We start from the raw sequence: 179,707 nt of genomic DNA, 5'->3' as shown, positions 1-179,707 counted from the left end.
CGCCGCAGCGCTGGACGCGGTCGGGGTCCTCGACGAAATCGCCTTCGGCAAGGGCTACGGCGAGGAGAACGACTGGTGCATGCGCGCCCGCAAGGCCGGGTTCTCCAACCTGCTGGCCGAGGACGTGTACGTCTACCATGCTGGGCAGATCTCGTTCGGGCTCGACCCGGGGGGCGAGTACGACCAGGGCCAGGCCGCGCTCCTGGCCAAGCACCCGGACTACCCGGCTGTGGTCGGCCAGTTCGTCCAGGCCGATCCGGGCCGGCGCGGCCGGGCGCGGCTCGACCTGTACCGGCTCGCTCGGCACTTCTGCGGCCGGGCCGTGCTGTTCGTGACCCATAGCTGGGGCGGGGGCATCCAGCGGCACATCGACGACATGATCGCCCGGCTGAAGGCCGAGGGCACCGCCGTGGTGCTTCTCTCGATCGACCGGGCCCGGAACATCCAGGTCAACGTCTCGTACCGCAGCCGCGAGTTCGTGTACCTGCCGAGCCTCGACAGCCTGTACCTGCCCCGCGATGCCGAGGCGGTGGCGTCCTTCGTGGAACAGCTGGCGCCGCTCCTGATCCACGTGCACTCGCTGGCGGGCCTGCGCTGGAATGCGGCCCGCGCCTTGATGGACCTCGTGTCCGGCTCGGGGCGGCCCTATGCCTGGACGCTGCACGACTTCTCGCCGGTCTGCCACCGCAACCACCTGGTGATGCCGGACGGCCGCTATTGCGGCCTGGCGCTGGTGCGGGTGTGCCGGGACTGCCTGGCCTCTGACGCGGACGGCTACGAGGAGCCGGATCCGGAAGAGCGGCGGGCCGTGTTCGGGCGGTTCCTGGCCGGGGCGGCGCGGGTGTTCGCGCCATCGGCCGACACGGCGGGGCGGATCGGGGCGGTGTATCCGGATCTGGCGATCACGGTGCGGCCGCATGTCGAGCACGACCGGAGCGTGCGCTCGACGGCCCTGCGGCGCCCGGGCCGGGTGCGCCGGGTCGCGGTGCTGGGCGCGATCAGCATGCCCGAAGGCGGGCTACTGCTTCAGGCCTTGGCTGCCGACGCCCGGAAACGCGATCTACCGCTGCGGTTTGCGATCGTGGGCTTCTCCGATCCGGCGCTCGCCGGCGGCCTGGAGCGGGCCGGCGTTACCGAGACGGGATCTTACTCCTCCGACGACCCGACGCTTGATCGAGTCGCTCGGGCGGCCCTGCATATCACCGAGACCGGCCAAAACTGGGAGGACGAAGAAATCCTCGACCTCTTGCCGAAAGTGTCCGCCGACTTGATCCTGCTGCCGGCAATCTGGCCCGAGACCTACTCCTACGCCCTGACCTTGGGACTGCGGACCGGCCTACCGGTGGTCGCCTTCGATCTCGGCGCCCAAGGCGATCGGCTGCGCGCCTATCCGAACGGCCACGTCCTGTCCTACGCTCTCGTGGCCGACCCAGCGACACTGAACGACCAACTGATGGCGATCGACATCTCGGTTAGCGGGCCGCTCTCCGTTCCGACTCAGGCGGCCGAATACGAAGACCTGATACGCGACTACTACGTCTTCGACATCTCAAGGCCGCCCCCCCCGGCACATCCAGTCAACGCACTTTAGCCCAGTTTCTCGTCGAAGCAGGCGGAGAAACGCAGAGGCCAACCCGATGTCCGCCCTCCCCACGGCTCAGACGCAGAAGAGTCCGGTCGAATCGTACCTGCACGTCCTACACGCCTTGATTCTGCGCGATATGCGCACGCGCTTCGGAGCGTCGATATGGGGCTACGGCGTGGTGGTCCTGTGGCCCTGCGTCCACGTTTTCGTTTTGATCGCGATCTATACGTTCCAAAAACTGGCTGCGCCACTTGGTGATAGCAGGCCGCTATTCTTCGCCACGGGCGCTGTCCCAGTACTTGTATTTCAATATATATCACGTGAAGTTATGAAATCTGTCATCATGAATAGGCCATTAACATATTATCCTCAAGTTAAATTGTTCGACTTAGTTTTTTCCCGTATACTTGTCGAAATTGTTACTGGATTTCTTGCTTTGCTTGTCGTCACTTCAGTTTTAGTTGCGTTGGGTACCAACCCTATCCCTGCAAACCCGATCGCTGCTGTTTCCGGCTACGTTGCTGCGATTATCTTAGGTATTGGAGTTGGGACAATTAATGTCGCGATCATAGGATTTTTCCCCGGATGGATGATTGGCTATGCGCTTTTTAGTATCATTATGTATATATCAAGTGGCGTGATGTTTCTGCCAAGCTTCATGCCCGATAAGATATATTATTGGATGAAGTTTAATCCGGCCCTGCAATGCGCGGAATGGGTACGCTCAGCCTACTATCCATACGCCGGCATTCAGGTGGATTATTTATACGTGATTATGTTTGGCCTAACTGCCGCTAGCATCGGCCTTCTGCTCGTCAAGCAGGTGGTAAGCAAGCTCAATGCCTGAGTAGCATCGGAATGGAGCGGCTCGGAGCGCAAATTGCCTCAAATCGAGAGTCCGACCGCGCGTTCGGAGCCGATCCATGCAGCTCCCTCCGAAACGCCTCGAGCCTCCATCGAGTCACGCAGAGCGTCAACCATGTCAGAGCACTACGCTGTAGTTATCACGAGCATCAATCCTCCGACGCGAGCGGTCACGGAAATTGCCCGCGACGCCGGACGACTCAACGCTCAATTTATTATCGTTGGTGACCACAAAAGCCCGCCCCATTTCTCTCAAACCGGCGCGACCTACCTCGACCTTGAGGCGCAAGTCCGGACGGGCTTTCGATACGCCTCTGACGCACCGACCCAGCATTATGCTCGCAAGAACATCGGCTATCTCTATGCTATAGCGGCGGGCGCTACAGTGTTAGTTGAGACCGATGACGACAATATTCCACGACCGGATTTTTGGCTACCGAGAACCGCTACTGTATCTGCCCGTGTCGTTGAGGCACCGACCTGGGTAAACGTTTATCGTTATTTTCACGCCGGTCTCATCTGGCCGCGGGGTCTCCCACTTGACCAAGTCAACGCGCCCCTGCCCGACGCCAGCATCGCGAATGCCATCTATTGTCCGATCCAACAGGGATTGGCCGACGAGAACCCCGACGTGGATGCGATCTACCGATTGCTCCTGCCCATCCCTTTCAGCTTCGAACAAGCCGAGCCGGTTGCTCTACGGAGCGCATGGTGCCCGTTCAACAGTCAAAACACCACGTGGTGGCCGGAGGCGTTTCCCCTTCTCTATCTGCCCTATCATTGCTCGTTTCGAATGACCGACATCTGGCGCAGCTTCGTCGCGCAGCGCATCGCCTATGCCAATGGTTGGGGCGTGCTTTTCCACGCGGCGAGCGTGTTCCAGGAACGCAACGCCCACGACCTAATGCGCGATTTCGCCGAGGAGGTGCCGGGCTATCTCCACAACACAGCGATCCGCGAGGCTCTCGAAGGGATCAGCCTCAGGCCGGGCACTGCTCATATCGCCGACGGGATGCGCTCTTGCTACGAGCGCTTGGTCGCCCTCGATTTCGTGGGACGGGCGGAGCTGCCTCTGCTCGAAGCTTGGCTCGAGGATCTCCGCTCCTGTTCCGCTAGGTCGCCTGTCGACAAACCGGTCGGCAGAGACTGAGACCTACCACGGACGGGATTAGGAGGAGGACGCCTTGGACGCGGGAGTGGAGGCTTTATCGCAGCCGGGCGACTTTTTCTGGCACGTTCCCCTGGAACGCATGTCATGCGCCCTAGGCACCGCCCATGCACCCGCCTCTGATACACTCAATTTCCCGGGCGGTGGGACGGGCTTCGCGCTGTACGGCCCTTACCTGCCGGTCCAGCCCGGCCTCTACGAGGTCGAGGTCGACATTGCGCTGACCGGTCAGAAGAACCCCAAACTCTACCTTGACCTCTGGATCGAGGGGCACGTCCTAGCCAAGCACGCCGTATTGCTCGATCGCGCCCGGATCGTCCTGCGGGGCTGGGTGCACACCGAGAGCCGCCTCGAAGTCCGCGCGCATACCGCGAACACAGCCTTCGTCGTTAACCGGATCACGGTGACGCGCCTCGATCCGGGTACCGTCATCCCACGGGCGCCCTCTGAGGCGGGGCGAGGCCTGCGTCGGCGGCAGTTGCGCACCGCGATGGGTGTCGACAACGCGCAGTCGCTGGAACAAGCGCCACCAGTCGCGGACCTCCTCGACGCGACCTTCTCCGATCCCGGCTTCCTGCTCCTCGACGACAGCGAAATACCCGCGCACGAGACCGTTTTAGCGCGCTGTGGCATCCAACCCCTAGCGGTTCAGCTCCTGTTCGCCCGCAACAACACTCGCCTCCTGCAGGAGCCCAAAGACGCGCAGGCACTGATGAACGGCTATCCCGACGTTGCCAACGCGTTTCAACTCGACAGCCTGAGCGACGGCGCGCTTTCGATTCCCTCCCTGTTCGGGCCAGGCACGATGGTGAGCCGTACGAGCTTCCCCGTCCTGTCGCCGATCCAAAGTATCGTGAACCTGTTCTACGAATTCACCGAACCGCACCACGTGATCGTGGGGGTGAGCACGTCGTGGATCGGCGCCCTCTCGTTCGTCTGGTTCGTCGACCAAGATGTGCTGGTCTACGACGCCCGCCTGCACTGGCTAGCCGATTACGAGGCGACCTTGCCGGTGCTTCGCGCCTTCGTAGAGGTGTGCGCGCGCCATCGAATCGCGGCACAGGCCTATCGGAAAACGGCGAAGACGCCCGCCTGCATCGCCGGCTTCATCTCGAACATGGGGCATTATTTCTGGAACGAGGTCTCCGGGATCGAGCGCATGCTGCGGGCGGGTCATCGGCCTGCCATCCTGCTCGCCGCCCCGCGCTGGTTGCCCATGCGCGATATCTTCGCCGGGGACGACCTTGCGGTGGTGGCCGAGGTTGAGTTGGACCGGGACGGACTGTTTCTGACCGCCCTCTCGCGGAACCTGTTCCTCGTCCGGCCGACCGGCAACGCGATCGACGGCGCGCTGGCCAGGAAAATCGAGGGCGCCGCGAGGCGCATGCTCGATCGCGAGCATCTGGGGCGAATCGCGCAGATCGAGGCCGCAGCTCACGGCGCCTTCGTGCTGTTCTTCAATTTGCGGGCCCACAACAAGTCGTGGATTGAGCAGGTCGACGGGGCGGCAGAAATCGTCGCGCGGCTGCAGCCGCTCACCGGGTCACGAAGGATCGTGCTCGTGCTCGACGGCTACACGGATTGCGCGGAAATCGCGGCGACGATCCGCGAGCGCCTTGCATCAACGTGTGAGGTGATCGACGGCACGCGTGCGCCTTTCGCCGAGACGCTGGTCTGGGCGTATCGTTGCGATCTGTTCGTCGCAGTAATCGGAAGTGGACTCGTTCCGCTCACCTGGTTGGCCGCGAAGCCGGGCGTCTGCCACGGAGATCACCGTCACCTCGACCAGATGTCATTCTGGCCGCTAATCCGGCTCGGTTACGATCGGCTCTCCTGGCCTCGCCACGAGGATGTTTCGATGGTCGAGGACGCTTGGTATGCGAACTACAGTATGTCGCCATCCCTTATTGCCGACCTAGCGGTTGCTCAGCTTCACGCAAGCGAGGACAACACCGCCGGGTCGGGAACGCACTTGATCCGGGTGTGAAGCTCTTGACCCGTTCGCGTCGCGACTGAAGCCTTGCCATTGACGCGTATTTTTTTAGTTCTGTGAGCCGCGCGGCGTGAAAGCCCATACGAAGCCCGGTTGAATGACCGTGACCGTGCTGAGCGGCGGCCCTCATACTTGTTTGGGCTTGTCCCGACGGACCGGCCGCCTCGACACCAGCAAGCCCGCTATCGGTAAGCTGAAAGCCAAAACGTGATTGTGGCCACCAGAAGCCCGGCATCGCTCGGTCAAACTGCTGGGTAATAGCTCATCATCGGCGAAGTGCATCACCGCGACTTCCGCTCCCGAAACCGGATCCCGGCTCCGCCGCCATTCTCAGGGATGAACTCCAGGCCGGCGGCCTCGAGGGCGGTTCGAATTTTCTCCACGCTGCTAAGTCGAGCGTCTTGGCCAGCCTCAAACCGATTGATTGTGTTGGCGCCCACGCTGGCTTCACGTGCAAGATCCTGTGTGGTCCATCCGAGCGCGGCCCGGGCCATTCGGCATTGAAACGGCTTCATATGGTGATTTTATTACCGAATGTGGTTGACTCCAAACCGGTGATGCCGCTACCGCAAGTGGTGTTATTTACACCACAAGGCTCATCCTATGCCCCTCCAGCGCCGCCTCTCCTGGAACGCTGCACTCCGCGACGTTCGTGATGACCGCACCAAAATCCCGGCCGGCCTTCTCGCCGCTAAAGCCTCCATCCACCTGACCGTCCGCTACGACCGGCGCCCACTGTTCGTCGCCGGTAAGTTCGATCGGTCCGCGATCATGCGAGCCGCCGCCAAGGCTGCGCACCTCCACCAGGCACGGTTCGGCTGCTCCTGGGCCGACGCCATGTCGGTGGCGCTGAAGGCCGCCTGGGGCGCCGCTAAGCTCGCTCGCCACATGGCCGCACACTGAGGGGAGGGGCCCATGAACCACGCACTCCCCCTCGTCTTACGCTCGCCAACCCAGCGTCTCGCCCACGCTCGGCAGGATCACGCGACCTGCCTCGTCCTGGCTGCCTCGTACCGCGTCCGTCTCATCCGCGCCGACGGCGATCCCACTGACCTACGCCAGCGCCACACTTGGGCCATCGACCACGCACGGACGCTCCCGTACCCGCTTCCCCGGCGTCCTAAGCGCCCCGCGGGCCTGACCGGCCTCCACAAGCGCTCCCTTTCGACCTTCGACCTACTGCCACGGGCCCCATCAGGAGCGCGAACGATGATCTATGCCCGCATCCCGGATTTCAGCCAGCCCGTAGAGGTCTGGGGGACATGGCTGCCGGCTCGATCCGCGGGAAACGCTGACTCAACGCCTTAATCTGGCAAAGACATACAGCCCTCACCGAGCCTCTCGTCACAGCATTTAACGAGGAAACAAGCCATGGCTCCGAAGAGACCGCGCAGTCGCGCGGATGATCCCGCACGCCCGACGGTGGCGTCATTAGCCCTCCAAGTGAAGCTCATCGCCCGAGAAGAAGACGCGGAGCTCAGGGTCCTGATCGAGCGCTATGAGCAACTCCTGTGTGATTGGGAAGGGCTAACCCACCGAGCACTCAAAGCGCTTGCCGTCCGACCGAACCCTCGAGATGAGCGTCGCGATGCCCTATGTCGCACTTGAAGACGTAGGCACGACGCGCCGCCGGTCGCTTTCGGGACGCAGCAGGCTTCAGACTTGGGAGAGGACCGGGGGCATCTGTGTCCTCTGTGATCGGCGGATCGACGGCGTACGCGAGCGCTGGATCGTCGAACATATCCGAGCCCTCGAGCTCGGCGGCGCGGATGACATCAACAATATGGGACCGGCGCATGAGGCTTGCGGTAGAGAGGACGCGCGACGATCACGCCCGCGCCGCTGAAGCGAAGAGGCAAAAGATCCGCCATCTGGGTGCCATCGTCGTCGCCAGGCCGCTCCCAGGCTCGCGAGCGTGCGCCCTCAAGCGAAAGATCAACGGGACCGTGGTCCTGCGCGAAGCTCCTGGTCGTACTCCTGCCGATACCAACTTAAGATCGGAGCAAGCGAGGGGCATGAGGAGGAACCCTACGCCATTCCCGCTGGATGCGGCAATGGAACCGAAGGATCAGCTTTGTCACCACCCCACACCTTCCACTAAGGAGAACGAAGCAGGAACAGTGAATCAGATGGCGAATCGACCGAGGCCGGCCAGATTAGGAACGACCGCTGAGGCCCGCGCGGGGGCTGCCGCATCGGAAGAGCTGATGCCGGCAATCCTACCTCATCTCGACTTCCTGTTTGCCGAGCATCCACTCCTGCCGGACGAGGACCCAGTGCAGTATGACGCACTCCTGCGCAGCATCGTCCAACAGGTTAAACCTATCGATGTGATCGAGGCGATCTGGGTCAAGGATATCGTCGACCTCATCTGGGAAGCCAAACGGATTCGCCGCTGGCGCAGTCAAATTTTTGTTCAGGCCCAACTGAAAGCTGTTGAGGACTTGATCCTACCGTCTCTCAAAAACGAAGACCCAATGGGGATGAATAGATTTGGAGGTCCCGCGCCCGATGCACTGGCAGCAGGTTGGGTGATTGCTAGCGAGATCGAGAAGGAACGTGTCGACACCATGCTTGAAAGTCGCGGCCTCAAAGCGTCAGATGTAACCGCACATGCCTTCCTGATGAGTCTAACCGAAATCGAGAGCATCGATCGTCTAGTGTCGATGGCCGACCAGCGTCGGGACACGCTCTTGCGCGAGATCGAACGCAAGCGAGCGAGCTTCGACCAACGGGCCCGTGCCGCCGCCACAGACATTATCGATGCTGACGACGCGAATATTCCATGACGTGCCGGTCCGAGGATTAACCTAGCGATGACCTCTGAGCCCGCCATCCGTGCCAATCGCCGCAACGCTCAAGCTAGCACGGGCCCCCGCACACGGGCGGGTAAGGCCCGCGCCGGGCAAAATGCCCGTAAGCACGGCCTCTCGGCAACCGACCCCAATCCTGCGGCATCGGCGGACATCGAGCGCCTGGCTAGGCTCATCGCGGATGAGCATCACGCAGGTGCAGCCGCTTTAGGAATTGCTCGAGATGTTGCCGAAGCGCAGTTTCAGCTCCAACAGGTTCGCGCATTCAAGACCGCGCTGCTACGCAACACCCCGCTAGCTCCAGACGACAGAACGAAAAACGAGGACCGTCTAGCTGCCGAGCTCCTTCTCGAACTCTTCCGACAGCTTGAAAGTCTGGATTGATACGAACGCCGGGCCTTGTCGCGACGAAAATTTACAGTTCGTCGGCTCAATGATTTTTTAGTCATGCTCTCGTAACGATAATTAAACCTAGCAACGATTTCAGCTGTGCCAAATTATTATCTAAATAATACGCTGTATATATGTATTATAAAACTAATATACATAATAATAAATAATTTTTTACGGGATGCCATGTCACGAAAATTGACAAAGCTCCTTATATTCGTAAATAAAGTCAATATGAAGCCTCGAGGCTGTATCAATCTAATATAGTTTTTGTCATCTACTTGAGCAGTAAAACTGGTTCCTAGCATTCGAACCCTAGCTCTCCACCAAACGGGGCTAATCGACCAGCTGCCTCGGCATTTGGTATCGCCAACGTAGACTAACACGAATCAGGGTCGCTGACGTCTGTTACGACTGGAACGCGCGCCGTATCCCACGGCAAACCCTAACGAAGCCTATAAGCGACTTCACGCAACCTAGAGACAATATTCCAAGCTCCAGCCACCTTCCTGCCCGTTTTTGGCAAAACGAACCCAATTACGGTCTCGTGATTGAGGCCGCCTGGGGTGAAGCGGAGCTCAGCAAACTGCCCTGACTATCTTATCGCTCAGTGCCGATGTTGTAGCGTCCGACATTGAGCTCGTAGTCGTAAACCGTCAGGCTCGAGGCAGTCGCGAGATATTCGCCCCGTTCTTTATAGGATGAACTGAATTCATCAAGCCTTAACCCCTTTGTCGGAAATCTGCAGGTCAAGGGAGGGCTCGAGAATGCTCGATCATCACGGCGGACGAGCGGGCCGCTCTGCACAAGGTGGCACGGCCCAGCGCTTTCTCGCGAAGGCACGCGACCACCGCACCGCTGGCCGTCATGATCGGGCGCGCGACAACCTTAGCCGTGTGCTCGGTGCCGAACCGAACCACCCTGAGGCGCATTACGAGCTCGGTCAGCTCCTGGCCGCTAGCGCGCCTGAGAAAGCTGTCGCGCATTTTATTACCGCACTGAGAGGCGCCCCCGAGAAGCCGGCTTATTGGCTGGCTTTGGCCTCGGCGCTGCTCGCTGGCGAGCGGTTGCCCGATGCGCGTGCGATCCTGGAAAAGTATAAATTTCAAAGCTTCGGCACCGAGTCGCTAGCGCTCACAAAAGCGTTCGTCGCGCGCACCGTCACTGCCGCCCAATCCCGCTACGATCTTGGCAAATTCCAGGAGGCGGATGAGCTGATTAACCTCGTTATCCTTCTCGATGAGCATCACGCTTACGCGACTTACCTTGCTGGGGCAGTCGCCGCCCGGACGAACCGATCCGAATTGGCCTTCGACTTGATCAGCATCGCGATCTACCGCGAACCGACGAACGCTTTATTTTTTAGTGGACTGAGTTCCGTTCTCACCAACCGTGGCGATCATGACGGCGCCATCTCAGCGCTGGAGAAAGCACTCGATCTCGATCCGGACCTGGCGATGGCACACGCCAACATCGCGGGCGTATACCAACGTCGATTCCGATATGGCGAGGCCCTGCGGCACGCTGAGCGGGCGATCATCCTGGAGCCCGGAAATGCCGGCGCGCACAGCAACCGCGGCAGCGCTCTGCTGGCGCTCGGGCGCCTCGGCGAGGCGGTCGAAGCCTTCGACCGGGCGCTCGCGCTCGATCCCTCCAAGTTGTTCGTCGCCTCCAACCGCCTTTTCGCCAAGCTGTATTCCGCCGATGTGCCGGCCGAGGAATACGCCGCGGACGCGCGGGCATTCGGCCAGCGCTTTGCAGATCCGCTCTTGCGAAACCGGCCGTTCGCCAATGATCGCGACCCAGAGCGTCCCCTACGCGTTGGCTTCGTCTCGGGTGACTTCTGCAACCATGCCGTGGTCCGCTTTTTTGAGCCGTACCTGCGTGCAGTCGACCGCGGGAGCTTCACGGCTTTCGCGTACATGACGCACGCGAGCGAGGACGCCGTTTCTGAACGACTGCGCCCGCTGTTTGATCGTTGGCATAACATCGCGGGGCTCGACGACGACGAGGCCGCCGACCAGATCGAACGCGACGCGGTCGACATCCTCATCGACCTGTCCGGACACAGCGCCGGCAACCGCTTGCTGGTGTTCGCGCGCAAGCCCGCGCCCGTTCAGGTCAGCTGGATCGGGCATCCCGCGACCACTGGGCTGACGGCGATCGATTATCGGTTGTCTGACTCACTCATCGATCCGATCGGGTCAGCCGAGGCCCTGCACACGGAGAAACTTTGGCGGTTGCCGAAGGTTTGGGTGACCTACGGGAGTCCCGATAATCTGCCGCCGGTGCGGGAGCGGGCGCCCTGTGAGGATACTGGCTACGTCACGTTTGGGTGCTTCAACCGCCTGACCAAGATTAGCGATGAGGCGTTGCAAACTTGGGCACGGATCATGGCGGCGGTGCCAGATGCTCGCCTGTTCATGGTGGTGGGAGACATCGCAGATCCAGACGTCCGCAGAGCTGTCGAGGAACGCCTTGACGCAGTCGGGATGCCGCTCGATCGAATAATTTTTCAGCCGCGCGTCAATAGTGACTATTATGAACTTTACCATCGAGTTGACATCGCCCTGGACCCATATCCCTACAACGGCGGCACGACCAGCTACGACACGCTGTCCATGGGCGTGCCGTTTGTGACGTTGCGCGGCGGCCATGCTGTGGCACGCCACGGCGTCTTAGTGCTCACGTCGGTCGGACTTCCGGAGTTAATCGCTGACAGCCCGGACGCTTATGTGGCGATCGCTCGAGATCTCGCCTGCGACCGCGTACGCCTCCGCGCGACCCGGAATTGTCTACGCGAGCGTATGCAAGCCAGTCCACTAATGGATCACCGCGGCTTCACCGATGATGTCGGCGCAGCTTTCAGGGGCATGTGGCAGCGTTGGCTTACGTCCAGTGCACCTCAGCTGTGATATTTGCTATTCGTAGGCGTAAAAACTCTTCCGCGATATCTCCTTGAACACAGCGATATAGACGCGTAGCCAGTACGACTGTTTCTTACTGATCTGTAAGCACCACAGCGCTGCTATAGTTTTGCGCTGACGTTGCTGGCATCTCGGGTCGCAGCTTGCGTCGAGCCTCCACAGGCCGACGGTGTCACTCGAGTTCCCGCTCGATGCAGCATGTTCCCGCATGTTGCGTGAGATTTCGGATTTCTGCTTCAGGCGTTGTGATGAATCACGATACACGGCATTAACCGTCGGGGCGCGCCCGTGCGCCAGGCCGATGGAAATTCCGTGAGCAGTCTGAAATTCGGAACCAGTGGCCTGCGGGGTCTCGTGACCGATCTCGTCGGTTGGCCGAGCTACGCGTACGCAAGCGCGTTCTTCCGATCTGTCTCGTCAAACGGGGACCGCCGCCAGGTCGTGATCGGGCGCGACCTGCGCGACAGCAGCCCGGGCATCGCCGAAACGGTGGCGAGCGCTGCGGCCGCGGCCGGGTTCGAGGCGATCGATTGCGGTGCCCTCCCGACTCCGGCCCTCGCCCTCGAGGCGATGCGGCGGGGGGCCTATGCCGTCATGGTCACGGGGAGCCACATCCCCGAGGACCGCAACGGTCTGAAATTTTATCGGCCCGACGGCGAAATCACCAAAGAAGATGAGGTCGCCATCCTGGCCGCCCTGGGGGACGTCACGGCGGCGGGCCAAAGGCCGACTTCCGTCCCCGCCACCCCGGAACCTGACGCGGTCGAGCGCTACCGCCGGCGCTACAGTGACGCCTTCGCGCCCGATATCCTGAATGGCGTACGCGTGGCGGTCTATCAGCAGAGCTCGGTCGCGCGCGACCTGCTGACCGAGTTGCTCACGAGCTTCGGGGCGAACGTTACGCCGATCGGTCGATCGGACACCTTCGTGCCGATCGACACCGAGGCACATCGGCCCGAGGATATCGCCTTCATCCGCGAGGTCATGGCGTCCGGTGTCTTCGACGCGCTCGTGACGACGGATGGTGACGCCGACCGGCCCCTGGTGGCCGATGGCGCCGGGCGGATCGTGCGCGGGGACGTACTCGGGCTGATCACCGCCCGCTACCTCGGCGCTGATACGGTCGTGGTGCCGGTGACCGCCGGTTCGGCGCTGGAGCAGTCCGGTGGCTTCGGCCGGGTCGTGCGCACCAAGGTCGGCTCGCCCTTCGTCATCGCCGGGATGGAGCAGGCGAAGGGCGCCGGGGCGCAGGCCGTCATGGGTTTCGAGGCGAATGGCGGCTTTCTGCTTGGATCGGATGTCACCCTTGGGGGTAAGGTTCTGCCCGCTCTACCGACGCGGGACGCGATGCTGCCGATCCTGGCCGCACTCGCGGCAGCGCGCGCGGCCGGTATGTCGCTGGCCGATCTCGTTACCTCGCTCGATGCGGGGGAGATGGCGAGCGACCGGCTTCCCAACACGCCCTCGGAGCGAAGCGGCCCCTTTCTCGGACGGCTCCGCGAGGCGGCTTTCCGCGGTGAATTCCTCCGGCCGATCGGTTCGCCGCACGCGGTCGATGAGCAGGACGGGATCCGGATCGGCCTGGACGGCGGCCGGTCGATTCATTTCCGGGCCTCGGGCAACGCTCCGGAACTGCGATGCTATGCGGAGGCCAAGACGGCGCGGGACGCTCAAGACCTCGTCCGTTGGGGGCTGACGGCAGCGGAGGCCGCCATGACGAATCAGGCCGGACGATCATGACGGTCGAGACAATCTGATTCCGCTCCGGGCTCCAAAGGCTGCCGTATGACGAAGACCCCCGTCCACGACATCGAGACCCACTACATTCGCCGGATCCAGCAGCAGCAGATCGAGCTGGCGCTCATCAAGGTCGAGCGCGACACGGCGGTGCGGGACCGCGATCTGGCGCGGGCGCATTCCGAGGCCATGGCCAAACTGATCGATGCCGTTCTGGCGAGCCTCCGGCCCTACGGGTTCAGCCGCAAGCGATTCGTGTTCGCCATTCGCAAGGCGGCGCGCGCCATCCCGGACCGCGAGCCCGATTCACTCCAGCACGCCGTCCTGTTCGACGGCTCGAACCGGATCCTGGGAGGCCGGGCTTCCGGCAGCCTCCGCCCCTGAGCGCGCACCATCCGCGCGCATCCCCGTATCGATCGATCGCAGTCAGAAGGTGGAACACTGAGCCATGGATGTCGAGCTCCTGACGGTGTTCAACGCCTTGATCAATCTGAGGAATAACCTGGAAGAGGAGCCCCATCTCCTCAGCTCCGAGATCGCGTTCCTGGCCTTCGCCACGAAGATGGCCCCGTACTCCAATGCCCAGCTGCTGCAGGACCTGTGGGTCCTGTACGAGCTGAAGGAGAAGCGAAACGGCTATTTCGTCGAGTTCGGCGCCTGCGACGGCATCAGCCTCAGCAACACGCTCCTGCTCGAGAAGACCTTCAGCTGGCAGGGCGCCCTGGCGGAGCCGGCCCGGGCCTGGCACGCGGCGCTCTACAACAACCGGAACTGCTACATCACCGACAAATGCGTCTACAAGACCGACGGGGTTGAGGTCCTGTTCAACGAGGTCGATATTGGCGAGCTGTCGGGCATGAACGACTTGGTGGAAGGCGATTTCCACGCCCGGTTCCGCCAGGAGGGCCTGCAATACCCGGTGCAGACGATCTCGCTGGAGCGCTTCCTCGCGGAGGCCCACGCCCCCAAGCGGATCGACTATATGAGCATCGACGTGGAAGGCGGCGAGTTCGACGTGCTGCAAAGCTTTGATTTCACGCGCCACGACATCGCCCTGATCAGCGTCGAGCACAACTTTTCGGACAGCCGCGAGAAGATCCACACGCTGCTGACCGGCCTCGGCTACCGCCGCCGGTTCCGACAACTGTCTCTGTTCGACGATTGGTACGTGCGTCCCGATCTCGTCGCCGCGCACGCCTGACGGAGCCCCTGTCGTGTCCGCGCAGACTGCGATCGAAATCCTCGATTCGATGTTCGACCTGTTCAAGCAGATGGGCAGCGGCATATCGCTCGACCTGCAATGGCTCGAGATCTCGCGGCGCCTCCAGCAGGTCCGTACGGAAGCCGTTTGGTCGGCAGACCTCGATTTCGTCGCCGTGCAGCTGAAGGCGCACGCCGCCCATTATGCGGCGACCTATCAGCCCCATCTGGGCTCGGAATGGATCAGAGTAGCGAACGCCGAGAAACTTGATCGCGTCGTTGAGCAATACTCAATCCTGCGCGCGCACTTAGAACAACAACGCGGCGGGATGTAATCGCAACTACGGATTTATGGTTGGCAATGTGAGAATAACGAGTTTTTTGGTAAGCGAGGCCATATTGCTTCGCGTGCCCTATTGCCCGCGCTCAACTCGCTGTTCACCTATGGAGCGGTAGCTGGGCCCAACGTCGAATGGCCGGTTGCATAGGTAGCCGCACCAGTCGATGGCTGTGCACGGAATTGAGACGCTCAGGTGTGGTTTCAGGGTGATCACAACGGGGGGACCGCTATCGCGATGCCACGGCTGCGAGATCGGCGTCCGGCAGGAGGGCGATGGAATGCACTAACCTGGCTCCCCTTATGTGCTTGTGCCGACAATCCCAGCATTCCGCGAGCAGTAGCACTTCGTTCCAATTGCGAAGCTCATTGAGACCGCATCATCCCGATGGTCACGCGGCGATCGCGGGCGCGAAGTTGGTAGGTGCACTATCGATCTTGCTTATCCAACCGCTCGCCTGTGTCCCTGCGAACGACCCCACCACCGATCAGCCGCTTGAACGGGCTGGCCTTGCCGCCCGGAAGTGAGCGGCGATGCGCATCCGTGATACCTGCGTGCCGGTCGCGCACTCGGCGTACCCTAGCGATCACTCCGACGTCGACCACCGTCTTGGCCGCATGACAGGGCCTGCATAGCACCTGACAATTTTCGAGCGACGCATCCTCCGTCAATGCTGCTGGCACGATGTGGTCGTAGTGGAACCGCCCGACTTGCAGAGTGCACGGGCAGTGGCTGCCGTCGGTCAGCACACCCTCGCACCGCCCCTCCGCTCTGGCGAGGGCCGCGCGCAGCACCGCTTTGCTGAATTCCCGGCGGGGCATCACACCCCTCCCGCGCCGGCGGTCGCGATTGGTCCACCCAGGTCTGCCGCGATCGCCGCGCGTTCAGGTCCGGTCTCGGCCAGCCGGTAGGCGTGCAGCTCACACGCCCCGCGTGTCGCGCAGGCGGCGAGCCACCCGAGAAAGCCCGGGTCGCCGCCTTGGCAGACGCGGACAGCGGCAATCGAGGCCTGTCCCTGCTCGCTGCGGCGCACTGCCAAGACGACCGCAGGATCTTCAGCGACGAGATCAACGGTGTCGAGCGGCTGGATCACGACAACGTAGCGTCGGCCCGACAGCCCCCGCCAAGCGCTCATGGCGAGGACGGGCGCCCGACGGAGACCGGCGCTCGTGCGTAAGCGCTCCTCGCGAATTGCCGAGCGTGCAGCTCGGTCGGACTTTAGCTCGCGCAGTGCGGCTGCCCAGGAAATGCTGCGGTTCGACATCGCCGCCCTCACGCCGAGACGGGGGAGGGCGGTGCCAAGCGGCTGTCAGTGACCCGGCAGCCCCGCAATCTTCGCGCTGGGCGACCGAGCGGTGATGCGAGTAGGGGACAGGGAATATTGGGTATCTGCATGGCACGCATCGAGCTCGCGACGGGATCGGCCCCGCCACTGCCCCGACCCCGCACGCGGCCGAATAGGCCTGCAGGGTAATGCCATCCTTTGAATGTCTCGGTCCGCTCGTGAGCCGCGTACCTCAGTTGGCCGGAATGATGGCGCTTATAGTCGGTCGCCATTGTGCCGTTGAGCTACAGGGTGCCATACCGGTCGTCAGTCTCCTGGCATGGAGCAGCGATGAACGGCGGGCCCAGTCTCAGCCTCAGATCTGATTATGGCGAAGGTTTCAGCGATGTCCGATAGCGCTGCAGCATTGGTTATCCGCACCCTTAGCAAGCAGACGGAAATGCATGCAAAGCTAAGCTTGTTCATGACTTTCCTCATTCAGCGCCGTAGAGGCGGCTGCTTCGTGGCACGATGAGTAACGCTCCAATCGGTCGCGCAGTCCAGTCGAATATGGCCACCGCCATAAGGAATATTCCGGCGGCAATCTGATCGAACTTATCGGACCAAAAATACTCCGCACTCAGATCACACATCCTCACACCGACACCGCTTGCCCAGTCCAAACGACCACCGGCAACCGATCAAGCCCGATCCGCTTCAATCGAGCCAGGGCGGGGCGCGAGGGCTACAAGCCACGGAAGGGGCACAACCATCCTTTCTCTGTCAGCCGCCTGCACTCTTGAACGCCAGGCACAGAAGTCGCCGGCTGACTCTCCGACCGTCGCCCATCTGAGTGGCCCGAAGTATAGCAGGGTAAGACGTGCGGGGAGAAAGTGTTCAAGATAGTCACGCTATGTGACGACGGCATGCGGAAAGCCCGGCAAACCGTACGCGGTGCGTGCAAATGATTACTAGAACGAAAGAGCCGTCTCAGCGTGCGAGGGGTGGGCCATTGAGTTCATGATCTAAAGGATGGATCGGCTCGGGACTCAGCGTCGGACCTACAAGGTCTGCGTTCCCCGTAAGACGGCGCCCCCATTCGGCGAGACCATCTACACGACTGGCCTTTAGCCATGGTTGCTGCGGCTTACCCTGCGAACAACCATCGTCGGAGGGCACATGCCGAAGCACATCACCGTCGCGATCCCTCACGATTTCGGCGCCGCGGACGTAATCCGTCGGCTGGACCAACAAATTGAATGGGCGCTGCAGTGGTTAGAGAGGGAGAACATCTCCGTCACGATGACAGCGTGAGCGGAGGGCCAGCGGGCATTCTCGGCACGTGCTCTTGGACAGGCCGTCAATGGTAATATCGTCGTGGCGGACGACAGATTATGGCTCAAAGCGACGAAGCCCTGGACCATCGGCGTGTTTACACCAGCGATTGCGGCAGCGGCCAAGCATTATGCGGCAAGGCCGCTCGCTCCGATCGATGGTGATTAAAATTGAACCGCCTCGATTTTGTCAGCTCATCATTGCCCGACGAAGGAACATCGCGGCAGCAAACAGGACTGCAGATCCTGCGGCGACCAAGCTGATCATCAGAGCACGCCGGGGCTCCGTGGCAGAATCTGCCTTTATCGGTGCTGTGATCATATTAAAAAACTGAGGCTGCCGAGCGACCAGGATGCGTGCCCGGTCATTCGCCTTCCGAACTTCTTCAGCGTACTTGATCGCCCCCTTCCGTTCGTGTTCGAGAGCCTCGAACCGCGTCAGCGCGCTGGCGAGCTGACGTTTCTGGTTTGGATCCTGACCCGTGGCTTGCCGTTGGATCCGAGCGATGTTGTCGTCGAGATCCCTGATCTGCTGCTTGATATCGATGATCCGGCGGGATTCGGGGCCGAGATCCCGCTGGCCGATCGAGAGCTGAACGGCTAAGTTGATGCGGGCGCCCCGCAGCTCTGAGACGAGCTTCAGGTTGGCCTCGTTCGATTTTTCAGCGTCGAGCAGGCCCTCGCGATTACGCAGATCCGTCTGGGCGACTTCAAGCTTGGCGACGCGATCCTGAGCGATCTTCAGCTCGCGCGTGCTCTCGACCAAGGCATCCTCACGCGCCGGCATGCTGAGGTTGCCCAGCATCTGCTCGGCGTCGTTCAGGATCGCTTGCGTGATCGCCAGCGACTCGTCCGGATCGAAGGCCTCCACCGTCAGCCCCATGATGCCCGAGGCCGACTCGACATCGATGGACACCCGCCGCTTCCAGTAGCGAAGGGCTTTCTCGATCGGCTTCTCGGGATCGAGGCGGGACGCGAAATCGACGCTGTCGCGACCGAACCACTCGCGGATCGGCAGTTGCGCCTCGATCGCCTCCAGCATCGGCCGACTCAGAACGTATTCCTGGGTGATCAGCGTATCTTGCGCGATCGTCGAACTTACGACACCCGCGCTGGTGCCCACCGCATCGGGGGCCGCCTTATCGGCCGTGCCGAGCGAGGGGCGGATGGCGAACTTTACCTCGGTCACGTACCGATCCGAGGCGATGAGCCCATAGTACAGAGCGCCCGCCAGCGTCGGCACCACGAAGCAGAGAGCGAACAGGATCAGGATCCAGGGATCGCTTTTGACGTGGCTCTGGTAGGACGTGACACCCTTCTTGCGGTCCCGAAAGCTGGGAACGTTTGGCAACTGACGCAGGACCTTGGCGATCGCCTTCTGATTCTGGGAGGAGACGGGCTGTCCGCCGACCTTCCGAGCTTCCATATTCATGGACCAGTCCTTGGCGCTGACGGACCGCAAGGTTTCGAGACTGAGCCGGATCCCGGCGGCCTCTGTGCGGCTGCGTGCGCGTGCACTCACATCAGCTCGCGGCGAAAGCATGTCGGGTCAGGCTGCAGGTATGCCGCTCCAACCGCGAGCGAAAAGACGACGCCGCTTTGGAGTTGCCCCTGTTTGTGGTCCACTTCGACAGCCGAGCCGTTGCGGCCCCGTTGACTGGATCCGGCCAGCGGCTATCGAAGCCTCAAGACACAGAGAGTCCGCACTCGAACGTGGACCCTGAGGAAACGCCGGGCCCGCGTGCCCACACCAGGAGGGCCGCCCATGTCGTCGCCATTCCACCTGTCCCGTCGCCGGTTCCTGTCCGCGGGCTCGACGGCGCTCCTCGCCGGGCCGGTGGCCATGCCGCACGTGGCCCGGGCGCAGCGGGCCGACTTCACCTACAAATACGCCAACAACCTGCCCGACACGCACCCGATGAACATCCGCGCCCGCGAGATGGCGGAGGCTTTGCGCGTCGAGAGCGGGGGCCGGTTCGACCTGAAGATCTTCCCCACGAGCCAGCTCGGCTCGGACACCGACACGCTGAGCCAGTTGCGCTCGGGCAGTGTCGAGTTCTTCACGATGTCGCCGCTGATCCTCTCGACGCTGGTGCCCAACGCCTCGATCAACGGCATCGGCTACGCCTTCCCGGATTACGACGCGGTCTGGCCGGCCATGGACGGGGAGTTGGGGGCCTGGGTCCGCCAGCAGATCGCCAAGGCCAATCTCGTCGCCATGGAAAAGATTTGGGACAACGGCTACCGCCAGACCACCTCCTCGACGCGGCCGATCGCCAACCCGGACGACTTCAAGGGCTTCCGGATCCGCGTGCCGGTCTCGCCGCTCTGGACCTCGATGTTCCGGGCGTTCGACGCGTCGCCCGCCTCGATCAACCTGAACGAGACCTACTCCGCGCTCCAGACCAAGATCGTCGAGGGCCAGGAGAACCCGCTGGCGGTGATCGCGACGACGAAGTTCTACGAGGTGCAGAAATACTGCTCGCTCACCAACCACATGTGGGACGGCTACTGGTTCCTGGCGAACCGCCGCGCCTGGGAGCGCATCCCCGAGGACCTGCGCACGATGGTCGCCCGCCACATCAACGAGGCCGGGATGAAGGAGCGGGCCGACGTCGCCAAGCTCAATGCCAGCCTCCGGGACGACCTGACCAAGAACGGCCTCGTGTTCAACAAGCCCGATCCGGAGCCGTTTCGCGAGAAGCTGCGCAAGGCCGGCTTCTACGCCGAATGGAAGGGCCGCTACGGCGAGGAGGGCTGGTCCCTCCTGGAGAAGGCCTGCGGGAAGCTCGCATGAGCGGCCCGACGGGGCCGGCGCCGCGCGGCGGCGTCGCGCCCTGTTCGCGGCGGGTGATGAACCTCGCCCATTTCCTGCGCCGGAACGACCGCCGCTGGCCGGACGCGATCGGCCTCGCCTGGGGTGATCGGAGCTGGAGCTGGGGCGCCCTCAATGCCCGGGTCGACGCCATGGCGGCGGCGCTGGCGGCCCGGGGCGTCGCCAAGGGCGACCGCGTGCTGGTCCAGGCCCGCAACGGCAACCCGCTGTTCGAATCGATGTTCGTCTGCTTCCGGCTCGGCGCCGTCTGGGTGCCGACGAACTTTCGGCAGACGCCCGCGGAGGTCGCCTATCTCGCCAGCGCCAGCGGCGCCTCGGCGCTGATCTGCGGCACGGAGTTCCCCGACCACGCCGCCGCGATCCGCGCGGCCGCGCCCGACCTGAGCCTCGTGGTCGAGATCGGCGGCTCCGCCTTCGGGCTGGATTACGACGCTTTGGTCGCCGCGCACGCGGGGGCGGCGGCCCCGACCGCCGATGTCGAGCACGACGACCCGTGCTGGTTCTTCTTCACCTCGGGCACCACCGGACGGCCGAAGGCGGCGGTGCTCACCCACGGCCAGATGGCCTTCGTGATCACCAACCACCTCTGCGACCTGATGCCGGGCACCAATGAGGCCGACGCCTCCCTGGTCGTCGCGCCGCTCTCGCACGGGGCCGGCATCCATCAGCTCGCGCAGGTCGCGGCCGGCGCCAAGACGGTGCTCACCGGCGGCGCGCGCCTGGACCCTGAGGAGGTCTGGTCCCTGGTCGAGCGCTGGCGCATCACCAACCTGTTCACGGTGCCGACCATCGTGAAGCTCCTCACCGAGCACCCGGCGGTCGCGGCGCACGATCACACCAGCCTGCGCCACGTGATCTATGCCGGCGCGCCGATGTACCGGGAGGACCAGAAGCGGGCGCTGCAAGCGCTCGGGCCGGTGCTGGTCCAGTATTTCGGGCTCGGCGAGGTGACCGGCAACATCACCGTGCTGCCGCCCCGCCTGCATGCCGCCGAGGACGGGCCGGGGGTGAAGGTCGGCACCTGCGGCTTCGAGCGCACCGGCATGCAGGTGCAGATCCAGGACGGGGCAGGGCGGGACTTGCCGGCGGGCGAGACCGGCGAGATCTGCGTCTGCGGCCCGGCGGTGTTCGCGGGCTACTACGACAACCCGGAGGCGAATGCGGCGGCCTTTCGCGACGGGTGGTTCCGCACCGGCGATCTCGGCCATCTCGATCCGGAAGGGTTCTTGTTCATCACCGGCCGCGCCTCCGACATGTACATCTCGGGCGGGTCGAACGTGTATCCGCGCGAGACCGAGGAGAAGCTCCTGAAGCATCCGGCCATCGCCGAGGCGGCGATCCTGGGGGTGCCCGACCCCGCCTGGGGCGAGGTCGGCGTGGCGGTCTGCGTCGCCCGTCCCGGCGCCGAGATCGGCGAGGCCGCGCTGATCGCGTGGCTCTCCGGCGAGGTCGCCCGCTACAAGCTGCCGAAGCGGGTGTTTTTCTGGGACGCCTTGCCGAAATCCGGCTACGGCAAGATCACCAAGCGGGCGATCCGCGAGGAACTCGAGGATCGCGGCTGCCTGCCCCTCGACGCAGGCCCTTCCGCCAAGCGGTGACAGTCCGGATGGCAGCATTCGCTGCACTGCACCGGCCGGATACAGCTCCCCGATCAATCCGGTGAAGATTCCGTGTCCGCTGCATGCTTTCCCTGCATGGCAGTCCGCTTGAGAACCCCCTGACGCGCAATCCCGGGCGGGCGCATATTGCACCGCAGCAACCGGGCGCATGGGCCCGGTCCTCGTTCGGGATCAGGCACGATGGCGACCCTCGCGTATCTCGTTGGCTTTCGCGCTGAGCGTTCGCTCCTCGGTCAGGTCGCGGACCGCCTCGAAAGCGCGCTGAAGCGCGTCGCCAACGGTCGCTATGCCGAGCAGCGCGCGCGCATCGCGCGCACCGGCAGCGCCGGAATGATCTGACGGGCCGTCAGCCTCAACCCAAGCGCGCCCGCGCGGCCTCCACCGCCGCTTCGGCGGTGATGCCGAAGTGGCGGAACAGGGCTTCGGGGGCGCCGGAAGAGCCGAAGCCGGTCATGCCGACAAAACCGCCCTCATCGCCGATCCAGCGATCCCAGCCGAAGCGCAGGGCGGCCTCCACGGCGACCCGGACCGTGTCCCGCGGGATGACCTGCCGGCGATAGGCCTCGTCCTGCGCCGCGAACGCCTCCCAGGACGGCATCGAGACAACCGCGGTCGGCACGCCCTCCGCCTGGAGCATGTCGCGGGCGGCGAGCGCCAGGGCCACCTCCGAGCCGGTGCCGATCAGCGTGACCCGCCGCGTCCCCTCGGCTTCCGCCAGCACATAGGCGCCCCGGGCGCTGCGATTCTCGGGGCCGCCCGACTGGCGCAGGGCCGGGAGCGGTTGTCGGGAGCAGATCAGCGAGGTCGGCCCGTGCCGGTTGGCCAGAGCCATCTCCCAGCATTCCGCCGTCTCGACCGCGTCCGCGGGGCGCAACACCAGCATGTTCGGGATCGCCCGGAGCGAGGCGAGGTACTCCACCGGCTGGTGGGTCGGGCCGTTGCGGCCGATGGCGATCGAATCGTGGCTGTAGACCGTGATGACCGGCAGGTTCATCAGCGCCGCCATCCGCAGCGACGGGCGCATGTAATCCGAGAAGACCAGGTAGGTGGCGCCCACCGGCACTAATCCGCGATGGGCCGCGATGCCGTTCATCATCGAGCCCATCGCGTGCTCGCGGATGCCGTAATGCAGGTAGCGGCCGGAGCGGTCCTGCGCCGTGAAGGCGTGAAGTTCGCCCTTGTGGCGGGTCGGCCCTTCGAGGTCCGGGGCGCCCGAGAACAGCTCGGGGATCGCCTCCGACAGGGCGCCGACGATCTCGGCGGAGACCTCGATGCTCGGGCGCGCCGCACCGGCGGCGGCGAAGCGGTCGCGCTGGGTGCGGAGCGTGTCGCGCCAGGTCTCCGGCAGGCGGCCGGCGCTGACCCGGTCGAATTCCGCCCGGACCGGGGCGGGCAGGGCCTCGCGCCGGGCCTGCCAGGCCGCGTAGGCCGCACGGTTGCGCTCGGCCACGCCCGTGCGCCACGCCGCAGCGACGTCGTCCGGCACCGTGAAGGCCGGATGGTCCCAGCCCTTCGCGGCCCGGGCCTCGGCGACGTCGGTCGCGAACACCCGCCCGCCATGGGCGCCGCGCTGGCCCTCCAGCCGCGGCAGGCCGCGGCCGATCACCGTCCGGCAGGCGATCAGGGTCGGGCGCGGATCGGCCTGGGCCAGAAGGATTGCCGCGGAGACGGAGTCGACGTCGTGGCCGTCCGCGTCGATAACCTGCCAGTCGGCGGCGCGGAAGCGGGCGCGCACATCCTCCGAGATCGAGAGATCCGTGGCGCCGTCGTCGGTGATCCGGTTGTCGTCCCACAGGAAGGTCAGCTTCGACAGGCGCAGATGGCCGGCGAGCGAGATTACCTCGTGGGCGAGGCCCTCCTGCAGGCAGCCGTCGCCGACCAAAGCGTAGGTGCGGTGATCGACGAGCCCGGGACCGAACGTGGCGGCGAGCTTGGCCTCGGCCACGGCCATGCCGACGGCGTTGGCGATGCCTTGCCCGAGGGGTCCGGTGGTCGCCTCGATGCCGAGCTCGGGGGCGATCTCCGGATGGCCGTGGGTGTGGGAGCCGAGTTCGCGGAAGCGCCGGATCTGCTCCATCGGCAAGCCGGCATAGCCCGCGAGGTGGAGCGCCGAATAAAGCAGCATCGAGCCGTGCCCGTTCGAGAGCACGAAGCGGTCGCGGTCCGGCCATTCCGGATCGGCCGGATTGCACGTCAGATGGCGGGTGAACAGGGCCACCGCGATCTCGGCGCAGCCGAGCGGCGCGCCGGGATGTCCGTCGCCCGCCCGCTCGATCGCGTCGAGGGAGAGGAAGCGGATCGCGTCGGCCATCCGGGCGGTGAGCGTCGACGAGTCGGTCTCTGGCATGGCGGGGGCTCGAAGTTCAGGCATGCGTCAGGGTTTCCAAAGGGCTCAGCCCTTTGGCGGGGTATCGGGGCGGAGCCCCGATGAACCAGGGCTTCGCCCTGGACCCACGAAAGGTCTCGGACCTTTCGAATCCGGGATTTTCAGAGGAACCCGATCGAGAACCAGGGGACCAGGATGATGACGACGAGGCCGACGAGCAGGGCCAGGATGTAGCCGACGATCGGGCGCATGCCCGCGTCCGGGTGGATCCGGCTGATCGCGCAGGCGGCGTAGTAGCCGACCCCGAAGGGCGGGGCGAACAACCCGATGCCCATCGCGAGGATCACCACCATCGCGTAGTGGACCTCGTGGACGCCGACCTGCCGGGCGATCGGGAACAGCAGCGGGCCGAACAGCACGATCGCCGGGATGCCCTCCAGCACCGAGCCGAGGATGATGAAGGCGCCGGCCGACACGAACAGGAAGCCGACAGGACCGCCGGGCAGACTCTTCATCGCCACCGCGAGCGTCTGCGAGAAGCCCGACTGGGTCAGCGCCCAGGCCATGCCGGTGGCCGCGCCGATGATCAGCAGGATCGCCCCCGACAGGGTCGCGGTCATCACCAGCATCGGGTAGAGCCGCCGCCAGTCGAACTGGCGGTAGATCAGGAGCCCCGCCAGCACCGCGTAGACGATGCCGATGGTCGAGACCTCGGTGGCGGTGGCGATGCCCTCGACCACCGCGAAGCGGATCACGAAGGGCAGCGCCAGGGCCGGCACCGCCACAACGAGAGCGCGGCCGATCACGCTCCGCGACGGCCGGGCGACGTGGCTCAGATCCTCCCGGCGGTAGCGCCACCAGACCAGGGCGCAGAGCGTCACGGCCAGGACGAGGCCCGGCAGCAGGCCGCCGGTGAACAGGGCCGTGATCGACACGCCCGTGACCGAGCCGATGGTGATCAGCACGATCGAGGGCGGGATCGTCTCGGTCTGGGCGCCGGTGGTAGCCAAAAGCGCCACGAGGTCGCCCTCCTTGGCGCCCCGGGCCTTCATCTCGGGAAACAGTACGGGGGCGACCGCGGCCATGTCGGCGGCCTTCGAGCCGGAGATGCCCGAGACGAGGTACATCGCGCCGACCAGCACGTAGTGCAGGCCGCCGCGGACATGGCCCAAGAGCGAGGCCAGGAACCCGACCATGGCCCGGGCCATGCCGGTCATCTCGATCAGCAGGCCGAGGAACACGAACAGCGGCACCGCGAGCAGGATCAGGTGGCTCATGCCCTCGTCCATGCGCCCGACCACCACCATCGACGGCGCGCCGGTGGTGAGGGTGATGTAGGCGTAGGTGGACAGTCCGAACGCGAAGGCGATCGGCACGCCGGAGAAGACCAGGGCGCCGACGCCGAGGACGAAGAACAGCAACAGGTTGAGGTTGCCGAGCCCCGCGAGCCAGGGCTGAAGGGCGATGAGCCCGGCGGCGATGCCGCCGCCCAGGGCCAGCGCCCCGACGGTGAGGCGCCAGTCGGCGGTCTCCAAGAGGCGGATCACCGCGACCAGCAGCATGAGGCCGAAGCCGATCGGCAGGGCGGCCGCCCGCCAGGCGTTGTTGAGTTCCAGCGCGGGGGTCTGGACGAAGGTCTCCTCGCTGGCGAATTCGAAGGCCGGCTCCAGGACCAGCGCCACGAAGATCAGGCCGGCCACCAGGGCGACCGTTTCCAGGAAGGCGCGCATGCGCGGGCCGCACATCGCCACGATGGCGGTCATGCGCATGTGCTCGGCGCGGCGGAAGGCGACCACGGCGCCCAGCATGGCGAGCCACAGGAACAGGATCGCGGCCAGCTCGTCCGACCAGACCAGCGGCTCGCGAAAGACGTAGCGGCTGACCACGCCGCCGAACAGCACGGCGATCTCGGCCAGCACCAGCAGGGCCGCCGGGATTTCCACGAGGTAGCCCAGGGCCACGTCCAGCTTGCGCAGCCAGGTTCGGGCGCGGAGCGGCGGCCCCGCCAGCTCAAGCCCGGCCGCGCTCTCGACGGCCGCGATATCGATCTGCATGCCAGTCGTCCTTCAGGTGAGCTTGCCGGAGACGTCTTCGAGATGCGCCCAGGCCGCATCGCCGTACTTGGCCTTCCAGTCCCGGTAGAAGCTGGTCCGGCCGAGCGCCTCGCGGAAGCGCGCGCGGTCGACATCGACGAAGGTGATGCCCTTGGCGGCGAGGCTCTCGCGCAGGGACAGGCTGAGCTTGGCGACATCGGCGCGCTGGTCGGTGCCGGACCGGTCGAGCTCGCGCGAGACCGTCTGGCGCAGGTCCTCCGGCAGGCGCTGCCAGGCTTTCTTGTTGCCGAGGATCCAGTAGCCGTCCCAGACATGCCCGGTCAGGCTGCAGGATTTCTGCACCTCGTAGAGCCGGGCCGTGGCGGTGATGGCGAGCGGGTTCTCCTGGCCCTCGACCACCTTGGTCTGGAGCGAGGAATACAGCTCGTTGAAATTGATCGGCGCCGCCCCGGCATCGAGCGCCTTGAACAGCGAGGTCAGCATCGGCGCCGGCGGCACGCGGATCTTGAAGCCCTTCAGGTCCTCGGGCGTCCGGATCTCGCGGGTCGAGGAGGTGATCTGCCGGAAGCCGTTGTCCCAGACCTTCGAGACGGTGAGGATCGGCGTCTTGGCGATCTCGGCCCGGACGTAGGTGCCGAGCCCCCCATCCATCGCCGACCAGACCGCGTCGTAATCCTTGAACGCGAAGCCGGTGTTCGGCAGGCTCGCGGCCGGCACGAAGGTGGCGAGGATCGAGGTGGCGAGGTTGAAGAACTCGACGCTGCCGTTGCGCACCTGCGCCAGCAGGTCGGTGTCGGAGCCGAGCTGGTTGGCCGGGAACAGCTTGATCTCCAGGCGGCCGCCGGTCGCCTCGCGGATCCGGTCGAGGGCCTCCTGCGCCCGGACGTTGACCGGGTGGGTCGGGTCCTGGCCGGTGGCGAGCTTGTAGGAGAACTCGGCGGCCTGCCCGCGTCGGGTGAGGATGCCGAAGACCGGCACGGCGGTCGCGCCCACGAGCAGGCTGCGGCGGCTGAAACGCGTGTCGCGCATGATTTCACTCCCTGGGTCGTTCCGAGCCGCCCGATCCCCGCCGTTATCCGGTCATGTGGATCGTGCGTCTTTTGATCTTCGGCCCCGGATACGGGTCCCGGTACCGTTCTTCGTGCGTCTCACGCGCCGCTTCTTCTCCGGCGCGGATCATCCGGGCTCCGGGGCGCGCGGACAAGCCGCGCCGGCCCGCAAGCCCCTACATTTACGTGCCGTTGAGCGCGCGATAGGCGCGCACAACCTGGCTGTCGTCGGCGCCGCCGTCGCCCCGGCCCGAGGTCGAGACGAACAGCTGATGGGCCAGCGCCGCGAGCGGCAGGGCCGCGCCGGCGCTGCGGCCGGCCTCCAGCACGATGCCGAGATCCTTGACGAAGATGTCGACCGCGCTGGTCACCTCCGGCTCCGGCTCCAGCATGCGGGGCCCGCGGTCGCGCAGCATCCAGCTCGAGGCCGAGGAGCCCGAGAGGATCTCCAGCACCACCGCGAGATCGACCCCGACCCGGCCGGCCAGCGCCATCGCCTCGGCAGCAGCCGCGATATGGACGCCGCACAGGAGCTGGTTCACCGCCTTGACGGTGGCGCCCTGGCCCGGCCGCTCGCCGACCGGGAAGATCCGGTCGCCCAGCGCGTCGAGGATCGGGCGGATCGCCGCCAGCGTCTCGGCCGGGGCCGCGGCCATGATCGTGAGCTTGGCGGCCTTCGCCCCGACGACACCCCCCGAGACCGGGGCATCCACGAACCGGCGGCCGGTGGCCGAGACGCGTGCCGCGATGGCCTCCACCGCCCCCGGCGGACAGGTCGCCATCAGCACCACGATCCCGTCCGGGGCGAGGGCGTCGAGGGCGCCGTGCGCGAACAGCACCTCCTCGGCCTGGGCGGCGTTGACCACCATCAGCAGGAGCGCGTCGGCGCCGTCTGCTGCCTGCGCCAGGGTCTCGGCCGGCGCTCCGCCTGCGGCCACCAGGGCCGCGCGGCTCTCCGCCCGGATGTCGTAGCCGCGCACCGAAAATCCCGCGGCGACGAGGTGGCCCGCCATCGGCAGGCCCATGGCGCCGAGGCCGACGAAGGCGAGGCGGCTCACAGCCATCCGCGGATGCTCCGCGCCATGGCGGCGGTCGAGATCCCGTAGCGATCGTGGAGGGTCGGCAGGGCGCCGGCGTCGAGGAACTGATCCGGCAGGCCGATCTGGCGGAAGCCGCGCTCCGGCATCGTGCCGTTGCGCATCAGCACGCCCGCCACCGCCTCGCCGAGGCCGCCGATCACCGTGTGGTTCTCGGCCACCACCACGAGCCGGCCGCCGCGCCCGGCTTCGTGCAGGATCGTCGCCTCGTCCAGCGGCTTGATCGTCGGCACGTGCAGGACCGCCACGTCGATCCGGTCATCGCGCAGGGCGTCGGCCACCTCCAGCGCCCGCATGGTCATCAGCCCGGAGGAGATCACGAGCACGTCGCGTCCGTCGCGGATCGTCTTGGCCTTGCCGAGCTCGAACGTGTAGCCGTACTCGTCGAGCACCAGAGGAACGTTGCCGCGCAGGAGCCGCAGGTAGACCGGCCCCTTATGGGCGGCCATCGCCGGCACGACCTGCTCGATCTCGTGGGCATCGCACGGGTCGATGATCGTGAGGTTGGGCATGCCGCGGAAGATCGCGAGGTCTTCCGTCGCCTGGTGGCTCGGGCCGTAGCCGGTGGTCAGGCCGGGCAGGGCGCAGGCGATCTTGACGTCGAGATTCTCCTCCGCGATCGCCAGGCAGATGAAGTCGTAGGCCCGGCGCGCCGCGAACACCGCGTAGGTGGTGGCGAACGGCGTGAAGCCTTCGCGGGCGAGGCCCGCCGCCGCGCTCATCAAGAGCTGTTCGGCCATCCCCATCTGGTAGAAGCGCTCGGGATGGGCCTGCGCGAAGATGTGCAGGTCGGTGTATTTCGACAGGTCCGCCGACAGGCCGACGATGTCGGGCCGCGTCTTGGCGAGTTCGACCAGGGCATGGCCGAAGGGCGCGGCCTTGGTGCGCTGCCCGGGGGCGGCGAGCGAGGCGATCATCGCCGAGGTCTTGAGGCTGCCGCCTTCCCGCGGAGCAGGCTTCTCGTATTTCGAGCGTCTCACCGCACCCTCCCTTCGTCCAGGATCGCCAGCGCCCGCTGCCATTCGTCCGGCTCGACGCGCAGGAAGTGGTTGCGCTCGCGCGCCTCCAGGAACGGCACGCCCTTGGCCATGCGCGTGTCGCAGATGATGATCCGGGGCTGCGGCCCCGGATGGTTCCGGGCGGCGTCGAAGGCCGCCACCAGCGCGTCGATGTCGTTGCCGTCGACCCGCTGCACGAACCAGTTGAACGCCTCGAATTTCGGGGCGAGCGGCTCGAAGTTGAGCACCCCCGTGGAGGCGCCGTCGGCCTGCATGCCGTTCACGTCGACGAGGCCGATCAGGTTGTCGAGCTTGAACGAGCCCGCCGACATGGCGGCTTCCCAGGTCGAGCCCTCGTCGAGCTCGCCGTCGGAGAACAGGTTGTAGACGAAGTTTTTCGAACCCTTCCGCTTGAGGCCCAGCGCCATGCCGACCGCGATCCCGAGCCCGTGGCCGAGCGAGCCGCCGGTGATCTCCATGCCGGGCGTGTAGGCAGCCATGCCGGACATCGGCAGGCGGCTGTCGTCGCCGCCATAGCTGGTCAGCTCGTCCTCCGGGATGATCTCCGCCTCGATCAGCGCGGCGTAGAGGGCGATGGCGTAGTGGCCGATCGACAGCAGGAACCGGTCGCGGCCCTCCCATTCGGGATCCTCGGGCCGGTAGGTCATGGCGTGGAAGTAGCTCACCGCCAGCACGTCGCTGATGCCCAGCGCCTGGGCGATGTAGCCCTGGCCCTGGACCTCGCCCATGCGCAGGGCATGGCGGCGGATGTGGTAGGCGCGCTCGCTGAGCGGGACGTTGGACCCCGCGCGGGGCCGTTCGGTCGGCAGCCTCTCGGTCGACATGGGCTTTCCCCCTCAGTGGATCAGCATGCCGCCGTTCACGTCGATCACCGCACCGGTGATGTACGCGGACAGGTCGGAGGCCAGGAACAGGCAGGCATTGGCGACGTCGTCGGCGACCCCGAGGCGCCCCAGCGGGATGCCCTTGGCGATCTCGACCTTGAGCTCGGGGGTGAGCTTGCCGCCGGTGATGTCGGTCTGGATCAGGCCGGGCGTCACGGAATTCACCCGGATCCCGTCGGGGCCGAGTTCCCGGGCCATGGCCTTGGCGAGGCCGAGCACGCCGCCCTTGGCGGCGCTGTAATGCGGGCCGCCAAAGATGCCGCCGCCGCGCTGGGCGGAGACCGAGGACATGCACACGATCGCCCCCGAGTTCTGGCCGCGCATGCCCGGGATCACGGCCTGGCTCATGTAGAGGGTGCCGCGCAGGTTCACGTCGGTGACGGCGTCGTAATTCTCCGGCGCGATGTCCATGATCTTGAGCGGCTGGGTGATGCCGGCATTGTTGACCAGCACGTCGATGCGCCCGAGCCGGGCCACGACCTCCTCGGCGGCCCGGGAGCAGGCGGCCCGGTCGGTCACGTTGCAGGGAAGGCCGATATGGCCGGCGCCGATGTCGCGGGCGGCTGCCTCGGCCTGGCCGGCATCGAGGTCGAGTACGGCGATACGGGCGCCGTACTGGGCGAATAGGCGCGCCGTGGCCTTTCCGATGCCGCGGGCGGAGGCCGCCCCGGTGATCACGCAGACCCGATCGTTCAGAAGCATGGAAAAACCCTCCCGGCGTTCCGCGCTTGGGCGGACTCGAAGCCTGTCGTCGCGACGGAGGCTGAAGCCGGCCGGCGACCGCGATCCGGGGATCGGCGGCCTCACGGTGACGTTTCCTCGCGTCTTGTTCGTTGCGGCGACATTGACCCGGGGCGGCCCTCGCGACAAACGCGAATCCTGCACCCGCAGGTGAATGAGATTCACCTGCCCTCGCGTTTTAGGCGAGCTCGGCGTCCAGCTCGATCGCGAGTTCCCCGGCGAGCCAGCGGGCGAAGACCCGCAGCGGCGCCCGGCGGCGGGCATCGGCCGGGCAGACGAAATGGTGGCCGGTGTAGCGGATATCCTCCGCCCGCCCGGCGAGGGGCGCGACCAGGCGGCCGGCGGCGATCTCCCGCTCGGCGAGCCGGGTCGATTCGAGCGCCACGCCGAGCCCGTCCGCCGCCGCCGCCAGGGCCAAAAAGCTCCGGTCGAAGCGGATGGCGGCGGTGGGCGGCGGGGCGAGGCGGTTGCGCTCGAACCAATGGGTCCAGCGCACCTGCTTGTTGTCGCTCTGGATCAGGGTCTGCCCGAACAGGTCGGCGGGACCGGCGATCCGGGCGGCGCGTTCGGGATCGCAGAGCGGCGTCACCGTCTCGAGCCCGAGCGGCATGCGGACCAGCCCCTCGCCCCGGGGCGGGCCGTAGACGATGTCGGCGTCGAACTCGTCGGTGATGAAGCGGGCGTAATCCATGCCGGCAGCCAGCCGAACCTCGAAGCCTGGATGCTCGCGGAGAAAGCGCGCCAGCCGCGGCGCGAGCCACTGGGCAGCGAAGCTCGGCGCGCAGTGCAGCCGCAGCAATTGCGGGCCGCGATTGGCCACGAGGTCGAGGCCGCGGTTCAATTCGGCGAAGGCGCGGCCGACATGGTCGCACAACGCCTCGCCGGCCGGAGTCGGGGTGATGCCCTGCCCGCTCCGCTCGAACAGCGCGACGCCGAGGGCCTCCTCCATTTTGCGCACGGCGTGGCTGACCGCGCTCGGCGACAGGTTCAATTCGCCGGCCGCCGCCTTGAACGAGCGTCGCCGCGCGGCGGCTTCGAAGATCCGGACGGCGGACAGGGGAACGGGCGGACGCATTCGCGGCAGGATGGGCCCGCGCTAACCGTGCTGGCAATGGCCGCGCGGCAAATCCCGCAGACCGGCTTGCCTCAAGCCGCCAGGGCCGTGCTGCCGTCCCGGCCGTGGGCCTGATCCATGATCTCGCCGATCCGCTCGCCGACGGCGATGGCGATCTCCGCCGAGGCCGCGCCTTCCGAGCCCTGCCGGCAGATCCGGGTGAGGACGTCGGTCACGCGCTGTTCCATGACGGTGAGGATGGCCGCGGCGGCCGCGGGCTGCGCACCCCGGAGCACGGCCGCGAGGTCGCAATAGGCGTCCTGGAGGAGCCGCAGCGTCAGGCGCTCGACCGCCTGCTCGTCTTCCGCCTTCAAGGCACCCATGCCACGCCTCCCTCGGGTCGCTCGATACAAGGTGGAGAGGACACGTTAACGCCGCGTAAACCGAGCGCGCGCCGGGACGTCATCGGCTAACCATGCCGCATCCCGGCAACGCAAGATCAGCACCCGGAGCAGATGCCGCTCGCGGCGTTCCGGCCGCCCTTCAGCAGGCGGTCCATCGCCGCCTCGCGGTCGTAGGTCTGAGGCGCGGTATTGGCCGATACCGGACGGCCCGCCGCGGCGAGAACCGGCGGCTTCAGGAGCTCGCCGGGGCGCAGCGTCTCCCAGCTCATGCGGCTGCGCCGGGAGGTGTCCAGGGCCGCGTTCGGGTTCAGGCCGTGCGGCTCCACCGCCACCGGGACCGTCAGGGTCCCGGGAATGACGATGCGCGGCAGGGCGGCGACCGTCTCGGCGGGAGACTCCGGAACCGCCGAAACGGCAGCGCCGGATGCCGGCGTGCGCGGCAATGCGCTGTAGGCCGTCGGAACGTTCGGCAGACGCGAGCACGCCCCCGCCAGGAGCACCAAGCCTAGAGCCGCAATCCGCTTCACAGAGATCATGATCGCCCTGAAGAGACTCGGCCTTGCCGCAGGCCGCGAGCCCCGCTGCATTAACAACAAATTAGGGATTTGTCCAATCAACAGCCGCGAGAATGGCCGATAGACAAGACTTAGACACAAATTGATGACCGAAAATTCCCGATAATCTTGCGCTAATCAAATCCAGGTGCGCGAAGCATCGCCGGCGCGGCCCGTCCGAAACCGCGCCCGCGGCATACGTATTGAGTACCGAAGACCCAAGAAAACGGTTTGCGCGACCGCGCCCACCGGGCAACAGGAAGCTTGGCGGCTTCGGATGACCGCCGAGATGGGTCATGAAGCGCGTTCTACACTCCTTGGCGGCCACGCTTGCTGCATTCGCCATTGCTTTGCCGTCCATCAGCGCGGCCATTCCGGCGAGCCGGGCCACGGAACAGCCCAATCCGGGTCCCGACCGGAGCGCGCTCATTGCCGAGCGACAGCAGCGGACCTGGCAGCAGCTTTCCGGGTCGATCTGCACCGGCTGCATCACCGCGGCCAACCGCGTCGCGCCGGTCAACTACGACAAGCCGAGCCTGATCGCGCTGGCGCAACCGGCCCCGCGCGTGAAGATCGCCACGCCCCGCCCCCGGGCCAAGGTGCGGCTCGCCCAGCTGCGCAAGCGCTATGCCCGGCTCCAGCGGCGCGACCGCCGCAGGCTCGCCTTGCAGGCGCATCCCATCCGGCTGGCGAAGCGCCTGCCCCCGCGGAAGCTCGCGCAGCTCCACAGGGCGCCGGTCGCATGGCCGATCGGGTCGAGCCGCGTCGCGTACCGGCTGCCCGAACCGCCCGTCGAGCGCCCATGGGTACCGCAGGACGACGACCGTTGGCACGCGACGATCCTGCCGGCATCGTCGCTGCGCCCGCGGCGCTCCTGACACGCCGCAGGGCTGCGCCCCATCGGGCATCGGGGCCGACGCCCTAAAACGCCGCACGGCAGACGGGGAGGGGGATTGAACCCTGCCATCCGCATCACGTTGTGCCGGCGGAGCCCCCATGATCGTCATCCGCCCTCTCGCCGCCGGTTTTTTCGCCGTTGCGCTCAGCCTCGGCGCCGCGCACGCGCTCGAGCCCGATCCGACCGGCAGCATCGACCGGCCGGCCGCGGCCGAGCCGGTCCAGGGTGAAGCCGCCGGCGTCGATGGCAAGACAATCGCCGCGGTCACGCTTCCCGAGCAGAGTGTGACCACCACTGACCCGGCGCCAAGATCGTTGCCGCCGCTGAAGCCCCTGCCGAAATGGGATCCGCGCGTCTGCACCGGCTGTTAGGCCGCGCTCCGACGACGTGGACACCGGTTCGCCGCAAGCGAGCGCGGTCAGGCCAAGACCGCGATGCGCCGCCCTGATGCATCAAGTCGCTGCCCCTGGGCGGAACTGGTCGGGCGCCGAACGCTTCGACTCTATAACCCCATTGACTCTTTCAGAGCCTGACCATGCGCCCCCTTCTCCTTGCCGCCCTCTGCCTCTCGCCGATCGTCGCCACCCCCGTCCTGGCGCAAGTGCGGCAGAACAATCCCAACGCCGCGAACCAATCCATGGAATACAACAGCGAGATGCGTTCCCTGCGTCAGGAGCAGACGACGCAGGGCAACACGCTCCAGATGAACATCGAGCGGAACCAGGCCGCGACGCCCGCCCCGAATACCGGCCCGAATGCCATCGGCCCGATCGGCGGCGGCACTGGAGTCGGCGTCGGCCGCTGAGCGAGCGGTAGAGGCTCACCGCCCGGGTTGAGCCGGGGCCGTGAGCCTGGCAGGACCATCGCGTTTGCGACGTCCCTTCCGTCGATCGCTTTCACGCCGCCGCGGGCAGGGCAGGGCGGCTCTCGATCGCCTGGCGCACGATCGCCTCGACCTCGGCGCGCCGGGCGCCGGACAGGGGCTTGCGCGGGCCGCGCACGTGCTCGGTCGAGTTGATCGCCAGGGCTTCCGCGAGCTTGATGTTCTGGACCAGGTAAGTCGAGACATCGAGGTCGAGGAGCGGCCTGAACCAGCGGTAGATCGCCAGCGCCTCCTTGAGGCGGCCCGCCTGCATCAGCCGGTAGATCGCGACCGTCTCGGCCGGGAAGGCACAGACGAGGCCGGCGACCCAGCCGCAGGCGCCGACCGCGAGGGCCTCCAGGGCGAGGTTGTCGACGCCGGTGAGCACAGCATAGCGGTCGCCCAGCCGGTTGATGATCTCGGTGGTGCGGCGGATGTCGTCCGAGGATTCCTTGATCGCCACGAAGCGCGGATCCGCGGCCAGCTCCTCCATGATTTCGGGGGTCACGTCGACCCGGTAGGCGACGCGGTTGGAGTAGATCATCACCGGCAGGTCGCCCGCGGCCGCGACGGCCCGCAGGGTCTCGACCGTCTCGGCCGGGTCGGTGTGGTAGATCGGGCTCGGCACCACCATGAGGCCGCTGGCCCCGGCCTTGGCCGCCTTGGCGGCGAGATCACAGGCCTCGCGCGTGCCCGCCTCGGCCACGGTCAGCAGGGTCGGCTTGCCCTTGGTGACCGACTGGGCCCGCTTGAGCACGTCGATGCGCTCGTCGTGGGACAGCATCGGCCCCTCGCCGAGGGATCCGCAGACGATGATGCCGTCGCAGCCCGCCTCCATCTGGAAGCTGAAGCAGCGCTCCATCTCGGCATGGTCGAGGCTGCCGTCGGGCTTGAACTTGGTCGTGACGGCGGGGATGACACCTGTCCACATGGTCGATTTTCCTTCTGCGTCAACGGGTTGAACAGCACCGCGCGCGGGTCGCGCGGCCATGGCTTCGCCCACGCCTTACGCGGCGCGGCGGCGAACTCTGTCGGCCCATCCGGGCGGGTCTTCGCGGCTCAGGCCGCCTCGGCGGCCGGCGCGGGATCGCGGGTGGCGTTCAGGACCGGGCGCCTCTTGGCCCGCTCGGCCCGGCGCCGACGCAGGTGCAAGAACTCGCCGACGACGCCGCGCCGGAAGAACGAGACGCAGACGATGAAGATCAGGCCGATCACCACGGTCACGAGGTCGCCGATGGTCGCGAGGTAGTTCTGCAGCCCGACCACCAGCCCGGCCCCGAGCAGCGGCCCGAAGATCGTGCCGACGCCGCCGAGCAGGGTCATCAGCACCACCTCGGTTGAGGTGTGCAGCGAGACGTCGTTGAGGGAGACGAGCTGGAACACCAGGGCCTTCATCGCCCCGGCATAGCCGGCCACCGCCGCCGAGATCACGAAGGCCAGGAGCTTGAACCGGTCGGTGTCGTAGCCGAGCGAGGTCGCCCGGGCCTCGTTGTCCCGCACCGCCTGCAGGATCTGGCCGAAGGGCGAGTGGACCACGCGGTCGACGAACAGGAAGCCGGCGGCGAACAGCGCCAGCGTCACGTAGTACATCACCGTGTCGGAGGTGAGGTCGAGGCCGAACAGGCTGCCGCGCGGGATGCCCTGGAGGCCGTCCTCGCCGCCGGTCCAGCGGAACTGCACCGCCAGGAAGTAGACGATCTGCGACAGCGCCAGGGTGATCATCGCGAAGTAGATGCCCCGCCGCCGGATCGCGAGGCCGCCGATGGCGAAGCCGACGAATGCCGCCGCGGCGACGCCCGCCACGAACGCCGCCGGCATCCCGAGGGGGTGGTTGCCGAAGCGGATCATCAGGGCGCCGGTGACGTAGCCGGCGCTGCCCAGAAAGGCAGCGTGCGCGAAGGAGACGAGCCCGGTGAAGCCCAGGAGCAGGTTGAAGGCGCAGGCGAACAGCCCGTAGCACATCACCTTCATCACGAAGACCGGGTAGATCAGCCCGGGCACGAACGGCACGACCAGGGCGAGCCCGACCAGGACGAGAAAGATCTTGAAGGTGTTCGACATCGGCTCCCCTCAGGCTTCGCGGCCGAACAGGCCGGCCGGGCGCACCAGCAGGGCCAGCGCCATGATGACGAACACCACCACGGTGGAGGCCTCGGGGTAGACCACCTTGGTCAGCCCCTCGATCAGCCCGAGGGCGAGGCCGGTCATCATCGCGCCGAGGATCGAGCCGAGGCCGCCGATCACCACCACGGCGAAGACGATGTTGAGCAGGTTGCCGCCCATCAGCGGCGTCACCTGCATGATCGGCGCGGCCAGCACCCCGGCGATGCCGGCGAGCGCCACGCCGAACCCGTAGGTGAGGGTGATCATCACCGGCACGTTGATGCCGAAGGCCTGGAGCAGGCGCGGGTTCTCGGTGCCGGCGCGCAGGTAGGCGCCGAGCTTGGTCCGCTCGAACAGGTACCACGTGCCGAAGCAGATCAGCAGCGAGGCCACGACCACGAAGATGCGGTACTTCGGCAGCAGCATGAAGCCGACATCGACCGGCCCCTGCAGGATCTCCGGCGGCTCGTAGCCCTGGCCGGAGACGCCGAACGCGTAGCGGAACGCCCCCTCCATCACCAGAGCCACCCCGAAGGTCAGGAGCAGGCCGTAGAGGTGGTCGAGATGGTAGAGCCGGCGCAGCAGCGTGCGCTCGATGACCATGCCGAACAGGGCGACGCAGAGCGGCGCCAGCACCAGCGCGACCCAGAAGCTGATCTGGACGTCCGGATAGCCGAGCCACGGCCCGATCTGGGTGAGCCCGATCCAGGCCAGGAACGCCGCCATCATGAACTGCGCCCCGTGGGTGAAGTTGATGATGTTGAGCAGCCCGAAGATGATCGCGAGCCCCATGCTCAGCAGGGCGTAGAAGCAGCCGCCGATCAGGCCGATGGTGAGCTGGGCCATGAAGGCCTGGAAGGTGATGTCCATCGTGGGGTCACCGGCGGGTTGGAGGGGTCGAGCTGTCTTTTCGGGGATGCGCCACAAGGGCTACGGCTACGCAGGGTCGAGACACGGTCGCTCTTGCAGGGCTCGACGTGCCCCCTCTCCCGAGCGGGAGAGGGTTGGGGTGAGGGGCCAGGTCTTTCCGGAGATGTCGCATCCCTCACCCTGTCCCTCTCCCGCTCGGGAGAGGGGACCTTCGCTTTCTGCGAGCGACGATGTGACCGCGCCCGCCATGCAACCCTCTGTAGTCCGCTGCCACACCGGGGAGGGGACGCGCGCCATCCCGGAGGCCGGTGCGCGCCCTTGCGCGACAGCGTTTCAGCCCTTGGCGTTGAGCGGGCAGGAATCCGAGGGCTTCGGGAACACCTCGTCGCCCTTCAGGACCGCCCGGACGTTGTAGAAGTCCCAGTCGCGCTTCGATTCCGCCGGCTTCTTCACCTGCAGGAGCAGCATGTCGTGGACGAGGGCGCCGTCGGCGCGCAGCTTGCCGTTGCGGATCACCGCGTCGTCGATCGTCATGGTGCGCAGCTTGCCCATCACCGCGCCGGCCTCGTCGGTGCCGGCCGCCTCGATCGCCTTGAGATAGCTGAGCGCGGCCGAGTAGACCGCCGCCTGCGAGGCGCTCGGCATGCGCTTCATCTTGGCGAAGTACTTTTCCGCGAAGGCGCGCGAGCGGTCGTCGTAATCCCAGTAGAACGCTTCCGTGAGGTACATGTCCTGGGCCTTGGCCAGCCCGAGGCTCTTCACGTCGGTGATGTAGGTCAGCAGCGGGGCGATCACCTGCTTGTCGCTGCGCCCGATACCGTACTCGGCGGCCTGCTTGACGGCGTTGATCGTGTCGCTGCCGGCATTGGCGAGCGCGATCACCTGCGCGCCGCTCCCCTGCGCCTTCAGCATGAAGGAGGAGAAGTCGCCGCCCGGGAACGGGTGGCGCGAGACGCCGAGCACCTTGCCGCCCTCGGCCTCCACCATGGCGGAGGCGTCCTTCTCGAGGGAGTGGCCGAAGGTATAATCGGCGGTGACGAAGTACCAGGTCTTGCGGCCGGTCTTCAGCAGCGCCTTGGCGGTGCCGGCCGCGAGCGCGTAGGTGTTCACCATCCACTGCGCGTTGAGCGGCGAGCACTTCTCGTTGATCGCCGCCATGGCGACCCCGGCCGAGAGCATCGTCACCCGGTTCTTCTGCTTGGCGATCTCCATCACGGCGAGCGCCGTCGAGGAAGTCGGGAAGTCGGCGATCATGTCGACCTTGCCCTGGTCGAACCATTCCCGGGCGAGGTTGGCGGCGATGTCGGGCTTGTTCTGATGGTCGGCGGCGATGAGCTCGACCGGGGCACCCAGCACCTTGCCGCCGATCTCGTCGATGGCGATCTGCGCCGCCACCGCCGAGCCGCGCCCGGTGAAGTCGGAATAGATCCCCGACAGGTCGTTGAGGATGCCGATCTTGACGACACCGTCGCTGACCGGCTCGGCGGCGAGCGCTGGCAGGGGGGCCGACGCGAGCGACGCGCCGAGCACGTAACCGATGAACCGTGACCGCATGTTCCTGGCCTCCTGTTCGTCCCGACTGTTCAATCTTGCAGGCCTCACACGCCGAGCAGGCGCCCGACCTCGGCCTCCCGTGCCGCCACCTCGTCCGCCGGGATCTCGGCCGCGACGCGGCCATTCTCGATCACGTAATGGCGGTCGGCGAGGTGGCGGGCGAAGTGAAAGTTCTGCTCGACCAGCACGATGGTGAAGCCCCGGCTCTTGAGCAGGGCGACCGCCCGGCCGAGGGCCTCGACGATGACCGGGGCCAAGCCCTCGGTGATCTCGTCGAGCAGCAGGATGCGGGCGCCCGTGGTCAGGATGCGGCCGAGCGCCAGCATCTGCTGCTCGCCGCCCGAGAGGCGGCCGCCGCCGCTATCGGCCCGCTCGGCGAGGTTCGGGAACAGCGCCAGCACTTCGGCCACCGACATCCCGTCGGGCCCGAGGCGGGGCAGGAGGGTGAGGTTCTCCTGCGTGGTCAGCGAGTGGTAGATGCCGCGCTCCTCCGGGCAGTAGCCGAGGCCGAGCCGGGCGATCCTGTGCGTGCTGAGCCGGATCGTCTCCTGCCCGCGCACCCGCACCGAGCCGGCGCGGCGGTCGGTCAGGCCGAGGATCGCCTTGAGGGTGGTGCTGCGCCCGGCGCCGTTGCGGCCGAGCAGGGTCACGCATTCGCCCTCGCGCACCGTGACGTCGATGCCGTGCAGGACGTGGCTCTCGCCGTACCAGGCTTCGAGCCCGCGGATCTCCAGGGCGGTGGCGGCCTCGGGCAATTCCACCTCGGGCGATTCCACCTCAGGCATTCCCGCCTCCGAGATAGGCCGCCTTCACCCCGGGATCGGCGGAGACCGCGTCGTAGCTGCCCTCAGCCAGGATCTCGCCGCGCTGGAGCACGGTGATGGTATCGCAGAGATCGGCCACCACCGACATGTTGTGCTCGACCATCAGGATGGTGCGGCCGACGGCGATCCGCCGGATCAGGCGCTTGATCCGGTCGACATCGTCGATGGCCATGCCCTGGGTCGGCTCGTCGAGCAGGAGCAGGGGCGGATCCAGCGCCAGCGTCGTGGCGATCTCCAGGGTCCGCTTGCGCCCGTAGGACAGGTCGGCGGCGTTCGCCTCGGCGTAATCCGCCAGGCCGACATCGGACAGGAGCGCCATGGCCTCGTCGTCCAGCACCGACAGCGACCGGATCGAGCGCCAGAACGCGTACTGGGTTCCGAGCCGCCGCTGCAGCGCGACGCGGACATTGTCGCGCACGCTCATGTGCGGGAAGGTCGCCGAGATCTGGAACGAGCGCACGATCCCCCGTCGGGCGATCGCCGCCGAACTCTCGTGGGTGATGTCGGTCCCCTCATAGAGGATGCGCCCGCCGGTCGGCGTGTGGACCTTCGTCAGCAGGTTGAAGAACGTGGTCTTGCCGGCGCCGTTCGGGCCGATGAGCGCGTGAATTGCATGGCGGCGGACCGCGAAGTCGACCCCGCGCACGGCCGTGAAGCCTCCGAACGCCTTGGTCAGCCCCTCCGTCACCAATGCGTGCTCAGCCACGACGCCCTCGCCGATTCGGTTTTTGTAGATTGTATAAAATCTGCGAACACGTCAAGGCGCCTGTTCCGCGGCGTCTGCGGGGAGCTCCTCACTCGGCATGGGCCTGCCGATAGATCGCCACGAGCGAGACAGCGGCATGCGCGATATGAGCCTGCAGGAGGTCGGCCGCCTGGGAGATCCGGCCGGCCTCGCACAAAGCCACGATCTGCGTGTGCTCGTGGTCGGCGCGGGCGGTGTCCCCGGAGGCGGACAGCTGAAGCCGTGTCGGGCGATCGCAATCCTGGAGCAGCCCGGAGACGATGCTGAGGGAGCGGGGGCGATCGGCGTAGCGCAGCAGATCGAGGTGGAAGCTCCGGTTCAGCTCGCCCCATCGGTCGACCTGACCGGCCGCGAGCGCCGCGCCGTACCCGTCGGTCAGGCCGCGCAGCCTCCGGTAATCCGCCTCGGAGAAGCGGCGCGCCGAGAGCGCCAGAAGCGGCGGTTCGAGCTGCTCGCGCAGGCGAAAGATGTCCTCGACCTCCTCGACGGACAGGCCGGTGACCACGGCCCCGCGATGCGGCACGATCCTGACCAGCCCCTGGGCCTCCAGCTGCAGCAGCGCCTCCCGGACCGGGATGCGGCTGATGCCGAATTCCTCCGCCAGCGCGTCCTGGCGCAACTGGATGCCGGGCGCGAACTCGCCGTTCAGGATGCGCTGCCGGAGCGATTCAGTGACGGCCGCGGAGACCGTCTTGTGGCGCAGGCGATCGGCGGCGGGCGGCGGGGAGGCCGGAGCGGACATGGACACCTCGAAACGAGGGTAGATTGTATCCAGAAATGACGCGCCGCGACAAACGGGGGGCTCGGGGCGGCCACGGAGGCGTCCCGACGAGAGAAGCGATTGCGCGAAGGCGGCGCGACACCGGCCAGGGTCGGCACCCTCGGATCGCCTCGCCCGCGCAGGCGGGACGGCTGCGAGGCGATCGTCCGGAAACCGTCTGATCCGGCCGGTGCGGCGCTCAGTCCCGCCGCTCCCCGCGCAGGGTCTTCAGGCCGATCCCCGTCGCCTCGAAGCCGCCGTCCACGGCCAGCTGCTGGCCGGTGACGAAGGAGGCCCGCTCGGAGCAGAGGAACACGATCGCCTCCGCGAGCTCCGTCTCCAGGCCGTAGCGCCCGAGGGGGACGGCGTCGTGGTAATCCGCGCGGATCTCGGGGCTATGGACCGCCTTGGCCATCGCGGTGTCCACCGGGCCGGGGGCGACCGCGTTCACCCGGATCCCGAATTGCGCCAGCTCGACCGCCTGCTGCTTGGTGAGCTGCGCCAAAGCCGCCTTGCTGGTGCCGTAGGCGGTCCGCAGCGTCGAGGCGCGCAGGCCCGAGATCGAGGTGATGTTCACGATCGCACCGCCGCGCGCGGCGAGCAGCGGCACGGCTGCCTGCGTGCACAGGAACGGCCCGGACAGGTTCACCGCCAGCACCCGCGACCAATCCGCGAAGGTGGTCTCCATCAGCGGCTTGAAGATCGCGATGCCGGCGTTGTTGACCAGCGCGTCGAGGCGCCCGAACCGGTCGGCGACCCGCCGCATCGCTTCCTCGACCGCTGCCGGATCGGAGACGTCCGCGGTCACGGCCAGCACCGCCTCCGGCCGGTCGAGGCGGGCGGCCGCCGCCTCCACGCCCGGACCGTCGATGTCGAGGAGTGCGACGCGCCACCCGTCCGCGAGGAACCGGGCTGCGGCGGCAAGCCCGATGCCGCGGGCCGCCCCCGTCACCAGCGCGGTCCGGTCCTGGGTGTCGCTCATGGGCGCGTCTCCGTCGGCGATGGCCGCACATGGGCGGCGAGGGATCGTTCCGGCGGGCGGCGTCGCCGCGAGCCCGGATATACGCATGCCAGGGCTGACCGCTGCCACCGTGCTACCCGGAGCCGTCTGCAACCGAAAGGCTTTTTGCTGACGTCCGGAGACGATGGCACGGGTCTCAGACCCAACCGCGAACGCCATCTTCGCGATCCTCTTCAAAGCCTTACGCTGAGACCGCCGCCCGGCGGGCACCCACGCGTTGCCTTCGCCGACCCGGCAGCTAGGTAACGCCGCGCCGGGTGACCGCGTGAGCGCGAGGCGATCACGGTCGCAATGCACCGGCCAAGAAGCAGGACCATGGATCAGGACGACGCCCGCCCGGCCCAGCGGTCCCAACGGACGGGTTTTAGACCGGCCGCGCTCGACGCGCTGAACCTCGCGCTCGTCGACGTGAACGGCGCGATCAAGCCGTATCTCAACGTTTATCTCTACGTGAAGCGCGACTGGAGCGACGGCGCGGTCGGGCTGGTCGGGACCGTGGCGGGCCTCGTCGGCATCCTGTTCCAGGCGCCGCTCGGGGCCGCGATCGACGCGGTGCGCGACAAGCGCCTTGTGCTGCTCGCCGCGCTCATCGCCCTGGCGGTGGCGACCGCCGTGATCGCCGTGGCGCCCCATTTCTGGCCGGTCCTGATCGCCTCCACCGTCCTCGCGGTGGCGGGGGCCATCCTGAGCCCCGCCGTGGCCGCGCTCACCCTCGGCCTGGTCCCGCGCCGGCAGCTCACCCGGCGGCTCGGGCGCAACGCCGCCCTGGAGCGCACCGGCAACGTCGTCATCGCGCTGCTGATCGGTGGGATCGGCTGGCTGCTTCCGGACCGGGCGGTGTTCCTGCTGGTGCCGGCCCTGTGCATCGTGGCTGCCGCCGCCCTGTTCTCGATCCCGCGCCGGGCGATCGACGCGCGAAGGGCCCGCGGCGAGACGGAGGGCAACGCCGGCACCGCACCCGCAAGTCTCCGAACACTTCTCGGCAACCGGCCGCTCGTCGTCTTCGCCGTCTGCGTCGGCCTGTTCCACTTCGCCAACGCGCCTCTGCTGACTCTCGTCGCCCAGGAGGTCGGACGGGACCGGCCGGAATGGTCGTCGGTCATCGTCTCGGTCTGCATCGTCGGCGCGCAGATCGTGATGGTGCCGATGGCCGTCTTGGTCGGGCGCCGGGCCGACCGCTGGGGACACAAGCCGCTGCTGCTCGCCGCCTTCGTGGCCCTGCCGCTCCGGGCGCTGCTCTACACGCTCTGGCGTGATCCGATCTGGCTGATCGCGGTGCAGTTCCTCGACGGCGTGGGCGCGGGGCTCCTGAGCGCGTCGAAATCCCTGGTCCTGGCCGACGTGATGCGCGGCACCGGCCGCTACAACCTCGCGCAGGGGCTCGTCGGCACACTCCAGGGCGCGGGCGCCGCGCTCTCCTTCGTGGTGGCGGGCAGCCTCGTTCAGCACGCGGGCTTCCAGGCCGCCTATCTCGTCTGCGGGGGCGTCGCGCTCCTCGCGCTGGCGCTGCTCTGGCTCGCCATGCCCGAGACCGCCACGGAGCGGGCCGGCTCCGAGCCCGCACCGGCCGGAAACGCCTGAGGAGCCCACGCCATGCACCCTCTGTCCCGCGCGCTCCTGGCCCTCGTCTGGGCCGCTCTTCCCTTGGCGCCCCTCGCGGCGGCCGAGCTGCACGCCACCTGGATCGACCCGGAGGCGCTGGCGCTCCAGCGCGTCCTGCCGCCGACCCCGGCGCCGGGCTCCGCGGCGGAGGCTGCCGATCTCGCCGCCGTGCGCGCGGCGGTCGCTGCGCGAACCACGGAGGACGAGCGGCGCATCACCGCCAACCTGCCCTGCACCCTCGACCGCTTCGCCGATGTGCTCGGACCGGCCTTCACGGCCGCCCGCATGCCGAAGCTTGCCGCCCTGATCGAGCACGTGTTCCAGGACGGCGAATTGGCGGTGCTGGCGGCCAAGTCGGCGATCGGCCGCAAGCGGCCCTATACCCTCGATCCGGATCTGCGCACCTTCGGCCACCGTTCCGGAAGCACATCGTATCCGAGCGGCCACGCGACCTTCGGGTATCTGGCGGCGACCGTGCTCGGGATCCTGGCGCCGGAGAAGCGGGAGGCCCTGTTCGCCCGTGCGGACCAGTACGGCCGGAACCGCTTCGAGGCCGGCACGCATTTTCCGTCCGACCTCGAAGCCGGAACGATCGCCGCCGCGATCATCGCCGAGGCGCTGCTGCGCGACGGCGGATTTCAACAGGCGCTCGCCGATGCCCGGGCGGAGGTCGACCGGGCCGGCCGGTAAATGCTGCGCCCCCCCCTGCTCGAACGTTGCGGGCTCCGACCGCCCGGCGTCGCCGCAACGCGGTCGCCCACCAGCCAGTCTAAGACTTTCGAACGCAGAGGTCGGCATGTTTCGGTATTCTGGAAACGCCGAATTTAGTCCATATCCGACAAAGGCCCTCTCGACGTTTCCGCGATCGGCCCGCTGCATACCGCTCACGCTCAATAACCGTCCCGTCCGGATTTGGCTCGGTCCACAATACCAGTCCGGACAGGCGCAGAGTGATACCGCTATGGGATCGTTCTTAACGCTTAGGGACCGGGTGCCAGGCCGTCCGAACGGGTGTCGCTATTTTTGCCGCACACCTCAAAATTCGCCAGATAGGATCAAGTATTCAGGATATGAGTACTCTTCCAGACGGCAGGAGCCATTGACGAGCCGCGGCAGACTTTGAACCATGGGCTGATGCCGTGTGGCCTCTGCTGCTCTTCGCCGAGGTGAGGGTTGCTCGTGAATCGTCTGCTCTTCCTCTGGCTCGCTCTCGTGATGGCGACGGCCGCGCAGGCTCAAGTGGGCGCCGGGAACGGGAACGGCAATTCCGGAGCCGGCAACGGGAATGGCAACGGCAACGGCAGCAACAACGCGCTGGCGGCCGCCGCAGCGGCGGGCTCGTCGAGTTCGGTAAGCATCGGCGGCGGCAGCGGGCGGAACACGCCGAGCGTTTGGGCGCCGGGTCTAGCGGCCGCGGGGATCGAGAGTTGCCTCGGCAGCGCGAGCGTCGGCGGGGCCGGCCCCGGGATCGGCGTCACCCTCGGCGGCACGTTGACCGACAAGGGGTGCAACCTGCGCCTCTATGCCCGGACCCTGTACAGCCTCGGCCACAGGGTCGCGGCCACGCAGATCCTGTGCAACGATCCCGACGTCGCCCTGGCGCTGGCCGTCGAGGGCGTGCGCTGCCTCGCCGGCTCCGGCGCGGAGACGCAGCGGGCGGTCGGCTTTGCGCCCTCCGCGGACTATCCCGCCGTCGCCGACCTCGGCGCGGAGACCCGATCCGAGCTCGAGCCCGCCGTTTCCCGCCGCGCCCCGGCGAAGCGGCGCCGGCGCGCCCAGGCAGAGCCCCCCCGCTGACCGGCGCCGTCGGCTACGGCGTGAGGCGAGCGGGCGGGACGCGGCCGTGCCGGACGGGTGCGGCGGGCGTCACATGGGGCGTGAGCAGCATCGCGATCTGGGTCCTGTTGTGCAGGCCGAATTTGCGCATGATGTTGCCGATATGGGTTTTGACAGTATTGGTCGATATCCCCATCTCGTAAGCGATGCCGTCATTCTGCGCGCCGAGCGCTATATGCCGGATGATCTCCCGCTCGCGTGCGGTCAAGGCGAGGCGGGTGTCGGCGAGAGCGGTTCGCGCGGACGGTTGGATCATCATTACCTCCTTCTGCGCCGGAACACGTCCGACGGGTCCATCATTCCATCTTGAGAGCATCGACCGGATCGAGCCGAGAGGCTCGGTGGGCCGGGTAGTATCCGAAGAACAGGCCGACCAGCGCCGAGAATCCCACTGACAGGACGATCGCCTGCGCGTCGATGATCGTCGCCCAGCCCGCCGACCGGGCCACCGTCAGCGAGATCGCGCTCCCGACGACGACGCCGGCCAGACCGCCCAGCAGACAGAGCACCAGGGCCTCCGCGAGGAACTGGAGCCGGATGTCCGTGCCGCGCGCGCCGACCGCGCGCCGGATCCCGATCTCCCGGGTGCGCTCGGTCACCGTGACCGTCATGATGTTCATGATGCTGATCCCGCCGACCAGCAGAGACACGCCCGCCACGGAGGTGAGCAGCAGCGCGATGGTGCGCGTGGCGCCGCGCTGGGCATCCATCGCGGCGGCCGGGTCGGAGACCTTGAAGTCGTCCTCCTGCCCTTCGAGGATGCGGTGGCGCTGGCGCAAAAGCTCCTCGATCTCCGTGCGCGCCCGGGTCATCGCCTCGTCCGACACGGCCTTGGCCACGATGTAGGCGACGGCGTCGCGGTTCACGCCGCTGGCGCTGCCGAGGAAGCGCAGCTTGGCCGTCTCCAGAGGAACGAACACCACGTCGTCCTGGTCCGGTCCCTTGGCATCGAGCACGCCGATCACCTCGAAGGGCACGCTCATGATGCGCACCTCGGCCCCGACCGGGTTGTCGCGTCCGAACAGCTCCTTCGCCACCGCACTGCCCAGGACGACGACCTTGGCGGCGGTGTTCTGCTCGGTCCCGTTGAAGGTGCGGCCGCCCTTCAGCGTCCAGTCGCGCACGAGGAAGTGCCCGTTCGTGGTGCCGTTGACGGTGGTGTTCCAGTTCCGGCTCTCGCGCACGATCTGCGCGCTCCCGGACAAGGACCCGGCTGCGACCCGGATCTGCGGCACCTGCGCCAGGATCGCGGCCACATCGCCCTCCGTGAGCGTCAGGCGGGTGCCGGCCTTCAACCGGACCCCGTCCTTCCGGGCGGCGCCGGGATTGATCATCAGGACGTTCGCGCCGACGGCCCGGATCTGCTCGGCGACCCGCCCCTGCGCTCCGCTGCCGATGGCCAGCACCGTCACCACCGAGGCGACGCCGATCACGATGCCGAGCATGGTGAGGAAGCTGCGCATCGGGTTCAGGCGCAGGGACCGCAGCGCGACGAGGAGGGTCTGGGACAGGCTCATGCGGCAACCACCCGCCTGGGCTGGCGCACGTCGCCGACCACCCGGCCGTCCCGCAGGTGAACCGTGCGCGCGCAATGGGCCGCCACATGGGCGTCGTGGGTGATCATCACGACGGTCTGCCCGGCGCGATTGAGCTGGCGGACCAAGTCGAGGATCTCCGCGCCGGTCCGGCTGTCCAGCGCCCCGGTCGGCTCGTCGGCGAGCAGGACCGCCGGCTCGCCGACGAGGGCTCGGGCGATCGCCACCCGCTGCTGCTCGCCCCCCGAGAGCTGCGAGGGGAAATGCGTCTCCCGGGCGGACATGCCCACCGATTCCAGGGCGGCCCGGGCGCGCAGGCGGCGCAAGCGCGGCTCCATGCCGGCATAGATCAGCGGCAGCTCCACGTTCTCCACCGCGGTGCTGCGCGCGAGCAGGTTGTAGGATTGGAACACGAAGCCGATCCAGTCCCGGCGCATCCGGGCCCGGGCATCGTCGGACAGGCGCGCCGTGTCCTTGCCGTCGAGGCGGATCGACCCCGAGGTCGGGCGGTCGAGGAGCCCGACCATGTTCATCAGGGTGCTCTTGCCCGATCCGGACGGACCCATGATGGCGACGCACTCGCCCGCCTCGATTCCGAGGGTGATGTCGCGGATCACCGGCACCGGGACGGTCCCGACCTGGAACGTCCGGTGCACGGCTTCGAGGGCGAGGAGCGACATCTCAGAACCCCAGCCGCACGCCGAACAGGCGGCGGCCCGCCGGCATCTCGGCTTGCCCGACCACGACCTCGCTGCCCTCGGCGAGGCGGCCGGCCGACCGCAGCGCGACCAGATCGGCGCTGGTCGCTCCGGTCTCGACCCGGACGGCTTCGAGGCCCCCATCCGCGCCCCGCACCCAGACCGCGGGGGCGGCCGGATCCCGGAGCACGCTGCCTTCGGGGCGGAATCGCAGGGCCGCCAGCGGCACCTTCAGGACGTCCTCGTCCTTGTGGATCGTCAGCTTCACCAGGGCGGTCATCCCGGGCAGGAGCAGGCCGTCGCGATTGTCGGTCTTGAGGACGACCGTGTAGGTGACGACGTTCTGCGTCACGAGCGGCGCCTTGCGGACCTGCCGGACCACGGCCTCGAACCGCCGGCCCGGATAGGCGTCGACCCCGAAGGTCGCGCGCTGCCCGGCCGCGACCCGGCCGATATCGGTCTCGTCCACCCGGGCATGGACCTCCATCTCGGCGAGGTTCTTGGCGATGTTGAAGGCGGTTCGGACATCCAGGCCCGCGGCCAGCGTCTGCCCCTGGTTGACGAAGCGGCCGACCACCACGCCGTCCGTGGGGGATCGGATCACCGTCCGGTCGAGGTCGATCTCGGCGCCCCTGAGGCTCGCCTGGCGTTGAGGCACCGCCGCCCGCGCTTGCGCGAATTCCGCTTCGAGGCGCCGCACCTCGGCCACGGCGGCCTCCACCGCGAAGCCGTTGAGGTCGAGCACCGAACTCGCTTCCCGCGCCTGCGCCTTCCGGGAGGCGAGATCGGTCTGCGCCTCTTCCAGAGCGGCCGGCGAGGCAACCTCACGGGAACGCAGGGCTATCTTCCGGTCGAGATTGCGCTCGGCCGCGAGTTGCACAGCCTGGGCACTCTCGACCTTGGCTTGAAGGACGGCCTTGTTGCCGCGGGCATTGTCGAGGTCGATCCGCGCCCGATCGAGACGCGCCTGCTGAACCTTCACGTTCGCCACCGACATGTCGAGGGCCGCGCGGTTCTCCTCGACTTTGGCAATGAAGCTGCGCTGGTCGAGCTCCGCGAGCGGATCGCCGAGGCGGACCCGGTCGTTGAAGTCCACGTATAGCCGGGCGATCTGCCCCGCCAGCTGCGAGCCCACCTCGACGGTATCGACCGGCTGCACGGTCCCCGTGGCGGTGATGAGCTGCTCCAGGGCGCCGCGCTGGATCGGCGCCGTGATGAAGCGGCCCGCATCGGGCACGGGGGCGACAGGCTCGTTCGCGGCAGCGGCCGCCGGCGATCCGCGCTGTGTGGACCCGAACAGGCCGACATCGGGATTCGCGTAGGTGAGCAGGGCGAAGGCGGAGACCGCCGCGATGCCGAGCGTCATCAGATTGTTGGGCAACCGGCGCGCCATGTGCGAGACCTCCCGCCTGTCCGCTTCGCATGCCCGGTGAGGCCCGGATCTGGCGGCTGCGACCGTGGGTTTTCACCCGGGCCTTGACCACTTGGTTGCAGAAATTGTTACGCTTGGGAACTCACACCGAACCCGTAAGTATTTGTACTTATATTTTTGATTGTTCGTTTATTGGCCAAATCAATTTAATTCACATTCAGATCATGTGTTTTTGAAATATCATCGCTGGAATACAGATATAATCCGCAATGATCCGAACATCGACTGAAAAATGCAAAAATCTTTATATCATGGATATTCGCGCGGCTCTTCGTACCAAAGCCTGAACACATCCGCAACCGGTTTTGGTCATGACCTTGGCACGATGGATTTCTACAGTGCGATAACTGATATCGAGCACCTGCCCGATCTCCTTGTTGGTGCGCCCGAGCAGGACGTGGTGAAGCACGTCGCGCTCGCGCCCGGTCAAGCGGTTGACCTGCTCTGCGAAGTCCGCGTCGTCGCCGGTCGGTTGGGGGCCGTCGTCCCCGACGAGGGCCGCCCGGACCGCGTCGAGCAGGAGGGGGGCCTCGAACGGCTTTTCCAGAACATCGCAGGCTCCGAGCTTCATGCATCGCACAGCGGTCGGCACGTCCGCGTGTCCGGTCATGATCACGACGGGCACCATCGAGCCTGCGGCCCGGAGGCGGCCCAGCATCTCCAGGCCATCGATATGCGGCATGCGCAGATCGGCGACGATGCAGCCGTTCAGGCGGCTGGCCTCCTCAAGCAGCGTCGCCGCGCCGGCATGCTCGGCGACGCGATGCCCGAACACCCCGAGGAGGAGTGCCAGCGAATGGCGCATCGCCTCGTCGTCGTCCACGACGTGGATCGTCGAAATGGAGGCCGTCTTCATGTCAGTCCTCAGCCGCCGGCAGGGTGAAGTGGAAGGTGGCGCCCCCCGTGGCGGGACGGTCCACCCCGAACGTGCCGCCATGCGCCTGCACGATCGACCGGCTCACCGATAAGCCGACGCCCATGCCGGTCGACTTGGTCGTGACGAAGGGGAGGAAGAGGCTCTCGGCAACCGCTTCCGCGATGCCCGGCCCGGTATCCGAGACGCTGATGCGGACCGCGCCATCGTCTTGCGCGGTCGCGACGATCGCCAGGTTCCGGCATGCGTTGTCCCGCATCGCCTCGCAGGCGTTCCGGATCAGGTTGACCAGGACCTGCTGGATCTGCACGCGGTCGGCGAGGACGCGGATCCCGGGTGGACCCGGGTCGATCCGCGTCTCGACGCCCTGTTCCCGGGTTCCGACGAGGGCAAGATCGCAAGCCTCTTCGAGGAGCGCCGCGACGCTCTCGGACCGCCTCTCCGTCTCGCCCCGGGTGACGAAATCCCTCACGCGTCGGATGATGGCCCCCGCCCGCTGCGCTTGCCGCGCAGCGGCGGCGAGCGCGCTGCGGGCCGCATCGATCTGCTCGTTTCCCGGCTCCGAGAGGAAGTGGTCGCAGGCGGTCGTGTAGTTGCTGATCGCTCCGAGCGGCTGGTTGAGCTCGTGGGCCAGCGCCGAAGCCATCTCGCCCATGGCGGAGAGGCGCGAGACGTGGATGAGATCGGCCTGGAGGCGCTGCAGGTGCGCCTCGGCCCGGCGATGCTCGTCGATACAGTAGACGATGCCGCGGAAGCGGGTCGGACGCGTGCCGCGACCGAGTTCGGCCCGCCCGTGGGAGCGCACCCAGCGTATCCCGCCGTCGGCTTGGCGGACGCGATACTCGATGGTGTAGCGACCGCCGTGCTCCAGCGCGCCACGGACCGCCGCCGCCCGTGCGGCGCGATCTTCGGGATGCACGATGGCCTGGAAGGCGTCGTGATCGGTCAGGCGCCGCGCCGACACGCCGAGGATGGGGTGGCAATTCTCGGAGATGGCGACCCGGCCATTCGCGGGGTCGAGCGACCACGTGCAGATGCCGACCTCGTCGAGGGTCTCGCGAAGCTCGCGCGCCGAGAGCCCGTGCTGGGCTTTTATCCTCCGACCCGATCGCGTGCGTTCCAAGCGCTGCACCGCCGCGTCCCTTCCCTTACCGCGGACTCTATCGGCATCGGAGGATGAATCCGCTTTCTAAGCAATATACCGCACTGGCATTACGACCAAAACCCCAATGTTCGCCTCCGGTATCTGCATTTTTTCGAGCGAATTCCGATAATAAAATGCCATTATAATCCGTTCTCACCAACGGCTTGCACGATTATTGCATTCGACGATAATTATCCGAGCATATTCCCGGAAATCAAGCACATTTTTATCCAAAAGGCGTAACCAACACAGGTTAGCTCGGATTTACGGCTATGCATGGCCTGTCCAACACAGCAACCTGACCGCGTTGCTCACCCCGAGCAACGGACCGCATGTCCCGAGCCGCAGATGGAATTGGGCATGCATCGGACAGGAGGAATGCGCGATGAGGACAATCCTGATCTCGGCCGTCGCCGCTCTCGCCCTCGCCGGCATGCCTTCGATGGCGTCGGCTCAGGCGCTGGGCAACGGAAACGGCAATGGTAACGGCAACATCGGCTCGGGCAACGGCAATGCCAACGGCAACGCCAATTCCGGCGCCTTGAACGGCAATGGCAACGGCAATTTCAACTTCGGGAGCCTGAACGGCAACCTGAACGGCAACGGCAATTCCGGCTCCGGCAACGGCAACCTGAACGGCAACGTCAACCTGTTCGGCGCCAGCGGCAACGGCAATGCCAACGGCAACCTCAACTCCGGCAGCCTGAACGGCAATGCCAACGGCAATTTCAATTACGGCCGCTTCACCGTCGGCAACGGCAACCTGAACGGCAACGCCAATGCTGGTCTCGCCAACGGCAACGGCAACGGCAGCAACAACGGCCCTCGCTTCCTGACGATCCGCTGAGCGGGCCGCGAACAGGCGTGCGACCGCCGAGTCGCACGCCCTGAGACGCATGAGGTGACCGCCGTCCAGTCCGGGACGGCCGTCGGCGGAGGCAGGCCGGAGATGCCCCGGCGCGGAACAAGGAGCAACGCGATGAAGTCTCGACTCCGCATCGTGGCCCTCCTCGGGCTCGTCGGCGCGACCACGGTTCCGGCGCAGGCTCAGATCTTCTCCATCGGGAACGGTGTGGGCAACGGCAACGGCAACCTCGGATCCCTGAACGGCAACAACAACGGCAGCTGGAACATCGGATCCGGAAATGGCACCGGCAACGGCAATGGCAGCGGTACGCCCATCGTGAACGGCAATATGGGCGCGTTCAATTCCGGCTCGAACAACGTCGGTGCCTTCAACGGTGGGACGGGCAACGCGGGCGCGTTCAACGGCATCGGGAACACCGGTGCGAGCAACGGCAGCGGCAATGTCGGCGCCTATAACGGCAACTACAATTCCGGGTCCCACAACGGCAACGGCAATGTCGGCGCCGGCAACGGAAACCTCAACGGCGGCAGCAGCAACGGCAACGGCAACGTCGGTGGCGGGAACGGAAACCTCAACGGGAACATGTCGCTACCGTCCTTCTTCCGCCGTTGAGAGCACGCGCCGCCGAAGCGGACACCGGTTCGGCGGCGGAACCTGCATCGAGGCCCGAGACGGAGACCTGTTCCCGTAGGGCGACGACCGAGATGGAGCCGAGCGCCGTGCATCGAATCCTTGCTCTTCTCGCGTGGGGCCTGCTCGGGCCCATCGCGGCCCAGGCCGCGCCCGGCGGCATCCCCGCCCTTGCCCAGCCGGCATCAGATGGGCCGCAGACGCTGATTTCGCCGATCGGAGCGGGCAACGGCAACGGCAACGGCAACGTCGGCTCGAACAACGGCAACGGCAATCAGACGAACGGCAACGGAAATTTCGGCACCGGGAACGGACACGGCAACGGCAGACGGAACGCGCCACGGACGTAAACGCCTTTGCGGAGTGCCCTCCTCGAAGGCAGCTTCGCGGCGACGCGCGCCGGATCGCGGCCCTCAATGCTTCCGGCGAGCGGAGCGCGACCACAGATCGGCAACGATCGCACGGGCCCCGTCGCCGGTCCCACCGCACGGGATCCCAGCGGTCACGCAAAACTCTCCGCCGAGTGCTGCTTCCAAGACGACTATGTTCGTCGCCATCGTCTAGCGGAGTGCAGCCGACGATAATCCATCTTCATTGACGCGGAATTGGAGATATTATATTCGGTGAAAAGTTTAGCAGTACAGTACCTGGCATGGAGTGCATCCGATGGAAATGCCTTGCCGGAAATGGGGCGGACGCACGTCGATTGCGCTAGCGCTCGGTCTGACGGTCTCGCTGTCCCGACCGGTGCCGGCACAGAGCGTGGATCATCGTCATCGCTCCGAGTCCGATTCGCCCATCGGCCGAACCGTTGCGGATTCGGCGCCAGGCAGATCATCGGATTTGCTGATCACAACCCATGACGCCTCCGGAAAGATCGGCGTCGCCCTGCCTCTGGACATCAAGCTTGTCCGTGTGCGGAACGTCTATATCGAGGCGATCAGGCTGCTCGGGCTTCCCCGGGGCGTCACGATCAGCGACGCCACCAACACGTTTTCGTCGACCAGCGACAACAACGATGTCGACGTCAGCACCTGGGATCTGTCGGGGATCCAAATCCTGCAGAACGATGCGCGTGAGAGCAGCTTCGCGCTCTCCGTTGCGGCGATCTGGACTCCGGAATCCGGGGGGCACATCGATGTCACGTCGAGCCGCCTCAACGTCAATTTCACGCCGGATCGCTTAGACCGCGACGTGGCGGCTGGCGGCGACGAGCCCGGCAACGTCGGGCAGCCTGCCGCGCAGATCCGCGAGACGAGTCCGCCGTCCCGGACCTTGGCCGCCAGTGCCAACCCTGACGTGCTGGCCTCCGATGTCCCCGTGCCGACGGCGGCGCCTGTCGCCCCCCGCGAAAGCATCGCGGCGAGCGACCGCCCAGCGCCTCCCACCACCGCCGACAAAAAACCCGATGCCGGGGCTCAGGCTACGAGCCTTCCACGGCCCGCGATGCCCACGCGTCCACCGGCGGCGGCCGACCCGCTGGTCGAGCGCGCCAAGGGCCTGATCCGGCTCGGCGATATCAGCGGTGCCCGGCTCCTGCTGGAGCGCGCCCAGGCGCGCGACGCGCCGAACGCGACCTTCCTGCTGGCGCAGACCTGGGACCCGGCGATGCTGCGGACCTGGAAAGTCCGCGGCCTGCAATCGAATCAGGATCTGGCTCAGAGCCTGTACGCCAAGGCCGCGCGCCAGGACCGGACGGAGGAGCGGCGCCTCGCCGCCACGGGTCGCTGAGGCCCCCCAATCACGGACGGCTGACAGATCAGCAAGGGACGTATTCATGCCGAGGCTTGCCAGATTTGCCGCTCTCGTCGGGCTTGCAGCCCTGGTGGCAGGGCCCGCCGCGCGAGCCACGGAGTCGGCCTCGGCGCATCCCGATTCCATGACGGAGGCTGCCCTTGGCGAGCGCATGAACGCCAACACCGTCACGGTGGTGACGGGAACCCCCGGCGGGACCTATTTCCGGATCGGCGCCGACCTCGCCTTCGTGCTGGATGATGGCGACAAGCTGCGGATCCTGCCGATCCTTGGCAAGGGTGCGGGCGAGAACGCCTACGACATCCGGTTCCTGAAGGGCATCGATCTCGGCTTCGTCCGCACCGACACGCTGGAGCAGCTGCGGCAGGACAAGCGCCTCAAGACCATCGAGCGGCACATCCAGTTCATCGCCAAGCTGTTCAATGACGAGCTGCACATCATCGCGCCGAACGCGATCCAGACCATCGGCGATCTCGCCGGAAAGCGGGTCAGCTTCGACGTCAAGGGCAGCGGCACGGATTACAGCGGCCGCGCCATGTTCCGCGAGCTCGGTATCGGTGTGGAGGCGGTCAATGTCGACCAGCCGACCGCGCTCGAGATGCTGCGCAAGGGCGAGATCCAGGCCGTCGTCTCCGTGGCGGCCAAGCCCGTGGCGTTCATCGCGGGCTTCGATCCGGGGGACCGCTTCCACTTCGTCAAGGCACCCTATCCGGACACGATGAACGAGGCCTACGTCCCGGCCACCCTCACGCAGGCGGATTATCCGAAATTCGTCAGCGGCGATGCGGTCGAGACCGTGGCCGTCGGCACGGTCCTCGGGGTCTACAACAGTCCGCGGGGATCGCCGCGCTACGAGAAGCTCGTCCGCTTCGTCGACGCGTTCTTCGGCCAGTTCGACAAGTTCCTGGCCCCGCAGCGGCATCCGAAATGGCGCGAGGTCAACCTCGCGGCGTCGGTGGCCGGCTGGACGCGCTTCCGCCCCGCCCAGGAGTGGCTCGATCGCCACCACGAGCAGGACATCGCCTCTCAACCGGATCTCGATCGCTTCTTCCAGGCGCAGACCAACAGGCAAGCGGGAAAGGAAGAGATCTACCAGGCCTATTTGAAGTGGCGGCAGGCCCGGTGACAGCATTGAGGGGTTGAGCGACTGCCACGGCCTCGGAAACGGCCGGCGCCGGAGGAGGCGACCCGATAAGTGCCGTTCGGTGGTGTTCACCCACGCGGCGGCACCGGAAGGGAACGCCCGGGCTCACGGAGCGTAGCGCTTCAAGAACGGAGGCGCGCACCATGACTCAGGCTGACACCCCGATGCCGGGCGAGGATCCAGGCGCGTTGATCGAGGATCCGTCCCGCCTCGATGAGATCGAGCCGCCAAAGCCGACCGTGCCGGAAGAGGATGATCCCGAGGTGGAGGACACCGCGGTGCAGCCGACCTGATCCAGGCCGCCCATCCGCTGTCCGACGGCCGACACAGAGAGCGCCGCGATCATGATCGACTCGAAACGCCCCGAGACCGACCCAGCCGAGACACCGCCGGGCGAGCGTGGCTATGAGGACCTGCCGGTCCGCGGGACCTCACAGGGGCCACGCTCGCTCGGAGCGTCCGAGCCCGGCGACATCGGCGCACCGCGAAACGACGAGGTGAAGCCGACGGCCGAGCAAGGCGGCAAGGACATGCTTGCTGAAGGCGACAATGGGCCCGAGGCCTTCGACAAGGCGCGGGCGGAAACGCGGCCGCGAACATGAGCGGCCGGGACGCCAAGTGTTCGATGGCGAAGTCCCGGTCCCTGGTCACCCTGGAAACGATCGGGTTCTTAGTATCGGACGTTGGAGACGCCGCTTCCGCTCCGGCTGACGACGCTCTGGATGACCTCCTTGGTCGAGGGACTGATTCCGCCATCGCTGCGTAGCCGCCGCCCATCTGCCCGCTCGACGCGATCGAACTCCGGGCCGCACCGCTCCAGCGCGCGGCGGACTTTGGATGTCGGCGTCGCCCCGCGTTGTGCAACGGCCCCGTTCATCTCGAACTGGAGGCAGGAAGCCAGATATCCCTTCACGTCGTCGAACGCCGCAGCTTGAGCACTCGACGTGAAGACGACGAGAAGCAGGACGGATCGGATGAGCATCGGACGCTCCGGTCGAGGCTGGACGATGCCACAACGCGCGAGTGCATCATTGGTCGCGGGCGCTTCGGGATGGCCATTTCGAGATCTGCCCGGCCCCATCATCCGCCCAAGTCGCCGGAGCAGGTTTCTGTGGGGCCTACGGGACGAGCTACGGTTGTTTGCGCTGGGCGGTGGGGTTGGGCGTCGCGCTCGTGTCCGGCCCGACGGCCGGACTGATGCTCGTCATGTATGACCACGTGCCGCCGATCACCAAGATGCCGGCGAACAGGGCTGCGAAGATGCCGATGAGTGCGAAGCGGTTCATGCCAGAGGTATAGGGCGCCGGCAGCGTGGCCTGGCGCGTCGCGACCGCTTGCGGTCCATCTGCCGCATGTGCGCATCCCGGGAGGATAGCCGAGCCACCACCTCTCGCATGCCGCTCCAAGACGTCGTGCGGCGTAGCGGCGCGTAGACTGCATAGGCGGATTGAGCCTCCACCTATGGCGGCCTGGTGCTGGGCCGGAGCATCCTGCCTCCACGCTCGTGATTACGATCCGAAGGTTTCGCTACGGTTGCAGATTGTGCCCCAGCGCCCACCAGGGGTATGGCGAGGCATATCTGTACACTCACGAAGAGGACGCCGGGGGCTTCTAGGGCCGCTCCACGCTCAGTCGGGAGGGTCTTCACGTCGCTTAACGGCACCGAGGAACTGCGTCAGGAGCACCACAACATCATCGCCCACAGACGCGGCCGGGGCAACGCCAGGATCCGCCTCGGCCTGCTCGATGCGCCGGGCGACCTCCATCAGCAAATGCTCGACGGAGGTTGGCCAGGGCGCGCCGTTGTCCAGAAGCATCCGGGCCGCCCGGACGAGCATGGTGAACTGCTCCGGCGGAATCGTCGCGCCAGCGGAATGCTGCTCGAGGATGCGGTCAGCGATCGCCGTCGCGAGCCGAGCAACCTCGGCAATCTTGTCGGGCTCAGCGTGGGAGCCGGTCATTTCAGACAGCCCTTCGCGATTGGTCGCGCGGCCAGAGTGCCACGGTCTGCCCATGGCACAACCGCCCGAGCTTTGATGAATCCGAGAGTCAGGGAAGGGCGTTTCGAGCCGCACTGCTTCCACAGTGCTTCCGCGGCGATCTTCGGACCACGTCGCGAAGCCCAGTAAGTCATTGAGAAGATTGGCGCGCCGGACAGCATGAAACTACGAACACCTATGTCATTAATATTACGATATAAAATCCATCGTTTTACGCAGGTAGAGCGTTTTCGGTTTGCGCTGAGTCGATGCGTCGGGGTTCACGCGAGACTGTCGGACTGATTCACTGATCGCTCTGGAGGAGGAGCGACCGATGGGACTGCCCTACAGTCAGGATCTGCGCGAGCGGGTGGTGGAAGCCGCCGCCACGACCTCGCGCCGGCAGGCGGCAGCGCGGTTTGGGGTCGGTGTCGCCACTTCGATCCGCTGGATGGCCGCGCTCGCGACGACCGGGACGGTGGCTGCCCGTCGGCAAGGACGCGCGCGCCGCTCGAAGCTCGATCCGCACGAGGCGTTCCTGCGCGGCCTGATCGACGCGCAGGACGACATCACCCTGGAGGAGATGCGCGCCCGGCTTCGGGACGCGCACGATCTTACGGTCGGGCTCGGCACCCTTTGGACGTTCCTCGACGCGCGCGATCTCACGTACAAAAAAAGACAGCGCACGCCGCCGAGCAACATCGACCGGACGTGAGGGCTGCGCGCGAGGCGTGGTTCGAGGGCCAGCCCGATCTCGATCCGGCCCGCCTCGTGTTCCTCGACGAGACCTGGACCGCGACCAACATGGCCCGCACCCGCAGGCGTTCACTGCGCGGCGAGCGGCTGCGCTCGTCCGTGCCGCACGGCCATTGGAAGACCACGACCTTCGTGGCGGGCCTGCGCCTGTCCGGGATCACCGCCCCGTTCGTGCTGGATGGGCCGATCAACCGGGACGCCTTCCAGACTTACGTCGAACGCGTCTTGGTGCCCGAGCTCGTTCCCGGTGACATCGTCGTCATGGACAACCTCGGCAGCCACAAGGGTCTGGCCGTGCGAGCCGCCATCGAGGCCGCGGGCGCGCGGTTGTTGTTCCTCCCGCCCTACAGCCCCGGCTTCAACCCCATCGATCCTTCGACAGGCTCAGGATGAGGTGGCGTTCTCGAAGCTGAAAGCGCTGCTGCGCAAGGCCGCGGAGCGGACCGTCGAGGGTCTGTGGTCGGCCATCGGGCTCCTCGTCGACACCGTCACACCCGACGAGTGCGCCAACTTTTTCGCCGCCGCAGGAGCCGCAGGATAGGAGCCAGATTAAACCGAAAACGCTCTAGCGACTTCCCCACGGTCCTGCCGTGCCCCTGCGTTATCGTCGCCCTAAACTCTCCGAACCGTGCCACCACGTCAATCTCTGGCTGGAGCTGCCTCCTCCCATTCACGATCCTGGTCCGCCAGCAATGCGGCACGACGGCCCTCGATTGTCTTCATTTCCGCTGACAGCGCTTCCCTGGCCCCGTCGACGGGGCAACGAGTGATCGTCCTGCACGCTCCCAGAAAACGGGCGACCGTCATGACGAGACGGTCTACATCGATGGGCGTCACGATTCCTGTACCGAGGAGGTTGTGGCGCGAACGGCCGGCCATATCCGCACAAGAGCCTCCAGCGAAACCGAGCGCTGCGATTTTATCAGCATCCAGTGCCAGACGTTCGATTTGCGTTTCGCGCAGCAGCTCGAGCCTTCGTTCCCTGGTAGCCGCGACTGCGTGCGTCTGACATGCGCTCGGCAGCCAATGTGCAATCTCATCGAGGATGAAAGTCCGAATAAACTCGACCCGGACCGGTCCGAACTTCCTGACTCGAGCGATCTCGTCCGGGGAAGACTGAGCCAAATGAGATAGGTCGCGAAATCCTGCTTTGCGCAAGCGGGCTCGGAGGGAGGCTGTCAGGAAGCCGCGACCGAATCCCAACGCCGAGAGATGTTGAATGTTGTCGGCAGAAAGGCCCTCGAACAGCGGGAGCCGCAAGCTGACCTCGTCAAAGAGGCTATCGTACCGGATGGTGCGAGGAGATCGCCTGGGCATCGCCGTCGCGCATACGGCGATTTCCGGATGTCCACAACGGGCGGTCGCCGCTTGCATTCGCAAGGTCTGCTTGCCTGCGACCTGATCGGGCTGGAAAGGACCAGGTTGGCCGAAAGCGGAATGGCTGCTTCGGAGGTTGGCCGCCGAAAAAGCGGACAGCCTCCTACCGACCCAAGACGGCCGAACGAGATGAGCGCTGCGTTGTCGGAAAGCGGGCGTAAGCCTCCCCAAACTTGTGGGTGACAGCAACAGGCCGGATGCAGATTGCATGCTTTCAAGCATCAGCGGCGGGGTGTTGAGCACTCCACTTTCCTCGCATTTGCTTCTCAAACATTCGAGGCTGTTGAACCCGCGAGAAGCGGAGCATAGGCGGCAAGCCTGCGTTACAAAAATTCGATGAAAAGCCGCACCCGCTTTGTCTTGCGCGTCTCCCCCTGCGTCAGAATCCAAAGCGTCCCATGCATGTGCAGGGCAGAGCCGGGTACCCTGGCGAGGAGTGGGTCGGCATCTCCGACGAAGCACGGCAGCGTCGTCATCCCAATACCTTGCTGCACCGCCGCGACCTGCGCCTCTCCGTCCGTGATCCTGAACGAAACGCCCGTGGCAGGAGCCTCGCCCTCGCGGACCCAGTCAGGGATGCCATGGGCACTGATCACGATCCATCGAATGGCGTCGGACGCACCCTCACGCCACGCAGCAAGCCGGTCACGGGAAACGTAAACTCCCCCGAACAGATCCGGTCCCTTCAGGCCATGAAGGTTGGGCGGCAGGGTCTTACGATCGTAGACAACGCGGATCGCGACGTCGGCCTCCCGGTTGGTTAGGTTGGCCAGTTCGCCGGCGGACTGGATCTCCATCTCAATATCGGGATGCAGGCGCGCGAACTCGGTCAGGTCCGGCATGAGCAGGCGGGTCGCAAGGGTCGGGGCCATCGTCACCCGCAGAGGCCCGCGCACACCCTGATCACGACTGAGGACGCGCGTCTCCAGCCGGTTGGATGAAGACTCCATCTCCTTTGCGAGTTCGAGAACCTCCTCCCCCGCCTCCGTCAGGCGGTACCCAGAGGGCAGCTTCTCGAACATTTTAGCCCCGAGGTCCTGCTCAAGCTGGGCGACGCGCCGCAGCACGGTGGCGTGGTTCACCCCAAGGCGGGCTGCGGCACCTCGCACCGAGCCTCCGCGTGCAACGACCAGAAAATAGCGGATGTCGTCCCAACCGATCATGGTGCGATCCTGCACCATGCAGTGCGAATTATCGAAGCCCCTTTCGTGACGTCGGGCAACGGGCAATGCCCGCGCCGCACCTGAAAACGAGCGCTGTAGCCCATCATGGACTGCACAGATCGCCTCAGAGGCTAACGGCTTCAGACGCACCGGATCGTTTTCGCACCAGTGCTGTGCAGGTTCCCGTACTCGCGTCCCAACCCTTCCCGGCCCCATGTCGGGGCTCTCGGGTTCTCCCCGGACCAGCCGAACACGGAGTCCGGAAGGAGACGTCATGGGTAAGCTCGAAGGTAAGGTCGCCGTCATCACGGGGGGCGCCACCGGCATCGGTCGTGCGGCAGCGAAGCGCTTCGTCGAGGAGGGGGCCTTCGTCTTCATCTACGGCCGTCGGCAGGATGTGCTCGATGCCACCGTGGCCGAACTCGGGCCGACCGCCCGGGCAGTGCAAGGCTCCGTCTCCGACGAAGCCGATCTCGACCGCCTCTACGCGGCGGTGAAGGCCGAGCGAGGCTCCGTCGACATCGTCTTCGCCAATGCCGGGCCCGGGAGCCCCCTAGCCCTCGGCCAGATCACCGCCGAGCACGTCGACGAGACCTTCGACACCGAAGTGAAGGGCACGATCTTCACGGTCCAAAAGGCACTGCCGCTGATGGGCAAGGGCGGCTCGATCATCCTGACCGGATCGAGCGCCGGCACCACGGGCGCTCCGGCCTTCAGCGCCTACAGCGCGAGCAAGGCGGCTGTCCGCAACCTCGCGCGGACCTGGGCTGAAGACCTGAAGGGGACCGACATCCGGGTCAACGTGCTGTCGCCCGGTGCGACGGCGACCGAACTCGCGAAGGAAGCGCTGGGCGAGGAAGGCCAGAAGGCTTTCGCCGCGATGACCCCACTCCAGCGCATGGCCGATCCGACCGAGATCGGGGCGGTGGCCGCCTTCCTCGCGTCCTCGGACAGCAGCTTCATGACAGCGAGCGAGGTCGCCGTGGACGGCGGCTTGGCGCAACTCTGACGCGACTTCCACAATCGCTTCATCCAGTCATCCAGGGTTCGCTGGGCTCGACCATGAGGAATATTCATGAACTACGCGATCATCGGCTTCGGCAAGATCGGCCAGGCCTTAGCCAAGGCATTCGCCCGCAACGGCATCGAAGTCTCCGTTGCGACGACGCGCGACCCGGAAAGCTTCGCATCCGACGCGGCGGCGATCGGCCCCCAAATAACTCCTAAGACGCTGGCGGAAGCCGTCAGGGCGGACGTCATCTTCCTGGCCGTTCGCTTCGAAGCTCATCCGGACGTCGCGAAGGCTCTATCGAGCTGGCGAGGAAAGACCATCGTCGACGTGACCAACACCCGCGTACCTCCCGAGGAGCTGAACGGGCAGCCCTACTCCAAGGTCGTGGCTCGGTCATTCGCGGGTGCGAGACTGGTCAAGGGCTTCAACCACCTCGGCGCGTCCGTCCTTGAGCGGAATCCGGTCACGCCGGGAGGAAGGCGGGTGGTGTTCCTGGCGAGCGACGACGAGGACGCCTCAAACGCCATCGGTATGCTTGCGGAGCGTCTCGGTTTTGCCCCGATCAAGCTCGGCGGATTATCCGAAGGTGGACTGCTCGTTCAGGCGCGCGGAAGCGAATGGGGTCGATTGATCTTCAAGGACCTAGTCAGATTAGACTGACAGATAGCCACCATGGCTACGCCATGGGGCACAGAAAGGATGCTTTCGATACAACGTCGTCGTTCCACCAATCTCTTCGAATACCGAAAAGCAATCGAGCTGGTACCGGGCAAGACCGCCAAAAAAAAGCGGTTAGGGGGGACATTCAATCGAGCCCGACCCGAACGGATCATGCTCCGACCCAACGCACGGCGTCGATCAACGCACGAAGTGCCGGTGTTGCCTGCCGGCTCGGATGGTAGAGATGGTAACCGGGGAATGGCGTGCACCAGTCCGTCAGAACCTGTACGAGGTGGCCTGCTGCGATGTCGTCCACGACGTCATCCTCCAGCATGTAGCCGAGCCCGGCACCGGCCCGCACGGCGGCGCCCGAGAGGGCCGCATCGTTGGCGGTGAGTTGGCCGCCTACGCGCACACGCATGTCCTGACCGTTGCGCGAGAACTCCCAGGGGAGCAATCCACCCCCGCCGACCAGCCGATAGTTGACGCAGTTGTGCGCCTCCAGATCAGCCGGCGTCTCGGGTCGCGGATGGTGCGTGAAGTAGGCGGGCGTGCCGACTACTACGGTGCGCAGGTCCGGTCCCAGGCGCACCGCCACCATGTCGCGCTCGACCGTCTCGCCGAAGCGGATGCCGGCATCGAACCGGGCCGCGACGATGTCGGTGAGGCGATCGTCGACGACGACCTCGACGGAGACGGCCGGATGATCGAGGAGGAAGCGCGGCAGGGCCGGGTCGAGTACGCGGCGCGCGGCCGAGGAGAAGGTCGTCAGCCGCAGCGCACCGGACGGCGCGCCGCGCCAGTCCGCCAGCGCTGCAAGCCCGCACTCAATCTCCGCCAGCGCCGGGGCCAACGAACGCATCAGGCGCTCGCCCGCTGGCGTCGGAGCGACGCTGCGCGTGGTACGCGCGAGCAGCCGGACTCCGAGCCGCTCCTCCAGGCCTCGTATGGCGTGGCTGAGCGCCGAAGGCGACAGGCCGAGTTCGGCCGCCGCACGCGTGAAGCTGCGGGTGCGCGCCACCGCCGCGAAGGCCGCGAGATCATCGAGCGTACCTCGTCGCATTCCTGAAGCCCGCTCACAAACCCATGCCGATGTTTCAGGCTAATCACTCTCCGAGAGCAGCGCTATCCTCGTCTGGTATCAGCAGGGATATGCAGCAATGGACCTCACACATTACCGTACGCTCGGCCGCTCCGGTCTCGCGGTCAGTCCGCTCGCGCTCGGCACCATGACCTTCGGCACCGCACGCTGGGGGCTGAACGAGGTCGGCAGCAGAGCGGTATTCGACGCCTATCTGGAGCGGGGTGGCAACTTCGTGGACACGGCCGACGTGTACGCGGGCGGTGAGGGCGAGGCGATGCTCGGTCGCTTCATCAGCGAGCGCGGACTGCGCGACCGGATCGTCCTCGCGACGAAGTCGGGGTTCGCCACGGGCAAGGGGCCGCATGCTGGCGGAAACGGGGCCAAGCACATCCACGCAGCGCTGGAAGGCTCCTTGCGTCGCCTGCGGACCGACTACGTCGATCTCTACTGGGTGCACGTCTGGGACGGGATCACGCCGGCCGAGGAACTACTGGAGACCATGGCCGGTCTCGTGCGCACTGGTAAGGTCCGGTACTGGGGCCTGTCGAACACGCCCGCCTGGTACGTCGCCAAGCTCGCGACGCTGGCGGCGATGCGTGGCCTGCCGGGGCCGATCGCGTTGCAGTATTTCTATTCGCTGGTGAACCGGGAGGTGGAGGACGAGCACATCCCGCTCGCCGCCGAGTTCGGCTTGGGCATGGTGCCGTGGTCGCCGCTGGCCTACGGGCTGCTGAGCGGCAAGTACGACCGCGCGACGGTTGAAGCGGCAGCGCCGCGTGCGGGCGGCCTGCCGAAGGATGCGGCGCAGTCGGGTGAGGCGCGGCCTGCCGACGACAAGCGGCTCGATGGAGCCAACCCGTTCGGCGACAGCCTGTTCACGCCGCGCAACTGGGACATCGTCGAAGGAGTGCGCCGGGTGGCGGGGGCGATCGGGCAATCGCCGGCGCGCGTTGCGCTCGCCTGGGTGGTCGGACGACCGGGTGTGGCCGCGACACTGATGGGGGTGAGCCGGCCGGCGCAAGTCGCCGACAACATCGCTGCGCTCGAACTCGTGCTATCGCCCGAGCACCGCGCCGCCCTTGACGCCGCCAGCGCGCCGAACGAGCCGCGCCTCATCTATGCTTTGTCCCGGCCAGCGCTGCGGCGGCAGGTTGTCTTCGGGGGCAGCCAGGTCCACGCACCGACGGAGGGGCCGAGTCTGACAAGCTGACGCCCTCGGCAGCTCCTGCTGAAGGGCCGCGTTCATGGTCCAGGGGACGGACGAGCGATGGTACCTCTCCGTCCCCAGGCGCCTTCCGCAACGCCGGTCCCCGCGGGGCTGCCGGTCGCAACGGCGATCGGCTGCTGCTAGGCCGCCTCCGCAATCCGGTCCTGGTGGGCGAGCGGCGCGGGGCCACCGTGCTGCTTGAGCCGCCGGTTGCCGCTGAGGCGGCGCAACAGGACGTAGAACACCGGCGTCAGGAAGAGCCCGAAGGCGGTGACGCCGATCATGCCGGAGAAGACGGCGACGCCCATGGCGCTGCGCATCTCGGAGCCGGCACCGGTGGCCGTCACCAGGGGCAGGACGCCCATGATGAAGGCCATCGAAGTCATCAGGATCGGGCGCAGCCGTAGGCGGCTCGCCTCGATGGCGGCCTGGAGCGGGGAGCGACCGGCGAATTCCAGTTCGCGGGCGAATTCGACGATCAGGATCGCGTTCTTGGCCGAGAGGCCGACGAGGACGATCAGGCCGATCTGGGTGAAGACGTTGTTGTCGCCCGCCGAGAGCCAGACGCCGAACATTGCAGCCAGAAGGCCCATCGGCACGATCATCAGAATGGCGAGCGGCAGCGCCAGGCTCTCGTACTGGGCGGCGAGCACGAGGAAGACCAGGAGCAACGCAAGCGGAAACACCCACATCCCCGAGTTGCCCGCGATGAACTCCTGATAGGTCAGGTCCGTCCACTCGAAGGCGAACCCCCGCGGCAGGGTCTCGGCCGCGATGCGGGCGGCCGCCGCCTGGGCTTGGCCCGACGAGTAGCCCGGTGCTGCGCCGGCGTTGATGTCGGCGGAGAGGAAGCCGTTGTAGCGCATGGCACGCTCCGGGCCGGCCGTCTGCCGGACATGCAGGAGGGCCGCGAGCGGCACCATCTCGCCCGAGCCCGCCCGCACCTTCAGCGCGCCGATGTCGTCAGAGCGGGCGCGAAAGGGCGCGTCGGCCTGGACCCGAACCGAGTAGGTGCGGCCGAACCGGTTGAAGTCGTTGACGTAGAGCGAGCCGAGATAGATCTGCAGCGTGTCGAACACGTCGGTGACCGGAATCCGGAGCTGGCGCGCCTTCGTCCGGTCGATGTCGGCGAAGAGCTGCGGCACGTTCATCTGGAAGCTGGAGAACAGACCCGCGAGTTCGGGCGCCTGCGCTGCCTTCGCCAGGAAGGCCTTGGTCGCGTCGTTGAGCGCCTCGTAACCGAGGCCGGCACGGTCCTCGATCTGGAGCTTGAAGCCGCCGATGGTGCCGAGGCCGTTGACGGGCGGCGGCGGGAACATCGCGATGAAGGCCTCGGGGATCGCGGCGAACTTCTTGTTGAGCGACTGCGCGATGGCGCCGCCGTTCAGGGCCGGCGAGCGGCGCTCCTCGAAGGGCTTCAGGGTCGAGAACACGATCCCCGAGTTCGAGCTGTTGGTGAAGCCGTTGATGGAAAGGCCCGGGAAGGCGACGGCGCTCTCGACTCCGGGCTCCTTCAGGGCGATCTCGCTCATACGGCGGATCACCTCCTCGGTCCGGTCGAGCGTGGCACCGTCGGGAAGCTGCGCGAAGCCGACGAGGTACTGCTTGTCCTGGCCCGGCACGAAGCCGCCGGGGATCTGGCGGAACAGCACCACAGTCAACCCGACGAGGACGAGGTAGAGCACCATCATCGTCGCCTTGCGAGATACGACGATGCCGACGCCGCGCCCGTATCCGTCCGAGGCCCGCCCGAAGAGGCGGTTGAAGCGTCGGAAGAACCAGCCGAGCAGCCCGTCGAGGATCCGAGTCAGCCGGTCCTTGGGGGCGTGGTGGTCCTTGAGGAGAAGCGCCGAGAGGGCCGGCGAGAGGGTCAGCGAATTGACGGCCGAGATGACGGTCGAGATCGCGATGGTGAGGGCGAATTGCTTGTAGAACTGACCCGTGAGGCCGCTGATGAAGGCGAGCGGCACGAACACCGCGACGAGCACCAGCGCGATGGCGATGATCGGTCCAGAGACCTCGCGCATGGCCTGGTAGCTAGCCTCTCGCGGCGACAGGCCGCGCTCGATGTTCCGCTCGACGTTCTCGACCACCACGATGGCGTCGTCGACGACGATGCCGATGGCGAGCACAAGGCCGAACAGGCTCAGCGCGTTGATCGAAAACCCGAAGGCGTGCATCACCGCGAAGGTGCCGACGATGGAGACCGGCACTGCGAGCAGCGGGATGATCGAGGCCCGCCACGTCTGCAGGAAGAGGATCACCACGACGACGACGAGGGCGATCGCTTCCAGCAGTGTATGGATGACCGCCTCGATGGAGGCGCGCACGAACTGCGTCGGATCGTAGACGATCTCGTAGTCGACGCCCTCGGGCATGTTCAGCTTGATCTCGGCCATGGTCCTTCGGACCTCGTCGGAAATCTGGATCGCGTTGGATCCGGGCGACTGGGATATCGGCAGGGCGACGGCGGACTTGTTGGCGAGGAGCGAGCGTAGGGCGTAGTCGGAGGCCCCGAGCTCGATCCGGGCGACGTCGCGCAGGCGGGTGATCTCCCCGTCGGCCCCGGTCTTGACGACGATGTCGCCGAACTGCTCCTCGCTGGTCAGCCGCCCCTCGGCGTTGAGCGACAATTGGAAGTCGAGCCCCGGGATCGCCGGCGAGGCGCCGATGACGCCGGCCGCCGCCTCGACGTTCTGGGCCTGGATCTCGCGCACCACGTCGCCAGCCGACAGCCCATGCTCGGCGGTCTTCTGCGGATCGAGCCAGATGCGCATGGAATAGTCGCCTGAGCCGAAGAGTTGCACCTGGCCAACACCGTCGAGACGGGCGAGCCGGTCCTTGATGTTCAGCACTGCATAGTTGCGCAGGTACGTCATGTCGTAGCGCCCGTTCGGAGAGACGAGGTGCACCACCATCGTCAGGTCCGGCGAGGACTTCACCGTAACGATGCCAAGCTGACGCACGATCGCAGGCAGGCGCGGCTCGGCCTGCGAGACGCGGTTCTGGACGAGCTGCTGCGCCTTGTCGGGGTCGGTGCCGAGGCGGAACGTGACGGTGAGCGTCATGATGCCGTCGGTCGTGGCCTGGCTCGACATGTAGAGCATGCCCTCGACGCCGTTGATCTGTTCCTCAATCGGCGTCGCAACCGTCTCGACGATGACCTTCGGATTGGCGCCCGGGAAGGTCGCGCGCACGACGACCGAGGGCGGCACCACGTCCGGATACTCGGAGATTGGCATCGCGAAGAGCGAGATCAGGCCCATGATGAAGATGAGCATCGAGAGCACGCCCGCGAAGATCGGCCGGTCGATGAAAAATTTCGAGAAATTCATGCCGCTCACCTGGGGGCGAGAGAGATCGCGCGGTGTGGGACTGCGCGCAGCGAGAGAGGGCGGTCGCGAGGCGGCCGCCTTGAACGATGGTCGATCAGGGATGCGTACGGAGCCGGCTGTCAGCGCTGGGCGAGCTGGCGTGCGGCGGATGCGGCGTCTTGTGGCCGAGCGCCCATGGTGACAGGCTCGGACCGCAGGAGCATTCCTGGGCGAACCCGCTGCAAGCCGTTGACGATTATGCGCTCACCGCCGGACAGGCCCAAGGTCACGACGCGGAGACCGTCGACGGACCGGCCGAGGGTGACGGCACGGAACTCGGCGCGGTCATCCGCCCCGACCACGAGCACGAACTTCTTGTCCTGATCCGTGCCAACCGCCCGCTCGTCCACGAGGAGCAGCGATTGCGGCGTGGCCTGACCAAGGCGCATGCGCGCAAACTGGCCGGGGATGAGATGACCGTCGCCGTTGGCGAAGCTGGCGCGGACCCGGATGGTGCCGCTGCGCGCATCGACCTTGTTGTCGATGAACTGGAGATGCCCGCTTGCTCGAACGCCGTCGGCAGTGAGCATCTCGACCGGGATACGATCGAGTTTGCCGCGCTTGCCCGATGATTCGGCGAGCGAAGCCAGCGCCTTGAGGACGACGGTCTCGTCCGCGTCGAAGCTGGCATAGACGGGATCGACCGAGACAAGGGTGGTCAGCACAGCCGCACCCGCACCCGTGGCGACGAGGTTGCCCGGCGTAATCTCGCGGCGTCCGACGCGGCCGCCGACCGCTGCTCGAACCTCGGTGTAGCTGAGGTTCAGCCGCGCCGCCTCTAGCGTCGCCTTCGCCGCATCAAGGCTCGCCTTGGCTTCCTTGAATGCATTGGAGCGCACGTCGAGGTCGCGCGCCGTGACGATCTGTTGGCCCGACAGCCGCTGCCCGCGCTCCAGATCGCTCGCGGTCAGGGCAACGCGAGCCTCGGCACCGGCGACCTGCGCCTCCAGACGCTGTACCTCAGCAGCGTAGGGTGCCGGATCAATGGTCACCAGCAGATCGCCCGGTTTTACGAGTTCGCCCTCGGTGAAGTGCGTGGCCTGGATCGCGCCTCCGACGCGCGCCCGGACGTCGACCCGGTCGACGGCCTCGAGACGTCCAGAGAACTCGTCCCAGATCACGACCGCCCGAGGGACAACGGTCGCGACCGGCACCGGCATCGCCTGCTCGGCCGGCGTCGGGGCCGCGACCGCCTCCGTCCCGCGAGCCGTCAGGGATGGGATGAGCTGGACGGAGGCCCCTGCCAGCAGGGCGAGGGCGACACCCGCAGTGAGGCTGCGCCCGAGACCGGAACGGGTAGGAGGAGAATGAGGCGCAGGGTTCACGACCGACTCCGACATTTGTAGAGCACGCTACACATGTCGGCATGGACGTCTGGCGTCAAGAGACTTATCTACCACTCGATATAAAAGTTGGAGCCTGCAGACGATGGTGATGGGGCGGCCCCGGTCCTTCGACATGGACAAATCCCTCGACGAGGCGATGGAGGTGTTTTGGCGCCACGGCTACGACGGCGCGAGCCTCGCCATGCTGACGAAGGCGATGGGTATTAAGGCGCCGAGCCTGTACGCGGCCTTCGGCAGCAAGGAGGGGCTGCTCAAAGCGGCTCTCGACCGCTACGCGCTGCGACGATCCGAGCACATGCGCTACGTGCTCGCCGGTCCCACCGCGCGCGATGTGGCGGAACGCTTCCTGAGTAGCATCGCCGAGAGCCATACCGACCCGGCCAATCCGCCCGGCTGCCTCTTGGTCCAGGGTGGCCTCGCCTGTGGCGCCGGTTCGGAGAACATCCCGTTCGAGCTGGCGTCGCGTCGGGCGCAGACGGAGACGGAGCTCCTCGGGCGCTTCGTCTCGGCCAAGGAGGACGGCGATCTCCCGACTGATGCCGACCCCGTGGCGCTGGCGCGGTTCCTGTCGACGGTCGCCTCTGGCATGGGGGTCATGGCGTCGTCTGGTGCCAATCGGGACGCCTTGCGCGCGGTGGCGTCCGTCTCGCTCAACGCCTTTGCCAGGAGCGGACAGACCTAGCCCATCGGAAAATCGCGGTGGTACTTGACGCCTGCCCCAATCCTAAGACTGCAGGCCGCCCGATGGCTCGCAAATACAGGCGATGCCTGCTTCCTGCTCTAGCATTTCCAAGAGCTGCCATCCTCCTTTTCACCCATCACAAACGCTCATGCAGACTATCTGCAACGGCGGCATCTGGCCGAAAGCCGCCGGCCCGTTTTAAATTGTTTTAATGTATAGACTGCAGGAGATTGCACGTGACCGTTTCAGCCAGTGCGGACCTGTGGAATTTTGTGCCGCTCGTCGGAGGTCGGCGGATTGACTAGATGTGAGCTTTCAAGAGTTTGTTCATCCGGTGTGACCGCGCAAGACTGATGTTGCGACATGTCAGCTTGCGAGGAACGACCGGATGAACATTCACAAGAATGCCCGAACCACACTGTACAGTCGAGCCGAGATGGTCCGGCGTGTGATGACGATGCACAAGACCCCCAGTGCGGTCGCGGCCGCACTGGGGGTGTAACCGGGGCAGATATCCGGGCGTTCAGACCGTTGCGGCGTTTCTGACGAGGTCTGGGAGGGGCGGGATCGCGTCACCGTCTGGAATTCCGAGGCGGTCGCCGAGGTAGCGGAAGAACGAGACACGGAGTTTGGCGCAGGTCTTCATCAGGCCGAGCATGACGTCGCGGGCGATGCGGCCGGCCTCGCTCATCGTCCCGCCGGAGATCTTCCGCTTGGTCACGCACGCGCGGATGTCGTTCTCCGAGCCGTTGGTGTGGAGCGGGATCTCGGGCCGCTCCAGCACGCGCAGCAACGCGGCCTTGTGCTGGTGCAGGCGGGCGAGCAGCCGATCGAGCATCACTGCGCCGGTGCGGCGTGTGAAGATCCGGTCGAAGCGGGCGCGCAGGGCGCGGGCTCGTTTGGGGCAAGGCGCGCGGACCCAAGCCTTCAGGTCGGCGTAGAACCACCAGATCAGGGTGCGGGTGAGCGCGATGGCCTTGCGTTGGGCGGCGGTCGTCGGGACCAGCGCATGGACGAGGCGCTCGGCATGAACCCAGCACAGCGCGTGCGTGCCGACCCGGAACTGACCGGCCCCATCCGAGACCACGACCGTGTCGGGCATCAGGCCGTGATGCCGGATCGCACCCCACAGCGCGCCTTCAGTGGCGACCTGCACCGGGTCGGGCGTGACGGCGCGCGCATCGAAGCCGAGGGCGGTGAGATGCGCCTGCCAGGCCGGGGTATCGGCAAAGACCTTGACCGGGTGAGCGGCGAGCGCCGCCAGGAACGGCCCGGCGAGCGCGCGCGTACGCATGTAGGCGAGCGCCGCGTCGTTGACGACGAAGTCGCCGTGGCCAGCTCGCAGCAACGCGAGGAAGTTCAGGCGGGACTTGGACGCGGTGGTGCGGAACGCCGTAAAGCGTGCATCGCCGATCTGCGTGGTCACGCCGTCAGTCCGCGCGTGCCGGGCGGCGGTGTCGTCGACGCTGATCCAGGCCGCGCTCGCCAAGCCCGCGCGCAGCACCGCCTGCTCCTCGGCGATGAATGGATCGAGCGGGCCGCTCAGGAGGCGGACCACCTGCCGCTTGGAGATCATCAGGCCGAGCCCGGACAGCATCGCCGTCAAGCGCTCGCTCGTGACCTGCCCCTGGACATGAGCCGCCAGAAGGAAGCGGCGCAGATGCGGCCCGAACCCGCCGACGATCCCGGGTGGCAGCGCGGCCACGACGCTCATCCCCGACGGCGTGGACCAGCGCTCGCGCCGGTAGCGGATCACCGTCGCTTCCAGCACGAGATCGCGCACCACGACATCCTCGTAGCCCTTGAAGCGCGAGCCTGCCGGAACGGCGGCCTTGAGTACCACCTCGCGTGTGATCACGCTCCGCTCGTGCACCGGCCCACGCCGCCGCCGGCCCGGTTTGGCCTGCGCCCGCTCGCTCGCCCTCTCCATCCCGGACGGGGTTGGCCGCGTCGGCGGCCGCGGTGGCAAACCCTTCAGCCGCGCGACCTCGTCGCGCAAAGCCCGGTTCTCGTCCGTCAAGGCGCGAACCTGACCGATCAGGGCGACGACCAGCCCGCGAAGTTCGCTCAGCGAGAGGGCATCCAGGCCATCGGGATCCGGCAGCGCCATGCCGGGTGTTGAATCACGCCACGGCCAAACCGCAAAACCCCACCGCCCGGATATCTGCCCCAGTTACACTGGGGGTCTCGTATCGTACCGTCGCCAAGTGGCTGGCGCGTTACCGGACCGAGGGTGCCGCTGGTCTCGCTGATCGCAGCTCGCGCCCGCACCGGATACCCCGGGCCACTGCTGCCGATGTCGTCGAGCAGGTCGTCGTACAGCGCCGCCAGCGGCTGTGCGGCAAGCAGATTGCCGCCATGCTGGCGCTTTCGCCTGCCACCGTCAGCCGCATCCTGCGCGAGGCACGGCTGAGCCGCGCACGCGACCTCGATCCACCCGAGCCCGTTCGCCGCTACGAGCGGGACCACCCAGGCGAACTCATCCACATCGACATGAAGAAGCTCGGTCGATTCGACCGCGTCGGACACCGCATCACAGGGGATCGTACCGGCCAGTCGAACGCACGGGGCATCGGCTGGGAGTTCGTCCACGTCTGCATCGACGACCACTCGCGCATCGCGTTCAGCTAGGTGCTCGCCAACGAGAAAAAGGAAAGCGCCATCGCCTTCCTGCACGCCGCCGTCGCCTATTATCAAAGCCTCGGCGTCACTGTCACCCGCGCGATGACCGACAATGGCGCCTGCTACAAAAGCTTCGCCTTCCGCGATGCCTGCAAAGCCCTCGGCCTCAAGCACATCCGCACCCGGCCCTACACCCCAAAAACCAACAAGGCCGAGCGCTTCGTCCAGACATCATTGCGAGAATGGGCCTATGCCCGCCCATACCCTACATCGGAACACCGAAAAGCCGCCCTCGAACCGTGGCTCCATAACTACAACTGGCATCGCCCGCACGGCAGCCTACAATTCATGCCACCCATCAGCCGACTTCGCCTGCCGATGAACAACCTCTTGAGGCTCCACAACTAGAGCGCTCGCCGCCGAAGTGGATACCGGTTCGGCGCAAGCGAGCGCGTTGAATCAAAGACTTAGAGTCGAGCCCGATTGCAACGCGATCAGGAACAGCTCTAGGGAAAGATCTTGGCAAGCCGCAACTGAACGAAGGTCGCCTGCTTCGTTCCGTTCTCGACGGTGAGATCCCGGCCGATCATGGCCTGGATCTGGAAAGTCGGCTCCGGGAAGTAGGCGACCCCGAGGCGGCCATACATCGTTCCCTGAGAATTTCGGAGCGAGACCTGCCGGAAAGATTGGTTGCCGCCGATCTTGCCGCCCAGGCCGCCCGCGACTTCCAGGACCGGATCGATCTTGTACCGCAGATAGGCCTGCAACTCGAATTGCGGATCCTGCGAGAGTCGCCCGAGGCCGCCGAAATTGTAGCGGGTGTTGTCAGAGTAGAACGTGACGTCGCCGGTCAGGTCGAGCGACCATGCCGGATCGAAGTGCTTGATATAGCCCGCCTGAAGGAGTCCTTGCCAGCGATTGGCGCCGAAGTTCAGCGATCGGGTCGGGTCGTAGCTCCCGGTCGGCGCGACGAGATACGGGGTAATGGCGAAGACGTCGTTGAAGGCGGTGTCGAGCTTGAACTTGAACGGGGCCGCCAGAATGAGGTCGCCTACGCCGCCCGGCGATCCAAGGGGCGCCAGCACGCCGCCGGTTGAGATCGCGCCGACGGGGAGGAGGAATTGCGGGTCGAGCGTCACCCCCGGAGCGACTTCATAGACGTGCAGAAGGCGGATGATGCCGACATTCGTGTCTAGCTTCGCATCGGAAGTCGTCTTCGTACCCCGCGCGTAGGACTCGTTGCCGTAGCCGTATTGGTAATAGAGCAGCCCGATTGTCGATCCGACCGGAAACTGTTCATTGTCCCCGGGATTGATCTCAATAGCCTCGGCGGAAAAGCTCATGCACGCACCGAGTGCGGCCGTGATCAGGCTCAGTCCAGATTTGATGCTCATCATGCGCCCCTCGCTCCCGGTCCTGATGTCGGGAGTTCTTGAGAGGAAGCTTCCGGATTTTCCGCCTGCGGTCGTTATCCGCAAACGTCTTTCAGTGTTCGATTCCTGCGGAAGCCGGCGGTGCGGCGGTGGATCGGCTCGCGTGATCGGTGGCTGACGAATGCGGCCGGCTTTCGCAGGGACCGGGCGCACAGCGCGTGGAGGACGGGCGGTCCCGTCTTGGAAGAGGCTGGAGGCGCACGGCATGATGCATCCGCGCCTGGAGGGAGCCGGCCTCCGCCGCTTGGGCCGCTCCGCAGCCCGTCGAGGGATCTGACCGCTCGGCGCAGGCCCCTCCGGCGCGCGGCGCGCCGCCTATCTCTGCGCGGAGGCGCGCAACTGGGCCGGGGTCACGCCCATCGTGTTCCGGAAGGCGCGGGTGAAGTTCGCCTGCGACGAGAACCCGGTCGCCGCCGCGATCTCGGCGATCTGGGTATCCTCCGTCAGCAGCCGGTGCTTGGCGAGATCGAGGCGGCGCCCGCTCACATACTCGTAGGGCGTCCGCCCGGTCGCCGCGCGGAAGCTTCGGGTGAAGTGCGCGACGCTCATGCAGGCCGCCGCCGCGAGGTCGGCGACCGCGAAATCCTCGAATAGGTGAGCCGCAATGAAGTCCTCCACCCGCTCGAGACGCCGCCGGTCGAGCGGCTTGTCGGCGCTCTCCTTACGCAGGACGTTCGCGGCCGAATAGCGCTACACGAGATGGGCGGCGAGCGCGACACCGAGCGACTCGATGAGAAGCCGTCCGGCCGCACTCTCGTCGTCCATCTCCTCGATGATCCGGCCGGCGACATGCTCGATGAAGGGATCCTGCGCGATGACCTCGTAGCGCAGTTCGACCCGGGCCGGGTCGATGTCGAGGTCGCGCAGCAGGGTCTCCGCGAACGGGCGGCCCGGCAGGAAGATGTGCAGGCAGTCGAGCATCGGATCGGAGATGTTGACATACTCCTCCTCGATGCCGGCCGGGCAGAGCCAGACCGTGCCGCGATGACCGTGGGTCTGCTGGCGGCGGCCGTTGCCGACCCGTTCGACGAAGGTCCGGCCGCGCAGCAGGATGGCGATCTCGGTATCGTGCGGGGTGAGGGCCGGAAGCTCGCCCGGCATATGGCTCCAGCGCTCGGCGTGCAGGTGCGACCAGCGCAAGCGGTTCGACGTGTCGAGCAGCCGTCCGGTCACGTATTTGTCGACCGAATGCCCCAGCATGCCTGGTCATCCCCCCTCGGACGCTAAAACGGTTCCCGTTCGGATGCACGACCTGCGCCAGCGCGCCTCAGGGCTTGCGGAGGAGCGCCGCGTCCGGCGGCCCAAGGACCGCAATTCAGGAATACGAAGCCGCAGGTCGCGATAAAGCCCGCCGCCTCAATCGTTGGCACGATCCCCTCCTGTTCGAGACTTGGTCAACCGGAGGATGGATATGGCCCGCGAAGTCGTCATCGGCGCATGCCCGCACGATTGCCCCGACACCTGCTCGATCCTGACGACCGTGGAGGATGGCAAGGCGATCGCGGTGCGGGGCAACCCGGACCATCCCTTCACCAAGGGGCGCCTGTGCGTGAAGGTCAACGACTACCAGAACCGGGTCTACAGCGACCAACGCCTGCTCTACCCGATGCGACGCGTCGGCCCGAAGGGCAGCGGCCAGTTCGCCCGGATCAGCTGGGACGCGGCGCTGGACGAGATCGCCGGCCGCTGGAAGGCGATCATCGCCGAGAGCGGCGCTCAAGCCATCCTGCCCTACAGCTATCTCGGCACCCAGGGCATCATCAACGGCCTCAACGTCGGCGATCCGCTGTTCAACAAGCTCGGCGCCAGCGTCTGCGAGCGCACCTTCTGCGATTCCGGTTCGTGCACCGCCTACATGATGACGATCGGCCATACGCCGGGCGTCGATCCCGAGAGCTTCGTCCACGCGAAGTACATCATTCTGTGGGCTTGCAACACGCTCAGCACCAACTCGCACCATTGGCCGTTCATCGAGCAGGCCAAGCGCAACGGCGCCAAGCTCGTGGTGATCGATCCGGTCCGCACCCGCACGGCGCGGCTGGCGGACTGGCACATCCCGATCCGCCCCGGCACCGACGGCGCGCTGGCGCTGGCGATGATGCACATCATCATCAAGGAAGGGCTGACCGACCGCGACTACATCGACCGGCATACGATCGGGTTCGACGAGCTCGCCGAGCGGTGCGAGGCCTACACCCCGGAATTCGCCTCGGCGGAGACCGGCATTCCAGTCGAGGACATTCTCAAGCTGACCCGGGAATACGCCACGACGCCGCCGGCGGTGGTGCGGATCGGCGTGGCGGTGGAGCGCCATGCGGGTGGCGGCCAGACCGTCCGGGCGATCGCCTGTCTGCCGGCGCTGATCGGAGCCTGGAAGCATGTCGGCGGCGGCCTGCTGCAACTGCCGATCTGGGCCTTCCCTGTGAACTGGCCCGGCCTGATGCGGCCCGACCTCCAGCCCGAGACGATGCGGGTGATCAATTCCTGGCGGCTCGGACCGGCGCTGGCCGGCGAGATACCCCTCGATCCACCGATCCGCGCGCTGTTCGTCTACAACGCCAACCCGATGGCGATGGTCTCGCAGCAGCAGACGATCGAGCGCGGGCTGGCGCGCGAGGACCTGTTCACGGTCGTGAGCGAGCACTTCCTGACCGACACCGCGCGCTACGCCGACATCGTGCTGCCGGCCACCACCCAGCTCGAACAGGCGGACATCATGTTCTCCTGGGGGCACCTGTACCTGTCCTATAACAACCCGGCCATCGCCCCGCTCGGCGAGGCTGTGCCGAACACCGAGCTGTTCCGCCGGCTCGCCAAGGCGCTCGGAATCGAAGATCCGTTCTTCTTCCGGTCCGACGACGCGATGATCGCGGACGCGATGGATTGGTCGAGCCCGGTGCTGGCCGGCATCACCCTCGAGGAGCTGAAGCAGAAGGGCTACATGCGCCTGACCATGGACGCGGCCGATGCCTGGGCGCCCCATCGCGACGGCAATTTCCCGACCGCCTCCGGCAAGTGCGAGTTCAAGTCGAGCCTGGCCGCAGGCGGCAACTTCGTCGCGCCGTTGTTCCGCCAGGGCTACGGTGGCGGCCAGTCGGGCGAGCCGGTCGATCCGCTGCCGCACTACCTGCCCCCGAACGAGAGCCCGCGCACCGCGCCCGCCCTCGCCGCGCGCTTCCCGCTCAGCCTGATCTCGCCCAAGAGCCACGCGTTCATGAACTCGAACTACGGCAACCTGCCGGCTCAGGTCGCGCAGGCGAGCGAGCAGCAGGCGGTGCTGCTGCACCCGGACGATGCCGGGCCGCGCGGCATCGCGGCGGGAACACCGATCCGCGTGTTTAACGACCGCGGCACGTTCGAGGCCTTCGCGACGCTCTCACCCGACGTGATGCGCGGGGTGGTCGTCGCTCCGGCGGGCTTCTGGCAGCGCTCCAACCAGCGCGGGCCGACCGTCCACGCCCTGACGCCGTCGGCCTTCGCCGATCTCGGCCACGCCCCGACCTTCTCCGACATGCTCGTGGACGTGGCCGCCGCCTGACAGCCTCCGCGTCCCCCATTTCGTATCAGCTGAGGTGAGACCGACATGGCCTATGTCGTCACGGATTCCTGTCGTGGCTGCCGCTACACCGAGTGCGTTACCGTCTGCCCGGTCGAGTGCTTCCATCTCGACGAGGAGATGACCTACATCGATCCCGAGAACTGCATCGATTGCGGCGGCTGCGCGCCGATCTGCCCGGTGCGTGCGATCCATCCGTCCTGGCAGATGCCGGCGGACAAGGCCGGATGGGTCGAGATCAACCGGCTGCGCGCCGCCGAGACCCCGGTGGTGAACGCCAAGCTCCCGCCGCTGCCCGGCGCGGATGAGCGGGCGGAGCGGCTGGCCTCATGAGCGCGCCGCATCGTATCGCGGTGGTCGGGAGCGGCCCGGCGGGCTTCTATGCAGCGGAGGCGCTGCTGCGCTCCGGTGTACCGGTGGCGGTCGACCTGTTCGAGCGCCTGCCCGCTCCGTTCGGGCTCGTCCGGTTCGGTGTCGCGCCGGACCACCCGAAGCTGAAGCAGGTGACCGCAGTGTTCGACCGGATCGCCGGCCTGCCCGGCTTCCGCTTCGTCGGAGGCGTCGAGGTTGGCGTCGACGTGAGCGTCGCCGAACTCGGGGCCTGCTACCACGCCGTGATCCTGGCGAACGGGGCCTCTCTCGACCGGCGGATGAACATCCCCGGCGAGGATCTGGCCGGAAGCCATCAGGCGGGCGCTTTCATCGGCTGGTATAACGGTCACCCCGACGCCGCCAGGCTGGCCTTCGACCTCTCGACCGAGCGCGCGGTGGTGATCGGCCATGGCAACGTCGCGCTCGACGTCGCGCGTATCCTGCTCAAGACCCCCGACGAGTTGCGCCACACCGACATCGCCGCCCATGCGCTGGACGCTTTGGCCGAGAGCCGCATCCGGGAAGTGCAGATCGTCGGGCGCGGGGGCGTCGAGCGCGCTCGCTTCTCCCCGAAGGAGCTGGCTGAGTTCGGCGATCTCGCCGCGTGCAGCACCGGCCTCGACCCCGACGACCTCCCGGGAGGCGTAGCGAAACCGCCGGCTGAAGCAGGCGTTGAAGCGCGCGCCAATGCCGAGATCCTGCGCGCCTTCGCGGAGGCCAGCCGGGACACCGGCCAGCCGCGGCGCTGCCTGATCCGCTTCGGCCTTGAGCCGCGACAGCTCGCCGGGGACGGCCATGTCGAGCGACTCCACCTGTGTCGACCGGCCTCGGACGAAACCATCGCGCTGAAGTGCGGCCTCGTCATCTCCAGCATCGGACGGCGGACCGCGTCGATGCCGGGTGTACCCTATGATGCGGAGGTGGGCGTTCATGCCAATCTCGGTGGCCGGATCCATGCGGACCGCGTGACGATGCCCGGCCTCTACGCCTGCGGCTGGAGCAAGCGCGGGCCCCACGGCACGATCGGGACGAACCGCGCCTGCGGCGTCGAGACGGCAGCAGCCGTGCTCGACGACCTCGCGGCTCTGCCGGCTCCGATCGGGAACGCGGACGCGCTGGTGGCCAATCTCGCGAACCGGAGCGGGTGCACCATCGACTACGCAGCGTGGCGCCGGATCGAGGCCGCCGAACTGGCTCGCGGTCAGGCCGCCGGCAAGCCGCGCGAGAAATTCGTCACGCGCGCCGAGATGCTGGCAATCGCGGGCGAGGCGGCCTGAGATGGCCGCGCAGACGCAGGCCCGGACCTGCGGGCTCATCGACGGCTTCGGACGCCGCGTGACCTATCTGCGCCTCTCCGTCACCGACCGATGCGACCTGCGCTGCGTCTACTGCATGTCGGAGGACATGAGCTTTCGATCCCGGCGGGACATCCTGAGCCTGGAGGAGCTGGCCCGGCTCGCGCGGCTGTTCATCGCCCGCGGCATCGACACGCTGCGCATCACCGGTGGCGAGCCGTTGGTCCGACAGGGAATCCTCGATCTGTTCAAGGCGCTCTCCGAGCCGCTCCGGGACGGTTCGCTGCACGAACTGACCCTGACGACGAACGGAACGCAATTGCCCCGCTTCGCCGAGGATTTGGCCCGAAGGGGGGTCCGCCGGATCAACGTCTCGCTCGACACCCTCGACCCTGAGCGATTCCGGACACTGACCCGCGGCGGCTCGCTCGCTCAGGTGCTGGACGGAATCGCGGCGGCCCGTGCTGCGCGTCTTGCGGTCAAGCTCAACGCAGTCGCTCTGAAGGATGGGACAGAGCACGAGATCCACGATCTCATCGCCTTTGCGCACGAGCGGGACATGGCGCTGAGCCTGATCGAAACCATGCCGCTCGGCGATATCGGTGCCGACCGCCTCGACCAGTACCTGCCCCTCAATGCCCTGCGCCGGCAGATCGAACAGCGTTGGACGCTGGTCGACGTCCCGATGCGCACCGGCGGTCCGGCCCGCTACGCCCGGATCGCGGAGACCGGCGGCCTGATCGGCTTCATCACCCCGCACACCCACAATTTCTGCGCGGATTGCAACCGCGTGCGAGTCACAGCTTCCGGGACCCTCTATACATGTCTGGGGCAGGACGATGCGACCGACCTGAGGGCGATACTTCGGGTTGGCGGCAGCGACGACGATGTCGTGCGCGTCATCGATCAGGCGCTGGGCCGGAAACCGAAGGGCCACGATTTCGTTCTCCGGCGAGGCACGCCGCCCCAAATCACACGAACGATGTCCGAGACCGGTGGGTAATGCAACTTGGCCGCATCGAGATGCCGATGGCGGCTAGCGTTATATTTGATTGAGGGATTTATTACGGTGTCCGCCATAATCAATTATTTAAATTAATTTTATAGACCGCACCTACAACCTAGTTATCAGAAAAACCTAATATTTTAGACGGAGATATTTGATTTAAAGACATTGACTGACTAGCTGCACGACCGAGATAGGTGCGAAGCAGACACGATTCTTATTCAGCTCACATCGGGTTACTGCCCGCCTCTCGTCGATTTCAGACGGCGGTGGTTCGCAGTTCTGTTCCGAAGGGTATGGGTTTTGGCGCGCCAGACACGTTTCGAACGTGTGACCTTTGCCTTCGGAGGATTAACATGCTTGGTTTGCCCGGGGATACCCCAGTTTGTTGGGATTAGCTAAAACTCTGATATCGGGGTGTTTTTTCATCCCTGATGTTTACCAGAGATCCCGCCGTTATTCCCGAATGCCCCAATCTGTGGTGACACTCTGGTGACACCAGCAAGAGGGGGCAAAGGTCTGGCATGCCGAAGCTGACCGAGAGGGCGGTCGATGCCGCGCCCCCACGAGACGTCACGTATTTCGTCTGGTGCAGCGAGCCGCCGGGCTTTGGCATCAGCGTGTTCCCGAGCGGCAAGCGGGTCTACTACGCCGACTATCGGACCAAGGGCGGCACGCGCCGGCGCATGTCCCTCGGCACCCATGGCAAGCTTACCGTCGAAGAGGCCCGCAAGCTCGCGATCGTGACGCTGGGAGACGCGATCCGGGGCGAGGATCCGGCGGAGGAGCGTGCCACCCGCCGTGGCTCGATGACGATCGCGGAGCAGTGCGATGCCTACCTCATGGCAGCCGACAAGGGCCTGATCATCGGGAAGGGCGGCCAGGCCAAGAAGGCCTCGACCCTCTACGTCGATCGCGGCCGGATCGAGCGGCACATCAAGCCGCTCCTGGGCCGGCGTCTGGTCGCCGATGTGACTGCGCCGGACGTCCAGCGCTTCGTCCGCGACGTGCAGGCCGGCAAGACTGCTGGCGTGGTCAAGACGGGCTTCCGGGGCAAGGCGGTTGTCGAGGGTGGCCCGGGCACCGCGGCGCGCACCGTTGGGCTCCTGGGCGGGATCCTGAGCTACGCGGTCAGCGAGCGTGTCATCACCTCGAACCCGGCCACCGGCGTGAAGCGACCGGCGGACAAGAAGCGCAAGCGGCGCCTGACGCCGGCCGAGTACGCCGCGTTCGGCAAGGCGCTCGCCGAGGCGGAAGAGGGCGCTTCGGAGCGCTGGCAGGCCGTGGCCGGTGTCCGCCTGCTGGCGCTCACCGGTTGCCGGCTGGGCGAGATCACGAAGCTGTGCTGGTCAGAGATCGATTGGGCCGAGCCGTGCCTGCGGCTCGAGGACTCCAAGGAGGGCGCCTCGGTCCGGACGATCAGCAAGGCCGTGCTGCTGATCCTGGACGGCATCGAGCGGGCCCCCGGCTCGACCTACGTCCTACCGACGGCGCGGGGAGGGCAGGGGCCGTTCGCCAGCCTGGATGATGCCCTTGAGCGCATCGTGGGCCGCGCTAAGCTGGAGGGCGTCACGGCGCATACCCTGCGGTACGCCTTCGCCTCGACGGCCGGCGACCTCGGCGACAGCGACTCTACGATCGGCGCGATGCTGGGCCACGCCGGGCACGGGGTCACCTCATGGGACATCCACCATCTCGACGTGGTGCTGCTCGCGGCGGCGGACCGGGTGGCGATGCAGATCGCGGGGGCGATGAGCAGCACCAAGCAACAGTCCGGCTCCACGGAATGACTGGAGTTGGCTGATTGCTCGGGTGGAGTGAGCCGTTTTGGTCAAGGCCGGGCGAGCCGTGATGATATGGCCGCCCGGCAAGCACGCGCGCAGATCGCGTGCAAGGTCACGCGGGGTAGTGTTCATCGCCCTCTGGGGTCGTACCCTGGCCCTGGAATGGGTCAAGGACTGCCACCGGATGATGCTCCGGTTCATTCGTCGCGTCGATACAGGGTCCGAGGGATAGCGGCATGGTGTTGTGGGCCTGGTTCAACTCCCTGTCGCTTCTCGACCAACTCGTGATCGGGGCATGCATCGCCGCGATTCTGTGTGGCATCTATAAGGCCGGCTACAAGCATGGGTTTGCGGCCGGTGAAGCCGCTACCAGGACCCGATCGAAGATCCCATGGCCCTGATTTCAACGCCAACGAGTCTCGGTTCGGTATAACCCCATCGGCACGATCACGATTGGGGCCGCACTGATGTTCCTTGTGCTGGTAGGCGTCGGCCGCTGGTGGACGCTGTGGTAGCTCAGAAACGAGCAAGGCCCGCCCATACGGCATGCTGACCGATTGAGGTAGCCTAAGAACGTCGAAGACGCCGCTACGCTTGATCGCTCAACATATGCGGGAGAGGTGGCGATGAGGGTGTTTCAGATCCGTCAGGTGGCGACAGGCACGATCCTCTGGACCGGCTCGGCCGCCGACCCGATCGCAGCCCTTGACGCCATGGCTCACGAAGCCGGGTACTACGATCATGCCGATATCCCGGATCACCTGCGGGCTGGTGGCCTGCATGCCGAAGAGATCCAGATCTGACGATATCGCGCCACATGCCGCCGAGCGGCCAACCGACGTGCGAGGTGGAGCTTGACGGTGTGTGGAGCGCTGTCAGCCTCCTAAAGGCCCGCACCATCTACAGGATGGTGCCGAAGCGCTGCCCAGCTTGCCATGGGCGGGCGATCATCGCCGGCAACGTCACTGCTGGTGGAACCTACAAGCTGCAGCACCGCCACAGCCATCCCGGTTGTCCACTGACGCCGGCTGATTTCTCGGGCACTCCATTGCGGCACCCGCAGGCGATCGGATGACGCCGGCTCAGCCTTCGCTGTCACCCCCGGCCTTATCGTCGCCGCCGTCCAACAGCCAATCAGGTAGGATGGGGATGACCTCTCCAGCCGCCTCACCAGCGGACTCCAAAGCTCTTCCCGCTTTCGCCTCTGGGCTTTCAGCCCGAACCTCGGCGAACAATTTGCGCGCCAGCCGATCCAGCTCCTCGTCCGACAGCGTCTGGCCTGGATCTTCCATCATGATCAGGAGCACCTAAGGCATCGGCCGCTGGGCCCCGCCCGATCTGCTCATGGGGCGGGGGGCGTCCGATCTCACTGGCGGTTGAGCCGATACGCAACGTGGCTCGGGATGCAGGATGGCGTGGGGCGGTTACCGGGGCGTGCTGGTCGTCTGGGCCGGCCGTCCCGGGCCGGGATTCAGCACGAAAAAACCCCGCGAAGCAGCTGCCGGCGGGGCTGAAGGTGGTTCGGGAGGAATCGCTCGCATCAAGCAAGCGGTGGGCCAAGTGCCGAGTTTCAAGCATCCTCATCGGGCGCGGCCGGCATCGCCTCGAGGGCGGGGCGCCGGGCCTGCTCCTTGCCGCCCGAGCGTCGCGATGAACCAGCCATCCTCCGTTCGGGACGGTCCTCGATCCGTCTCGCGCGAACGAGCGGCGCGGCGGCTAGGCTGGTGCGGTCCAGCCCACCACCGCGGTCAACGGATCGCTGGAGCCCCCTTCGGGCTTCAGGACATGCGTCTCGACGCGCGCGAATCCTGCGCGCTGCAGGTACAGGCGAACCAGTTCCGCATGTCCGGTCCCATCGAGGGCACCCCAGATCGCGACCGCCTTGGTCGGGAAGCAGCGGTTTGAGAAACTGATGACCACCGGTGCGCCGGGGCGCAGGACGCGCGCGAGCTCGGACAGAACTTCCACGGGGCGCTGCAGATACTGCACCGAGACGCAGATCAGAGCCGCGTCCACGCTGGCCGTGTCGAGCGGCAGGTGCGGCTGCGCGTTGAGATCCTGCACGAAATGCCGCGCCAGGCGCGGATTGGCGGTGAGCTCCGTTGCGTTCAGGCCATGGCCGATGACGCTCTCGTAGACGGCCACTTCCGGCAGGTGGCTGATCCAGCTCGACATCAGGTCGAGAACCACACCGCCCGAGGGTACGACTGCCCTGTAGAGGTCGGTCACGGCGGCGATGGCAGCAGCATCGATATGGGTGACGAGGCGCGGCTGCGCGTAGAAGAGCGGATCGGGACTGCGATCCTGCTTGGCGAACGCCTCTGCGGGCAGCTCCGGCAGATCCTGAGCCATGGTGGGTATGCCTTCGTGTCGCGCGAAGCATCGGACTTGCGCCGCCTCCCCGCCCGGGGGGCGGGTGGGCACCCGATGCCACCCGGAGATAAGGCCCGATGCGCCCCGCGGCCCACCTCGGCGCAAGATGCCGCATCGGAAGGCTATGGCCGAGGGCGGTTCGCGCCGGAGGGGCTGGCCACCACCAGACGCATTTCGCGCCGTGCAAGAGTTCGCTAACCGACGGCCGTCAGCGTCTGGGATATGTCCAAGCGAACGACCCGAACTGTGAGAGGCGTCCTCTGGGTCGCTGCCCTCGCACTCTGTTGCTTCTCGGCCGTGATGCTGGCGAAGGCCAACCGGCCATCCGCGGGGGCACTTGCGCGTCCGGCCACCACGGATCCGGTGACGACAGGGTCCATTGATCGGGCTCCGATCCGATGGTGCGGGGCCGCGCCATGGTGCCGCTAACCTTCGATACCCTTCATGCCGCCTGATGAGGACATTATGCGACTTCGGATCTCTCTGCCGGTCGTGCTGATGCTCGGCGCCGTGGCAGCGGCTCATGCACAGGGCTTGGCGCGCGGCGCACAGGATGGTCGCGAGCGTGGTGAAGCCATCGCAGGACCGCTCGGCGCAGTGGTCGGAGGGGCGATCGGCGCGGCCGTCGGTACGGCCAACAGCATGCTCGGCATCGACCGGCGCGAGCGCTTCCGCATCTACGTGATCGGCGAGCGACGTCCATCGTTCGCCTACGCGGGACCGGTGCGGGTCGGAACGGTGCTGCCGGAGGACGGAGTCATCTACTACGACGTACCGTCCGAATTCGCATTGCCGAACTACAACTACACCATCGTCAACGACCACCCCGTGCTCGTCGAACCGCGGACGCGCCGCATCGTCGAGGTGATCGAGTAGGCCGCTTCGGGATCCCTCGACCTCGGCGCAGCCTGGGTGTCACCCGCTTGGTGCAGCCCAGGCGGCCAGGGCGGTCGATTGCCCGGCGGCTCTTGGGTCGTAGGGCCGGTTTCTCGCTCCCGGGTCGACCTGCGAGCCATGGCGCCACAGGGGCGGACCTATTGGCTGGAGCGCCTGTTGCCGACTCGGATCCGCAAGTGTGGATCAGCGAGGTCTCTAGGTGGCAGAACGGCATTCCAGTCAAAACGGTCAGCACGGTGGCCCCGGCATGCCGATGTTCTGCGGGGTGATCGGCGGCACCGGGCTGATGCTGGCAGCGCTGACCGTGCTGATGGCCGGCCAGATGGCGAGTTCGCACAGAACGATCGGCTATGCGGCAGATGCTTCATCGCTCTCCAGCCCCCCTGTAGGGGCGACTGGCGTTTCGTCCTCTCTGCAATCGGCAGTCCGCCGCACCAATCCATAGGAGCGTGCTGTGGCTGATCCCGTTTCCGACCCAACGCGTTTGCTGATCGTCTACTACTCGCGCAGCGGCAGCGTGGAAGCCCTCGCAACTGCTGCAGCGCAAGCCGCGCGAGAGTCAGGGGCCGAGATACGCCTGCGGAGGCCGCGCGAAGTCGTCGATGCAGCGGTGATGGCGAAAGTCGACGGATGGACCGAGAGCGCTGCGCGGCAGAATGCCCTCTACGAGGCTCCCACGCATGAGGATGCCGAGTGGGCCGACGCGATCCTGTTCGGCACACCTTGCTATTTCGGAGCTATGGCGACCGAACTGAAGAACTACCTGGACCTCCTCGGTCCGCAGTGGAAACGCGGCTTGCTCGCCGGCAAGGTCGGAGGTGCCTTCGCGGCGGCCTCCTGGCCACACGGCGGATCCGAGGTCGTCACGCTCTCGCTATACGCCCCGATGGCGCATCTGGGCATGGTGATCCTGCCGACCGGCTACACCGACAGTGCCATGCTGGAGGCGGGCTCGCCTTATGGCGCGTCCGCCATCGTGGGTTCAGAGAACCGGCCACCCCGGACGGAAGATCTCGATGCAGCCCGCCATCAAGGTCGGCGGATGGTGGCGATCACGAGCGCATTGATCGCAGCCGGAGAGATGCCAAGCCGGCAGAAGGCGCGCTAAGCGAGGCCGTCCTTGGCCGCCTTGTCCGGATCGTCGGGTTTGCTCTCGGCGTCCTTCACCGGATCCTTGCTTTCAAGCTCTCTGCCCGTCGTCGGGTCAGGCACGTTGACGTTCCGGATCGGCACCGTCGGCGGCACGATGCTTTCGCGCTGTAACTTGTCGGTCTCGGTCATTAAGTCCTCTCGCCTTGTTACCAATTATCGCTTCGGTGAACTGACGGCTGGATCAGGTCACCGCGTTGGCCGCTGCCGTTCGTGACGCCACAACGCGACGGCAACGCGCCGGGCCTCGTATGTCCGTCGAAGTGGCGTACCGAGGCCGCCCTGTCCTTCGGGCGAGAAGGCGTAGATCAGCACTCCATCCGGCCCGTAGTTTCGACGCATCTCGGCGCGCCAGAGCAGATCCGCTGCGGCGAGGGCGGACTCCGTGAGCGCAAGGCGGGCGGGGTCCGGCGGGGGTAGGGGTTGAGCGGTCATGTCACGAAACGCAGCGATCTGGCAGACGATCCGCTCGACACCACGCATCGGCACCAACCGTCATGAGCGTACGCTCGGGCGGCGCGCCTGGACCCACGATCTCTGCGGTCGGCAATCATTCCCGCAGGTGGCGCGACCGCACCAATAGTCAGCCTGAGAGCGAGCGCGGCAGTATCGGCGAAACGGGAGGAAGCGGATGCAACGCCACCACGCCTCACGTCGCTGAAGGGAGCAGTCGCAGCCCTGGCCGCCATGATGGTCGTCAGGTTCTAAGCCGCAGTTTCGATTTCAACGACAGGCTCCACGTCTTCACAGAAGGGGACGTAGGCGCACCACCCGCATACGCCCGTGTCGGCCGCCCTGGGCGCATTCCATTGCGAACACTCCGGGCAGACCTTCACCACGATGTGGGAGCCGTGGACGAACGCCAATCCGCGACCGCGAAAGGTGGCCGCGCCTTGAGGGAGCTTTTTCAACATAGGTATTCCCTGCGTACTACTGCAGGTTGATGTCAATGAGCACTCAAGGCTTCCAGCCCTGCTTAATCAGCGTGGCTATCGCGTGAGGGCGTCCTCGTGCTCGGCCGCCTCGTCATGCCCCTTCCAGCGCAAACCTTGTGCGTTCGTAGCGGGCCGAGGTCACAAGAGGATGACCTGTTCCTGTTTCTTGGGCCGGCCGGCACTTACTGCCGCTTCCTCTGGGGCTGCTTCGACGATGATCGAGCCTTCCCGGAAAACAACACGCACGTCCGCGTAGCCGGCGACGTGCATGGCCCGGATCGCCCGTGCGATGTCGGCCTGGGTCACCTGGGCCGGCCGACGAGGCATCGTCTAACCCTGCGGGCGGCGGGGTCGGCCGCCTTTGCATTTCCCGTATTTGTCGAACTTCGGCTTTGACAGTGCGCGGAGCTTAGCTTCTAGGGATGCCGATGCAGCCTGATGCGCGTCGCTGGGCGTGCCTCCTTTTGGCTTGGCGCGAAGATCCACGGCTGCGCGATAGGAGGCTGCTATGGAGGAGGCCGCACGGTACTCATCGGTAAGGTGTGAGGGCGCCTGCCGTTCGACCGAAGGTTTCGCCGGGTGTCGGTTCCGTGCACGCCACTCACTGATGAATCTAAGGGTCGTGACGATTCGACTGCCGAGACGCTCATAATCGAGGTCGCCGCGGGCGGCGGCGCTCCGCAAGGCCAAACCCGTCACGACGCCATCGGGGAAAGCAAGTCGGGCCGCGGTCTCTAGAGCCTGTTATGAACTATACGCGGGGGTGGCGCGCTATGGGGCATGAGCCTGGATCGCACTGCCTATCCGTCCGACGTGTCCGATGAGGAATGGGCGCTGGTTGCGCCGTATCTGGCGCTGCTGCGGGAGAGTTCGGGCCAGCGCGATCACGACCTGCGGGAAGTGTTCAACGGCCTGCGGTTCATCGTGAAGACGGGGGCGCCGTGGCGGTTCATGCCGCACGACCTGCCGCCGTGGGCGGCGGTGTACCAGCAGACGCAGCGCTGGCTGGCAGCGGCGTGCTTTACCGATGTGGCCGGCGATCTGCGGGCGGTGCTGCGGATGGCGGCGGGCCGAGAGCCGAAGCCGTCAGCGGTGATCCTGGACAGCCGGACGCTGCGATCCTTGCCCGAGAGCGGCGACCGGTCGGGCTACGACGGGGCCAAGCGCAAGCGAGGTTCGAAGGTTCATCTGGCGGTCGATACGCCAGGCCACGTGGTGGCACTGCATGTCACGCCGGCCGATGCCGACGACCGCGGCGAGGTCGATCGCCTGACTGGCGCCGTGCAAGCAGAGACGGACGGAAGCGTCGAGACCGGCTTCGTCGATCAGGGCTACACCGGCGCGCGGGCGGCTGAGGCCGCTCGGCCGCACGGGATCGCGTTGGCGGTGGTCAAGGCCCCCGAGGCCAAGCGGGGGTTCGTGCTGCTGCCGCGCCGCTGGGTGGTGGAGCGATCCTTCGCCTGGGCCACGCGCTGTCGGCGCCTGGTCGAGGATTACGAGCGTTATACCAGCACGCTGGCAGGACTTCACAGGGTCGCCTTCGTCTGCCTCATGCTCAAACAGGCCGGACAACTGATGACGAGTTCATAACACGTTCTAGGTGCAGCGGCGTGTCGTCGGTGATCTCGGATCGGTCCGGGAGGAGACGGAGGCGTTTCGTCATACTCCTCTCCAGCAATGGTTGGCACCGCCCTCGCGCGTGAACGCATCGATGACGTTCAGCATCCGGTACTTGCGCCCGTTGTGCGTACGGTGCTCGACGAAGTCGTACGACCAGACGTGGTCAGGACGCTCCGGCCGCAAGCGGAGGCAGGAGCCGTCGTTGAGCCAAAGGCGCGCTCGCTTGGGCTGGTGGGCTGGGACCTTGAGCCCCTCCCGTCGCCAGATCCCCTCATCCTGAGCCTGTCGAAGGATCGACACGCTTCACGTTCACCATCCAGCCGTCGCGCTGGAGCAGCGCGGTGATCCGACGGTAGCCATAGCGTCCGTACTGCAGCGCCAAGGCGATGATGGCGCCCGTCAAAGCGGCCTCATCCTCGACCAGGACGGCGACCTTGCGCTGCGTCGATCCTTCGACAGGCTCAGGATGAGGGATGCTGACCCAGGACACGGCAAGCGAAGCGTTCGGACACACCGTGCTCGGCAACGACGTGTTCGACACAAGCCCGGCGGCGAGCCGGGCTCAGAAGTTTCCCGAAGCCGCCTCCTTCAGGATCAGCTTCTCCAGGGTCAAATCGGAGATCGCTCGACGAAGGCGCTGGTTCTCAGTCTCCAGAGACTTCAGCCGCTTGACCTGATCACCCTTCAGGCCGCTGTACTCGGAACGCCAGCGGTAATACGTGACTTCCATCACCTCGATGGACCGGATTGCTTCGGCGACCTTGCGACCTTGTGAGACCAGAACATCCACTTGGCGCAGCTTGGCAACAATCTCTTCAGCCGTATGCCTCTTCCGTCCCATGACAACATCCTCCACATGGCTCGAAGCCATACCCTCAGGGAGGACCACTTTTCAGGGGGCAGGCCAGAACCATTCTTCTGCGAGCGGCCAAAGCATCGCCACATGCGGGGCCAGCCACTCCGCCATTTCGCGAGCCGCCGGACTATGGACAGAAGATGCACTCGTTATGGAACCATGTCTCTTGCGGTCTTGCCTCAAGGTCGAGATGACGTCCTTGTTGATGACTTGGGCAAAGGCTTCGAAGTCGGAGCTGCGCGCCGATTTCTGCGCAAAAATTTACACAAACAATTATCTCGTATCATTATCGCATTGCTTTCTGACATTCGCCAGCACATTGTGCGACTTCTCCAAGCATAGGTGCACATCGTGGACGAAAATCTGGAAACGCTCGAGCGCGGCGCGACCGACTACATCGAACTGACGTCGGGCCTCGTCTCTGCCTACGTCTCGAACAACCACCTGCAGCCGAACGAGATCGCGACCCTGATCGCCAACACGCACGCTGCGCTGACAGGGCTCGGCCAGGCGCGCGCGACTGAAGCCCCGGCGGTCGAGAAGCTGACCCCGTCACAGATCCGGAAGTCGATCACGCCCGACGCTCTGATCAGCTTCGTCGACGGCAAGCCGTACAAGACCCTGAAGCGGCATCTCAGCGGCGCCGGCACGACCATCGAGCAATACCGCGAGCGCTACGGGCTGCCGCGGGACTACCCCTCTACGGCCGCCAGCTACTCCGAGCAGCGCTCGGCACTGGCCAAGAGCCTCGGCCTCGGCAACCAGCGCAAGAAAGCGGCTCCGAAGGCCACCGAGCCGACCGCGACCGTCTCCGAGAAGCCCAAGCGTGCCGGCCGGCCGCGGAAGGTCAAGGAAACCGCCGAGGCCTGAAGCCCCCCCCCGGTGATCCGCGTATCTCCCAGCGATCCCCATATGCCCACCTATCGCAGCGGTTGAGCCTAGCCAGGCTCCCGCCGGCGAGCGCGCCGGTCGCCGTGTTCCCCCGTTCACGCGCGGCCGGCGCGTCCTTTCGCAGCAAGGATCAGGTGTCGCAATGCAGGTGCAGCACGCCTCACCCAGCTCGGCGGCCGCAACGAACGTAGGTCGAGGTGCCCATGGCACTCGTCCAGGTCAAGCGGTCACCATTGACGGCTAGGCGGACCTGGGAGGACCAACGGTGATCGCGGTCACCACAATCAGCTGCCATCGACCAGGCATTGCCGGCTCGATGGGCACCGCGGAAGCTGCAGATGGTGTCGGCAGCCTGAGCACGCTCGGGCGTGATCGTCGCTGGGACGAATCCCTTGCGCCGCGAGGGAGCGCTGCAGGCGTCCGTAGTAGGCCCCCAGGTCCCAACGTAGTCCAGGCTGGCTGAAGCTGGCCGGGGCGTGGCTGGAGGCACTGTGGGTTGCGCTACGATGGCCGACGGTGCGGACGGCGGCACGCTAGACGGGGCCGCGGCAGGCGTGACAGGCTCGGGTGCGGCAACCAAGATAATAGGCCGAGAGAGGTCCGCCATTTGATCGATAAGCGGTTCGCCGATGGCCTGGATCGTCGAAGTTTGGAACGGCAGGTCCTCGTAGAGATAGGCTGCGCAGTAGGCGAATAGGCCACCCCAGCCGAGAACAAGCAGGATCTGGAGCGCAGAGCCACGTCGGTCCTTTGGCTGAAACCCAACCGATGACCCGCCTAAGACAATCGCCCCCATTTCCCCCTCCTACGGTGCTCCTCAGCAGTTTCCTGCACCGCAGCCAATGCTGGGCATTACTCAGGAAAGGAGCGGCGTGAATGCAATTGGCACTCAACTGACATCGCGATGTCGCGACGATATATTAACTTCAGATAAATAGTTAACGATGAGTTAATAAACCGAATTTCAATTCCATGCTCGCCGAGCTCTTCCGCGACATCGTGTAGAGCCACGGGCGGCGCATGGCGAAAGCGGGATGAAGCACCAGGAACCGCCCGCACGCTGGCGCGGCTACCGAGACGAATTCTGCCTCACGTTAAGGCAGCGGACCATTGAGGGTGTAGTTTCGGCTCTCCTCCCAAGCCCCACCTTCAGCCCCGCCGGCAGCCGCCGAGCGGGGCTTTTTCGTGGCCTGGGCTTTGCCATGGGCGTCGGCTCGTCGATGAGACCACGAGCCAACTTGCGGCGCGCTCCTGACGGGGTGCGCCGCACTTTCCACGACAGCGTGCAGAACCACGGGGGGCAGCTGGTGAAAGCGGAGTAGCCCTGCTTCGGCAATCCGTTCAAGGGCATGGCACTGAACGGATGGCTGATTAAGGTTCAGGCAAATAGCAGATGGCGGTCGCCTGGGATCAGGTACAAACCCAGAGATGTTTGGCATTTAGATTTTTTTAACCATGATATACCACATTCGCTGTGGTCGTTGGTCCTGGATCAGCAATCCTCAGCCCGCCCGGTCCGCCGCGCGGGCTTTTTCTTGGCCGGACCCTGTCCCGGACTACCTAACAGCAGGCCTGCCGGATACGCTTGCACAATCAGCTTCTGCGTAATCCGCAGCAGAAGGAGGCCCCGGGTTCGCGTTGAGATCGCGCGATTCGCTATTATACTACCGCTGGTTGCAATTCCGGTTTTAGCACGAGTGGCGAGTCCGATGGCGCACGCCTATACGGTACGAAAATACGACGACAGAAATCAAACTGATGGTCTGACAAGTTTGTTTGTTTTTGTTCCATGCTTAATAGTATGGACAATCGGCGTTATTTTTATGCTTCCGATTACAATACTGGCTTTTCCTGTTCAATATTTCCTTGAACATAAGCCAAAACTACAAGGTAATATCGTCACTGGCCTGATGATTTTAGGTGCAGCAAATGCAGTTGTTACACCGTTGTCAATTTTTTACGTTTATTGCACTTAAACCATAATATTCAGCCGAGTAACCCTGTTCTTTAAGGCTTCTATTCGCCCGGAAGATTGCAAGGCCTTACGACGACCTGGGGCCAGCGATCCATGCCAAACGGCATGAGGACGGCGATCGGCTCCGGCACCTTACGGTCGCCCAGCAGGCTGTGAAGCGAGGTGCGACAGGCCTCTTCCATCTCAGATGGGGTGCGCGCGCCCGATGTTTTGAGATCGGCGATCAGGAGTGCGGCGATCTCTTGCGCAAAGGCTTCGCTGTCCCGCATGGGGGCCTCCGGTGCTGACCGAGTAAGCCTACTGGCGACCGGCCGCGTCAGGCATCCGCACAAATTGGCGTGTCCACATACCGATTGAGACCAAGGATGCGACGGGCGGATTAGCCGTCATCTCCGGCAGGCTCCGACCATGACGCTCCATAGCGTTCGATCAGCTCCTGGTGACCTGCTGGTGTGATCTCGTACTCGACGCTGTCTTCCGCCGGGATCGCTCGACCGGTGGCCAGGACCAGTCCGAGGGTCTCCAGGCGCCGCATGTAGACGCTGATCTGATAGAAGCGAGGTCCTGTCGTCGCGAGGTTGCGGAGGCGGTACAGACTGTTAGGCGCCAGCTTGTGCATCGCCGGTCAGTGTAACGATAGGCCGCTGCCGCGTCAGTCCTGGTTACGGCCATTTGGGCAGCGGCTCGACCAACTGCGCCCCACCGGCAGCGGCGACGAAGGCGAGGGCGGCGGTCGGAACGTCCCGAACGACATCAATGAGCGGCGCCACACAGCGCAGGGCTACTACCAGACGGGACTTCATCGAGCCGGGACGCGCGCGACGGCCATTCGGATCCGGAGCGCAGATGGTCTCACCGCGGACATGGGCGTCAGCTCATCCGATGCGAAAGAGGATGGCTACCTGGCCTGATCCGCGAGGCGGGGCCCGGGCACTACGACGTGTAGGCGGGATCGCCGACCTGGGCATGACGGAGCCGAGGGCGAGCGCGGCACGCTGACGGGGGCTTGAGAAACGATCTCGACTAACGGAGATCCCAATCTCTTCCCTCGTCCTGACAGGCTGTGGGTCGTTCGATCGATAGACGGGCCTTCAGGCCAAGACGAGGCGCGGGTCCCCTCTGCCGTGCGGGAGAGGGACAGGGCGAGGGATGCGACCTGTCCGGAGAAACCTGATCCCTCACCCCAACCCTCTCCCGTACGGGAGAGGGGGCCTTGCGCGCTCCGTCGAGGCCCGCTGGCGCGGGTATCTCAAGATGAGGTCGAGGGTCGGAGAGACGGGCAAGCAAAATCTAAGACTTCCGATACCCGTACTGTCAGAACACGGCGTGGTCGCCGCGCTCGGCGACGGCCTCGCCCCGGACCAAACGCGCGTAATAATCGAACAGCGTATCCGACCCCGTCGACGGCGTGGCCTGCGCATCGTATCGGCCCGTCGCCGGATCCAGGACGAGCATCGACTCCGTGGCGTAGTAGCGCCCGATGCGCGCGAGCTCGGCCTTGGCGGCCAGGGCCGGGACAAGCCGCCCGAGGGTGGACAGAACGGCGATGATCCCGTCCAGCAGCGCCACCGGCACATGCCGGAAACGCGGCTCACGCCCCAGCAGGGCGAACAGGTGCTCGCCCTGCGCCTTCGGGGTGATCGCCTCGCCCGGTCCGCCGATCGGGAGGACGCGATTGCGCCGGTCCTCGGCGTCGATGCAATCGGCGAGGTAGCGGCCCAGATCGTCGTCGCTGATCGGCTTGCAGGCCGTGAGCAGGCCGTCGCCGAAGACCAGGAACGGCTTGCCCCGTTGCACGCGCTGGATCTGCCCTGAGAGCGATTTGAAGAAGGCGGTCGGCCGCACGATCGTGTAGGCGAGGCCCGATTCCGTCAGCGCCTGCTCAAACGCCAGCTTGGCATGCTGGAAGGCGAGGATCGGCTTCTGGACGCAGATCGCTGAGAGCAAGATCACGTGCGTCACGCCGGCCGCCTCGGCGGCGCGCAGCGCGTTCACCTGCGCCTGATAGTCGATCGCCCAGGCGTCATCGGGCAGGCCGGTGCGCGAGGCGAGACACGAGACCAGGACGTCGAACGGCTCGCCGCAGATGCCGTCGCGCGCGAGCGAGGCCGGATCCATCAGGTCTGCGACCCGCGCGGTGGCGCCCTTGGGGAGGGCGGTAGGGTCCGCCGGCCCTAACGGGTCGCGGCGCCTGATGAGGCAGACGACCACGTGACCGCGCGCCAGCAGCGCCCGCACCGTCGCGCGGCCGATCGTGCCGGTGCCGCCCAGAACGAGGACGCGCCGCGGTGGTGAATCATCCGGCCGATCCACCCTCACGGCACCCGCTTGCGCAGCACGAAATTCGCCACCGCCAAGAACTTCTGAGCCCGCTTGCCGGTGTCGACCTCCGTGGTGAACACGTTGCCCTTTGAGCGTTTCGGTCCCGTGCTTCTGGTATCCGCGATCGCGTCGGACATGGTCTCGCCTCTCAGGCTTTCTTTAGCCGCACGCCCGGCCCCTCGCCGTTCTCCTCGATGAAGATGACGCCGGCGGCTGCGAGGGGGCTACCAGAGGCGCAGCAGATACCCGCCAGCAAGCACGACGACGGTGAGGGTGACAATCGAGAGGTAGAACCTTTTTGCGGCTTCGGTCCGAAGGTTGGCACGACGCTGGTCGGTTCGAGGCCTGAAGGCCACGATCTTCGGATCCGACACGTGCTGCGTCAGGCTCTTGGGTAGCCTGCGCTTCGATCGTCCCATGCGCATGTTCGCTTCCCTACGGCCGTCGCATCGCATTAAGAGCTTGCGTCAGGTGCCCCACGACGTCGTCACCCTCAGTCGCAGCCGGGCCAACATCAGGAGCCGCCTCGGCCTGCCCGATGCGCCTAGCGACCTCCATCAGCACGATTTCGACGGAAGGCGGCCAGGGTGCCCCATTGTCCAGAAGCATCCGGGCTGCCCGAACGAGCATGGTGAACTGCTCCGGCGGGATCGTCGTACCGGCGGCGTTCTGTTCCAAGATGCGGTCGGCGATCGCTGTTGCGAGCCGGGCGACCTCGGCCACCTTGTCGGGCTCTGCGTGGGAGCCGGTCAATTTGGATTGACCCATTCAGATCCCGCGCGGGGCCGAACGTAGCCTTGGCCAGCGGGCCAAGCTGTCACCGCGCGCACCCCAGTTGACGCTCCGTCGATCGTATCTGAGCCACCTGCTCTCGCTGGCGCGTCGACAGTGGCACGTCCGCCTCGTCGTCGAACTGGCACCCGGCATTGCCAAACGCTCGGATGGCTTGTGGGGTACGGAAGCAATAACCCGCGGCCTTGAAGATCGCGTTCCGCTCGGACCACAGCTCCTCGCACGATGACGAGGCGGATCCGCTCGGCACACTGCGGCCGCTCGCGGCTGTGCGGCAGCAGCCGACGTACCGAGCGCTCACCCATCCGGTCTGGCCGGACGGCAGCTGGATGTTCACCCAGCCGCCGTGGCGGCCGAGCTCGGTGAAAAGGGTGTCGGGCCCGAGTCGCGCGAGACGGACGCCTTGGGTGCCGCTCGGCAGACTGCGCAGAGCCAGGAAGTTGTCGCCGTAGGGATCGAGGCCAACTGGGTAGCTGAAGGCTTCCTGCTGGACCTGAGCCAGCGCCGGCCAACTCGCGACAACGGCGAGGATCGCAGATGCGGACAGAAGCAGGCGAAGAGACGGGAAACGACTAGGCTGAAACCCGATGCGGTGACACTCAGGTGACACCGGCGGTCTCTGCATCAGGGTTGATCCCTGCTAAGTCATTAATAAGATTGGCGCACCCGACACGATTCGAACGTGTGACCTTTGCCTTCGGAGGGCAACGCTCTATCCAGCTGAGCTACGGGTGCTAGCCGCGCCGATTTCCTAACCCAACCGCGCCGCCAGCGCAACGGCTTGGGTGTGCCTCTCTGAGGCGCGACAGGGAGGTATCGGGCCCCCCTGCGGCAAAGAGCACAGGCTCGAATCGTGGCGGGTGCGCGCGAGCGCTGAGCGCAAATGAGGCGGGCGGGCGAGGGAGGCTCAAGGGCGGCACGCGGCCTGTGGCGCGAACGCGCCGCGGCTTCTCCTCCGGACGGAGCGTTGGCTTGGCGCGACGATGCAGGGGTTCCGAGTGAGACCGGGAGGTGTTCCCTGGAGGGCGCGACAACCTGAAGGTGTTCGGCCTGTAGCCAGAACCCGGCGGCTGTGCTGAAAAGGTCCGACAAACAGCTGCAGGGCGTCTCGGCGCCAGCGGCCAGCGGGCAGCACGGTCTCGGTTTGCTACCGTCCCTCCATCTTGGCCCTGCGGCGCGGCCGCAGATCACGGCTGACGACCTGATCCGGCGCATCGCCGGTTTGGGGCAGGGCGCGCGTCTGGTCGTCCTGGGCATCGATCGCACCGCCATCGGCGCCCTCGTCTCGGAGGGCACCGACCGCAGCGCGCTGCTGGTCGCGAGCGGGGTCCAGCTCTCGGCCATGGCGCTCATCGACCGGCTCCTCGACGATCTCGCCGAGCTGGCCCTCGGACGCTGGCCGCATTGGCACGGCCGCGATGCGTCTCTCACTCCGGTCACCGCCGATCCTTGGCTGAAAGCGGCGTCGAAGCGCGCCAGGCTCGGCCTGGTGCCGCGCTTCCGCAGGATGGGGCGAGCCCTTGAGCTCCTTCGGCTTTCGCGTGCGATCGACCCCGCCGGCGTCGTTCTGATCTGGGAGGTCGATCCGGCATCGGCGATGCGGGCGCGTCCGGCGATCGAGGCGCTGGAATGGTGCACGCAGCACGGGGCCGCGGTGGTCGCGACGCTCGCCGTGGCCCCGCAGGAGACCGCGCCCTACGACCGTGTCCTCTACGGCGCCTATGAACTCGCCCAAACGGATAGCACAGCGGCCGAGCGTTTCATCGCACCGGTCGGTGCGCACCCGGCGAGCGCCATCGAGCGGCGGGTCGCCGACGCCCTCGCACAGGATGCGGACCTCAGGGACTTGTTCGTCTGCAATGCTCCTGTGCCCGTCGGGGCTTGGGGCGCGCGACCACGCGTCGACCTCCTGTGCCGGAAACACCGCGTCGTTGTGGAACTCGACGGTCCAGAGCACCGGGCGGAGCCCAAATTCGGCAACGATCGCCACCGGGACTACGAGCTGTTGACCGCGGGTTACCTCGTGTTGCGCTTGACCAACGATCAGGTCGCAGCCGACCTTCCGCTGGCGATCGAGAAGATCCGGGCCGTTGTCCGCCTGCGGCGCGGTTCGCAGGAGGGGTGAGTCGATGAGCGAGTCGGTAACGCCGAAGCAGGCGCTGATTCTGTGGTGCCTGATCGGCCGGTGCGGAAGCGCCCTGCAGAGCGCGATCACGCCCCGCATCGACAAGGCGGACCGGGAAGCCCTCATCAAGGGCCGCTACCTCGAAGCCGTGCGGCACGGGCGCTCGCTGCGCCTGACCGTCACGGACAAGGGCTGGAACTGGGCGGGCGGGCATATGCACGAGCCGCTGCCGCCGACCTTCCGTGTGCTGCAGGACTGGCTGGCGCGCATCCAGGCCGATCTCGCCGCGACGGGTCGTGCCCTCGCCGACCTCGTCGGGACCGCCCCCGACGATCCGGCACCGGCCGTGCCGCGCCCGCCCGCGCGCAAACCGGCGGCCAAGGGAGCGAACACGGGAGCGAAGAAGCCCGGGCCCAAGCAGCTCCGGGCCCGAATCGAGACCGCGTATCTCGCGCTGACCGGCGGGGAGAGAGCCAAGGCCGTGCGCTTGAGCGCCCTGAGGGCCGAGCTCGGCGACCTCGACCGCGCCACCGTCGATGCGGGCCTCGCGGCGATCCTGCGCGGCGACAAGACGGCGCGGCTGAGCCAGTTCAGCGATCCCAAGTCGCTCACGTCTGCCGAGCGCGAGGCGGCGTTCAGCCCGGCCGGCGAACCCTTCCACATCCTCTGGATCCAATCATGACCGATGCCCTCGACGCTCTGCGCCGGGTCGATTTCGATTGGGTGCGCACGCTCGACAGCATCTGGGTCGACACCGCGCCCATCGGCAGCCCGAACGAGCGCCTCGTCCCCGGCCTCGTCGCCGACCTCCACGCCAAAGCCCGCAAGCCGGCCGACCGCGCCATCGGCCGCGTCTTCGTCGGGCCGGCCGGCGTCGGCAAGACCCATCTGGTCGGGCAGCTCCGCCGCGAGGCCTGGCGCACCGGTGCGTGGTTCGTGCCCCTGGACGTCCTCGGGCTGACGGATTTCTGGCGCAGCGCGGCCCTGAGCTTCGTGACCGCCCTCCTGCAGAAGATGCCGGACGGACGGCGGCAATCGGATGCGGTGCTGGCGGGCGTGGCGCGCCGCTTCGGGGTCGAGACGCAGGTCGAGGCCGCGTTCAACACCCCGAATATCGATGCCCGCCGGATCGTCGATGTCCTCGTCACGGCGCTGATGCGGGTCGATGCGGCGCGGGCGCTCAAGCATCTCGACGTGTTCCGGGCGCTCTGCCTGCTGCGCTCGCAGGATTTCGGCGTGGTCGGCCTCGCCCATGCCTGGCTGCAGGGCTACGAGGCCGACCCGGTTGAGCGGGCCGCCCTGGGCTTCAAGACGCCGCCGCCGGCCCCCGTCGAGCTCGTGCGGGGCATGAGCTGGATCATGGCCCTGAGCGGTCCGACGCTCATCGCGGTCGACCAGATCGACGGGATCATCGAGAGCAGCCGGCTTGCGGCGGAGGATGGGCTCGACGCGGAAGCCGGCCTCGCCGAGGTGCTGGCCGCGGGCCTGCTCGAGGTCAACATCGTCTGCGACCGCAGCATGACGGTGGTGACCTGCCTCGAGGAATCCTGGGCGCGCCTCACGGCGCGCAGCCTCACGCCGATGCTGGGACGCTTCGGGGAGCCGACGGTGCTGCTGGGCATGAACGAGCAGGCGGCCGCCGCCGCCCTCGTGGCCGGCCGGCTGGCCCCGGCCTACGCGGAGACCGGTTTCGAGGCCCCTTCGCCGACCTGGCCGTTCAGCGCGCGCGCCATCGCGGAGGCGGCGGCGGCCAACATGATGCCGCGCACCCTGCTGATGCGCTGCGACGCCGTCCGCCGCCGCTGCCTCGCGGAGGGTGCGGTCACGATCTGCGACAGCCTCGGCAAGGCGCCGGATGCACCGGTAACCGTGGCGTCACCCACCGAGTTCGACCTCGCCGAGGCCTGCAAGGCGGCCGACATTTCGGGCATCCGCAGCGACGAGGATCGCTGGCTCGGCCAGTTGCTGCGCGACGTCTTCGACCTCTACACCCTGGAGGACGACCCGGACGACACGCTCGACGTCGCCAGCCGGGGCGAGCCCGACCAGCGGATCCCGCCGCTCCACGGACGGCTGATCTTCATCCATCATGACGAGAACGACCGCGAGCGGCACGTCTGCTACCGGGCGCTCCAGCACCAGAATGCCATCGCGTTCCAGGCCCGCCTGCGGGCGGCGCTCACGGCCTCGGGCATCTCGGCGCGGATCCCCGACCGGGAATTGCTGCTGGTCCGCCGCGGGCCCATGCCAGGCGGGTCCAAGACGAAGCAGCTCGTCGCGGCGTTCACGGCGGCCGGCGGACGGTCGATCGATCCCTCGGACGAGGACCTGCGGACCTTCGTCGCCCTGCGCGACCTGCACGCCTGGGCGCAGGCGGAGGGCATCTCCGACCGGTTCGAGCGCTGGATCCGCGCCGAGCAGCCGCTGGTGAAGACGGCCTTCTTCCGGGACGCGGGCCTCGCCCACGCGGCGGCCCGCGCAGAAGCCCCCGCATCCGGCGGGACGATCCCGGCCCTGCGGAGCGACGGAGAGGACATCGCTCTCCCGACCGCCCAAAAAAAGGTAGTCCCCGAGGGGTCCGACGCTGCCGGCAAACCCGCTTCGGCGCGGGCGGATGCCGATGGGCCGGGCCGCGCGATCCGGGCCGAGTGGACCGCCTCCGGGTCGGCTGCGCCGGACGCGATCCCGGTCGGGCACCGGATGACGCCCGACGCCCCCGAGGTGAGCCTGCCGCTGCGCCTGCTGCCCCGCCACACCGCGATCATCGCGGGCTCGGGCTCCGGCAAGACCGTGCTCCTGCGCCGCCTCGTGGAGGAGGCCGCCCTGGCGGGGATTCCGGCCATCGTGATCGATCCCAACAACGATCTCTCGCGGCTCGGCGACGCGTGGCCGGCGCGACCGAAGGGGTTTTCCCCGGAGGACGACCGCAAGGCGGCGCTCTACGCCGAGCGGGTCGAGGTCGTGGTCTGGACGCCGGGCGTGCATGCCGGCAACCCGCTGTTTCTCTCGGTCCTGCCCGACTTCGCGGAACTCAGCGCGGATCGGGACGAGCGCCAGCAGGCGATCGAGATGGCGGCCGAGACCCTGGGGCCGCTGGCCGGCGCCAAGACCAATCTCCTGCGCGGCGTGCTGGCCGGCGCGCTCCATCATTTCGCGGACCGGGGCGGGGGCAAGCTCAACGACTTCATCGCCCTGCTCGCGGACCTGCCCGACGGGATCAGCCCGATCGGCAACGCCGCCAAGCTCGGGCTCGGCATGGCGGACCAGCTTCATGCCGCGATTGCGACGAACCCGCTTCTGAAGGTGGACGGTACCGTGCTCGACCCGCGGCAGCTGTTCTTCGGGCGCGACCCCGCGCGTACGCGCATCTCGGTCATCAACCTGTCGGGCCTCGCATCGGACGCGGCCCGGGAGGATTTCGTGAACCGGCTCCAGATGACGCTGTTCGGCTGGATCAAGAAGAACCCGTCCCCGCGCGGCATGCTCTACGTGGTCGACGAGGCGCAGACCTTCCTGCCCGCCCAGAAGGCGTCGCCGAGCCTCGGCAGCGGCATCAAGCTCGTGGCGCAGGGTCGCAAGTATGGGCTCGGGATGATCGTGGCGACGCAGGTGCCGCGCGGCATCCACAACCAGGTCGTCTCCAATTGCACCACGCAGTTCTTCGGCCGGCAGAGCGCACCCGCGACCATCGCGGCCGCCCAGGAGATCCTCGCGGCGAACGGGGGCACCGCTGCCGATATCGGCAAACTGGGGGCGGGGGAATTTTATTTCGCCACCGAGGGCTCGGGACGGCCGGCCAAGCTGCGCACGCCGCTCTGCCTCTCCTACCACCCAGCCAACCCGCCGACGCCGGAAGAGGTCGTCCGTCAGGCCAGGCGCTCGACCGAGCCGGATACCCGCGCGGGGGCCTCCTGAGGCACCCGATCCCGGGCCGGCGCCGCCACGCGCGCGGCGACGGCCACGTTCAAGGCGCGGCACTGGTAGCCGCCTGCCTCATTGTAATCCTGCGGCATGAGCAGCTTCTCGGCGCGGCGCGGGATGCGCAGCTTGCCGAATCAGGTTGGTAGGGGCGGGGCGCGCGGATGGCGCAGACGATCGATCGCGGGACGCTGGATCGGCTGATCGCCCTCGGCCGGGCGCGCGGTGAACTCACGGCGCAGGACCTGCAGGCCGCGCTGCCGGTCGACCGCATGGATGTCGACGCCTTGGTGCTGGTGATGCTGGAGCTCGACGCCGCGGGGGTCAGCGTCGAGCCGGAGGCGTTCGGGCCGCCCGTGGACCGGCCGATCTCCGGCTCGCTGATGCTCCCGGAGCAGCCCTCCGGGACGCCGCCGCCCGTCCTGCCCGCGGGCGGGACGGGAGCCCCGGCTGTGCCGGCGGAGCCCGCGCCGATCCGGCCCGCCACCCCGCCCGAGCGGGATCCGGACGGAAGCCGAGACGTCACCCGGGCCGTCGCCCTGGCGGGGCTCGCGACGCTGCTCATCCTCGGCGCCGTGCTGCTGTTGTTGTGATACCCGGCTGCAAGACTCCGGGCCGGAACGCTTCCGCGGGCCGCCCCGTTGGCCCCGGCCCTGGCGGACCAAGAGGACGAACCCCGACCATGCGTCAACGCGCCGACAACACCCTGGCCCTGCTGGTCGCGGCCCTGCGCGAGAGCGCGGCGCATATGGAGGCGCTGCTGACGCTGGCGCGGACCGAGATCGACGGCAACGTCCGGGCCATCGTCTCGCTGATCGCGATCGTGGGCACGATCCCCGTGCTGCTGATCGTCACGTTCTTCCTCGGGCTCGACGCGGTGGTAAAGCTGCTCGCCGTGCCGTTCGGCTCCGAGGCGCCGGCGGCGCTGATCGTCGCGGCGCCGTTCCTGGCCGTGGCGCTGGTGCTCGGCTGGCTCGGCCTGCGCCGGATGGCACTCTCGAACCTGGAGCCGTGGCGGACCTGGCGGCAGGTGAAGCAGGATGCCCGCGAGGTGGTGCGGAGCCGTGCCTAGCGTCACGCGCCCGATCGCATACGGATGAACGATCGGGGTTTCAAAAGGTCTTCGACCCAGCCCTTTCAAGGTGTTGGGTTGAGAGCCAGGACATGGCGTCGGGCCGGTCTGCACGGCCCTTTTCCCGGGCGCATGCAGCGCCAGCGGAATGCGACCCGGGACCCAGCACACGACGGCGCGCAGCGTCCGTCCGATCGAACTGTGCCGCTGGCGCGACGCTTCGTGTGCTGGGTCCCGGATCAGGTTCCGCTTCGCTTCACCTGTCCGGGAAAGGGACGCGCGTGATCTGCTCAAGAGCGCTGATCCCACGACGCGCACGTGGCCAAATACCTTGAAAGGGCTGGGCTCCAAGCCCTTTGGAAACCCAGGGCTTTGCGATTTACTGCGTCGGCGCCAGGATCGCGCTGAGGCCCGGATCGAGCGGCACGTCGAGGTGGCAGCGCAGGCCCTCGGCCTCGAAGGCGAGGTCGACGAGGCCGTCGAGTTCGCGCCGCACCCCACCCGAGATCAGGCGGGTCCCGAAGCCGGCCCGGGCCGGCGGCTGCACCGGCGGGCCGCCGCTCTCCTGCCAGGTAAGGCGCAGGCGCAGCGTCCCGCCTTCCATCGTGGCGAGGGACCACGACACCCGGACGCGTCCCCCGGAGACCGAAAGCGCGCCGTACTTGGCCGCGTTCGTGGTCAGCTCGTGGATCGTCATGCCCAGAGCCAGCACGTGCCGGGGGGACAGCGAGACGTCGGGACCGTCGAGGCCGATCTGGTCGCCGCCCGTGCGATAGGGGCTCAGCTCGCTCTCCAGCACCTCGCGCAAGGAGGCGCCGCTCCAATCCTCGCGGGTCAGGAGGTCGTGGGTCTTGGACAAAGCCAGGATCCGCGCCTCCAGGACGCCCTCGGACCCGCGGGACTGGCGGGCCAGCGCCTGCACGGTGGCCAGCGTGTTCTTCACCCGATGGTTCAACTCGTGCAGCATCGTCACCTGCTGCTCCTGGAGGGCGCGCCCGCGGCGGATCTCGGCGTGCAGCTCGTCGGCGTTGCGCTGAAGCGTGCCGGCCATGGCGTCGAGCTTGCCGCCGAGTCGGCCGAACTCCGTGGTGCCGCGCAGGCCCGTGCGGGCGGTGAGGTCGCCGGCCTGCCAGGCGGCCGCGATCCGGAGCAGGCGATCGATCGGGCGGCGGATGAACATCCGTCCGGCCAGGAGCGCCGCCGCCAGCGCCAGCACCGCGCCCAGGGCGATCAGCACCAGCCCGCGGCGCGTGGCGGCGTCGATATCCGCGAAGGCCGCCGCGCTGTCGCGTCCGACCATCAGGCGCACCCCCGCGAGCGGTCCCCCCGGCCTAGCGGTGGCGATGATCCGGGTGCGGCCGTCGAGGCCCTCGGCGATGCGCACGTCGCCGTCCCCGGCCGTCAGCATCGCGGCGCGTTCCGGCGGAATCCGTTTGCCGATCCAGTCCGCCCCGTTCGGGCGCTGCGCGATGATGAGGCCGTCGTTATCCGTCACCGTGATGGCCGTCTCCGCCTGGTGCAGCGTCTGCTCCAGGTGGTCGGACAGCCAGTCGAGATCGACGGCGGCCAAGAGGACGCCTGTGGCCGGGACGCCGGTCGCTCGAATGCCCGTCGCCGCGGCGACCGCCTCGTCGGCCGCGGACACCACCCGGGCGAAGTGGATCGACGGCCGTTTCGAGACGATGCCCTGCGCGTAGCCGCCGACCGCGAAACCGTCCGCCTCAAGGGCGCGGCGGTGATAGGCCCGCGCCCCGCTCGAATAGGCCCCCGCCGCTGAACCGGCGCTGTCGCAGATCACGCTGCCGTCGGGATCCGTGAGCGCGATCAGGATCACGTGCGGGAGCCGGGCGGCGGATCGCTTCAGATACGCTTCACAGGCGGCGGGCTCGCGCGCCCGCACGGACGGGTCCCCGGAGATGAGGTCGAGGGCCTGCCGCATCCGGTCCGACAGCTGGGCGAAATCCTCCGCGGCGCCCCGGACTGTGGCGAGGGCGTCGGCGCGCACCGCCGCGTCGCGGCTCGTCCGCAGGGCGACCTCGTTGTAGCCCTGGATCGCCAGCGCCGGGGTGAGCGCCAGCAGCACCAGCAGCAGGATACGCGTGGTCAGCGACATGGCTGGTCAGTCGCGGCCCGCGCCGGCATGAGCGGCCTGGAGCGCAGCGAATCCGAGGTCGCCCGGAACCTCCACGATCAGGTCGCGCAACGCCGGCTCATCCTCTACCACGCGCACGGTATGACCGCGCTCGCCCCGGTGCCGTTCGGTCAGGCCGGCCGCCGCCCTCTCGGGCGCTCCAACGCCGGGGTGCCGCGACAGATAGAGCTTGACCGTCCTGCCGCAAGCCGACGCCGCGTGGATCCGGCCATGTCCCGCCAGCGGCTCGGCCAGGCCAACGATCATCGACAGGCTGGTGCGGAACGGCGCGCAGGCTCCGGCGGCGATCGCCGGTCTCACGGCCTGCGGATCGCGCGGCATCGGCCGGACACGGCCGGCGCCGGGGCAGGGGCGAGATCGAAGGCTGTACGCCGGCTCATCCCGGCCTTGTTGCAGAACCGGCGGGCGCTCGCCAGCCCGCCGACGGGCTCGGCCTCGAAAGGCTTCGGCTTGCCTTAATGCTCGTGGCTGCGCGCGCCGCCCGCGACGGGGCGCAGATGCAGGAAGCTGCGCTCGCCGGTGGCCGCCTCCGCCACGTGCTGGATCGTGTCGAGCAGCTCGGTGACCGCCTGCGGCGCGGCGGGTCGGAACTGCGCCTTGGGCTCGACCCAGCGCTTCCGCGTGCGCCTCGCGGCGATCTGCGCCTCGCTCAGCGCATCGAAATCCCGGCGTCGAACCATGGCTCAGCCCTCCGACCGGAACTGTGTCGGCCCATGGTTGACGAAAGGTTAACACCCCGGGCTGATCGGTGCCGGCATGGCGATCCCGCAGCACCGAGGGGCGGGGTGGCGGCACACGAGCCTAGAGCGGCGCCGGGCCGCGCGGCTCCGTCCGGTCCGTCAAGGTCCGCAACAGTTTGAGCAGCACCGCGCGGATATGCGCGCGAAGGTGGGTCTCGTCCGACATGGGTCGATCTACGGCGCGACGACGCTGGAAGTTTCAGAAACCCGCTATTTCGTACGGCGTTGCTACGCAAAAAGGCGGTCGTGCGCGGAAGCCCGCGCGCCTCCCATCACCCAAGGGCGTATTGCCAAGCCGCCCTCAGCGCGTCTGATCCTTGGGTATTGATGGCGTACCGATCTTCGAGAGAACGCTCCGGATATGCGCCCGCACCATCTCTTTTCTGTTTGAACCGGTGCCCGTGCTCTTCGCAGCAGGCGGCTCTTCGGCGGTCGACATGTCAAAGCCCCGGGGTCGGAAGCACCACCTCTTCGGGCCACTGGGTGTGGGCGGGCGGGCTATGGCCAAGATCTATAGTAGATCGCCGCGCTCAAATCTCGGCGTTATTGTCGTAGCGCCGACCAATTCACGTTTTAGCTACATTAAGGTTTATCGCAGTCGGCGTTGGTCGCAGCCGCGCACCAGACTACGTAGCATGGTCCGAGCGCCCGCCAGCGGGTTCCAGCAGGGGGAAGTCGGTGCCCGAGCGCTTTTACTTCGATGTCGAGAACGACCGGGAGCGGATCCGGGACGATGTGGGCGTCGAGGCCGAGAGCCTGGAGGAGGCCCTGGCCGAAGCGCACAGCGTGATCGAAGAGATGGCGGGTTCTGTCGGCAGGGGCGCGTCCGGCGCCTCGTGGACCCTGGTGGTCCGGGATGCCGCCGGGTCGGTGGTCGGCCGCCTGCCGATCCAACCGTGAGGGTGCCCCGATCAAAGAACCCGCCGCGGCACGGGCCGGGCGGGTTTGAAGGCGATCTCGTCTCGGAGAATGCCGGATCCTAGACGCCGCACCCGACGGCCGCATCCCTCATCCGGGGGAAAGCCTCCACACGATTCAGCGATGCCTCGGCCTGGAGCCGTTCCCGATCGCGCTGCGATCGGGAACGGCTCCAAGTCCTTGATTGAACGCGCTCGCTTACGCCGAACCGGTATCCACTTCGGCAGCGCGCGCCTGACCGGAAGGATCAAGGCGATCAGCCGCCGAAGGCGCGGGGTGGCAGGCCGCTCACGCCGACATCGAGCTCGAACAGCGCCCCCGCGGAGGGCTCGTGCTCGGCGCCCCGCGACGCCGACGTGACGAACAGCCGGTCGAGCCCCGGGCCCGCGAAGGCGCAGCTCGTGATGTTGGTGGCCGGCAGCGGGATGGCCCGCAGGAGGCGCCCCTCCGGATCCACCCGGCTGATCCGGCCCGCGCCCCAATGCCCGATCCACAGGCAGCCATCGGCATCCGTGGTCATCCCGTCGGGCCAGCCCCAGGCCTCGGGGAAGCGCAGGAACTCGCGCTTGCCCGTCAGGGTGCCGTCGGCGGCGAGGTCGAAGGCGAACACGGTCCGGGCGGCGCTGTCGCTGTGATAGAGGATCCGGCCGTCGCGGCTGAAGGTCGGGCCGTTGGCGACGCCGTAATCGCCGTCCATCCGCCGCCAGGTCAGGTCGGGATCGAGCCGGTGCAGGGCGCCCGAGATCGCGGTCTCGGCCTGGTGCATGCTCCCGGCCCAGATCCGGCCGGCATGGTCGACCTTGGCGTCGTTCAGGCGGTTGTCCGGATAATCCGGCTCCGGATTGCCGATCGGGGTGACGCTGTCGGCCTCTAGGTCGAACACCGCGAAGCCGCTCTTCAGGCCGATCACGAAGTCACGCCGCCGGGCGCGGGGGATGATCCAGCCGATCGGCTCCGGGAACGGGCGCGTGCCGGTCGCGCCGCTGGCGAGGTCGAGCCAGCGCAGGGCCGGCGCCTCGATATCGACCCAGAACAGCCGACCCCGCTCCGGCACCCAGACGGGTCCTTCGCCGAGCCGGTCGCGCTCGGCACGGGCGACGATGCGGAACTGTGCTTCCATGGATCGCCTTCTTCCAGTCCGGCGACGGGTCCCGACCCGCCACCTCACGCAGCATCGCGGGCGGTGGCCGATCAGGCGCGGTCGGACGCGCCCCGGCTCGGCCGGCTGCCCCACAGTGCGAAGAACAGGACGTAGAGTTCGCAGGCGGCCGTGATCAGGAAGGAGTGTTGCAGACCGAACCGGTCGGCGGCCCAGCCCTGCACCACCACCAGGGAGCCCCCGGCGATCGCCATGATCAGCAGGCCCGCCCCCTCCTCGGTCAGGGGCCCGAGGCCGCGGATGCCGAGGGTAAAGATCGTCGGGAACATGACGGCGTGGAACAACCCCACGGAGATCAGCGCCCACATCGCGAGCGGCCCCGTCGCGAAGGTCGCCACCAGCATCACCGCGAAGGCCGCGATGGCCGCGCCGGCCAGGATGGTCTCGGCGGAGCGCCCCTGCATCAGGTAGCTGCCGACGAAGCGGCCGACCATCATCCCACCCCAGAGCAGGAACAGGTAGCGCGAAGCCTCGGTGTGCGTGAGGTTGCCGATCTCCGGCTGCGAGACGAAGTTGATGAACAGGTTCGAGACCCCGATCTCGGCGATCAGGTAGATGAAGATCGCGGGCACGCCGAACACGAGGTTGCGGTGGCGCCAGAGCGACAGCGTTCCGGGCTCGGTCTTGGCGGTGCGCTTCGCGGCATCGTCCCCGCCGCCGATGGCGGGGAGGGGGAAGCGGGCGATGACGACAGCGAGGACGACGAGGATCGCCGCCACGATCAGGTAGGGGAGCTGCACCGACTGCGCGTCGGCCAGCCGCTCGGCCGGGCTCAGGGCGGTGCCGGCGGCGACGTTGCCCGAGGCGGAGCGGCCAAGGATCAGGTAGCCGCCGAACAAAGGCGCCAGGGTCGTGCCGAACGAGTTGAAGGCCTGGACGAGGTTGAGGCGCGCCGGGGCGGTCTCCGGCGGCCCGACCACCGCCACGTAGGGGTTGGCGGCGACCTGGAGCAGGGTGATGCCGCTGGCGATCACGAACAGGGCGGTGAGGGTGATCGCGTACGAGACCTGATGCGAGGCCAGGACCATGCCCAGCGTGCCCAGCGCCATGATGCCGAGGCCGACCACCAGGGCACGCTGGTAGCCGATGCGCGCGATCAGCTTCGCCGCCGGGATCGAGGCCACGAAATACGCGATGAACCACACCGACTCGATCAGCGTGGTCTGCGTGTAGCTGAGGTCGAACACGCTCCGCAGATGAGGCAGCAGCGTGTTGTTGATGACCGTGATGAAGCCCCACATGAAGAAGAGGCTCGCGAGCAGCGAGAGGGCCGGGCGGTAGCTGCCCTGGTCCCGCGTCGCCGTCTCCGCCGCGGGCGCTCCGATGCTCGCGATCGGTCCTGCCATCAAACGTTTCCTCTTGCCGGGGCCGCCTTACGGGCCCCTTATTGTGAATTTCATTTGTATGAGTATATAGCGGATGTGCCGACGTCAACCGCGGCACCCTTGGAGGGCCGGCGCACGATCGGCAAGGGGAGGGCGAGCATCTTGCCAGGGGATCGGATGCGTGGAGTGGGAGCGGTTGCGCTGGGCGCCTGTGCGGCGATCCCGGTGGTCGCCCAAGCGGCCGAGCCGGTCCGGACCGTGTTCGGCACCTTGCCGGACGGCCGCACGGTCGAGGAGGTGACGCTCACCAACGGCAAGGGCGTCACCGCCCGGGTGATCGCCTGGGGCGCCCTGCTGCGGAGCCTCGAGGTGCCCGACCGCGCCGGCAAGCCCGCCGACATCGTCCTCGGCTACCGCGATCTCGCCGGCTACCTCGCCCAGCCCAACTATTTCGGGGTCAGCGTCGGGCGCTACGCCAACCGGATCCGCGGCGGACGCTTCACCCTCGACGGCCGGACCTACACGCTCGCCACCAACGACGGCCCCAACGCCCTGCACGGCGGCACCGCCGGCTTCGACAAGCGGCTCTGGACCATCACCGAGGTCAAGGGCGGCGCCACCCCGTCGGTCACCCTGCGCTATGTCAGCCCGGACGGCGAGGAGGGCTATCCCGGCACGCTCACGGTGACCGCGACCTACGCCCTGGACGACGCCAACACGCTGACCGTCACCTACCTGGCCACCACCGACAAGCCGACGATCGTCAACCTGACCAATCACAGCTTCTTCAACCTCGCCGGCGAGGGTTCGGGGCGGTCGATCCTGGGCAACGTCCTGACCATCCCGGCCGAACGCTACACCCCGGTCGACGCGACCCTGATCCCGACCGGCGAGCACGTTCCGGTTGCCGGCACGCCGTTCGATTTCCGCAAGCCGACGGTGATCGGCGACCGTATCCGCGACGGGCGGGACATCCAGATCGTGCGCGGGCGCGGCTACGACCACAACTGGGTCGTGACCGACGCGCCCACCGCAGAGCCGCACCTCGTGGCCCGGGTCGAGGAGCCCGAATCCGGCCGGGTCCTGGAGGTCGCCAGCAACCAGCCGGGCGTGCAGTTCTACGCGGGCAACTTCCTCGACGCGACCGCGGTGGGCAAATCCGGCCTCGCTTACCGGCAATCGGACGCCCTGGCGCTGGAGCCCGAGCTGTTTCCCGATACGCCGAACCAGCCGGCCTTCGGCTCGGCCCGGCTCGATCCGGGGGCGACCTACCGGAACGTCATCACCTATCGCTTCTCCACCCGCGCGGCGCCTCGAGGCCACGAATGATCGATCGCCCGACAGGACCGCCATGACCGCGCTCCTCCGAAAGCGCGCCTGATTTCAACATCGGCCCCGGGACACTGCGACCCTCCCGGGCGCCGAGACCTGATGTGTATGAGTAGATAGAATGGCCTGCGCGCAATCGGCAGGCCAAGCCGGCGACGGCAGAAGGAACCTGGATGCGTCTGTTGAAGTGGTTGGTGCTGTGCGGCTGTGCGACGATCCCGATGGTCGCCCAGGCGGCCGAGCCGGTCCGGACCGTGTTCGGCACCCTGCCGGACGGCCGCACGGTCGAGGAGGTGACGCTCACCAACGGCAAGGGCGTCACCGCCCGGGTGATCGCCTGGGGTGCCCTCCTGCGGAGCCTCGAAGTGCCCGACCGCGCCGGCAAGCCCGCCGACATCGTCCTCGGCTACACCGATCTCGCGACGTATCTCGACAAGCCGAAACGGTTCGGGGTGACCGTCGGGCGCTACGCCAACCGGATCCGCGGCGGCCGCTTCACCCTCGACGGCCGGACCTACACGCTGGCCACCAATGACGGCCCGAACACCCTGCACGGCGGCACCGCCGGCTTCGACAAGCGGCTCTGGACCATCACCGAGGTGAAGGGCGGCGCCACGCCGTCGGTCACCCTGCGCTACGTCAGCCCGGACGGCGAGGAAGGCTTTCCCGGTACGCTCACGGTGACCGCGACCTACGCGCTGGACGCCACCAATACGCTGACCATCAGCTACCAGGCCACCACCGACAAGCCGACCGTCGTCAACCTGACCAATCACAGCTTCTTCAACCTCGCCGGCGAGGGCTCAGGGCGGTCGATCCTCGACCAGATTCTGACCATCCCGGCCGAGCGCTACACCCCGGTCGACGCCACGCAGATCCCCACGGGCGAGCACGTTCCGGTCGCGGGCACGCCGTTCGACTTCCGCAAGCCGACGGTGATCGGCTCGCGCATCCGCGACGGGCGGGACATCCAGATCGTGCGCGGGCGCGGCTACGATCACAACTGGGTCGTGACCGACGCGCCCACGGCCGAGCCGCACCTCGTGGCGAAGGTCGAGGATCCTCACTCGGGCCGGGTCCTAGAGGTCGCCAGCAACCAGCCAGGTGTGCAATTCTACACGGGTAACTTCATCGACGCGACCGTGGTGGGCAAATCCGGCCTCGTTTACCGGCAGTCGGACGCCCTCGCGATCGAGCCCGAACTGTTCCCCGACACGCCGAACCAGCCGGCCTTCGGCTCGGCCCGGCTCGACCCCGGCGCCACTTACCGGAACGTGATCACCTACCGCTTCTCCGCCAGCTCCGCACCCCGGACCCAGCCATGACCGATCGCCCGACCACCCGCTCCCTGCGCTCCCGCGCCTGGTTCGATAACCCCGACAACATCGACATGACGGCGCTCTACCTGGAGCGCTACCTGAATTTCGGGTTGAGCCTGGAAGAGCTGCGCTCGGGCAAGCCGATCATCGGCATCGCCCAGACCGGCTCCGACCTGTCGCCGTGTAACCGGCATCACCTCGTCCTGGCGGAGCGCGTGCGCGAGGGCATCCGCGAGGCCGGCGGCATCGCCCTCGAATTCCCGGTCCACCCGATCCAGGAGACCGGCAAGCGGCCCACCGCCGGCCTCGACCGCAACCTCGCCTATCTCGGCCTCGTCGAGCTCCTGTACGGCTACCCCCTCGACGGGGTGGTGCTGACCACAGGCTGCGACAAGACCACCCCGGCCTGCCTGATGGCGGCCGCTACCGTGAACATCCCGGCCATCGCCCTGTCGGTCGGTCCGATGCTCAACGGCTGGTACAAGGGCCAGCGCACGGGTTCCGGCACCATCGTGTGGCGGGCGCGCCAGATGCTGGCCGCGGGGGAGATCGACAACGACGGCTTCATCAAGCTTGTGACCTCGTCCGCCCCCTCCACCGGCTATTGCAACACGATGGGCACGGCGACGACGATGAACGCGCTCGGCGAGGCGCTCGGCATGATGCTGCCGGGCTCCGCGGCGATCCCGGCGCCCTACCGGGACCGCCAGGAGGTCGCCTACCGCACGGGCAAGCGCATCGTCGAGATGGTGGCGGAGGACCTCAAGCCGACCGACATCCTGACCCGGGAGGCGTTCCTCAACGCGATCGTGCTCAACTCGGCGATCGGCGGCTCGACCAACGCCCCGATCCACCTGGCCGCGCTCGCCCGCCACGCGGGGGTCGAGCTCGACATCGCCGACTGGCAGACCCACGGCCTCGACGTGCCGCTGCTCGTCAACCTGCAACCGGCGGGCGAGTATCTCGGTGAGGATTATTATCGGGCGGGCGGCCTCCCGGCGGTGGCCGCGCAGTTGATGCAACGCGGGCTGCTCCACGAGAACGCCCTGACGGTGAACGGGCGCACGATCGGCGACAATTGCCGCGGCGCGGTGATCGAGGACGAGGATGTGATCCGCCCGATCGACCGGCCGCTGAAGGAGGCCGCGGGCTTCCTCGTGCTGCGCGGCAACCTGTTCGACGCGGCGATCATGAAGACCAGCGTGATCGGCGAGGAGTTCCGCCAGCGCTACCTCTCGAACCCCGAGGACCCGGAGGCCTTCGAGGGCCGGGCCGTGGTGTTCGACGGACCGGAGGATTACCACCACCGCATCGACGACCCGGCGCTGGGGATCGACGACAACAGCATCCTGATCATGCGCGGCGCCGGCCCGGTCGGCTACCCGGGCGCGGCCGAGGTGGTGAACATGCGTCCGCCCGCCTACCTGATCCGCGCAGGGGTGCACGCGCTGCCGTGCCTCGGCGACGGGCGCCAATCCGGCACCTCGGCCTCGCCCTCGATCCTCAACGCCTCGCCGGAGGCGGCGGTGGGCGGCGGCCTTGCGCTGCTGCGCACCGGCGATCGGGTGCGGATCGACCTGAAGCGCGGCACCGCCGACATGCTGCTCGACGCGGACGAGATCGCGCGCCGCCGCAAGGCCCTGGAGGAGGCCGGGGGCTACGCCTATCCGGCGTCCCAGACCCCGTGGCAGGCGATCCAGCGCGCGAGTGTCGGGCAGATGCACACAGGCGCGATCCTGGAGGGCGCCGAGCGCTTCCAGCGCATTGCTCAGACCAGCGGGCTGCCGCGCGACAACCACTGAACGGAAGCCCCGCCGCCGTGACGGCGGCGGGGTTCTTTTACGCCTTCAGCGACAGTTCGGTGTCGGCGAGCGCGAGGCGGACCAGTTCGGTCATCGCCGCGCGCGCCGCCTCGACGTCGCCAGCCACGATCGCCTCGTACAGGATCCGGTGGTCCGGCATCGGATCGCGGGGCAGGGCGCTGCGGCGCTGCTTGAAGATCGTCGTCCAAGTCACGGCCGCGGCTATGGAACTCGACAGCGCCATCAGCGGCCCGTTGCGCGCCGCCTCCAGGATCGTGTTGTGGAAGGCCTGGTCGGCCGCCCGCCCGATCTCGGTGGCGAGGCCGTAGCGGCCCATCTCCTCGAGGGCATGGCCCATCCGGGAGATGTCGAGCCCCGAGCGCCGCTCGGCCGCCAGGGCCGCCGCCGCCGGCTCGACGATCATCCGCAACTCGAACAGATCCCGGATAAAGGTTTCGCTGGGCTCGGCCTCGAAGGCCCAGGCGAGGATGTCGGGATCGAGCAGGTTCCAGCGGCTGCGCTGGGTCACGCGGGTGCCGGTGCGGGGCCGGCTCTCGACCAGCCCCTTGGCGCTGAGGATACGCACCGCCTCGCGATAGGCGGTGCGAGAGACCTTCAACTGCTCCGAGAATTCGATCTCGCCGGGCAGCACGTCTCCCGGCGCGTAGCGGCCCGCCAGGATCGCGATGCCGAGATCGCGCGCCACCGAGCCGTGGATCCGGCGCGAGCCCGAGGCCAGCGGCAGCTTGATGTCCTCGAACCCCGGATCCCCCCTCACCCGACACCTCCAGTCCGAGCCGCCAGGACGGGGCAGGATCGCCGCGATCGTACCTGGAAGTTGTAGGAGCGCAAGCGGCGACACCCGCAAGCATCATAGTGCCGCCAGGCTTGCAGCCACTGCACAACTGCTCTAAGTTATTTGTATTAGTAAAGAGCTGAGTGTGAATGCGGAGATTCGCGGCACGATCCTGATCGGCGCCGAGGATGCGACTGCGGCAGATACCTTCCGGGCCGTCGAGGCGGCAAGTGGCGCGGCGCTGGATCCCGCCTTCTCCGCTGCCGGCGCGGCGGAGGTCGCGGCGGCCTGCGCCCTGGCGGATGCGGCGTTCCCGAGCTTTTCCGAATCGACCCCCGAGGTGCGGGCCGGGTTCCTGGAGTCCGTGGCCACGGCCGTGGGCGATCTCGGCGAACCCCTGATCGAGCGGGCCATGGCCGAGACCGGGCTGCCGCGCGCCCGGCTGGAGGGCGAGCGCGCCCGCACCATCGGCCAGCTGCGCCTGTTCGCGAGCGTCGTCCGGGCGGGCGACTGGGTCCAGGCCACGATCGATCCGGCCCAGCCCAAGCGCACGCCCCTGCCGCGCCCCGACCTGCGCCGCCGCCACGTCGCCCTCGGCCCGGTGGCGGTGTTCGGCGCCAGCAACTTCCCGCTCGCCTTCTCGGTGGCCGGGGGCGACACCGCCGCGGCACTCGCGGCCGGCTGCCCGGTGGTGGTCAAGGGCCACCCGGCCCATCCCGGGACCAGCGAATTGGTCGCCCGAGCGGTGCGGGCGGCGGTCGCCGCCAGCGGCCTGCATCCGGGCGTGTTCTCCTACCTGCCGGGGCCCTCGAACGCCCTCGGGACGGCGCTGGTCGCCGATGCGCGGATCAAGGCGGTGGGCTTCACCGGCTCGCGCGGCGGCGGTCTCGCCCTGCTGCGGGTGGCGGCGGGCCGTCCCGAGCCGATCCCGGTCTATGCCGAGATGAGCGCAGTCAATCCGGTCCTGCTGCTGCCCGGCGCCCTGCGGGCGCGAGGCGCGGCCCTGGCCGCCGGCTTCGTCCAGTCCCTGACGCTGGGGGCCGGGCAGTTCTGCACCAATCCGGGCCTGCTGATCGGGATCGCGGGGTCCGACCTCGAAGCCTTCGCCGAGGCCGCCGCGGCGGCGATCCGCGAGAGCGCGCCGCACGCGATGCTGACCGCCGACATCCGCGCCCGCTTCGAGCAGGACGTCGCCGAGATGGCGGGCCGCCCGGGGGTGACTGTCACGGCACGCGGGGAGAAGGCTGGTCCCGGTGGCGCCCCCGCCACCCTGCTGCGCACGGACGGGGCGCGGTTCCTGGCGGATCCCGGCCTCGCCGACGAGATGTTCGGCCCCGCGGCGATCCTAGTGGCGGCCGCGGACCTCGATGAGGTCAACCGCATCATCGCGGCGCTCCCGGGCCAGCTCACCGCGACCCTGCATCTCGACCGCGCCGACGAGCACATCGCCGCCGGCCTGGTCCCGGCCCTGGCCCGCAAGGCCGGCCGCATCCTCGCCAATGGCTGGCCCACCGGCGTGGAGGTCGCGCCCGCGATGGTCCATGGCGGCCCGTTCCCGGCGACCTCCGACGGGCGCAGCACCTCGGTCGGCACCCTGGCGATCGAGCGGTTCCTGCGCCCGGTCTGCTACCAGGACCTGCCCGAGGCGCTGCTGCCGCAGCCCCTGCGCCCGGACAATCCCTGGCATCTCACCCGCAGGGTCGACGGCACTCTCAGCCCGACCTTCGACCGCTGACGCGCCGGCGCGCGGCGCCACCTGATTTCGAGCCGGCCCGCCGAAGGCCGGCCCTGGGAGGATCACGATGGGTCAATCACTCCTACAATTCCGTGCCCCCGACGGGCGGCGGGGTGTGGCAGTGCTGGAGGACGGCCGGGCGCGGAGCGTGGTCGGCGTGGACAGCGTCCTGGAGCTGGCCCGGCGCGCGCTCGCGGCCGGGGACAGCTTGGCCGAGACGGCGGCCCGGCTCGGGCTCGGCGACACCGTGGATCTCGACGCCGTGCGGCTGCTGCCGCCGATCGACCACCAGGATCCCGCGCATCTGCTGCTCAGCGGCACCGGCCTGACCCATCTCGGCTCGGCCGAGGGCCGGGACAAGATGCACCGCGCCGCGGCGGCGGACCCGGCCCCGACCGATTCCATGCGGATGTTCCGGATGGGCGTCGAGGGCGGCAAGCCCGCCCCGGGCGAGACCGGGGTCCAGCCCGAATGGTTCTACAAGGGCGACGGCGCCGCGATCGTCGGCACCGGCGAGCCGCTCCTGTCACCCGCCTTCGCCCTGGACGGCAGCGAAGAGCCGGAGATCGCCGGCATCTACTTGATCGATCCGGACGGCCATCCGGTGCGCCTCGGCTTCGCGCTGGCGAACGAGTTCTCGGACCACGTCACCGAGCGCGGCAACTACCTGTGGCTCGCCCATTCGAAGCTCCGTCCGGCGGCGCTCGGGCCGGAGCTGTGGCTGGGGGCGCTGCCCGCCGACGTGCGCGGCTCCAGCCGCATCCGGCGCGACGGCGCCGTGCTGTGGGAGAAGCCGTTCCTCTCGGGTGAGGCGAACATGTCCCACACGATCGAGAACCTGGAGCGGCACCACTTCAAATACGCGCAGTTCCGCCGCCCCGGCGACCTGCATGTGCACTTCTTCGGCACCGCCACCCTGTCGTTCAGCGACGGCGTCACCGCCCAGCCCGGGGACGTGTTCGAGATCGAGGCCGCGCCCTTCACCCTGCCATTGCGCAATCCCCTGGCGATCGCGCCCGCCCGCGAACTCGCCGTGAAGGTCCTCTGAGATGTCGGTTTCGAACGGAACGATCCGCATCGGGCTGGTCGGCGTCGGCAAGATCGCCCGCGACCAGCACCTGCCGGTCATCGGTGCCTCGCCGGACTACACCCTGACCGCCGTGGCGAGCCGGGAAGGCCGCTTCGAGGGGGTGCCGAACTACCGCACGCTGGCGGAGATGCTGGCGGGGCAGGGCGACCTCGACGCGGTCGCCCTGTGCCAGCCGCCGCAGGTGCGCTTCTCGGCCGCCCTGGCGGCGATCGAGGCCGGCCGGCACGTCTTCCTGGAAAAGCCCCCGGGGGCGACGCTCGCGGAGGTCGGGATCCTGGTGGAGGCCGCGCGGGCGCGGGGCGTCACCCTGTTCGCCAGCTGGCACTCCCGCTACGCCCCCGGGGTCGAGCCCGCGCGGCAATGGCTGTCCGGCCGCCGGATCCGGTCGGTGGCGATCGCCTGGATGGAGGATGTCCGGCACTGGCATCCCAACCAGGCCTGGATCTGGCAGGCCGGCGGCATGGGCGTGTTCGATCCGGGGATCAACGCCCTGTCGATCGCCACCCACATCCTGCCGCCGTTTTTCCTCACCGGCGCGACCCTCTCGGTCCCGGAGAACCGGCAGGCGCCGATCGCCGCCGACCTGCACTTCACCGACGCCGCCGGCACCCCGATCGAGGCCGTGTTCGACTGGCGCCAGACCGGCCCGCAGACCTGGGACATCCGTGTCGACACCGAGGACGGCCTGCTGGTGCTGTCGAAGGGCGGCAGTGTCCTCACGATCGACGGCAGCCCGCAACTGCTGCTTCCGGAGGCCGAGTATCGCGGCCTCTACGACCGCTTCGCCGCCCTCGTCCGTTCCGGCACGAGCGACGTCGACCTGAACCCGCTGATCCACGTCGCCGACGCCTTCCTGCGCGGCGAGCGCCGCACCGTGGAGGCCTTCACGGACTGACCGGAGGGATCCCGGCGGAACACCAACGCGACAGAGCCAATCAGGGCCGCGCGTTACTAAGGGGGAGTCACTGTTATGGGAAAGTACACGCGATGGGCGGCGCTCGCATTGTGCGCCGCGACACTCTCGGCGGGCGTCAGCCCGGCCGAAGCTCAAGACCCTAATGCTCCGGACGGGGGACCGTCCCTGGTGAACCCGGGTCCGAAGGCGAGTCCGGCGGCGAAGGCCCAGTACCGCGCAAACCGCGCCAGGCGGCGGAACGTGCGCTCGGCGCGGAGCTTTGCCGGCGCCGACAGCGCGGCGGCTGCGGCCGACGTGCAGGGCGCCAGCGCGACGCCGCCGGGCCTGCCGCCGGGAACCCTCGACCTCGGCAACGGGATCAGCATGATCCTGAACTACACCGGCGAATTCGCCGCCAACCCGTCGGGCGGCATCCGCCAGGGGTCGGACTACACCGGCCAGATCGTGTTCGGTCTCGATGCCGACCTCGGCCGTCTCGCCGGGATCGACGGCGGCGCGGTGCATACCATCGTGACCCAGCGTCACGGCCGCAGCCTGTCGCAGGACTATATCGGCAACAACACCAGCGTTCAGGAAGTCTACGGCGGCGGTCAGACCGCACATCTCACGGTGCTGTCCTACGAGCAAAAGCTGTTCGACAACCGCCTGGACGTGGAGGTCGGTCGCCTTCTGGCCAACCCGCCGTTCCTCGCCTCGCCGCTCTACTGCAACTTCCAGAACAACGGCACCTGCGGCGCGCCGAAATCCGCGTTCAAGATGACGAACTTCACCTATTGGCCGATCGCGAGCTGGGGCGGCCACGCCAAGGCCTGGGTCAACGACAAGGTGTTCGTGCATGCCGGCGTCTACGAGGTGAATCCTCGCAACCAGCGTGACGACCGGAACGGCATCGACTGGTCGACCAACGGCGCCACCGGCGTGGTGATCCCGGTGGAAGTCGGCTACTCGACCAACTTCGGCAACGATCCGCTGCCGCGCAACTACGGCATCGGCGCGATCATCGACCGGTCCGACTACAGCGATCCCGTGCTCGACGTGCGCCGCGGGCCTCGCCTGTTCAGCGGGCTCGACGACCTGACCCGGTTCGGCCGGTCGGCGGTCTATGCCCGGTTCGACCAGATGGTCTGGCGTCCGGACCCGAACGGCATCCAGGGCCTGACGCTGTTCGGGGTCGCGTTGGGCGCCACCGGCGGGCGGCAGACCCAGGACTTCTTCCTGGAGGGCGGCGCCGTTCTGACCGGCACCTTCCCGGGCCGGCCCTACGACACCCTCGGCGCCGTGTTCGTGATGGAGAAACTTTCCTCCCTCGGGGCAGCCAATATCCGGGCGGCGCGCGCGTCGTACGGGCTCAGCAGCCGCAACGTCGAAACCCTGCAGACCATCCTGGAGCTGAGCTACGGCATCCAGCTCACCCCGGCGGTGCGGCTGATGCCGAACCTGCAATACGTGATCGACCCGGACCAGACCCGCTTCCCGTTCCGGCCGAAGCCGATCCCGAACGCCTTCGTGGTCGGCGCGAAGCTCTCGGTCGACCTGTTCACCCTGGGCGGCCTGGCCAAGGGCCCCGGGAGCCTCTGACATCAGGGGTACCACGACGACGCTCGCGAACCTGCCCCCAGCGGGCTCGCAGGCGGGACGGTAACCGGATCGGCGCGCGCGGAACATCCGCGCGCGCCGATCGCGTTTCGGGGCGGGCGATCAGAGCCTCGCAGGCGAAGGCCGACCGCAGGATCCGGCGCCCATGAAGCCAATGAACAGGTGCAGGCCCAATCCCGGCAGCCGTGCGAGATTCATGGTCTGCTCCGTCCCGAATGACGGCCCCGCCTTTCGGGGGACGTCACCCTTAGAGGGGTCCCGGCGTGGAACCGTGCGCCCGGTCGTGGGTTGACGAACAGATTATAGTTGTTCTAATTCGCAAGAACGAACGGCACGCCGCCGAACCGAAACGGGAGCATCGAGACATGGCCAGCGCAAACTGCGAGAGCTGCAAGTTCTTCGACGAGCACAAGGGCAACGGCGCGAGCGCCCAGGGCGATGCCGGCCTGTGCCGGTTCAACCCGCCGGTCAGCCAGCCGGCTCCGGAGTCCAAGGGTCTCTGGCCGGTCGTGACGACCAACGACTGGTGCGGCCACTTCACCGCCGAGATGACGGCGGCCGAGTAAGCCCGGGCGCGCCCACCGCCGATTTGGCGCAGGGCGCGACAGCCAGGCCGTAGAGCCGTCGGACGATCCAGGGCCAGCCGCCACGGCTGGCCCTTTTTCGTGCCGATAAGCCAGGATCCAGGGCCGGGATACGAGGGCCGAAGCGTCCTCGCGAGCTCGGCAGGCCCGACGATCAAGATCGAACCGATCACCGCCGACGGCGACACCGCTCAGCAGCAACATCGTTCCTCAAATACGCCACTAAGAAAAATTATATTCTTTCTTATGGCCGAGCGGGAGATTGAACATTCGTCGGAGCCAGATTTCCCGGCCTGCCAAGCCATGATCCGCAAGCCGATCGATACGACCATGAGATGAAATCACACTCTCAATCGGCCATTCTGAGGAGAACATTTTTCTATTCGGGGCGAATTGGGAAAGCCGTTTCATTGACGTTGTGCAACGCAATCAGCAATTCTAGCAGCCTATTCGGATAACCGGTCGCGCTTCTGCCGCTCCTCACTGAGCAGGGCGGCCCGGCATTGTCGCGAGGCTTCTGCAATGACACGACCGAGACTCGTTGGGCTGAGCGCGAACGTTCAGCGCCCGTCCAAGACCCGCACGCTGGTCGATGCCGTGCTGCACGAGGCCTGCGCCCAGGCGGCGTTCGACGGGCGGATCTTCGACTTCGTCGATGCCGGCTCCGGGCTCGGGGCGGCCTGGACCCGCGACCAGCTGCCGCTGCCCGCCCGCCGGGTGCTCGACGCGATCGAGGAGGCGGACGGGCTCGTGGTCGGCTCGCCGGTCTACAAGGGCGCCTATACCGGCCTGTTCAAGCACCTGTTCGATCTGGTCGATCCGAACGCGCTGGCCGGCAAGCCCGTGGCCATCGTGGCCACCGGCGGCGGCGCCCGCCATGCCCTGGTGGTCGAGCACGCCTTCCGGCCGCTCTTCGGCTTCTTCGGCGCACTCCAGATCCCGACCGCGGTCTACGCGTCCGACGCGGATTTCAGCGACGGCGTGCTGACCGAGGCCGGGGTGCGCGCCCGCGCCGCCGAGGCCGGCGCCCAGCTCTCCGCCCTGCTGCTGCACCGGGCGGCCGCGGCGACCGGCCCGGCCGAACTCGCCGCCGCCGAGTGAACCGGGCGATGCTCGACCGCCGCACCCTGCTGGCCGCGACGCTCCTGGCTGCGGCCGTCCCGGGCCTCCGGGGTGCGCGGGCGGCCGAGCCCGGCGTGCTGTGCATCGGCTACCAGAAGAACGGCATCCTGGTGGTGGCCAAGCAGCAGGGGATCATCGAGCGGCGCCTGGAGCCCCTGGGCCACACGGTGCGCTGGGTCGAGTTCTCGTTCGGGCCGCCGCTGCTCGAGGCCCTGTCCCTCGACGGGATCGATGTCGGCCTGACCGGCGATTCTCCGCCCATCTTCGCCCAGGCGGCGCGCTCCAGCCTCGTCTACGCGGCGGCCCAGGAGGCCGGCGGCTCGGGGGCCGGGATCCTGCTGCCCAAGGGCTCGCCGGTGCGCAGCCTCGCCGATCTCAGAGGCAAGCGCGTCGCCTTCGCCAAGGCGTCGAGCGCGCACAATCTCACGGTGGCGGCCCTGGAGAAGGCGGGCCTGCGCTACGCCGATATCGAGCCGGTGACCCTGGCCCCCGCCGACGCGGCGGCCGCCTTCGCCCGCGGCAGCGTCGATGCCTGGACGATCTGGGACCCGTATCTCGCCGTCGCCGAGGAGGGGGATGGGGTACGGGTGCTCGCCCTCGCCACCGCGATCACGCCGCAGAACAACTTTCTCCTGGCGAGCCGGGCCTTCGCCGAGACCCGTGGCCCGGTGCTGATTGCGGCGATCGACGCGCTGGGCGAGGTCGCGGCCTGGTGCCGGCAGAACCGCGGCGACGTCGCCGCGCTCCTGTCGCAGGGCACCGGCGTGCCGCTGCCGGCGACGCGCCGGGCGGTGGACCGCACCGATTTCGTGATCGGCCCGATGTCCGACCGCATCACCGCCGAACAGCAGGCCATCGCCGACCGGTTCTACGCCCTGAAGCTGATTCCGAAGCCGATCCACGTCGCCGACGCGGTCTGGACGGCACCCGCCCGCAACGGCTGACCTCATGACCGATCGACTCGCCCGCCCCCTTGCGTCCGGGCTCGCCCCGCACCGCCGAAAACTCCTGTCCGCGGGCCTCGGCCTCGCGGCGGCCAGCGTCCTGCGCCCGGCCCGGGCCGCGGGCGGCAGCGTCCGGGTCGGCTACCAGAAATACGGCTCCCTGGTGCTGCTGAAGGGCCGCGGCACCCTGGAGAAGGCGCTCCAGCCGCTGGGCTACACGGTGGCGTGGTCGGAATTCCCGTCCGGGCCGCCGCTGATGGAGGCCCTGAACGCCGGCGCGGTCGATTTCGGCTCGGCCGGGGAAGCGCCGCCGATCTTCGCGCAGGCCGCGAGCGCGGAGCTGCGCTACGTCGCCACCGAGCCGCCGGCCCCCCGGGGCGAGGCGATCCTGGTGCCGAAGGACAGCCCGGTGCGCAGCGTCGCCGACCTGCGCGGCCGGACGCTGGCCCTCAACAAGGGCTCGAACGTCCATTTCCTGGTGGTGCGGGCGCTGGAGCAGGCCGGCGTACCCTACGATGCGGTGAAGTTCGCCTTCCTGGCTCCGGCGGATGCGAATGCCGCCTTCGTGCGCGGCTCCGTCGACGCCTGGGCGATCTGGGATCCCTATCTCGCCGCCGCCGAGCGGGCCACCGGCGCCCGGGTGCTGGCGGACGCGCAGGGGCTCGCGCCCAACCGCCAGTTCTACCTGTCCCGCCGCGGCTTCACCGATGCCAACCCGGAGGTCGTCGCAATCGTGCTCAAGGCGATCGGGGAGGTCGATACCTGGGCGGAAGGCCATGCCGAGACCGTGGCGGCGGACCTTGCGCCCTCGGTGGGCATTCCAGCCCCGGTGCTCCGCGTCGCCCTCGATCGCCTGTCCTACGGGGTGACGCCCCTGGATGCCGCGGCGGTGTCCGACCAGCAGCGGGTGGCCGACGCCTTCCACGGCCTCGGCCTGCTGCCGAAGCCGATCCGCGTGGCCGACGCGGTCTGGACACAGCCCGAACGCCGGGCGGAGAACCGATGATGCGCCCAACCCCTCTCGGCCGCCTGCGCGATACGGCGCTGCCGTGGCTGCTGCCGGTCGCGATCCTGCTGGGCTGGCAGGCCGCGGTCTCGGCCGGCCTCGTCTCCAACCGGTTCATGCCGGCGCCGCTCGACGTGGTCCGGGCCGGCTGGGATGCCGGGCGCACCGGGGAGCTCTGGACCAACCTCTGGGTCAGCACCCTGCGGGCGCTGTCGGGCTTCGCGGTCGGCGGCGGCATCGGCTTCGCGCTGGGCCTCGCCAACGGCCTCTCGCGCCTGTCGGAGCGGCTGACCGACACTTCGGTGCAGATGGTGCGCAACGTGCCCCACCTGTCGCTGATCCCGCTGGTGATCCTGTGGTTCGGCATCGGCGAGGAGGCCAAGCTGTTCCTGGTGGCGCTCGGCGTGTTCTTCCCGATCTACGCCAACACCCTGCACGGCATCCGCTCGGTGGACCCGGCGCTGGTGGAGATGGGCCGCGTCTACGGCATGTCGCGGACGGAGCTGTTCACCAAGGTGGTGCTGCCCGGCGCCCTGCCGTCGATCTTCGTCGGGTTGCGCTACGCCCTCGGGATCATGTGGCTGACGCTGATCGTTGCCGAGACGATCTCGGCCTCCTCGGGGCTGGGCTACATGGCCATGCAGGCCCGTGAGTTCATGCTGGTGGACGTCGTCGTGCTGGCGATCCTGATCTATGCCGCCCTGGGCAAGCTCGCCGATGCGCTGACACGTCAGCTCGAACGCGCCTGCCTCGCCTGGAACCCCGCCTATAGGAGCGCCTGATGCTGCTCGACGCCCTTCGCCGCGAGGCTCCGGCCGATCCCGCCCCCGAGACCCGGATCGCCGACGCGCCGCCCGCGTCCGTGCCGGCGCGCCATCCGGCGGAGGCCGCGAGCCGCGGCATCGCCGTAACCGCCCGCGACCTCCGAAAAAGCTTCGACGGCAATACCGTCATCGAGGGGCTCGATCTGTACCTGCCGGCCGGCGGGTTCACCGCCGTGGTCGGGCGCTCCGGCTGCGGCAAGAGCACCCTGCTGCGCCTGATCCTCGGGCTGGAGACGCCGACCGGCGGCCGGATCGTGCTCGAAGGGCCGGAGACCGGCCCGCGCCGGAGCGATCCGCCCAAGCGGATCATGTTCCAGGAGCCGCGCCTGCTGCCCTGGGCCCGGGTGGTCGACAACGTCACGGTCGGCCTGTCCGGCCATGGCTCCCGGGCCGAGCGCCGGGAGCGGGCGCTGGCGGCCCTGGCCGAGGTCGGCTTGTCCGACAAGGCCGGGCAATGGCCCGCGACCCTGTCGGGCGGCCAGCGCCAGCGCGTGGCGCTCGCCCGGGCCCTGGTGGGCCGGCCGGGCCTGCTGGCGCTGGACGAGCCCCTCGGCGCCCTCGACGCGTTGACCCGCATCGGCATGCAGGACCTGATCGAGCGGATCTGGCTGGCGCAGGGTTTTACCGCGCTGCTCGTCACCCACGACGTGTCCGAGGCGGTGGCGCTCGCCGACCGCATCCTGGTGGTCGAGGCCGGCCGCATCGCCCTGGACCTGCGGGTCGACGTACCGCGCCCGCGCCGGCGCGGGGATCCGGACCTGGCGCGGCTCGAAGGGCGTATCCTCGATCATCTGCTCGGCGCCGAGCCGAACGTCTGAAACCGGGCCGCCGTTTCCCGGAAGCGGCGGTCTGCTGTAGCTCTTGGTGATCGCCGGATGCGAGAAGTCGGATCCGGCTTTTCCGCATCCGGCCCATAGCCGCAATGGAGACCCCGATGACCGCGACGCATGACGGGCACGCCGACGTCCTCTGGTTCCTGCCGACCCACGGCGACGGCCGCTATCTCGGCGCCCAGGAAGGGGCTCGCGCGGTCTCGATCGACTACCTCCGGCAGATCGCCCAGGGCGCCGACGAGCTCGGCTATTACGGCGTGCTGCTGCCGACCGGGCGGTCCTGCGAGGATTCCTGGATCATCGCCTCGGCGCTGGCGCCGCTGACCAAGCGGCTGCGCTTCCTGGTGGCGGTGCGGCCGGGCCTGATGGAGCCCTCCGCGGCGGCGCGCATGACCGCGACCCTCGACCGGATCTCGGACGGGCGCCTGCTGATCAACGTCGTCACCGGCGGCGATCCGGTGGAGCTGGCCGGCGACGGCGTGTTCCTGTCCCATGACGAGCGCTACGTCGTCACCGACGAGTTCCTGACGATCTGGCGCGGCCTGCTCTCGGGCGAGACCGTGACCTATCAGGGCCAGCATCTGCGCACCGAGAACGGCCGGGTGATCTTCCCGCCGGTGCAGAAGCCTTATCCGCCGCTCTATTTCGGCGGCTCCTCGCCGGCCGGAATGGAAGTCGCGGCCGAGCATTGCGACGTCTACCTCACCTGGGGCGAGCCCCCGGCGCAGGTCGCGGAAAAGATCGCCGCCGCGCGGCAGGCCGCGGAGGCCAAGGGCAAGACCTTCTCCTACGGCATCCGCCTGCACGTGATCGCCCGTGAGACCGAGGCCGAGGCCTGGGACGCCGCGGAGAAGTTGATCTCGAAGCTCGACGACGCCACCATCGCGAAGGCTCAGGAGACCCTGAAGCGGCAGGATTCGGTCGGCCAGAGCCGGATGATGGCGCTCCACGGCGGCTCTCGCGAAAAACTCGTGGTCTCGCCCAACCTCTGGGCCGGGGTCGGGCTGGTGCGCGGCGGCGCCGGGACAGCGCTTGTCGGCTCGGCCGATCAGGTCGCCGACCGGATGAAGGAGTATATCGATCTCGGGATCGACCGCTTCATCCTCTCGGGCTACCCGCATCTCGAGGAGGCCTACCGCTTCGCCGAGCTGGTCTTCCCAAAACTGCCCCTGCGCGCCACCACGGGCCGGCCGGTCGGCAACGCCCGCAACGACGGCCCGTTCGGCGAGATCGTCGCCAACGACATCGTGCCCACCCGCCGCGTCGGCGCGCACTGACCGGTCGGACCTTCCTGCCCGGCGGGTGCGCGCATCCGCCGGGCGCGCGGTCATCCCGGGCGGGGCCCAGAAAAACCCGGTGCGCCCCCGGAGTTCTTGTCGTGCACACATGGCCGGGCTGCACCGTCGCCATCCCGGCGTCATGGTGGTGCCATCGTTGGCGCTCATCCGCCGGCTCCATCACCGTGCGGTCCGCTCACGCGGTCATCGGCTAATGACAAGGATATCCATGACTTCGACCAAGGCGGTCCTCCTGACCCTCGGTCTCTGCCTCGGCTCGGCCGCGGCGCTCGCCGAGCAATCCCCGGCCCGCGAGGCGCTCAAGCAGCACTGCACCGGCGACTACATGGAGTATTGCAGCGCCTACGCGCCCGGCGGCCCGGAGGTCGAGGCCTGCTTCAAGACCAATCTCAAGAACCTGTCGCCCGGCTGCTCCGCGGCGATCACCGCCTACAAGCAGGAGAAGCGGGCGACCAAGCGCGTCAGCGAAGTGCGCTGAGCCCGCTGCTGCGACACCTGTCCGGGAGGCATCCCGTCATTGCGCACGGAGCGAAGCAACCCAGCGTGGCGCGGCGTTTGGGCCTGTCGTGCTGCCCTGGGTCACTTCGCTGCGCTCGTGATGACGGTGCGTGATGACGGTGAAAGTGAAGTTTTTTAAGTGCACCGCGGTGCTTCGGTGAGCGGCGAATACCGGGAGATGTGCAACTGCTCCTTAGAAATCCGCTCGCAATAATGCATTCCATGCGCCGATGACAAGCAAGAATCGATTTACGTCGCCACTATTTCTATTAATTTTTACTTTGTAAGCATTATAAAAAATCTCGAAACATCAGACGCGTGACATTCCTGCACTTTCCGAGACCGCGCGCGGCATTAGCCTCCGCTGTGCCGAAAATCGGAGATTGCCTCGTGTCCACTGCACGTTGTTTCGCGAAAAATCCTCTCACGCGCGTTCTGGTCCTGGCCGTGCTGGCGGCCAGCGTCGCGGCCTGCGCGACCAAGCCGCCGGCCGAGCCGGTGCCGCTGGTGAAGAAGGGCTGAGCGCCGCATCCCGACGGGCGCAATTCGGCTTCGGGACGATAACCGAGCGCCGCCCCGGATCCGGGGCGGCGTTCTCAGGCGGCGTCACCGCACGGCGATGCCCAGCGGGGCTGCGCGGCAGTTGAGATGGGCCGGGTTGGTCGAGACCACGCCGGCATTGCAGCCGCCTTGCAGGCCGACATAGAGCGGCGTCCCGCCCGCGCCGGCGGCCGCGAGGTAGCCGATCGGGCGCGTGCCGGCGTCGAGATGGTGCGGGTTGTTGGTGACCAGGCCGGCATCGAGCCCGGCCGCGGTGCCGGCATAGACCGGCGCGTCGGCGGGCGAGGAGGGCTGCGCCAGGGTCGCGCCGATCGGAGCCGTGGCGCAGCCCTTGTAGCCCGGGTCGATCGTCACCTCGCCGGCGTTGCAGCCCTGCTGTGTCCCGACATAGAGCGCCACGCCCGGAGCCCGCGCGGCAGCCGCTTGGGGCGCGGGGATGGCGGGGAGGGGAGCCGGCCGGCCGCCGGTCAGGGCCGCCCGCAGGGCGACGAGGCCCGCCCGGACATCCTGCAGCGTGCCGATCACCACGTAGCACGTGTAGCTGTGCGCTCCCGCCGAAACATTGTTCTCCCGGAAGGCGCAGTTCCACTTCACCGTGGCGTTGCCCGCGCCCGTCAGGGTCGAGAAGTCGAACCGGCCGTAGCCGGCATTCGGCACCGTTGGCTGGGGGAGGGCGGGGCTGTAGACGCCCATCGCCCGGGAGCCGTCGGGAGTGGCCAGGATCACCGGCACGGCCTGCTCGCCCGGCCCAGCGGAGAGCGACGCGGACTGGCCGGTGACCGGGTCGAGGCTCCAGAACGCGGTGAAGTCCGGCGGCATATAGGCGGTGGCCGCCTCGAAGGTCGCCGATTCATGGGGTTGCGCGGTGATGTAGGTGGCGCGGTACGCGATGGCGTTGGCCACGCCCGCCGCGCCCAGGGTGACGGTCTTGGCCAGGATGTCGTCGGAACGGGCCCCGGCATGGGGGCCGGGGCCCTTCGGGCAGCTGCCGGTGACGCGGCCGGGCTCGATCCAGTAGGCCATCTGCGCCCGCGTCTGGAGGGTGTCCGGGCCGACCTTCAGTTCGGTGAGCAGGGTCGTGCTGCGCGGGCCGGTGCCGTCGGAATCGCTGCCCGCCTCGGTGGGGTTCAGGCACTCGCCGTAGCCGTCATAGGACGAGGCCGATTGCAGCTCGCGGCCGTGGTCGTGGGCGTTGATGAACTGCGTGCCGCCCCAGGTCAGGCTGTCGATGGCACCGCCGGTCCGGGACGAGACGCCGACCGCGATCGGCGATCCGTTGAAGGCCCGGCTGATCGTGGCCCGGCCGCCCGGCTCGGGCCAGGCGATCGACGGGGTATCCTCGGCCTGCGCGGCCCCCGCGAGGCCGGCGAGCAGGAGCGCGGCGCGCAGGGGACGGGGCAGGCGGGTCGAGGCGGACATCGGCGGCTCCTGTGGGGGGCCGGCTTAGAGCATGACGCGGGGGAGGGGAATCCGGCCCCGGACTCGCCAAGCGGCACACGGCGATCGTTCCGGTAGAGTGGATGAGACCTGCGTCCCGCATGAGTCCAGTCCCGCCATGACCGGTTGAAACTTGGACGGAACCGTCTCCCGACCGTCGCGGCCGGCACGATAATTTAAGTCCCGCGCTGTCATCGGGTTGGAAGGCTGCGGCCGCGCCTGACTCCCACCGTTCCGCTGCGCCTGTGCGCGCGGCCGCCGGGGATCTGCTGCAGCGGCCGGGATCGAACCTTCGGAATACGGATGCCGTGCCGATGACAACCACCGATATGGTCTCCGCCGGCAGCGGGCAGCCGACCGAGGGGCGCCAGGCGCTGGTCCGCACCGCGCGCACGATCGCGGCGGCGGCGGTGGCCGCCATGGTGCTGCTGCTCGATCTCATCAGCTTCTCGCAGCTGATCTTTTCCGGCCCGCTCGCGGAGAGCCGCGTCGCCGGGATGTCGGCGATGCTGGCGGCCTACGTGCTGGGCAGCCTCGTCTTCGTCGCGCTCCGGCGGACCGTGCTGGTGTCGCTGTCCTTCATCGGGGCGGCCGCAATCGTGCAGGCGGCGATCGCCGCCGCGGTGGCCGGCGCGCTGCGGGACGCGGGCATCACCGATCCCGCCACGGTCGGCCGGATCGTGCTCGTCGCCTGCGGGGTCTCGACCTTCGCCACCGGCCTCGTCTTCGCGCTGCTCGGCACGCTGCGCGCCTCGCTGCTGGCGCAGCTCCTGCCCTACCCGGTCCTGACCGGCTTCCTCGGCGGCGTCGGGCTGCTGTTCCTGAAGAGCGGCGTGCAGATCGGCGCCCATCTCGACGATCCCGCCGCCGCGCTGCTGGGCCTGCTCGACCCGGCCATGCTCGACCCGAGCCGGATCGACCTCGGACTGCTCGGGCGCATCGCCCTGTCCGTCGTCATCGGGTTCTGCGCCTTTTACCTGCCCCGGCGCATCAAGCATTGGGGCACTTACCCGACCGTCATCCTGGCGAGCCTCGTCGTCGTGCATCTCGGCCTGGCCTGGCAGGGCATCGACACGGCCGCCGCGCAGGCCGCCGGCTGGCTGATCGAGGCGCTGCCCACGGGATCGCTGCTGCAGGCCCCGGCCGCGATGGCGCTCCAGGCCCTCGACCCCGCCCTGCTCCTGCCGATCCTGCCCCGGATCGCCACCGAGATCGTGGTCGCGGTCATCATCCAGATCCTCTACGTCATCAGCGTCGAGCTGGAGATGCGGCGCGAGCTCGACATCGACCGGATGTTCGTCGCCTCGGGCGCGGCCAACCTGGTCGGCAGCCTGTTCGGCAGCCCGGCCATGGGGTTCGGGCGGACCTCGACGCTGCTACTGCACAATATCGGCGGCAGCCATTGGCTCGGCTGGTGGCTGACGCTCGCCGTGATGGCGGCCTTGCTGGTCTTCGGCGCGAGCCCGCTGGCGCTGCTGCCGCGGCCGCTCGCCGGGGGTGCCCTAATCGCCATCGGGCTGGGCCTGCTGGTCAACCTCGCGCTCGCCTGCCGGACCTTCCCGGTCTGGGAAACCGGCATCGCCCTGGCGGTGTGCGCGGCGACCGCCCTGTTCGGCGCCACCGTGGGTTTCTTGGTCGGCGTCGTGCTGGCGATCCTGATCTTCGCGGTCCAGTACGGCCAGATCCCGGCGGTGCGCCGGGCACTGTCCGGCTCGGAGCGGCGCAGCAGCGTCATCCGCGCGCCCGACACCGCCGAACTGCTGCGCGAGGCCGGGGACCGGACGCGGATCTACGCCCTGCAGGGCTACCTGTTCTTCCTCAACGCCCAGACGATCTATCGCCGGGCCGCCGCCGAACCCGGCACCCTGCGCACCCTGATCCTGGATTTCCGCGATTGCGTCGGGCTCGACAGCTCGGCGCTGATCGCGTTCCGCAAGATCAGTCAGCTCGCCGAGCAGCGCGGCTTCGACGTGCTGCTGGTCCATCTGGGCCCCGCGGCCCGCAAGCAGGTCGAGCGCGGCGGCCTCGCCGGGCCACGGCTGCGGACGCGCGCCACCCTGGACGAGGCCCTGCGCGAGGCCGAGACGCTGCTGCTCGCCGAGGCCGGATCCGGCGGGGAGGGGGCCGTCGCGCTGTTTGCCGAGCACATAGCCGACCGGCTCGGCTGCGCCCTCGCGCCGGCCGATTTCGCGCCGTATCTCGGCCTCCGCACTCTCGCGGCGGGAGAGGCGCTGCTTCGCCAGGGCGAGGCGGCCGACAGCCTGTACTTCCTCGAGCAGGGCGTGGTCTCCATCGAGATGGAGGTACCCGGCCGCCCCAACCTGCGCCTGCGCACCACCACGGCCGGCACGGTGATCGGCGAGATCGGGCTGGTCCAGGGCGGACGCCGCACCGCCACCGCCCTCGCCGAGACTCCCTGCCGGGTGGTCGGCGTCGACCGGGCCGCCCTGGCTCGGATGGAGCGCGAGCGCCCGGACCTCGCGCTGTCCCTGCAGCGCTTCCTGATCCTGGAACTCGCCGGCAAGGTCGCCGACACCAATTTGCTGCTGGAGGCCGAGCTGACCTGAGACTCCAATCGCTCTACCGGGCTGCCGCCAGCACGGCGGCGAGCCCGATATGGGTGACCTGGTGCAGGAACTGATCGATCCCGATCAGCCACCAGAACCGGGCATCGGTGGCCGGGAAGTGGGTCCGCTGGCCGACCAGGGCCTTGCCCCGATCGATGCCCGTGTGGATCGCGAAATCCACGAGCGCCAGCCACCACAGGGCCGGCTTGACCGCCAGGGCGATCAGCAGGGTCCCGAGTCCGTGCAGGCCGGTATGGGCGCAGAGCGGCCCGGCCCAGGCCGAAGCCCGCTCCTTGCCCTGCGCCATCCAAGTGGTCTGAAACAAGAAATCCGCCGCGAGGTGCTTCACCGCGAAGGCGACGAGCAGGAGCGCGAAGGCGCCCACCGGAACGGGCGTGTCGACGGAAGGCATTCCGGCCCTGTTTCTCCCGGCGCGACTGCGCGTCGAATCGTAGCCCCCTTCTCATACACCCGGCCCGCATCCCTGGCAGCGTGATGGCGCACACGGAGGATCGGGTTTCCAAAGGGCTCGCAGCCCTTTGGCCGGGTTCGGGGGCGGAGCCCCCGAGATCCACAGGCGTGAGACCGGTCGGGATGATGCTTCAAACCGTGAGGATGACGCGCCCCGTCGTGCGTCCGCCCTCCAGATCGGCATGGGCCCGGGCCGCGTCCCGGAGGTCGTATGCGGCCCCGATCGGGCTGGTCAGGCCGTCTTGCAGGGCCGCGATCAGGTCGGCGCTGCCGCGGCGATACAGGTCCGGATCGTTGGCGTAGGCGATCACGCTCGGCCGCATCAGGGCGACCGGACGGCCATTCCCGAGCGTCTCGACGCGGACAGGCGGGATCGGGCCGGCCGGCTGGCCGAGGCTCGCCACGAGCCCGAACGGCCGGACCGCCGCGAAGGTCCGAGGCAGCATGCCGCCGCCGATGCCGTCGATCGCCAGATGCACGCCCTGCCCATCCGCCAGGGCTCGGGTCCGCTCGGCCCAGTCGTCCGCGCCGTGCAGGAGCACGGCATCGGCCCCGGCCTCCAGCGCCAGCGCACGCTTTGCCTCGGAGCCGACCGTGCCGATGACATGCGCCCCGAGGCGCTTCGCCCAGCGGGTGACGATCTGGCCGAGCCCACCGGCGGCGGCGTGGACCAGGATCCAGTCGCCGGGCCCGACGGCCCGGACCTTGTGCAGCAGCATATGGGCGGTCAGGCCGCGCAGCATCGTGCCGCCGACATCGCGGTCGGGGAGGGCGTCGGGCAGCCGCACCAGGCGCTCGGCCGGCAGGATCCGCGCCTCGGCATAGGCCCCCATCGGCTGACCGTGATAGGCGACCCGGTCGCCGGGCTTCAGCGTCGCGACACCCGGGCCGACCGCCTCGACCGTCCCGGCCCCCTCAAAGCCCAGCACCGCCGGATAGGCGTCGAGCGGGTAGAGGCCGGCTCGAAAGTAGATGTCGACGAAATTCACGCCGATCACGGAGTGCCTAATGCGAACCGCGTTCGCGCCGGGTTCGCCGACGTCGATCTCGGTCGCCGTCAGGACTTCCGGCGCGCCGGGCCCGGTCATCATCATTGCTGTCGTCATGGTCCACCTCCTGCCCGGACAGCGAACCGTGTTTTGATCTGTGAGAGAATTCGGGATCTCTTCACCGGTCCCGTGCGAAACTTCACCGATGGTCGATTGGCAGGACCTCCACCACTTCGCGGTGCTCGCCCGGGCCGGCTCGCTCTCGGCCGCGGCGCGGGACCTCGGCGTCGACCACGCGACGATCGGCCGACGGGTGGCGTCCCTCGAGGACGCCCTGGCGCTGCGGCTGATCGAGCGCCTGCCCCGCCGGGTCGCCTTGACCCCGGAGGGGACCGCCATCGCGGCCCTGGCCGCCGAGATGGCCGGGACCGTGCAGGCGATCGAGCGGCGCGCCCGGGGCTACGCGGCATCGCCGGTCGCGACGGTCCGGATCAGCGCGCCGCCCGCCTTGGCGGCCCGTCTCATCGCCCCGCAGGTCGCGAGCTTCCACCGCGCGCATCCCGGAATCACCCTGGTCCTGTCCGGCGCCGCACGGATCGCGGCGCTCGATCGCGGGGAGGCGGAGATCGCCGTACGGCTGACTCGCCCCGACGACCCGGATCTCCTGATCCGCCGGATCGGCGTGATGCGGTTCGGGCTCTACGCGACGCCAAATCAGGCAGCGAAGCCCCCGGCGGACTGGACGTTCATCGGCTACGATTCCGCCCTGGAGCATGTCCCCCAGCAGGCCTGGCTGCGGAGCCTGCTCGCGGGCCGGCCGATCGTGTTCCAGGCGAGCGATCTGTTCGGCCAGCAGGAGGCGGCCCGGGCCGGCCTCGGCGCCGTCGTCCTGCCCCGTTTCCTCGGGGACGGCGATGCAGCGCTCATCCGCCTCCCGGTCGAGCCAAAGCCGCCGCCCCGGGATGTCTGGCTCGTGACCTATCCCGACCTGAAGCGCTCGCCCGTGATCCGCGCGGCGCTGGCGTTTCTGGCCCGGGTGATCGGCCTCGGATGCCCGGTCGCTTCGCCAGTGGAGTAGATCGGGACGCCGCGCTTCAGAACGCGGCCTCGCCATAGCCGAGCGGCGTGACGCGGAAGACGAACCGGATCTCGGCCTCGGCATCCGGCAGCGCCAGGGCGCTGACCGGCCCAGCGATGATCTTGCCGTCCCCTTCCGACCGCGCGGCATAGCGGCCTCGGCAGCCGAGCGCGGCCAGAGCGCACAGGACGTGCCGGGCCGCGCGGGGGCGCCAGGCGCCGTTCTCGCGGAGCCAGAGGGTTTCGTCCGCGGGCCAAAGTCGGACGGGACGCCGCGGCCCGCGCGGCCGGGGCGCGATCACGTCGAGGATGGTTTGGAGATTCACGAGCGGACGCCCCAGGCCGCGGCGTGGAGCGCCCGGAGGCTGCCCGCCGGGATCGCCGGACGGATCCGGGGCGCGGGTGCGACCGGACCGATGGCGACCAGCCGGACCAGTTCGGCGGCCAGCCCGGTATAATCCGCGAGGTGCACGCCGTCCGGATGGAGACCCGTGCGGGCGAGCCCCGAATCATCGTCGCGCAGGGCCGCGAACGGATCGAAGAAGCTGTGGCCGCCCGCCCGGCAGACCGCTTCGAGGCGGTCCGAGAAGGCCGCGACGGCGGCGGGATCCCGGCCCGTCGCCCAGGCGCCGATCGGCGGGATCGCGGCGACAAAGACCTGCGCCGACCAGACCTCTAGGATCCGCAGGATGCGCCGGACCTCGGCCTCGAACCGGCGCTCGGTGGAGGCCCGCTCCGGGTGCCGCCAGCGCAAGATGTCGTTGGTGCCGATGATCAGCACCGAGACCGCGCAGCGAACCGGGGCCCGCAGGTCCGCGAGATGGGCCGCGCAATCGGCCGCAATGCTGCCGCCGATGCCGAGATTGATGCAGGGCCGGCCACCGAAATCCGGCGTCCCGAGGAACTCGACATGCGAGTTGCCGGCCAGGATCACGCTCTCCGGCGCGGCCTTGCGGAGCGACGCGCGCAGGGCCGGCCCACGCTCGGCCAAGCGGTTTCGGACGCACCGCCCATGCCGCCAATGCCGGGCGGCCGTCGCGATCCAGGGTGCGTGCATGGCGGTCCTGAGCAGGCATGAGGAATCGGTCGCGCCCGGGGCTGCCCGGGCGCGGGGATGCGGCGTGAACTGTGTCGAGACCGTGCCGCCGGCCAGATGTCCTGGTGTTACGGCCGCAGAAACACGTGTTTACTTTCGATCATCGGCATCACGACAAGCAGAACTCGACGCGACAACCATCGATGACTTCGTCCTGCATATGTGGGAATTTTTCACACGTCAACGGCTGAGCTGTCGGAACGGCCTTCCGGACTTCACGATCCCGCGCTACGCCGGGGCTCCGACGAGCGGGGGGGAGCCAGGATGATCAAGGATCGCGTCTACATCGTCACCGGCGCGGGCTCGGGGCTGGGCGCCGCGGTGGCGCGCAGCCTCGTGGCTGCGGGTGCCAGCGTCGTGGTGGCCGACATCGCCCGAGAGGCCGGGGCCGGGGTGGCGGCGGAACTCGGCGCGCAGGCGCGCTTCGCGGCCACCGACGTCACCAGCGAGGCGGACGGTCAGGCGGCGGTCCAGGCGGCGCTGGACGCGTTCGGGCACCTGCACGGGCTCGTCAACTGCGCCGGGATCGCGCCGGGCGAGAAGGTGGTTGGCCGCGACGGCCCGCACCGGCTCGACAGCTTCGCCCGGGCGGTGTCGGTCAACCTGATCGGCACGTTCAACATGATCCGGCTGGCCGCCGCGGCGATCGCCCGGGAGGCGCCGGACGCGGAAGGCGCCCGGGGCGTGATCGTCAACACCGCGTCGGTCGCTGCCTTCGACGGGCAGATCGGGCAGGCGGCCTACGCGGCCTCGAAGGGCGGCGTGGTCTCGATGACCCTGCCGATCGCCCGGGAGCTGGCCCGGCACGGCATCCGGGTCGTCACCATCGCGCCGGGCATCTTCGAGACGCCCATGATGACGGGGATGCCGCAGGAGGTGCAGGACGCGCTGGGCCAGAGCGTCCCGTTCCCGCCCCGGCTCGGCCGCCCGTCCGAATACGCCGACCTCGTCCGGCACATCTGCGAGAACCCGATGCTGAACGGTGAGACGATCCGCCTGGACGGGGCCCTGCGGATGCCGCCTCGCTAAGAGCGCTCTAGCCGATCGAGACGCTGGTGAGGAGTTCAGCGGCCCGGCGCACCTCAGTGACGATCAGCTCCTCGCTCGGGCCCTCGATCGGCATGTCGGACAGGATCGCCGCCACGTCGCGCTTCACGTCCTCGCGGATCTCCGGGTTCTCCTCGGACAGGCGCCCGATCAGCACACCCAGGACGATCTCCAGGGCGGAGAGCTTCGCGTGCACGCGGGTGAAGTCGTCCAGCGGTTCCGGCTCGTTCGCGTTCATGAGGTCTCCCGGTGTCGGGACGCCGCACCGTCCGGATGACGGGCGACGCCTCGGGCCAGCCATACGCTCCCGTGGCCCGCCCGGTCGATCCCAGGACGCGCCGCGCTCATGCGGCCGCGCGCTCGGTCCAGGCGGCCAGCGCCGCTTCGACGCCGGCGCCCGGCGGGACGGAAAACCCTTCCGCGCGCAGGACCGCCTCCAAGGCGCCCAGGGTGATCAGCACCTTGTGCTTGCGGGCATTGTAGCCCATCGCGCCGATCCGCCAGACCTTGCCGGCCAGCGGCCCGAAGGCGGTGCCGATCTCGATCTCGAAATCCTCCCGCATCCGCCGCCGCACCGCCTCGCCGTCGATCCCGTCCGGGATGTGGAGCGCGGTGACGTTGGTCATCCGGTAGCGGTCGTCGCCGAACACGGTGAGCCCCATCGCCCGGATGCCCGCCGCGACCGCGCCCCCGGCGGCCGCATGCCGGCGGTAGCAGGCCTCCAGCCCCTCGCCCAGCAGCACCCGGGCGCATTCCCGGGCGCCGTACAGCATGGTGGTCGCCTCGGTGTGGTGGTTCAGGCGCTTCTCCGACCAGTAATCCATGATCATGGCGAGGTCGAAGTAGTTGGAGCCGATCCGGGCGCCTAAGCCGTCGTCGATGTCGTCCCGGCGGATGCCGTGCTCGACGTGGCGCCGGGAAAAAATCCGCTCGGCAGCCGCCGCCGAGACGGTGATCGGCGCCGAGCCCGAGGGGCCGCCGAGGCATTTCTGCAGGCCGCCGGTGACCACGTCGACGCCCCAGCGGTCGGAGGCGATCGCCATGCCCCCGATGGTCGCGGTGGCGTCGACATAGGAGAGGGCGCCGGCCCGGCGGCAAAGTTCGCCGAGCCCTTCGAGGGGCTGGGCCATGGTGGTGGAGGTGTCGCCGTGGACGGTCGCCACGACCTTTGGGCCGAAGCGCTCCACCGCGGCGGCGATGGCCTCCAGGGGCACGACCTCGCCCCAGGGCGCGTCCACGGTCTCGACCACGGCGCCGACCCGCTCGAGGATCTCGGTGAGCAGCAGCCCGAACCGGCCGAAATTGACCACCAGCACCCGCTCGCCGGGGGCGACCAGGCTCACCAGGGCCGCCTCGATCCCGGCCCGCGCCGTGCCGTCGACCAGAAAGGTCCAGCGGTTCTCGGTGCCGAAGATCGGGCGGTAGAGCGCCATCACCTCGTTCATGTAGGCGGTCATCTCGGGGTCGAACTGCCCGAGCAGGTCGGCCGACATGGCGCGCAGGACGCGCGGATGGGCATTGACGGGGCCCGGCCCCATCAGGAGCCGCTGAGGCGGGTCGATCTCGCCGATCTGCTCGAGCACGGGCTGGCTTCCTTCGCTGTTGCGCATTCCGGGCGGGGCGACGCAATCCGCTGGCCAGTCGCCTCCGGCCAGTCACCTCCGGCCATGTCGCGGTTGGGAGCGGTGCTAGGGTTCCGCGGCGCTTCGATCAAGCGGTGCGTTTTTTCCCAGGGGCGGAAACCCCTTTCGGGCCTCGGCGTTTCTCGGTCCCACAACCGAACCCGCAAAGGGAAACCCGCCATGATCAAACGCTTCGCCACCGCGGCCGGCCTGCTCGCGCTCTCGACGAGCCTCGCCCTGGCCCAGTCCGCCACCCAGACCGACAGCAACCTGAAGGAGTGGCAGGTCGCCAAGGTCGCCAAGGTCGGCCTCGCCCAGGCGCTGACCACCGCCCAGGCGCAGGGCGACGAGAAGGGTGGCCGCGCCATCGACGCCGATTTCGAGAAGGCCGACAGCAAGAACCCGGCGCATTACGCCATCAAGGTCGTCTACCCGAGCGGCAAGCTGGTGGAATACGGCATCAACGCCGATAGCGGCGCCCTGTACAAGACCGAGAACCAGCCGATCGAGCGCTACTTCACCCGGCTGAAGCCCGCCGACTTCCAGAACGCCAAGACCTCGCTCAAGGACGCGCTCGCCATCGCCGAGCAGAAGGCCGGCGGCGGCAAGGCCTACGAGGCCGAAGTCGAGAAGGACGGCAAGGCGGTGCAGTACGAGATCAAGGTGGCCGGCGCCGACAAGGAGCAGACGGTCAAGGTCGGCCCGGACGGGAAGGTGGTCGACTGAACGAAGAGCGGGCTGCGACGGCACTGCGCCGCTGCGGCCCGAACGCGTGAGGAACCGCTGCGAGAAATGCTCCTATCTCGCGAGCCTCAAGATTGCTGTCGTCCCCATCATCCACCCCGTCATCCCGGGGCCGCAAAGCGGAGCCCGGGATCCAGAAACGCCGACTTTTCAAAGTCTTGCGCCGTCGGCGGCTCTGGATTCCGGGCTCGCCTTCGGCGCCCCGGAAAGACAGGGTGGTTTATCCTGCTTCGGTAACGTCCTAAGTTTTCAGATACCCTTACGTAATCTCTCCAGCCCGCTCACCGCAAGGAACGCGCGCTATGGCTCGCACCTCGCCCCTGACCGATCCGGACGCCCCCATCCTGACGGATGATGCGCTGAACGAGATGCGCCCGGCGCGCGAGGTTCTGACCGCCGAGGAGTTTGCGGCCGTCTCGTCGGTCCGCAAGGCGGGACGCCCGGCATCGGCCAGTCCGAAGGTGCCGGTGACGATCCGGCTCGATCCGGCCACCGGCGACGCGTTCAAGGCGACGGGCCGCGGCTGGCAGACCCGGATGAACGCAATCCTGACCGAGGCCGTGAAGGCCGGGCGCCACGGATAAGCACCCCGCCGCTGCATGGTGTCGCCCCGCCGCCCAGACACGGAGCCGGGCGGTCGCCTCGGCAATTGCTCTCGGATCAGACCGCGGACCGGGAGCGCGAACATGGAATCAGGTACGCGGGACTCCCAAAAAATCCTCGGGACGGCCCATACCCGGGTCGAGGGACCCGACAAGGTCACGGGCCGGGCGCTCTACGCCTCGGACCGGCCCGGCCCGGAAACGACGGCCCACGCCGCCCTGGTCACCAGCACCGTCGCCCGGGGCCGGATCACCGGGTTCGACCTCGGCGCCGCCCAGCGGGTGCGGGGGGTGCTGGGGATCTTCACGCATCGAGAGTTCGCCGGGGCGGTGGCGCCGGTGAAGCACCTGATGGCTGGCGGCTACGCCAACAGCTCGCACCGGCCGCTGAATTCCGACGCGGTCGCCTATGCCGGCCAGATCGTGGCCCTGGTGGTGGCCGCCACCCAGGAAGCGGCCGAGGAGGCCACCGGCGCGGTCCGGGTCTCCTACGCGGAGGAGCCCGCCGCCGGCGGTTTCGACGCGCCCGGGGCCGAGACCGTCCGGCTGGCGGACCTCAAGGCACAGCACGCGGACATCGTCCGGGGCGACGCCGAGGCCGGATGGCGCGACGCCGCGATCCGGGTCACGGCGCGCTACGAGACCCCGGTCCAGCACCACAACCCGATCGAGCTGTTCACCACCCGGGCCGCCTGGGACGGCGACCGGCTCACCGTGCACGAGCCGACCCGCTATGTCGGCGCCGCGCAGCACGGGCTCGCGGTGCAGCTCGGCCTCGACCCCGCGCAGGTGCGGGTCGTGTCCGGGCTGATCGGCGGCCATTTCGGCTCGAAATTCGCCCTGTCACAGCACACGGCCCTGGTCGCCCTGGCGGCCCGGCGCCTCGGCCGGCCGGTCTCGCTGGTGCCGACCCGGCGGCAAGGCTTCACCATCGCCAATTACCGTCCGGAATCGCGCCACGCCATCCGGCTCGGGGCCGACCGCGACGGCCGGTTCACCGCCCTGGTGCACGAGGCCGAGACCGTGACCTCGCGGTTCGACCCGTTCGTCATGGAGGGTGCCGAGGTCACCGCCAGCCTCTACGCCTGTCCGGCGATCCGGACCGAGGAGCGGGCGGTGCGGGTCGACCGCAACACCCCGGGGCCGATGCGGGCGCCCCCGGAGGTGCCGTTCCTGTTCGCCCTGGAGAGCGCCGTCGACGAAGTGGCCGTGGCCCTCGGGATGGATCCGATCGCCCTGCGCCGGCTCAACGACACCGCGGTCGATCCGGTCTCCGGCAAGCCGTTCTCGACCCGGCCGCTGATGGCCTGCTTCGACGCCGGCGCGCGGGCCTTCGGCTGGGCGCGCCGGGCGCCGCATCCGGGGACGATGCGTGATGGACCTTGGCGGGTGGGCCTGGGCTGCGCGGCCTCGGTGCGGCCGGTGAAGATCGCGGCCGCGACCCTGCGGGTAAGGCTGCGTCCGGACGGGAAAGCGGAGGTCGCCTGCGCCCATCACGAGATCGGCAACGGCATCACCACGCTGCTCGCCATGGGCGCGGCCGAGGGCCTCGGCGTGCCGGTGGAGCGGGTAACCGTCCGGCTCGGCGACACGGCGCTACCGGCGGCCGGCATCTCCGGCGGGTCGAGCACGACCACGAGCCTGATGAACGCCCTGGCGCTCGGCTGCGGCCAGATTCGCGAGACCCTGGCGCAGGCCGCGACGGGGCAGGGCGGGCGCCTCGCCGGGCGGGATCCGGCCGTCCTGTCGCTCGCGGCCGGGCGGTTGTCAGCGCCGGACGGCACCGGCCTCGCGCTGGCCGACGCCGTCGGCCCCGCGGGGGTCGAGACGCTGGCCGAATTCGTGCCCGCGGGCGGCGACCGGGAGAAGGCGCTGGCGGCCCTGCGGCAGGGCCATATCGGGCTGGCCTTCGGCGGAGGCGGCCATGCCGTGTCTTGGGGCTTCGGCGCGCAGTTCGCGGAGGTCCACGTCCATGCCGAGACCGGGGAGATCCGGGTGGCCCGGCTCACCGGCGCCTTCGCGGCGGGGCGGATCCTCAACCCGTTGACCGCCAAGAGCCAGCTCACCGGCGGGATGATCTGGGGCCTCGGCTCGGCACTGCTCGAAGAGACGGTGCTCGACGGCGCCGCCTACCGCAATCCGGATCTCGCCGAGTATCTCGTCCCGACCTCGGCCGACGCCCCGGAGGTCGAGGCGCTGCTGGTGCCGGACCCGGACGATCAGGTCGACGCCCTCGGCCTCAAGGGCCTCGGCGAGCTCGGCATCATCGGCGTCAACGCGGCCATCGCCAACGCCGTCCACCACGCCACCGGGCGCCGGATCCGCAAGCTGCCGATCCGGCTGGAGGATGTGGCATAGGGTCGGACGCCCCTCCCGCCCGCTCTGCGAGCTAGGCGCCGGCGTTGTTGCAGACCGCGACGCGCCCCCTCTCCCGTGCGGGAGAGGGTTGGGGTGAGGGATGCGCCCTATCCGGAAAAACCTGGTCCCTCACCCTGTCCCTCTCCCGCACGGGAGAGGGGACCCGCGCCTTCTGCAAGACTGCGGCTACAGTCGAAACCTGAGTAGGCTGGAGTCACAAAGGGGAGGACAGAACTCCCCCACCCAAGCGGCGCCCCTACTCCATCGTCGGCGCGAGCTTCTTCACGCTCTGCACGTCCTCGCCGAGCCAGGCCGCGTTCTTGGCGGTGCCGTCGAAGGTCGCGCTCGTCTTGAACAGCTCGTACTTGCCCTCCAGCGCGTAGGGCTTGGAGCGCGACAGCAGCTCGGCCACGGTCGCCTTGTCCATCGGCTTGAAGGTCTTCACCGCCTCGAAGGCCTGGTCGAGGTCGCGCTGGTTCTGGATGCCGGTGATCACCACCGAGACCGGCAGGTTCAGCGAGAAGTGCAGGTATTCCAGCGGCTTGATCGGCGCGTCGGCCTTCAGGATCACCCCGTCGCCGAAGGTCTTCATGGCGAGCGGCGCGATGCCCTCGGCTACGAGGTGCGGCAGCACGAGATGGCCGAACGAGCGGAAATGCGCGTCCATCACGTTGAGCGGCATCTGGCAGGAATCGAACTGGAAGCCGCGCTCCTGCGCTACCGCCAGCATCTGCAGGTGGATGCGCGGGTCCTTGTGGCCGGTGAAGCCGATATAGCGCAGCTTGCCCTGCTTCTTGGCCTCGAGGAACCCCTCCATGGCCCCGCCCTCCGCGAAGACGCGGTCCGGGTCGTCGTAGCGCAGGATCTCGTGGTGCTGGACGAGGTCGATCCGGTCGGTGCGCAGGCGCAGGAGCGACTGGTCGATCTGCTTGAGCGCCTCCTCCTTGGTCCGCCCGTCCATCTTGGACATCAGGAAGACCTTATCCCGGTAGCCGCCCTGGGCGAGGGCCGCGCCCATGCGCAGCTCGGAGCGGCCGTCGTTGTAGTCCCAGCAATTGTCCATGAAGGTGATGCCGCGATCGACGCCGGCATGGATCAGCCGGGTCGCCTCGTCGTCGGTCACCGCGCTCTTGCCGAGGTGGAACCCGCCCATCCCGATCGCCGAGATCTTTTCGGAGGTTCGCCCGAACGCGCGATAGAGCATCTCGCCCCGGCGCTCGCCCGGATCGGTGATCAGCGGCAGGTCGGCCGGGTCCTGCGGCCGGGTGTTCGGAAGCGGCGGGACGCTCACGGCCGCACCTGCGCTGCCGGCGCCCGCGAGACCTGTTCCCGTGATCCCTGCGCCGAGCACGGCGCCTTGAAGGAAGCTGCGGCGTTCCATCGGATATCTCCGTTCGGACAGGATTGGGGTTCGGGCGGTAACGGGTGGCGACAGGTCATCGTTCGGCCTCCTGGGCGAGGCGACTCGCCGCGTTGAGCAGGCGCAGGGCGGCGCAGGCCGCGCCGTAGCCGTTGTCGATGTTGACCACCGTGATCCCGGGGGCGCAGCTCGCCAGCACCGCATCGAGCGCTGCGCGCCCGCCCGCGGCGACGCCGTAGCCCACGGAGGTCGGGACCGCGATCACCGCCCCGGCCACGAGGCCGCCGACCACGCTCGGCAGCGCCGCATCCATGCCGGCGGCGACGATCACCACCGGATGCGCCCGGATCTCCTCGAGCCGGGTGGTCAGCCGCCACAACCCGGCGACGCCGACATCGGCGAACAGCGTCGCGGCCCGGCCGGCATAGCCGAGCGTCCGCAGCGCCTCCCGGGCGACCGGGACATCCGAGGTGCCGGCCGCCACCACGGCGACCCGGGCCGGCCCCGCGACGGCCGGGGGCTGCCCGAACACCGCCGTGCGCGAGACCGGGCAATAGTCGAGCCGCGCCGTAACCCCGAGCCGGGCGCGCTTCTCCGGGTCGAGCCGGGTCAGGAGCAGCGAGGCGCCCCGATCTGCGGCCGCCATCAGGATCGCATCGATCTGCTCAGGGCTCTTGCCGGCGCAGAAGATCGCCTCCTCCAGGCCGATCCGCTCGGGCCGGGCGAAGTCGAGGGTGAATTCGTCCGCAACGCTCATGACGGGGAGGCTCCCGTCAGGAAGGCGCTGCCGACCCGGTAGGGCGCGAACCGGACCAGGCCGGCGAGCCGCGGCGGCGCGATCTCCCGGATGCCGGCCCCGAGTTTTTCGCGACTCTTCGGGTCGAGGGCGGCGAGGCTTCCGGCATCGAGCTCCACCACCACGCCCTCGGCGCGCACCCGGCAGCGCACGGCCCGCTTGGCGCCCGTCTCGGCGTCGAGGGCGCCCCCGACCAGCCGCTCGACCGCGTGGATGAAGCCCAGGGTCTCCGGCTCGATCGGGATGCCGGTCTCGACCCGGCTCGACAGGCACGGCGCGGACGGCAGCTCGGCCACGTTCCCGAGGCCGAGGTCGCGGGCGAGCGCCCGCACGGCCGCCTTGTCGAGGCCGGCCTCCACGTAGGGGTGGCGCACCCCGTGCTCCCGGGCGGCGTCGAGGCCGGGGCGGTACTCGCCGAGGTCGTCGCGATTGGCACCCGACAGGATCTGCCGCTCGGTGACGCTCCGGATCGCCCCGTACAGGTTGGTCTTGCAGAAGAAGCAGCGGTTCACGGGGTTCGCCCGGTAGGCCGGGTCGGCGAACTCGCCGGCCTCGATCACCCGCAGGTCCCAGCCCTCCCGGGCGGCCTCGGCCCGGACCCGCACGGTCGCCTCGCCGGGCACGGCCGGAGAGACCGCGTGGACCACGAGGGTCGCGTGCGGCGCCAGCCGGTGGGCGAGGGTGGCCAGCGTCAGGCTGTCGACCCCGCCGCTCACCGCCACCGCGACGGGCCCGAGTTCCGCCAGCACGGCTTCGAGTTGCACGCGCGTCACCGCTCCTCCTTCGTGATCTCTTGCAAAATCTCTTGCAAAGCGAGGCGCTCGGCCTCGCGGCGCAGGCGCGCCCGGTCGGCCTGGCCCGCCTGGTTCAGGGCGTCGTCGGCCTCGGCCTTGGCGGTGCGCCCCCCCGGCCGATCGACGACCTTGACCCGGACCGGGCGCCCCTCCGGCGCGACCGTCACGGCCTCGCGGTCGAGCACCGCGCGCGCGACCCGGTGGTGGCGCAGCCCGATCGTGGTGGTCTCGCGGAAGCAGGCACCGATCGCCGCCTCCAGGCTCTCGGGCTGCACCAGGGCCTGGATATGGGCCATCATCCGGCCCTTCTTGCCCAGGACCGGCATCTGCACGACGTCGAGGATTCCGGGCTCCGCGCGCAGGCGGTCGAGGCCCATGGCCAGGTCCTCGCCCGACTGGTCGTCGATCTCGAACGCGATGACCGCGAGCGCGCCCCGCTCCGGTCGGGCGGCGGACGCCTCGTCCAGCACCAGCGCGCGCAGGCAATTGCTGAGGCCCGGCAGCACCTTCGTGCCGAAGCCGATGCCGCTGCGCCCGATCGTGCCGGGGGGCCGGCCGCGCCCGGGCTCGGAGCCGCAGAGATGGCGCAGGATCGCCGCGCCTGTGGGCGTCACGCGCTCGCCCGGGATCCCGTCGTCGAGGGTCGGAAAGCCTTCGAGCAGGAGCGTGGTGGCGGGGGCCGGCACCGGCAGGGGGCCGTGCTGGGTCCGGACCCGCCCGGAGCCCAGCGGCAGGGCCGAGACGCTCCAGCTTCGCACTTCGAGCAGGGCGATCAGGTGGGCGGCGGCGACGATGTCGGCGATCGAATCGAAGGCGCCGACCTCGTGGAACGCCACCGCGTCGACCCCGATGCCGTGGACCCGGGCCTCCGCGTCGGCGAGGTGCCCGAAGATCGCCAGCGCATGCGCCCGGATCGCGGGGGCGAGATCCGCCCGCAGCAGCTCCGCGCGGATCTCGGACCAGGGCCGGTGGCCGTGATGGGAGACGTCGTGCGCGTGGCTGTGCGAGTGATCGTGATCGGGCTGATCGTGCCCGGGATGATCGTGATGATGGTGGTGGTCGCCATGCCGGTGCGGCGCGGGCGGCGTCTCCGCCCCGGGGGCCGAGACCGCGAAGCGCAAGCCCTGCAGGATGCCGTCCTTGTGGTCGGGTGCCGCGCAGGCGATGCGCGGATCGACCGCCCGCACGCTCGCGCGCACGCCCTCCAGATGCTCGGGAAAGGCATCCAGCAGCGCGGCGGCGAACATGTCGCCGGCCACGCCGCCGAGCGCGTCGAGGTGAATGTGCATGGTGTGTCGGTGGGCCCGAACCGGAATCCTGATGCCGCTCAGATCGGCCGCGCCCGGCTCAAGGCAAGGGACGCGGTCCCGATCCCGTCACGCGGCGTATCGCCGTCGGTCCCGACCGGGTAGCTCGCAGAACCATCACCTCACTCGGCGGCCGCCCCCACGGAATCAGCCATGCGGGCTCGCCGCGTGCCCAGCGGCTGGGGCTCGCCCACCGTCGTGTCCTCGGCGGTCTGGTGCTCCATCTCGGCGTTGAGCTGGGCGCCGGCGAGCACGATCATGGTCGAGATCCAGATCCAGGTCATGAAGCCGATGGCCGCGCCGAGGGAGCCGTAGGTCTTGTTGTAGCTGCCGAAATGGGCGACGTACCAGGAGAACAGCAGCGAGGCGACGATCCACAGCACGGCCGCCGCGGCGCCCCCGGGCGTCACCCAGCGCCAGCGCGGCGCGTCCCGGCTCGGGCCGTAGCGGTAGAGCATGGCGAGACCGAGCAGGACCGCCACGAGCAGCGCCGGCCAGCGCAGCAGGGTCAGCCACCAGGCATCGGGGCCGAACCCGACATAGGTCAGCACCACCGGCAGCACCACGACCGCGGCCAGGGCCAGGATCAGGAAGGCCAGCGCCCCCGCGGTGAAGCCGAGGGAGACGACGTTGAGCAGGACGAAATTGCGCTTCTCGCGCTCGTTGTAGACGATGTTGAGCGCGTCGAAGACGTGCTTCACGCCGCCATTGGCGCTCCAGACCGACAGGGCGATGCTGACGATCAGGCTCAGGCCGAGCGCCGTGTTGCCCTTCTCGTTCAGGCGCTTGACCTGATCGTCGAGGATGTCGAGGGCGCCCTGGGGCATGATGCCCTGGAGGCTGGCGAGCTGGTCGTTGATGGTCGAGGCGTCGGCCACGAGGCCGTAGCAGGACACCAGAGCCGCCACCGCCGGGAAGATCGCCAGCAGGGTGAAGAAGGTCACGCCGGCCGCGATCAGCGGCAGGCGGTTCTCGCCGATGTCGCGATAGGTCCGCAGCGCGATGTCCTTCCAGCCCTTGGCGGGGATCTCGGCCGGATGGCTGGCGCCCCGCCCGCGATCGGCCTCACGCCGGGCGACCGCCTTCGCGTCGTCGCCCTCGTGCGTGGGCGAAGGCTCGTGCGCCGAGGAACCCGCAAAGGCGGGCCGGGAGTCCCGATCCATCCGCGGCCCGGCGGGTCCGGCCGCCCGGCGCGGGAACGCGACCAGGCCGACCAGGGCGGTGGCGAGGGCCAGCGTCCAGACCGTCGAGGCTTGCCCCCCGGGGTCGCGGGCCGGGATGCGGTCTGGATCGGGAGAAGCCATCGATACGCCTCGGCACGGGGTCGCGGATCGCCTGCGGACGGCACCCGACGGGGCCGCAGATCCGAGAGGGGAACGCCGAGGCACGGCCCCGGTTCGCCGGCCCGGTGTGATCCGGGGCAGCATCCGATCCTCAGTGCCGCAGTCTTGCTTGTATTGGACCGGTTTCACCTTCGACGCCGCGGGTTCTAACCCATGTTGGGGCAAGGGCGACGCAAGCGCGCCACAAGCGATATCGACGGGCGCGACCGGCCCGTTCGCCGACCCCCGGACCTGATGCCCGACACAGAAGGCCACACCCTGCCCGATCCGGCCCGCGACATCCGGCACGGCCTGCCGGAAGCGGTGCGCAGCCATCTCGGAAGCCTGCTCGGCCTCACCTACGACCGGGTCGGCCCGACCCCGGGGGCGGCCTCGGATCGCTTCGCCGAGCTGCTGGCGCGCCTCGACGCCGCGCTCGCCAAGGATGAAGACGCAGGCGAAAGGGAGGCCGCGTTCCGGGCCGGTCTGCTGAAAGTGGTGCCGGCTCTGCACCGCTTCGCGGTCTCGCTGACCCGCGACCCGGCCGCGGCCGACGACCTCGTGCAGGATACGCTGCTGCGCGGCTGGCGCGGGCGCACCGGCTTCACCCCCGGGTCCAACCTGGAGGCGTGGCTGTTCACGATCCTGCGCAACGTCTTCTACAGCCAGCACCGCAAGCACGGCCGTGAGGTCGCCGACACCGACGGCAGCTACGCCGAGCGGCTGACCAGCGTGCCGGAGCAGGGCGGCCATCTCGACCTCCAGGACGTGCGCGCCGCCCTCGAGCGCCTCGCCCCGGTGATGCGCGAGGCGCTGGTCCTCGTGGCGATCGAGAACCTGAGCTACGAGGAAGCCGCCGCCGTCATGCAGTGCCAGATCGGCACGGTGAAGAGCCGGGTCTGGCGCGCCCGGGAGCAGCTCGCCCGGATGCTGGGCTACACGGGCGCCGAGATCGGCAACGACGGGGTGATCCTGTCGGTGACCGGGACCTCCGCCTGACGCGGCCTCCACGGTATCCACCGGCCAATACCCATATCCGCCGCACAGCCCTCTGTATTCGGCAGAAAATTTGACTTAAGTGAAGGCGCCCGGGGTCATTCCCGGGCGACATAGGGCGAGTTGGGTCGATCCGTCGTCCCGGCTCAGCTCCCGTCGGTGTGACATCCCCCCGATCCACCGACGGGAGCCCCTTTCGGGGCTACCCCCTCAACGTTCGGAATCGTCCGCCCGGTCCGCGTCGAGCTGCTGCAGCAGCTCCGCCAGCCTCGGATCCAGCGCCTCGTCGATCACCGGATCATACAGCGCCTGCAGCTGGCGGCCGAGCCGCATCCGCGTCTGCGCGTCGAGGACCGGAGCGCCGCTCGCGACCGGGAACACCCGCAGGGCCGTGGGAGCAGTCCCGGGCGCGGATCTCGGGGCGGCGCGCTGATGATCGGGATATGGCATCCCGTCTACATCGGCCTGAAGCGGCGCGACGGCAACCACCCGGCGCCACGAAGTCTCAGGCATCGTCCTCGGGCGCGAACACTTCGCCCTTCTCGGCGAGCACGGTGTCGGCCTCGTCGCGGGCCAGCTCATCCGCGTCGGCGCGGCCCAGGGCTCGCGCCAGCGCGCCCTCCCAATCCGGCGGCAGAGGGGTGCCCTGCGCGGACAGAAGCTCGGCGGTGCGGCCGCGGAGCCGAGCCCAGGCCTGTCCATCCAGGCCGGCGACGTCGCTGCCGAGGCCGAGATCGGCGGCAGCCCGTGTCGCGGTCGCAATCCAGTCGGGCGGGGCAGGGAGTTCGGTCATGGCGGCCTCGCGCGGGGTCTCGATCCACCGTGACATAGCGCGCGCGTCGCGGAGGTCAGCGCAGCCCGTGGCGGGCGATCTCCTCCGGGACCAGCGCGGCCGCGTCCTGGCGCGCCAGGATCGCGTCGATGGCGATCGGGCGATCGTCCCAGGCATCGACGCCGACATCGCAGGAGCGGCTGGTATCGGGCAGCCAGCCATGGCTGTGACCATAGAGATGGCGGGTCTCCCGCCACAGGCCGGGCCAGGCCCGGTGCGCGTAATGCGACAGGAACAGGCGGTGCTCCCGGCCCTGCGCGTCCGGGACCGAGATCCGGGCGCTCTCCGTGGGCGGCTCGGCCCAGGGCAGGTCGAGCACGCGGTTCGAATCGTGGTTGCCGCGCACGAGGCGCTTGATGCCGTTGAGCTGTGCGAACAGCGCCGCGCAATGCTCCCGGCTCGCCCCCGCGGCGAAGTCGCCGAGATGCCAGACCGAATCCTCCGGCCCGACCACGGCGTTCCAGGCGGCGACGAGCGCCGCGTCATGCGCTTCCAGGCTGCCGTAGCGCACCCCGCGATGGCGGAGGATGTGCGGGTCGCCGAAATGCGTGTCCGCGGTGAAGAAGATCGCCATGGGGTCGAATCCGCGAGTCCCGTCCAAACCCACCGTCGCATCCGGCGCCGCTCCGAGGTGGACCGGCACGGGCGCCCGGCAAGGCTTGCGCGGCATCGTGGCCGCTGGCGGATCGCCGTTGCGGCAGGCGCGCCTGTGACGGCACGGCCTTGAGGCCGCACCCGATTGCCCCGCGATCGGCCCTGTCCCTATCTTGGCCGCGATGCTCGACCCCAAAGCCTACGCCCACCTTCTCGACGCCGCCCGCGCGCATCCGCCCCTGGAGGCCGCGATCCGGCAGGCCGGCCCGCTCCTGATCGACCCGCCGCCGCATGCCTGCGTGGCCGACCGGCTGTTCGTCGAGGTGGTGAACCAGCAGCTCTCCACCCGGGCCGCGGCGGCGATCTGGGCGCGGGTCGAGGCCGCCGCGGCGGCGGTGGGTTCGAACCCGCGCGGGCTGTTCGAGGCCGGCGACCCGGCGCTGCTGCGGGCCTGCGGGATCTCCGGCAACAAGGTCCGCGCCCTCCAGGCGATCGTCGCCGCCGAGACGGCGGGCCTGCTCGGCCCGGACCTCGCCGGCCTGCCGCATCCTGAGCGCGCCGCGATCCTGTGCGGCATCCGCGGGGTCGGCCCCTGGACCGCCGACATGATCGGCATCTTCCACTTCCACGACCCCGACATCTGGCCCGAGGGCGACGTGGCGGCGGTGGGCTGCCTGCGCCGCCTCACCGGCGGCACCGACACGCGCGCCCTCGCGGCCCCGTTCGCGCCGTACCGCTCGATCCTCGCCCGCACCCTGTGGCGCATTAAGGACACCGCCCCGGCCGAGCCGCCAAGCCTCCCCGCGGGCCGCCCCCGCCCCGCGGCGAAATCCGGGTGACGGACGGTCCCCGATCGGCTATCCGTTCGGAGGGCGCAGGGCCTGTAGCTCAATGGTTAGAGCCGACCGCTCATAACGGTCTGGTTGCAGGTTCGAGTCCTGCCGGGCCCACCACCGGTTTTCATGTGTAGAGCACCTCGTGCCGCCCCGCCCCGAAACCTACGGGGATCTTATGGGGACAGAACCGCCTCAAAGCGCAGCTCGCGAAGGTCCTCGCAGGGTGGTCGAAGACGCGGCGGTCGCGCTTCAAGCAGCCCCGGCGGTCACTTATCGACGGCCCCGCCTTGACGCTCTTCACGCGCCCGGTGAGCGATCTCGGCGGCCCCCCGAAAGCGGCAGCTTCGTCGGTTGGTGACCGCCTCGGCCAAGGCCTTCGCGAAGAAGCGGATTTCTGGAGCGCGCTTCCGGTCGGCGTCCCGGTTCCGAGCCAACGGCCTCGCCAGCAGAACCGCGTCACCCGAAAGGCAGTGCCGAACTTGCCTGGGGTCTTCTACACTGGATGGGCAAGCTCGGCGGGGGTTGACGATCCCCGCCGAGCGCAGGCCGGTTCAGAACCGGAGGGTGAAGGCGCCCTTGGCGGCGTGGTCCTGGGCTCTGGCGCCAATCTGGCCGGTGTAGGACACGCCCAGCGAGGCCGCCGGGCCGAGCAGCACCGCCAGGCCGGCCTCGGCGACCAGCGCGTCGCGGTCGATCGGCAGGCCGGCGCTGACGAACCGGGCGCCGGTGCCCCGGAACGCCAGCACCGCGCTCGGGACGACGTCGCCGAAGCTGCGCCGGTAGCCGGCGAGCGCGTGCACCGACACCGGCAACGCCGCCTCCGGGTCGAGCTGCGCCTCGGCGCGCACGCCCGCCGTGGCGGTCGGCAGCAGGCTGGCGCGGGCCGACCCCGTCAGCGCCGCCGCCCCGCCCTGCTCGGCGAAGCGGTCGCGCCCCAGCGCCACCGCCCCGGCGCCGACGAACGGCTCCAGCACCGAGCCGGCGCCCAGCGCCACCCGGTAGCCGGCCTCGCCAAAACCCTGGACGCTGCGCCCGCCGGCGCGGGCAGTGGGCGTGTCGGTCAGGCCGGGGAACGCCACAACCCGGCGCAGCCGCGCCGGCTCGTCGGCGGCCAGCGCCCCGAACCGCACCACCGCCGGGCCGGCCTCCAGGCTGCCGTAGACGCCGCCGAACGTGCTCGCCAGCGTCCCGGTCTGGACCTGGCCCGGGCTGGCGAAGCTGGTCTCGACATGGCCGCCGACCACGCCGAGCCGCAGGCCGCCGGCGCCGAGGCCGTCGAGGCGCGCGTCGACGCCCAGGACGAAACCGGCGCTCTGGCGCGACAGGGCGGCGGCGTTGCCGTCGGCGCGGACGTGGCCGAGGCTGCCCAGGCCCTGGCCCCACAGGCTCGCGACCCGCGGGTCGAACACCCGCGCCGGCACAGCCACCGGTTCCACCGGCTCCCCGGGCCGGTCGGCCGCGTAGGTCGCCGGCAGGACGCCGTAGTCGCGCAGCTCGGAGGCCCCGCCCCAGCGCAGCCGGTCGAGCACCGCCTCGCGGCTGAGCCCGGCCACGGCGAAAGCGGTCGAGGCCAGGCTGGCATGGCCGTCGCCGGCCATCCCGGCGAACGCCGCCCGGGCCTGGCCCGCCGACAGGGTCGCGACCGCGTCGTACAGCGTCGAGCCCACCGCCCCGGCCTGGACCGCGGTGGCTGCCGCGCGCTGGTTGCGGCTCTGCGCCACGGCGGCGAAGTCGAGGTCGTTGCGCGCCAGCGTCAGGGTCACGGCGCCGGGCTCGTAGCCGAGGAACGGGGTCAGGAACGCGAAGGTGCTCGACACCCCGGCGAACCGGCCCTGGACCCCGCCGGCGGCGCTCAGGATGGTGTAGCGGGTGCGCGGGGCCCAGGCGCCGGCGCCGGCCACAGCCTCGACCCGGGCGCCCGCCACCGTGGCGCTGCCGCCGACCGCGACGAGGTCGGCGCGACCGTCGGCGGTGGCGTCGACCCGGTAGACCGAGCCCGGGGCCAGGGTGAGGTTGCCGGCGACGGTGATCCGACCGAGCACACCCGGGGCGGCGCCGGGGCTGAGCACGCTGCCGGCGCCGAGGCTGAGGCTGCCGAACCAGCCGTCGCCGGTGAGCCGGCTGCCGGCCCCGAACGTGAGCGCGGCGTTGGGCAAGGCGCCGGTGACCGCGAGGTCGCCGCCGAGAATGCTGATCGGGCCGGAGAAGCTGTTGAGCCCGGAGAGCGTCAGGGTGCCGGCGCCGACCTTGGTCAGGCTGGTCGGGCTGCCGCCGTCGACGATCTGCCCGGCATAGTGGGTCGAGCTGCCGTCGGTGCCGACCGTGAGCCGGCCGTTGCCCAGCGTGGCGCTGGCGGCGGTGCCGGTGAGCGAGCCCACCGTCAGCGCGGTGCCGCCGAGGTCGAACGCGCCGTCGTTGGCAAGCCGGGTGATGCCGGTGGTGGGGCCGGTGAGCGCGATGACGCCGCCCGGAGCGTTGCTCACCGGCCCGGCAAGCACACCCGCAGCCTGGACTAGGCCGGTGTTGCTCAGGCCGCCCGTGAGCGTACCGGTGGTGACCAGGGTGCCGGCGTTGGCGAGCGGGGCCGAGACCGTGGTGAAGCTGCCGGTGTTGATCAGGGTCCCGCCCGAGGCGTTGACCGCGTCGGCGGTGTAGGCGCCGGCGTTGACTAGGCGGCCGGTGTTGAGGAGGTCGTCGACCACGCTGGCCTGCGCCGCGATGGTGAACAGGCCGGCATTGGCGATCGAGCCGGCGCGCAGCCGGCCGCCATCGACCAGGGCGACGGTGCCGGCGTTGTCGAGCGCGCCGGCGAGGTCGTAGCGCCCGGAGACGATCAGGCTGGCCTGGGCGGCGTTGGTGAAGCCGGCATCCGAGGACACCGGCCCGGTGACGGCGACCTGTCCGGCGTTGCGGATCGCGCCGTTGAGGGCGCCGCCGGTGGCGATGAGGCTGCCGGTGTTGGTGATCCCGCCCGCGATCGTGCCGCCGGTGAGCGTGGTCCCGGCATTGCTCAGGCTGCCGGCGAGCGTCCCGGCGTTGGTCAGCGTCGTGCCGGCCAGGGTGACGACGGGGGAGACCAGGCTGGCGGAGGCGGTGAGGTTGAGCCCGCCGGCGGCCAGGGTGGTCAGCCCGGTGAAGCTGTGGGCACCGGTCAGCGTGAGGGTGCCGGCGCCGCGCTGGATCAGGTCGCCGGGCCCGGAGACGGTGCCGGCGAAGGTGACGGCGTCGGCGCGGTTGAACGCCAGGGTGCCGGCATTGGCGACGGCACCGACGAGGCTGCCCGCAGTGCCGCCGTCGCCGACCTGGAGGGTGCCGGCCGCGATGGTGGTGCCGCCGGTGTAGGTGTTGGCCCCGGCGAGCGTCAGGGTGCCGGCACCGGCCTTGGTCAGGGTGCCGGTGCCGTCCATCGTGCCGGCGAAGGTCGTGGAGAAGCCGTCGCCTCCGGCGGTGAGGCGGGCGGATCCAAGCGCGACGCGGCCCTGTCCGGCAAGCGACCCGATGGTCTCGCTGTCGGCGAGCGCCAGGGTGGCGCCGGCGCCGATGCGCACGGCGCTGCGATCGCCGATGGCCTGGCCGCCGATCGCCCGGAGGGTGCCGGCCGCGATCAGGGTCGGTCCGGCATAGCTGTTGGTGCCGGCGAGCGCCAGGGTGCCGGCGCCGAGCTTCGCCAGGCCGCCGGATCCGGCGAGCGACTGGCTGAGGGTGAAGGTGTTGGCTGGGTCGGCGATGTCGAGCCCGCCGCCGCCGTTCGCCCAGGTGATCGGGCGTGGGGTCGCGGTGAAGCCGGTGCCGGTGACCTGAAGGATGCCGCCGTCGAAGGTCAGCGGGGCGGTGCCAGCGCCGAGGCTGGCGTCGTGCGACACGGACAGCGTGCCATCGGCGAAGGTGGTGCCGCCGGAATAGCTGTTGGTGCCGGAGAGCGTGAGGGTTCCGGCGCCGAGCTTGATCAGGCTGCCGCGGGTCGGGATCGACGCGAACGAGGCGATGCGGGCGGGCTCGGCCTGCGCCTCCGCCTGCCAATCGGCGATGAGCGCGGAGGCGGCCTTGATGTAATCAGCGCTGGTCAGGCCCGCGAGGTATCGGGCCAATTCGCTGCCGATATAGTCGCGGGTGCGTCCGTCGAAACTCGTGAATGGATAGTATAGGCGCCAGCCTTTCATGTCTACGAAGGCGGTCAGGAGCCTGCTGGCCATCGGATCCGCGTCGTTCACCTTGAGGGCGTCGAGGTAGGTATCGAGGCGCCAAGTTCGCAGGCCGCGGGCAACGGCACTGAGGGTGGTGCGGGCCGCCGGGACGGTCGCCTGCAACGCCGGAAGGTTCCATCGCTGGTCGCCTGCGATCTTCCGGGCGGGCCAGGAGGCGGTCTCGGCGTCGTTCTCCTTCTTGCGCTGGATCAGCGCGTCCTCGGAGATGTCGTTGGACCACGTGTCCTTCGTGCCAGCCGGAAGGTTCGCGGCGAAAGCGCCGAGGAACTGCCCGGGTCCCTTCATGGCCTTGTTCAGGTCGATGACGCCCCAGCCCCAGACGGCGTTGGGGGCGTTGGGGTTGGCGTCCGGAACGCCGTCGACTGCGTTGCGGTGGTAGGCGGTGGTAAGCAGGACGTCGCGGGCCTGCTGATTGGTCATGTACGGATAGCGCTGCATGATCACCGCGAGCGCGCCCGTGGCATGCGGGGCGGCCATCGAGGTGCCGCTCGCAGTCGTATAGCCGGGGGGGCCTGACGCATAAGGCGGCGCAGCAGTTGTAACGGCTTGGCCTGGCGCGGCAACGTACCAATATTTTGCCGCTCCGGCTCGATTCGAATAATCTGCAAGACCGACATCGGCTGGGTTGAGGCTACCACTCCAATTTCTCGCGGCTGCGCCGACAGCAAGCCAGTTTTTCTCGATGTCCGGTCTGAAATAAGGTGCGGATGCTCGGATGCTTGCGTTGGGTGCGGCGCCGTTGCCCGCAGCAAATACCTGAATGATATTAAACTCTTTGGCGACTTCGGCGGCCGCATCGAGAAAATTAGGTTTTTCCCCCAATTTTGCGTAACCACTGCGCAGGCCCGCGAGGCTGTTGTAATTGTCTCCAGGAGGCGGATTGCCCCATGACGTGTTGATGGCCCGGGCCCCGGCCGCAGCCAAGCTGCCATAGGCGTTCTTGAAGTAGGCGTAATCGGCATTGGCACCGTACGTCATCTCGTCGGTGGACCGTGTATTCGTCACATAGACTTTGGCGTTGAACGCCACGCCGTGCATGCCGACCCCGTCCCGGGAGGCCCCAATCGCTGCGGTGACTTCCGTTCCGTGTGCATCGTTGTAGGCCGGATTGTACGTGCCAGAGACGGTATAGGGCTGGCCGCTGGAGAAGATCGACGGTCGTGGGGACCGGTTGATCGGTTTTCCGAACTGATCCATGAAGTAGAAGCCGTCCGCACCGAATGTCCCGGTGATGGTGAGCGGCTTGACGCGGCCGTCGGCGAATTCCGGGTGTGCGCTGTAGACGCCGGAATCGACCACCCCGACGGTGACGCCCAGACCGGTATAGCCGGCCGCGTAGGCATCGGCGGCGTGCATCCCCTCCAGGCCCCAAGAGGCTTGATATTCCGGCGTGCGCCAGCTTGCGGGATCTGTGCCGGACAGACTCTGGGCGAGGGCATGATGCGAGACAGAAGCGCCTAAAGCCGCCAGTCCGAGGGTCGAGCGGCGCAGCACAGTCGCGATTGATCGGCGGCGATTGAGTCCGCTGGTGGCAGTGTTGTGGATGTACGCCTGTGTACGCATCATCGACTGCTCGATCGCCCGCAGAGGTGGAAACAACGCTGTCCTTTGCCGCAGCGGATCGTCTTTGATCATGACGTTACGGCAAAAGATGATATGAAGCGCCGTAGATTAAGGATCAAAAAATAGAGTATGCAAGCGATAATATGCCATCATTCAACATCAACTGTAATATTTTAATTTGTGCCGATAGATAAATATGGGCGATCGTCTTATGCTGAAGCCCTCAAAGATGCCGCCGGCTATATTTCTTGATGGCACGTTTCTTGCTTAAGCTTCTGGAATAGACAGCGTGCCGATGGCGCTGCGATCCGCGCGGGAGAAGATGCTTCCTCGGGCCCTGTGATTGAAATGCCACGGCGCGTCCACGGGCCGGCATAACGTTGCCGCGTGTCGGGAGCGCGCGACGACGCCCGATACCGAGGGGCGATACAGAACGGCTCGGCGGTGACGGCGGTTCGTTCGCGGCGGCAGCGCCATGCGGGCCGACGCTGCGGAGGCCGGCGTCATGGACCCAGCGCATCGTCTTGGGCATCGTAACCGGGGCGATGCGCTAAGTCTTTCGTTTTATGTCATATTCTGCCGGAATCCGCCTTTCGGGATGATGCTCTAAAGCTCACCGCCGAAGCTGAGCAGGCCGCCGATGGCCGTGGTGCCGAGCGCCGTCGTCCGCACGGAGGCGGTCGCGGAGACGGTGAGATTGTTGCCTAGACCGAACTTCAGGCCGGTTCTCGCCTCGCCCCGCGTCCGGGTCAGATCGGCGGCGTACTTGAAGTCGCCGATGTAATCCGCGTGCGCCGTGAAGCGCAGCGTCGGCTTGCGCACCGCCTGCTCGATCTCGACGCCCGAGATCCAGCTCAGGTTCGTCGTCAGCGGCACCGCAATATCCGCCCCGAGATAGGCCAGCGTGCTGCGGTAGACGATGCCGTCGTACTGCACGGGAAAGCTGACATTGGCCTCCGTGTAGCCCTGACGGGTGATACGGCTGGTCCTGACGCCGCCATGCCAGCCCACCACCAGATCCTCGAACAGCGGGACGGTCTGCCCGAACTCGAGCGTGCCGGCGAGGCCTCCGATCCGGGCGCCGCCGGTGCCGGCCTCCGTCGCGGTGGATTGCAGGCGGCGGATATCGGCATGGTACTGGCTGGCCCCGAAAGCGGTGCGCAGATACCACGCGCCGCCCGCATAGGGTTGCTGCCAGTTCAGGAAGGCGCCGGCGCCGACGGCGGTGCGCGTGTCGTTGAAGGCCGGCGACGGCAGGGCGCGGTAGGGGGCGTAGCTGAGGTGCGCGCCGACCGTGAGATTGTCGGTCAAGCCGTAACTCAAGGGAAGCGTCGAGAGCGTATCCGTGCTGCTGCCATCCGAGACGAAGCCTGCGCTGGCCGACCAGCAGAGACTGCCCCGGCTGCAAGACCAGGTCTGTTGCTGATAGGCGAGTGACTGGCGCTGCAACTCCAGGACCGAGAAGGTGTCGTAGCGCAGCCGGGAGACCGACCGACGCGTGTTCGTGACATCGACGAGTTGCGTGCGAACGTCGGAGGCCGGCGCGGACGGCGTCGGCTCCGGCGCCGAAGCCTGTGAAGGGCTGGACGCGACCGTCGGCGAGGCCGGTTCCGCAGGCTGAGCCGGGGACTGAGCCGTCGCCGGCGCGGGAGCCTGGGCGGGCGCTTGTTCCGCCGGCGGTGCCGCCGTGGAAACCGCCGGACCGGATGCTCGGGTCTGGGCCTGCGGGTTCGTGGACCCACTGGCCGGTGTGGTCGGATAGGTGATCTTCCACAGGACCGCATGAGGATCGCCCGCATCGGTCTCGGAATAGCCCGCCGCGACGCGGCCGTCGGCCGAGAGGGCCTGAACCTCGGACACGCCGCCGCCATCGGACCGCAGGGTGCCGAGATCGGTCCGGCTGCGCCAGCCGTCGCCGAACCAGACGACGCCATGCGCGAACCCAGAACTGGTGCTGGCCATGCCGCCGGCGATCCGGCCATCGGCGGACAGGGCCCGCACCCAGGACGAGCCGCTGTTGTCGGCCCGGAGCGTCCCGAGATCCCGCTTGTCCGACCAGCGCGATCCCGACCAGAGCGCCGCATGGGTGTAGCCGGAAACCGTGGTGCTGCTGCCCGCCGCCACCGTGCCGTCGGCCGAGAGTGCGCGCACCGCCGAGGTACCCCGGTTGTCGGAATTCAGCGTGCCGAGATCAGTCTTGGTCGACCAGTTGGTGCCGGACCACAGGGTGGCGTGCGAATAGACATCGACGCTGCGATCGGGCGCCGCATAGCCCCCGGCCACCGACCCGTCTTTCGAGAGGGCGTAGGCCCAGGACGTGCCGGAATTGTCGGAGCGCAGGGTGCCGAGGTCGGTCTTGGTCGACCAGTTCCGCCCCGACCACAGGGCCGCGTGGGTCGTCCCGGAATCGACGCTCGACTCGCCGGCCGCGACGCTGCCGTCACCCGACAGCGCGTACACGCCGGACGTGCCGGACTGGTCCGATGTCAGCGTGCCCAGATCCGTCTTGGTCGCCCAGTTCGTCCCCGACCATACGACGGCGTGCAGCCGCTGATCGGCGTTCTCGGCGATCCCCGCGATGACGGCGCCATCCTTGGACACCGCATAGGCCTTCGCGGCGCCGGTATTGTCGGCCCTCAATGTGCCGAGATCCTGCTTCTGCGACAGGTCGGTGCCCGACCAGGCCGCGGCGCGCATGTTGGAGCTCTGGTTGTCCGCGTAGGAATCCCCGACCGCGACGCTGCCGTTGGCGGAGAGGCCCCAGATCTCCGAGGCCCAGCCATTGTCGGCCTTGAGCGTGCCGAGATCTTTTCTGTCGCTGCTTCCGACCGAGGGGGCGGCCTGGACCTGCCTGTCCGCAGTCGTGGAGGGCGCTGCATTCTCGACGGTGATCTTGGTGTCGTTGTCGAGCACGCGATGGAGCTCGTCAGACGTCAGGGAGATGATACCGGCGTGTCGCGGCGAAAGCTGATTGATGTCGGAACCCGAGACGGGCGTGAAGGTCTTGAAATCCGTGGTCTTGACCAGCTGAAATCCATTGTTCATGTAATTGTCGTACATGACGATATAGCCGCTGCCGTCGTTCAGCCGGTAGGCCTGCGGCCCTTCGACGGCATTGCCGGTTCTCTGCACCTCATCCTGCGAGGGGAGGATGTAGCCCCAGGTGAGATGGTCGGACACGGCATGCTTGATGACCCGGAGCCGGGCCGTGCTGCCGGGCGGCGCCGTCTCCGCCTTCATCAGCATATGATATTTGCCGTCCTGCTCGGTGATATCGTAATCGATGTAGCCGACGCCGTCCCGAGCATAGAAAAGCTGCCTCGGTGTCTCGGTCAGCGCCGTGAAATCACGGTTGGCATGAGCATAATAAGCCTTGTAGGGCTCGCCTGCTCCGACGGTCAGATAGACTATGTTCCTGTCGGTCAACGGATTGTAGGCGACCTGCGGCGCCCAGGCAGCGTGGAGGCCGGGGAACAGATTTGGAAATTGCTTCTCGAAATTGATGGTCGACGATTTCCAATGGATGAGGTCCGGGGACTTCATCAGCACGATACCCCGGTTGCTTCCCCAGCCCTTCCAACTCTGCATGTCGGTGGCAGTCATGTAGAAATTGCCGTCCTGCCCGCGGTAGATATAGGGGTCGCGCAGGCCGCCCATCTCGGTATGACTGGCGTCGATGACGGAATTGCCGTTGTTCAATTTGTTGAAGCGGCGACCATCCAGGCTGTAGGAGAACTTTAATGTCTCCTCCCAGGGCCGATTGCCCGTAAAATATGTCAATAAATAACCGTCGTAAGGCGGATACTCTCCCGCTGCGAAGCTATAGCTGGACAACCCCTGCGATAATACGACAGCGGCGGCGATCTTGATCGCGCATTTCATGATATTCCCCCCGATAAGTTTGTATTTTTTGGATGAGCTTCGTTCTTGAGCGCGGCCTCCTGGTCAGCGCTCGGTTTCTGAGGTCGCCATGCGACTGCTTCTCACTGCATGGGGCAGCGCCCAATCTCGTTTGACGTTGCTATCGACGATCAGGACGAGATGAGAATTATCGAATGCGAACGGAGATTAAATTACAGCGTCGCATGATTTTATGTCGGACTCGATGTGTGTAATTTATATTTTATCACTGATTTTTCTGACGTTATTACTTCGGCACGCTGTGGCGATCAGCTAAGGTGAAACGTAAATCTTATCGCATTGCCGAATCAAGAGGAAAATGCACATTTTTGCAATGTGCGATTGATCCGCTCTGGCAGATTATGATATATAGTTCTTCATGTCATCGACATACGATCGAACCGCGAGACTGAATTCAGCAAAGACTATAAAAAACAAACCAACTGATCTGCCGCACGAGTCCTGAATCTGCAGGTTTGGGCAAAACCGCTCTATCGCGCGTTCGCGCGAAGGCTTGGCCGTCCGCAAACCTGATCCGAATCCTCAACAGAGGCGCTCAGGCTTCCTTGCTGACTGGCTTGGACGGATGTCCGTGGCGCGTGGCCACCAACTCGGCCTGCGGGAGACCGTCCCACGGATATGGTCGCCGTCAGCCAGCGCCGTTCCACATGCGGGCGTGCGCCGCGCGTTGGAGAACCTGCGGGCCACGCCTGATCATGACCTGCGTCAGGGCCGCACGCGAGTGGTGGCGAAGTGCCGCGCCCCGACAAGAGCCCGGCCCAGGAGCGCTACCTGGGCCGCCATGAGGCCGCGCGGCTGCTTCTGAGGATGCTGCACAGGCCGGGGATGCAGATGCGGCATCGCGGTCTCGACACAGAAGGGCGTCGCCACGTCCGAGACACCGGCCTTCCGCAAGGGTTAGGTGCAGAACCCGGCCCAGGGGAGGAGAGACCGCAGGCGACGATCTGAGCCACCTTCGACTGCGTCCGCTCAAGGGGCCGATCACGGTACTGACGCGTTTCCTTGAAGCCCGCTCCGAGACCCGGCCGCGAGCGGCCGAGGTCGTCGTATCCCAGGCGCCGGGCGAGCGGGGCCGTGCAGGCCGTGAGAGGTGATCCGATGAGTTCCGACCTGACCGTCTACTACGATGGCGGCTGCCCGCTCTGCCGGGCCGAGATCGGCCATTATCAACACTGCCGGGGAGCCGAGCGGATCGCCTTCGTGGATGTCGGGCGCAATGCGCCGGCCGCTGACCTGGGGCCGGATCTCGACCGGGGCGACGCGCTGCGGCGCTTCCACGTGCGTGGCGCGGATGGTCGGCTGGTGTCGGGCGCGGCGGCGTTCGCGCGGTTGTGGCGTGTCCTGCCGAACTGGCGCTGGCTCGGCCGCCTCGTCGATCTGCGCGTCTTCGGGCTGCGGCTTGTCCTGCCTCTGGCGGAGGTGGCCTACCGGCTGTCGTTGCCCCTGCGACCGCGGCTGGCGCGGCTGATCGCTCGCCGGCAGCGCTGAACACCCGATCCCATGCGCGCTCTGCGGCGGAGGCCGAGGCCTAACCTGTGACCGACCGCATAACAAACGTCGACGATATCAATTTGAGCGCCACTGCGTGGCCATTACTGGATTGAGCACCGGTATCAGAGCGTTGTCTGTGAGGCTTTCATCCGGCTCGCTCGCTGGTGGCGTGATGGATGGCCGGGGGAAACGCGATGACGCACACACTGAGCCGTCGGCACATTCTCGGATGCGGTTGCAGCCTCGGGGCGGGGATGATCGCCGCCCTGGCGACGCAGCACCCGGCCCGGGCTGCCGCGCCGAGCACCAAGAAGACCGACATGACGCCCGATCAGGCGCTCAAAGCCCTCAAGGACGGCAATTCCAGTTATCTCACCGACTCGCCGGTGCGCTCCGCTCAGGGGCGTGAGCGCCGCATCGAGATCGCGCTCGGGCAGACGCCCTTCTGCGTGCTGGTGAGCTGCTCCGACAGCCGCGTCTCGCCGGAGATCCTGTTCGGCCGCGGCCTCGGCGAGCTGTTCATCGTGCGCAATGCCGGCAACACCGTCGACACGACGGCGCTCGGCTCGATCGAGTATGCCGTGGCGCAGCTCGGCGTCCCGCTGATCCTGGTGATGGGCCACAGTCGCTGCGGGGCCGTCGAGGCCGCCGTGAGCGTGGTCAAGAACAACACCACCTTCCCGGGCGCCATCGGCCAGATGATCGAGCCGATCGTGCCGGCGGTCCTGACGGTCCGGGACAAGCCGGGGGATCTCGTGGAGAACGCGGTCCGCGCCAACGTCGACCGCACGGTGACGCGTCTGCGCTCGGCCGCCGAGCCGCTCCTCACCGACCCGCAGAAGAGCGGCAAGCTGCGCGTGGTCGGCGCCGCCTACAGCCTGGATACGGGCAACGTGGATTTTTTCAACGAAGGGTAGCGGGGTCGCTCGCCCGCTTCGCCGGCGAGCGCCATCCGTCCCGACCTGCGCCTTCGCTGCCGTCCTTGACCCCAGGCCGCCGCGATCGGCCCTGTCCCGGTCAGCCGAAACACTTCCGCAGGGCTGCGAAAGCTGGCATCCTAGACCCGTGATCCTCTGGTTGGCCCTTCGGCGGCTGCTTCCGCTTCTGGCGGTTCTCAGCCTCGCCCTGAGTCCGGTCGCCGCCCCCGCGGCGGTCGCCGGCATGCATGCGCCGATGGCCCAGGCGGATCAGGCTCCTCCGCTGCACGGGCATGCCCATGCGATGGACGGGCCCGCGATGGCGATGGACATGGCCGAGGCCGCCATGGCGGCCATGCCTTGCTGCCCGCCCGAGGCTGCGGCGCCGGCGGATCAGCCCGGGGACGGGGCCAAGGGCTGCCTCAAGGGCTGCCCGCTGATGGCCCTGTGCCTCGGTAGCCTTGCCTCCCTGCCGCCCTCCGCGATCGGCCTGCCGGTGCCCCTCGCCACCGGGGCGGCCGCCTTCGCGCTGCGTGCCGAGGGGTTCGCCAGCGTCACCGGGACGCCGCCGCCCGAGCCGCCCCGAACCTGAACCCGATGCTGCGGGCCGCCGAGCCCGTGTGAGGCCGCACGCCCGTGCGGCCGGCCATCGTGGTTCAGGAGATTTTCGTGACCTTTCACTCTGTTGCCCAATCCTTGGCGCGCGCCTGCGCGGCCGCGCTCGTCGGCGTCGCCCTGACGGTCCCGGCTCGCGCCGCACCCGCGGATTACCGGTTCGAGCTCGTCACCCAGGAGGCCAAGGTCGGCGACGCCGTCCTGACGGTCCGCCTGGTCGACACGCGCAGCGGCCAGCCGGTCACCGACGCGGTGATCTTCGTCAAGCGCATCGACATGGCCCCCGACAGCATGGACGAGATGACCTCGACCCTCGCGCAGCTCCCGTCCACGGAGCCGGGCCTCTACCGGTTCAAGACCAAGCTCACCATGGCGGGCGGCTGGCGGCTGTCGCTGGGGGCGAAGCTCCAGGGCGAAACCGGCACCGTCAGCGACAAGCTCGTCTTCCGGGCCGTGCCGTGAGCCGCGCGGCCTGGCTGACCGGGACCCTCGTCGCCGTGGCGGCGGGGGGCCTCGGCTATGGGGCAGGGCGCGTGACCGACGGCGCGGCGCCCCTGTCCGTCGCCCGAGCCTGGGCGGGCTTCGCCGCCGGGACTCCGGCTGCCCTGCCGAAGGTCTCTGGGCCGGTGGTGTATTACCAGGATCCGGACGGGAAGCCGGTCTATTCCCTGTCGCCGATGATGACCGAGGACGGACGCCTGTTCCGCGCCGTCCAGGCCAGCGAGGATCTGCGCTTCGACCGGCCCGCCGCCGAGGACGTTCCGGGTCGGGCCGGGCCGGGGGAGGGCGACGGGCCAAAAAATCCCAGCCGCGCCGTGCGCTACTACCGCAACCCGATGGGCCTGGCCGACACCTCGCCGGTGCCCAAGACAGATTCGATGGGGATGGACTACATCCCCGTCTATGACGGCGACGATCCCGACCCGAGCACCGTCACGATCTCGCCGGGCCGGATCCAGCGCACCGGCGTGCGCAGCGCCGTGGTCGAGCGACGGGTCGTGTCCCGGCCGGTCCGGGTGCCGGGCACGGTGGCGCTGGACGAGCGCCGGGTCACCGTGGTGGCGACCCGGGCGGACGCCTATGTCGACCATGTCGAGGACGTCACCACCGGCGACCGGGTCCGGCAGGGGCAGCCTCTGGTCTCGGTCTACGCGCCCGAGATCAACGCCGCCGCCGCGCAGCTGATCGCCAATCCGGGCTTCGACGGCGCCCGCCGGCGGATCCGCAACCTCAACGTCTCCGAGGCGGTGATCGCCGAGATGGAGCGCACCCGGACGGTGCCGCGGGCGATCACCTGGGCCTCGCCCCGGGACGGGCTGGTGCTTGAGCGCCGGGCCATCGAGGGCATGAAGGCCGCGGCCGGCGACACCCTGTTCCGGATCGCCGACCTGTCGCGGATCTGGGTGCTGGCCGACGTGCCGGAGCACGATCTTGCCGGCATCCGCGTCGGCCAGGCCGCCACCGTGCGGGTGCCCGGCCGCAGCCTCACCGGCCGGGTCGGGATGATCTACCCGCAGGTGAACCGGGAGACCCGTTCGACCCGCATCCGGATCGAATTGCCGAACCCGGACGGGCTGCTCCTGCCCGACATGTATGCGGATGTGGAGATCGCCACGGGCTCCACCGAGCCGGTGGTCGCGGTGCCGGAGGGAGCCGTACTGGAGACTGGATCGCGCCAGGCGGTGCTGATCGATGGTGGGGAGGGCCGGTTCGCGCCCCGGGCGGTCGAGATCGGGCGCCGCGGCGACGGCTACGTCGAGATCCGCGTGGGCCTCCGGGCCGGCGAGCGGGTCGTCACCGCGGCCAATTTCCTGATCGACGCCGAGAGCAATCTGAAGGCGGCGCTGGCGAGCCTCGCTGCCCCGCCGGCCGACGGGGAGGGCGGCCGATGATCGCCCGGCTGATCGCCTGGTCGGCGCGCAACCGCGTGCTCGTTCTGATCGGCACCGTCTTCGCGGTGGCGGGGGGCATCCAGGCCCTGCGCACCCTGCCGCTGGACGCCATTCCGGACCTCTCGGACGTGCAGACCATCGTCTACACCGAGTATCCGGGCCAGGCGCCGCAGGTGGTCGAGGACCAGGTCACCTACCCGCTGACCACCGCCATGCTGACCGTGCCGCGCGCCAAGGTGGTGCGCGGAGTCTCGATGTTCGGGGTCTCGTTCGTCACCCTCATCTTCGAGGACGGCACCGACCCGTACTGGGCGCGCTCGCGGGTGCTCGAATACCTCAACGGCGCAGGCAGCCGCCTGCCCGCCGGGGTGATCCCGACGCTCGGGCCCGACGCCACCGGCATCGGCTGGGTCTACCAGTACGTCATCCTGGCCCGGCAGCGGACTTTGGCCGAGCTGCGCTCCCTGCAGGATTGGGTGATCCGGTTCGCGGCCTCGCGCGGGGAGGGGGTGGCGGAGGTCGCCCCGGTGGGCGGCTTCGTCAAGCAGTACAGCGTGATCGTCGATCCGAACCGCCTGCGGGCGCAGGGCATCGGCCTGAACCGCCTGCGCGACGCGATCCGGGCGAGCAACGCCGATGTCGGCGGCCGCACGGTCGAGCTGTCCGAGTTCGAGGTGGTGGTGCGCGGCCGGGGCTACCTCAAGAGCACCCAGGATATCGGCGCCATCGTGCTCAAGACCGACACCGGCACGCCGGTGCGGGTGCGCGACGTCGCCCGGGTGGAGATCGGGCCCGACGAGCGGCGCGGGATCGCCGAGCTCGACGGGGAGGGCGAAGTCGCCGGCGGCATCGTCGTGCAGCGCTTCGGCGCCAACGCCCGCGCCGTCATCGCCAGCGTCAAGGATCGCCTCGCCGAGATCGCCAAAAGCCTGCCGGCCGGGACCGCGATCGTGCCGGTCTACGACCGGTCGCAGCTCATCGACGCGGCCATCGCGACGCTGACCCACACCCTGGTCGAGGAATGCGCCATCGTCGCGCTGGTCTGCGTGGTGTTCCTGCTGCACCTGCGCAGCGCGCTCGTGGCGATCCTGATGCTGCCCGTGGCGATCCTGATGGCGTTTTCGGTCATGCGGGCGCTCGGACTCGGCGCCGACATCATGAGTCTCGGCGGCATCGCCATCGCGGTCGGGGCGATGATCGACGCCGCCATCGTGATGATCGAGAACGCCCACAAGCACCTGGAGCGCGCCCCTCCAGAGCGGCCCCGGGCCGAGATCCTGGTCGGGGCCGCCGCCGAGGTCGGGCCGTCGCTGTTCCTGTCCCTCCTGGTGATCACGGTCTCGTTCCTGCCGATCTTCACCCTGGAGAGCCAGGAGGGCCGGCTGTTCGGGCCCCTGGCCTTCACCAAAACGTTTGCGATGGCCGCCGCCGCGCTGCTGTCGGTGACCCTGGTGCCGGCGCTGATGATCCTGTTCCTGCGCGGCCGGATCGTGCCGGAGCACCGCAACCCGGTGAACCGGCTGCTGGTCGGGGCCTACCGGCCGCTGATCGCCGCGGTGCTGCGGGCCCGGATCCTGACGCTCGTCCTGGCCCTCGGGGTGCTCGCCGCCACGATCTGGCCGGCGCGCCAGCTCGGCTCGGAATTCATGCCCGAGCTCAACGAGGGCACGCTGCTCTACATGCCCACCACCCTGCCGGGCCTCTCCGTCACCAAGGCGGCGGAGCTGCTGGCGACCCAGGACCGGATCATCAAGACCTTTCCGGAGGTCGCCTCGGTCTACGGCAAGGCGGGACGCGCCGGCACCGCGACCGATCCAGCGCCACTCGAGATGTTCGAGACGATCATCCGGCTCAAGGCCCCGGAGGCGTGGCGGCCCGGGGTGACGCTTGCGAGCCTCAGAGCCGAGATGGACAAGGCGCTGCAGTTTCCCGGCGTGTCCAACGCCTGGACCCAGCCGATCCGCGCCCGGATCGACATGCTGGCCACCGGCATCCGCACCCCCGTGGGCATCAAGCTGTTCGGCACCGATCTGTCGGCCATGGAGCAAGTCGCCCGGGGGGTCGAGGCGGCGGTTCGCACGGTTCCGGGCACGACGAGCGCCTATGCCGAGCGGGTCGTGGGCGGCACCTTCCTCGACATCACCCCGGACCGGGAGGCGCTCGGCCGCTACGGACTCACCGTGGGCGACGTCCAGGACGTGGTCGCCACGGCGCTCGGCGCGGCGACCGTCACCACCACCGTGGAGGGGCGCGAGCGCTACGGCGTCGCTGTCCGCTACCCGCGCGCCCTCCGGTCCGACCCGCAGGCGATTGCAAGCGACGTCCAGGTGGCGCTGCCCGCCGGCGGGAGCGTGCCGCTCGGCGCGGTCGCGTCGATCCAGCTTACGCGCGGGCCGACCGCGATCCGCACCGAGAACGGGCGGCTCGCCCTCTACCTCTACGTCGACATCGCCGGGCGCGACCTCGGCGGCTACGTGGCGCAGGCGCGGGACGTGGTGGCGCGGGCGGTGCCGCTGCCGGAGGGGATGACGCTGCAGTGGAGCGGCCAGTTCGAGGCCCTTGAGCGGGCCGAGGCGCGGCTGCGGATCGTCGTGCCGGCGACCCTGATGGTGATCGTGCTGCTGCTCTACCTCGTGTTCCGCCGGGTGACCGAGACGCTGATCGTACTGCTGTCGCTGCCCTTCGCGCTGGTCGGCGGCGTCTGGCTGATGTGGGCGATGGGGTTCCACCTGTCGGTCGCCGTGGCGGTGGGCTTCATCGCGCTGGCCGGCGTCGCCGCCGAGACCGGGATCCTGATGCTGGTCTATCTCGACCAGGCGCTCACCGAGCGGCGTGGCAAGGCCGCGCGGGCCGGGCGGCCCCTCACCCGGGAGGACCTGCGCGCCGCCATCATGGTCGGAGCGGTGGAGCGGGTCCGACCGAAGATGATGACCGTGGTGGCGATCATGGCCGGCCTGGTGCCGATCCTGTGGAGCACCGGCGCGGGGTCCGAGGTGATGCAGCGGATCGCCGTGCCGATGATCGGCGGCATGGCCTCCTCGACGCTCCTGACCCTGATCGTGATCCCGGCGGTCTACGGCCTGATCAAGGGCCGGGGCCTGCCGGCGGAGGCCGACCTGTCAGGCTCGGCCCCGACCGGGGCGGCGGCCCTCCCGAACCGCGCATAGAGCGCCGGCAGCACCACCAGGGTCAGCAGGGTCGCGCTGATCAGGCCGCCGATCACCACGGTGGCGAGCGGCCTTTGCACCTCGGCGCCGGTGCCGGTGGCGAGGGCCATCGGGACGAAGCCGAGCGAGGCGACCAGCGCCGTCATCGCCACGGGCCGCAGCCGGGTCAGGGCCCCCTCCAGGATCGCCGCCCGCAGGGGCCGGCCCTCGGTGACCAGTTGCTTGATGAAGCTCAGCATCACCAGGCCGTTCAGCACCGCCACCCCCGAGAGCGCGATGAACCCGACGGCGGCCGGCACCGACAGCGGCATGTCCCGCAGCCACAGGGCCGCGATACCGCCGGTCAGCGCCAGGGGCACGGCGCTGAAGACGAGGAGCGCGTCGCGGGCGCTGCCCAGCGCCGAGGTCAGCAGTAGGAAGATCAGGACGAAGCAGACCGGTACCACCAGGGTCAGGCGCCGCCGGGCCGAGGCGAGGTTCTCGAACTGGCCGCCCCAGGTCACGGAGGAGCCGGCCGGCAGCGCGACCTGCTCGGCGACCTTTCCCTGCGCCTCCGCCACCAGCGAGCCGATGTCCCGGCCGCGGACGTTGGCGGTGACGACGACGCGCCGCTGGCCGTTCTCCCGCGAGATCTGGTTCGGCCCCTCGGTCACCGAGAAGCTGGCGACCTGCCGCAGCAGCACGGACGCGACCTTGCCGTTCGGCCCCGGGGGCAGGGGGACGGGCAGGTTCTCCAGGGCCTCGCGGTCCTCCCGGACGGCGTCGGTCAGGCGCACCACGATCGGGAAGCGCCGGTCGCCCTCGAACACGAAGCCGGCGTCCCGGCCGCCGATCGCGGCGCCGATCACCTCCTGGATCGCCCCGGTGCTCAGGCCCAGGCGCGCCGCCTCGGTCCGGTCGATCCCGATCTCGAACACCGGCAGCCCGGCGATCTGCTCGACCTTCACGTCGTCCGCCCCGTCGATGCCGCGCAGGATCGCGGCAATCTGGTTTGCGGTCCTGAGCATCGGCTCGAACGCGTCGCCGAACACCTTGACGGCGAGGTCGCCCCGGGTCCCGGCGAGCAGTTCGTTGAAGCGCATCTGGATCGGCTGGGAGAACTCGTAGACGTTGCCGGCGAGCGCCCCCACGGCCGCCTCGATCTGCGCCTGGAGCGCCGCCTTGGTCAGGGCGGCATCGGGCCACTCCGCCTGCGGCTTCAGGATCACGAACGTGTCCGAGGCGCTTGGCGGCATCGGGTCGGAGGCGATGTCGGCGGTGCCGGTCTTCGAGAAGACCGTGGCCACCTGCGGGAAGGTCGCAACGATCTGCTCGACCTTGAGCTGCATGGCCTGCGACTGGGTCAGGGAGGTCGAGGGGATCCGGCTGGCGTTGAGCGCGATGCTCTTCTCGTCCAGCAGCGGGATGAACGCGGTGCCGAGCCGGGCCGACAGCAGGCCGGCGCCCACGAGCAGCAGCAGGGCCGCCCCCAGGACCGGCGCCGGCGCCCGGATCGCCGCGGCGAGCAGCGGCCGGTAGGCGGCCTTGAGGCCCCGGATCAGCGGGTTGTCGGCCTCGGTGACCCGGCCGGTGATCACGATGGCGATCAGCGCCGGCACGAAGGTCAGCGACAGCAGGAACGCGCAGGCCAGGGCGAGGATCACGGTCAGCGCCATCGGCTCGAACATCTTGCCCTCGACCCCCGTGAAGGTCAGGAGCGGCGCGTAGACCAGGATGATGATCGCCTGCCCGTAGAGGGACGGGCGGATCATCTCCTCGGCCGAGGCCCGGACCGTCTCCAGGCGCTCCTCCAGATCGAGCCGGCGCCCCAGCGCGTGCTGGCGCTCGGCGAGGTGGCGCAGGGCATTCTCGGTGATGATCACGGCGCCATCGACGATCAGCCCGAAATCCAGGGCGCCGAGGCTCATCAGGTTGGCCGAGATTTTTGCCTCAACCATGCCGGTCACGGTCATCAGCATGGCGACCGGGATCACCAGGGCCGCGACCAGGGCGGCCCGGACGTTGCCGAGCAGCAGGACCAGCACCGCGATCACCAGGGCCGCGCCCTCGGCGAGGTTCTGGGCCACCGTGCGGATCGTGGCCTCGACCAGGACAGTCCGGTCGAGCACCGTCTGCACGACGATGCCGGGGGGCAGGGTGCGCCGGATCTGGTCCAGGCGTGCGGCGACCGCGGTGGCGACCGTGCGGCTGTTCTCGCCGATCCGCATCAGGGCGGTGCCGATCACGGCCTCCCGGCCGTCCGCGCTGCCCGAGCCGGTGCGCAATTCGCGCCCGAACCGCAGGGCGGCCACGTCCCGGACCCGCACCGGCACGCCGCCCCGTGTGGCCACCACCACGTCGGCGATCGCCTCCATGCTCTCCAGCCGGCCGGCGGCGCGGACGATGGTGCCCTCGCCATTGTCCTCCAGGTAGCGGGCGCCCTGGTTGGCATTGTTGGCCTGGAGCGCCCGGACGACGTCCGCGAAGGACAGGTCGAGGGCGGTCAGCTTCGTCGGGTCCGGCTGGACGTGGTACTGCTTCTCGTAGCCGCCGATGCCGTCGATGCCGGCCACCCCCGGCACGGTCCGGATCTGGGGCCGGATGATCCAGTCCTGGACGGTGCGCAGGTAGGCGTTCTGCTCCAGCGCGGTGGCGAGGCGCTGGTTCTCCGGAGTCAGGTAGCTGCCGTCCGGCTGCCAGCCGGGCCGGCCGGCGGGCGAGACCGTCCGCTCACCGGGCTTCGCGTAGTGGACCGACCACATGGTGATCTCGCCGAGGCCCGTCGAGATCGGGCCCATATGCGGCTCGGCCCCGGGGGGCAGGTCGCCCTTCACCTGCGACAGGCGCTCGGCGACCTGCTGGCGGGCGAAGTAGATGTCGAGCCCCTCGTCGAAGACCGCTGTGACCTGCGAGAAGCCGTTGCGCGAGAGCGAGCGGGTGTAGTCGAGCCCCTTGATGCCGGCCAGCGCGGTCTCGACCGGGTAGGTCACTTGGCGCTCGATATCGACCGGCGACAGGGCCGGCGCGAGCGTGTTGATCTGGACCTGGTTGTTGGTGATGTCCGGGACCGCGTCGATCGGCAGCCGGGTCAGGGCCGTGGCGCCAAAACCCGCCGCCAGCAGCACGAGGAGCAGGACCAGCCAGCGCTGGCGGATCGAAACGTCGAGGATGCGGCTCAGCATGTCCGGCGCCTCAATCGTCGTGGCCGGCTTCGGCCTTGCCGAGCTCGGCCTTCAGCAGGAAGGAATTGGCGACCGCGATGGCCTCGCCGGGCGCGAGCCCGGCCGTGACCGCGTAGGCCTCGTCGTCGGAGCGCCCGAGCTCGACCGCGCGCATCGCGAACCCGTCCGGGGTCCGGACGAACACCACCCGCGTGCCGGCCACGGTCTGGAGCGCCGCCTTGGGCACCCGGACCGGCACGTGGTCCCGGTCGATCTCGAGCTCGGCGGTGACGAAGGTCCCGGGCCGCCAGGCCAGGTCGGCATTGGGCAGGGCGACCACGACCCGGGCCGAGCGCGTCTCGGCGTTGAGGAACGGGCTCACGAAGATCACCCGCCCCTCCGCACGGCGGCGGCCGCCCTCGCGCGTCGGGGTGACGGCGACGCGGGCGCCCTCCTGGACCTGGGCGAGGTCGAGGGTCGGCACCGACAGCTCGATCCAGACCGTGGAGAGATCGGCCACGAGATAGAGGTCGGCCGGGTCGCCCTCCTTGCCCACCGCCGAGCCGACATCGACCCGGCGCTCGACCACGCGGCCGGCGAGCGGCGCCCGCAGCTCGTAACGGCGCAGGGTCGAGTGGGTCGGGGTCGCCTCGTCGCGGGTCTGCGCGGCCGCGACCGCGGCGGCGTCGAGCCCCAGTGCCGACAGCTTCTGGCGGGCGAGGTCGGCCCGCAGACGGGTCTCCAGGAACGCCGCGCGGGCGCTCTGGAACGCCGATTCCGAGGCCGAGCGCGAGGCCAGCAGTTTCTGCTGGCGCTCGAAATTGATCGTCTGGAGTTCGACCTGGACCAGGGCGGTCAGATACTCGCTCTTGGCGTCGGCGACCTCCCGGCTGTCGAGCACGGCGACGACCTCGTCCTTCTGCACGGAATCGCCCAGGCGCTTGCGCATCTCCGCGACGGTCCCGACCACCCGGGCGGGGACCCGGGCGATCCGGTCGGTATCGGGCGTGATCGTGCCGGGAACGAGCAGGTGGCGCGCCAGGGTGCCGCCCGCCACCGGGGCGACCGTGATGTCCTGGGCCGCCACCTGCTCGGGGCTCATCCGGATCACGCCCGCCTCCGCGTGCGCGTCGTGGCCCGCGTGCCCGTGGCTCTCATGCGCGGCGGCCTGCGCCGGGCCAGGGTCGTGATCGTGCCCGGTCGGTTCGGGGCCGGGTTTGCCGGCGGCCCAGGTCAGGCCGATCGCCGCGAGGCTGTCCCGGACGAACCCGGACACGTCCGGAACGGCGGCGCCGACGACGATGCCGGCGGCCAGGAGGAGACAGGAGATCAGGAGACGCATGGGGGCCTGCTCGGCCGGGACCGCAGGCGCCGCGCGGCGGCGTCCGGGGGATCCCGTTCAGATGACGCGGAGGGCGAACCGGGCGCCCGCGCGGGGGCCCGGCCAGGACGCGCGCCGAAACCGGCGGCGTTAGCTCACGCGCGGGGCGGCCGGGGCAGGCGGTCCGGGACGACCGAGGGGAGGGCGGCGGCGATCCGGACCGCGACCGGCCGGCCGGGAACCGCCGGCGGCGCCGGGATTCCGGTCTCGAGCGGCGCGACCTGGTGGCAGCCGCAATGGAGGTGCTCGGTCACGCCGGGGTCGACGCTGCTGCCGCCCTCCGCGAGGGACGGCCCGTCGACGCGGTCGTGATGGCCGCCCGCATGGAATGCCAGATCCGCCGCGAGGCCCACGCCCGGTCCGGCCAGGGACAGGGCCAAGGATAGGGCGAGGACGCGCGCGAGCATGCGGGCGGCGATCGCCCACCAGCCGCGCCCCGAGCGCCCCTGCCGCATCCGAGATGTCATCGCGGCCGTTATGGGCGATACGGCCCCGGGCGCACAAGGGGCGCCGCACAAGGGCCGGCGGGACCGGGGCGACCAGGCTCACGCGGACAGCCGCAGGACCCAGTCGTAGAAATCGGCCCAATCCTGGCACGGCGGGAGCGGGGAGGGTGGTGCGCCGGCCTGAGCGCGGACGTCCCGGGGGGCGCAGCCGAACGCGTCCCGGAACGCCTGCGTGAAATGCGCGGGATTCTCGAAATGCCACCGGTAGGCGACCTCCGAGATCCGCACGGACCGGCCCTCCCCCGCGCGGGCGAGGTCCCGATAGGCGCGGTCCAGCCGGCGCTGGCGGATGTAGCCGGCCACGCCGCCCATCGGGGCGAACAGGCGGTAGAGCGCGCTGCGCGAGACACCGAACCGCCCGCAGAGCGATTCGGCGGTCAGGCCCGGGGCGGTCAGTTCGGCCTCGATCACCTGCCGCATGGCGAGGAGGAGCGGCGCGCGCTCCGGCGCCTGGCCGGTCCGGCCGCCTCCGGACAGGCACGGGACGGCGGCGGCGAGCAGCGTCGCCGTCGCCTCCGCGGCCGCCCGCGCCTCGCGCTCCGAGAACCCGTCGGCCTGGGCGCTCAGGACGCGCAGATGATCGGCGAGCAGCCGGCCGAACGGCGTGGTGCCCTGAAGGACAGTTCCGTGGAGCGCATCGAGATCGCCCGCCCCCTGGCCGAACAGCGACCGCGGCAGCACAACCGTCAGGGCGCGGTAATCCGTGGAGCGGGCAGCCAGGGGCCGGGACAGGTCGAACAGGCAGAGATCGCCCGGCCCGCAATCGCGCTCGCTGCCGTCGATCGTGATCCGGGACCGGCCGGACACGCGGACATGGGCCAGGATGTGATCGACGCCCATCCGGGCGACCAGCGCGCGCGGGCGCTCGAACCGCAGGCTGGAGGCGCTCGCCCGGCACAGGATGGCATTGCCCAGGTGCCGGACCTGCGATCGCCCGCGGAAATCGGCGACATCCTCTTGCCGGATCGAGAATTCCCAGAACGGGGCGACGGCCTCACGCCAGGCCGCCGCCTGATGTAGACCAGGCTCGTCCGCGCCCATCTCCAGGACTGATTTCGACCGCATCACCGGAGTCACGCATTCAAACATTCGCGTGCGCAGCCGGCCGCGTACTGATGTGAGGTGCTGTTTTTCAGATGAAAGGTCAAGGTTTCGCGGATGGCGCCCGGTTCGCTCCGGGGGAAAGTGGGCGCATGGCGGATCCGGACCCGCCCTCGCCCAGGCCGGGCCACGAAAAAACCCCGCGGGCCGGGACAGGCCGCGGGGCTGAAGGAAGCACGGTCGTCGGAGCGCTGGGCTCCTGGATCGACCGGTCTTTCGGCCTTTATGGTTAAGGCCGGGTTACCGACTCGCTTACTTGCCGCTGGGGGCCGCACCGCTGCCGGTGGCGCCATTGCCCGTGCTGTTGCTGCCGGCGGGGGCGCCCGACGTCGAGGTGTTGCCGTTGGGCGTGCTCTGGGCGGCCGCCATCCCGGCGCTGCCGGCGACGAGCGCGAGGGCGAGAAGCGTGGACTGAAGGGTACGGCTGGTCATGAGACGCTCGAACTGAGAGGGGCCGACCGAGGCCGGCATGACCCCAACAACCCGCCGGGGCCAGCGGCTGTTCCCGGCGGTCGCGCACCAGCAGGGCTGCGCCGTCCCGGAGAGGCCCAACGGCAAACGCCCCGGGAGCGGAGGCTCCCGGGGCGTTGCAGCGGGTCGGATCGCTTACCCGGCCCGAAGGCCGGGCGGTCCGGGTCTTAGTACGAGCCGAACTTGTAGTTCAGGCCAGCGCGAACGACGGCGAACTCGTCGTCGCGGCGGCCGACGATGCTGGAGAAGGCCGGGACGTTGCTGGCGGCGTTGATCACGAACGCGCCCTGGTTGCGGGTGTTGCGGTCGAGGTTGACGTACAGGCCTTCGACCTTGACCGTGACGGCGCTCGACCGGAAGAAGTTCAGGAACGAGTCGACCGGGAGGGCAAATTCCATGCCGCCGCCGACGGCGTAGCCGGTGCGGAAGCTGTCGTTGCCGGCGAAGCCGCCGAACGAACGATCGGCGCTGCCCGAGCCGTAGGCGAAGCCGCCGGTGCCGTACACCAGGACCCGGTCGAAGGCGTAGCCGAGGCGGCCGCGCACGGTGCCGAAGAAGTCGAGGCTCGACAGGCCGCGCGGGTCGGTGACGGTGAAGCCCGGACGCAGCTGGCCGCCCGTGATGAGGGCGTTGTTCCGGCTGCGGCCGAAGTCGAGATACTGGGCGTCGGCCTCGATGCCGACCACCACGCCCGAGCCCGGGGTGAACTGGTAGTTGTAGCCGACCTGGCCACCGCCGGTGAAACCTTCCTGGTTCCGCTGGCTGAAGGTGGCGGTGGTGACGGCGGTCGTGGCGAACGCGGCCGGGACCCCGAAGCTGGAGTTGCTGTTGCTGCTGGCGTCGAAGGCGTAGCCGGCGTTGATACCGAAATACGCACCGGTCCAGGTGAACACGGGCACCGGGGTGAAGATCGGCGGCGGGGCGGCGCGACGCGGCAGGTCGGCGGCCGAAGCGGCGGCGGTCAGGGCAGTAAAGGCGGCCAACGAGGCCAGAAGCGTCTTCATGACTGGTCTTTCCCCAGCGAATGTTCCTATCGCCCCGGAAATTACCCGGTTTTCCACACTCAAGCTGTATCGTCGCTGCCACAGGTACCGCGGAAGGCAATCGCCGCGCGATCGGGACGGGCTTGAACCATCCCGCCGCCGGCCCGTTGGCGCCCCACGGTACGGAGGCTCCCATGACCAAGCTGTTCATCGCCCAGATCCGCGATGCGGGTCGAGACAGGCCGCTCGTGACCGTGCGGGCCGAGGCCGAGGGCGAGGCGCGCCTGTTCCTGGCGGCCGCCTACCCGGAGGCGGAGATCGCCAGCGTCACCGAGCCGGGCGACTGGACCAGCGATGCCGATACCGGCGCCCGGGCCGGCGACATCCGCGAGCATCCCGGCGCCACCTGGCAGCCGCCCTCCAGCCTGGCGGATTGACTCGCATTCGAGCGATGATCTTCACCGAGCGTCAGCCCGCCTCGGTGAGGCTGGCGCCGTGATGTCCGGCGATCCGACTCCCCGGCTGTTCGCAGCCGCGGCCGCCCTGACCGGCGCCGCCTTCCTGATGGTCCGCTCGGAACCGTCCTGGACGGGTGTCGGGGTCGGCCTGGCCTGTCTGGCGCTCTGGGCCATCGGGACGCTGGCTGCGAAGTCCGGCAAGCCGCTCGCCCTGACCAAGCCGGCCCGGCCGCTGGTGCTGGAGGCGGTCGTCGTCGAGACGCCCCGGGCCAAGCCGGAACTGCTGCCGGCCCTGCCGAGTCCGACACGCCTCCCGGAGAGCCCGAGCCATCGCCAGCGGGTGGTCGAGCGGCGCATCCCCCGACTGTAAGGGGGCCAATTCTGCGAAGCGTCCCGCCGTCACGGCCGCCTCTCCGCACAGGCTGCGAAGAGTCTTCGACGCGAGCTTCTGCCGCAGCGCCGATGCCGGACACTCCGCGTTGCCCGCAGCCCAACGAGGAGACCGGCATGGCCAACACGGCTGACGTGACGACCTACACCATCAAGCAGGCCCTGGCCGCCAAGGTCGAGGACCATATCGAGATCGCGGTGGAGGCCGAGGACGGCACCAAGCTGAAGCTCAAGGCGACCGCCGATCAGCTCGACGCCCTGGTGGGCGACCTGGAGACCATCCTGGACGCGGACGATTCGGACAACGAGGCCGCCTAAAGCGACGGTCGGGGCCGCCGCCCGGATGCGATCGGGCCGGCGGCCCCACGCGACCAGGATACCGCGCTCACCGCTTCGATTCGATGGCCTGCGCATCGAGCAGCGGGATCAGCGGCTCCAGGTCGATGATCGGGCCGCCGATATCGAAGAATTCGCTCTCGTCGGGCAAAACCATCTCCTCGTCCTCGCCCCGCCGCCCGAACGGTAGGAGGGAGGAGAGCATCCCGAGGCACAAGGCTCCGGCAATGAGGGCAACCAGAATCGCGACACTCATGGCGGAACACTCGGACGCGGCGGGCGAGCGGAATCAAGCACCGTCGAGATTAAGACGAAGTTCCTCGGGCACGCAACGCGAAACCCGAGCGGATCACGGTTGCGCCGGAACCTTGTCCTGCTGGTGATCGACCTCGTCACGCACCCCGTGGCCGGCCATCAGGATCTCGGTCATGAACGCCCCGATCGCCGCCACGGTGCAGACCAGAGCCGCGCCGAAGCAGGCGAACAGGATCGAGGCGGTCGCCGCATCGCGCATCGCCCCGACGAACAGGGTCAGCACGGCCAGCCCGATCAGGCAGGCGCCGAGCGAGGCGAGCACGACGGCGACATCGAGGACGAAGGAGCGCCGCCGCAGGAAGGTCAGCCGGCGGGACAGGCGCGCGGCCTCCGCATCCGTCACCGTGACGATCTCCCCCGAGAGCGTGTCGACCTTGTCGGAGATCCGGCCGAGGCGGGTGGAGAACACGTTCAGCAGGGTCGCGAGCGCCGACAGCAGGAAGGCCGGCGCGAGCGCGACCTGGATGATGTGGGCGATGCTGTCGGGCTCGGTGGAGCTCAGGGAGAAGCCGAACATGGGCATCATGCTCGCGGGGGTCGCGCGACCGCCCGGCCTTCGGCATCGTCCCGCGCGGCGGCGGATGTTTTCGGACACGGCATGCCGGGAGGGTCACCACAGGATGCCGTGCGGGCGCAACCCGGCGCCCCGCGTCACGGGCTTGCCGCAGCCTCGCAGGAAGGCCCGCGATCCCGGACCGGCCGAGATCCACGCGCGGTTTACGGCCGGTATCCGAGGGGCAGGGCGGGTAAATTAATCTTAACCGCTAACAACAGTACTCGATGGGCTTGCGGGCCGCCGGCCAGTCGGATCTAACAGGAGCCGAAGCTTCCTGGTTGGTCCTGGGAATGTTCTCGAGCAAACTACAGCCCCGTCAGCCTCCGTGCGGCGGGGTTTTTTGCTGCCGGAAACGTCGAGATACAAATCTTCGGCCGAAATCGGCTTTCCTGCGTGCGGGATGTGCTCAACCGCACGCGCCCGTCTGCCGGTTCGAGGCCCTCGGGAGCCGTGTTGCAGCGCTGCACTATCGCGCTTCCTCAACCTGCCGTTTCTGTTGCCGGGCACACATCCCGTTGAACGGGAGACAGAGGACCAGATGATCAAGAAGCTTCTTCTCGCGAGCGCCGCCACGGCCCTCCTGACCGGCGCCGCCTCGGCCGCCGACCTGCCGCGCCGCGCCGCCCCGCCGCCGGTGTTCACCCCCGTGCCGGTGTTCACCTGGACCGGCGCCTATTTCGGTATCAACGCCGGCTACGCCTTCGACGCCAGCAGCCGCTCCGACAATTCGACCTTCGTCGTGCCGGGCGGTGTCGGCCTGACCAACGGCCCGGCCGCCGTCGCCACCTTCCGCAACCGCAGCCAGGACGGCTTCTCCGGCGGCGCCCAGGTCGGCTACAACTATCAGTTCACCCCGGGCTCCGGCGT

Annotated in this window: 167 protein-coding genes, 2 tRNA genes and 4 pseudogenes; 89 read left to right on the top strand and 84 right to left on the bottom strand. The window is 68.3% G+C overall.

Going from position 1 to position 179,707, the window contains the following annotated elements:
• From MKK67_RS25755 to MKK67_RS25740, 4 genes are all read left to right on the top strand, one after another.
• Nucleotides 1-1,591: glycosyltransferase (locus MKK67_RS25755; protein WP_243970909.1), on the top strand; the 1,591-nt coding region annotated here is incomplete at its 5' end.
• Nucleotides 1,592-1,637: 46 nt separating this feature from the next.
• Nucleotides 1,638-2,432 (top strand): ABC transporter permease, encoded by a 795-nt coding sequence (locus MKK67_RS25750; protein WP_243970907.1) that lies wholly within the window; start codon nucleotides 1,638-1,640, stop codon nucleotides 2,430-2,432.
• Nucleotides 2,433-2,564: 132 nt separating this feature from the next.
• Nucleotides 2,565-3,599 (top strand): STELLO glycosyltransferase family protein, encoded by a 1,035-nt coding sequence (locus MKK67_RS25745; RefSeq protein WP_243970905.1) that lies wholly within the window; start codon nucleotides 2,565-2,567, stop codon nucleotides 3,597-3,599.
• Between the two features lie 34 nt (nucleotides 3,600-3,633).
• Nucleotides 3,634-5,604: a hypothetical protein gene (locus MKK67_RS25740; RefSeq protein ID WP_243970903.1), complete on the top strand. Its 1,971-nt coding sequence runs from the start codon at nucleotides 3,634-3,636 to the stop codon at nucleotides 5,602-5,604.
• A gap of 287 nt (nucleotides 5,605-5,891) precedes the next feature.
• Here the strand turns inward: MKK67_RS25740 and MKK67_RS25735 are convergent, their stop codons facing one another.
• Entirely contained in the window at nucleotides 5,892-6,104 is a 213-nt protein-coding gene (locus MKK67_RS25735) for a helix-turn-helix domain-containing protein (protein ID WP_313899041.1), read from the bottom strand.
• 109 nt (nucleotides 6,105-6,213) lie between these two features.
• Here MKK67_RS25735 and MKK67_RS25730 point away from each other — a divergent pair, with 109 nt between their 5' ends.
• The 9 genes from MKK67_RS25730 (at nucleotide 6,214) to MKK67_RS25695 (ending at nucleotide 15,012) form a co-directional block, all read left to right on the top strand.
• Nucleotides 6,214-6,513: a hypothetical protein gene (locus MKK67_RS25730; protein WP_243970899.1), complete on the top strand. Its 300-nt coding sequence runs from the start codon at nucleotides 6,214-6,216 to the stop codon at nucleotides 6,511-6,513.
• Between the two features lie 673 nt (nucleotides 6,514-7,186).
• A complete protein-coding gene (locus tag MKK67_RS33000; protein WP_409568439.1) occupies nucleotides 7,187-7,456 on the top strand; it encodes an HNH endonuclease in 270 nt (89 codons plus the stop codon).
• Between the two features lie 208 nt (nucleotides 7,457-7,664).
• Entirely contained in the window at nucleotides 7,665-8,399 is a 735-nt protein-coding gene (locus MKK67_RS25725; RefSeq protein ID WP_243970897.1) for a hypothetical protein, read from the top strand.
• A gap of 27 nt (nucleotides 8,400-8,426) precedes the next feature.
• On the top strand, nucleotides 8,427-8,807 hold the full coding sequence (locus MKK67_RS25720; RefSeq protein ID WP_243970895.1) for a hypothetical protein: 381 nt from the start codon (nucleotides 8,427-8,429) through the stop codon (nucleotides 8,805-8,807).
• A 773-nt stretch (nucleotides 8,808-9,580) separates the two neighbouring features.
• Entirely contained in the window at nucleotides 9,581-11,728 is a 2,148-nt protein-coding gene (locus MKK67_RS25715; protein ID WP_243970893.1) for a tetratricopeptide repeat protein, read from the top strand.
• A gap of 324 nt (nucleotides 11,729-12,052) precedes the next feature.
• Nucleotides 12,053-13,480, top strand: a complete 1,428-nt coding sequence (locus MKK67_RS25710; RefSeq protein ID WP_243970920.1) for a phosphomannomutase — start codon at nucleotides 12,053-12,055, stop codon at nucleotides 13,478-13,480.
• Between the two features lie 45 nt (nucleotides 13,481-13,525).
• Nucleotides 13,526-13,861, top strand: coding sequence for a hypothetical protein (locus MKK67_RS25705; RefSeq protein WP_243970891.1), 336 nt, complete (start codon nucleotides 13,526-13,528; stop codon nucleotides 13,859-13,861).
• A 64-nt stretch (nucleotides 13,862-13,925) separates the two neighbouring features.
• Entirely contained in the window at nucleotides 13,926-14,678 is a 753-nt protein-coding gene (locus MKK67_RS25700) for an FkbM family methyltransferase (RefSeq protein WP_243970889.1), read from the top strand.
• A 13-nt stretch (nucleotides 14,679-14,691) separates the two neighbouring features.
• Nucleotides 14,692-15,012: a hypothetical protein gene (locus MKK67_RS25695; protein WP_243970887.1), complete on the top strand. Its 321-nt coding sequence runs from the start codon at nucleotides 14,692-14,694 to the stop codon at nucleotides 15,010-15,012.
• Nucleotides 15,013-15,443: 431 nt separating this feature from the next.
• Here the strand turns inward: MKK67_RS25695 and MKK67_RS25690 are convergent, their stop codons facing one another.
• Entirely contained in the window at nucleotides 15,444-15,836 is a 393-nt protein-coding gene (locus tag MKK67_RS25690; RefSeq protein ID WP_243970884.1) for an HNH endonuclease signature motif containing protein, read from the bottom strand.
• Nucleotides 15,836-16,279 carry a hypothetical protein gene (locus MKK67_RS25685; protein ID WP_243970882.1) on the bottom strand — a complete coding sequence of 148 codons (444 nt, stop codon included), beginning with the start codon at nucleotides 16,277-16,279 and terminating at the stop codon, nucleotides 15,836-15,838. Before MKK67_RS25685 ends, MKK67_RS25690 begins: the two co-directional genes overlap by 1 nt.
• Before the next feature lie 1,179 nt (nucleotides 16,280-17,458).
• Here MKK67_RS25685 and MKK67_RS32710 point away from each other — a divergent pair.
• Nucleotides 17,459-17,593, top strand: coding sequence for a hypothetical protein (locus MKK67_RS32710; protein WP_279601823.1), 135 nt, complete (start codon nucleotides 17,459-17,461; stop codon nucleotides 17,591-17,593).
• Between the two features lie 210 nt (nucleotides 17,594-17,803).
• Here the strand turns inward: MKK67_RS32710 and MKK67_RS25680 are convergent, their stop codons facing one another.
• On the bottom strand, nucleotides 17,804-19,045 hold the full coding sequence (locus MKK67_RS25680; protein WP_243970880.1) for a capsule biosynthesis protein: 1,242 nt from the start codon (nucleotides 19,043-19,045) through the stop codon (nucleotides 17,804-17,806).
• 333 nt (nucleotides 19,046-19,378) lie between these two features.
• On the opposite strand from MKK67_RS25680, the gene MKK67_RS25675 reads away from it, so the two are divergent.
• From MKK67_RS25675 to MKK67_RS25665, 3 genes are all read left to right on the top strand, one after another.
• Nucleotides 19,379-20,410: a TRAP transporter substrate-binding protein gene (locus tag MKK67_RS25675; RefSeq protein ID WP_243970879.1), complete on the top strand. Its 1,032-nt coding sequence runs from the start codon at nucleotides 19,379-19,381 to the stop codon at nucleotides 20,408-20,410.
• Nucleotides 20,407-22,047, top strand: coding sequence for an acyl-CoA synthetase (locus MKK67_RS25670; protein ID WP_243970877.1), 1,641 nt, complete (start codon nucleotides 20,407-20,409; stop codon nucleotides 22,045-22,047). The genes MKK67_RS25675 and MKK67_RS25670 overlap by 4 nt, the downstream gene beginning before the upstream one ends.
• A gap of 201 nt (nucleotides 22,048-22,248) precedes the next feature.
• On the top strand, nucleotides 22,249-22,407 hold the full coding sequence (locus MKK67_RS25665; protein ID WP_243970875.1) for a hypothetical protein: 159 nt from the start codon (nucleotides 22,249-22,251) through the stop codon (nucleotides 22,405-22,407).
• Between the two features lie 13 nt (nucleotides 22,408-22,420).
• Here MKK67_RS25665 and tkt read toward each other — a convergent pair whose 3' ends face one another.
• From tkt to MKK67_RS25615, 10 genes are all read right to left on the bottom strand, one after another.
• Complete coding sequence (gene tkt / locus MKK67_RS25660) at nucleotides 22,421-24,415, bottom strand: transketolase (protein ID WP_243970873.1); 1,995 nt, start codon at nucleotides 24,413-24,415, stop codon at nucleotides 22,421-22,423.
• A 140-nt stretch (nucleotides 24,416-24,555) separates the two neighbouring features.
• Nucleotides 24,556-26,448, bottom strand: coding sequence for a TRAP transporter large permease subunit (locus MKK67_RS25655; RefSeq protein WP_243970870.1), 1,893 nt, complete (start codon nucleotides 26,446-26,448; stop codon nucleotides 24,556-24,558).
• 12 nt (nucleotides 26,449-26,460) lie between these two features.
• Nucleotides 26,461-27,477: a TRAP transporter substrate-binding protein gene (locus tag MKK67_RS25650; protein WP_243970868.1), complete on the bottom strand. Its 1,017-nt coding sequence runs from the start codon at nucleotides 27,475-27,477 to the stop codon at nucleotides 26,461-26,463.
• Nucleotides 27,478-27,679: 202 nt separating this feature from the next.
• Nucleotides 27,680-28,561 (bottom strand): NAD(P)-dependent oxidoreductase, encoded by an 882-nt coding sequence (locus tag MKK67_RS25645; RefSeq protein ID WP_243970866.1) that lies wholly within the window; start codon nucleotides 28,559-28,561, stop codon nucleotides 27,680-27,682.
• Nucleotides 28,552-29,574, bottom strand: coding sequence for a transketolase family protein (locus tag MKK67_RS25640; protein WP_243970864.1), 1,023 nt, complete (start codon nucleotides 29,572-29,574; stop codon nucleotides 28,552-28,554). The genes MKK67_RS25645 and MKK67_RS25640 overlap by 10 nt, the downstream gene beginning before the upstream one ends.
• Entirely contained in the window at nucleotides 29,571-30,437 is an 867-nt protein-coding gene (locus MKK67_RS25635) for a transketolase (protein ID WP_243970862.1), read from the bottom strand. Before MKK67_RS25635 ends, MKK67_RS25640 begins: the two co-directional genes overlap by 4 nt.
• Before the next feature lie 12 nt (nucleotides 30,438-30,449).
• Nucleotides 30,450-31,199: an SDR family NAD(P)-dependent oxidoreductase gene (locus MKK67_RS25630; protein WP_243970860.1), complete on the bottom strand. Its 750-nt coding sequence runs from the start codon at nucleotides 31,197-31,199 to the stop codon at nucleotides 30,450-30,452.
• Between the two features lie 217 nt (nucleotides 31,200-31,416).
• Nucleotides 31,417-32,313 carry a LysR substrate-binding domain-containing protein gene (locus MKK67_RS25625; RefSeq protein WP_243970858.1) on the bottom strand — a complete coding sequence of 299 codons (897 nt, stop codon included), beginning with the start codon at nucleotides 32,311-32,313 and terminating at the stop codon, nucleotides 31,417-31,419.
• Between the two features lie 71 nt (nucleotides 32,314-32,384).
• Nucleotides 32,385-32,675 (bottom strand): hypothetical protein, encoded by a 291-nt coding sequence (locus MKK67_RS25620; RefSeq protein ID WP_243970856.1) that lies wholly within the window; start codon nucleotides 32,673-32,675, stop codon nucleotides 32,385-32,387.
• 116 nt (nucleotides 32,676-32,791) lie between these two features.
• Entirely contained in the window at nucleotides 32,792-33,232 is a 441-nt protein-coding gene (locus MKK67_RS25615) for a hypothetical protein (RefSeq protein ID WP_243970854.1), read from the bottom strand.
• 314 nt (nucleotides 33,233-33,546) lie between these two features.
• On the opposite strand from MKK67_RS25615, the gene MKK67_RS25610 reads away from it, so the two are divergent.
• From MKK67_RS25610 to MKK67_RS25600, 3 genes are all read left to right on the top strand, one after another.
• On the top strand, nucleotides 33,547-34,128 hold the full coding sequence (locus MKK67_RS25610) for a hypothetical protein (protein ID WP_243970852.1): 582 nt from the start codon (nucleotides 33,547-33,549) through the stop codon (nucleotides 34,126-34,128).
• A 118-nt stretch (nucleotides 34,129-34,246) separates the two neighbouring features.
• Complete coding sequence (locus MKK67_RS25605; protein ID WP_243970850.1) at nucleotides 34,247-34,519, top strand: hypothetical protein; 273 nt, start codon at nucleotides 34,247-34,249, stop codon at nucleotides 34,517-34,519.
• Between the two features lie 164 nt (nucleotides 34,520-34,683).
• Complete coding sequence (locus MKK67_RS25600) at nucleotides 34,684-34,953, top strand: hypothetical protein (RefSeq protein WP_243970848.1); 270 nt, start codon at nucleotides 34,684-34,686, stop codon at nucleotides 34,951-34,953.
• Between the two features lie 91 nt (nucleotides 34,954-35,044).
• Here MKK67_RS25600 and MKK67_RS25595 read toward each other — a convergent pair whose 3' ends face one another.
• From MKK67_RS25595 to MKK67_RS25560, 8 genes are all read right to left on the bottom strand, one after another.
• A complete protein-coding gene (locus tag MKK67_RS25595; RefSeq protein ID WP_243970846.1) occupies nucleotides 35,045-35,941 on the bottom strand; it encodes a dihydrodipicolinate synthase family protein in 897 nt (298 codons plus the stop codon).
• Nucleotides 35,942-36,069: 128 nt separating this feature from the next.
• Entirely contained in the window at nucleotides 36,070-37,071 is a 1,002-nt protein-coding gene (locus tag MKK67_RS25590) for a branched-chain amino acid ABC transporter permease (protein WP_243970844.1), read from the bottom strand.
• Nucleotides 37,072-37,080: 9 nt separating this feature from the next.
• Nucleotides 37,081-37,983 carry a branched-chain amino acid ABC transporter permease gene (locus MKK67_RS25585; protein ID WP_243970842.1) on the bottom strand — a complete coding sequence of 301 codons (903 nt, stop codon included), beginning with the start codon at nucleotides 37,981-37,983 and terminating at the stop codon, nucleotides 37,081-37,083.
• 333 nt (nucleotides 37,984-38,316) lie between these two features.
• Nucleotides 38,317-39,537, bottom strand: a complete 1,221-nt coding sequence (locus MKK67_RS25580; RefSeq protein WP_243970840.1) for an ABC transporter substrate-binding protein — start codon at nucleotides 39,535-39,537, stop codon at nucleotides 38,317-38,319.
• A gap of 44 nt (nucleotides 39,538-39,581) precedes the next feature.
• Nucleotides 39,582-40,322 carry an ABC transporter ATP-binding protein gene (locus MKK67_RS25575; protein ID WP_243970838.1) on the bottom strand — a complete coding sequence of 247 codons (741 nt, stop codon included), beginning with the start codon at nucleotides 40,320-40,322 and terminating at the stop codon, nucleotides 39,582-39,584.
• On the bottom strand, nucleotides 40,315-41,082 hold the full coding sequence (locus tag MKK67_RS25570; protein WP_409568440.1) for an ABC transporter ATP-binding protein: 768 nt from the start codon (nucleotides 41,080-41,082) through the stop codon (nucleotides 40,315-40,317). Before MKK67_RS25570 ends, MKK67_RS25575 begins: the two co-directional genes overlap by 8 nt.
• A gap of 73 nt (nucleotides 41,083-41,155) precedes the next feature.
• The gene (locus MKK67_RS25565; protein ID WP_243970833.1) at nucleotides 41,156-41,848 is read right to left on the bottom strand and encodes a GntR family transcriptional regulator; all 693 of its coding nucleotides are present in this window, start codon (nucleotides 41,846-41,848) and stop codon (nucleotides 41,156-41,158) included.
• Between the two features lie 217 nt (nucleotides 41,849-42,065).
• On the bottom strand, nucleotides 42,066-42,848 hold the full coding sequence (locus tag MKK67_RS25560; RefSeq protein WP_243970832.1) for an SDR family NAD(P)-dependent oxidoreductase: 783 nt from the start codon (nucleotides 42,846-42,848) through the stop codon (nucleotides 42,066-42,068).
• A 354-nt stretch (nucleotides 42,849-43,202) separates the two neighbouring features.
• On the opposite strand from MKK67_RS25560, the gene MKK67_RS25555 reads away from it, so the two are divergent.
• From MKK67_RS25555 to MKK67_RS25545, 3 genes are all read left to right on the top strand, one after another.
• The gene (locus tag MKK67_RS25555) at nucleotides 43,203-44,468 is read left to right on the top strand and encodes an MFS transporter (RefSeq protein WP_243970830.1); all 1,266 of its coding nucleotides are present in this window, start codon (nucleotides 43,203-43,205) and stop codon (nucleotides 44,466-44,468) included.
• A gap of 12 nt (nucleotides 44,469-44,480) precedes the next feature.
• Complete coding sequence (locus MKK67_RS25550) at nucleotides 44,481-45,179, top strand: phosphatase PAP2 family protein (protein ID WP_243970828.1); 699 nt, start codon at nucleotides 44,481-44,483, stop codon at nucleotides 45,177-45,179.
• A gap of 489 nt (nucleotides 45,180-45,668) precedes the next feature.
• Nucleotides 45,669-46,286 (top strand): hypothetical protein, encoded by a 618-nt coding sequence (locus MKK67_RS25545; RefSeq protein WP_243970826.1) that lies wholly within the window; start codon nucleotides 45,669-45,671, stop codon nucleotides 46,284-46,286.
• Nucleotides 46,287-46,299: 13 nt separating this feature from the next.
• On the opposite strand, the gene MKK67_RS25540 is transcribed toward MKK67_RS25545, so the two are convergent.
• The 6 genes from MKK67_RS25540 to MKK67_RS25515 all read right to left on the bottom strand — a co-directional run bounded on the left by MKK67_RS25540 (nucleotide 46,300) and on the right by MKK67_RS25515 (nucleotide 51,996).
• Nucleotides 46,300-46,584: a response regulator transcription factor gene (locus MKK67_RS25540; RefSeq protein WP_243970824.1), complete on the bottom strand. Its 285-nt coding sequence runs from the start codon at nucleotides 46,582-46,584 to the stop codon at nucleotides 46,300-46,302.
• A gap of 37 nt (nucleotides 46,585-46,621) precedes the next feature.
• Nucleotides 46,622-47,842 (bottom strand): ABC transporter permease, encoded by a 1,221-nt coding sequence (locus tag MKK67_RS25535; protein ID WP_243970822.1) that lies wholly within the window; start codon nucleotides 47,840-47,842, stop codon nucleotides 46,622-46,624.
• Nucleotides 47,839-48,540 carry an ABC transporter ATP-binding protein gene (locus MKK67_RS25530; RefSeq protein WP_243970819.1) on the bottom strand — a complete coding sequence of 234 codons (702 nt, stop codon included), beginning with the start codon at nucleotides 48,538-48,540 and terminating at the stop codon, nucleotides 47,839-47,841. Before MKK67_RS25530 ends, MKK67_RS25535 begins: the two co-directional genes overlap by 4 nt.
• Nucleotide 48,541: 1 nt before the next feature.
• Nucleotides 48,542-49,951: an efflux RND transporter periplasmic adaptor subunit gene (locus MKK67_RS25525; protein WP_243970817.1), complete on the bottom strand. Its 1,410-nt coding sequence runs from the start codon at nucleotides 49,949-49,951 to the stop codon at nucleotides 48,542-48,544.
• Nucleotides 49,952-50,234: 283 nt separating this feature from the next.
• Entirely contained in the window at nucleotides 50,235-50,846 is a 612-nt protein-coding gene (locus tag MKK67_RS25520) for a response regulator transcription factor (RefSeq protein ID WP_243970815.1), read from the bottom strand.
• Between the two features lies 1 nt (nucleotide 50,847).
• On the bottom strand, nucleotides 50,848-51,996 hold the full coding sequence (locus tag MKK67_RS25515) for a sensor histidine kinase (protein WP_409568438.1): 1,149 nt from the start codon (nucleotides 51,994-51,996) through the stop codon (nucleotides 50,848-50,850).
• A gap of 397 nt (nucleotides 51,997-52,393) precedes the next feature.
• Between MKK67_RS25515 and MKK67_RS25510 the strand changes: the two genes are divergently transcribed.
• The 7 genes from MKK67_RS25510 (at nucleotide 52,394) to MKK67_RS25480 (ending at nucleotide 57,007) form a co-directional block, all read left to right on the top strand.
• Complete coding sequence (locus MKK67_RS25510) at nucleotides 52,394-52,855, top strand: hypothetical protein (RefSeq protein ID WP_243970811.1); 462 nt, start codon at nucleotides 52,394-52,396, stop codon at nucleotides 52,853-52,855.
• Between the two features lie 54 nt (nucleotides 52,856-52,909).
• A complete protein-coding gene (locus tag MKK67_RS25505; RefSeq protein ID WP_243970808.1) occupies nucleotides 52,910-53,488 on the top strand; it encodes a hypothetical protein in 579 nt (192 codons plus the stop codon).
• Nucleotides 53,489-53,580: 92 nt separating this feature from the next.
• Entirely contained in the window at nucleotides 53,581-53,856 is a 276-nt protein-coding gene (locus tag MKK67_RS25500) for a hypothetical protein (RefSeq protein WP_243970806.1), read from the top strand.
• Between the two features lie 493 nt (nucleotides 53,857-54,349).
• Entirely contained in the window at nucleotides 54,350-55,237 is an 888-nt protein-coding gene (locus MKK67_RS25495) for a hypothetical protein (protein ID WP_243970804.1), read from the top strand.
• A 46-nt stretch (nucleotides 55,238-55,283) separates the two neighbouring features.
• Nucleotides 55,284-56,387, top strand: a complete 1,104-nt coding sequence (locus MKK67_RS25490) for a TAXI family TRAP transporter solute-binding subunit (protein WP_243970801.1) — start codon at nucleotides 55,284-55,286, stop codon at nucleotides 56,385-56,387.
• A gap of 161 nt (nucleotides 56,388-56,548) precedes the next feature.
• Nucleotides 56,549-56,698 (top strand): hypothetical protein, encoded by a 150-nt coding sequence (locus MKK67_RS25485; protein WP_243970798.1) that lies wholly within the window; start codon nucleotides 56,549-56,551, stop codon nucleotides 56,696-56,698.
• A gap of 51 nt (nucleotides 56,699-56,749) precedes the next feature.
• Nucleotides 56,750-57,007 (top strand): hypothetical protein, encoded by a 258-nt coding sequence (locus MKK67_RS25480; RefSeq protein ID WP_243970797.1) that lies wholly within the window; start codon nucleotides 56,750-56,752, stop codon nucleotides 57,005-57,007.
• 68 nt (nucleotides 57,008-57,075) lie between these two features.
• Here MKK67_RS25480 and MKK67_RS25475 read toward each other — a convergent pair whose 3' ends face one another.
• The 3 genes from MKK67_RS25475 to MKK67_RS25465 all read right to left on the bottom strand — a co-directional run bounded on the left by MKK67_RS25475 (nucleotide 57,076) and on the right by MKK67_RS25465 (nucleotide 58,366).
• Nucleotides 57,076-57,387 carry a hypothetical protein gene (locus tag MKK67_RS25475; RefSeq protein ID WP_243970795.1) on the bottom strand — a complete coding sequence of 104 codons (312 nt, stop codon included), beginning with the start codon at nucleotides 57,385-57,387 and terminating at the stop codon, nucleotides 57,076-57,078.
• 148 nt (nucleotides 57,388-57,535) lie between these two features.
• A complete protein-coding gene (locus MKK67_RS25470; RefSeq protein ID WP_243970794.1) occupies nucleotides 57,536-57,691 on the bottom strand; it encodes a SipW-dependent-type signal peptide-containing protein in 156 nt (51 codons plus the stop codon).
• A gap of 342 nt (nucleotides 57,692-58,033) precedes the next feature.
• Nucleotides 58,034-58,366 (bottom strand): hypothetical protein, encoded by a 333-nt coding sequence (locus MKK67_RS25465; protein ID WP_243970791.1) that lies wholly within the window; start codon nucleotides 58,364-58,366, stop codon nucleotides 58,034-58,036.
• A gap of 352 nt (nucleotides 58,367-58,718) precedes the next feature.
• On the opposite strand from MKK67_RS25465, the pseudogene MKK67_RS25460 reads away from it, so the two are divergent.
• Nucleotides 58,719-59,681 (top strand): annotated as a pseudogene (locus MKK67_RS25460) (IS630 family transposase).
• 98 nt (nucleotides 59,682-59,779) lie between these two features.
• Here the strand turns inward: MKK67_RS25460 and MKK67_RS25455 are convergent.
• Together MKK67_RS25455 and MKK67_RS25450 are read right to left on the bottom strand one after the other, a co-directional pair.
• Nucleotides 59,780-60,760, bottom strand: coding sequence for a hypothetical protein (locus MKK67_RS25455; protein ID WP_243970789.1), 981 nt, complete (start codon nucleotides 60,758-60,760; stop codon nucleotides 59,780-59,782).
• 80 nt (nucleotides 60,761-60,840) lie between these two features.
• Nucleotides 60,841-61,680, bottom strand: a complete 840-nt coding sequence (locus tag MKK67_RS25450) for a LysR family transcriptional regulator (protein WP_243970786.1) — start codon at nucleotides 61,678-61,680, stop codon at nucleotides 60,841-60,843.
• Between the two features lie 274 nt (nucleotides 61,681-61,954).
• Here MKK67_RS25450 and MKK67_RS25445 point away from each other — a divergent pair, with 274 nt between their 5' ends.
• Both MKK67_RS25445 and MKK67_RS25440 read left to right on the top strand, forming a co-directional pair.
• The gene (locus MKK67_RS25445) at nucleotides 61,955-62,689 is read left to right on the top strand and encodes an SDR family NAD(P)-dependent oxidoreductase (protein ID WP_243970784.1); all 735 of its coding nucleotides are present in this window, start codon (nucleotides 61,955-61,957) and stop codon (nucleotides 62,687-62,689) included.
• 66 nt (nucleotides 62,690-62,755) lie between these two features.
• Entirely contained in the window at nucleotides 62,756-63,352 is a 597-nt protein-coding gene (locus MKK67_RS25440) for an NADPH-dependent F420 reductase (protein WP_243970782.1), read from the top strand.
• A gap of 169 nt (nucleotides 63,353-63,521) precedes the next feature.
• Here the strand turns inward: MKK67_RS25440 and MKK67_RS25435 are convergent, their stop codons facing one another.
• On the bottom strand, nucleotides 63,522-64,415 hold the full coding sequence (locus MKK67_RS25435) for a LysR family transcriptional regulator (protein WP_243970780.1): 894 nt from the start codon (nucleotides 64,413-64,415) through the stop codon (nucleotides 63,522-63,524).
• 97 nt (nucleotides 64,416-64,512) lie between these two features.
• On the opposite strand from MKK67_RS25435, the gene MKK67_RS25430 reads away from it, so the two are divergent.
• A complete protein-coding gene (locus MKK67_RS25430) occupies nucleotides 64,513-65,646 on the top strand; it encodes an aldo/keto reductase (RefSeq protein ID WP_243970778.1) in 1,134 nt (377 codons plus the stop codon).
• Nucleotides 65,647-65,783: 137 nt separating this feature from the next.
• Here MKK67_RS25430 and MKK67_RS25425 read toward each other — a convergent pair whose 3' ends face one another.
• The gene (locus tag MKK67_RS25425) at nucleotides 65,784-68,978 is read right to left on the bottom strand and encodes an efflux RND transporter permease subunit (RefSeq protein ID WP_243970776.1); all 3,195 of its coding nucleotides are present in this window, start codon (nucleotides 68,976-68,978) and stop codon (nucleotides 65,784-65,786) included.
• A 119-nt stretch (nucleotides 68,979-69,097) separates the two neighbouring features.
• On the bottom strand, nucleotides 69,098-70,357 hold the full coding sequence (locus tag MKK67_RS25420; RefSeq protein ID WP_243970774.1) for an efflux RND transporter periplasmic adaptor subunit: 1,260 nt from the start codon (nucleotides 70,355-70,357) through the stop codon (nucleotides 69,098-69,100).
• An 88-nt stretch (nucleotides 70,358-70,445) separates the two neighbouring features.
• Here MKK67_RS25420 and MKK67_RS25415 point away from each other — a divergent pair, with 88 nt between their 5' ends.
• Nucleotides 70,446-71,045 (top strand): TetR/AcrR family transcriptional regulator, encoded by a 600-nt coding sequence (locus MKK67_RS25415; RefSeq protein ID WP_243970772.1) that lies wholly within the window; start codon nucleotides 70,446-70,448, stop codon nucleotides 71,043-71,045.
• Nucleotides 71,046-71,568: 523 nt separating this feature from the next.
• On the opposite strand, the gene MKK67_RS25410 is transcribed toward MKK67_RS25415, so the two are convergent.
• On the bottom strand, nucleotides 71,569-73,155 hold the full coding sequence (locus MKK67_RS25410; RefSeq protein WP_243970770.1) for a transposase: 1,587 nt from the start codon (nucleotides 73,153-73,155) through the stop codon (nucleotides 71,569-71,571).
• A gap of 5 nt (nucleotides 73,156-73,160) precedes the next feature.
• On the opposite strand from MKK67_RS25410, the pseudogene MKK67_RS25405 reads away from it, so the two are divergent.
• Nucleotides 73,161-74,075: pseudogene (locus tag MKK67_RS25405) on the top strand (IS481 family transposase).
• Nucleotides 74,076-74,173: 98 nt separating this feature from the next.
• Here MKK67_RS25405 and MKK67_RS25400 read toward each other — a convergent pair.
• The 3 genes from MKK67_RS25400 to MKK67_RS25390 form a co-directional block, all read right to left on the bottom strand.
• A complete protein-coding gene (locus MKK67_RS25400; RefSeq protein ID WP_243970767.1) occupies nucleotides 74,174-75,064 on the bottom strand; it encodes a transporter in 891 nt (296 codons plus the stop codon).
• Nucleotides 75,065-75,415: 351 nt separating this feature from the next.
• On the bottom strand, nucleotides 75,416-75,718 hold the full coding sequence (locus MKK67_RS25395) for a helix-turn-helix transcriptional regulator (RefSeq protein ID WP_243970765.1): 303 nt from the start codon (nucleotides 75,716-75,718) through the stop codon (nucleotides 75,416-75,418).
• Nucleotides 75,719-75,790: 72 nt separating this feature from the next.
• Entirely contained in the window at nucleotides 75,791-76,300 is a 510-nt protein-coding gene (locus MKK67_RS25390) for a hypothetical protein (protein WP_243970763.1), read from the bottom strand.
• 211 nt (nucleotides 76,301-76,511) lie between these two features.
• Here MKK67_RS25390 and MKK67_RS25385 point away from each other — a divergent pair, with 211 nt between their 5' ends.
• The 6 genes from MKK67_RS25385 (at nucleotide 76,512) to MKK67_RS25360 (ending at nucleotide 83,916) form a co-directional block, all read left to right on the top strand.
• On the top strand, nucleotides 76,512-78,638 hold the full coding sequence (locus tag MKK67_RS25385; RefSeq protein ID WP_243970761.1) for a molybdopterin-dependent oxidoreductase: 2,127 nt from the start codon (nucleotides 76,512-76,514) through the stop codon (nucleotides 78,636-78,638).
• A gap of 45 nt (nucleotides 78,639-78,683) precedes the next feature.
• A complete protein-coding gene (locus MKK67_RS25380) occupies nucleotides 78,684-78,989 on the top strand; it encodes a ferredoxin family protein (protein WP_243970759.1) in 306 nt (101 codons plus the stop codon).
• A complete protein-coding gene (locus MKK67_RS25375; RefSeq protein ID WP_243970756.1) occupies nucleotides 78,986-80,305 on the top strand; it encodes an FAD-dependent oxidoreductase in 1,320 nt (439 codons plus the stop codon). The genes MKK67_RS25380 and MKK67_RS25375 overlap by 4 nt, the downstream gene beginning before the upstream one ends.
• A 1-nt stretch (nucleotide 80,306) precedes the next feature.
• Complete coding sequence (gene moaA, locus MKK67_RS25370; RefSeq protein WP_243970754.1) at nucleotides 80,307-81,326, top strand: GTP 3',8-cyclase MoaA; 1,020 nt, start codon at nucleotides 80,307-80,309, stop codon at nucleotides 81,324-81,326.
• 527 nt (nucleotides 81,327-81,853) lie between these two features.
• On the top strand, nucleotides 81,854-83,119 hold the full coding sequence (locus tag MKK67_RS25365; RefSeq protein ID WP_243970752.1) for a tyrosine-type recombinase/integrase: 1,266 nt from the start codon (nucleotides 81,854-81,856) through the stop codon (nucleotides 83,117-83,119).
• Between the two features lie 620 nt (nucleotides 83,120-83,739).
• Complete coding sequence (locus MKK67_RS25360; RefSeq protein ID WP_243970750.1) at nucleotides 83,740-83,916, top strand: hypothetical protein; 177 nt, start codon at nucleotides 83,740-83,742, stop codon at nucleotides 83,914-83,916.
• Nucleotides 83,917-84,195: 279 nt separating this feature from the next.
• Here MKK67_RS25360 and MKK67_RS25355 read toward each other — a convergent pair whose 3' ends face one another.
• Nucleotides 84,196-84,420, bottom strand: a complete 225-nt coding sequence (locus MKK67_RS25355; protein WP_243970748.1) for a hypothetical protein — start codon at nucleotides 84,418-84,420, stop codon at nucleotides 84,196-84,198.
• Nucleotides 84,421-84,829: 409 nt separating this feature from the next.
• Nucleotides 84,830-85,465 (bottom strand): class I SAM-dependent methyltransferase, encoded by a 636-nt coding sequence (locus tag MKK67_RS25350; protein ID WP_243970746.1) that lies wholly within the window; start codon nucleotides 85,463-85,465, stop codon nucleotides 84,830-84,832.
• 486 nt (nucleotides 85,466-85,951) lie between these two features.
• Between MKK67_RS25350 and MKK67_RS25345 the strand changes: the two genes are divergently transcribed.
• The 3 genes from MKK67_RS25345 (at nucleotide 85,952) to wrbA (ending at nucleotide 87,491) form a co-directional block, all read left to right on the top strand.
• On the top strand, nucleotides 85,952-86,362 hold the full coding sequence (locus tag MKK67_RS25345) for a DUF1236 domain-containing protein (RefSeq protein ID WP_243970919.1): 411 nt from the start codon (nucleotides 85,952-85,954) through the stop codon (nucleotides 86,360-86,362).
• Nucleotides 86,363-86,582: 220 nt separating this feature from the next.
• The gene (locus MKK67_RS25340; protein ID WP_243970744.1) at nucleotides 86,583-86,828 is read left to right on the top strand and encodes a hypothetical protein; all 246 of its coding nucleotides are present in this window, start codon (nucleotides 86,583-86,585) and stop codon (nucleotides 86,826-86,828) included.
• 9 nt (nucleotides 86,829-86,837) lie between these two features.
• Nucleotides 86,838-87,491, top strand: coding sequence for an NAD(P)H:quinone oxidoreductase (gene wrbA, locus MKK67_RS25335; protein WP_243970743.1), 654 nt, complete (start codon nucleotides 86,838-86,840; stop codon nucleotides 87,489-87,491).
• Here wrbA and MKK67_RS25330 read toward each other — a convergent pair.
• Nucleotides 87,488-87,664, bottom strand: a complete 177-nt coding sequence (locus MKK67_RS25330; protein WP_243970741.1) for a hypothetical protein — start codon at nucleotides 87,662-87,664, stop codon at nucleotides 87,488-87,490. The genes wrbA and MKK67_RS25330 overlap by 4 nt on opposite strands.
• 941 nt (nucleotides 87,665-88,605) lie before the next feature.
• Nucleotides 88,606-88,773, bottom strand: coding sequence for a hypothetical protein (locus MKK67_RS25320; protein ID WP_243970737.1), 168 nt, complete (start codon nucleotides 88,771-88,773; stop codon nucleotides 88,606-88,608).
• 474 nt (nucleotides 88,774-89,247) lie between these two features.
• Here MKK67_RS25320 and MKK67_RS25315 point away from each other — a divergent pair, with 474 nt between their 5' ends.
• Entirely contained in the window at nucleotides 89,248-90,057 is an 810-nt protein-coding gene (locus tag MKK67_RS25315; protein WP_243970735.1) for an IS5 family transposase, read from the top strand.
• A gap of 102 nt (nucleotides 90,058-90,159) precedes the next feature.
• Here MKK67_RS25315 and MKK67_RS25310 read toward each other — a convergent pair.
• A pseudogene (locus tag MKK67_RS25310) lies at nucleotides 90,160-90,928 on the bottom strand (transposase); the annotation flags it as partial.
• A gap of 366 nt (nucleotides 90,929-91,294) precedes the next feature.
• Here MKK67_RS25310 and MKK67_RS25305 point away from each other — a divergent pair.
• Nucleotides 91,295-91,813 (top strand): MucR family transcriptional regulator, encoded by a 519-nt coding sequence (locus tag MKK67_RS25305; protein ID WP_243970733.1) that lies wholly within the window; start codon nucleotides 91,295-91,297, stop codon nucleotides 91,811-91,813.
• A gap of 1,730 nt (nucleotides 91,814-93,543) precedes the next feature.
• On the top strand, nucleotides 93,544-93,810 hold the full coding sequence (locus MKK67_RS25300) for a hypothetical protein (RefSeq protein ID WP_243970731.1): 267 nt from the start codon (nucleotides 93,544-93,546) through the stop codon (nucleotides 93,808-93,810).
• 40 nt (nucleotides 93,811-93,850) lie between these two features.
• On the opposite strand, the gene MKK67_RS25295 is transcribed toward MKK67_RS25300, so the two are convergent.
• The 8 genes from MKK67_RS25295 to MKK67_RS25255 form a co-directional block, all read right to left on the bottom strand.
• On the bottom strand, nucleotides 93,851-94,078 hold the full coding sequence (locus MKK67_RS25295; protein ID WP_243970729.1) for a hypothetical protein: 228 nt from the start codon (nucleotides 94,076-94,078) through the stop codon (nucleotides 93,851-93,853).
• Between the two features lie 110 nt (nucleotides 94,079-94,188).
• Nucleotides 94,189-94,428, bottom strand: coding sequence for a hypothetical protein (locus MKK67_RS25290; RefSeq protein ID WP_243970727.1), 240 nt, complete (start codon nucleotides 94,426-94,428; stop codon nucleotides 94,189-94,191).
• 695 nt (nucleotides 94,429-95,123) lie between these two features.
• A complete protein-coding gene (locus MKK67_RS25285) occupies nucleotides 95,124-96,128 on the bottom strand; it encodes an NAD(P)H-binding protein (protein WP_243970725.1) in 1,005 nt (334 codons plus the stop codon).
• A complete protein-coding gene (locus MKK67_RS25280) occupies nucleotides 96,125-96,268 on the bottom strand; it encodes a hypothetical protein (RefSeq protein ID WP_243970921.1) in 144 nt (47 codons plus the stop codon). The genes MKK67_RS25285 and MKK67_RS25280 overlap by 4 nt, the downstream gene beginning before the upstream one ends.
• 87 nt (nucleotides 96,269-96,355) lie before the next feature.
• Nucleotides 96,356-96,556 carry a hypothetical protein gene (locus tag MKK67_RS25275; RefSeq protein ID WP_243970723.1) on the bottom strand — a complete coding sequence of 67 codons (201 nt, stop codon included), beginning with the start codon at nucleotides 96,554-96,556 and terminating at the stop codon, nucleotides 96,356-96,358.
• A gap of 10 nt (nucleotides 96,557-96,566) precedes the next feature.
• The gene (locus tag MKK67_RS25270; RefSeq protein WP_243970721.1) at nucleotides 96,567-96,854 is read right to left on the bottom strand and encodes a hypothetical protein; all 288 of its coding nucleotides are present in this window, start codon (nucleotides 96,852-96,854) and stop codon (nucleotides 96,567-96,569) included.
• A 94-nt stretch (nucleotides 96,855-96,948) separates the two neighbouring features.
• A complete protein-coding gene (locus MKK67_RS25265) occupies nucleotides 96,949-97,173 on the bottom strand; it encodes a YARHG domain-containing protein (RefSeq protein WP_243970918.1) in 225 nt (74 codons plus the stop codon).
• Nucleotides 97,174-97,581: 408 nt separating this feature from the next.
• Nucleotides 97,582-97,658, bottom strand: a tRNA-Arg gene (locus MKK67_RS25255).
• 607 nt (nucleotides 97,659-98,265) lie between these two features.
• Between MKK67_RS25255 and MKK67_RS25250 the strand changes: the two genes are divergently transcribed.
• The 5 genes from MKK67_RS25250 (at nucleotide 98,266) to MKK67_RS25230 (ending at nucleotide 104,038) form a co-directional block, all read left to right on the top strand.
• Nucleotides 98,266-99,048, top strand: coding sequence for an endonuclease domain-containing protein (locus tag MKK67_RS25250; protein ID WP_243970719.1), 783 nt, complete (start codon nucleotides 98,266-98,268; stop codon nucleotides 99,046-99,048).
• 4 nt (nucleotides 99,049-99,052) lie between these two features.
• Nucleotides 99,053-99,730, top strand: coding sequence for a hypothetical protein (locus tag MKK67_RS25245; RefSeq protein ID WP_243970717.1), 678 nt, complete (start codon nucleotides 99,053-99,055; stop codon nucleotides 99,728-99,730).
• Nucleotides 99,727-102,963 carry a helicase HerA domain-containing protein gene (locus MKK67_RS25240; protein ID WP_243970714.1) on the top strand — a complete coding sequence of 1,079 codons (3,237 nt, stop codon included), beginning with the start codon at nucleotides 99,727-99,729 and terminating at the stop codon, nucleotides 102,961-102,963. The genes MKK67_RS25245 and MKK67_RS25240 overlap by 4 nt, the downstream gene beginning before the upstream one ends.
• A gap of 167 nt (nucleotides 102,964-103,130) precedes the next feature.
• A complete protein-coding gene (locus MKK67_RS25235) occupies nucleotides 103,131-103,559 on the top strand; it encodes an RNA polymerase sigma factor region1.1 domain-containing protein (protein WP_243970712.1) in 429 nt (142 codons plus the stop codon).
• An 89-nt stretch (nucleotides 103,560-103,648) separates the two neighbouring features.
• A complete protein-coding gene (locus MKK67_RS25230; protein ID WP_243970710.1) occupies nucleotides 103,649-104,038 on the top strand; it encodes a phage holin family protein in 390 nt (129 codons plus the stop codon).
• Nucleotides 104,039-104,417: 379 nt separating this feature from the next.
• Here the strand turns inward: MKK67_RS25230 and MKK67_RS25225 are convergent, their stop codons facing one another.
• The 3 genes from MKK67_RS25225 to MKK67_RS25215 all read right to left on the bottom strand — a co-directional run bounded on the left by MKK67_RS25225 (nucleotide 104,418) and on the right by MKK67_RS25215 (nucleotide 106,870).
• A complete protein-coding gene (locus MKK67_RS25225; protein ID WP_243970708.1) occupies nucleotides 104,418-106,151 on the bottom strand; it encodes a sensor histidine kinase in 1,734 nt (577 codons plus the stop codon).
• Nucleotides 106,152-106,157: 6 nt separating this feature from the next.
• The gene (locus MKK67_RS25220; RefSeq protein WP_243970705.1) at nucleotides 106,158-106,511 is read right to left on the bottom strand and encodes a hypothetical protein; all 354 of its coding nucleotides are present in this window, start codon (nucleotides 106,509-106,511) and stop codon (nucleotides 106,158-106,160) included.
• Nucleotides 106,512-106,645: 134 nt separating this feature from the next.
• Nucleotides 106,646-106,870, bottom strand: coding sequence for a hypothetical protein (locus MKK67_RS25215; protein ID WP_243970703.1), 225 nt, complete (start codon nucleotides 106,868-106,870; stop codon nucleotides 106,646-106,648).
• A 738-nt stretch (nucleotides 106,871-107,608) separates the two neighbouring features.
• Here MKK67_RS25215 and MKK67_RS25210 point away from each other — a divergent pair.
• Entirely contained in the window at nucleotides 107,609-107,830 is a 222-nt protein-coding gene (locus MKK67_RS25210) for a DUF6894 family protein (protein ID WP_243970701.1), read from the top strand.
• Between the two features lie 274 nt (nucleotides 107,831-108,104).
• Here MKK67_RS25210 and MKK67_RS25205 read toward each other — a convergent pair whose 3' ends face one another.
• Nucleotides 108,105-108,968: an SMP-30/gluconolactonase/LRE family protein gene (locus tag MKK67_RS25205; RefSeq protein ID WP_243970700.1), complete on the bottom strand. Its 864-nt coding sequence runs from the start codon at nucleotides 108,966-108,968 to the stop codon at nucleotides 108,105-108,107.
• 71 nt (nucleotides 108,969-109,039) lie between these two features.
• On the bottom strand, nucleotides 109,040-110,353 hold the full coding sequence (locus tag MKK67_RS25200; RefSeq protein ID WP_243970698.1) for a sugar MFS transporter: 1,314 nt from the start codon (nucleotides 110,351-110,353) through the stop codon (nucleotides 109,040-109,042).
• Between the two features lie 156 nt (nucleotides 110,354-110,509).
• Between MKK67_RS25200 and MKK67_RS25195 the strand changes: the two genes are divergently transcribed.
• The 3 genes from MKK67_RS25195 (at nucleotide 110,510) to MKK67_RS25185 (ending at nucleotide 114,782) form a co-directional block, all read left to right on the top strand.
• Nucleotides 110,510-111,661 carry an aldose epimerase family protein gene (locus MKK67_RS25195; RefSeq protein WP_243970696.1) on the top strand — a complete coding sequence of 384 codons (1,152 nt, stop codon included), beginning with the start codon at nucleotides 110,510-110,512 and terminating at the stop codon, nucleotides 111,659-111,661.
• Between the two features lie 173 nt (nucleotides 111,662-111,834).
• Nucleotides 111,835-112,986 carry an aldose epimerase family protein gene (locus MKK67_RS25190; RefSeq protein WP_243970694.1) on the top strand — a complete coding sequence of 384 codons (1,152 nt, stop codon included), beginning with the start codon at nucleotides 111,835-111,837 and terminating at the stop codon, nucleotides 112,984-112,986.
• Complete coding sequence (locus MKK67_RS25185; protein WP_243970692.1) at nucleotides 112,983-114,782, top strand: IlvD/Edd family dehydratase; 1,800 nt, start codon at nucleotides 112,983-112,985, stop codon at nucleotides 114,780-114,782. The genes MKK67_RS25190 and MKK67_RS25185 overlap by 4 nt, the downstream gene beginning before the upstream one ends.
• 37 nt (nucleotides 114,783-114,819) lie before the next feature.
• On the opposite strand, the gene MKK67_RS25180 is transcribed toward MKK67_RS25185, so the two are convergent.
• Nucleotides 114,820-115,560, bottom strand: a complete 741-nt coding sequence (locus tag MKK67_RS25180) for a FadR/GntR family transcriptional regulator (protein ID WP_243970690.1) — start codon at nucleotides 115,558-115,560, stop codon at nucleotides 114,820-114,822.
• A 157-nt stretch (nucleotides 115,561-115,717) separates the two neighbouring features.
• On the opposite strand from MKK67_RS25180, the gene MKK67_RS25175 reads away from it, so the two are divergent.
• The 13 genes from MKK67_RS25175 to MKK67_RS32705 all read left to right on the top strand — a co-directional run bounded on the left by MKK67_RS25175 (nucleotide 115,718) and on the right by MKK67_RS32705 (nucleotide 128,546).
• Nucleotides 115,718-117,313 (top strand): aldehyde dehydrogenase (NADP(+)), encoded by a 1,596-nt coding sequence (locus tag MKK67_RS25175; protein WP_243970917.1) that lies wholly within the window; start codon nucleotides 115,718-115,720, stop codon nucleotides 117,311-117,313.
• A 67-nt stretch (nucleotides 117,314-117,380) separates the two neighbouring features.
• Nucleotides 117,381-118,361 carry an AraD1 family protein gene (gene araD1, locus MKK67_RS25170; protein ID WP_243970688.1) on the top strand — a complete coding sequence of 327 codons (981 nt, stop codon included), beginning with the start codon at nucleotides 117,381-117,383 and terminating at the stop codon, nucleotides 118,359-118,361.
• 1 nt (nucleotide 118,362) lies between these two features.
• Nucleotides 118,363-119,298: a Gfo/Idh/MocA family protein gene (locus MKK67_RS25165; RefSeq protein ID WP_243970685.1), complete on the top strand. Its 936-nt coding sequence runs from the start codon at nucleotides 118,363-118,365 to the stop codon at nucleotides 119,296-119,298.
• A gap of 75 nt (nucleotides 119,299-119,373) precedes the next feature.
• Nucleotides 119,374-120,897 (top strand): carbohydrate porin, encoded by a 1,524-nt coding sequence (locus tag MKK67_RS25160; protein WP_243970683.1) that lies wholly within the window; start codon nucleotides 119,374-119,376, stop codon nucleotides 120,895-120,897.
• 383 nt (nucleotides 120,898-121,280) lie between these two features.
• Nucleotides 121,281-121,481: a hypothetical protein gene (locus MKK67_RS25155; protein WP_050735995.1), complete on the top strand. Its 201-nt coding sequence runs from the start codon at nucleotides 121,281-121,283 to the stop codon at nucleotides 121,479-121,481.
• A 540-nt stretch (nucleotides 121,482-122,021) separates the two neighbouring features.
• Nucleotides 122,022-122,600 carry an FMN reductase gene (msuE, locus tag MKK67_RS25150; protein WP_092043564.1) on the top strand — a complete coding sequence of 193 codons (579 nt, stop codon included), beginning with the start codon at nucleotides 122,022-122,024 and terminating at the stop codon, nucleotides 122,598-122,600.
• A gap of 8 nt (nucleotides 122,601-122,608) precedes the next feature.
• The gene (locus MKK67_RS25145) at nucleotides 122,609-123,565 is read left to right on the top strand and encodes an aliphatic sulfonate ABC transporter substrate-binding protein (RefSeq protein WP_243970681.1); all 957 of its coding nucleotides are present in this window, start codon (nucleotides 122,609-122,611) and stop codon (nucleotides 123,563-123,565) included.
• Between the two features lie 4 nt (nucleotides 123,566-123,569).
• Nucleotides 123,570-124,571: a sulfonate ABC transporter substrate-binding protein gene (locus MKK67_RS25140; RefSeq protein WP_243970679.1), complete on the top strand. Its 1,002-nt coding sequence runs from the start codon at nucleotides 123,570-123,572 to the stop codon at nucleotides 124,569-124,571.
• Complete coding sequence (gene ssuC, locus MKK67_RS25135) at nucleotides 124,571-125,353, top strand: aliphatic sulfonate ABC transporter permease SsuC (protein WP_243970916.1); 783 nt, start codon at nucleotides 124,571-124,573, stop codon at nucleotides 125,351-125,353. Before MKK67_RS25140 ends, ssuC begins: the two co-directional genes overlap by 1 nt.
• Nucleotides 125,353-126,213 carry an ATP-binding cassette domain-containing protein gene (locus MKK67_RS25130; RefSeq protein WP_243970677.1) on the top strand — a complete coding sequence of 287 codons (861 nt, stop codon included), beginning with the start codon at nucleotides 125,353-125,355 and terminating at the stop codon, nucleotides 126,211-126,213. Before ssuC ends, MKK67_RS25130 begins: the two co-directional genes overlap by 1 nt.
• 116 nt (nucleotides 126,214-126,329) lie before the next feature.
• On the top strand, nucleotides 126,330-127,505 hold the full coding sequence (gene ssuD / locus MKK67_RS25125) for an FMNH2-dependent alkanesulfonate monooxygenase (RefSeq protein WP_243970675.1): 1,176 nt from the start codon (nucleotides 126,330-126,332) through the stop codon (nucleotides 127,503-127,505).
• Nucleotides 127,506-127,734: 229 nt separating this feature from the next.
• Nucleotides 127,735-128,004 (top strand): hypothetical protein, encoded by a 270-nt coding sequence (locus MKK67_RS25120; RefSeq protein ID WP_243970672.1) that lies wholly within the window; start codon nucleotides 127,735-127,737, stop codon nucleotides 128,002-128,004.
• 410 nt (nucleotides 128,005-128,414) lie between these two features.
• Nucleotides 128,415-128,546 carry a hypothetical protein gene (locus tag MKK67_RS32705; protein WP_279594559.1) on the top strand — a complete coding sequence of 44 codons (132 nt, stop codon included), beginning with the start codon at nucleotides 128,415-128,417 and terminating at the stop codon, nucleotides 128,544-128,546.
• 84 nt (nucleotides 128,547-128,630) lie between these two features.
• Here the strand turns inward: MKK67_RS32705 and MKK67_RS25115 are convergent, their stop codons facing one another.
• Nucleotides 128,631-130,004, bottom strand: coding sequence for a hypothetical protein (locus tag MKK67_RS25115; RefSeq protein ID WP_243970670.1), 1,374 nt, complete (start codon nucleotides 130,002-130,004; stop codon nucleotides 128,631-128,633).
• 332 nt (nucleotides 130,005-130,336) lie between these two features.
• On the opposite strand from MKK67_RS25115, the gene MKK67_RS25110 reads away from it, so the two are divergent.
• Nucleotides 130,337-132,589, top strand: a complete 2,253-nt coding sequence (locus tag MKK67_RS25110) for a cyclic nucleotide-binding domain-containing protein (protein ID WP_243970668.1) — start codon at nucleotides 130,337-130,339, stop codon at nucleotides 132,587-132,589.
• 13 nt (nucleotides 132,590-132,602) lie between these two features.
• On the opposite strand, the gene MKK67_RS25105 is transcribed toward MKK67_RS25110, so the two are convergent.
• Nucleotides 132,603-133,001, bottom strand: a complete 399-nt coding sequence (locus tag MKK67_RS25105) for a DUF3307 domain-containing protein (RefSeq protein WP_243970666.1) — start codon at nucleotides 132,999-133,001, stop codon at nucleotides 132,603-132,605.
• A 190-nt stretch (nucleotides 133,002-133,191) separates the two neighbouring features.
• On the bottom strand, nucleotides 133,192-134,166 hold the full coding sequence (locus tag MKK67_RS25100; protein ID WP_243970664.1) for a quinone oxidoreductase family protein: 975 nt from the start codon (nucleotides 134,164-134,166) through the stop codon (nucleotides 133,192-133,194).
• Nucleotides 134,167-134,254: 88 nt separating this feature from the next.
• Between MKK67_RS25100 and MKK67_RS25095 the strand changes: the two genes are divergently transcribed.
• A complete protein-coding gene (locus MKK67_RS25095; RefSeq protein WP_243970662.1) occupies nucleotides 134,255-135,127 on the top strand; it encodes a LysR family transcriptional regulator in 873 nt (290 codons plus the stop codon).
• A 16-nt stretch (nucleotides 135,128-135,143) separates the two neighbouring features.
• Here the strand turns inward: MKK67_RS25095 and MKK67_RS25090 are convergent, their stop codons facing one another.
• Nucleotides 135,144-135,452, bottom strand: coding sequence for a hypothetical protein (locus MKK67_RS25090; RefSeq protein WP_243970660.1), 309 nt, complete (start codon nucleotides 135,450-135,452; stop codon nucleotides 135,144-135,146).
• Nucleotides 135,449-136,117, bottom strand: a complete 669-nt coding sequence (locus MKK67_RS25085; protein WP_243970658.1) for an SGNH/GDSL hydrolase family protein — start codon at nucleotides 136,115-136,117, stop codon at nucleotides 135,449-135,451. Before MKK67_RS25085 ends, MKK67_RS25090 begins: the two co-directional genes overlap by 4 nt.
• A gap of 369 nt (nucleotides 136,118-136,486) precedes the next feature.
• Between MKK67_RS25085 and MKK67_RS25080 the strand changes: the two genes are divergently transcribed.
• Entirely contained in the window at nucleotides 136,487-137,251 is a 765-nt protein-coding gene (locus tag MKK67_RS25080) for a 3-hydroxyacyl-CoA dehydrogenase (protein WP_243970656.1), read from the top strand.
• 7 nt (nucleotides 137,252-137,258) lie between these two features.
• Here the strand turns inward: MKK67_RS25080 and MKK67_RS25075 are convergent, their stop codons facing one another.
• Together MKK67_RS25075 and MKK67_RS25070 are read right to left on the bottom strand one after the other, a co-directional pair.
• On the bottom strand, nucleotides 137,259-137,507 hold the full coding sequence (locus MKK67_RS25075; protein WP_147856313.1) for a hypothetical protein: 249 nt from the start codon (nucleotides 137,505-137,507) through the stop codon (nucleotides 137,259-137,261).
• A gap of 106 nt (nucleotides 137,508-137,613) precedes the next feature.
• A complete protein-coding gene (locus tag MKK67_RS25070; protein WP_243970654.1) occupies nucleotides 137,614-138,852 on the bottom strand; it encodes a pyridoxal-phosphate-dependent aminotransferase family protein in 1,239 nt (412 codons plus the stop codon).
• Nucleotides 138,853-139,071: 219 nt separating this feature from the next.
• Between MKK67_RS25070 and MKK67_RS25065 the strand changes: the two genes are divergently transcribed.
• From MKK67_RS25065 to MKK67_RS25055, 3 genes are all read left to right on the top strand, one after another.
• Nucleotides 139,072-139,617 (top strand): PepSY domain-containing protein, encoded by a 546-nt coding sequence (locus tag MKK67_RS25065; RefSeq protein WP_243970652.1) that lies wholly within the window; start codon nucleotides 139,072-139,074, stop codon nucleotides 139,615-139,617.
• Nucleotides 139,618-139,937: 320 nt separating this feature from the next.
• Nucleotides 139,938-140,219 carry a BrnA antitoxin family protein gene (locus tag MKK67_RS25060; RefSeq protein WP_243970650.1) on the top strand — a complete coding sequence of 94 codons (282 nt, stop codon included), beginning with the start codon at nucleotides 139,938-139,940 and terminating at the stop codon, nucleotides 140,217-140,219.
• A 102-nt stretch (nucleotides 140,220-140,321) separates the two neighbouring features.
• On the top strand, nucleotides 140,322-142,595 hold the full coding sequence (locus tag MKK67_RS25055) for a xanthine dehydrogenase family protein molybdopterin-binding subunit (RefSeq protein ID WP_243970648.1): 2,274 nt from the start codon (nucleotides 140,322-140,324) through the stop codon (nucleotides 142,593-142,595).
• Between the two features lie 256 nt (nucleotides 142,596-142,851).
• Here MKK67_RS25055 and MKK67_RS25050 read toward each other — a convergent pair whose 3' ends face one another.
• The 5 genes from MKK67_RS25050 to MKK67_RS25030 all read right to left on the bottom strand — a co-directional run bounded on the left by MKK67_RS25050 (nucleotide 142,852) and on the right by MKK67_RS25030 (nucleotide 148,156).
• A complete protein-coding gene (locus MKK67_RS25050; protein WP_243970646.1) occupies nucleotides 142,852-143,976 on the bottom strand; it encodes an aldo/keto reductase in 1,125 nt (374 codons plus the stop codon).
• A gap of 55 nt (nucleotides 143,977-144,031) precedes the next feature.
• Complete coding sequence (gene larB / locus MKK67_RS25045; RefSeq protein WP_243970644.1) at nucleotides 144,032-144,712, bottom strand: nickel pincer cofactor biosynthesis protein LarB; 681 nt, start codon at nucleotides 144,710-144,712, stop codon at nucleotides 144,032-144,034.
• Nucleotides 144,709-145,524, bottom strand: coding sequence for an adenine nucleotide alpha hydrolase (locus MKK67_RS25040; RefSeq protein WP_243970641.1), 816 nt, complete (start codon nucleotides 145,522-145,524; stop codon nucleotides 144,709-144,711). Before MKK67_RS25040 ends, larB begins: the two co-directional genes overlap by 4 nt.
• Complete coding sequence (locus MKK67_RS25035; protein WP_243970639.1) at nucleotides 145,521-146,834, bottom strand: LarC family nickel insertion protein; 1,314 nt, start codon at nucleotides 146,832-146,834, stop codon at nucleotides 145,521-145,523. The genes MKK67_RS25040 and MKK67_RS25035 overlap by 4 nt, the downstream gene beginning before the upstream one ends.
• Before the next feature lie 140 nt (nucleotides 146,835-146,974).
• Nucleotides 146,975-148,156 (bottom strand): YihY/virulence factor BrkB family protein, encoded by a 1,182-nt coding sequence (locus MKK67_RS25030; RefSeq protein ID WP_243970636.1) that lies wholly within the window; start codon nucleotides 148,154-148,156, stop codon nucleotides 146,975-146,977.
• A gap of 273 nt (nucleotides 148,157-148,429) precedes the next feature.
• Here MKK67_RS25030 and MKK67_RS25025 point away from each other — a divergent pair, with 273 nt between their 5' ends.
• Nucleotides 148,430-149,173 (top strand): sigma-70 family RNA polymerase sigma factor, encoded by a 744-nt coding sequence (locus tag MKK67_RS25025; RefSeq protein WP_243970634.1) that lies wholly within the window; start codon nucleotides 148,430-148,432, stop codon nucleotides 149,171-149,173.
• Between the two features lie 207 nt (nucleotides 149,174-149,380).
• Here the strand turns inward: MKK67_RS25025 and MKK67_RS25020 are convergent, their stop codons facing one another.
• The 3 genes from MKK67_RS25020 to MKK67_RS25010 form a co-directional block, all read right to left on the bottom strand.
• Nucleotides 149,381-149,551, bottom strand: coding sequence for a hypothetical protein (locus MKK67_RS25020; RefSeq protein ID WP_243970632.1), 171 nt, complete (start codon nucleotides 149,549-149,551; stop codon nucleotides 149,381-149,383).
• Between the two features lie 124 nt (nucleotides 149,552-149,675).
• Entirely contained in the window at nucleotides 149,676-149,963 is a 288-nt protein-coding gene (locus tag MKK67_RS25015) for a hypothetical protein (protein WP_243970630.1), read from the bottom strand.
• A 55-nt stretch (nucleotides 149,964-150,018) separates the two neighbouring features.
• Nucleotides 150,019-150,576: a metallophosphoesterase gene (locus MKK67_RS25010; protein ID WP_243970628.1), complete on the bottom strand. Its 558-nt coding sequence runs from the start codon at nucleotides 150,574-150,576 to the stop codon at nucleotides 150,019-150,021.
• Between the two features lie 202 nt (nucleotides 150,577-150,778).
• On the opposite strand from MKK67_RS25010, the gene MKK67_RS25005 reads away from it, so the two are divergent.
• On the top strand, nucleotides 150,779-151,435 hold the full coding sequence (locus MKK67_RS25005; RefSeq protein WP_243970913.1) for a DNA-3-methyladenine glycosylase family protein: 657 nt from the start codon (nucleotides 150,779-150,781) through the stop codon (nucleotides 151,433-151,435).
• Between the two features lie 38 nt (nucleotides 151,436-151,473).
• Nucleotides 151,474-151,549 (top strand) — tRNA-Ile (locus MKK67_RS25000).
• Between the two features lie 434 nt (nucleotides 151,550-151,983).
• Here the strand turns inward: MKK67_RS25000 and MKK67_RS24995 are convergent.
• A complete protein-coding gene (locus MKK67_RS24995) occupies nucleotides 151,984-156,993 on the bottom strand; it encodes an autotransporter domain-containing protein (RefSeq protein WP_243970626.1) in 5,010 nt (1,669 codons plus the stop codon).
• Nucleotides 156,994-157,806: 813 nt separating this feature from the next.
• Nucleotides 157,807-160,980: an autotransporter domain-containing protein gene (locus tag MKK67_RS24990; RefSeq protein ID WP_243970624.1), complete on the bottom strand. Its 3,174-nt coding sequence runs from the start codon at nucleotides 160,978-160,980 to the stop codon at nucleotides 157,807-157,809.
• A 1,239-nt stretch (nucleotides 160,981-162,219) separates the two neighbouring features.
• On the opposite strand from MKK67_RS24990, the gene MKK67_RS24985 reads away from it, so the two are divergent.
• From MKK67_RS24985 to MKK67_RS24960, 6 genes are all read left to right on the top strand, one after another.
• Complete coding sequence (locus MKK67_RS24985) at nucleotides 162,220-162,609, top strand: thiol-disulfide oxidoreductase DCC family protein (protein ID WP_243970622.1); 390 nt, start codon at nucleotides 162,220-162,222, stop codon at nucleotides 162,607-162,609.
• 197 nt (nucleotides 162,610-162,806) lie between these two features.
• Nucleotides 162,807-163,529, top strand: coding sequence for a carbonic anhydrase (locus MKK67_RS24980; protein WP_243970620.1), 723 nt, complete (start codon nucleotides 162,807-162,809; stop codon nucleotides 163,527-163,529).
• 148 nt (nucleotides 163,530-163,677) lie between these two features.
• A complete protein-coding gene (locus MKK67_RS24975; RefSeq protein ID WP_243970618.1) occupies nucleotides 163,678-164,121 on the top strand; it encodes a hypothetical protein in 444 nt (147 codons plus the stop codon).
• A 77-nt stretch (nucleotides 164,122-164,198) separates the two neighbouring features.
• Nucleotides 164,199-164,606: a FixH family protein gene (locus tag MKK67_RS24970; RefSeq protein WP_243970616.1), complete on the top strand. Its 408-nt coding sequence runs from the start codon at nucleotides 164,199-164,201 to the stop codon at nucleotides 164,604-164,606.
• Nucleotides 164,603-166,036 carry an efflux RND transporter periplasmic adaptor subunit gene (locus tag MKK67_RS24965; RefSeq protein ID WP_243970614.1) on the top strand — a complete coding sequence of 478 codons (1,434 nt, stop codon included), beginning with the start codon at nucleotides 164,603-164,605 and terminating at the stop codon, nucleotides 166,034-166,036. The genes MKK67_RS24970 and MKK67_RS24965 overlap by 4 nt, the downstream gene beginning before the upstream one ends.
• The gene (locus tag MKK67_RS24960; RefSeq protein WP_243970612.1) at nucleotides 166,033-169,203 is read left to right on the top strand and encodes an efflux RND transporter permease subunit; all 3,171 of its coding nucleotides are present in this window, start codon (nucleotides 166,033-166,035) and stop codon (nucleotides 169,201-169,203) included. The genes MKK67_RS24965 and MKK67_RS24960 overlap by 4 nt, the downstream gene beginning before the upstream one ends.
• Here the strand turns inward: MKK67_RS24960 and MKK67_RS24955 are convergent.
• The 6 genes from MKK67_RS24955 to MKK67_RS24930 all read right to left on the bottom strand — a co-directional run bounded on the left by MKK67_RS24955 (nucleotide 169,110) and on the right by MKK67_RS24930 (nucleotide 176,806).
• On the bottom strand, nucleotides 169,110-172,364 hold the full coding sequence (locus MKK67_RS24955) for an efflux RND transporter permease subunit (protein WP_243970610.1): 3,255 nt from the start codon (nucleotides 172,362-172,364) through the stop codon (nucleotides 169,110-169,112). The two genes, MKK67_RS24960 and MKK67_RS24955, sit on opposite strands and share 94 nt — an antisense overlap.
• A gap of 10 nt (nucleotides 172,365-172,374) precedes the next feature.
• Nucleotides 172,375-173,685 (bottom strand): efflux RND transporter periplasmic adaptor subunit, encoded by a 1,311-nt coding sequence (locus tag MKK67_RS24950; protein WP_243970608.1) that lies wholly within the window; start codon nucleotides 173,683-173,685, stop codon nucleotides 172,375-172,377.
• Between the two features lie 134 nt (nucleotides 173,686-173,819).
• Nucleotides 173,820-174,179, bottom strand: coding sequence for a hypothetical protein (locus MKK67_RS24945; RefSeq protein ID WP_243970606.1), 360 nt, complete (start codon nucleotides 174,177-174,179; stop codon nucleotides 173,820-173,822).
• A gap of 90 nt (nucleotides 174,180-174,269) precedes the next feature.
• Nucleotides 174,270-175,295: a helix-turn-helix domain-containing protein gene (locus tag MKK67_RS24940; protein ID WP_243970603.1), complete on the bottom strand. Its 1,026-nt coding sequence runs from the start codon at nucleotides 175,293-175,295 to the stop codon at nucleotides 174,270-174,272.
• Between the two features lie 288 nt (nucleotides 175,296-175,583).
• Nucleotides 175,584-175,763, bottom strand: a complete 180-nt coding sequence (locus tag MKK67_RS24935) for a hypothetical protein (RefSeq protein WP_243970601.1) — start codon at nucleotides 175,761-175,763, stop codon at nucleotides 175,584-175,586.
• Nucleotides 175,764-175,969: 206 nt separating this feature from the next.
• The gene (locus tag MKK67_RS24930) at nucleotides 175,970-176,806 is read right to left on the bottom strand and encodes an outer membrane protein (protein WP_243970599.1); all 837 of its coding nucleotides are present in this window, start codon (nucleotides 176,804-176,806) and stop codon (nucleotides 175,970-175,972) included.
• Nucleotides 176,807-176,979: 173 nt separating this feature from the next.
• Between MKK67_RS24930 and MKK67_RS24925 the strand changes: the two genes are divergently transcribed.
• From MKK67_RS24925 to MKK67_RS24915, 3 genes are all read left to right on the top strand, one after another.
• Complete coding sequence (locus MKK67_RS24925) at nucleotides 176,980-177,222, top strand: hypothetical protein (protein ID WP_243970597.1); 243 nt, start codon at nucleotides 176,980-176,982, stop codon at nucleotides 177,220-177,222.
• A gap of 61 nt (nucleotides 177,223-177,283) precedes the next feature.
• Nucleotides 177,284-177,613, top strand: coding sequence for an energy transducer TonB (locus MKK67_RS24920; RefSeq protein ID WP_243970595.1), 330 nt, complete (start codon nucleotides 177,284-177,286; stop codon nucleotides 177,611-177,613).
• Between the two features lie 137 nt (nucleotides 177,614-177,750).
• Nucleotides 177,751-177,951, top strand: coding sequence for a hypothetical protein (locus MKK67_RS24915; protein ID WP_243970593.1), 201 nt, complete (start codon nucleotides 177,751-177,753; stop codon nucleotides 177,949-177,951).
• Between the two features lie 67 nt (nucleotides 177,952-178,018).
• Here MKK67_RS24915 and MKK67_RS24910 read toward each other — a convergent pair whose 3' ends face one another.
• Nucleotides 178,019-178,225 carry a hypothetical protein gene (locus tag MKK67_RS24910; protein ID WP_243970591.1) on the bottom strand — a complete coding sequence of 69 codons (207 nt, stop codon included), beginning with the start codon at nucleotides 178,223-178,225 and terminating at the stop codon, nucleotides 178,019-178,021.
• A 93-nt stretch (nucleotides 178,226-178,318) separates the two neighbouring features.
• Nucleotides 178,319-178,801 carry a DUF2721 domain-containing protein gene (locus tag MKK67_RS24905; protein WP_243970911.1) on the bottom strand — a complete coding sequence of 161 codons (483 nt, stop codon included), beginning with the start codon at nucleotides 178,799-178,801 and terminating at the stop codon, nucleotides 178,319-178,321.
• 577 nt (nucleotides 178,802-179,378) lie between these two features.
• Between MKK67_RS24905 and MKK67_RS24900 the strand changes: the two are divergent.
• Nucleotides 179,379-179,707 (top strand): annotated as a pseudogene (locus tag MKK67_RS24900) (porin family protein); the annotation flags it as partial.

It is taken from the genome of Methylobacterium sp. J-072, assembly GCF_022829425.1.
Taxonomy (GTDB): domain Bacteria; phylum Pseudomonadota; class Alphaproteobacteria; order Rhizobiales; family Beijerinckiaceae; genus Methylobacterium.
Note: the sequence above shows the minus strand (reverse complement) of the source record. Positions and strands in the feature narration are given on the sequence as shown.

Coding starts and splice junctions, on each gene's coding strand:
- tkt (WP_243970873.1), bottom strand. CDS start 24,415: ATGCCAGAGACCGACTCGTCGACGCTCACCGCCCGGATGGCCGACGCG.
- MKK67_RS25065 (WP_243970652.1), top strand. CDS start 139,072: ATGATCAAACGCTTCGCCACCGCGGCCGGCCTGCTCGCGCTCTCGACG.
- MKK67_RS25450 (WP_243970786.1), bottom strand. CDS start 61,680: ATGATCGGTTGGGACGACATCCGCTATTTTCTGGTCGTTGCACGCGGA.
- MKK67_RS25540 (WP_243970824.1), bottom strand. CDS start 46,584: ATGATGATCCAACCGTCCGCGCGAACCGCTCTCGCCGACACCCGCCTC.
- MKK67_RS25140 (WP_243970679.1), top strand. CDS start 123,570: ATGACCGATCGACTCGCCCGCCCCCTTGCGTCCGGGCTCGCCCCGCAC.
- MKK67_RS25350 (WP_243970746.1), bottom strand. CDS start 85,465: ATGGCTCAGGATCTGCCGGAGCTGCCCGCAGAGGCGTTCGCCAAGCAG.
- MKK67_RS25055 (WP_243970648.1), top strand. CDS start 140,322: ATGGAATCAGGTACGCGGGACTCCCAAAAAATCCTCGGGACGGCCCAT.
- MKK67_RS25685 (WP_243970882.1), bottom strand. CDS start 16,279: ATGTCGAACCGCAGCATTTCCTGGGCAGCCGCACTGCGCGAGCTAAAG.
- MKK67_RS25035 (WP_243970639.1), bottom strand. CDS start 146,834: ATGCACATTCACCTCGACGCGCTCGGCGGCGTGGCCGGCGACATGTTC.
- MKK67_RS25550 (WP_243970828.1), top strand. CDS start 44,481: ATGCACCCTCTGTCCCGCGCGCTCCTGGCCCTCGTCTGGGCCGCTCTT.
- MKK67_RS25195 (WP_243970696.1), top strand. CDS start 110,510: ATGCGTGGAGTGGGAGCGGTTGCGCTGGGCGCCTGTGCGGCGATCCCG.
- MKK67_RS25130 (WP_243970677.1), top strand. CDS start 125,353: ATGCTGCTCGACGCCCTTCGCCGCGAGGCTCCGGCCGATCCCGCCCCC.
- MKK67_RS25345 (WP_243970919.1), top strand. CDS start 85,952: ATGCGACTTCGGATCTCTCTGCCGGTCGTGCTGATGCTCGGCGCCGTG.
- MKK67_RS25745 (WP_243970905.1), top strand. CDS start 2,565: ATGTCAGAGCACTACGCTGTAGTTATCACGAGCATCAATCCTCCGACG.
- MKK67_RS25225 (WP_243970708.1), bottom strand. CDS start 106,151: ATGTCGCTGACCACGCGTATCCTGCTGCTGGTGCTGCTGGCGCTCACC.
- MKK67_RS25440 (WP_243970782.1), top strand. CDS start 62,756: ATGAACTACGCGATCATCGGCTTCGGCAAGATCGGCCAGGCCTTAGCC.
- MKK67_RS25555 (WP_243970830.1), top strand. CDS start 43,203: ATGGATCAGGACGACGCCCGCCCGGCCCAGCGGTCCCAACGGACGGGT.
- MKK67_RS25665 (WP_243970875.1), top strand. CDS start 22,249: ATGGCGACCCTCGCGTATCTCGTTGGCTTTCGCGCTGAGCGTTCGCTC.
- MKK67_RS25005 (WP_243970913.1), top strand. CDS start 150,779: ATGCTCGACCCCAAAGCCTACGCCCACCTTCTCGACGCCGCCCGCGCG.
- MKK67_RS25615 (WP_243970854.1), bottom strand. CDS start 33,232: ATGATCTCTGTGAAGCGGATTGCGGCTCTAGGCTTGGTGCTCCTGGCG.
- MKK67_RS25705 (WP_243970891.1), top strand. CDS start 13,526: ATGACGAAGACCCCCGTCCACGACATCGAGACCCACTACATTCGCCGG.
- MKK67_RS25120 (WP_243970672.1), top strand. CDS start 127,735: ATGACTTCGACCAAGGCGGTCCTCCTGACCCTCGGTCTCTGCCTCGGC.
- ssuC (WP_243970916.1), top strand. CDS start 124,571: ATGCGCCCAACCCCTCTCGGCCGCCTGCGCGATACGGCGCTGCCGTGG.
- MKK67_RS25575 (WP_243970838.1), bottom strand. CDS start 40,322: ATGCCTGAGGTGGAATCGCCCGAGGTGGAATTGCCCGAGGCCGCCACC.
- MKK67_RS25190 (WP_243970694.1), top strand. CDS start 111,835: ATGCGTCTGTTGAAGTGGTTGGTGCTGTGCGGCTGTGCGACGATCCCG.
- MKK67_RS25385 (WP_243970761.1), top strand. CDS start 76,512: ATGGCCCGCGAAGTCGTCATCGGCGCATGCCCGCACGATTGCCCCGAC.
- MKK67_RS25635 (WP_243970862.1), bottom strand. CDS start 30,437: ATGTCGACCGAGAGGCTGCCGACCGAACGGCCCCGCGCGGGGTCCAAC.
- MKK67_RS25060 (WP_243970650.1), top strand. CDS start 139,938: ATGGCTCGCACCTCGCCCCTGACCGATCCGGACGCCCCCATCCTGACG.
- MKK67_RS25295 (WP_243970729.1), bottom strand. CDS start 94,078: ATGCGGGACAGCGAAGCCTTTGCGCAAGAGATCGCCGCACTCCTGATC.
- MKK67_RS24920 (WP_243970595.1), top strand. CDS start 177,284: ATGTCCGGCGATCCGACTCCCCGGCTGTTCGCAGCCGCGGCCGCCCTG.
- MKK67_RS24950 (WP_243970608.1), bottom strand. CDS start 173,685: ATGCGTCTCCTGATCTCCTGTCTCCTCCTGGCCGCCGGCATCGTCGTC.
- MKK67_RS25620 (WP_243970856.1), bottom strand. CDS start 32,675: ATGGGTGCCTTGAAGGCGGAAGACGAGCAGGCGGTCGAGCGCCTGACG.
- MKK67_RS25680 (WP_243970880.1), bottom strand. CDS start 19,045: ATGAATATGGAAGCTCGGAAGGTCGGCGGACAGCCCGTCTCCTCCCAG.
- MKK67_RS32710 (WP_279601823.1), top strand. CDS start 17,459: ATGCCGAAGCACATCACCGTCGCGATCCCTCACGATTTCGGCGCCGCG.
- MKK67_RS25585 (WP_243970842.1), bottom strand. CDS start 37,983: ATGGACATCACCTTCCAGGCCTTCATGGCCCAGCTCACCATCGGCCTG.
- MKK67_RS25600 (WP_243970848.1), top strand. CDS start 34,684: ATGCGCCCCCTTCTCCTTGCCGCCCTCTGCCTCTCGCCGATCGTCGCC.
- MKK67_RS25100 (WP_243970664.1), bottom strand. CDS start 134,166: ATGACGACAGCAATGATGATGACCGGGCCCGGCGCGCCGGAAGTCCTG.
- MKK67_RS25235 (WP_243970712.1), top strand. CDS start 103,131: ATGGCGCAGACGATCGATCGCGGGACGCTGGATCGGCTGATCGCCCTC.
- MKK67_RS25655 (WP_243970870.1), bottom strand. CDS start 26,448: ATGCAGATCGATATCGCGGCCGTCGAGAGCGCGGCCGGGCTTGAGCTG.
- MKK67_RS24980 (WP_243970620.1), top strand. CDS start 162,807: ATGACGCACACACTGAGCCGTCGGCACATTCTCGGATGCGGTTGCAGC.
- MKK67_RS25015 (WP_243970630.1), bottom strand. CDS start 149,963: ATGACCGAACTCCCTGCCCCGCCCGACTGGATTGCGACCGCGACACGG.
- MKK67_RS25560 (WP_243970832.1), bottom strand. CDS start 42,848: ATGAGCGACACCCAGGACCGGACCGCGCTGGTGACGGGGGCGGCCCGC.
- MKK67_RS25470 (WP_243970794.1), bottom strand. CDS start 57,691: ATGAACCGCTTCGCACTCATCGGCATCTTCGCAGCCCTGTTCGCCGGC.
- MKK67_RS24905 (WP_243970911.1), bottom strand. CDS start 178,801: ATGTTCGGCTTCTCCCTGAGCTCCACCGAGCCCGACAGCATCGCCCAC.
- MKK67_RS24945 (WP_243970606.1), bottom strand. CDS start 174,179: ATGCGGCAGGGGCGCTCGGGGCGCGGCTGGTGGGCGATCGCCGCCCGC.
- MKK67_RS25330 (WP_243970741.1), bottom strand. CDS start 87,664: ATGACCGAGACCGACAAGTTACAGCGCGAAAGCATCGTGCCGCCGACG.
- MKK67_RS25715 (WP_243970893.1), top strand. CDS start 9,581: ATGCTCGATCATCACGGCGGACGAGCGGGCCGCTCTGCACAAGGTGGC.
- MKK67_RS25435 (WP_243970780.1), bottom strand. CDS start 64,415: ATGCGACGAGGTACGCTCGATGATCTCGCGGCCTTCGCGGCGGTGGCG.
- MKK67_RS25500 (WP_243970806.1), top strand. CDS start 53,581: ATGGAGCCGAGCGCCGTGCATCGAATCCTTGCTCTTCTCGCGTGGGGC.
- MKK67_RS25410 (WP_243970770.1), bottom strand. CDS start 73,155: ATGGCGCTGCCGGATCCCGATGGCCTGGATGCCCTCTCGCTGAGCGAA.
- MKK67_RS25430 (WP_243970778.1), top strand. CDS start 64,513: ATGGACCTCACACATTACCGTACGCTCGGCCGCTCCGGTCTCGCGGTC.
- MKK67_RS25200 (WP_243970698.1), bottom strand. CDS start 110,353: ATGGCAGGACCGATCGCGAGCATCGGAGCGCCCGCGGCGGAGACGGCG.
- MKK67_RS25425 (WP_243970776.1), bottom strand. CDS start 68,978: ATGAATTTCTCGAAATTTTTCATCGACCGGCCGATCTTCGCGGGCGTG.
- msuE (WP_092043564.1), top strand. CDS start 122,022: ATGACACGACCGAGACTCGTTGGGCTGAGCGCGAACGTTCAGCGCCCG.
- MKK67_RS25670 (WP_243970877.1), top strand. CDS start 20,407: ATGAGCGGCCCGACGGGGCCGGCGCCGCGCGGCGGCGTCGCGCCCTGT.
- MKK67_RS25030 (WP_243970636.1), bottom strand. CDS start 148,156: ATGGCTTCTCCCGATCCAGACCGCATCCCGGCCCGCGACCCCGGGGGG.
- MKK67_RS25115 (WP_243970670.1), bottom strand. CDS start 130,004: ATGTCCGCCTCGACCCGCCTGCCCCGTCCCCTGCGCGCCGCGCTCCTG.
- MKK67_RS25535 (WP_243970822.1), bottom strand. CDS start 47,842: ATGAGCCTGTCCCAGACCCTCCTCGTCGCGCTGCGGTCCCTGCGCCTG.
- MKK67_RS25590 (WP_243970844.1), bottom strand. CDS start 37,071: ATGTCGAACACCTTCAAGATCTTTCTCGTCCTGGTCGGGCTCGCCCTG.
- moaA (WP_243970754.1), top strand. CDS start 80,307: ATGGCCGCGCAGACGCAGGCCCGGACCTGCGGGCTCATCGACGGCTTC.
- MKK67_RS25075 (WP_147856313.1), bottom strand. CDS start 137,507: ATGAACGCGAACGAGCCGGAACCGCTGGACGACTTCACCCGCGTGCAC.
- larB (WP_243970644.1), bottom strand. CDS start 144,712: ATGAGCGTTGCGGACGAATTCACCCTCGACTTCGCCCGGCCCGAGCGG.
- MKK67_RS25375 (WP_243970756.1), top strand. CDS start 78,986: ATGAGCGCGCCGCATCGTATCGCGGTGGTCGGGAGCGGCCCGGCGGGC.
- MKK67_RS25480 (WP_243970797.1), top strand. CDS start 56,750: ATGATCGACTCGAAACGCCCCGAGACCGACCCAGCCGAGACACCGCCG.
- MKK67_RS25735 (WP_313899041.1), bottom strand. CDS start 6,104: ATGGCCCGGGCCGCGCTCGGATGGACCACACAGGATCTTGCACGTGAA.
- MKK67_RS25390 (WP_243970763.1), bottom strand. CDS start 76,300: ATGCTGGGGCATTCGGTCGACAAATACGTGACCGGACGGCTGCTCGAC.
- MKK67_RS25420 (WP_243970774.1), bottom strand. CDS start 70,357: ATGTCGGAGTCGGTCGTGAACCCTGCGCCTCATTCTCCTCCTACCCGT.
- MKK67_RS33000 (WP_409568439.1), top strand. CDS start 7,187: ATGAGCGTCGCGATGCCCTATGTCGCACTTGAAGACGTAGGCACGACG.
- MKK67_RS25565 (WP_243970833.1), bottom strand. CDS start 41,848: ATGTCCGCTCCGGCCTCCCCGCCGCCCGCCGCCGATCGCCTGCGCCAC.
- MKK67_RS25290 (WP_243970727.1), bottom strand. CDS start 94,428: ATGCACAAGCTGGCGCCTAACAGTCTGTACCGCCTCCGCAACCTCGCG.
- MKK67_RS25215 (WP_243970703.1), bottom strand. CDS start 106,870: ATGGTTCGACGCCGGGATTTCGATGCGCTGAGCGAGGCGCAGATCGCC.
- MKK67_RS25490 (WP_243970801.1), top strand. CDS start 55,284: ATGCCGAGGCTTGCCAGATTTGCCGCTCTCGTCGGGCTTGCAGCCCTG.
- MKK67_RS25230 (WP_243970710.1), top strand. CDS start 103,649: ATGCGTCAACGCGCCGACAACACCCTGGCCCTGCTGGTCGCGGCCCTG.
- MKK67_RS25155 (WP_050735995.1), top strand. CDS start 121,281: ATGGCCAGCGCAAACTGCGAGAGCTGCAAGTTCTTCGACGAGCACAAG.
- MKK67_RS25095 (WP_243970662.1), top strand. CDS start 134,255: ATGGTCGATTGGCAGGACCTCCACCACTTCGCGGTGCTCGCCCGGGCC.
- MKK67_RS25280 (WP_243970921.1), bottom strand. CDS start 96,268: ATGTCCGACGCGATCGCGGATACCAGAAGCACGGGACCGAAACGCTCA.
- MKK67_RS24925 (WP_243970597.1), top strand. CDS start 176,980: ATGACCAAGCTGTTCATCGCCCAGATCCGCGATGCGGGTCGAGACAGG.
- MKK67_RS25605 (WP_243970850.1), top strand. CDS start 34,247: ATGATCGTCATCCGCCCTCTCGCCGCCGGTTTTTTCGCCGTTGCGCTC.
- MKK67_RS25400 (WP_243970767.1), bottom strand. CDS start 75,064: ATGATGAGCATCAAATCTGGACTGAGCCTGATCACGGCCGCACTCGGT.
- MKK67_RS25025 (WP_243970634.1), top strand. CDS start 148,430: ATGCCCGACACAGAAGGCCACACCCTGCCCGATCCGGCCCGCGACATC.
- MKK67_RS24960 (WP_243970612.1), top strand. CDS start 166,033: ATGATCGCCCGGCTGATCGCCTGGTCGGCGCGCAACCGCGTGCTCGTT.
- MKK67_RS25630 (WP_243970860.1), bottom strand. CDS start 31,199: ATGCTTCTGAACGATCGGGTCTGCGTGATCACCGGGGCGGCCTCCGCC.
- MKK67_RS24985 (WP_243970622.1), top strand. CDS start 162,220: ATGAGTTCCGACCTGACCGTCTACTACGATGGCGGCTGCCCGCTCTGC.
- MKK67_RS25725 (WP_243970897.1), top strand. CDS start 7,665: ATGGAACCGAAGGATCAGCTTTGTCACCACCCCACACCTTCCACTAAG.
- MKK67_RS25580 (WP_243970840.1), bottom strand. CDS start 39,537: ATGCGGTCACGGTTCATCGGTTACGTGCTCGGCGCGTCGCTCGCGTCG.
- MKK67_RS25415 (WP_243970772.1), top strand. CDS start 70,446: ATGGTGATGGGGCGGCCCCGGTCCTTCGACATGGACAAATCCCTCGAC.
- MKK67_RS25220 (WP_243970705.1), bottom strand. CDS start 106,511: ATGCCGCGCGATCCGCAGGCCGTGAGACCGGCGATCGCCGCCGGAGCC.
- MKK67_RS25730 (WP_243970899.1), top strand. CDS start 6,214: ATGCCCCTCCAGCGCCGCCTCTCCTGGAACGCTGCACTCCGCGACGTT.
- araD1 (WP_243970688.1), top strand. CDS start 117,381: ATGGGTCAATCACTCCTACAATTCCGTGCCCCCGACGGGCGGCGGGGT.
- MKK67_RS25275 (WP_243970723.1), bottom strand. CDS start 96,556: ATGCGCATGGGACGATCGAAGCGCAGGCTACCCAAGAGCCTGACGCAG.
- MKK67_RS24915 (WP_243970593.1), top strand. CDS start 177,751: ATGGCCAACACGGCTGACGTGACGACCTACACCATCAAGCAGGCCCTG.
- MKK67_RS25530 (WP_243970819.1), bottom strand. CDS start 48,540: ATGTCGCTCCTCGCCCTCGAAGCCGTGCACCGGACGTTCCAGGTCGGG.
- MKK67_RS25240 (WP_243970714.1), top strand. CDS start 99,727: ATGACCGATGCCCTCGACGCTCTGCGCCGGGTCGATTTCGATTGGGTG.
- MKK67_RS25445 (WP_243970784.1), top strand. CDS start 61,955: ATGGGTAAGCTCGAAGGTAAGGTCGCCGTCATCACGGGGGGCGCCACC.
- MKK67_RS25520 (WP_243970815.1), bottom strand. CDS start 50,846: ATGAAGACGGCCTCCATTTCGACGATCCACGTCGTGGACGACGACGAG.
- MKK67_RS24940 (WP_243970603.1), bottom strand. CDS start 175,295: ATGCGGTCGAAATCAGTCCTGGAGATGGGCGCGGACGAGCCTGGTCTA.
- MKK67_RS24910 (WP_243970591.1), bottom strand. CDS start 178,225: ATGAGTGTCGCGATTCTGGTTGCCCTCATTGCCGGAGCCTTGTGCCTC.
- MKK67_RS25110 (WP_243970668.1), top strand. CDS start 130,337: ATGACAACCACCGATATGGTCTCCGCCGGCAGCGGGCAGCCGACCGAG.
- MKK67_RS25145 (WP_243970681.1), top strand. CDS start 122,609: ATGCTCGACCGCCGCACCCTGCTGGCCGCGACGCTCCTGGCTGCGGCC.
- MKK67_RS25650 (WP_243970868.1), bottom strand. CDS start 27,477: ATGCGCGACACGCGTTTCAGCCGCCGCAGCCTGCTCGTGGGCGCGACC.
- MKK67_RS25010 (WP_243970628.1), bottom strand. CDS start 150,576: ATGGCGATCTTCTTCACCGCGGACACGCATTTCGGCGACCCGCACATC.
- MKK67_RS25360 (WP_243970750.1), top strand. CDS start 83,740: ATGAGGGTGTTTCAGATCCGTCAGGTGGCGACAGGCACGATCCTCTGG.
- MKK67_RS24995 (WP_243970626.1), bottom strand. CDS start 156,993: ATGCACGCCGCCGATGCCTACGCGGCCGGCTATACCGGTCTGGGCGTC.
- MKK67_RS25510 (WP_243970811.1), top strand. CDS start 52,394: ATGAGGACAATCCTGATCTCGGCCGTCGCCGCTCTCGCCCTCGCCGGC.
- MKK67_RS25160 (WP_243970683.1), top strand. CDS start 119,374: ATGGGAAAGTACACGCGATGGGCGGCGCTCGCATTGTGCGCCGCGACA.
- MKK67_RS25250 (WP_243970719.1), top strand. CDS start 98,266: ATGGCGCTCATCGACCGGCTCCTCGACGATCTCGCCGAGCTGGCCCTC.
- MKK67_RS25610 (WP_243970852.1), top strand. CDS start 33,547: ATGAAGCGCGTTCTACACTCCTTGGCGGCCACGCTTGCTGCATTCGCC.
- MKK67_RS25720 (WP_243970895.1), top strand. CDS start 8,427: ATGACCTCTGAGCCCGCCATCCGTGCCAATCGCCGCAACGCTCAAGCT.
- MKK67_RS25525 (WP_243970817.1), bottom strand. CDS start 49,951: ATGGCGCGCCGGTTGCCCAACAATCTGATGACGCTCGGCATCGCGGCG.
- MKK67_RS25595 (WP_243970846.1), bottom strand. CDS start 35,941: ATGTGGACAGGTGTCATCCCCGCCGTCACGACCAAGTTCAAGCCCGAC.
- MKK67_RS25475 (WP_243970795.1), bottom strand. CDS start 57,387: ATGCTCATCCGATCCGTCCTGCTTCTCGTCGTCTTCACGTCGAGTGCT.
- MKK67_RS25465 (WP_243970791.1), bottom strand. CDS start 58,366: ATGACCGGCTCCCACGCTGAGCCCGACAAGATTGCCGAGGTTGCTCGG.
- MKK67_RS25625 (WP_243970858.1), bottom strand. CDS start 32,313: ATGCGTCCGCCCGTTCCCCTGTCCGCCGTCCGGATCTTCGAAGCCGCC.
- MKK67_RS25105 (WP_243970666.1), bottom strand. CDS start 133,001: ATGCCTTCCGTCGACACGCCCGTTCCGGTGGGCGCCTTCGCGCTCCTG.
- MKK67_RS25245 (WP_243970717.1), top strand. CDS start 99,053: ATGAGCGAGTCGGTAACGCCGAAGCAGGCGCTGATTCTGTGGTGCCTG.
- MKK67_RS24935 (WP_243970601.1), bottom strand. CDS start 175,763: ATGACCAGCCGTACCCTTCAGTCCACGCTTCTCGCCCTCGCGCTCGTC.
- MKK67_RS25315 (WP_243970735.1), top strand. CDS start 89,248: ATGAGCCTGGATCGCACTGCCTATCCGTCCGACGTGTCCGATGAGGAA.
- MKK67_RS25205 (WP_243970700.1), bottom strand. CDS start 108,968: ATGGAAGCACAGTTCCGCATCGTCGCCCGTGCCGAGCGCGACCGGCTC.
- MKK67_RS24955 (WP_243970610.1), bottom strand. CDS start 172,364: ATGCTGAGCCGCATCCTCGACGTTTCGATCCGCCAGCGCTGGCTGGTC.
- MKK67_RS25485 (WP_243970798.1), top strand. CDS start 56,549: ATGACTCAGGCTGACACCCCGATGCCGGGCGAGGATCCAGGCGCGTTG.
- MKK67_RS25050 (WP_243970646.1), bottom strand. CDS start 143,976: ATGGAACGCCGCAGCTTCCTTCAAGGCGCCGTGCTCGGCGCAGGGATC.
- MKK67_RS25380 (WP_243970759.1), top strand. CDS start 78,684: ATGGCCTATGTCGTCACGGATTCCTGTCGTGGCTGCCGCTACACCGAG.
- MKK67_RS25165 (WP_243970685.1), top strand. CDS start 118,363: ATGTCGGTTTCGAACGGAACGATCCGCATCGGGCTGGTCGGCGTCGGC.
- ssuD (WP_243970675.1), top strand. CDS start 126,330: ATGACCGCGACGCATGACGGGCACGCCGACGTCCTCTGGTTCCTGCCG.
- MKK67_RS25185 (WP_243970692.1), top strand. CDS start 112,983: ATGACCGATCGCCCGACCACCCGCTCCCTGCGCTCCCGCGCCTGGTTC.
- MKK67_RS25675 (WP_243970879.1), top strand. CDS start 19,379: ATGTCGTCGCCATTCCACCTGTCCCGTCGCCGGTTCCTGTCCGCGGGC.
- MKK67_RS25750 (WP_243970907.1), top strand. CDS start 1,638: ATGTCCGCCCTCCCCACGGCTCAGACGCAGAAGAGTCCGGTCGAATCG.
- MKK67_RS25645 (WP_243970866.1), bottom strand. CDS start 28,561: ATGGCTGTGAGCCGCCTCGCCTTCGTCGGCCTCGGCGCCATGGGCCTG.
- MKK67_RS25080 (WP_243970656.1), top strand. CDS start 136,487: ATGATCAAGGATCGCGTCTACATCGTCACCGGCGCGGGCTCGGGGCTG.
- MKK67_RS25300 (WP_243970731.1), top strand. CDS start 93,544: ATGGCGCACGCCTATACGGTACGAAAATACGACGACAGAAATCAAACT.
- MKK67_RS24930 (WP_243970599.1), bottom strand. CDS start 176,806: ATGAAGACGCTTCTGGCCTCGTTGGCCGCCTTTACTGCCCTGACCGCC.
- MKK67_RS25700 (WP_243970889.1), top strand. CDS start 13,926: ATGGATGTCGAGCTCCTGACGGTGTTCAACGCCTTGATCAATCTGAGG.
- MKK67_RS25690 (WP_243970884.1), bottom strand. CDS start 15,836: ATGCCCCGCCGGGAATTCAGCAAAGCGGTGCTGCGCGCGGCCCTCGCC.
- MKK67_RS25365 (WP_243970752.1), top strand. CDS start 81,854: ATGCCGAAGCTGACCGAGAGGGCGGTCGATGCCGCGCCCCCACGAGAC.